We start from the raw sequence: 227,355 nt of genomic DNA, 5'->3' as shown, positions 1-227,355 counted from the left end.
ATCTGGTCCCACGCCCCCGACCCGGCCGGCCGCCCGGTGCCCCGGACCCTGGCGGACGTCCCGGCGATCACCCCCGAGTCGACCGCCCTGTCCAGGGCGCTCAAGAAGCGCGGTCTGCGCTTCGTCGGCCCGACCACGGCCTACGCCCTGATGCAGGCCTGCGGCCTGGTCGACGACCACCTCGCCGACTGCGTGGCCCGGCGGGCCTGACGCCTCACCGGCCCAGGTACACCGGCTTCCGCTTCTCCACGAAGGCCCGCACCGCGATGCCGTGGTCCTCCGAGGACCCCGCCCGCGTCTGCAGCTCCTCCTCCTTGTCCAGGGTCTCGGACAGGGAGTGCGTCAGCCCGTACGCCATCGACTCCTTCAGCGCCGCGTACGCCACCGTCGGGCCCTCGGCCAGCGCGCGGGCCGTCTTCTCGGCCTCGCCGCGCAGCTCGGCGGCGGGGACGAGCCGGTTGGCGATCCCCAGCTCGTACGCCTCCCGCGCGTCGATGCTGCGCGGGAAGAGCAGCAGGTCGGCGGCGCGCCCGGGGCCGACCACCCGCGGCAGGGTCCAGGAGACGCCGGAGTCGGCGGTGAGCGCCACGCCGGCGAACGACGTCGTGAAGGACGCCGTCTCCGCGACGATCCGGTAGTCGGCCGCCAGCGCGAAGCCGAGGCCCGCGCCCGCCGCCACGCCGTTCACCGCGGCGACCACCGGCTTCGGCGCCCCGGCCAGCGCCCGCACGATCGGGTTGTAGTGCTCGGCCACCGTGCTCATGGTCTGCCCCGAGCCGCTCTCCCGGTCGGCGGCCAGCAGCCCGATGTGCTCCTTGAGGTCCTGGCCGACGCAGAACGCCCGGTCACCGGCGGCGGTGAGCAGGACGGCCCGTACGGCGTCGTCCTGCGCCGCGGCCCGCGCCGCCTCGCGCAGGGCGACCTTCGTCTCGACGTTCAGCGCGTTCATCGCCTCGGGGCGGTTCAGCGTGATCGTCGCGAGCCCGTCGCTCACCTCGTACAGCACGGTGTCGGCCATGGTGTGTCCCCTCCGCGTCGCGGCGTGCCGGCGCACCCGTCGGCACGCCCTCGTCTGACTCGTCCGGGGACAGCATGACGGAGATCACCGGGGCCGGGGCACGCGGACCGGGTGTGAGCTGCGTCAAAGAATTCCGGTCCGTGGTCATTCGGTGGAAGTGCGTACGGGCGCGCAGTATCGCAGTCCCCTCGCCGAATTGAGTGGTTTTGCTCGCGCGCGTTGTCCAAGCGATGCCGACCGATGTTGGTCATCGGGTCCTGCGATGCGGGATAATGGCCTGGAAGCAATGTGTTCGATGCCGGTGTCGCGTGTCCCTAGTACAGGGCTGCGCGTGCCCTCGTGGGCCGTCGGCCTGGACGATGTACTGGTATCAGGAAGGGGAACGAGCATGGCGGCCATGAAGCCGCGGACGGGCGATGGCCCGCTCGAGGTGACCAAGGAGGGGCGGGGCATCGTCATGCGCGTTCCGCTCGAAGGCGGCGGTCGACTCGTCGTCGAGCTGACCCCTGACGAGGCCGACGCACTGGGCGATGCCCTCAAGAAGGTCGTCGGCTGACGCGCAAGCGACCCTACATGTCCAGTCGCCCCGGTGCCGCACGCGGTACCGGGGCGACTGTCATGACGGACCGGTCCCGCTCCCTCAGCGCTTGACCGCGCACAGCAGGCCCTCGCCCACCGGCAGCAGTGACGGCACCAGCTCCTGGCTCTCCCGCACCGCCCGCAGCAGCTCGCGCAGCCGCAGCACCTCCGTGGGCTGCGGGCCCGAGCCGACCGTCCGGCCGTTCGCGAAGACGCCCTCGAACACCACGAGACCGCCCGGCCGCAGCAGCCGCAACGATTCGGCGAGGTAGTCGAGGTACTCCAGCCGGTCGCCGTCGCAGAAGACGAGGTCGTAGCCGGCGTCCGCCAGCCGGGGCAGGACGTCCAGGGCCCGGCCCGGGATGAACCGCGCCCGGTTGCTGGCGAACCCGGAGGCGCGGAACGCCTGCCGGGCGAACTGCTGGTGCTCCGGCTCCGGGTCGACCGTGGTGAGCACCCCGTCCGGCCGCATGCCGTGCAGCAGGTGGATACCGGAGACACCGCAGCCGGTGCCGATCTCCGCGACGGCCTTGGCGTCCACGGCGGCGGCGAGCAACCGCAGCGCGGAGCCCGTGCCGGGCGTCACCGAGCGCAGGCCCGCGTCGTGCGCCCGGTCCCGGGCCCAGCGCAGCGCGTCGTCCTCGGCGACATAGGCGTCGGCGAACGCCCAGCTCGTCTGCCGGTTGCCGGTAATGACCCTCTCCTGTCCCCGTCGATGCCTCGGCGTGACTGTATCCGTTGGCGTCGGGAACCCGCAGATGGGACCGGTCGTTTACAGGGGTACGGGAGAGACGAACGGGCGAGCGGTCCGCGACGGGGGGCACGGGATGGCACAAGGCGCCGAGCAAGTGCTGACGCAGCCGTACGAGCCGGACCGGCCCGAATCAAATTCTCGTAAAACCGCTTATCCGGAGCTAACGGGCGAGGTGGCTATGGTAGGGGCTCCACTGGACACCACCAGAGCCGACAGGGGAGGTGCGGCCGCGCCCGGGGATCGCGCGGGAGTGCTGCGGCGCTTCCTCGGATCGGCGGGCAGGCCGAAATCCGTGAACGACACCGCTGCTGACCACAGCCACGCCGCCGGCCCCGCCGGCCCCGACCGGACCGCGACCTTCGCCACCGACGCGGACGCTCCGGCGTGGACTCCGCCCACCTGGGAGGAGATCGTCAGCACCCACAGCGGCCGGGTCTACCGGCTGGCCTACCGCCTCACCGGCAACCAGCACGACGCCGAGGACCTCACCCAGGAGGTCTTCGTCCGCGTCTTCCGCTCCCTGTCGACCTACACGCCGGGCACCTTCGAGGGCTGGCTGCACCGCATCACGACCAACCTCTTCCTGGACATGGTCCGCCGCAAGCAGCGCATCCGCTTCGACGCCCTCGGGGAGGACGCCGCCGAGCGGCTGCCCAGCAAGGAGCCCACCCCGCAGCAGGTCTTCAACGACGCGCACTTCGACGCCGACGTCCAGCAGGCGCTGGACACCCTCGCGCCCGAGTTCCGCGCCGCCGTCGTCCTGTGCGACATCGAGGGGCTGTCCTACGAGGAGATCGCCGCCACCCTGGGCGTGAAGCTCGGCACGGTCCGGTCCCGTATCCACCGCGGCCGTTCCCAGCTGCGCAAGGCCCTCGCGCACCGCTCTCCTCAGGCGCGCGCCGAGCGCCGCTCCTTCATGGCCCGCGTTCCCGCACTGGGAGGAGGGGGCGCGAGCGCGTGAGCGGTACACGGCCGAAACCCGAGGGACACCTCGCAGAGCAGCATCTGGGAGACCGACTCTCCGCCCTGGTGGACGGCGAGCTCGGTCATGACGCGCGCGAGCGCGTGCTGGCGCACGTGGCCACCTGCCCCAAGTGCAAGGCGGAGGTGGACGCCCAGCGCCGGTTGAAGAACGTCTTCGCCAAGGCCGCGGGACCGGCCCCGTCCGAGAGCCTGCTGGCCCGCCTCCAGGGCCTGCCCGGCGGGGACGGCCCGCCCGCCGGCGGTGATGCGCTGCCCGGCTTTCCGGACCTCGCCGGACGCTTCGGCGACGGCACCACGGCAGCCGGCGGAACCGCCGGAGTCTTCGGGGTGAGGCGAGGCGGGCGGTTCGCGTTCGACTACGTCCCGTCCCGCCCGCCCGCCTCCTCCGTGCTGACGCCCGCCACGCCGGGCCGCGGCTTCCGCGTCCATGACGTCGGACGGCCGGACTCCGACCGGTCGGCCTCCCGCGGGCTGCGGTTCGCGTTCGCCGCCGCCGGGGCGGTGTCGCTCGCCGCGGTCGCCCTCGGCGGGGTCACCGCGGGCACGCCCGACAGCACCGCGGAGGCCCGCGGCGGCGCCGGAACCGGCAGCAATGTCACCCCGGCACGCACCCAGGGCGCGGGCTCGGCCACGGCCCCCGACACCCAGCGGCGCCGCTCCCTCACGCCACTGCTCGGACAGGCCGCGGGCCAGGCGGCGCCGGGTGACAGCCCGGCGGTGTCCGCCTCGGTCTCCGCGCCGCTGCTGCCCGGCCTGCCGGCGCCCTCCGCGGGCCCCGACGACCGGGCCGTCCAGGCGCTGACCGCCCCGGTCATGGCCGGCGCCGTCGCCATGTCCCCGCTGATACGTCCCTTCGAGGCCGTTCCGCCGGTCACCCTGACCTCCTGGGCCACGGTGGCCGAGGTCACCGCGCCCGGCCTGCTCGCCGGACCCGCCCCCGACCCGGCCCCGGCCCCGTCCCCGGCCACCGCTCCCTCGGCCACCCCGGCCGCCTCCTCGTTCCCCTCCGTGCCCTGACCGGTCCGCCGGACCTGATTGAATCCAGGGGGACGCGCAGTCGACCGGCCGAGCCACGGCCAGCTGTGGGGAGAGCATGAACGAGGACGTCCGGGAGGACGGAGCCGACCGGGACGACCGCGCCGGTCAGCGCGACTGCGAGCGGTCCCGTCCCGCGCCGGCCGGCGTCGGCCACCCCCGGCCCCCGCAGGACCCGGACCTCCACGACACCCCGCCGTACGGCACACCGGGCCCCTGGGCCCCCGCCCCGCCGGTGCAGCCCCCGGCCTCCGCCGCCCCGCCGGTCCAGCTCCCGGCGCCGACGGCTCCTGCCGCCCCGCCGGCGCCCCCCGCCGCCTCGTCGGCCCCAGCCCCCGTGCCCCCCGCCGCCCCGCCGCTCCCGGCCACGGCGGAACCCGTGCCGGGGGCCGCGTCCGAGGTCCGAGACCCCTGGGCGCGTTACGACCCCTGGGCCGTCTCCCGGCCCGCCGGGCCCCTTCAGCGGCACGGCGGGCCCGGCACCCCGGCCCGGCGCCGCGGGCGGACGCGGAAGGCGCTGGCCGGCGCGGCCCTCCTGCTGGCCCTCGTCTCCGGGTTGGCCGGCGGTGTCGTCGGCGTATGGCTGGAGCGCGACGGCGGCTTCGGGACCGTGGAACTGCCCCAGGCCGCGAAGGAACCGGCCGGCCGGGACCCGGACAGCGTCGCCGGTATCGCGGCCAGGGCCCTCCCCGGCGTCGTCACGCTCCATGTGAGCGGCGCCGCCGAAGCGGGCACCGGCACCGGCTTCGTCCTCGACACCCGCGGCCACATCCTCACCAACAACCACGTCGTGGCACCCGCCGGCGCCGACGGCGTCATCACGGTGACGTTCCACAGCGGCGACACCGCCCAGGCCACCGTCGTCGGCCGGGACAGCGGCTACGACCTCGCCGTGGTCCGGGTCAAGGGCGTCCACGGACTCACCCCGGTGCCCCTCGGCAACTCCGACAACGTCCGGGTCGGCGACCCCGTCGTCGCCATCGGCGCCCCCTTCGACCTGGCGGGCACCGTCACCGCCGGCATCATCAGCGCCACCCGGCGGCCCATCACGGCGGGCGGCGAGCAGGCCGACGGCAGCGACGTCTCCTACGTCGACGCCCTCCAGACCGACGCGCCCATCAACCCCGGCAACTCCGGCGGCCCCCTCCTGGACGCCGCCGGCCGGGTCGTCGGCATCAACTCCGCCATCCGCTCCGCCGACGGCGCCACCGGCCCGGAGGGCGGCCGGGCCGGCTCGATAGGGCTCGGCTTCGCCATCCCCGTCAACCAGGGCAAGCGCGTCGCCGAGGAACTGATCGGCACCGGGCACGCCACCCACCCGGTCATCGGCGTCACCCTCGACATGGACTACGCCGGTGACGGCGCCCGGGTCGGCACCGAAGACGGTGACGGCGGCCCCGCAGTCACCGAGGGCGGCCCCGGCGACCGGGCCGGCCTCCGGGCGGGGGACGTCGTCACCGCCGTGGACGGACGCCGGGTCCACTCGGGGGAGGAACTCATCGTCCGCGTCCGCGCCCACCGCCCCGGCGACCGCCTGGACCTCACCGTGGAGCGGGCCGGCGCGGTGCGGCGGGCCTCCCTGGTGCTGGGCTCCTCGGACGGCGGCTGACGACGGCCCGCACCGCCGCGTCCGGCACAAGGCCCGCGGGCCACCGGTAAGGCAAACAATGCGGAAAGCGGCCGGACGGACGCACAAGGAGCGGACGGGACTGTACCGGTCTCACGGGGTGGGCGGGTACCGTGGAGGCGGCCCGGACATCCCAAGGAGCTTCAGGTGTTCAATGACATAGGACCGCTAGAGCTGGTGACGCTGATCGTCCTCGCCGTGCTCGTCTTCGGTCCGGACAAGCTCCCCAAGGTCATCCAGGACGTGACGCGCACGCTCCGGAAGATCCGCGAGTTCTCGGAGAGCGCCAAGCAGGACATCCGGCAGGAGCTCGGCCCCGAGTTCAAGGACTTCGAGTTCGAGGACCTCAACCCCAAGACGTTCATCCGCAAGCAGCTGGACAACGAGGACCTGGGGCTCAAGGAGATCCGCAACGGCTTCGACCTGAAGAAGGAGATGGCCGAGGTCGCCGACGCCGTCCAGGGCCGCGAGTCCGAGTCGTCGTCCGGCCGGGTCGACATGAGCAAGAAGCCCGTGGTCGACATGGTCAAGAAGCCGGAGGGCGTGGCCCGCGACGAGCGCCCGCCCTTCGACGCGGACGCCACCTGAGCCGACCCCGGCGGGCGTGACGCTTGTCATACTCCGTTGCGGTGGTGCGCGGCCGGAACCGGCCGTCCGTGGGACCCCCGCACCGGGCGCGTTCCCGGCTGTCCCCAGCGGGGTGGCTATGCTGCCGACTTGTTGCGCGGATCGTACGAGTACGCCCGAAGGGGGGCGGGCCGTGCCGGTCCGACGAGAGCGAGGAGGCGTCCGGGCACATGGAGACGACGAGTCGGGCAGTCGCGCAGGCGCCGGCCGCGGAGGGCGGAGAAGAGTCCCCTTCCGCCCGGCGCGCGGTCGACGGCTATCTGCGTGCGCCCTTTCCCTGGTACGGCCTCGACGAGGCGTTCACCGGGCCGCGCTGGCTGATGCAGGTCGGCACGGCCGCCGACGGGGCCGTGGAACACGGGTCGATCGGGCACGGTGACGAACCGTCGGTGCGCAACGAGCACGTGGCGGGCGACGACCAGGACGCCAAGGAGAAGTTCGCGGTCGTGGTGACCGTCGCGGCCAACCCGGTGCGGCGCAGCGCGGACGGCACCGGCATGCTGGAGGCCACGTCGGTCTCCTCGGCGGCCTGGCTGGCCGGGGTGGGACTGCTGTCCTTCACCTGGCCGGGGCAGATGGACCACTCCCTGCGGGACGACTGGCTGGAGCAGCAGACGGAGACGGCGTGGGTCCTCGCCGACGACCTCGACGGCCCCGACTGGTCCACGCTGTCCCTGCCGGTGGACGGGGTGCCGACACCGTTCCACTACCGGGAGTCCGAGTTCGGGTGGGTGCTGGCCGGCTCCGCCGAGCAGGGCGTCCACCTCGGGGCGTACGGGCGGGGGATGAGCGCGTACGGGCTGGCGTTCGCCGTGGTGAAGGACGTGGCGGAGTACGCGTGAGCCCGGGGCGCCGCCGGGGGGCGGCGCCCCCTGACGGGGCTCCTGGAACGCGTCCCTCGGAAGGTGTCCTCGCAGACGCGTTCTTCTAGAACTTGTTCTTCGGAGTGATCCCCAGCGACAGCCCGGACAGGCCGCGCTGCCGGCCCCCCAGCTTCCCCGCGATGGCGCGCAGGGCCGCGCCCGCCGGGGAGTCGGGGTCGGAGAGGACGACCGGCTTGCCCTCGTCGCCGCCCTCGCGGAGCCGGACGTCGATCGGGATGGAGCCGAGGACCGGGACCGAGGCGCCGGTCGTGCGGGTCAGGCCGTCGGCGACGAGCTGGCCGCCACCGGTGCCGAAGACGTCGACCATCTCGCCGCAGTGCGGGCAGGGCAGCCCGGACATGTTCTCGACCACGCCGACGATCTTCTGGTGGGTCTGCACCGCGATCGCGCCGGCCCGCTCGGCCACCTCGGCCGCCGCCTGCTGAGGCGTCGTCACCACCAGGATCTCGGCGTTCGGCACGAGCTGGGCGACGGAGATCGCGATGTCGCCGGTGCCCGGCGGCAGGTCGAGCAGCAGGACGTCCAGGTCACCCCAGTACACGTCGGCCAGGAACTGCTGGAGGGCGCGGTGCAGCATCGGGCCGCGCCACACGACGGGGGCGTTGCCTGGCGTGAACATGCCGATGGAGATGACCTTCACGCCGTGCGCCGACGGCGGCATGATCATGTTCTCGACCTGGGTGGGACGCCCGTCGGCGCCCAGCATGCGCGGCACGGAGTGGCCGTAGATGTCGGCGTCCACGACCCCGACCTTCAGACCGTCCGCCGCCATCGACGCGGCCAGGTTCACCGTCACCGACGACTTGCCGACGCCGCCCTTGCCGGAGGCGACCGCGTACACCCGGGTGAGGCTGCCGGGCTTGGCGAAGGGGACCTCGCGCTCGGTCTGGCCGCCGCGCAGCGCGCCGGCCAGCTCCTTGCGCTGCTCGTCGCTCATCACGTCCAGGGTGACGTCGACGCGGGTGACGCCCTCGACCCGCGAGACGGCGTCGGTCACCCGCTGGGTGATGGTGTCCCGCATGGGGCAGCCGGAGACCGTCAGGTACACGGTGACCGCGACCGCCCCGTCCGCACCGATCTCCACCGATTTGACCATCCCGAGTTCGGTGATGGGCCGGTTGATCTCGGGGTCGTTCACCGTCGCCAGTGCTTCGCGCACCGCGTCTTCCGTAGCCATAAGGAGATGGTACGGCGCCCGGCGGGCCCCCCGGAAAGGCCGTCAGCGGTCGTCTGCGTCACGTCCGCGCGGCCGCTTCGCCGGGACTGCCGGTATCGCGTCGGTCCCGGACCGGTGGCCGTCGCGCCGGGACTGCAGCTCCTTGAGCATCTCCTGCAACTCGTCCCGCATCCAGTCCCGGGTGGCGACCTCGCCCAGACCGATCCGGAGCGCGGCGATCTCCCGGGCCAGGTACTCGGTGTCGGCGATCGACCGCTCGTTCTGCTTGCGGTCCTGCTCCAGGTTGACCCGGTCCCGGTCGTCCTGCCGGTTCTGCGCGAGCAGGATCAGCGGGGCCGCGTAGGACGCCTGGAGGGACAGCATCAGGGTCAGGAAGATGAACGGGTACTCGTCGAACCGCAGCTGCGCCGGCGCGGCGATGTTCCACACCACCCACACGATGATGACGACCGTCATCCAGACGATGAACCGCCCGGTGCCCAGGAACCGCGCGATCCGCTCCGACAGCCGGCCGAACGCCTCCGGGTCCCACTCCGGCAGCAGCCGGCGGCGCGGTGAGCGCGGCTGGTCGAGGCGGGGCCCGCGGTGCCGCGAGGTGGCCGTCGCCCCGGCCACGGCCCGCTCCCGTACGGTCGTCTCACGCTCCGGTGCCATCGGCGCGCACCCCCTCTTCCTCCTCCAGGTGGTACTCGGTCTCCCGCCAGTCGTCGGGCAGCATGTGGTCCAGTACGTCGTCCACGGTGACCGCGCCCAGCAGCGACCCGGAGTCGTCGACCACGGGCGCCGCCACCATGTCGTACGTGGCGAAGAACCCGGCGACCACGGGCAGCGCCGCGTCCGGGTCCAGCGGTTGCAGGTCGTCGTCGATGATCGAGCCGACCAGCGTGTACGGCGGGTCCCGCAGCAGCCGCTGGAAGTGGACCGTGCCCAGGTACTTGCCGGTCGGCGTGTCGTCGGGCGGGCGGCAGACGTACACCTGGGCGGCGAGCGCGGGGGAGAGGTCGCGGTTGCGGACCCGGGCGAGGGCGTCGGCGACGGTGGCGTCGGGCCGCAGCACGATCGGCTCGGTCGTCATCAGACCGCCGGCCGTGTGCTCCTCGTACGCCATCAGCCGGCGCATGTCGGCGGCGTCGGCGGGTTTCATCAGGCTCAGCAGCCGCTCCTTGTCGGCCTCCGGCAGCTCGCCCAGCAGGTCGGCGGCGTCGTCCGGGTCCATCGCCTCCAGGACGTCGGCGGCGCGCTCCTCGGCCAGCTTGCCGAGGATCTCGATCTGGTCGTCCTCCGGCAGTTCCTCCAGGACGTCGGCGAGCCGGTCGTCGTCGAGGGCGGCGGCGACCTCGGCGCGGCGCTTGGCGGACAGGTGGTGCAGGACGTTGGCGAGGTCGGCGGGGCGGAGCTGCTCGAAGGTGGCGAGGAGGTTCTCCGCGCCCTGTCCCTGTTCCTCCGCGGAGAACCCGGTGACCGCCGTCCACTCCACGGTGAGCGCCTCGCCCCTGGTCCGGCGGAAGGCGCCGCTGCGGCCCCGGCGGACGAAGACCTGGGTGATCTCCCAGTCGCGGCGGGCGGGGAGCTGCTGCACCGACAGGTCGAGGACGGTGACCTCCTCGCCGGTCTCGGTGAGGGTGACCCGCCGGTCGAGGAGTTCGCCGAAGACGAGGCGCTCGGTGGGCCGCTGCTCGAAGCGGCGGACGTTGAGCACGCCGGTGGTGAGGACCTGGCCGGACTGGATGCCGGTGACCCGGGTCATCGGCAGGAAGATGCGGCGGCGGGTGGAGAGTTCGACGACGAGGCCGAGGAGACGCGGGGGCTTCTGTCCGACGCGGAGCATGACGACCAGATCGCGCACCCGCCCCACCTGGTCGCCGTTGGGGTCGAAGACGGCGACACCGGAGAGGTGCGAGACGAAGATCCGGGGGGCGCCCGCTGCCATGCTCGCGGCTCCTTCGTGTGAGAGGGCGGGAAGGCCGTTACCTGCTGTGTCTCTTTTCCGAATTGCCCGCTCGGACGGCCTTCAGGCTAGCCCGTCCCGAACGGGTCCGCCCTGGTGGCCGGTCCGGACGGACTGGCTCCGCCGGCCGGGTCCGGCCCCGGTACGCTGCCGTACGCCGCACCGGTTCCCCGCGAGAAAGGCGGCCCCACCTGTGACTGTGACTTCCCGGCGCAGAAGTCCCCGGGCGGCCCTCGCCGGTGCCGCGTGCGTCCTGGCCGTCGGGGCGGCGCTGACGGGCTGCGGCGGCGAGGACCCCGACGCGGGCACCAACGGGGTCGGCAGGCTGTCCGCCGCGCAGATCCAGACGAAGACCCGTACGGCGGCCGAGTCCGCGCGGACGGTACGGCTGCACGGCACCGTCGTCACCAGCGGCAGCACGTACGCGCTCGACATGCGGCTGAAGCCGGACGGCGGCACCGGGTCGGTCACCGCCAAGGGGGCGACGTTCGGGCTGCTCCGGGTCGGCGAGGAGCTGTTCCTCAAGGCCGACGCCGCGTTCTGGAGCCATGACACGGGAGAGGCGGACGCCGCCGCGGCGGAGAAGCTGGCCGGCAAGTACGTGAAGGTGCCGCAGGGCGACCCCTCGTACCAGAAGTTCAGCGGATTCACGGACAAGGACGTCCTCCTCGACGGTCTGCTGAGTCTGCACGGCACGGTGGAGGCGGACGGGCGGCACGAGCGGAACGGCGTCCGGACCGTGCGGATCAGCGGGGACGGAGGGGCCGGCGGCTCGCTGGACGTCTCCCTGGAGGGCACGCCGTACCCGCTGCGCCTGGTCCGCGCGGGCAGCGCCGGCACGCTCACCTTCTCCGACTGGAACAAGGACTTCGCGCTGGAGCAGCCGGCCAAGGACGACACCCTCGATTACGGCAGGCAGCTCCCGGCGACCTGACGGTCAGGGCCGCCGCCCGCGGCGCCCGCGCAGCAGCCGGGGCAGCGCTGCGGGGACCGGCTCGCGGGTGGTCGCCGGGGTCGGCAGCGGCGGCTCGGCCAGGGAGCCGTCCGGCAGCGGTGCCGTCGTCCCCGCCGGCTCCAGCCGCAGCACCCGGCACTCGCGCGCCCAGCGCTCCGGCATGGTCTCCGCGTCGGGGGCGTTGAGCCGCTTGCCCTTCAGCTCCGCGACCGCCGCCCGCCACGCCTTGGAGCCGGCCGGCAGCTCCACGACGCGGGCCGGGAAGGCGACCAGCCGGCCGCCCTTGTCCTTGCTGCGGACGGTCACCTCGGCGGTGCCCCCGTCGGCCAGCGACGGCAGCGGCTGCTCGCCGGGGCCGTCACCGACCACGCAGGCGGCGCCCTCGTGCCAGACGTGCCACAGCGCGCGGGCCGGACTGCCGGGCCCCCGGACCCAGATGAGGCCGGACTTCTTGACGGCCTCCTCGACGAGGGCCTGGCCGAGCAGCTCGCTAGTCATGCGCCCACCCTAGCGAGCCGGCCTCAGAGCCAGCCGTTGCGCTTCAGGGTGCGGTGGATACCGAAGCAGATGGCGACGGTGACGCCGAGGACCAGGGGATAGCCGAAGCGCCAGTGCAGTTCGGGCATGTGGTCGAAGTTCATGCCGTAGACCCCGCAGACCATCGTCGGCACGGCGACGATCGCGGCCCACGAGGTGATCTTCCGCATGTCCTCGTTCTGCGCGACGGAGGCCTGGGCGAGGTTGGCCTGGAGGATGGAGTTGAGCAGCTCGTCGAAGCCGACGACCTGCTCCTGCACGCGGGCGAGGTGGTCGGCGACGTCCCGGAAGTACTTCTGGATGTCGGGGTCGATCAGCCGCATCGGCCGCTCGCTGAGCAGCAGCATGGGGCGGAGCAGCGGCGACACGGCCCGCTTGAACTCCAGTACCTCGCGCTTGAGTTGATAGATCCGCCCGGCGTCCGTGCCGCGCGGGGCGCCCTTGCGGCCCGGCGAGAACACCTCGGTCTCGACCTCGTCGATGTCGTCCTGCACGGCGTCGGCGACCGCGATGTACCCGTCGACGACGTGGTCGGCGATGGCGTGCAGCACCGCCGAGGGGCCCTTGGCCAGCAGCTCGGGGTCGTCCTGCAGGCGGTGGCGCAGGGCGCGCAGGGAGCCCTGCCCGCCGTGCCGGACGGTGATGAAGAAGTCCCGTCCGGTGAAGCACATGACCTCGCCGGACTCCACGACCTCGCTGTTCGCGGTCAGTTCGTCATGGTCGACGTAGTGGATGGTCTTGAAGACGGTGAACAGGGAGTCGTCGTACCGCTCCAGCTTGGGCCGCTGGTGGGCGACGACGGCGTCCTCGACGGCCAGCGGGTGCAGCCCGAACTCGCGGGCGACACCGGCGAATTCGTCCTCGGTGGGCTCGTGCAGCCCCATCCAGACGAAGCCGCCGTCGCGGCGCACCTGCCGCATCGCCTCCTGCGGGCTGAGCGGACCGTCGGTCTCCACCCGGCGGCCGTCCCGGTAGACGGCGCAGTCGATCACGGCGGAGGGGCTCGCCGGGTCGCGGGTGGTGTCGTAGGGGCCGCTCTCCTTGCGCAGCGGCACACGGGAGGGGCGGACCGCGGCTCGCAGGTCACGGATCATCGACATGGGCAGGCTCCTTCGCTACGGGCAGCGAACGGCGCCGGCGACGGGTGGAACCACCCGGAATGAGGACGTCCTGTACCTGGCCGTACGTCGCTGTACCTGGCCGTATGTGCTGCGCGTGTCGGCACGTCCACAAAGCGGGGAGCACCCCACCGTCGCGATGGCGGGCTTCACTGCTGGTTCACATGAGACGAAGTGCTCTTCCGCAGGAAAGCGCGTGGCTGACGGAAGGCGGCGACCGGTGAGAGTCCGGAAGCGGCGGCGCGTCAGCGGCCGGAAGAGCGGGTGGTACTGCACGGTCGACTTCGGTCCATGCCAGCCCCACCTCCTCCGGCCGGTCCCTCGTGAGGGACGTCCATTCCCCCGTTTAGAGGGGTTCCCCGTAGGGGAGTGTTCATCGCAGCGACGGGGCTTGCGCTCCGCGCTTCAGCGGGCTGCCCGGCGACCGGCCCAGAGTACCAGCCGCCACCTGTGTCAAGGCGCCGCTTTGCCTCGTACTGACGAGTTCTATGCTCGCGGCATGGCTGATGTTCTTCCTCTGGTAGAGGCCCGGTTGCGCAGTGCGTTGGGTGAACCGGACGCCCGCGCGGCGGTCACCTTCCTCGGTACCGACCGCGTCGAGGTGCTCCGTTTCCGCGCCCCGGGCCGGTCCGCCGAGGAGGGGGACGTCGTCCGCTACGCCACCCTCGGCATGTCCGCGCAGCCCATGGCGGACCCCACGGCGGTGCTCGCCGACCCGGTCGGGGGACCCCGCGCGGAGCTGGTCCTGTCGGTGCGGGCGGGCGTCGCCGACACCGACAAGGTGCTCCGCCCGCTCGCCGTGCTCGCCGCCTCCCCGCAGGTCGAGGGCGTGGTCGTGGCCCCCGGCGCCTCGCTGGACGTCGGGGAGCCGCTGTGGCCGGGGGCGCCGTTCACCTCGGTCCTGGTCGCCGAGCCGGGCGGGCTGGTGGAGGACCTGGAACTGGACGCCCCGCTGGACCCGGTGCGCTTCCTGCCGCTGCTGCCGATGACGCCCAACGAGGCCGCCTGGAAGCGGGTGCACGGCGGGCAGGCGCTCCAGGAGCGCTGGCTGACGCACGGTACGGACCTGCGGGACCCGGCCCGCCGATCCGTACCGCTGGACTGACCGGCTCCAGCTCCGCGCGGCTCAGTCGGCGAAGGCCGACACACCGTCCTCGGCGCGGTGCCCCGGCTCCAGCTCCGCCGCCTCGCGGGTGAGCGCCCGGCGGCGTACGGCGACCACGGCGGCGCCGATCACCGCGGTGACGGCCGCCACCACGAACGGGACGTGGACATCGGTCCACTCCTCGATCTTCGGCGCGAAGTACGGCGCCGCGGCGGCGGCGAACCAGCGCACGAAGTTGTAGCCCGCGCTCGCCACCGGACGCGGGGCGTCGGAGACGCCGAGGGCCAGTTCGGTGTAGACGGTGTTGTTCACGCCGATGAAGGCGCCGGAGAGAATCGTGCAGACGATCGCCGTGGTGTGGTCGCCGTAGCCGAGCACGAGCACGTCGGCCGCGAGCAGCACCAGCGAGCCGCCGAGCACCTTCAGCGAGCCGAAGCGCCGCTGTGCGCGCGGCGCCACCAGCACCGAGAAGACGGCGAGCAGCACGCCCCACGCGAAGAACACGGCACCGGACTTGTACGGCGTCATGTCCAGCACGAACGGGGTGAAGGCCAGCACGGTGAAGAACGTGTAGTTGTAGAAGAAGGCCGAGATCGCGGCCGAGGCGAGACCACCGTGGCCCAGTGCCTTGACCGGGTCGAGCAGCGAGGTCTTGCGGGCGGGCTTCGGCTGTTCCTTCAGGAACGCCGTGATGCACAGGAAGCCGACGGCCATCAGGAACGCGGTGCCGAAGAACGGGTAGCGCCAGCTCGCGTCGCCGAGCAGCGCGCCGAGCAGCGGGCCGCAGGCCATGCCGAGGCCGAGGGCGGACTCGTAGAGCAGGATCGCCGCGGCGCTGCCGCCGGCCGCCGCGCCGACGATGACCGCGAGGGCGGTCGAGACGAAGAGCGCGTTGCCGAGCCCCCAGCCGGCCCGGTAGCCGACGAGCTGGCCGACCGTGTCCGAGGTGCCGGCGAGGCCCGCGAAGACCACCACGAAGGCGAGGCCGAGCAGCAGGGTCTTCCTGCCGCCGATCCGGCTGGAGACGAAGCCGGTGACCAGCATCGCGATCGCGGTGATGAGGAAGTACGAGGTGAACAGCAGGGAGACCTGGCTTGCGGTCGCGTGCAGTCCCGTGGCGATGGACGGCAGGATCGGGTCGACGAGTCCGATGCCCATGAAGGCGACGACGGAGGCGCCGGCGGTCGCCCAGACGGCCTTGGGCTGCTTGAGGATGCTGCCTGCCCCCGCTTCGAAGGGGTCCATGCTGGCTCCTAGATCCGCAGATGGTTGGTGTATACACATATTAAGTTAGATGAGCTAAAGGATGCAAACACCATCTAGTTCTGGCCGGTCAGGTACCGCCTCGGGGTGCCACCTCCGGATGGGTGATCGTCCTTGACGCGGCGGGACCTGGGTAGGACCGTGGGGCTCTATGAGGGGCGAACCCAGTTGCCCGAAGTGTGGTGGCCGGGTCAGGGCTCCCGGCCTCTTCGCCGATTCCTGGCAGTGCGACGCGCACGGGCCCGTCCACCCGGTCCAGCCCGTGATACCGCCGAGCGTCGAGGCCCTGGAGGCCGTCGTGCACCGCACCCAGGTGCCGGTGTGGATGCCCTGGCCGCTCCCGGTCGGCTGGCTCTTCACGGGCGTGACCTGCGCGGGCGACGACCGCACCGGCGGCCGTGCCACGGTGGTGGCCTGCTCCGGGCCGGGCCCGCTCGGCGGTGTCGGCGAGCTGATCCTCGTCGCCGAGGAACTGGGCGTCGGACTCGGCGCCTACTTCGCCGGGCTCGACGGACCCGACCCCGGACCCCACCTCGACGTCGAGAAGCCGCCGCAGGCCAAGGTGCTCGCGGCGGGCCGCCCGACCCCGCTCTGGCATGTCTCCGGCGCGCCCGTCGACCGGGCCGTCTTCGCGGGGGAGGCGCTCGGCATGTGGCTGTGGGCGGTGGTCTGGCCGGAGCGGTCGGGGCTGCTGATGTACGACGAGCTGGTGCTGACGGACCTCCGGGAGGCGGGGGCGGAGGTGGAGCTGGTGCCGTGCGGGGCGTTGTCGCCGCGCTTGCTGGAGCCGTGAGGCCCACGGGGCACCGGTGATCGAGGTGTGTGTAGGGGGCTCTCGCGCTCTGCGGGGATGACGGGGGGAGTCGGAGAGTCCGGTTATCCTTTCCTCGTCCGTTTCCGTTTCCCCGCCGTCTGGAGTACGCCGTGCGTATCGATCTGCACTGCCACTCGACGGCGTCCGACGGGACGGACACCCCGGCCGAGCTGGTGCGCAACGCCGCGGCGGCCGGACTGGACGTCGTCGCGCTGACCGACCACGACACCACCCGCGGCCACGCCGAGGCCGTCGCCGCGCTGCCCGAGGGGCTCACGCTGGTCACCGGCGCCGAGCTGTCCTGCCGCGTCGACGGCGTCAGCATGCATCTGCTGGCCTACCTCTTCGACCCCGAGGAGCCGGCCCTGCTCGCCGAGCGGGAGCTGGTCCGGGACGACCGGGTGCCGCGGGCCAAGGGCATGATCGCCAAGCTGAACGAGCTGGGGGTGCCGGTCACCTGGGAGCAGGTCGCGCGGATCGCGGGCGACGGCTCGGTGGGCCGGCCGCACATCGCCTCGGCCCTCGTCGAACTCGGCGTCGTGCCGACTGTGGGCGACGCCTTCACCGAGGAGTGGCTGGCCGACGGAGGCCGGGCCTTCGTGGAGAAGCACGAGACCGACCCCTTCGAGGCGGTCCGGCTGGTCAAGGCCGCGGGCGGGGTCACGGTGTTCGCGCACCCGGCCGCCGCCAAGCGCGGCCGTACGGTGTCCGAGGCGCGGATCGCCGAGCTGGCCGCCGCCGGGCTCGACGGCGTCGAGGTCGACCACATGGACCACGACGAGCCGGCCCGGGCACGGCTGCGCGGCCTCGCCGGTGAGCTGGGGCTGCTGGTGACCGGGTCCAGCGACTACCACGGCAGCCGCAAGACCTGTGTGCTCGGCGAGTACACCACCGACCCCGAGGTCTACGGGGAGATCACGCGGCGCGCCTTCGGGGCGTTCCCGGTGCCGGGGGCCGGCGGAGCCGGGGTCTGAGGTCCACGCCGCCCCCGCCCGTACCACCGCAAGGCCAGTAGCTCACCCATGTTCGATCTCGCCGTCTTCGGCTCCCTGTTCCTGACCCTTTTCGTCATCATGGATCCCCCTGGGATCACCCCGATCTTCCTCGCCCTGACCGCCGGACGGCCGGGCGCGGTGCAGAAGCGGATGGCCTTCCAGGCCGTCTGTGTCGCCGGCGGGGTGATCACGGTGTTCGGACTGCTCGGGCACCGGATCCTGGACTATCTGCATGTCTCGGTGCCCGCGCTGATGATCGCGGGCGGACTGCTGCTCCTGCTGATCGCGCTCGACCTGCTCACCGGCAAGACCGACGAGCCCAAGCAGACCAAGGACGTCAACGTCGCGCTCGTCCCGCTCGGCATGCCGCTGCTGGCCGGACCCGGCGCGATCGTGTCGGTGATCCTCGCCGTGCAGAAGGCGGACGGCGTCGGCGGCCAGGTGTCGGTGTGGTCGGCGATCCTCGCCATCCATGTCGTGCTGTGGCTGGTGATGCGGTACTCGCTGCTGATCATCCGGGTCATCAAGGACGGTGGCGTGGTCCTGGTGACCCGGCTGGCGGGCATGATGCTCTCCGCGATCGCCGTGCAGCAGATCATCAACGGCATCACCCAGGTGATTCAGGGGAGTTGACGCCGCTCCCGCGCCCCGGGACGCGGAACGGGCCCCCGTACGGCGTGCGTACGGGGGCCCGAAAGGCGGTGTGAACGATCCGCCGCTACGAGGCCGAGGTCTCGGCGGGGCGGATCCACAGGCGCTGCCCGATGGCGGCGGCCTGCTGGACTATCCGGTTGACGGAGGCTGCGTCCACGACTGTGGTGTCCACGGGCGTACCGTCGACGTCGTCGAGTCGCATGACTTCAAAGCGCATGGCCTCTCCCTTCGTCTGGTCATCCTCCAGAGGAGAACTACTGAGGGGAACCGCGGGTCATCGGTGCCTGGGGTTCCGTATGTGGTCAACGAGTGACCCGGTGCGAACATTCCCTACGCTAAAGAAAATTTTCGACAGGCTAATTACTGGTGGGTAAATTGTCGTTTTCGCGGCCCGGTACGGGGCTAGGTGTGCGGTGGCGGCGCGGGGAGGTCCGATGTCAGTTTGGCGTCGGCGTCTGTCCAGTACAAGACTGACCGGGACCGGTTGTGTTCGCAGCGTGACCGCCGGGACAATGGAGACGATGAACGACGACCTCGCATCCCTGCCCGCCCGCATCGACCGCACCAACGAGCTGCTCCAGCGCATGCTCGCCGAGGTGGCCAAGACACCGTCCACCCACGCGATCTTCGTCGACGCGGGATACCTGTACGCGGCGGCGGGACGGCTGGTCGCGGGGACGGAGGACCGGCGCGCCTTCGACCTGGACGCCGAGGGGCTGATCGAGGCGCTCATCGACCGGGCCCGCACCATCTTCGCGGACAGCAGGCTGCTGCGGGTCTACTGGTACGACGGCGCCCGACGCCGCATCCACACCGCCGAGCAGCAGAGCATCGCGGAGCTGCCCGACGTCAAGGTCCGCCTGGGCAACCTCAATGCCAACAACCAGCAGAAGGGTGTCGACTCCCTCATCCGGAGCGACCTGGAGTCCCTCGCCCGGCACCGCGCGATCAGCGACGCGGCGCTCCTCGGCGGTGACGAGGACCTGGTCTCGGCGGTCGAGGCCGCCCAGGGGTACGGGGCCCGCGTCCACCTCTGGGGCGTCGAGGCCCCCGAGGGGCGCAACCAGGCCGACCCGCTGCTCTGGGAGGTCGACAGCCAGCGCACCTTCGACCTGGACTTCTTCAAGCCGTACGTCTCCCGGCGCACCCTGCCCGCCTACGACGCGGCCGGCACGGGCCGCCCCACCCGGGAGAACGTGCGGTTCGCCGGGTCGCAGATCGCCGCGAAGTGGCTGGCGTCCCGGGGCCGGGAGGCGCTGGTCGAGCTGCTCGACGGCCACCCCTACCTGCCCGGCCCGGTCGACCAGGACCTGCTGGTCGAGGCCGAGGGGCTGCTCCAGTACTCCCTGCGCGGCCAGGCCGACCTGAGACGGGCGCTGCGGGACGGGTTCTGGGAGTACGTGCAGACGCAGTACTAGCTAGGGCCTGTCGTTCGGATCACGCCGCGGACGCGGGGAAGGCGCAGCCGATTCCCCGCGACCCGATCCAAACGACAGGCCCTGGGCGCCGCGCACGTCCGGGGCCGAGTTCGGGTTCGTGTCCGGGGCCGTGTTCGTGAGGTCGTCCCAGAAGTCGGCCAGTGCCGTGGCGGTCGGCAGGGGCTGATCCGCGTTGGGCGAGTGCTCGGCCCCGGCGATCACGGTCCGGCGTGCGTCCAGCCGCACCGCCATGTCGTCCAGGAGGGGCACCGGCCAGGTGTCGTCGTACTCCCCCGACAGCACATGGAACGGCAACGGAACCGCCGCCAGCTCCGCCACCCGGTCCGGTTCGGTGCACAACTGGCGCCCACCGGCCAGGAGTTGCGCGGGCCGGGTGCCCAGCCAGCGCTGCCGCAGCCGCTCCTCGTCGACCGGGCCGCGGGTGGGACCGCCGACCTCCTCCGGCGGTCCCATGGCCTGGATCGTCTCCCAGACCTCCGCCATGGTCATCACGGCGAGCGCGTCCCGCAGCAGCTCGACCCGCTGCCGCTGGTGCTCCGAGATCTCCGCCGGACCCGAGGACATCAGGGTGAGGGAACGGAAGGGGGAGGGGTCCAGCAGGACGGCCGACCGGGCGATCTGGCCGCCGAGGGAGTGGCCGACCAGATGCACCGGGGTGCCGAGGGCGGCGGTCTGGGCGAGGACGTCCCGGGCCAGTTCCGGCCGTGCGTAGGCGGACTCGTCGTGCTCGGGACCGTCGGACTCGTACTGCCCCCGGCCGTCCACGGCGACCGTACGGTAACCGCGGGCCGCGAGCGGCTCGTGCAGCAGGGTGAAGTCCTCCTTGCTGCCGGTGAAGCCGGGCAGCATCAGTGCCACGCCGCGCGGCTCGACCCCGGCGGGCACGGGCGAGTCGACGGCGGCGAACTCCCCACGCGCGGTCCGCAGCCGGTACGCGCGGGCGGCGGGGGGCGGGTCGAAGGCGGCGTTCCTGCTCACGGGCTGAGCGTATCGGGGCCGGGGGACCCGACGACGTCGGCCCGGTCCCGCACGGGGCGGGACCGGGCCGACGACGGTACGGCGGTTACGACAGGACGGGTCAGCCCTCCGTGGACGGGGCTTCGGCGCCGGTCGTGGTGGCCGCCGCAGAGGTCTTGCGGGTACGGCGGGCCTTGGGCTTGGTCTCGGCGGCCTCGGCCGCCGTTTCGGTCGGCCCGGTAGCGGTTTCGGCCGGTTCCTCGGCCGTGGTCTTGCGGGTGCGGCGGGGCTTGGTCTGGGCCGGGATGCCGGCGGTGGGCTCGGAGCCGGTGGACTCGGCGGCCGGGGCCGCGGGCGCCGTCGCCGCGGTCTTGCGCGCACGGCGGGTCCTGGGCTTGGCCGCCGCGTCGCCCGTGGCTTCGGCGGTGTCCGTGGCCGTTGCTGCCGTGGTGTCCGTGGACGTGGACGTGGACGTGGCCGGGGTCGCCGTCGCGGTCTTGCGGGTGCGGCGGGTCTTCGGCTTGGCCTCGGGTTCGGCGTCGTCGGTGGTGGGGGCCGGGATGGCCTCGGTGGTGGTGGCCGCGGTGGTCTTGCGGGTGCGGCGGGCCTTGGGCTTGGTCTCGGCGACGTCGGCGGTCTCGGCCGCCGTTTCGGCCGGTTCCTTGGCCGCGGTCTTGCGGGTGCGGCGGGGCTTGGTCTCGGCCTGGGGTTCCTGCGTGGTCTGGGCCGGGATCTCGGCGGCCGTCGCGGCCGTGGTGTCCGTGGCCGTCGCTGCCGGGGTGTCCGTGTCCGTGTCCGTGGACGTGGACGTGGTCGGGGTCGCCGTCGCGGTCTTGCGGGTGCGGCGGGTCTTCGGCTTGGCCTCGGGTTCGGCGTCGTCGGTGGTGGGGGCCGGGGTGGCCTCGGTGGTGGTGGCCGCGGTGGTCTTGCGGGTGCGGCGGGCCTTGGGCTTGGTCTCGGCGCCCTCGGCGGTCTCGGCCGCCGTTTCGGACGCCGTCTCCGCCGGTGCCTCCGCCGTGGCCTTGCGGGTGCGGCGGCGCGGCTTGGCGGGGGCCTCCTCGGCCGCCGGGGCTTCCTCGACCGGGGTGGCCTCGGTGACCGGGGTGGCCTCGGTGACCGCCGGGGCGGTCGGCTCCAGGACGGCGGCCGGCGTCTCCGCCGACTTGCGCGTCCGGCGGCGGCGCGGCTGCTCCGTCGCTTCGGGCGCGGCGGGGGTCTCAATGGCCGTCGCGGCCTCGGTGACCGCCGGTGCCGGCGCGGTCGCCTCGGCGGACTCCGCGGTGGTCTCCGTCGCCGGGGTCACCTGGCGGCGCGTCGAGGCTCCGCCACGGGTGCGGCGGCGTCGGCGCAGGACACGCGGGGCGTCACCGTCCTCCGGCGCGGTGCCGTCGGCCACGGGCGTGGCCGGCGTGGCCGGCTCGGCGGCGGGGGAGGCCGCCGCGTCCAGGGGCGTACCGCCGCGCGTACGGCGCCGGCGGCGCGGCGTGCGCGCCGGGCGCTCCGGCTCGGCGGAACGGGACTCGTCCCGCGCGCCCCGGCCGCCGCGACCGCGGTCCCGGCCGCCACGGCCACCGGGCTCGCCCAGGTCCTCCAGTTCCTCGGCCGCCAGGCCGGCCCGGGTACGGGCCGCGCGCGGCAGCACACCCTTGGTGCCCTCGGGGATGCCGAGGTCGGAGTAGAGGTGCGGGGAGGTGGAGTACGTCTCCGGCGGGTCGTTGAAGTCCAGCTGGAGCGCCTTGTTGATCAGCTGCCAGCGGGGGATGTCGTCCCAGTCGACGAGGGTGATCGCCGTACCCTTGGCGCCCGCGCGGCCGGTGCGGCCGATGCGGTGCAGATACGTCTTCTCCTCTTCCGGCGACTGGTAGTTGATGACGTGGGTCACGCCCTCGACGTCGATGCCGCGGGCGGCGACGTCGGTGCAGACGAGCACGTCCACCTTGCCGTTGCGGAAGGCGCGCAGCGCCTGCTCGCGGGCGCCCTGGCCCAGGTCGCCGTGGACCGCGCCGGAGGCGAAGCCGCGCTGCTGGAGCTGGTCGGCCAGGTCGGCCGCGGTGCGCTTGGTGCGGCAGAAGACCATGGCCAGTCCACGGCCCTCGGCCTGCAGTATGCGCGCGACCATCTCGGGCTTGTCCATGTTGTGCGCGCGGTAGATGTACTGCTTCGTGTTCGCCACCGTCTGGCCCTCGTCGTCCGGCGAGGTGGCGCTGATGTGGGTCGGCTGCGACATGTACCGGCGGGCCAGTCCGATGACCGCGCCCGGCATGGTGGCCGAGAACAGCATCGTCTGCCGCTTGGCCGGCAGCAGGTTGATGATCTTCTCGACGTCTGGCAGGAAGCCCAGGTCGAGCATCTCGTCGGCCTCGTCGAGGACCAGGCACTTGATGTGCTTCAGGCTCAGCTTCTTCTGGCCCGCGAGGTCGAGGAGCCGGCCCGGGGTGCCGACGACCACGTCGACGCCCTTCTTCAGGGCCTCGACCTGGGGCTCGTAGGCGCGGCCGCCGTAGATCGCGCTGACGCGCACATTGCGCACCTTGCCGGCGGTCAGGAGGTCGTTGGTGACCTGCTGGCACAGCTCGCGCGTCGGGACGACGACGAGGGCCTGCGGGGCGTCGGTGAGGTCCTCGGGGGCGGCGCGTCCGGCCTCGACGTCGGCGGGGACGGTGACGCGGTCGAGGATGGGCAGGCCGAAGCCCAGCGTCTTGCCGGTGCCGGTCTTGGCCTGGCCGATGACGTCCTTGCCCGTGAGGGCGACGGGGAGCGTCATCTCCTGGATGGGGAAGGCGGTGGTGATGCCGACGGCCTCAAGGGCCTCGGCGGTCTCGGGAAGGATGCCGAGGGAACGAAACGTCGTAGTCAGGGTGCTGCCTCTTCTGTGTGCGCGGTGCGAGGCGAGCGCGGGGGTCGTGTCGGACCGTGCCGGGGACGTCGGCTGCCGTACGGGCGAGCCGTAGACACGGGACCACTGCCGACGCTCTAGCGCTCGAACCGCTGAGGGTCCCCCTCCGGGCTGCCGCACACAGTGGCGTACGGCGGGGAGGGCTGTCGGGCGGAGCCGATCGGGCCACCGACCGGGCATCCTCATGCGTGCGCCCCGACGACCATGTCACGTAGCCATAGGTCACGATCACGAACTCGTACGTCACATACTCGGCAGGCGCAATACCACCATACCCCGGATTCGCGCACATGTGATGGCCGATTCGGTCACGTAGTCGTCGTCACACTGACTGACCAGGGCCTTCCCGTCGCCTACGAGCGGGCTATTGTGCGCTGCATGACGAGCTCTGACACGCCTGGCACCGCAGCGAACGCCCCCGCCGAACGTACCGCCGTCGCCGCCCGGGACTGGTCGTCGGCCGCCGCCGACCCCCAGTACCGCGCGGCGGTCGTGGACCTGCTCGGGGCGCTCGCGTACGGCGAGCTGGCGGCGTTCGAGCGGCTCGCGGAGGACGCCAAGCTGGCGCCGACCCTCGCGGACAAGGCGGAGCTGGCCAAGATGGCCTCGGCGGAGTTCCACCACTTCGAGCGGCTGAGCAACCGGCTCGCCGAGATCGGCGAGGAGCCGACGGAGGCGATGGCCCCGTTCGTCACCGCCTACGAGAGTTTCCACAAGCAGACGGCCCCCTCCGACTGGCTGGAGGGGCTCGTCAAGGCGTACGTCGGCGACTCGATCGCCAGCGACTTCTACCGTGAGGTCGCCGCCCGCCTCGACACCGACACCCGTGAGCTGGTGCTGGCCGTGCTGGACGACACGGGGCACGCCGAGTTCGCGGTGGAGAAGGTGCGCGCGGCGATCGACGCGGACCCGAGGGTGGGCGGCCGGCTGGCGCTGTGGGCGAGGCGTCTGATGGGGGAGGCGCTCTCGCAGTCCCAGCGGGTGGTCGCCGACCGGGACGCGCTGTCGACGATGCTGGTGGGCGGTGTCGCGGACGGCTTCGACCTGGCGGAGGTGGGCCGGATGTTCTCCCGGATCACCGAGGCGCACACCAAGCGGATGGCCGCACTGAAGCTGGCTGCCTGATCCGCGCCGGCCGGTCAGGCGGTCGCCGACCGGCCGCGCAGCCGGCCCGCCGGGCGCAGCAGGAGCGACAGCGAGGCGGAGCAGACGGCGGCCGAGCCCAGCAGGACGGCCAGCAGGCTCGCGGCGCCCAGCGCGCTGTGTGTGACGAACGCCCCGAACAGGGCCCCGGCGACGCCCGTCGCGAGGACGAGGGAGCGGGCCGGCAGCCGGTGCGGCAGGCGGCGGGCGGCGGCCCAGGCGAGGGCCAGCCCGAGGATCGCGGCACTGAGCGCTTCCAACAGCATTGTCGGGGTCCCTCCCACACGGCCGGCCTGCTCGAACGGTCGTAGCCGTCCTACCCCTGACCTGCGGAATGCAACCCTCCCCTGTGAGGGAGTTGTGCGCCGTTCGTGGAGGGGGGCGCGGGCGCCGGGGCGCGCGGAAGCGCGTAGGAGGACCTGCGCGGGGTGGCGTACGAGAGCCCGCGCGGGGTGGCGTGCGCTGGTCCTGCGTGGAGCCGCGTACGGCGGTCCTGCGCGTACGCCGGTCCGGTACGGAGGCGCGTACGCCGGTCCGGTACGGAGGCGCGTACGCGGAGGGGCCCGGCGGTGTCCGCCGGGCCCCTCCGTATGCCGCCTGTGGCTACAGCGCGCCGAAGCCCACCTTGCGCGGGGCCGGCTCGCCGAGCTCGACGTACGCGAGGCGGTCGGCCGGGACCAGGACCTTGCGGCCGTGCTCGTCCACGAGGCTCAGCAGCTGCGACTTGCCGGCCAGTGCCTCGGCCACCACGCGCTCGACCTCCTCGGCACTCTGACCGCTCTCCAGAACGATCTCGCGGGGCGCGTGCTGCACGCCGATCTTGACCTCCACGGCTATGTCCCTCCGACGGTCAGTGATGTGCGCGATCTTCCGCGCCGTACTCAGCACACATTAGCCCGGTGAGGGGACGTACACGCTGCGCCCGGCCACGCCAGGAGCGAACAGCCGACGGGAACAGACGGGCGGCGCCGCCCCGCTCAGTGCTGCTCGTTGCCGTGCAGCGGGAAACCGGCGATGCCGCGCCAGGCCAGCGACGCGAGCAACTGCACCGCCTGGTCGCGCGGCACGCTGCGGTCGCTGTGCAGCCAGGAACGGGCCACCACCTGGGCGAGGCCGCCCAGCCCGGAGGCGAGCAGCATCGACTCCGCGCGCGAGAGGCCGGTGTCCTCGGCGATCACGTCGCAGATCGCCTCGGCGCACTCGTTGGTGACCTTGTCCACGCGCTCGCGCACGGCCGGCTCGTTGGTCAGGTCCGATTCGAAGACCAGGCGGAAGGCGCCGCCGTCGTCCTCGACGTACGCGAAGTACGCGTCCATGGTCGCCCGTACGCGCTGCTTGTTGTCGCTCGTCGACGCCAGCGCGTTGCGGACGGACTGGATCAGGGACTCGCAGTGCTGGTCCAGCAGGGCCAGGTAGAGGTCCAGCTTGCCCGGGAAGTGCTGGTAGAGGACCGGCTTGCTGACGCCGGCGCGCTCGGCGATGTCGTCCATCGCGGCCGCGTGGTAACCCTGGGCGACGAACACCTCCTGCGCGGCGCCCAGCAGCTGGTTGCGTCGGGCGCGGCGCGGCAGGCGTGTGCCCCGCGGGCGTGCCGCCTCTGTCTGCTCGATGGCTGTCACGCCGCCTCCCAAAGTCGTCCCTGTGCGGTGTGCGCCGCGCGGCCATCGTACTTTTCGGTAACCGTGGTGCGCGCGGTGCGGACGCAGAATTTCACGGACCGGACAGCGGTGAAAGGAGTGCAAACAGTTTCAAAAATGCCCGAAACGGGCAAACGTCTGCCTCCTCCCTGTTCATTCCCCGCGCGGCGCACGCCCTCTCCGTCGGCCGTCGTCAGCGGTAGTCGTCCTCGTCGAGGGTGACCACGCGGGCCTGTTCCGCGAGGTCGGCCTCGCTGCCGCGGTCGGGGTCGACGCCGGTGAGCGGGTCGTCCCGGTCCGGGGTGATGTCCTTCTGCTGCTCGGCCGCGTCGGCGTCCGGCGCCTCGACGCCGACGTCCTGGGACTCCTCCGTCTCGTCGTGCGCGAAGGTCTCGGGATCAGTGGGATCGATGGCCATGCCGGCTCCCTTTCTGTGGACGTCCCCGCCGGGAGGCGGGGGGTGGTCAGGTGCGGGTGCCCTCGGTACGAGCCTAGGAGACACCCGAATCCCGCGCCGTGCGATCCGTGCCGGCCCGGGAGGGGGCGTGAGGGCCCGGGGCGCGTCGGGGGGTGTCTGCTCCGGTGCGTACCCCGGCGCGTTTCCCGATACCGCGCGAACGCACCCCTGTTGTGATGCCGAACACGTGAACCGTCGCGTGATCGTCTCGTAACATTGCCGCATGTCTTCGACCGAGCTGCCGTCCGTGCCGCCCGCCAATGTGCTGCCGGAGGCGACCGCGGTCCGGGTCGCGGAGGGCGAGCGGCTGCGGTCGGTGCGGCTGCCGGGGATCACGCTGACGGTGCGGTCAAGGCGCCCGGCCCGCGAGGGACTGCCGCCCGCCCTGTATGTCCACGGCCTCGGCGGTTCCTCGCAGAACTGGTCGGCGCTGATGCCGCTGCTGGACGACGTGCTCGACAACGAGGCGGTCGACCTGCCGGGCTTCGGCGACTCCCCGCCACCGGACGACGGCGACTACTCGATCACCGGGCACGCGCGCGCGGTGATCCGCCACCTCGACGCGTCGGGCCGCGGCCCCGTCCATCTGGTGGGCAACTCGCTCGGCGGCGCCGTCGCCACCCGCGTCGCCGCCGTCCGCCCCGACCTGGTGCGCACGCTGACCCTGATCTCGCCCGCGCTGCCCGAGATCCGCGTCCAGCGCAGTGCCGTGCCCACCGGACTGCTGGCCCTGCCCGGCGTAGCCGCGCTGTTCACCCGCGTGAGCCGGGACTGGACGGCGGAGCAGCGGGTCCGCGGCGTCATGGCGCTCTGTTACGGCGATCCCGCGCGGGTGTCGGAAGAGGGCCTGCGGCACGCCGTGGAGGAGATGGAGCGGCGGCAGCGGCTGCCGTACTTCTGGGACGCGATGGCGCGCTCCGCGCGGGGCATCGTCAACGCCTACACGGTGGGCGGCCAGCACGGCCTGTGGCGCCAGGCCGAGCGGGTCCTCGCGCCGACCCTGCTGGTCTACGGCGGCCGGGACAAGCTCGTCGGCTACCGCATGGCACAGCGCGCGGCCCGCGCCTTCCGCGACGCGCGGTTGCTGACCCTTCCGGACGCGGGCCACGTCGCCATGATGGAGTATCCGCAGACGGTCGCCACGGCCCTCCGCGAACTCCTCGCGGACACCGCCGGATCGACGGCCGCCGACGATCGGCACACCGACGAGAACACAGGAGGCTGAGGCGCGAGTGGGACGCCACAGCCGTCGCGGGCCGGCCCCCAAGGGCGACCCCGCGGACGCCACCGCAGCACGGGAACGCCAAAGCGCACGGCCCGAGGAGCGGGGCGGCCCGTCGACGCCGCCCGGGGAGCGGACGGGACCTCCGTACGGTGACGGGTCCCCCGCCGGCCGGGTCGGCGCGCGTCCGCCGCGCGGCACCCGGGCCTACGACACACCGGCCTTCGGCACGGGGCGGGTGGGTCCGGCCGGGCAGGTGCGAGGCGGACACCCCGAGCAGCGCGAACCGGGCGGCGGCTGGGGCGAGTTCGGGGCGGCCGGCGCGGCTCCGGGCGCGCCGCGCGGTCCCGGCCTGTCCCTGCCCCGGCAGCGGCAGGCGCCCCAGGGGGCGCGCACGCCGGGGGCACGGGGAGGCGGCGGACCCCGGCAGGAGTACCTCGACGCGTTCGAGCGCGGGTCCGACGACCCCAGTGCCTCCGCGGCCTCCGCGGCCTCCCCGTCCGCGTCCGGCTCCGCCCCGGCGGCCGGGTCCGTGTTCACGCCCGCGTCCGGGACCGCGCGAGTCCGGGCCGACGCGCCCCCGCCCGGCTCCCGCGCCACCGCCGGTGGCCGGAGCGACGGGGGCGGTCCCGTCCGCGGGGGCGGCAAGGGGCGGGCCTTCACCGGCGTCGCCGCGGCGGCCGTCACCATCGTGCTGGCCGTCGTCGTGGCCGGGCAGGTCGCCGACGGGCGTGCCGGCGAGGCCGCGGCGTCCCGGTCGGCCGCCGACCGGGCGGGCGCGGAACAGGGCTCCGTTCCGGGCGCGGCGGAGGAGATGGGCACGTCCGATGCGGGAGCGGGCTCCGGTTCCGGACCGAGCGCGGCGGCGCCGCTGACGTACGCGCAGAAGATGGGCACGGTCTATCCGCTCAGCGCCACACTCAAGGGCTCCGGCGAGTTCGACGCGATCGAGGGCGTCGACAAGGCGCCGGGGAGGGGGCAGAAGTACACCTACCGCGTGGACGTCGAGAAGGGGCTCGGCCTCGACGGCGAACTCTTCGCGCAGGCGGTGCAGAAGACCCTCAACGACGACCGCAGCTGGGCCCACAACGGCGCCCGTACGTTCGAACGCGTCCACTCCGGTCACCCCGACTTCGTGATCACTCTGGCCAGCCCGGGCACGACCGCCGACTGGTGCGCCAAGTCCGGCCTGGACACCACGATCGACAACGTCTCCTGTGACTCGGCCGCCACCGAACGCGTCATGATCAACGCCTACCGGTGGGCCAAGGGCGCGAAGACCTACGGCGACGACAAGATCTACCCCTACCGGCAGATGCTGATCAACCACGAGGTCGGTCACCGCCTCGGCCACAACCACGTGACCTGCGACAAGGACGGCGACCTCGCTCCCGTCATGCAGCAGCAGACCAAGTTCCTGGAGTACGACGGCATCCGCTGCCGCCCCAACGCCTGGCCGTACCCGTCCGCCTGAGCCGCGCCGCGTGAGAGTCGCCCGACCGGGTGCGGCCATGACGTGACGCTCGGTGTTCGTCCGCTCCCTTGACGCGACCGAACGCGCTTCGCCCGGGAAAGTTACGCCCGTTCACCCCTTTTGGTGGCGTGATGGACAACCGTCCGTCGCGCCACCGCCTTGTCCGCATACGTTCGTCCCCGCTGCGAGCCGCCGGACCAACGGCGGCTCCCCATACGGGACATCGGGGGTGCGTGTGCGCATCGGACTACTGACGGAGAACGGTTACCCGTACGTCAGCGGCGACGCCGGACTCTGGTGCGACCGGCTCGTGCGCGGGCTCGGGCAGCACGAGTTCGACGTCCACGCGCTCAGCCGGTGCGAGCGCCAGGAGGACGCGGGCTGGGTCCCGCTGCCGCCGCAGGTCCGCCGGGTGCGCACCGCCCCGCTGTGGACCGCCGAGGACGACGGGGTGGTGTACGGCCGGCGCGCCCGCCGGCGCTTCACCGAGTGCTACGGCGCCCTCGCCGCCGTCCTGTGCGCGGCGGGCCGTCCGGACCCGTCGTCCGGCACCGCGGGAGACGCCTCCGCCGCAGAGGCGGACCGTTTCGCCAACGCCTTGTACGGGCTCGCCGAACTCGCTCGCGACGAGAACGGCCTGGTGGCCGCGCTCCGCTCCGAAGCCGCCGTACGGGCTCTGGAGCACGCCTGTCGCGCGCCGGGCGCCCAGCGACCCGCGCGCGAGGCGCGCGTCCCCGATCTCCTCGCCGTCGCGGGCCATCTGGAACGCGCCCTGCGCCCCCTCTCGCTCGGCTGGTACGAGGACGCCGGTCTCGGCGCGGTCGACCTGTGCCACGCGACGTCCGGCGGTGCCGCCGCCCTGCCCGGCCTGCTGGCCCGGCACTTCTTCGGCGTACCGCTGCTGGTGACCGAGTACGGCGTGCGGCTGCGTACGCACTACCTGACCGCGCCCGACGCCTCACCGGCCGTACGCGCCCTGCTCGCCGCCTTCCACGGCCGGCTCGCCACGGAGATCTACCGCCGGGCCGCCGTCGTCACCCACGGCAACACGCACGCCCGGCGCTGGCAGGAGCGGTGCGGGGCCGACCGGCACAAGCTGCGCACGGTCCACCCCGGCATGGACGCGGCCCCGTTCGCCGCGGCCGGCGAGGCGCGCGGCGACGCCGGTCCGAACACCCTCGTGTGGGTCGGCCGGGTCGAACCGGCCAAGGACCTGGTCTCACTGCTGCACGCGTTCGCCGAGATCCGGAAGGCGGTGCCGGGGGCCCGGCTGCGGATCGTGTCCGTTCCCGGTCCAGTCCCCGGTTCCGGTCCAGGGGGAGCGTTCGGGGAGGAGGGCGGTGGTGCCGGTGGTGCCGGTGGTGTCGGTGAGGCCGGGGAGGCCGCCTATCTCGCGCACTGCCGGGGACTCGCCGCCCAGCTCTTCCCCGACGAGGCCGACGGTCCGTACGCCGTGGGCCGGAACCCGGTGTCCTTCGAGGAGGTCGGCGGGCCGGACCTGCCGACCGTCGCCGACGCCTACGCGGCCGGTTCCCTGGTCGTCCTCTCCAGCGTCGTCGAGGGCTTCCCGGTGGGGCTGGTCGAGGCCATGCTCTGCGGCCGAGCCACGGTGTCGACCGAGGTCGGCGCGGTGGTGGAGGTGATCGGCGGCACCGGATCGGTCGTACCGCCGCGCAATCCGCGGGCGCTCGCCGAGGCGTGCGTGGCGCTGCTGCGCGACCCCGCGCGCCGTGAGCGCCTGGGCGCCGCCGCGCGCGCCCGCGCACTCGAACTGTTCACCGTCGAGCAGAACACCGCCGCCTTCCACGGCATCTACCTGGAGATCCTCTCCCGTACCCCGCTGCGCCGCGGCGGCCTCGACAGCGCGGGCGCGTCCCTGCCGTTCGCGGTGCCGGCCGAGGCGTACGTCCCCGGCCGCTGGAGCGCCGGTCCCGGGAGCGGGGGCGGGGGCGCGGGCGGGGGCGGTCTCGGCACCCCCGTCGAGTCCCGGACGGTCGTCCGTGGCGGGCCGGGCTGGGCGACGGACACCCCGGTACCCGTCACCGAGGGGGCCCGATGAGCGGCTTCGACGGCCTGGACCGACCCGCGGCCCCGGGCAGCCCCGGCGCCTGGGACGAACGGTCCGGGGCGTACCTGACGGAGGCGACGGGTGCGGGGGCCTTGTCGGGCTCGGCTTCCGGTCCGGGGCCGGCGTCCGTGTGGGGGTCGGCTTCCGGTTCGGGGTCGGCGTCCGTGTGGGGGTCGGCTTCCGGTTCGGGGTCGGCGTCCGTGCCGGGCTTCGCTTCCGGTCCGGCGTCCGTGCCGGGCTTCGGTTCGGGTCCGGCGTCCGTGTCGGGCTCGGCTTCCGGTCCGGGGCCGGCGTCCGTGTGGGGGTCGGCTTCCGGTTCGGGGTCGGCGTCCGTGTGGGGGTCGGCTTCCGGTTCGGGGTCGGCGTCCGTGCCGGGCTTCGCTTCCGGTCCGGCGTCCGTGCCGGGCTTCGGTTCGGGTCCGGCGTCCGTGTCGGGCTCGGCTTCCGGTCCGGCGTCCGGTCCGGGCTCGGCATCGGTGTCCGTGTCGGCTCCGGATGCCAAGGCCGGCTCGGAGGCACGGCCGGGGATGGGGCAGGCGCCCGGGGCGCTCTCCGTCCGTCCTGCCGGGAGGACCCGACCCGCCGCCGCCCGGCGGACCGGCGCGGACCCCGTGAAGGCCCTGATCCACCGCCACCAGGAGCTGTGCCGAAGAGCCGTCGACCCCCTGGAGATCGCGGCGGGCCTGGAGGCCCACGGCATCACCGACCGGACCGCCAACCGTTTCCGTCACCGTGACGTCTTCACCCTCGCCGAGGAGATGTACGCCCGCGTCCCGCGCGACGGCACCCCCTCCGGTTCCGGACGGACCCCGGAGACCGAGAGCCCCACCACCCCCTCCGTCCGCCGGCCCGGCACCCGCTGGATCGTCCTCACCCTGCTCCCCGGTGCCCTCGGCGTCGCCACGGTGTCCGGCCTGCGGCTCACCCAAGGCCAGCCACGCCTGATCACGGCCGTCGTCGGCGTGCTCGCGGTCACCCTGGCCGTGCGCGCGCTGCTGCGCCGGGGGCGCCTCCCGGGCGCCGCGGACGACCACAGCTCCCTCTGGGTCCACTGGCTCATCGCCTACGCCCTGCTCGGCGACGGGCTCCTCGACGCGGCCCTCACCGGTGGCCCCGACGGCCCGCCCACCGGCGCCGCCGACGGTCCCTGGCCCGTCACCGTCGCTCCCGTGCTGGCCCTGACGCTGGCCTGCGCACCCGCGGCCTGGTGCGCCCGCTTCTTCACCGTACGCGCCCGCCGCAGGCTGGGGGCGAGCCGCGGACTGGAGGAGTTCGCCGCCTCCGTACGGCCGTTGCTGTGCGGCTCCTTCCTCTTGTTCCTGGCCGCGCTGGCGGCCCTCCTCGCCCTCACCGGCGCGGCCCTGGACCAATCCGCCGGTTACGCGTCGGCCCTCTCCCTCGGGGCCCTCCTGCTGCTGGCCCGCCTCCTCACCGGCCACGGCTACGCCTACGCCCCCTCCTTCGCCCTCACCACGGCGGCGACCGTCGAGGCCACCGCCCTGGCCGGCCTCTTCGCGAGCCGCCTGCCCGGCTGCGGCGTCCTGGCCACGCCCGTGGAGGCGCTCATCACCACGTGGGGCACCCAGAGCGTTCCGACCGTGGCCTGCGGCACCGGCGCCCTGGTCCTGCTGCTGCACGCGAACCGTCGCTTGACCCGAGCCTCGGCCCACGCCCACCCGGAGCCCCACCGATGAACCCCCCGCTCCCGGCCCCCACCGCCCACGGCCCGCCGCACCCACGCGCCTCCGCGCCCCTCACCGACCTTCCGGCGTGCCGCCCGTCCCGTAGCTGAGACCCGGCCACCGCCCTTCCGCCCGGCATCACCCCCTGAAGGAGAACCCGACATGACCACCTCCCGACCCGAAGCCTCGGCCCCGGGAGTCGTCCGATGAGAGTCCTGCTGATCGGAGCCAATGGCTACCTCGGCCGCTTCGTCGCCGACCGCCTGCTCGCCGACCCGGCCGTCCAGCTCACCGCGCTCGGCCGCGGCGACGACGCGGACGTCCGCTTCGACCTCGCCACCGGCAGCCCCGGCGCCCTCACCCGCTTCCTCGACGCCGTCCACCCCGGCGTCGTCATCAACTGCGCGGGCACCACCCGCGGCGGCGCCCGCGAACTCACCCGGCACAACACCGTCGCCGTCGCCACCGTCTGCGAGGCCCTGCGCCGCAGCGGCTGCGGGGCCCGCCTGGTGCAGATCGGGTGCAGCGCGGAGTACGGGCCCAGCCAGCCCGGTTCCTCCACGGCCGAGGACGCCGTCCCCCGGCCCGGCGGCCCCTACGGCGTCAGCAAACTCGCCGCCACCGAACTGGTCCTCGGCTCGGGCCTGGACGCCGTCGTGCTCCGCGTCTTCTCCCCGGCCGGCCCCGGCACCCCCGCCGGTTCCCCGCTGGGCCGCCTCGCCGAGGCCATGCGCCGCGCCATGCAGTCCGGCGACGGCGAACTGCGCCTCGGCGGCCTAGGCGCCCAACGGGACTTCGTGGACGTCCGCGACGTGGCGCGCGCCGTGCACGCCGCCTCCCTCTCCGCCGCGCAGGGCGTCATCAACATCGGCTCCGGCCGCGCCGTCCGCCTCCGGGACGCCGCCGCCACCCTCGCCCGGGTGGCCGGCTACGGCGGCGCCCTCCACGAACTCGACGGTCCGCCCGGCGCCCTGCGGCCCGTCATCGGCCATCCCCGGGCCGAGGCCATGACGCACCGGGCCGACTCGCTCGGCCACCGCGCCGAGTCCGCCGGTCACCGCGTGGACGGACTCAGCCCCCGGAGCGACACCGACCACCCGTCGCCCGCCGCCTACCCGTACCCGGACGGCTGCGGCAGCTGGCAGCAGGCCGATGTGCGCACCGCCCGCGACCGGCTCGGCTGGCGCCCGCGTATCAACCTCGAGGAGTCGCTGGCCGACATCTGGATGGAAGCCGCATGCCGCATCTGACCCGCGCCCGGAGGGGCACCGCGAGCACCGGCATCCGTACCGGCCTCGGCGTCCCCGGCCTGGCCCATCCCCTGGTCGCCTTGGCCGAGTGGGCCGAACTCACCCGGCCGGGCACCCCCCTGCACTGGGTCGTCCTGGACGTCGCCGACGGACCGGGCACCGCGCCCGACCGGCACTGCCTGGCCGCGGCCGGCCGGCTGCGCAACGCCGTGTCCGCGTCCTCGGCCGGCTCGACGCCGCGTACGGCACCCGCCTCGGGGGCGGAGGGGCCGGCGCGCTGCTCACCGAGGCCCGGCGGTATCTCGACTGGTACCGGGCCGACGGCTTCCTCCTGGACCACTGCCCCGCCGACCGGGAGGCCTTTCCCGCGGTCCGCGGCACGGTCGCCGCGCTGCGCGCGGCCGGTGACGGCGCCCACATCGTGCTGGGCCACGGCACCCACCCGTATCCCGGCTACGCCGAGAACGCCGACCGACTGGTCACCTTCCGCGGCCCCCGGAGCGACTACCGCGGGTCCCAGGTGGCGGAGTGGACCGTCGGCCACCCGCCCGAACGCTTCTGCCACCTCGTCCACGGCGTCCCCGCCCTGCACCTCGACGAGGCCCTGCGCATCGCCCGCTGGCAGGGCGCCGCGACGGTCTGGTTCACCGACCGCACGGACCACCGGGGCCGCGTCGAGCCGAGCCCCTGGGGGACGATGCCCGGCTACTGGGACACCATCGTCTCGCGCATCGGGACAGGTGTCTCGGAATGAAAAAGGCCGTGGCAGTGTTACGGGGGAACAACCCGTAATGACTGACCGACCAACGGAGTCCCCGTGTCGCTGCCACCCCTGGTAGAGCCAGCTTCTGAGCTCACCGTAGACGAGGTCCGCAGGTACTCCCGCCACCTGATCATTCCTGACGTCGGGATGGACGGGCAGAAGCGGCTGAAGAACGCCAAGGTGCTGTGTGTGGGCGCCGGCGGCCTGGGTTCGCCGGCGTTGATGTACCTCGCCGCCGCGGGTGTCGGCACCCTCGGCATCGTGGAGTTCGACGAGGTCGACGAGTCGAACCTGCAGCGCCAGATCATCCACAGCCAGTCCGACATCGGCCGCTCCAAGGCCGAGTCCGCGCGTGACACCGTCAAGGGCATCAACCCGTACACGAACGTCGTCCTTCACGAGGAGCGGCTCGAAGCCGACAACGTGATGGACATCTTCAGCCAGTACGACCTGATCGTCGACGGCACCGACAACTTCGCCACCCGCTACCTGGTCAACGACGCCTGTGTGCTGCTGAACAAGCCGTACATCTGGGGCTCGATCTACCGGTTCGACGGACAGGCCTCCGTTTTCTGGTCCGAGCACGGCCCCTGCTACCGCTGCCTCTACCCGGAGCCCCCGCCCCCCGGCATGGTCCCCTCCTGCGCCGAGGGCGGCGTCCTGGGCGTGCTGTGCGCGTCCATCGGCTCCATCCAGGTCAACGAGGCCATCAAGCTCCTCGCCGGCATCGGCGAGCCGCTGGTCGGCCGCCTGATGATCTACGACGCCCTGGAGATGCAGTACCGCCAGGTCAAGGTCCGCAAGGACCCCGACTGCGCGGTCTGCGGCGAGAACCCCACCGTCACCGAGCTGATCGACTACGAGGCCTTCTGCGGCGTCGTCTCCGAAGAGGCCCAGGCGGCGGCGGCCGACTCCACGATCACTCCCAAGCAGCTCAAGGAGTGGATCGACGAGGGCGAGAACATCGAGATCATCGACGTCCGCGAACAGAACGAGTACGAGATCGTCTCGATCCCGGGCGCGCGGCTGATCCCGAAGAACGAGTTCCTCATGGGTACGGCCCTGGAGAACCTCCCGCAGGACAAGAAGATCGTCTTGCACTGCAAGACGGGCGTCCGCAGTGCGGAAGTCCTCGCGGTCCTGAAGTCGGCCGGTTTCTCCGACGCCGTGCACGTCGGCGGCGGCGTGATCGGCTGGGTCAACCAGATCGAGCCGGAGAAGCCGGTCTACTGACGGCCGGTCCGCCGGTGGCCGGCACGCCAGGACGCGTCCGGCCAGGTCTCCCGAACGGCGGGGATCTCGCGCACCCCAGGTGCCCGGGGTCCCCGCCGTCGCGTACCGGCTCCCGGCGCCGGGCGTCAGGAGCAGACCTTGCCGTCCTCCGGCACGGTCCCCTCCAGGAGATAGGCGTCCACCGTGGAGTCGACACAGTCGCTCCCGCTCCCGTACGCGCCGTGTCCCTCGCCCTTCCAGGTGAGCATCACACCGACGTCCGGGCCCAGTTCGTCCGCCATCCTGCGGGCGCCCTCGTAGGGCGTCGCCGGGTCCCCGGTGTTGCCCACGACCAGCACCGGGGCCGCTCCGGCCGCGCTGACCTCCGGCGTCTCGTACTGCCCGGCCACCGGCCAGTCGTGACACCAGCCGGCGGTGTCCCAGCCGAGGAAGGAGCCGAACACGGGGGAGATCCGCTCGAACTCCGGGAGCAGCTCCTTCGCCTCCGCCGCCGTCGGCCGCTCCCTGTCGTCCAAGCACGATATGACCCGTTGGGAGTGGCTGCTCGTGCCGTAGCGTCCCGAGGCGTCCCGCTCGTTGTAGCCGTCGGCGAGGGCCAGCAGTTCCGAACCGTCGCCCTTCTCGGCCGCCGACAGCGCACTGGTCAGCGCCGGCCAGCTGGACTTGCCGTACAGCGGCAGCACGATCCCGGTGAGCGCCAGCGTCTGCGTCAGTTCCCTGCCTTCTGACGACGTGGGCAGCGGCTCGGTGTCGAGCCGGTCCAGCAGACCGGCGATCTCCCGAGAGCCCTGCTCGGGGTCCCGGCCGGTGGAGCGGAGGTAATCGTCCAGCGCCCGCTGGAAGCCCCTGGCCTGGTGCTCGGCGTGACCGATGGTGTCCGCGGTCGGGTCGACGACCGCGTCCAGGACCATGCGCCCCACGTTCTCCGGGAAGAGGTGGGCGTAGACGCCGCCGAGTTCGGTGCCGTAGGAGATGCCGAAGTAGTGCAGTTCGTCGTCGCCGAGGACCTGGCGCATCAGGTCCATGTCGCGGGCGGTGTCCGTGGTCGAGACATGGGTCATCAGCTTCGCGGCGGCCCGCTCGCAGCCCGCGCCGAAGTCGGCGGCGTCCTTCAGATACGCCTGCTCCTCGCCCGGGGTGTCGGGGGTGGCGTCCACCGCCGACTCGGCGGCCTGGATCTCCTCGTCGTCGCGGCAGCGGATGCCCTCGCTCGCGGCCACTCCCCGCGGGTCCCAGCTGACCAGGTCGTACCGCTCGTGCAGGGAGGACACCAGGGAGGCGTAGGAGGGCATCGTGGAGATGCCCGAGCCGCCGGGGCCGCCGAAGTTGAACAGCAGCGAGCCGGCCCGCTTCGCACCGGTGGCCTTGGCACGGATCAGGGCCAGCTCCATCCGCTCACCCTCGGGCTTCGCCCAGTCCACCGGCACTTCGAGGTCGGCGCACTGCCAGTCCCGGCCCGGCGCCGGAGCGTCGCCGGTCGCCTCGCAGCGGCCCCAGTCGAGCCGCTGGGACGTCAGCGATGCCGGCGACGCTCCGGTGGTCGCGGCACCGCCGTCCCCCGTTCCGTCCTCGCCACCGTCGGACGCACCCGTGCTGCATCCCGACAGCAGCAGTCCCGCCGCTGCCAGGGAAGCCGTCCACCCCGCGAACCTCGACCGCGCGCGCCGACCCGGGTGCGCCGTGTACCGCCCCATGTGCGTTCCCCCCTGACGGGCCGTCCGCGCCGTGCGGCGGATGGCTGTCATGCCATGGTAGGGCGAGCGCAACACACTCGTCGCGGCCTGTGGATAACCCTCTGACCTGCTGGTTTGCCCGTCTGTGGTGGTCCGTCGGGTCAGGTGCAGACCGTCCCGGCCTTCGGTGTCCGCCCGTTCAGAAGGTATCCGTCGACCGCGTTCCGCACGCAGGCGTTCTTGCTGTCGTAGGCACCATGGCCCTGCCCCTTGTAGGTCAGCTCCACACCGACGCCGGGGCCCAGGGCGTCCACCATCTTCCGCGCGCCCTCGTACGGCGTGGCCGGGTCACCGGTGTTGCCGACGACCAGGACCGGCGGGGCGCCCGGCGCGCCGACGTCGGGGTGGTCGGCGGCACCGGCCACCGCCCAGTCGGCGCAACCGACCATGGACCAGGCGAGATAGTCACCGAAGACGGGGGAGGCGGCGCGGAACTCGGGCAGCTTCTTCTGCACGTAGGCGGCGTCGTACCGGGACTTGTCGTCGGCGCAGTTGATGGAGATGTTGGCCGCGGTGATGTTGCTGTACTCGCCGTTCTCGCCGCGCCCGTTCAACGCGTCGGAGAGGGCCATGAGGATGCGGCCGTCACCCTCGTACGCCTGCGTCAACCCTTCGGTGAGGTACTCCCAGAGGTCCTGGGAGTACAGGGACTGGGCGATGCCGCTGGTCGCGGCGGTCTGGGTGAGCCGGCGCGGGGGGATGCCGGGGATCGGCTTCTCGTCGAGGTTCTTCAGCAGCCGGGCGATACGGTCCTTGACGTCCTGGGCGGTGTCGCCCACGGGGCAGTCCTCGGTCTGGGAGACGCAGTCCCGCGCGTAGTTGTCGAGGGCCCGCTGGAAACCCTTGGCCTGGCCGAGCGAGCCCTGTTCCGCGTTCTGCGTCGGGTCGACCACGGCGTCGAAGACGGCCCGGCCCACCTTCTTCGGGAAGAGGTGGGCGTAGACGCCGCCGAGTTCGGTGCCGTAGGAGATGCCGAAGTAGTGCAGCTTGTCGTCGCCGAGGACCTGGCGCATCAGGTCCATGTCGCGGGCCGCGTCCGTGGTGGCGACGTTCGGCAGCATCTTCTCGGAGTGCTGCTCGCAGGCCGCGTTGAACTTCTCGGTGTTGTCCATCAGCTCGGTGCGTTCCGACGCGTCGTCGGGAGTGGCGTCCTGCTGGAAGTAGCTGTCGAGCTGCCGGTCGTCCAGGCATTCCACGGGCGCGCTGCGGCCCACCCCGCGCGGGTCGAAACTGACCAGGTCGTAGCGGGTGCGCAGCTTCGCGTAGTCCTCCCCGAAGGCGGGCAGCGTGGTGACGCCCGAGCCGCCCGGACCGCCGAAGTTGAAGATCAGTGAGCCGATCCGTCGGTCGGCGGCGCCGCTCGCCCTGGCCCGGATCAACGCGATGCCGATCGTGGCACCGTCCGGGTCGTCCCAGTCGAGCGGGGCCTTCATCGTGGCGCACTGCCAAGTGCCGCCGTCCGGCAGCGGAGAGGGCGCGCTGCCCCCGCCCTGGGCCGGGGAGGGGGCCGGACAGTCCTGCCAGGAGAGCTTCTGCCGGGTGAGGTCACCGTCGTCCGCGGCGGTGCCGCTGTCACCGCCGCAGCCTGCCAGCAGGGAGGACAGCAGGAGGACGGAGGCGGCGGGGGCGGCGGCGCGCAGCCGGGCGGGATTCGGCATGCCCCCATCGTGCGACCCGGCCGGTCAGGGCGCTCGGGGCGCGGGCCGTACGAGGTACGGACCGATACGGACCGTACGAGGTGAGGTGCGGACCGATACGGACCGTACGAGGTTGAGGTGCGGACTGATACGGACCGTAGAGGGTTGAGGTGCGGACTGATACGGACCGTACGAGGGGCGGACCGTGTGGAAGTGCTGGCTCTATGAGGTACGGGCCGTATGAGGTGCGGGCTACGAGGCGAGGTACGGGCCGTGCGCAGTACCGGCTACGCGCGTACGAGGCGCGAGGCGGCGCGCGCACCGGGAGCAGTGCGCCTGCACCCGGCGTGCAGACCGGGAGCAGTGCGCCTCCACGCGGCGTACGGGGCGCGCTACAACGCCTGTTTCCTCGTCAGGTGGTTGAAGGCCAGCCAGCCCGGCAGGACCGGCAGCCACAGGGTCAGGAGGCGGAAGAGGAGCACCGCCGGGGCGGCGACCTCCTTGGGCAGGCCCACGGCGATCAGGCCGAGCGTCAGCGTCGCCTCCACCGCGCCCACACCGCCGGGGGTGGGCGCGGCGGACCCCAGCGCGTTGCCCGCGAGGAAGACGACGGCGACGCTGGCGATGCTGATGGACGTCGACTCGTCGCCGAACGCGCGGATCGAGGCGTCCAGACACATCACGAAGCACGCGGTGAGCAGCAGCATGCCGCCGATACCGGTGACCAGCTTCTGCGGGCGCTGGAGCACGTCCAGCATGCGCGGCACGACACCCGCGAAAAGCGAGCGTACGCGCGTGACGACGAATTTCCGCAGGAAGGGCACCGAGGTGACGACGAGCACCAGGACCGCCACCGTCAGCAGACCCGCGATGACCGTCCGGGACGGTGACAGCGACGGGGTCTTCTCGGTGCCGGTCAGATAGCCGAAGGACAGCAGCATCAGGATGTGGCAGCCGAGTCCGAACAGCTGTGACGCGCCGACGCTCGCCACCGCGAGCCCGGGGCGTACGCCGGCGCGCTGCAGGAAGCGTGTGTTCAGCGCGACACCGCCGACCGCCGCCGGCGCGATGATCTTCACGAAGGAACCGGCGACCTGCGCGGCCACGGTCCGCGGGAACGGCACCCGTTCCGGCACGAACCCCAGCAGCGCCATCGCGGCCGCCACATAGCTCACCGCCGAGAACAGCACGGCCGCGGCGACCCAGCCCCACTCCGCGTTGGCGATCAGCGGGCCGAACTCGATGTGGGTGAGCTGGGTGAGCAGGAAGTACGCGCCGATCGCACCGGCGATGAAGCTGATCAGGGTGCGCGGCCGGATGCGTTCCAGCCGGGCCGGTTCGACGGGTGCCTGCGGCCTGATCCGCAGCACCTGGTGGCGGATCTGGGTGAGCAGGTCCTCCTCGCGCGCCTCCTCCATGGCCTCGTCCAGGGCCCGTTTCTCGGCCCGCTGCTCCGCGCGCTCGGCCTTCTTGTCCGGTCTCCCGGATTTCTCGGCCGGGACGGGCAGGCCGACGGTGGCACCCGCGCCCTCGTGGTCCGCCGCGGCCTCCACGCGGGCCTGCTTGGCCTGCCGGGACGCCTCCAGGACGGCCTCGCGCTCCCGCTGGGACCGCTCCCGGGCCAGTCTGCGCAGCGTCGCGCGCGTGGAGCGGCTCAGCGCGATCGGCTGGAGCATCGGCAGACAGTCGGCCACCGCGTCCGGGCCGAGGACGCTCACCGCGGAGGACACCGACCGCTCGGCCCCGACCCGCAGCCCGAGCGTCACCAGCAACTGGGAGATGTCCATCCGCAGCAGCAGGTCGCCCGCGGCGATCTCGCCGGTGCGCAGGTCCGTGATGCTCACGGTGCCGGAACGATCCACCAGGATCGCGTCTCCGACCAGCCTGCGGTGCGCGATGCGCCGCGACTGGAGGGCCCGTACCTGCTCCCAGGTGTCGCGCAGCAGGTCGTCGGTGATCTCCTCGTCCGCCAGCGAGTCGAGGGAACGGCCACCGGTGTGCTCGTAGACGAGCATCACCGCGTCGGGGCCCAGTTCCGAGGTGGCGATCAGTTTCGGGGCGTTGGCGCCGGCCGCGATGGCCGCGTAGGCGAGCAGTGCCTCCTGCTCCAGTGCCTGGCGCAGTGACTGGAGGCTGCTGCGGGTGGCGAAGCCGCGCAGGGTGAGATTGCGCCACGCGCGGTAGAAGAAGCCCTGCGCCTGCTGCTCGCGGTCGACGACCGTGACGTCCAGCGGCGGGCCGTCCTCCAGGGTGACGAAGTAGCGCCGGCCGCGGTCGCCGGTCTCCAGGGTGTCCGCCGGCGCCTCCTCGCGGGAGGCGGTCACCGGGCGGAAGCCGACCGTCTTCAGGCCCGCCATGAGGGTGCGTCCGGTGGGCCGGACGTTGGGCGAGCCGACCGCGTACAGCGTTCCGTAGGCGACGGTCCAGCCGATCAGCACGGTCAGGATGATCGAGAACGGGGTCGTGTAGCCGGTGACGAGCATCGAGAACGCGTCGAGGAGCAGCACGATCCACAGCACCGCGCGCCACCGCGGTCTGCGGGACATGCCGACGGCCGTCATGTACGCGATGACCGGCGCCAGGTAGCCGTGCACCGGATCGGTGAGGGCGTGGATGTCGCCCGGCGAGGGCTGGGTCAGCGCCTCCTGGATCGACCCGGGCGCGGCTTTCGCGACCCACAGGTCCGTGGCGAGTGTCACTCCATGGGCGAGTACGGCGGCCAGCACGCCGTCGGCGATCCGCAGCCCGTCCCGTTTGATCAGCCGCTCGATCGCGAAGGCGACCGGGACCAGCAGGATGGCGATGCTGGAGGCCAGGCCCGCGATCTTGATCAGGAGGTCGGGTGCCTGGCCGGTGCCCTTGTTGATGTCCTGTTCGAGGCCCGAGGTGGTGCCGTGGGCGAACGCGGCGACGGCGAGCAGCACGCCGATGGCGAGCACGCCCACCAGGAGCCGCATCAGGTCGGAAGGGCGGTGCACGCGCGCGGGGAGGAGCGGTTCGTCGCCCTCCACCTCGTCGATGTGCGCGGTGTCCGCGAGGTCGGCGTCCTGCGCGGTGCTTCCGGTGCTCCCCTTGCTGCCGCCGACGGCGCCGGGGCGCGACGAAGCGTCAGAGGTGCCCTGCGTGTCGCCGGGCCGCACACCCTGCTGCTTCATCGTCTCTTCTTGCTCCCGTATCACTGGTCACCGCCCGCACGATGGTGGCATGCCGCACCGACACACGGGGGCATCAGGGTGGATCAGGGGGTGGATCAGGGCGGACCCGCGGGCCGCACAGTCTGCCCGAAGCGCATCCTCCGGGCGAGGGACGCGGACCGGTCGCGTGAGCGCGCCACGGTGTCGGTGGGGTGCGGCACTATGGGTCGGATGAGCGAGGAAAGTCTTCCGGACGGTGTCCGTTCCGGGCCCCCGGACGCGCTGCCCGAGTACGCCGAGCGGGTCCTCGAGGTCACGGAACTGATCCCGCCAGGACGCGTCATGACCTACGGGGACGTCGCCGAATGGCTGGAGGAGGGCGGCCCTCGGCAGGTCGGCCGCGTGATGTCCCTCTATGGGGTGGGCGTTCCCTGGTGGCGCGTGGTCCGTGCCGACGGCGCCTTGCTCCCTGGGCACGAACTGGAGGCGCTCGACCGGTACCGGGAGGAGGGGACGCCCCTGAAGGAGGCGGGCCGGGCCGCGGAAGGCCACCTGCCGCGCATCGACATGAGACGGGCGCGGTGGGACGGCGGCGAGCACGCGCAGGGTCACACCTGACAGCTTCCGCCATCCGGCGCCTCGATGAGTGACCGGTGATCCGTACGAGGGAATCGGGGCGGATCGGGCACGTCCGTGACATGACGTACGTTCGAGGGGCGCGTGACCCATGCGCCGCGGGCGGCGGGAGGAGAGAAGCGGAAGTTCTGCTTCCGGTCTTTCCGGCGGCGTAGCGTCGGCCGCGCGCATCCCGTTCACCCCGCGCCCACCGTTCCTCTGCCGTCCACCGTTCCCGTCCCGTCCGCTGTTCCCGCCCCGCCCACCGACCGTCCCCCGTCCCGACCCACTACGCGTCCACCGTCCGTCCCGCGCGGCGGTCGTCCCACCAGCACACCCACCAGGACCGGCGAACCACGTGAGCTCCTCTTCCTCCATCAGCCGCCCGGCGCACACCCAGGTGCGCCAGGCGGACCGTGGCGCTTACCGACTGGTTCGTACGCCGCCCTCGCGCGTGACGCCCCCTCTTCTGGACGCCGCCCAACGCACCGTGGTTGACCACGGCACCGGCCCGCTGCTCGTGCTCGCCGGTCCGGGCACCGGCAAGACGACCACGCTCGTGGAGTCCGTCGCGGCCCGGATCGCCGCCGGCACCGACCCCGAACGCATCCTCGTGCTGACCTTCAGCCGGAAGGCCGCCGTCGAACTGCGCGACCGCATGGCACGGCGCACCGGCGCGGCGCGCGCCCCGCGCGCGACCACGTTCCACTCCTTCAGCTACGCCCTCGTCCGCGCCCACCAGGACAGCGACGTGTTCGCCGAGCCGCTGCGGCTGCTCTCCGGCCCGGAGCAGGACGTGGCCGTACGCGAGCTGCTCGCCGGCCAGGCCGACCTCGAACGGCTCGGACTGGCCCACGTGCGCTGGCCCGACGAACTGCGTGCCTGCCTGACCACCCGGGGCTTCGCCGACGAGGTCCGCGCGGTGCTCGCCCGCAGCCGCGAACTGGGCCTCGGCCCGGACGCCCTGGCCGACTTCGCCCGGCGCATCGGCCGCCCCGACTGGCGGGCCGCCGCCGTCTTCCTCGCCGAGTACCTCGACGTGCTCGACCTCCAGGGCGTGCTCGACTACGCGGAACTCGTCCACCGCGCGGTGCTCCTCGCCCAGCGCCCCGAGGCCGCCGAACGCCTCGCCGGCCAGTACGACGCCGTGTACGTCGACGAGTACCAGGACACCGACCCGGCCCAGGTACGGCTGCTGCACGCCCTCGCGGGCGGTGGCCGCACCCTGGTCGCCTTCGGTGACCCCGACCAGTCGATCTACGCGTTCCGGGGCGCGGACGTCGGCGGCATCCTGGAGTTCCCGCACGCCTTCCCGCGCGTGGACGGCCGTCCGGCACCCGTACGAGTGCTGCGCGCCGCCCGCCGCTCCGGTGCGACCCTGCTGGCCGCCACCCGGCTGCTGACCCGGCGCATGCCGCTGCCCCGGCTCCCCGCCGAGCAGGTGCGCGCCCACCGGGAACCGCAGCCGGTACGGGACGGCGGGCACGTCGAGGTGTACACGTACCCGACGGCCGGCACGGAGCTGGACAACGTCGCCGACATCCTGCGCCGGGCACACCTGGAGGACGGCGTCCCCTGGAGCGAGATGGCCGTCCTGGTGCGCGCCGGCGCCCGCACCCTCCCGGCGGTGCGCCGCGCTCTCACCTCGGCCGGTGTCCCGGTCGACGTGGACGGCGACGACCTGCCCCTGCGCCACGAGCCGGCGGTCGCGCCACTGCTGACGGCCCTGCGCGCGGTGGCGACGGCGGAGGCGGCGCAACCGGTGGGCGTGGTGGAAGCGGAACCTGACGACCCGCGACCGGCCGATACGGGACCGAGCGATGAGGGACCTGACGACCCGCGACCGACCGATACGGGACCGAGCGATGAGGGACCGGCCGGCCCGCGACCGGCCGATACGGGACCGAGCGATGCGGGACCGACGGATACGGAGCCGACTACTACGGAACCGGCCGATACGCGACCGGGCGTCCCGGAGGCCGAAGGCTCGGAACCCGGGAATCCAGAACCGGCGGACCCTCCCGCCGACCCCGCCGACCCCGCCGACCCCGCCGACCCCGCCGTCTCTGCAAATTCCGCCGACATCACCCCGTGCTGGCTCGACACGGAGACCGCCCTCACCCTGCTCACCTCCCCCCTCGCCGGCATGGACGCCGCCGACCTGCGCCGGCTCGGCCGGGCCCTCCGTGAGGAGGAGCGGGCCGCGGGCAACGCGCTGCCGCCCCCCTCGGACCAGCTGCTCGCGCGGGCGCTGGCCGAGCCGGAACGGCTGGCCGTCCACGACCCGGCGTACGCGCGGGGCGCACAGCGCCTGGGCGCGCTGCTCCGTACCGCCCGGGAGCGCCTGGCGAAGGGCGGTACGGCCGAGGAAGCGCTGTGGGAGCTGTGGGCGGGCACCCCGTGGCCCGGACGCCTGGCGCGGGCCGCCTGGCGCGGCGGTGCCGCCGGCCGCAACGCCGACCGGGACCTGGACGCCGTATGCGCCCTGTTCGCGACCGCCGCGCGCGCCGAGGAGCGCACCGGTGGCCGGGGCGCCCTGAACTTCCTGGAGGAGATCGAGGCCGAGGACATCGCCGCCGACACCCTCACGCGGCGTGCCGTGCGCCCCGAGGCCGTACGCCTGATGACCGCGCACCGCGCCAAGGGCCTGGAGTGGCGGCTGGTCGTCGTGGCCGGCGTCCAGGAGGGACTCTGGCCAGACCTGCGCCGCCGCGGCTCCCTGCTGGAGGCCGACCGGATCGGCCGGGACGGACTCGCCGAGCCCCTCAGCCCCGGCGCCCTGCTCGCCGAGGAGCGCCGCCTGTTCTACGTGGCCGCCACGCGCGCGCGGGAGCGTCTCGTCGTCACGGCCGTCAGGGCACCGGCGGACGACGGCGACCAGCCCTCCCGGTTCCTGACCGAGCTGGGCGTCGAGCCCAAGGACGTCACCGGGCGCCCGCGCCGCCCCCTGTCGGTCGCCGCCCTGGTCGCCGAGCTGCGCGCCACGACCGTGGACCCGCGCGTCTCGGACGCCCTGCGCGAGGCCGCAGCCCAGCGGCTGGCCCGGCTCGCCGCCCTCAGCGACGAAGACGGCCGGCCCCTGGTGCCGGCCGCGCACCCCTACCGCTGGTGGGGCATGTTCGAACCCACCGAGTCCAAGGTGCCGCTGCGCGACCGTGATCAGCCCGTCGTGCTCTCCGGCAGCGCCCTCGACCAGCTCGCCAACACCTGCGCCCTCCAGTGGTTCCTCGGCCGCGAGGTGAAGGCCGACGCCCCCGCGACCGCCGCGCAGGGCTTCGGCAACGTGGTGCACGTCCTCGCCGACGAGGTCGCCTCCGGGCACACCCCCGCCGACCTCGACGTCCTCATGGAGCGGCTGGACTCGGTGTGGAACGCGCTCGCGTTCGACGCGCCGTGGAAGTCGGAGCAGGAGAAGGCCCACGCGCGCGTGGCGCTCGAACGCTTCCTGAAGTGGCACGTCATGGACCGCGCTGGACGGACGCCGGTGGCCAGCGAGCACGACTTCGACGTCACGCTCGCCGCGGGCGACTACGAGGTGCGCATCCGGGGCCAGATGGACCGCGTGGAGGCCGACACCGACGGCCGCGCCTACGTCGTCGACTTCAAGACCGGCAAACAGGCCCCCAGCTCCGCCGAGGTGGCCCGGCACCCGCAGCTCGCCGTCTACCAGCTCGCCGTCCGCGAGGGCGCCGTCGACGAGGCGTTCGACGGCGTACGCCCCGAGCCGGGCGGTGCCGAGCTGGTCCAGCTGCGCCAGGGCGCCGCCCAGCGGGACGGCGGCGAGACCCTGCCGAAGGTGCAGGCGCAGGAGCCGGTCGCCGGCGCCGGGGGCGAGTGGGTCGGGGAGCTGCTGGCCACGGCCGCGGGCAAGGTCCTCGACGAACGGTTCACGCCGACCGCGGGCCAGCACTGCGCGCACTGCGCCTTCCGGGCCTCGTGCAGCGCGCGGCCGGAGGGCCGCCACGTGGTCGAGTGACCCGCGTGACGCAACGCACCACCCGTGCCGACCTGCGCTTCTCCCGCCCCGGCAGATGATCCGGCCCCTGCTGTCAGTGCTCGCCGCTAGCCTTTTTCCCGTGTCCGCCCGTATCACCGATCCCGAACAGCTCAAGGAGCTCCTCGGCATCCCGTTCACCCCGGAGCAGACGGCGTGCATCATCGCGCCGCCCGCCCCGCAGGTGATCGTGGCCGGGGCCGGCTCCGGCAAGACGACGGTGATGGCGGCGCGCGTGGTCTGGCTGGTCGGCACCGGCCAGGTCGCCCCCGAGCAGGTGCTCGGCCTGACCTTCACCAACAAGGCCGCCGGTGAGCTGGCCGAACGCGTCCGCAAGGCGCTGATCAAGGCCGGCGTCACCGACCCGGACGCCATCGATCCGGACCACCCCCCGGGCGAGCCGGTGATCTCCACGTACCACGCCTTCGCCGGCCGGCTGCTCGCCGACCACGGCCTGCGCATCGGCCTGGAACCGGCCACCCGGCTGCTCGCTGATGCCACCCGCTACCAGCTCGCCGCGCGGGTGCTGCGCGAGGCCCCGGGTCTCTACCCGGCGCTGACCCGCTCCTTCCCCGACCTGGTCGGCGACCTCCTCACCCTCGACTCCGAGCTGTCCGAACACCTCGTACGCCCCGAGGACCTGCGCTCCTGGGACGCGGACCTCCTGGAGACCCTCCGGACCGTCAAGCTCAGCAACGCCGACCTGCGCAAGGTGCCGGAGGCCGCCGCCGCCCGGCGGGAGCTGGCCGAGCTGGTGATGCGCTACCGGTCCGCCAAACGCGACCGCGACCTCCTCGACTTCGGCGACCAGATCGCCCTGTCCGCGCGGCTCGCGCGGGTCCCGGAGGTGGGCCGGCTGCTGCGCGAGGAGTTCCGGGTCGTCCTGCTCGACGAGTACCAGGACACCTCGGTGGCCCAGCGCGTCCTGCTGGCCGGTCTCTTCGGCGGCGGCACCGGCCACCCCGTGACCGCCGTCGGCGATCCCTGCCAGGCGATCTACGGCTGGCGCGGCGCGTCCGTCGCCAACCTCGACGACTTCCCCGAGCACTTCGCCCGCGCCGACGGCCGCCCCGCCGTCCGCCAGGCGCTCAGCGAGAACCGCCGCAGCGGCGGCAGGCTCCTCGACCTCGCCAACGGCCTCGCCGGACCGCTGCGCGCGATGCACGCGGGCGTGGAGGCCCTCCGCCCGGCGCCCGGCGCCGAGCACGACGGCGTCGTCCGCTGCGCCCTGCTGCCGACCCACGCGGAGGAGATCGACTGGATCGCCGACTCCGTCGCCCACCTCGTACGGACCGGGACGGCGCCCGGCGAGATCGCCGTCCTGTGCCGCACGGCGACCGACTTCGCCGAGATCCAGGGCGCCCTGGTGGCCCGCGACGTCCCCGTCGAGGTCGTCGGCCTCTCCGGGCTGCTGCACCTGCCCGAGATCGCGGACCTGGTAGCCGTCTGCGAAGTGCTCCAGGATCCCGGTGCCAACGCCGCCCTGGTGCGGCTGCTCACCGGCCCGCGCTGGCGGATCGGGCCGCGCGACCTCGCCCTGCTGGGGCGCCGCGCCCGCCGGCTCGTCGCCCACGCGCGCGTGGCCGGCGACGACGACCCCGACCGGCGGCTGGCCGAGGCCGTCGAGGGCGTCGACCCCGCCGAGGTGATCTCGCTCGCGGACGCGCTGGACACGTTCCTGGAGACGCCGCTGGCGGGCGGCGGGGACGACGACGGGCTGCCGTTCTCGCCGGACGCGCGGGTGCGCTTCGCGCGCCTGGCCACCGAACTGCGCGACCTGCGCCGCTCCCTGGCCGACCCGCTGATGGACGTCCTGCACCGCGTGCTCGCCGTCACCGGTCTGGAAGTGGAGCTGTCGGCGTCCCCGCACGCGCTGGCCGCCCGCCGCCGCGAGACCCTCTCCAACTTCCTCGACGTCGCCGCCTCCTTCGCCGCCGGTGACGGCGAGGCCAACCTGCTCGCCTTCCTCGGCTTCCTGCGCACCGCCGCCCAGTACGAGAAAGGGCTCGACAACGCGCTTCCGGGCGGTGAGAACACCGTCAAGGTGCTCACCGCGCACCGGTCCAAGGGGCTGGAGTGGGACGTCGTCGCCGTCCCCGGCCTGGTCACCGGCACCTTCCCCAGCACCCAGGGCCGCGAGAAGTGGACCGCGCAGGGCAAGGTCCTCCCGCACCGGCTGCGGGGCGACGCCGCCACCCTCCCCGACGTCGGCTCCTGGGACTCCCGTGGCCTCAAGGACTTCCACGAGGCCATGAAGGAGCACCAGCACACCGAGGAGCTGCGCCTCGGCTACGTCGCCTTCACCCGCCCCCGCTCCCTCCTCCTGGGTTCGGGCCACTGGTGGGGTCCCACACAGAAGAAGCCCCGGGGGCCCTCCGACTTCCTCCAGGCCCTGTACGACCACTGCGCGGCGGGACACGGTGAGATCGAGGTCTGGGCGGACCCGCCCGCCGAGGGCGAGGAGAACCCCGCACTGCACCGGGCGGACACCGTCCAGACCTGGCCGCTGCCCCTGGACCGGGCGGCCCTGGCCCGCCGCCGGACGGCCGCCGAGACGGTCCTCGCCCACCTGGAGCACCTCGCCGCCGCCGGCGACCACGGCCGGCCCACCGCCGCCGTGCACGACCCGGACACCTATGACGACCCCGACTGGCCGCCGCCCCCGGAGGACGACGAGCCGCCCTACGAAGAGGACCCCTTCCTGGAAGGGGACGCCGCCCCGTTCCCCGACGAGCACCCCTCCGGCGCGCGGGAGCGGACGCCCCGCCGCCCCTCGGTCCCCCATCAGGCCACGCCCCCGAAGACGCGTCACGCCGGTCCGGAGGCGCGTCCCGCCGGTCCGGAGACGCCTCGCCCGCACCCCCCGAGTGCCGCAGACACCGCCGCCCCGAGCCCCGCCGACGAGACCTTTCTCACCCCGGAGGAGGCCCGCACCGTCGCCTCCTGGGACCGCGACCTCGACGCCCTCGCCGGCGAGCTGCTCCGCGCGCGCGCGAGCGTCACCGAGGTCCCGTTGCCCGTGTCACTGACCGCGACCCAGCTGCTGCGCCTGGCCGCCGACCCCGACGGCCTCGCCCAGGAGCTGGCCCGCCCCATGCCCCAGGCACCCCGGCCCGCCGCCCGCCGCGGCACCCGCTTCCACGCCTGGGTCGAGGCCCGCTTCGAGGAGCTGACCCTGCCCTTCCTGGAACCCGACGAGCTGCCCGGCGACGACGCCGAGATAGCCGGCGAGGACGACCTGGCCGCCCTGAAGGAGGCCTTCGAGCGCACCGAGTACGCCCACCGCACGCCGTACCGGGTCGAGACCCCCTTCCAGCTCTCGCTCGCCGGCCGCGTCGTACGGGGCCGGATCGACGCCGTCTACAAGGAGGGCGACGGGGAGGGCGCGACGTACGAGATCGTCGACTGGAAGACGTCCCGCACCCGTTCCGCGGACCCGCTCCAGCTCGCGGTGTACCGCCTGGCCTGGGCCGAGCGGCAGGGCGTACCGCTCACCGCGGTGACGGCGGCCTTCCTCTACGTGCGGACCGGCGAGGTGGTGCGCCCGGAGGGACTCCCGGACCGCGCCGCCCTGGAGCGGCTGCTGCTGCCCGGGGCGTACGGTGACGAACCGCACGACCAGGGTGTCGGTGCGGGCCAGTAGGCTCGGAGGCATGAGCAAGCCCGTTGACAGTGCCGTCAGCGCCGTCCGTACGCACATCGCGCGGCACCGCGCCGCCTTCCTCGACGACCTCGTCGAGTGGCTGCGCATCCCCTCGGTGTCGGCGCAGCCCGCGCACGCGTCCGACGTGCGCCGCAGCGCCGACTGGCTCGCCGCGAAGCTCAAGGAGACCGGGTTCCCGACCGCCGAGGTCTGGGAGACGCCCGGTGCGCCCGCCGTCTACGCCGAGTGGCCGGCCGGTGACCCCGGGGCCCCCACGGTCCTGGTCTACGGACACCACGACGTGCAGCCCGCCGCCCGCGAGGACGGCTGGACGAGCGACCCCTTCGAGCCCGTCGTCCGCGGCGGCCGGCTGTACGCGCGCGGCGCCGCCGACGACAAGGGCCAGGTGTTCTTCCACACCCTCGGCGTCCGCGCCCACCTCGCCGCCACCGGCCGCACCGCCCCCGCCGTCACCCTGAAGCTGCTCATCGAGGGCGAGGAGGAGTCCGGCTCCCCGCACTTCCGAGCCCTCGTCGAGGAGCGCGCCGAGCGGCTAGCCGCCGACGCCGTGATCGTCTCCGACACCGGCATGTGGGCCGAGGACACCCCCACGGTCTGCACCGGTATGCGCGGCCTCGCCGAGTGCGAGATCCGGCTCCACGGACCCGACCAGGACATCCACTCCGGCTCCTTCGGCGGCGCCGTGCCCAACCCCGCCACCGAGATGGCCCGTCTGGTCGCGGCCCTGCACGACGAGCACGCGCGCGTGGCGATCCCCGGCTTCTACGACGGTGTCGTCGAGCTGACCGACCGCGAGCGCGAACTCTTCGCCGAACTGCCCTTCGACGAGCAGCGGTGGCTGAGCACGGCCAAGTCCCGCGCCGCCCACGGCGAAGCCGGGCACACCACGCTGGAACGCGTCTGGGCCCGCCCGACCGCCGAGGTCAACGGCATCGGCGGCGGCTACCAGGGCCCCGGCAGCAAGACCGTCATCCCGTCCAGCGCGATGGTGAAGCTCTCCTTCCGCCTCGTCGCCGGCCAGGACCCCGACCATGTGGAGAAGGCCGTCCGTGCCTGGGCCGCCGGACGGGTCCCGCCGGGCATCCGCTGCGAGATCGCCTTCGCCCCGGCCACCCGGCCGTGCCTGACGCCCCTCGACCACCCGGCGCTCCAGTCCGTCGTCCGCGCCATGGAACGGGCCTTCGAGCAGCCGGTGCGCTTCACCCGTGAAGGAGGCTCCGGTCCCGCGGCCGACCTCCAGGACGTTCTCGGCGCACCGGTGCTCTTCCTGGGCATCTCCGTCCCGTCCGACGGCTGGCACGCCCCCGACGAGAAGGTCGAGCTCGACCTGCTCCTCAAGGGCGTGGAGACCTCCGCACACCTGTGGGGCGACCTCGCGACGCACTGGCGGCACGGCCCCTGACGATGCCGCCCGACCGTCCGGACCGGCTTCCGGCGCGGGGCACCCGGGGCGAGCCCGTACCGCCGGGCCCTCCGGGACCCGGTCGCCGTCCGCCGCCCCAGAACCCGCCGAACCGCCCGCCGAACCACTGACCACCGCACCGGGGGAGTTGGAAGCACCTGTGACCACCTGGACCGACCGCACCGCCGAACGTCCCATCTCGCTCACCGAACCGAGCGGTGTCGACCGCGCCGCGCACCACCGTCTCGACGAGGCGTGGCTCGCGGCCGCGTGGAGCCACCCCTCCACGCGCTGTTTCGTGGTCTCCGGCGGTCAGGTCCTCATCGACGAGACGCCGGACGGCCGTACCGAACTCGTCATGACGCCCTCCTTCGAGGCCCCGCTCACCGAGGCGCACCGCTACTTCCTCGGCATCGACGAGGACGGCGTGAGCTACTTCGCGCTCCAGAAGGACTCGCTGCCCGGCCGCATGGACCAGTCCGCGCGCCCGGCGGGCCTCCGGGAGGCCGGCCTGCTGCTCTCCCCGCGCGACGCCGGCCTCATGGTGCACGCGGTCGGCCTGGAGAACTGGCAGCGGACCCACCGGTTCTGCTCCCGCTGCGGCGAGCGCACCGTCATCGCCGCGGCCGGCCACATCCGCCGCTGCCCCGCCTGCGGCGCCGAGCACTACCCGCGCACCGACCCGGCCGTGATCATGGCCGTCATCGACGACAGCGACCGCATCCTGCTCGGCCGCCAGGTGCACTGGCCCGAGGGCCGCTTCTCGACCCTCGCGGGCTTCGTCGAGCCCGGCGAGTCCATCGAGCAGTCGGTGCGCCGTGAGGTCCAGGAGGAGGCCGGCATCACCGTCGGCCCGGTCGAGTACGTCGCCAGCCAGCCATGGCCGTTCCCGTCCAGCCTCATGCTCGGCTTCATGGCCCGTGCCGTCTCGACCGACATCACGGTCGACGGCGACGAGATCCACGAGGCCCGCTGGTTCTCCCGCGACGAACTGGGCGCCGCCTTCGAGTCGGGCGAGGTCCTCCCGCCCTACGGCATCTCGATCGCCGCCCGCCTGATCGAGCTGTGGTACGGCAAGCCGCTGCCGACTCGCAGCTTCGTCTGAGCAGCCGGGACACGACCGAGGGGGCCGTCCCGCCGGGACGGCCCCCTCGGTCACGACTGCCTGCGCTCAGGCGCCGATCTTCTGCTTCACCTGAGCCAGCGACGGGTTGGTGAGCGTCGAGCCGTCGGGGAAGAGCACGGTCGGCACCGTCTGGTTGCCACCGTTCGCCTTCTCCACGAACGCCGCCGACTCCGGGTCCTGCTCGATGTTGATCTCGGTGTACGCGATACCCTCACGGTCCATCTGGCTCTTGAGCCGACGGCAGTAGCCGCACCACGTGGTGCTGTACATCGTCACAGTGCCCGGCATGTCTCTCGTGCTCCTTCAACGGCTCGGGGAGTGTCTGTTCGCCCTGAGGCAAACGCCCGCGGAGCCGTCCCCATTCCCGGCCCTCGTCCGGGGAGGCACGCATTGGTACGACCGCGAGGTCCCGCCTGTGGACAACCGGCGCTCCCTCCTCTCGCGACCTGGCAGCATGGCTGTGTGACAGCAGCAACGCACTCCACCCTCTTCCCGCAGGTACCGGACTCGGCCGACGCGGTGCTCGACGGTCTCGACCCCGAGCAGCGCGAAGTGGCCACCGCCCTGCGCGGCCCGGTGTGCGTACTGGCGGGCGCGGGCACCGGCAAGACCCGGGCCATCACCCACCGCATCGCCTACGGGGTACGGGCCGGCATCCTCCAGCCCACCACCGTGCTCGCCGTCACCTTCACCAACCGCGCCGCGGGCGAGATGCGCGGCCGGCTGCGCCAGCTCGGCGCCGTCGGCGTCCAGGCCCGCACCTTCCACTCGGCGGCGCTGCGGCAGCTCCAGTACTTCTGGCCGAAGGCGATCGGCGGCGCCATGCCCCGGCTCGTCGACCGCAAGATCCAGCTCGTCGCCGACGCGGCCGCCGCCTGCCGCGTCCGCCTCGACCGGGGCGAGCTGCGGGACGTCACCGCCGAGATCGAATGGTCCAAGGTCACCCAGACCGTCCCCGCGGACTACGCCCTCGCGGCGGCCAAGGCGGGACGGGAGACACCCCGCGACCCCGCGGAGATCGCCCAGCTCTACTCCGCCTACGAGGAACTCAAACGCGGACGCGGGGTCATCGACTTCGAGGACGTGCTGCTGCTGACCGTGGCGGTGCTCCAGGACCGGCCGGACGTGGCCCAGCAGGTCCGCGCCCAGTACCAGCACTTCGTGGTCGACGAGTACCAGGACGTCAGCCCCCTCCAGCAGCGGCTGCTGGACCTGTGGCTCGGCGACCGCGACGACCTCTGCGTGGTCGGCGACGCCAGCCAGACCATCTACTCGTTCACAGGAGCAACCCCCGACCACCTGCTCGACTTCCGGCTCCGCCACCCCGGGGCGACCGTCGTCAAGCTGGTCCGGGACTACCGCTCCACCCCCCAGGTCGTCCACCTCGCCAACGGACTGCTGGCCCAGGCCCGGGGCCGTGCCGCCGACCACCGTCTCGAACTGGTCTCCCAGCGTCCCGCCGGACCCGAGCCCGTCTACACCGAGTACACCGACGAACCCGCCGAGGCGGAGGGCGCCGCCCGCCGCATCCGCGAACTCGTCGACTCCGGCGTGCCGCCCGCCGAGATCGCCGTGCTGTTCCGCACCAACTCCCAGTCGGAGATCTACGAGCAGGCCCTCGCCGACGCCGGGGTGCCCTACCAGCTGCGCGGCGCGGAACGGTTCTTCGACCGTCCCGAGGTGCGCAAGGCCGGCACCGCGCTGCGCGCCGCGGCCCGCTTCGGCGGCAACGACGCCCTCCTGGACGACACCGTCGACCTGCCGTCCCAGGTCCGCGCCGTGCTGTCGGGGGAGGGCTGGACGACCGAACCCCCGGCCGGTTCGGGCGCGGTCCGGGAGCGCTGGGAGTCCCTGGCCGCCCTGGTGCACCTCGCGCAGGACTTCGCCGCCGCCAAGCCCGACGCCACCCTCGGTGACCTCGTCGCCGAGCTCGACGAGCGGGCCGGCGCCCAGCACGCGCCCACCGTGCAGGGCGTCACCCTCGCCTCCCTGCACTCGGCCAAGGGCCTGGAGTGGGACGTCGTCTTCCTGGTCGGCCTCGCCGAGGGCATGATGCCGATCACCTACGCAAAGACCGACGAACAGATAGAGGAGGAGCGCCGCCTCCTCTATGTCGGTGTGACCCGCGCGCGTGAACGCCTGCACCTCTCCTGGGCACTGGCCCGCTCGCCCGGCGGCCGGGCGGGTCGCCGCCCGAGCCGTTTCCTCGACGGCCTCAGGCCCGGCTCGGCCGGAGCCGCCGGCGGACGCCTGGCCGCCGGCGGCGCCGGAGGAGTCGAGCGAGGCTCCTCGGGCCGCTCCGCGCTCGCCCCGGCCCCGCGGCGGACCCAGCGCGCCCCGGCCCGCTGCCGGGTCTGCGGGCGCTCGCTCACCGACGCCGGTGAGATGAAGCTGATGCGCTGCGAGGGCTGCCCCTCCGACATGGACGAGGGCGTGTACGAGCGGCTGCTCGCCTGGCGTGCCGTCCAGGCGGAACGCAGCGGGCAGCCCGCCTTCTGCGTCTTCACCGACAAGACGCTGATGGCGATCGCGGAGACCGTCCCGGACGACGAACGGGAGCTGTCCCGCATCCCCGGCGTCGGCGCCCGCAAGCTCACCCGCTACGGGGCCGATGTGCTGGCCATCTGCACCGGTCAGGAGGTCGACGGGGCCGACAACGGCGACTGATCCGAACTCTGCGAAAAAATAGTTTGCGCATGCCCCAGCGATCCCCATAGGTTCTTGCACACGGGAGCAGCGGCCTTCCCGAAGGCCCTGAATCCGTGTTGTACTTGCATTTCCGCGGATCGGTTCGCCCGATCCCCCAGACGCCGAGAGGAGGCGATTCCAGTGATCAGCATCAACAGCGGCTCCGCCCTGAAACTGACCGATCGCTCGTCCGTCTCCCTCTGCATGCTCGGCGTCCCCAACGCGGGCACCGGTCTGTCCGGCATTCCTGCCGTGCGTCCGGCGTCCTCCTCCGTCGCTCTCTCGGGCTTCCCTGTCCGTGAGCGCGATGAGCGACCGACCGAGGCACTGGAAGCAGCAGTAGTGGCACAGGCCCAGGCCTCTGCCTTTGCGGCGGCCGGTGCCGGATTCCGGAAGCAGACGACGCAGCACCACCTGATGTGGGCCTTCCGTGGGCCAGAACCCTGGAGTGATCCAGCCTGATCTAGATCAGGCCGGCGCCTTCAGGGCCGCGGAACCCCACCCGGGATCCGCGGCCCTTCTGTTTTCCCCGAACGGGGGCGACAGGGCGAAGGGGCCTCGGGACGACCAGAGACCCGGTACCAAGCCGCCCCGGCCGACCGGCCGGACCGACCAGACGAGGAAGACGAACCGTGCAACTCGAAGCGCACGCCCCGTCCGTACCACCTTCCGGCACCATCCCCAAGCCCGGCTCCACGGAGGACCCCGCCTTGATCCCGCTCACCGCGCTCACCGCGCTCGACGACGCCATCGAGAACCTCGGCGTACCCGTCCCGTGCCGCTCCTACGACCCGGAGGTCTTCTTCGCCGAGTCGCCCGCGGACGTCGAGTACGCCAAGTCCCTCTGCCGCACCTGCCCGCTGATCGAGGCCTGCCTCGCCGGCGCCAAGGAGCGGCGCGAGCCCTGGGGCGTCTGGGGTGGCGAGCTGTTCGTGCAGGGGGTCGTCGTCGCCCGGAAGCGGCCGCGCGGCCGTCCGCGGAAGAACCCGGTCACAGCATGAACACCGCAGGCACGATCGACCGTCCCCTCACGTACGACCCCATGAAGCAGGCCCCGATGAAGCCGTCCACCCACGAGCCCGCAGGCTCCGCACCCGAAGACCTCACCACCAATGGCGCGAACGACTCGCGACAGAACAGGACCCGAGAGATGCAACTCATCCAAGAAGCCCTGGCCCGTGCGCATATGCACGACCGGCTGCACGAGGCCGAGCGGGAACGCCGGGCCCTGCGCCTGGCGGCCGCCCGCCGGATGCAGCGCAGGGCCGAGCGCGCCTCCCTGCGTGCCCGGCGCGCGCTCGCCATGGCCCTGATGCAGTGACCGAGCACACCTGAAGCGGTGACCTCCCAGGCCGGGAGGCGAAGTCTTCCCTCGCGGGGGCCGGTCCGTCCGTACGGACCGGCCCCCGCGGCGCGTCCGGGGCCCCGGTGCGGGGCGCGGAGTGGTGGCCGGTGCTCACGCCTCCGCCGCCCGCTCCTCGTCCTCCCCTTCCGCCTTTTCTGCCGCCCCCTCTGCTTCCCCTTCTTCCTCTGCTTCTTTCTCTGCGGATTCCGCCACGGACGGCTCGGCGAGGAATCCCGGCAGCCACGCCTCCAGCTCCTCGCGCAACCGGACCGTGGCACCGAGCTGGCACAGCACACCGATCGTGCTCAGGGTCACCCGGTGGATCAGCAGATACGCCGGCGGCAGGTTGAGCTGCTTGCCCAGCTGGTACGCGGGAGAGCGGATGTCGCCTATGCGGGCGGCCTGACTGCGCATCCAGCCCCGGCTGAAGGTGAACGCGTCGACCTGGGCCGGCTCGATGATCGGCAGGAGATAGTCGAGGACCGCGTCCGGGTCCAGCTCCACCGTCTCCTTGACGAAGCCCTCTGTGCGCAGCTCCTCGTAGACGGCCTCGGCCTCGCCGTCCAGGGCCATGCGCAGACAGGCGCCGATGGTGGCCGGCAGACCCCCCGGGAGGCGGTCGACCGTGCCGAAGTCCAGGACGCCCAGCCGCCAGTCGTCCTCGCCGTCCGGGCCGCCGGGCAGCAGCCGGAAGTTACCCGGGTGGGGGTCGGCGTGCAGCAGGCCGGTACGGGCCGGCCCGGCGAACAGGAAGTGGGCGAGGAGCTGACCTGCCCGGTCCCGCTGGGCAGGCGTGCCGTCCGCGATGACCTCGGACAGCGGAACCCCGTCGATCCACTCGGTGATCAGGACCTGCTCGCACTGGCGGACCACGTCCGGCACCACGATGTCCGGGTCGTCGGCGAACTCCTCGGCGTGGGCCCGCTGGGCCTGGGCCTCCAGACCGTAGTCCAGTTCCTCCGACACCCGGTCCTTCAGCTCCGTGATCAACGGCTTGATGTCCAGGCCGGGAATCAGCGGGCCCAGCAGCCGGGCGAACCGGCCTAGCTGGTTGAGATCCGACAGGAGGGCCTCGCCGGCCCCCGGGTACTGGACCTTGACCGCGACCTCGCGGCCGTCGTGCCACACACCGCGGTGCACCTGGCCGATGGAAGCCGCCGCGGAGGGCTTGTCCTCGAACTGCTCGAACAGCTCCTCCCAGTCGGCACCGAGGCGCTCGGCGAGGACGGCGCGCACCGTGCGCGTCGGCATCGGCGGAGCGGCCTCCTGAAGCTTGGTCAGGGCCGCCCGGTAGGGTCCGGCGATCTCCTCGGGCAGGGCGGACTCGAAGACGGACAGGGCCTGGCCGAACTTCATCGCCCCGCCCTTGAGCTCGCCGAGCACCTTGAACAGCTGCTCGGCGGTGCGCTGCTGCAACTGCTGGCCGACCAGCTCGGCGGACTCGCCCACGATCCGCTTCCCGAGTCCCCAGGTGGCCCGTCCGGCGAAGCCGAGCGGGAGCGCGGCCAGTTTGGCGGTCCTGGTGACCGCCTTCCGGGGAAGATCAGACATGCGCCCTCCAAGTGCCGGCCGGCCGAGCCGCCCCTGCCTCGCGTCGTACGCCGGCTGACGGCCGTTGCCCCGCCATTGTCTCGCGCCGGTCGCCCTTCCTGACGACGTGTTCCCGCTCACCTTCCTCTTCGGTCCTGCCCGCCGCGCCGCAAGGGCACCCGGGATGGGCCGGGATCTGCCGGGCGTGCCAGTTCAGACCGGGCAGGGCGGCCTCCCAGCGGGTGCCCGCGCTGGAGGGCAGGTGGCCGTCCAGAAACGCGAGGGCGTGTGCGGCGGCGAGACCGGCGACCGTGGTGGCCAGCGCCAGATCGCAGGGCCGTACCCGGCGCTGGGAGCCGGAACGCCACTGGGTGATCAGCCGGGGCCAGGCCGGATCCCGGTCGGTGCGGTGCTCCTGGAGGCAGCCCGCGCAGCCCGTCTCGCCCGGCAGGACGAAGGGGCCGACGATGCCGGTGCCCTCCGCCACCCCGGCGTACAGATGAGGGGTGCCGGCGGCCATGAAGGGGTCGGCGGCGGACGGCGGGGGCGCGTGCACGGCGACGTCGTCGCGCGGAGCCAGGACCACCAGGGAGAATCCCGGGCCGCCGTCCTCGGGTGGTGCCGCGGGCCCGCGGCGGGCCGGGCGGCCAGGCGCCGCCCGGCGCACGGCACGGCGGGCGGAGTCGGACCGCCGGTCGCCCACCGACTCGGCGGGGAGCCCGCCCGGAGCGACGTCCCACGGCTCGACGCGACCGCCGTCGAGCACGTCGACCTCGCCGATCCCGGCGCCCGACAACAGCGACGCCAGTACGGCACCCACCCGGCCCGCACCTCTGACCTGCACGCGCTGGGCACGGCGGGCGGCGAGCCGTCCCATGGCAGCCCCCGGCTCCGAGGTGGTCAGGGAGAGCGACGCCAGGTCCGGGCGGAGCCGGTCCAGGGCCTCCTCGTCCTCGCGTAGGGCGTCGGCGGCCGGCCCGCCGCCACGGGCGTCGTCGAGGAGCCCGGCCCGTGACAGCCGTTCGACCAGCAGGTCGACATGGCCCTCGGGCAGGTCCATCTTGTGTCCCTCCTCGCGCAGCAGTGGCAGCCCGCGGGTGCCGTCGAGCAGGTCGAGGAAGCTGCCCGTCGCCAGGTCCACCGGTCCCAGCGTCAGCGCGTGCGCCGGGGCCATCCCGAACTGCACGGTGTTGAGATCCCGCCAGCCGCGCCGCAGCGCGGGTTTCACCATCGGATGCATGTCAGGCCCCCGTACGCTCTCGTGGTCCCCGTGGGCCGGCCCGGTGGTCGAGAGCGGGCCGACGCGTGCCAGCATGCCCGGTCCGGTCGGAGCGTGCCGAAAGTTATCCACAGGCGGTGGATGATTGTCGTACTGGTAGCGGGAGGTCTCCCGGCCCCGGTCGCCCCGGTCGCCCCCGGCGCACGGGTGGTGCCGGGGGCGCGATCCGGTGGGCGAGCCGCCGGGAACCGTCCGGAACCGGGACTTCCCCGGGCGCAGCGGGTAACGTCGGGGCGTGTCCGCCGACCCACTGCACCGTGCCGGAACGCCACGACGCCTGCCCGCCGGCGAGCCGCCCGGTGGCGCGGGCGCGCGCGCGATCGAGGTGCGCCGGAGCACCCGCCGCCGCAGGACGGTCTCCGCCTACCGCGAGGGCGACCGCACCATCGTGCTGATCCCCGCCCGGATGTCCGAGGCGGAGGAGAAGCGCTGGGTCGACGTCATGCTCGGCAAACTGGAGGCCCAGGAGAGCAAGCGGGTCCTCGGCGACACGGAGCTGGCCGAACGCGCGCAGCGGCTCTCCGCCCAGTACTTCGAGGGACGCGCGCGCCCCGGCTCGGTCCGCTGGGTCACCAACCAGAACACGCGCTGGGGCTCGTGCACCCCCGCGGAGGGGAGCATCCGCCTCTCCCACCGGCTCCAGGGGATGCCCGAGTACGTCGTCGACTACGTCCTCCTGCACGAACTGGCCCACCTGCTGGTTCCCGGACACGGTCCCGACTTCTGGCGCCTGCTGGAGGCGTACCCGCGGACCGAACGGGCCCGAGGCTACCTCGAAGGCGTGGTCGCCGCCGACCGCCTGCCGCACGTGCCGGGGGCTCGCGAGCGCTGACACCCGCGGGCGGTCCGTACCGGCTCCGTACCGGGTCCGTACCGGCTTCGGGCGGTGTCAGCCTTTGCGGTTAGCCTGACGCGACGCACTTGTTTTCGGGATGGGGGACGGTCGTACGCATGGCCAGGGAATTCCAACGCGGCCACAAGGCCAGGATCAGCGATCTCACCGCGGGCACGGATCTGTACGTAGGTGTGCAGATCTCCGGCCCCGGGCTGACCTTCGACATCAGTTGCTTCGGTCTGGACGCCGACGAACGGCTCTCGGACGACCGGTACTTCATCTTCTACAACCAGCCGAAGTCCCCCGAGGAGTCCATTCAGCTCCTGGGGGCGCAGGCCGGGGACACGGAGTCCTTCCGCGTCACCCTGGAGCGGATCCCGCCGCAGATCCAGAAGCTGTCCTTCACGGCGACGCTCGACGGCGCCGGGCAGATGTCGCAGATCGGCCCCGGGTACCTCCGCATCGTCGCGGGCGGCGAGGAGGTGGCCCGCTATCCGTTCGACGGCTCGGAGTTCTCCACCGAGCGGGCCGTGATGCTCGGCGACTTCTACCTGAAGGACGTCTGGCGGTTCGCGGCCGTCGGGCAGGGCTTCGACGGCGGCCTGGACGCGCTGCTGAAGAACTTCGGCGGTGAGGTGGCGGAGGAGGAGACTCCCGAGCCCGCACAGCCGGCCGCGGACCCGGGGACCGGTGCCGTCCCCGGGTTCGCCCCGCCCGCGCCGGCCCCGCAGCCCCCGGCGTTCGGCGTCCCCGCCGCCCCGCCCGCGCCCCCCGCTCCGGCGCCCCGGCCCGCCGCCCAGGGCTTCGCCCCTCCGCCGGCCCCCACGCCCCCGCCCGCCCCGGCCCCCGTGCCGCACGGCCAGCCGGTGCAGCAGCAGCCGTACCCCCAGGCGCCCGACCAGACCGCCCCGCTGCCCCCGGGCTACGGCCGGCCGCAGGTCCCGCACCCCGCCCCGGCACCCCAGAGCCCGCCCCCGGGCCACGGCGGGCAGGCCCCCTACGGCGCACCCCAGGGCGCCGTACCGCCCCAGACCGTCCCGCAGGGAGCGCCGCAGCCCGCCGGGGTCGGGGCCGCCCTCCAGAAGTTCCGGGAGACGCCCACCGGGCAGCGCTGGACGCAGCAGAACGACAAGCTGGTCCGGGTCGACCTCGGCCTCGGCGACCAGCCCGTGCTGGCCCGGCAGGGCAGCATGGTGCTCTACCAGGGCAAGGTCGACTTCAGCTACAAGGGCGCCGGATTCGCCGGCCGGATCGTCGGCAACGCCACCGGCCAGGAGATGCAGCTCATGCGCTGCACCGGCAAGGGCCAGGTGTTCTTCGCCGACAGCTCCACGATGCTCCACCCCATCGAGCTCCAGGGCGACGCCGTCTGCGTCTCCGCGGAGAACGTGCTGGCGTTCGACGAGAGCCTCCAGTACGAGGTACGCCGGATCGAGGGCCACGGCATCCCCGGCGGCGCGCTGTTCACGATGCAGTTCCAGGGCACCGGCACGCTCGTCCTCAAGACCCACGGCACGCCGGTGGTCCTGCCGGTCACCCCCACCACGTTCGCCGACTGCAACGCGGTCGTCGCCTGGTCGGCCGCCGCCCAGGTCATCGTCTCCAGCCAGGTGCGGATGCGCCGCAACTCCTACCCCGGCGACACCGGCGAGAGCGTGAACCTCCAGTTCCGGGGAGCGCCCGGCAACTTCATCGTCGTCCAGCCGTACGAGATCTGAGGGAGCGCCCGACATGAACCAGCCGCTCGCGGGCTACGCCCCCGCACCGGTCACCGCCCGCATGGAGAACCACGGCGACCACATGCTCAAGGTCGCCCTGCAGACCGGCAACGACCTCTTCGCGCGCGTGGGCTCGATGGTCGCCTACGAGGGCTTCGTGCAGTACGAGCCCAACCCGCCCGCCGTCCGGCAGATCGCCAAGGACTGGATGACCGGCGAGGGCGCGCCCCTGATGAAGTGCTCCGGCGACGGCCTGCTCTACCTCGCCGACTACGGCGCCGACGTCGTCGTGATCCAGCTCGACGGCGACGGGATCTCCGTCAACGCCACCAACCTGCTGGCCTTCGACGCGCAGCTCACCTGGGGCGTGGAGCGGGTCAAGGGCCTGGCGAAGTTCGCCGGGCAGGGGCTGTGGAACACGAAGATCTCCGGCCAGGGGTGGGTGGCGCTCACCTCGCGGGGCAAGCCGATCGTCGTCGACTGCGGCGGCGGCGAGGACGAGACGTACGTCGACCCGGACGCGCTCGTCGCCTGGTCGCCGAACCTGAAGGTCAAGGGCAAGCGCAGCTTCAAAGCCGGGTCGCTGATCGGCCGCGGCAGTGGCGAGGCCTACCAGATGGCCTTCTCCGGTCAGGGCATCGTCGTCGTCCAGCCCAGTGAGGACAGCACCGACCGTCTCCGGGTCCGGGGCTGAGGGGGAGCAGAACACCATGCAGAGCCCGCTTTTCGCCTACAACGACCAGCAGTCCCCGGAGCGCTGGAGCCTCCAGAACAAGCAGATGCTCCGCGTCGCCCTGGAGGGCCACGACGACATCCTCGCCCGCAAGGGCACGATGGTCGCCTACCAGGGGCTCGTCGAGTTCGACGCCGAGTTCCGGAGCCGCGGCCAGGCACGCGCGCGTGCCCGCACGGGCGAGGGCCTGGACCTGATGCGCTGCCACGGGCAGGGCACGGTCTACCTCGCCAACCTGGCCCAGCAGATCCACGTCCTGGACGTCGAGCAGGAGGGCCTCACCGTCGACAGCGCCTATGTGCTGGCGATGGACTCCTCCCTGCACCACGAGGTCATCGCCGTGGACAGCCTGTACGGCATCTCCGGCTCGGGGAAGTACCAGCTCAACATCACCGGCCGCGGCCGGATCGCGCTGATGACCTCGGGCGCGCCGCTGCTGATGCGGGTGACGCCGGACACGTACGTCAACTGCGACGCGGACGCGATCGTCGCCTGGTCCACCGGGCTGCGGGTGCAGATGCAGGCCCAGACCCATTCCTCGGGGGTGTTCCGGCGCCGCGGCAACACCGGCGAGGGCTGGGAGCTGAGCTTCATGGGCAGCGGCTTCGCCCTCGTGCAGCCCAGTGAGCTGCTGCCGCCGCAGAACGCGGCGATCGGCGGCGGACCGGCCGCCCAGTACGGCGTGGGCCAGCAGGGGGCACGCGGTCAGAACCAGGGCAACGTCTGGAGCTGACCCGAGGCGTACGGGTAAGGGGCGAGCACCTGGCTGCTCGCCCCTTACCCGTACGCCGTCAGAGCCTGGCGCGGGTGGCCGCGAGGAGCCGGACGACGGAGTCGTCGGCGACCTCCGCTACCTCGTCGTAGCCGAACCAGCGCAGGTCCAGCGACTCGTCGCTGATCGCCTCCACCGCGCCGGCCGGGGCCAGGGCCGCGTACTGGACGTCCAGGTGCCAGGCGCACGGCGTGTGGTGCCGGTCCAGCCGCACCGGGCCGCCGGGGAGCAGGGTGAGCCCGGCGACACCGGACTCCTCGGTGCCCTCGCGCAGCGCGGCCGCGGCGAGCGTGGCGTCCTCCGGCTCGCAGTGCCCGCCCATCTGCAGCCACATCCGCAGCTTCCTGTGCAGGGTCAGCAGGACCCGCTCGCGCGCGGGGTCGATCACCAGGGCGCTCGCCGTGACGTGCCCGTCGCCGCAGGACTTCCACAGGCCGTCCGGATGCGCCGCCAGGTGATCGAGGTACACCTGGCGCAGCTCGTCCTGGTCCTCGTACCCCTTGAGGACGAGGACCGCGTCGTCGTGAAGGCTCACTCCGTGCCGTCGCCCTCGTCCTCGGCGTCGGCCCCGTCCTTCCGCTCCCGCTGCTCCCGCTTCTTCAGGTCGGGCTTGCCGGCGGCCTCACCGAGCATCTTGTCCAGCTCGGAGAAGTCCAGCTGCTCGCGGTGGACGAAACCGTCCGGGTCGTCCAGGTCGGTGGCGGTCGGCAGCATGTCCGGGTGGGCCCACAGGCCGTCCCGGCCGTCGACGCCCCGCGCGTCCGTCAGCGACGCCCACAGCCGGGACGCGTCCCGCAGCCGGCGCGGCCGCAGCTCCAGGCCGATCAGCGTGGCGAAGGTCTGCTCCGCCGGGCCGCCCGAGGCGCGACGGCGGCGCAGCGTCTCGCGCAGCGCGTCGGCCGAGGACAGCCGCGGTTTGGCGGCGGCGTGCACCACCGCGTCCACCCAGCCCTCGACGAGCGCCAGAGCCGTCTCCAGACGGGCCAGGGCCGTCTTCTGCTCCGGCGTGTCCTCCGGCTGGAACATGCCCTGCTGGAGAGCCTCCTGCAACTGCTCGGGGTTCTGCGGATCGAACTGCCCGACCACGTCCTCCAGCTTGGCGGTGTCCACCTTGATGCCGCGGGCGTACCCGTCGACCGCGCCGAACAGGTGCGAGCGCAGCCACGGCACATGGGCGAAGAGACGCTGGTGGGCGGCCTCGCGCAGGGCGAGGTACAGCCGCACCTCCTCCTGGGGGACGCCCAGGTCCTTGCCGAACCGCTCGACGTTGGCGGGGAGCAGCGCGGCCTTGCCGGCCGGGCCGAGCGGCAGGCCGATGTCGGACGAACCGACGACCTCGCCGGCGAGCACGCCGACGGCCTGCCCGATCTGCGTGCCGAACATGGCGCCGCCCATGGAGCGCATCATGCCGATGAGCGGGCCGGCCATGGCCTGCATCTCCTCGGGCAGGACGTCACCCATGGCGTTGCCGACGCGCTCGGCGACCGGGTCGACCAGCTCCTTCCAGGCGGGCAGGGTCGCCTCGACCCACTCCGCGCGGCTCCAGGCCACCGCGGAGCCCGCGCCCGAGGGCAGGGCGGTGGCGTCGTCGAGCCACAGGTCCGCCAGCCGGACGGCCTCCTGGACGGCACTGCGCTCGGCGGGGCCGACACTGGCGTCCTTGGTGCCGTCCGGTGCGCCCTGGGCGACCGTCTGGCGGGCGATCTGCTTGGCCATGTCCCAGTTCACCGGGCCGCCCTCGTAGGAGAGCATCTGGCCCAGCTGCTGGAAGGCGGCGCCCAGGTCGGTGGGGTTCATCGAACCGAACATGGCGGCGAACGGATTGTCCGCGCCGGGGCCGCCCAGACCTCCACCGGGCTGCCCGAAACCGAACGGGTTGGCCGGTCCCCGACCACCGCCGCTCTCCTGGTCCTTCTTCTTGCCCTCGTCGCCGTCGTCCGGCTCCTCCGGCGGAAGGCCGAATCCGAATGGGGTGTCACTCACGGGGTTCCTCGGCTGGTAGGGCCGCCGGTTCTCTCCGGCGGCACGGCTGCCCGACATTCACCACCCAGCGTAGACACCCGGGGCGGATCGGGCCTCGGTGCTTCGCCGACTGACGGCCTGCGGCAGGATGGATGCCACCTGGTACGGACGCGTCACCGCGTGCGTACTGAAGACAACCGCTGGAGACGCCCGGTGAGTTCCCCAGATCCGCAGGTTCGCGCAGCGCGAAACCAGTCAACCAGCCCGTCCGCCCGCGTGGCGCGGGGACCCGTCGTCGCGGTGACCGGCGCCGCGTCCGGCACCGGCGCCCTGCTCACCGCCCGGCTCGCCGCGTCCGACGAGGTCAAGCAGGTCGTGGCGATCGACGAGCGGCGCGGCGAGTGCGCGGACGCGCGGTGGCACGTCCTGGACGTGCGGGACCCGGCCATCGCCGACAAGCTGCGCGGCGCCGACGTCGTGGTGCACCTCGCGCTCGACCTGGACCTGGAGACCGACGCCGCCGCCCGGACGGCTTACAACGTCCGGGGGACGCAGACCGTGCTGACCGCCGCCGCGGCGGCCGGCGTGCACCGCGTGGTGCTGTGCACCTCCGCGATGGTCTACGGCGCCCTGCCGGACAACGAGCTGCCCCTGTCGGAGGACGCCGAGCTGCGCGCCACCGCCGAGGCCACCGGCGTCGGCGACCTGCTGGAGATCGAGCGCCTCGCCCGCCGCGCGCCCCGCGCGCACCCCGGGCTGAATGTCACCGTCGTGCGCCCCGCCGTCCTGGTCGGCGGCACCGACACGGCGCTGACCAGGTACTTCGAGTCGCCCCGGCTGCTCGTGGTGGCCGGGTCGCGGCCCGCCTGGCAGTTCTGCCACGTCGACGACCTGTGCGGCGCGCTGGAGTACGCCGCCCTGGAGAAGGTCGACGGCGAGCTGGCCGTCGGCTGCGACGGCTGGCTGGAGCAGGAGGAGGTCGAGGAGCTGAGCGGCATCCGCCGCATGGAGCTGCCGTCCGCGGTGGCCCTGGGCGCGGCGGCCCGGCTGCACCGCATCGGGCTCACGCCCTCCCCGGCCGGGGACCTCGCCTACACCATGTACCCCTGGGTGGTCAGCGGCAGCCGGCTGCACGACGCCGGGTGGCGGCCGAAGTACACCAACGAGGAAGTCCTCGCCGAGCTGCTCGAAGAGGTGTCCGGCCGGCACACGGTCGCCGGGCGGCGCCTGGGCCGCAAGGACGCGACGGCGGCGGGCGCGGCGGGCGCGACGGTGGCCCTGCTGGGCGCGGCGGCGGTGGTCCGCCGGGCACGCAGGGCCCGACGCCGGATCTGACGACCCCGGGAACGCCCGCAGGGCTCTCGTAGGAGCCTCCGAACCGGCACGCGCGCGTACCGGCCGACAGCACGGTTCCGCCTTTCCCGGCCGTGCGGCACGATGGAGGCATGGCACCCATGAACGATCACCCCGGCGAGCAGGCCGCGCAGGACCCGGTCAAGCTGATCGCGATCCGTGACACGCCGCTCTCCGTGGACGAGGTCTTCCGGGCCGTCGGCGACTCCGCGGCCGGCGGGACCGCCCTGTTCGTGGGCACCGTGCGCGACCACGACGGGGGAGCCGACGTCGACCGGCTCGGCTACTCCTGCCACCCCAGCGCCGAGGCGGAGATGCGGCGGATCGCCGAGAAGGTCGCCGCCGACCACCCGGTGCGCGCCCTGGCGGCGGTGCACCGCGTGGGCGACCTGCGGGTCGGTGACCTGGCCGTCGTCGTCGCCGTCTCCTGCCCGCACCGGGGCGAGGCGTTCGAGGCATGCCGCAAGCTGATCGACGACCTCAAGCACGAGGTGCCCATCTGGAAGCACCAGACGTTCAGCGACGGCACGGAGGAGTGGGTGGGCGCCTGCTGAGGGCCTCCGCGCGGCCGTCCGGTTGCGTAACCGCACCCCCGGCACGACCGTTGTCACTGCGGATGGTTAATCTGCTGATCGGTCAGTCGCGCACACGGGGTCGGGAGGTCGGCATGGCGGCGCTCGCCTGGTTGCTCATTCCGCTGGTCGCTGCGATCGTCGCGGGTCTGTGGGGAAGTTGGGCCAACCGGACCCGCAAGGTACGGGGCGACGGTCCCGAACTCGACGGGTACGCCCGCTTCCGCGAAGCCATGGAGAAGCAGCACTCCCGTACCTAGGGCCACCTGCCCGGTCCGCCCTGACGGTGCGCCGACAGGACCGTCCCGTACTGTCGTTCCATGCCACGCCGCACCGCGACGATGCTCGCCTCCACCCTGATGCTGATCGCGCTCCTGTGCGCGGGAGTCTTCATCCCCGTGCCGTACGCGGAGATGTCCCCGGGGCCGACGGTGAACACGCTGGGCGATCACGACGGTGAGCCGGTGCTCCAGATCTCCGGGCACAAGACGTACGAGGCGAGCGGCCACCTCAACATGACGACGGTCCGCGTCACCAGCGCCGACTACAAGATGAACCTCGTCGAGGCCGTCTACGGCTGGCTCGCCCACGACAACAAGGTCGTGCCGCACGACACGCTCTACCCGGACGGCAAGACCGAGGAGCAGTCCACCCAGGAGAACGCCGAGGAGTTCAGCCAGTCCCAGGAGAGCGCCAAGGTCGCGGCCCTGAAGGAGCTGGACGTCCCGGTGAAGTCCTGGGTGGTGGTCTCCACCGTCGTCAAGGACTCCCCGGCCGAGGGCGAGCTGCACGCCGGTGACGTGATCAAGTCGGTCGACGGCACGGCGGTGAAGCAGCCCGCCGACGTCGCCGAACTGGTCACCCGGCACAAGCCCGGCGAGGACGTGACGTTCACGGTCGTGCCCGCCAAGGAGCAGGCCGCCGCCGAGAAGGAGAACCGGACGGCGACCACCACCGAGAAGGTCACCATCACCACGGCCGCCTCCGACGACACCGGAGAGAAGCGCGCCATCGTAGGGATCTCCGCCGGGACCGACCACACCTTCCCGTTCAGCATCGACATCAAGCTCGCCGACGTCGGCGGGCCCAGCGCCGGCCTGATGTTCGCCCTCGGCATCTACGACAAGCTGACCCCCGGAGACCTCACCGGAGGCCAGTTCGTCGCGGGCACCGGCACCATCGACGACGACGGCAAGGTCGGCCCGATCGGCGGCATCGAGATGAAGACGGTCGGCGCCCGCGACAAGGGCGCCCGGTACTTCCTGACGCCCGCCGGCAACTGCGCCGCCGCCGCGAAGGACACCCCCGACGGCCTCACCCTGGTCAAGGTGGACACCATCGGCGACGCCCTGGACGCGCTCAAGGGCATCCGGTCCGGGGACACCGGCTCGCTGCCCTCCTGCACGACGGGCTGAGACCTACTCCGCGAAGGTCGCCGCCAGCGCCTCGGCAAGGCCCGGCACCAGGTCGGACCCGGTGAGCACCTCGGTCGGCGTGTCCTTCTCGCGCAGCCGCAGCGCCGACTCGCGCGCCCCGTCGCGCAGCACGGCCACCGTCATGCGGACCTCCTGCCGGTCCGGGTGGTCCGCCACCCACTTCGCCAGCTCGGCCTCGCCCAGACCCTGCGGAACCTGCGCCTCCGCGGACGGCGGCAGCATCAGCCGCTCCACACTCAGGGCGCAGCCGGTCACCGCGTCCGGCCAGGCGATGGTCGCCAGGAACTCGTCCAGCGGCCGGTCCGCCGGCACTTCGTCCTGCTCGATCGGGGTGAGGCCGGCGGACTCGCCCTCGTTCTGGAGACCGAGCCGGTCCGCGAGCGAGGGCTGCTCGGCCTGAAGTCGTGCGGTGTCTACGAGGGCGAAGAGGCGGGCGGGCTGGTCCCAGCCGAGGCCGGACACGTACTCGTCGATCTCGAGCACGGACCGGGTCAGCGGGCTCGCCGCCATGGGGGTGTTGGACATGGTCACAATCCTGCCTCGTTCGGGGCCGGAATCGGGAACCGAGTAAACGATGAGTAAGTTGCATGAGTGTGGGCCCGCGAGTACGGGGGCGCACGGAGGGCCCACGAACCCGGGGGTCTGAGGACTTACGACAGCGAACTTCGAGGTGCGCACCTTGGCTTTCCAGATGCCGGACCGCGGCGGAGGCCCGACAGGGCCACGGATCAGAGTGGGACGACCGTCCCGGCGCGTCCGGACGCTGCTCCTGACGCTGGGCGTCCTGGCCGTGCTGGCCATGGCGTTCACCATGTTCGCGGGCTTCTGGACGGACTGGCTCTGGTACCGGTCGGTCGACTACTCGTCGGTGTTCACCACGACCCTGTGGACGAAGATCGGACTGTTCTTCGTCTTCGGCCTGCTGATGGCCCTCGCCGTGGGGTTCAACATCTGGCTGGCCCACCGCATGCGCCCGCCGCTGAGCGCCATGTCGATGGAGCAGCAGAACCTCGACCGGTACCGGATGGGCATCGCGCCCTACAAGAAGTGGCTGCTGCTCGGCATCACCGCCCTGGTCGGCCTGATCGCCGGTGCCTCGGCGGCCGGCCAGTGGCGCACGTGGCTGATGTGGGTCAACGGCGTGCCGTTCGGCCAGAAGGACCCCCAGTTCAAGCTGGACGTGGCCTTCTACGCCTTCGACCTGCCCTGGTACCGGTTCCTGCTCGGCTTCGGCTTCGCCGCCGTGATCATCTCCGTGATCGCCGCCGCGCTGACGCACTACCTGTACGGCGGGCTGCGCGTCACCAGCCCCGGCGCCCGCGCCACGGGAGCGGCCACCGGCCACCTGTCCGTGCTGATCGGCATCTTCGTCGCCCTGAAGGCGGTGGCGTACTGGCTGGACCGCTACGGACTGGCGGTGAAGTCCAGTGACTTCAAGGCCACCGACAACTGGACGGGCCTGCGGTACGTCGACGCCAACGCCTATCTGCCGGCCAAGACGATCCTGTTCTGCATCGCCGTCATCTGCGCCCTGCTGTTCTTCGCCACCATCTGGCGGCGCACCTGGCAGCTCCCGGTGATCGGCTTCGGCCTGATGGTGCTCTCCGCCATCCTGATCGGCGGCCTCTACCCGGCGATCGTGCAGAAGTTCCAGGTCCAGCCGAACGAGCAGGCCAAGGAGGCGCCGTACGTCGAGAAGAACCTGGCGGCGACCCGGGACGCGTACGGCATCGACGGCACCGAGGTCACCGAGTACGACGGCAAGAGCGACACCAAGGACCTGACGCGGCTGCGCGACGACGTCTCCGACACCGCCAGCATCCGCATCATGGACCCGAACATCGTCTCGCCGACGTTCCAGCAGCTCCAGCAGATGCGGAAGTACTACGCCTTCCCGACCAACCTGGACGTCGACCGCTACAGCAAGGACGGCTCGGACCAGGACACGGTCATCGGCCTGCGTGAGCTGAACCTGGCGGGCGTCGACAAGCAGAACTGGATCAACAACCACTTCCGCTACACCCACGGCTTCGGTGTGGTCGCCGCCAGGGGCACCGAGGTCGACCCCGAGGGCCGCCCGGTCTTCACCGAGTCCAACCTGCCCTCCAAGGGCGACCTCGGCACGTACGAGCAGCGGATCTACTACGGCGAGAAGACCAGCACGTACTCCATCGTCGGCGGTCCCCAGAAGGAGATCGACTACTCCGACGACAGCGGGGAGAAGACCACCAGCTACAAGGGTGACGGCGGGGTCGACCTCTCCAACCCGGTCAACCGGGCGGCGTACGCGGTGGCGTTGAACGAGCCGCAGATCCTCTACTCCGGGGCGATCGGCGACGGTTCGAAGATCCTCTACAACCGCACCCCGAAGGACCGCGTCGAGGCGGTCGCGCCCTGGCTGACCATCGACGGCGACGCCTACCCGGCGGTGGTGGACGGCCGCATCCAGTGGATCGTGGACGCCTACACGACCACCAACGGCTATCCGTACGCCTCGCGCACCACTCTCGGCGACACCACCGCCGACTCGCTGACCGCGACCAACGACAACCGCGCGGTGGTCGCCCAGCAGAACCAGGTCAACTACATCCGCAACTCGGTGAAGGCGACCGTCGACGCGTACACCGGCGAGGTCAAGCTCTACCAGTGGGACACCCAGGACCCGGTCCTCAAGACCTGGATGAAGGCGTTCCCCGACACGGTGCAGCCCAAGTCGGAGATCTCCGGCGCCCTGATGGCCCATCTGCGCTACCCGCAGGACCTGTTCAAGGTCCAGCGCGAGCTGCTCAGCCGCTACCACGTGGAGGACGCCGAGACGTTCCTCAGCGGCAGCGAGGTCTGGCAGGTGCCGGGGGACCCGACCAACAAGTCGGGCGACGCGGTGCCGCCGTACTACCTGAGCATGAAGATGCCCGACCAGGACCAGCAGTCGTTCTCGCTGACGACCACGTTCACGCCCAACGGGCGGGACAACCTCAGCGCGTTCATGGCGGTCGACGCCGAGGCGGGCACCAGCGGCTACGGCAAGATCAGAATCCTGAAACTGCCGACCAGCACGACCGTCGACGGCCCCAAACAGGTGCAGAGCCAGTTCAACTCCGAACAGGACATCGCCGAGTCCATCAGGCTGCTCAGAGGCGGCGACTCGGAGGTGGAGTACGGCAACCTGCTGACGGTGCCGCTCGACGGCGGACTGCTCTACGTGGAGCCGGTCTACGTCCGCGGCGGCGGCCTCAAGTACCCGCTGCTGCGCAAGGTGCTGGTGACCTACGGCGGCCAGACCGCCTTCGAGGACACCCTGGACGAGGCCCTCGACAAGGTCTTCGGCAAGGGCAGCGCGGCGGCCGAACCGCCGGACGAGGGCGACGACACCGCCGAACCGCCGCCGACGTCGAGCGACCCGACGGTCCAGCAGGCGCTCGACGACGCCCAGGCGGCCTTCGACGCCGGCCAGAAGGCCCTCCAGGAGAACGACTGGACGGCGTACGGCGAGGCCCAGAAGGACCTGGAGGAGGCACTGCGCCGGGCCGAGGACGCCCAGGCCGAGGCGGACCGGAGCGGCAGCGGCGGCAAGAACGGCGACAGCGCGTCCAGTCCGTCACCGAGCGCGAGCGACAGCGCATCCCCGGACAGCGGCTGACCGGCCCGTGGTCGGCCTCCCTCCCGCGCCGTGATAGGTTGAGAACACAACGGCGCGGGGTGGAGCAGCTCGGTAGCTCGCTGGGCTCATAACCCAGAGGTCGCAGGTTCAAATCCTGTCCCCGCTACTGAAGTCGGACACAGCACGTGGACGGCCGCGAAGGCCCGGATCTCATGAGATCCGGGCCTTTGTCGTGTGCCGGGACGCGTGTCCGGCCGGCCCGACGGCCGCGCCGCCTACGGGAGTTGGGCGATCTGTGTTTGACTTGTCTCTCTGTGGGCATGTCGACAAAACGCTGAAGTGACCTCACTGACTGCGGTATACCGGGTGTACCCAGGTTGCAGGTGGTGCGACGATGGACGTTATGGGGGACATGGCAACTCTGTTCGAGACGGGGCGATTTGTGCAGTCATCCGGCCCCGGCGGGACCGGGGACGAGACCGAGGCCGCCGACGAGGCGGCCGAGGAGGTGCGCCGGCGGCTCGCCGCCGAAGCCGGTGACGTCGAGGCGAAGAGTGTTCTCGGGTCGATGCTGCTGCGCCGCGGTGATCTCGACGGAGCCGAACCCCACCTGCGGGCCGCCACCGCGGCCGGGGACCGTGCCGCCGCCAACAACCTGGGCGTCCTGCTGCACCAGCGCGGGTACGCCGACGAGGCCGCCGGCTGGTGGCGGATCGCCGCCGTCGCCGGATCGGCCGCCGCGGCGCACGCGCTGGGCCGCCACTTCCGCGAGCGCGGTGACGAGCCCGCCGCCGAGTACTGGCTGCGCCAGTCCGCCGAGCAGGGCCATGTCCTCGGCGCCTACGCCCTCGCCGACCTGCTGGAACACCGCGGTGACACGGCGGCCGAGCGCTGGATGCGGATGGCCGCCGAGCGGGGGCACCGGGAGGCCGCGTACCGGCTGGCCCGCGCCCTGGACCGGCGGGCCGCGCGGGAGACCGGTGGCGACGGCGAGCAGCGGAGCGCGGCCGACGAGGCCGAGCAGTGGTACCGGCAGGCCGCGGCCCGCGGCCACCGGCGGGCCGCGCTGCACCTCGGCGCGATCCTGGAGCGGCGCGGCGAGCTGAAGGAGGCCGGGCGCTGGTACCTGACCTCCGCCAAGGACGGCGAGGCGCGCGCCGCCTGCGCGCTGGGCTTTCTCCTGCGCGACGCCGGGGACACCGAGAGCGCCGCCGTCTGGTGGCTGCGCGCCGCGCAGGACGGCGACGGCAACGCGGCCAACGCGCTGGGCGCGCTGCACGCCGAGCGGGGCGAGCACCAGACCGCCGAGCGCTGGTACCGGGCGGCGATGGACGCCGGCGACGACAACGGCGCGTACAACCTCGGCCTGCTCTGCGCCGCGCAGGGCCGCACCCAGCAGGCCGAGCAGTGGTACCGGCGCGCGGCCTACGCCGGGCACCGGGAGGCCGCCAACGCGCTGGCGATCCTGCTGCTCCAGAGCGGCGACCGGACCGGTGCCGAGCCCTGGTTCTCCAAGGCCGCCGAGGCGGGCAGCGTGGACGCCGCCTTCAACCTCGGCATCCTGTACGCCGGGCGCGGCGCCGACGAGGAGGCCCTGCGCTGGTACGAGCGGGCCGCCTCCGCCGGGCACGCCGAGGCCGCGCTCCAGGTCGGCATGGCCCGGCTGCGCGACGGGGACGAGCAGGAGGCCGAGCGGCACCTGCGGTGCGCGGCCGGCGCGGGCAGCGCCGAGGCGGCGTACCGGCTGGCCGCGCTGCTGGACGCCCGCCGGCCGCCGGAGCCCGCGCACGAGCTGGGCGAGCCGGCGCACGAGAAGACCGAGTGCGAGGAGTGGTACGAGCGGGCGGCCGGGCAGGGCCACCGCCGCGCCCAGGTCCGGGTCGGCATGCTGGCCGCGGCGCGCGGCGACGTGGTGGAGGCCGCCCGCTGGTACAGGGCGGCGGCCGAGGCCGGGTCCCGCAACGGCGCGTTCAACCTGGGGCTGCTGCTGGCCCGCGAGGGCAGCGAGCCGGAGGCGGCCCTGTGGTGGACCCGCGCCGCCGACGCCGGTCACGGCCGGGCGGCGCTCCGGCTCGCCCTGGTCTGCGCGCGCCGCGGGGAGCTGTCCGAGGGGCAGCGGTGGGCCGACCGCGCGGTCACACTGGGACCCACCGAGGTGGCCCGGCGGGCGGCCCGGCTGCGGGACGCGCTGCGGGAGGAACTGTCGGCGTGAGCGGGAGTGCGTCGCGCCCCACGCGGGTCCTTCGCGGGCGCGGGGGCGCCGCTCGTGCCGGGCGTGCGGCGGCGCGGGCGCCGTTCACTGCCGTCATCTGCGGGCGCGGGCGCCGTTCGTGACGCCGTCCGACAGGCCGGGTGCGGGCGCCGTTCACACCGAGGCGCGCGTCGGGCTCAGGGGCGCCGGCCGGGGCGGGCGCGCGGCGCACTCCTGTGGCGCCCGGCCGCGCGGGGGCGCATCACGTCCCCGGCGGCACCCGATTTGCTTCCGCCCGCGACCTTGACGTAATGTTGCATTCATCGCCGCGGGGTGGAGCAGCTCGGTAGCTCGCTGGGCTCATAACCCAGAGGTCGCAGGTTCAAATCCTGTCCCCGCTACTGATGGCCGAGGGCCGGAATCCGAAAGGGTTCCGGCCCTCGGTGCGTTGCCGGGGCCGGCGTGTCCCGTGGCACGAAAAACCCCGGCACCTCATCGGTACCGGGGAAGCGGCAGGTTCAGGCCGCGGCGCAGTTCGGGCAGATGCCGCGGTAGGTGACCTCGACGTCCGACACCGTGAAGCCGAAGCGCTCCGAGTCGGGGAGGTCGGCCAGCGGATTGCCGGACGGGTGGACGTCCCGGATGGCGCCGCACTGGGCGCAGACCAAGTGGTGGTGCGGCCGGTGCGCGTTCGGGTCGTAGCGCTTGGCGCGCTTGTCCGTCGCCACCTCCAGCACCTCGCCGAGCGAGACCAGCTCGCCCAGGGTGTTGTAGACGGTGGCCCGGGAGATCTCGGGCAGCTTCGTCACGGCCCGGGCGTGCACCTCGTCGGCCGTCAGATGGACGTGCTCGCCGTCCAGGACCTCGGCCACGACGCGCCGCTGGGCGGTCATGCGCCATCCACGTCCACGCAGCCGTTCCAGTAGGTCACTCATGCCAACCAGCCTAACAGCCAGGGGAGCCAGGTCCCGAACCAGTGTGACTTTGGAGCCTTACTTGACTTAGACATTGTCCATTGTAGGATCGGCTACGGCTTCGGCCAAGGGACAGGTACAGCAGAAATGGCGCAGGAGGCCCACGTGACTCAGGGACCGCTCACTACGGAGGCCGGAGCTCCGGTATCCGACAACCAGAACAGCGAGACGGCCGGTGTCGGTGGCCCCGTGCTCGTCCAGGACCAGCTCCTCCTGGAGAAGCTGGCCCACTTCAATCGCGAGCGCATCCCGGAGCGCGTCGTGCACGCCCGTGGCGCCGGCGCCTACGGCACCTTCAAGGTCACCGCGGACGTCACCCCGTACACCCGTGCCGCCTTCCTCTCCGAGGTCGGCAAGGAGACCGAGGTCTTCCTCCGCTTCTCCACCGTGGCCGGCAACCTGGGCGCGGCGGACGCGGTGCGCGACCCGCGCGGTTTCGCGGTGAAGTTCTACACCGAGGAGGGCAACTACGACCTCGTCGGCAACAACACCCCGGTGTTCTTCATCAAGGACGCCATCAAGTTCCCCGACTTCATCCACACCCAGAAGCGCGACCCGTACACGGGCTCGCAGGAGGCGGACAACGTCTGGGACTTCTGGAGCCTGTCGCCCGAGTCGACGCACCAGGTGACCTGGCTGCACGGCGACCGCGGCATCCCGGCCTCCTACCGGCACATGGACGGCTTCGGGTCGCACACCTACCAGTGGAACAACGAGGCCGGCGAGGCCTTCTGGGTGAAGTACCACTTCAAGACGGACCAGGGCATCAAGAACCTGACCGCCGAGGAGGCCGAGATCCTCGCGGGCAAGGACCCCGACTCCCACCAGCGCGACCTGCGCGAGGCCATCGAGCGCGGCGACTACCCGTCCTGGACGGTCGGCGTGCAGATCATGCCGGTGGCCGAGGCGGCGACCTACCGCTTCAACCCGTTCGACCTCACCAAGGTCTGGCCGCACGCGGACTACCCGATCCACTGGTTCGGCAAGATGGAGCTGAACCGGAACCCGGAGAACATCTTCGCCGAGGTCGAGCAGTCGATCTTCTCCCCGGCGCACTTCGTGCCCGGCATCGGCCCGTCCCCGGACAAGATGCTCCAGGGCCGCCTCTTCGCCTACGGCGACGCCCACCGCTACCGCGTCGGCATCAACGCCGACCACCTGCCGGTGAACCGCCCGCACGCCACCGAGGCGCGCACCCACTCCCGTGACGGCTACCTGTACGACGGCCGGCACAAGGGCGCGAAGAACTACGAGCCGAACAGCTTCGGCGGCCCGCACCAGACGGACCGCGCGCTGTGGCAGCCGGTCGCGGTCACCGGTGTCACCGGCGAGACCGTCGCCCCGGTGCACACCGAGGACAACGACTTCGTCCAGGCGGGCAACCTCTACCGGCTCATGACGGAGGACGAGAAGGAGCGCCTGGTCGCCAACCTGGCGGGCGGCATCTCCCAGGTCTCGCGCGAGGACATCGTCGAGCGCGCGATCAACAACTTCCGCCAGGCGGACCCCGACTTCGGCAAGCGGCTGGAGGCCGCGGTCCAGGCCCTGCGCGGCTGACAGCACTGGACCGCTTGTCGTGGCGGCGGGCCGGGCTCCCCTTCACCGGGGACCCGGCCCGTTCCGTCGTGGTCAGGCGGGTACCCGGGCCGGCACCCAGCAGCGGATGATGTCGCGGACCGAGACGATGCCCGCCGGCTCGCCGCGGTCAAGGACGATCAGGTGGCGGAAGCCGCCGCGGGTCATCGCGCCGGCCGCCTCCTCCAGTGTCCAGGACGGCGCGGCGAAGACCACGTCACCGGTGGTGTGGGCATGGGTGCGCTCGGCGTCCGGGTCCTGGCCCCGGCCGAGGGAGACGAGGATGTCGCGTTCGGTGAGGATGCCGATCTGCTCGGCGTGAGGATCGTGGACGACGGCCGCGCCCACCCGCCGGGCGGCCATCAGGGCGGCGGCCTGGCGCAGGGTGTGGTCGGGGCCGATGGTGAGGACGACCGTGCTCATGGCGTCGCGGACGAGCATGGGTGGAGCCACCTCCTGGTGAGTCCCGAAGGCCCCTCCGGGTCAATCCATGAGCTAGTTCATGGATTCACAAGTTCACAAGGAGGGGGACTCTCAGGGTGGCAGGCAAAGAGCGGGCAAACAAGAGGGCCGTCAGTGCCGTCCGCCGAGGTGGCGGAGCAGCTCGTCGTGGAGCAGTCCGTTCGACGCGGCCGCGTCGCCGCTGTGCGGGCCCGGCCGGCCGTCGAGCCCGGTGAAGGTGCCGCCGGCCTCCGTCACCACGATCGCCGGCGCGGCCATGTCCCACAGGGACAGCTCCGGCTCGGCGCAGAAGTCGACCGCCCCCTCGGCGACCATCATGTACGGCCAGAAGTCGCCGTACGCGCGCGTGCGCCACACCTTGCGGCTCAGGTCCAGGAGGCCGTCCAGCCGCCCCCGCTCCTCCCAGCCGCCGAGCGAGGAGTAGGCGAAGGACGCGTCGGAGAGCCCGGACACCCGCGAGACGCGCAGCCGGGAGGCCGAGGTCAGACTGCGTCCGGAGAAGGCGCCGTTGCCCTTCGCGGCCCACCAGCGGCGGCCCAGCGCCGGGGCGGAGACCACACCCACCACCGGCTGGTAGCCGCCCTCGCCCGCCTCCATGAGGGAGATCAGCGTGGCCCACACCGGGACGCCCCGGACGTAGTTCTTGGTGCCGTCGATCGGGTCGATCACCCAGCGGCGCGGACCGGTGCCCTCGACGCCGTACTCCTCCCCGAGGACCGCGTCGCGCGGGCGGGCGCGCTGGAGATGCCCGCGCAGCAGTTCCTCGGCCGCCTTGTCCGCCTCGCTGACCGGCGTCATGTCCGGCTTGGTCTCGACCTTGAGGTCGAGGGCCTTGAAACGGTCCATGGTCGTCGCGTCGGCGGCGTCCGCGAGGACGTGGGCGAGACGGAGGTCGTCGAGGTAGTCCGGCATGCGGCAACCGTATCCGGCACGGACCCGGCGCAGCCACCAGGGGCGGCCGGGGTGGGGGAAGTCCCGGTGGTGAGCGGCCTCTTGACAGTGTTCCCGGGCGCGTCAAACCTGTGAGCGGAGCCGCTCGCCCCTGGGGAGGCGAAGATGCCTGGAGCGCGGGAGTCCCTGCTCGACGCCGCCGGCGCGGCGCTGGCCCGCCAGCCCTGGTCCGCCGTGCGCATGGTGGACGTGGCCGCCTCCGCCGGGGTGTCCCGGCAGACGCTGTACAACGAGTTCGGCAGCAAGGAGGGGCTCGGGCGGGCGCTGGTGCGCAGGGAGGCGGACGGTTTCCTCGCCGGGGTGGAACGGGTCCTCGCCGGCGCCGGGGACCCGCGGGAGCAGCTCACCGCGACCGCCGAGTGGACCACGTCGGCGGCCCGCCGGAGCGCGCTGGTACGGGCCCTGCTCACCGGATGCTGGGAGCCGCGGCTGCCCGCGCCGGCGCTCGCGGCGGTGCCGTCCACCTCCGTGGTCCCCGCCCAGCGCCGGGCGGACGGGCCGCTGCCCTCACCCGGGGAGCTGGTGGTGCTGGTGCGCGACCGCGCCGCGGCGACCCTGTCCGGCAGCGCGCCGGCGGAGACCACCGACCTCTCCCGAGCCTGTGAACTCGTCGTCCGGCTCGCCCTGTCCTGCGTGACCGCGCCCCCGGCCGAGGGCCGTGTCGCCGACCTCGTGCGGACGGTACTGCCGGGGCGGCCGGCGCCCTGACGGCCGTACCGGATCAGTGGCCCGGCGCCTTGGCGCCTTCGCGGCTCGGTGGCTCAGTGCGAGGAGCCGGAGAGCTGGAGGCCGATGACGCCGAGGATGACCAGGCTGATCGAGACGATCTTCAGCGTCGACACCAGGTCGCCGAGGAAGATCATCCCGTAGATTGCGGTGCCGGCCGCGCCGATGCCGGTCCACACCGCGTACGCCGGACCCACGTCGAGCTTCTTCAGGGAGAGGGTCAGCAGGCCGAAGCTGCCCAGCGCGAAGGCGGCGAAGGCGATGGTGGGCCAGAGCCGGGTGAAGCCGTGCGACAGCTTGAGGCAGACGGCGAATCCGGTCTCCAGCAACCCGGCCACTATGACCAGCAGCCACGCCATGGGTGGTCCTCCCGTAGATCCAAGGTTCCGTGACCGCTTCGCCGGGCTTTTGCTCGCGCTTGGTTCCGGCTTGGTGCGATTATGCACTTACCGGCGCCGGGGGAGCGCAAACAACGCGAAGGTCAGTCGCCCTCCGTGCGCTCCCGTGTCGCGAGCAGCCGGCGCAGCGAGTACAGCCGCGCCGGGTCCGCGTGCCCCCCGGCCACCCAGTCGTCCAGCGCGCAGTCCGGCTCGTCGTGGCTGCACGCGCGGGGGCAGCCCGCCGTGCCCGGCTCCAGGTCGGGGAAGGCGTGGATCACACGCGACGGGTCGACGTGGTGCAGCCCGAACGACCGTACGCCCGGAGTGTCGACGACCCAGCTGTCGGGGGCCGCCAGCGGCAGCGCGAGCGCCGAGGTGGTGGTGTGCCGGCCGCGCCCCGTCACCGCGTTGACATGACCGGTCGAGCGGCGCCGGTCGTCCGGGACCAGCGCGTTGACCAGCGTCGTCTTGCCGACGCCGGAGTGGCCGACGAACGCCGTGATCTTGCCGGTGAGATGGTCGCGGACCCGCTCGGCGGCGTCCCCGGTCTCCAGTTCCTCGCGGCTGGTGACGACATGGGGGATGTCCAGGGCGCCGTACAGCTCCAGGAGCTTGTCCGGCGGGGCCAGGTCCGACTTGGTCATCACCAGCAGCGGGGTCAGACCGCCGTCGAACGCCGCGACCAGGCAGCGGTCGATCAGCCGGGGGCGCGGCTCGGGGTCGGCGAGGGCGGTGACGATGGCGAGCTGGTCGGCGTTGGCGACGACCACCCGCTCGAAGGGGTCGTCGTCGTCCGCGGTGCGGCGCAGCACCGAGGTGCGCTCCTCGATGCGGACGATCCGCGCCAGGGTGTCCTTCTTGCCGGACAGGTCGCCGACGAGGGCGACCCGGTCACCGACCACCGCCGCCTTGCGGCCCAGCTCCCTGGCCTTCATCGCCAGGACCGTACGGTCCCCGACCAGGCAGGTCAGCCGGCCCCGGTCGACGGTGAGGACCATGCCCTCGGCGGCGTCCTCGTGCTTGGGGCGGATGGTGGTCCGGGGCCGGGTGTTGCGGCGGCCCGGACGGGTGCGGATGTCGTCCTCGTCGGTGTGCTTGCCGTAGCGGCGCATGGCTTGTCCCGCGTCCCTAGGCCCCGAGCATCCCGGTCCACAGCTCGGGGAAGTCCGGCAGGGTCTTCGCCGTCGTCGCCACGTTCTCGATCGTCACGTCCTTCACCGCCAGGCCGAGGATCGCGCCGGCGGTGGCCATGCGGTGGTCCTCGTAGGTGTGGAAGGTGCCGCCGTGCAGCGGACGCGGGCGGATGTGCAGGCCGTCGGCGGTCTCGGTGACGTCACCGCCCAGCTCGTTGATCTCCTTGGTGAGCGCGGCCAGCCGGTCCGTCTCGTGCAGGCGCAGGTGGGCGACGCCGCGCAGGGTCGAGGGGGAGTCCGCGAGGGCGGCGACGGCCGCGATGCCCGGGGTCAGCTCGCCGACCTCGGAGAGGTCCACGTCGATGCCGTGCACGGCCCCCGAACCGGTGAACACCAGCCCGTGGTCGGTCAGTTCGCAGGAGCCGCCCATCTCGGTGAAGATCTCGCGCAGCCGGTCGCCGGGCTGGGTGGTGCGGGCCGGCCAGTCCGGGACGGTGACCCGGCCGCCGGTGACCAGCGCCGCCGCGAGGAACGGCTGGGCGTTGGAGAGGTCCGGCTCGATGGTCAGGTCGCGGCCGAGCAGGGCACCCGCGGTGACCCGCCAGACGTTGGGCTCGCCGCCCGACTCCGGGGTGTCGACCTGGGCGCCGACCGCGCGCAGCATGTCGACGGTCATCCGGATGTGCGGCATGGAGGGGAGCGCGGAGCCCGTGTGCCGGACCTCGACGCCCTGGTTGAAGCGCGGGCCGGAGAGCAGCAGGGCGCTGACGAACTGGGAGGAGGAGGAGGCGTCGATCGCCACCGGGCCGCCCTCCAGGGCGCCGCCGCCGTGCACCGTCAGCGGCAGCGCGCCCCGGCCGTCGTCGTCGATCCGGGCGCCGAGCGCGCGCAGCGCGTCGATCACACCGTGCAGCGGACGCTCATAGGAGCGCGGGTCGCCGTCGAAACGGACCGGGCCGTCGGCGAGGGTGGCGACCGGGGGCAGGAAGCGCATCACGGTGCCGGCGTTGCCGACGTCGACGGTGGCCGGGCCGCGCAGGCCGGCCGGGATGACGCGCCAGAACTCACCGGTGCCGTCCGGCCCGACGCCCTCCTCGATCCCCACGCCCAGCTCGCGCAGCGCGCCCGCCATCAGCAGGGTGTCGCGGGAGCGCAGCGGGCGGCGCAGCCAGCCGGGCTCGGAGGCGAGGGCGGCCAGCACCAGGGCCCGGTTGGTGACCGATTTGGACCCGGGCACGTGGACGGTCGCATCGACGGCTCCGCTCGCGTGCGGGGCGGACCAGAGGGCGGTGTGCGCGGGGTTCAGCGTCATGAAGGCCACTTTAGTGGCTGAGAGCGATCGGAGATCGTGATCAAAAGTGTCGAAACCTGACCGAAACACCGGCATGGTAGGTGCCGCGCATATATGCGTTCGATCTCACCGCGAAGGCGTCCCGGACGGCCCGGTTCACAGCTCCAGCAGCCAGCGTCCCCCGCCGATCAGCGAGCACAGCGACACCATGTGGAACAGGAAGAACCAGACCCCCGCCGGCGCGTGCGTCAGCCGGGCCAGTTGGTCCGCGTCGGAGTCCCCGGCGCCTCCCCGGGACCGCTTCGCCTGGAGCTCCAAGGCCGGGCGGACCCCGCCGAGCAGCAGGAACCACACCACCGCGTACGCGAACGCCGCCTGCACCTGCGGCCCGGCCAGCCAGGACACCAGGACGAAGGCGCCGCCGGCGAGCAGGACCGTCAGCGCCCCGTAGGCGTTGCGGATCATCACCAGCAGGGCGAGCAGCAGCGCGGTCGCCAGCCACAGCAGCAGCGTGATGCGGCCCGCGCCCAGCAGCGCGGCGCCGCCCAGGCCCAGCAGCGGGGGAGCGGTGTAGCCGGACGCCGCGGTGAGGATCATGCCGAGGCCGGTCGGCTTTCCCCGGCTGACGGTCAGGCCGCTGGTGTCCGAGTGCAGGCGGATGCCGGTGAGCCGCCGGCCGGTGAGCAGCGCCACCAGTCCGTGCCCGCCCTCGTGGGCGATGGTGACGGCGTTGCGGGCTATCCGCCAGGGCCGGTGGGGCACGACGACCGCCAGCGCGGCGACCAGGGTGGCGATCACCACCCACAGGCCGGGATCGGGCTGGGTGCCGGTGACCTCGTCCCAGAGCGAGGTGGCTGTGGTGCTGTCCATCTGCGGTGAGGGCCCCTCCGGTCCGGTGGAATCTGGCAGTGTTGCACGTATGTGCGGACGGTATGCGGCGAGTCGTGGACCCGAGGATCTCGCAGGAGTCTTCGAGATCGAGAAGTGGGAGCCCACGGAGACGGTTCTGGAGCCCGATTACAACGTGGCCCCCACGAAAGAGGTCTACGCCGTCCTCGACCGCCCCCTGAAGGACGCCGGCGACCCCCGGCCGGTTCGGCAGCTGCGGAAGCTGAGGTGGGGGCTGGTCCCCTCCTGGTCCAAGACGCCCGAGGGCGCCGCCCGGATGATCAACGCGCGGGCCGAGACCGTGCACGAGAAGCCCTCCTACCGCCGCGCCTTCGCCACCCGCCGCTGCATCCTGCCCGCCGACGGCTACTACGAGTGGGTCACCGGCGAACAGGAGCGCGACCTGGAGGTCGAGGGCAAGAAGAAGCGGCCGCGCAAGCAGCCGTACTTCGTGACACCGGCCGACGGATCGGTCTTCGCGATGGCCGGGCTCTACGAGTTCTGGCGGGACCGCACCCTGCCCGACGACCACCCCTCGGCCTGGTGGGTGACCTGCTCGGTGATCACCACGGAGGCCGAGACGGCCCCGCTCGCCGTCGCCCCCGCCGAGGGCCCGCGCGCCCTCGCCGACATCCACCCCCGGATGCCGCTGATGCTCACCCCGGACCGCTGGGACGCCTGGCTCGACCCGGCCCGTACCGACCCGGCGGAACTGCGCGGGCTGCTCGCGCCGCCGCCCGCGGGGCTGATGCGGGCGTACCCGGTCACCACCGCCGTCAGCAACGTCCGCAACAACGGGCCGGAGCTGCTGAAGGAGCTGGAGGGGCCCGAGGAGGGCACACTCTTCTGACGTGACCCCTGATGTGACGGTGACGGAAGAGACCACCGAGACGGAAGCGGGGACCGCCCGCGTCACCTGGCACTCCGCCCGGGACGCGCGGCTGGTCCTGGCCCTCGGCCACGGCGCCGGCGGCGGCATCGAGGCCCGCGACCTGCGGGCGCTCGCCGCCGCCCTGCCCGCGCACGGCGTGAGCGTCGCCCTCGTCGAACAGCCCTGGCGGGTGGCCGGCAAGAAGCTGGCCCCCGCGCCGAAGACCCTGGACGCCGGCTGGCGGGGCGTCTGGCCCGCGCTCGCCGCACCCGGCCCGCCGGTGATCGCCGGGGGCCGCAGCGCCGGCGCCCGCGTGGCCTGCCGTACCGCCGCCGAGCTGGGCGCGCGGGCCGTGCTCGCCCTCGCCTTCCCGCTGCACCCGCCGGGCAGGCCGGAGAAGTCCCGCGCCGACGAGATGCTCGGCGCCGGCGTGCCCACCCTCGTCGTCCAGGGCGGCAACGATCCGTTCGGCAGGCCCGCCGAGTTCCCCGAGGGACCCCACGACCTGGTCGAGGTGGCCTGCGGCGACCATGGCTTCGCCGTCCCCAAGCGGGCCCCGGCCGGCCAGGACGAGGCGCTCGCGCTGCTCACCGACGCCGTCCTGGAGTGGACCGGGTCACTGGCCTGAACGGCCGGGAATGAGCGGTGCCGCACGACTGTTGTGCCAGGCGAACGTGCTGGTGCCGCCAGCAGGGACGCCGTAGAGAGGAAGTCCGCCGCATGGGTTTCACCATCTGCCCGGCCCGTGGCAGTCGTCCTGACCTTGAGTGGTCGGTGCTGCACGCGGCGAGGACCGCCCCTGTCCGGGCGGCGGGCGGACCGGGAAGTCGTCTATCCTCCGATTCGAGCGGGGCCGGATTCGGTTCCGTGACGGCATTGGAGGAGGTGGGTCCGGTCACCGGTACCGACGCAGGGACCGACAACGGCCAGGCGGAGCAGCCCGAGGGCCGGGGCGGCGCTGGAGCGGAGACGACCGCGGAGCGCAGCGCGCGCTTCGAGCGGGACGCGCTCGAGTTCCTCGACCAGATGTACTCGGCGGCGCTGCGCATGACGCGCAACCCGGCGGACGCCGAGGACCTCGTGCAGGAGACGTACGCCAAGGCGTACGCGTCCTTCCACCAGTTCCGCGAGGGCACCAACCTCAAGGCATGGCTCTACCGGATCCTCACCAACACCTTCATCAACTCGTACCGCAAGAAGCAGCGTGAACCGCAGCGCAGCGCGGCCGAGGAGATCGAGGACTGGCAGCTCGCCCGCGCCGAGTCGCACATGTCGACCGGCCTGCGCTCCGCGGAGTCGCAGGCGCTCGACCACCTGCCCGACTCGGACGTGAAGCAGGCGCTCCAGGCGATCCCCGAGGAGTTCCGCATCGCCGTGTATCTGGCGGATGTCGAGGGCTTTGCCTACAAGGAGATCGCGGACATCATGGGGACGCCCATCGGCACCGTGATGTCACGGCTGCACCGGGGGCGCCGTCAGCTGCGCGGCATGCTGGAGGACTACGCCCGCGACCGCGGACTGGTCCCCGCCGGCGCCGGAGAGTCGAACGAAGCGAAAGGCTCGGGGTCATGAGCTGCGGAGAGCCGCACGAGACGGAGTGCAGCGAGATCCTCGATCATCTCTACGAGTTCCTCGACAAGGAGATGCCGGACACGGAGTGCACGAAGTTCGAGACGCACTTCGAGGAGTGCTCGCCGTGCCTGGAGAAGTACGGGCTCGAGCAGGCCGTGAAGAAACTGGTGAAGCGGTGCTGCGGGCAGGACGACGTGCCCGGTGACCTCCGCTCCAAGGTCATGGGCCGGCTGGAGCTGATCCGGTCCGGGGAGGCCGTCCCCGACCACGACGTCTCGGCGGCGCCCCCGGCGTCCCAGGAGACCTGAGGCGCCCCGCATCACCCGAGCGTGCCGACCGGCGGGGCACGGCGAGGTCGCTCGCCGTGCCCCGCCGCGGTCTTACCTCCCGCGCGGCTGGGTAACCCATGGGTAATGAGCGCCCCTCCAGCCGTACGTGGTTTGATGCGCAGGAGAGGGTGTCCGGGGGGCGGAAAAGGCACAGCCAGCCCACAGAACGGAACTGGCAGGCGGGAATCGTGAGGATCTTCGGCAAGGGACGGCACCGGCCCTCCGCCTCCTGGCGGCAGGCCACCGACCGTGCGTTCACCTTGATCGGCGACGGCAGGTACGAGGACGCGGGGGCGCTGCTGACGCGGGCCGCCGATCTGGAGCCCTGGCTGTCGGAGTCATGGTTCAACCTCGCCCTGCTGCACAAGTTCCGGCACGACTGGGAGCAGGCCAGGACGGCCGGCCTGCGGGCGGTCGCCCTCCTCGACCGGGACACCGGCGCCCCCGACTGGTGGAACGTCGGCATCGCCGCGACCGCCCTCCAGGACTGGCCGCTGGCCCGTCGCGCCTGGCAGGCGTACGGGCTGCGGCCCCCGGGCGCCGCGACCGACTCCGGTGAGCCGCTCGGCATGGAACTGGGCAGCGCGGCCGTACGGCTCTCCCCCGAGGGGGAGGCCGAGGTCGTGTGGGGACGGCGGCTCGACCCCGCCCGCGTCGAGGTGCTGTCGATCCCGCTGCCGTCGTCCGGGCGGCGCTGGGGCGAGGTCGTGCTGCACGACGGCGTCCCGCACGGCGAGCGGACCACCGCCGCCGGGCACGCCTACCCCGTCTTCGACGAGATCGAGCTGTGGGCGCCGTCGCCCGTGCCGACCTGGGTCGTCCTGCTGGAGGCGGCGACCGAGGCGGACCGGGACGCGCTGGAGCAACTGGCCGCCGACGCCGGGTTCGCGGCGGAGGACTGGTCGTCGTCGGTACGGCTGCTGTGCCGGATGTGCTCGGAGTCGCGGATGCCGTCCGACGAGGGCGACGGGGAGCACCTCGACCCGCACGACCACAGCGAGCCGGGGCATCCGGGGCCGCTGGGGCACCGGACGGACGGGCAGCTGTGGGTGCCGGAGCGGGAGTGCGGGGTGGCCGCGCCGGCTTCGCTGGTGCGGGGGCTCCTGGACGGGTGGGTCGCGGACAGTCCGGATTCGAGGGACTGGCGGGATCTCGAGGAAGTCTGTTAGGCGCCTGTGCGTGGGTGGCTGAGCGCGCCGTTCCCCGCGCCCCTGCCGGGGCGCGTTCCCCTTTACCCTGTATCAAGCATCAGACCCGGGTTTCACTGAGGAAGGCGTACGTCCGTCATGGCGCAGCAGGACACCGATCAGCAGCACGTGGGCGTGCTTCCCGTGGATGACGAGGGGTACGTCGTCGACACGGAGGACTGCGAGGAGCGTGAGGCCGCCTGGCGGGAGCGCGGGACCTCGCGGCCCATCACGGTGGTCGGGAACCCGGTGCTGCACAAGGAGTGCAAGGACGTCACCGACTTCGGCGAGGAGTTCCAGCAGCTCGTCGCGGACATGTTCGCCAGCCAGCGCACCGCCGAGGGCGTCGGCCTCGCCGCCAACCAGATCGGTGTCGACCTCAAGGTCTTCGTCTACGACTGCCCCGACGACGAGGGCGTCCGGCACGTCGGGGTCGTCTGCAACCCCAAGCTGGTCGAGCTGCCCGCCGAGCGGCGCCGCCTGGACGACAGCAACGAGGGCTGCCTGTCCGTGCCGACCGCGTACGCGCCGCTCGCCCGCCCCGACTACGCCGAGGTGACCGGGCAGGACGAGAAGGGCAACCCGGTCAAGGTGCGGGGCACCGGCTACTTCGCGCGCTGCCTCCAGCACGAGACCGACCACCTGTACGGGTACCTCTACATCGACCGGCTGTCGAAGCGGGAGCGCAAGGACGCGCTGCGGCAGATGGCCGAGAACGAACCCCGCTACCCCGTGGTCGCCAACGACTGACACGGACCACCTGCCCCACCCCTCTCCTTCGAACGGCGTCTGTCCTGGAACACCCCCCGGAACAGGCGCCGTTCGCGTGTCCGCCCCGGAAGCCGCCACACACCAGGAGAATTCCGGCACCGCCCGTAGCGAATGAGGCGAATCCGTTCCCATTCCAGTCAGTTGTAGGGCTGAATGGGAGGGCGTTGCTACGTAACGGCGCACACTCGGCAAGCGGGAGCAGTGCGCCACCGGCGGCTGAGAGGGGCTAGTCCATGCTTGCTTTCCCAACCGGCACCACAGCGACACCGACCGCGATCGCGGTCCCACCCGCGCTCCGGCTCCCTCTGATCGAGGCGGCATTTCCCCGGCGGCTCCATGAGTATTGGCCAAAGCTTCAGGAGAAGACCCGCGCCTGGCTGCTGGAAAAGCGGCTGATGCCCGTGGACACGGTGGAGGAGTATGCCGATGGCCTGTGCTACACGGACCTCATGGCCGGCTACTACCTGGGCGCCCCCGACGAGGTCCTCCAGGCGATAGCGGACTACAGCGCCTGGTTCTTCGTCTGGGACGACCGGCACGACCGGTACGTGGTCCACGGCCGGGCCGGCGCCTGGCGGCGGCTGCGGGACCGGCTGCACACGGCACTCGACTCCCCCCGAAGTCACCTGCACCACGAGGACGCGCTGGTCGCCGCCTTCGCGGACAGCGTGGGGCGGCTGTACGCGATCCTGCCGGGGACGTGGAACGCCCGGTTCGCCCGGCACTTCCACGCGGTGATCGACGCCTACGACCGGGAGTTCCACAACCGGACCCACGGCATCGTCCCCGGCGTCGAGGAGTACCTGGCGCTGCGCCGCCTCACCTTCGCGCACTGGATCTGGACGGACTTGCTGGAGGCCAGTGCCGGATGCGAACTCCCGCCCGCCGTACGGAAACACCCGTCCTATCGTCGTGCGGCGCTGCTGAGCCAGGAATTCGCCGCCTGGTACAACGACCTCTGCTCGCTTTCCAAGGAATTGGCGGGCGGCGAGGTCCATAATCTCGGAATCAGCCTCATCACACATGACGAAATGACCCTGGAAGAAGCGACGGCGGAACTCAGGAACCGCATACAGGAATGCGTGGTCGAATTCATGGTGGCCGAGGGGGAGGCCCTGCGGTTCGCCGACGGCCTGGCCGACGGGACCGTACGCGGAAAAGAACTCGGTATCGCCGTGCGCACCTGTGTGGGCAACATGCGGAACTGGTTCAGTTCCGTCTACTGGTTCCACCACGAGTCCGGCCGGTACGCGGTCGACAGCTGGGACGACCGATCCACGCCACCGTACGTCAGCAACGAAGCGGCAGGTGAGTAATGAGCGTCGAGTCCGTCAACTCCCGCCCCACGACGGTGGCGGGAACCCTGCGGGAACCACCCGTCGCCGGCGGTGGTCTGCCACTGCTCGGCCACGGTCCGCAACTGGTCCGCGACCCCCTGGGCTTCATGGCCCGGCTCCGCGACGACGGTGACGTGGTCCGCATCCGCCTCGGCCCCAAGACGGTGTACGCCGTCACCGCCCCGCACCTGACCGGAGCACTGGCCCTCAGTCCCGACTACATCATCGCCGGGCCGCTCTGGGAGTCCCTGGAGAGCCTGCTCGGCAAGGAGGGGGTGGCCACCGCCAACGGCCCGATGCACCGGCGGCAGCGGCGCACCATCCAGCCCGCCTTCCGGCTCGACGCGATCCCCGCCTACGGGCCGGTCATGGCCGAGGAGGCGTACGCGCTGGTGGAGCGGTGGCGTTCCGGGCAGGTCCTCGACGTCACCACCGAGTCGTTCCGGGTGGCCGTGCGGATCTCCGCGCGTTGCCTGATGCGCGGCAGCTACATGGACGACCGGGCCGACCGCATCTGCGCCGACCTCGCCACCCTCTTCAGCGGCATGTACCAGCGCATGGTCGTCCCGCTCGGACCGCTTTACCGGATCCCCGTGCCGAGCAACCGCGAATTCAACCGGGCACTGGCCGATCTGCATCTCCTGGTGGACGAGATCGTCGCCGACCGGCGGGCGAGCGGACAGAAACCGGACGATTTGCTGACGGCTCTGCTGGACGCGACGGACGAGAATGGCGAGCCCATCGGGGAACAGGAGATCCACGATCAGGTCATCGCCATCCTCACCCCCGGCAGTGAAACCGTCGGTTCCGTGCTCATGTCGCTACTCCTGGTGCTCACCGAGCATCCGGAACTGGCCGACAAGATCGGCGACGAGGTGAAAAGGGTCGTCGGTGACCGCCCGGTCGCATTCGAGGACGTCCGGGAACTGACGTACACCGCGAATGTGGTCGTCGAGACAATGCGGCTGTATCCCGCCGTCTGGATTCTGACCCGCCGTTCGGTTGCCGAGACCGACCTCGGCGGGTACCGCATCCCGGCCGGGGCGGACGTGATCTACAGCCCGTACGCGGTCCAGCGCGACCGGCGCTCGTTCGACCGGCACGAGGAGTTCGACCCCGACCGGTGGCTGCCGGGGCGCGGCGGCCAGGTACCGAAGCACGCGATGGCGCCGTTCGGCGTCGGCAACCGCAAGTGCCCCAGCGATCACTTCTCGATGGCCGAACTGACCCTGCTCACCGCCGTGATCGCCGCCGCCTACCGGTTCGAGCACGCGCCCGGCTCGGACACCCGGCCCCGGATCGGCATCACGCTCCGGCCCCGCGGGCTGAAGCTGCGGGCCCTGCCCCGCTGACCCCGGCGTGTGCGCGTTCAGGCGGCCCGCGGGCCCCTGAACGTGCGCCGGTAGGTCTGCGGAGTGGTCCCGAGCACCTGGGTGAACTGGTACCGCAGGGCCGCCGCCGTGCCGAACCCGCAGCGCCGGGCGATCGTCTCCATCGTCTCGTCCGTCTCCTCCAGCAGCCGCTGGGCCAGCAGCATCCGCTGGCGCAGCAGCCACCGGTACGGCGTGGTCCCCGTCTCCTGCTGGAAGCGGCGGGCGAAGGTGCGCGGGGACATGTGGGCGCGGGCGGCGAGCTGCTCGACGGTGACCTCCTCGTCGAGGTGCTCCTGGAGCCAGGCCAGCACCCCGCCGACGGTGTCGCAGGCGGAGCGGGGCAGCGGACGCTCGATGTACTGGGCCTGGCCGCCGTCCCGGTGCGGCGGCACCACCATCCGCCGGGCGATCTTGTTGGCGGTCTCCTGCCCCTGCTCCTTGCGGACGATGTGCAGACAGGCGTCGATCCCGGCCGCCGTGCCGGCCGAGGTGATCACCGGGTCCTCGTCGACGTAGAGCACGTCCGCCTCGACGGACGCCCGCGGGTACTGCCGGGCCAGCTCGGCGGCGTGGTGCCAGTGCGCGGCGCAGCGCCGGCCGTCCAGCAGACCGGCGGCGCCGAGCACGAACACCCCGGAGCACACGCTCAGCACCCGCGTCCCCCGCGCCACCGCCCGCCGCAGCGCCTCCAGCAGCTCCGGCGGAAAGCTCCGGCGCAGGAACTCGTTCCCCGCCGGTACGGCGATCAGGTCCGCCTCCTCCAGCCGGTCGAGCCCGTACGGCGTGGCGACGGTCAGCCCACCGACGTGGGTGGTCAGCGCCGGGCCCTCGGCGGAGACCACCGCGAAGTCGTACCCGGGCAGTCCCTCGTCGCGGCGGTCGATGCCGAACACCTCGCAGACCACGCCGAGTTCGAAGGGATGGACACCGTCGAGCAGCACCGCGGCCACGTTTCTCAGCATGCCGCCAGTGTGCCCGGTCGATGGCAGGAATTCGAGGCCCTGGGGCAGTCCTGCCACTCACGGTCGGCCGTGTCCCGGCGGGACAGTGGTGGCATGACTACGGAACAGACGGAAGCGCTGATCGGCATGGGTCTCACCTTCGCGATCCTCGTCCTCATGATCCTCCCCTCGCTGGTCGGCATCGCGCACGAGCGGCGCGTCGACCGGCAGCTCAGGGAGGCCGCGGAGGGCGGGGCTCAGAAGTCCTCGTCCAGGTCGACGGTGCCCTCCACCGCCACCTGGTACGCGGAGGGCCGCCGCTCGAAGAAGTTGGTCAGCTCCTGAACCCCTTGCAGCTCCATGAAGGAGAAGGGGTTCTCCGAGCCGTACACCGGGGCGAAGCCCAGGCGGATGAGCCGCTGGTCGGCCACGCACTGGAGGTACTGCCGCATCGACTCGGTGTTCATCCCCGGGAGGCCGTCACCGCACAGGTCGCGCGCGAACTGCAGCTCGGCCTCGACGGCCTCCCCCAGCATGTCGGTGACCTCACGGCGCAGCGCGTCGTCGAAGAGGTCCGGCTCCTCCTTGCGGACGGTGTCGACCACGTCGAACGCGAAGGACATGTGCATGGTCTCGTCGCGGAACACCCAGTTGGTGCCGGTGGCCAGGCCGTGCAGCAGGCCCCGGCCGCGGAACCAGTAGACGTACGCGAAGGCACCGTAGAAGAACAGGCCCTCGATGCACGCGGCGAAGCAGATGAGGTTGAGGAGGAAGCGGCGGCGGTCGGACCTGGTCTCCAGGCGGTCGATCTCCTCCACCGAGTCGATCCACTTGAAGCAGAACCCGGCCTTCTCCCGGATCGAGGGGATGTTCTCCACGGCCGCGAAGGCGGCGGCCCGGTCCTTTGGGTCGGGGAGGTAGGTGTCCAGGAGCGTCAGATAGAACTGGACGTGCACGGCCTCCTCGAAGAGCTGGCGGGAGAGGTAGAGCCGAGCCTCGGGGGAGTTGATGTGCTTGTAGAGGGTCAGCACCAGGTTGTTCGCCACGATCGAGTCGCCGGTGGCGAAGAAGGCCACCAGACGGCCGATGAGGTGCTGTTCGCCGGGGGTGAGCCGGGCGAGGTCGGCGACGTCGGAGTGGAGGTCGACCTCCTCCACGGTCCAGGTGTTCTTGATGGCGTCCCGGTAGCGCTCGTAGAAGTCGGGGTAGCGCATGGGGCGCAGGGTCAGCTCGAAGCCGGGGTCGAGCAGGTTCTTGGCGGTGGTCACTGGCAGGCCTCGCAGGACTCGGGGTTTTCCAGGGAGCAGGCGGCGGCGGCCTCGGGGGCCGGCTGCGCCCGGGCGGCGCGGGCGATCCGGGTCGCCGGGCGCGAACGCAGGTAGTACGTGGTCTTCAGGCCCCGTTTCCAGGCGTAGGCGTACATCGAGGAGAGCTTGCCGATGGTCGGCGTCTGGAGGAACAGGTTCAGGGACTGCCCCTGATCGAGGTAGGGGGTACGGGCGGCGGCCAGGTCGATCAGGGCGCGCTGCGGGATCTCCCACGCGGTGCGGTACAGCCGGCGGACGTCCTCGGGGAGCCAGCTCATGTCCTGGACCGAACCGCTCGCCTCGCGCAGTGCCTCCCGGGTGCGGGCGTCCCAGGTGCCGAGCCGCTTGAGGTCCGCCACCAGGTAGGGGTTGACCTGGAGGAACTCGCCCGACAGCGTCTCGCGCTTGAACAGGTTGGACACCTGCGGCTCGATGCACTCGTAGGCGCCCGCGAGGGAGGCGATGGTGGCGGTCGGGGCGACGGCGAGGAGCAGCGCGTTGCGCAGCCCGGTCCGCGCGACGCGCTCGCGCAGGGCGGTCCAGCGCTCGGGCCAGGTGGGGGAGACCCCGTAGTGGTCGGGGTGCAGGACCCCGCGGGCGGTCCGGGTCTTCTCCCAGGCGGGCAGCGGGCCGTGCCGCTCGGCGAGGCCGGCGGAGGTCTCGTACGCGGCGAGCATGATCCGCTCGGCGATCCGGGTGGAGAGGTCCAGTGCCTCGGGGGAGTCGAAGGGCAGGCGGAGCGTGAAGAAGACGTCCTGGAGGCCCATCACGCCGAGGCCGACGGGGCGCCAGCGGCCGTTGGACCGGGCCGCCTGCCCGGTCGGGTAGTAGTTGATGTCGACGACCCGGTCGAGGAAGGTGACGGCGGTGCGGACGGCCGCGTCCAGCCGCTCCCAGTCCAGGGTGCCGCCGGTGACGAAGGCGCCGAGGTTGACCGAGCCGAGGTTGCAGACCGCCGTCTCCCCGTCGTCCGTGACCTCCAGGATCTCCGTGCAGAGATTGGACGAGTGGATGACGTGTCCGGGCTCGGCGGTCTGGTTGGCGGTGCGGTTGGCGGTGTCCTTGAAGGTCATCCAGCCATTGCCGGTCTGCGCGAGGGTGCGCATCATCCGGCCGTACAGCTCGCGGGCCGGCAGGGTCCTGCGGGCCAGGCCCGCCGCCTCGGCCGCCCGGTAGGCCGCGTCGAACTCCGCGCCGTACAGGTCGGTCAGCCCGGGGACGTCGGAGGGGGAGAAGAGGGACCAGTCGGCGTCCGCGTCGACGCGGCGCATGAACTCGTCCGGGACCCAGTGGGCGAGGTTGAGGTGGTGGGTGCGGCGGGCGTCCTCACCGGTGTTGTCCCGCAGTTCGAGGAACTCCTCGATGTCCGCGTGCCAGGTCTCCAGGTAGACGGCGGCGGCCCCCTTGCGCCGGCCGCCCTGGTTGACGGCGGCCACGGAGGAGTCCAGCGTCTTCAGGAACGGGACGATGCCGCCCGACTGCCCGTTGGTGCCGCGGATCAGGGAACCCCGGGCGCGGACGCGGGAGTAGGCGATGCCGATGCCGCCGGCGTGCTTGGAGAGCCGGGCGACCTGGTGGTAGCGCTCGTAGATCGAGTCCAGGGCGTCCCCGGGGGAGTCGAGGAGGTAGCAGGACGACATCTGGGGGTGCCGGGTGCCGGAGTTGAACAGGGTGGGGGAGGACGGGAGGTAGTCGAGGCGGCTCATCAGGCCGTACAGCTCGGCGACCTCGTCGAGGGAGCGGGGGGACTCGTCGGCGGCGAGGCCGGCGGCGACGCGGAGCAGGAAGTGCTGGGGCGTCTCGATCACCTTGCGGGTGAGCGGGTGCCGCAGCAGGTAGCGGCTGTGCAGGGTGCGCAGGCCGAAGTAGCCGAAGCGGTCGTCGGCGGCCGGGTCGGCCAGCGCGTCCAGGCGGGCCGCGTGCCGGCGGACGAAGCCGGCCGTGCGGTCGGCGATCAGGCCCTCGCGGTGGCCGGTGGCGACGGACCCGGTGAAGGAGGTGACGCCCTGGGAGGCGGCCTCGGCGCGGATCGACAGGGTCAGCAGGCGGGCGGCCAGCCGCGAGTAGGCCGGGTCCTCGGAGATCAGGCCGGCCGCGGCCTCCGTGGCCAGTTCCCGCAGTTCGGCGTCCACCTCGGGGGCGGCCCCGGACGCGGACCGGCCGCGCAGCGCGGCGGCGGCGACCCGGCCGGGGTCGGTGTCGGGGAGGTCGGCGGTCAGCTCGGTCAGAGTGCGCAGCAGGGCGGCACCCGGGCCGTCCCCGTCGGTGCCGGCGGTTGTCGCCGGGGCACCGGCTGGAGCGGTGGGTGTCGCGGTGGGTGTCGCCGGGGCGTCGGCTGGCGCGATGGTCACGTGGGGCTTTTCCCTCGCTCGGCACGGGGCCTGGCGGAGGGCAGGGGCAGCTCACGAGCGCGCGGTGCGGCGTCGCGTCCACCGGCCCATTCCACGAGGCCCGGACGTCAGGCGCCCGGACCGGATGGCCGGGCGCGCCGTCGGCAGGTACTCGGACTGGACCGGCGTGCGTGCGCACGCGGTACACCGTTGCGGGACAGTTCCGGATTCGCACCGGATTCCCCTGCGGCGACAGCGAGCATGAGCATACATGTTGTGCCGTGTCGCCGGAGTGGGGCCAGATGTTGTGTCGGGGGCGGGGTGAGATGGGGCGGGGTGAGATGGGGTGGGATGTGGGTGTGGGTGGGTGCGGGCCGCCGGTGTGGGTGGGTGTGGATGTGGGTGCGGGCCGCCGGTGTGGCTCTCGCCGGCGGCCCGCTTCGGGTTCGTCCCGGTTGTCCGCGCAGTTCCCCGCGCCCCTTCGGGGCGCCTCAGTGGGAGGTGCCTGCTGTGGCCGGAGGCAGTTCGGTCCGGACGCCCGGGTCGCCCGCGTCGGCCGTGTAGTCCTCGGGGCTGGTCTCGTCGATGCCGTCGGGGGCCTTGGCCGCCCTCAGGACGACGGTGAGGACCACTGTCACCAGCACGTTCAGCACGAACGCCGTGAGGCCGATGTAGCCGATCTCGCCGATGCCCGGGATCTCCTTCGAGGAGCCGCCGAAGTGCGCCTGCGTCGGCGAGGCGACGCCGTACGCGGCGAGCGTGCCGTAGACCATGCCGACCGCCCAGCCGGCCAGCAGCGCCCAGCGGTGGAACCAGCGGGTGAACAGGCCGCCGACCAGCGCCGGGAAGGTCTGCAGGATCCAGATGCCGCCGAGCAGCTGGAAGTTGATCGCGACCGTCTTGTCCATGCCGAGGACGAAGACCAGCGCGCCGACCTTCACCAGCAGCGACACCAGCTTGGAGACCTTGGTCTCCTGCTCCGGCGTGGCGTCGGGCCTGATGAAGTCCTTGTAGATGTTGCGGGTGAACAGGTTGGCGGCGGCGATGGACATGATGGCCGCCGGGACCAGCGCGCCGATGCCGATCGCCGCGAAGGCCACGCCCGCGAACCAGTCCGGGAACATGTCCTCGAAGAGCTGCGGGATGGCGAGCTGGCCGTTGCTCACCTTGATGCCGGCCGCGATCGCCATGAAGCCCAGCAGCGCCAGCAGACCCAGCATCAGGGAGTACAGCGGCAGGATCGTGGTGTTGCGGCGGATCACCTCGCGGCTGCGCGAGGACAGCGTCGCGGTGATCGAGTGCGGGTACATGAACAGCGCCAGGGCGGAGCCGAGGGCGAGCGTGGCGTACGTCCACTGGCCGCTGTCGGGCGGGGTGACGCCGCCCGCCCCCGCCGCCTCGAACTTCTCCCCGGCCGCCGCGAAGATGTCGTCGAAGCCGCCCAGCTTGATCGGGATGTAGATGATGGCGACCGCGATCACGAGGTAGATCAGCGTGTCCTTCACGAACGCGATCAGCGCGGGCGCCCGCAGCCCCGACGAGTACGTGTACGCCGCCAGCACACCGAAGGCGATCAGCAGCGGCAGGTCCTTGATGAACCAGTTGGTGTCCTCGCCACCGCCGACGCCCATCACGTCCAGCACCGCCTGGATGCCGACGAGCTGGAGCGCGATGTACGGCATCGTGGCGAGGATGCCGGTGACGGCGACCGCCAGCGACAGGCCCTTCGAGCCGAACCGGCCGCGCACGAAGTCCGAGGTCGTCACGTACCCGTGCTTGTGCGAGACCGACCACAGGCGGGGCAGGAAGGTGAAGATCAGCGGGTAGACCAGGATCGTGTACGGCACCGCGAAGAAACCGGACGCGCCCGCCGCGTAGATCGCCGCCGGGACGGCCACGAAGGTGTACGCCGTGTAGAGGTCGCCGCCCAGCAGGAACCAGGTGATCCAGGTGCCGAACGACCGTCCGCCCAGCCCCCATTCGTCGAGGCTGGCCTCGTTCTCGGCCCGGCGCCAGCGCGCGGCGAGGAAGCCCATGGCGGTGACCAGCACGAAGAAGAAGATGAAGACGGCGAGTGCCACGCCGTTCACGCCGCCGTTCACTTGGCCGCACCCCCCTGCGGGGCACGCCGGGCGCGCTGGTCGCGCTGCCACAGCTTGTACGCGATCACCGTCAGCGCCGTCGAGACCAGCACCCACGCCATCTGGTACCAGTAGAAGAACGGGATGCCGATGAAGGCCGGGTCGGTCTTCGCGTAGGAGCCGACCCACAGCATGGCGACGAACGGTGCGACGAGGCAGATCCCGATGACCACGCGCACCGGCGTCACCACCGGCCCTCTGCTCGTTTGCGGTGCTTGCGACATGCGGCGGCTCCGTCCCCTGGGCGATCACCTCTGTAATGCGGAGGCAATCTAGGTGACGGTTACACGACAGCGGAAGCCCTTGTCCGTATATCGGTCCGTGAGATCCCGGTCCGCCCGGGGCCCCGGTGCCCGCTCAGTCCTGGGGCCGCTTCAGCCGCGCCACGAACTTGTAGCGGTCGCCCCGGTACACCGACCGCACCCACTCCACCGGCTGCCCGGTCCGGTCCAGGGAGTGCCGGGAGAGCATCAGCATCGGCAGGCCGACGTCGGTGCCGAGCAGCCCGGCCTCGCGCGGGGTGGCCAGCGAGGTCTCGATGGTCTCCTCGGCCTCGGCGAGATGGACGTCGTAGACCTCGGCGAGGGCGGTGTAGAGGGAGGTGTACTTGACCAGGGAGCGGCGCAGCGCCGGGAAGCGCTTGGCGCTGAGGTGGGTGGTCTCGATGGCCATCGGCTCCGCGTTGGCCATCCGCAGCCGCTCGATGCGCAGCACCCGGCCGCCGGCGGTGATGTCGAGGAGCGCGGCGATGCGGTCGTCGGCGGTGATGTACCCGATGTCCAGCAGCTGGGACGTCGGTTCCAGACCCTGGGCGCGCATGTCCTCGGTGTACGAGGTGAGTTGCAGCGCCTGGGAGACCTTGGGCTTGGCGACGAAGGTGCCCTTGCCCTGGATGCGCTCCAGCCGGCCCTCGACGACCAGTTCCTGGAGGGCCTGGCGGACGGTGGTGCGGGAGGTGTCGAACTCGGCGGCCAGGGTGCGCTCGGGCGGCACCGGGGTGCCGGGTGCCTGCGTGCGCACCATGTCCAGCAGGTGCTTCTTCAGGTGGTAGTACTTGGGCACGCGCGCGGTACGGACGTTCGCCCCACCCTCGTTCTCCGCACTGCTGACGTCGGTGCTCATCTCCGCCTTCCCGGCTCCGGGTGCCGTCGCGGCCGACGTTCCCCGTCGGCCACGGCTCACATCGTGGCACGGCTCGGCACCGGGTGGTCCCGCACGCTCCGTGACTCCCTCTGTATACCTCCGGGGCCCCCGTTGGTCTAGTCCACCGCGCCGTCAAGACCCGGTGGTACGCGCGTCCGGACGGCCTTCGGGCCGGAGTCGGCGGCTGTCTGGTACGGGCGTGGACGGGGCTCGATCCGCGGCCCGCGAAATGGAGGAACCCTGCATATCTCGGTCGCATCACGGAGGCCCGGCGGGTGGTGGAACACCCTTGACAGGCTTATTGGTCTGGGCCAGTCTCCCCCTACTGGTCTACACCATTGGTCCAGTCCCGGCCCCAAGGGCGGTCACGCGTCGGCGAGTTACCGCGGGGAGGCAGGGGGGTTGTGGCATCCCTGAGGAGGGTGGCGTGAAGCGCAAGCTGATATCCGCGATCGGTGTCGCGGGCATGATGGTCTCCATCGCGGCGTGCGGGGGCGACGGCGGAGACAGCGAGGCCGGGACGAAGGGCCAGACCCTCACCGTATGGGTGATGGACGGCTCCTCCCCGGACCAGTGGCAGAAGGACCTGGGCGCCGCCTTCGAGAAGCAGACCGGATCGAAGGTCAAGTTCGAGATCCAGCAGTGGAACGGCATCCAGCAGAAGCTGACCACCGCCCTCTCCGAGGAGAACCCGCCGGACGTCTTCGAGATCGGCAACACCCAGACCCCGGCCTACGCCAAGACCGGCGGCCTCGCCGACCTCGGTGACCTCAAGTCGGAGATCGGCGGCGACTGGACCGAGTCCCTCAACGCCTCCTCCATCTACGAGGGCAAGCAGTACGCGGCCCCCTGGTACTTCGCCAACCGCGTCGTCGTCTACAACAAGAAGGTCTGGGCCGAGGCGGGCATCAAGGACACCCCGAAGACCCGGGACGAGTTCTACGACGACCTGAAGACGATCGGCGACAAGACCGACGCCGAGCCGATCTACCTGCCCGGTCAGAACTGGTACCACTTCGTCGGCCTGGTGGTCGGCGAGGGCGCCGAACTGGTCAAGAAGGACGGCGACAAGTACGTCTCCAACCTGGACGACCCCAAGGTCGCCGCGGCGATGGAGACCTACAAGAAGTTCCAGGACCTCTCCGACGCCCCCAAGGACAAGGACGAGGCCACCCCGCAGCAGGGCGAGGTCTTCGCCAAGGGCAACGTCGGCGCCTTCATCGGCATGGGCTGGGAGGGCGCCACCGCCATCCAGGCCAACCCGAAGATCGAGCAGGACCTCGGCTACTTCACCATCCCGGGCGCCACGGCCGGCAAGCCCGAGGGCGTCTTCCTCGGCGGCTCCAACCTGGCCGTCGCGGCCGGCTCCGCCAAGCAGGACCTGGCCAAGGAGTTCCTGAAGCTCGCCCTGTCCGACAAGTTCGAGGGCCAGCTCGCCAAGGAGAACGGCGTCATCCCGAACAAGGAAGCGCTGCAGACCAACCTGAAGGGCAACGCCCCCGCCGAGGCCGCCGCGCCGGCCGCCGCCGTCGGCGGCACCACGCCGCTGATCCCCGAGTGGGCCGCGGTGGAGAACGCGCCGAACCCGATCAAGACGTACATGACCGCCGTACTCAACGGCAAGAGCCCGGCCGAGGCCGCCCAGCAGGTCGAGGGCGAGTTCAACAAGCGCCTGGCGCAGCAGCAGTAGGAGCGTGGGCAGGAGCGGGGGACGGCCGCCGGCCGGCCCCCGCCCCCGGCGTCGCAGAGGCCGAGTAGAGAGATCGCGAGCATGACCGTGCAGACCGAACGGCCGCCCTCCGGCCCGGCGGACGTCAGCAAGACGGCCGGCGGGGCGTCCGGCGGGCCGGCCCCGAGAGCCGCGTCGCGGGCCGGCGCGCTCGCCCCGTACCTGTTGCTGCTGCCCGCCGTCGCGGCCACCGTGCTGCTGCTCGGCTGGCCGTTGCTGAAGGACCTGCTGCTGTCGTTCCAGAACCTCAACATGGCGCAGCTGATCCAGCACGCCACCGAGTGGAACGGCATCGAGAACTACCGCCAGGTCCTCACCGGAGAGGACTTCTGGCGGGTCACCCTCCGCTCGATCCTGTTCACGGCGGTCAACGTCGCCCTGATCATGGCCGCGGGCACCCTGATCGGCCTGCTCCTCGCCCGCCTCGGCAAGCGGATGCGGGTCACCCTGCTGATCGGCCTGGTGCTGGCCTGGGCGATGCCCGTGGTCGCGGCGACCACCGTCTACAAGTGGCTGTTCGCCCAGCGCTTCGGCGTCGTCAACTGGGTCCTGGACAAGCTCGGCTGGCACTCGATGGCCGACTACAGCTGGACCAGCAGCCAGATGTCGACCTTCTTCGTCGTCACCCTGCTGATCGTCTGGATGTCCATCCCGTTCGTCGCGATCAACCTCTACGCGGCGACCACCACCATCCCCGGCGAGCTGTACGAGGCCGCGGCCCTGGACGGCGCCGGAGCCTGGCGCAGCTTCACCACCGTGACCATGCCGTTCCTGCGGCCGTTCCTGTACGCGACGACGTTCCTGGAGATCATCTGGGTCTTCAAGGCGTTCGTGCAGGTCTTCAGCTTCAACGGCGGCGGCCCGGACCGGCTCACCGAGATCCTGCCCGTCTACGCCTATGTCGAGGGCGTCGGCAACCAGCACTACGGCATGGGCGCGGCGATCGCCGTCCTGACCATCCTGATCATGCTCGGCCTGACCGCGTACTACCTCAGGATCGTGCTCAAGCAAGAGGAGGACGAGGCGTGAAGCGCTCGCTCTTCGGCCGCCTGTGGCCCAACGTCACGGCCGTCCTGTTGTTCATCGGCTTCGTCTTCCCCGTGTACTGGATGTTCGCCACGGCGTTCAAGCCGACCGGCGACATCATCTCGGAGACCCCGGTCTGGTTCCCGACCGACGTCACCTTCGACCACTTCAAGACGGCCGTCGACGCCGACCACTTCTGGACGATGGTCGCCAACTCGCTGATCGTCACCGTCCTCGCGGTCGTCTTCTCCCTGGTCGTCGCGTTGCTCGGCGCCTTCGCGCTGGCCCGGATGCGGTTCAAGGGGCGGCGCGGCTTCATCATCGGCTTCATGTGCGCCCAGATGGCGCCCTGGGAAGTCATGATCATCGCCATCTACATGATCGTCCGGGACGCCTCGATGCTGAACAGCCTCGTCCCGCTGACGCTCTTCTACACGATGATGATCCTGCCCTTCACCATCCTCACGCTGCGCGGCTTCGTCGCCGCCGTGCCGAAGGAGCTGGAGGAGTCCGCGATGGTCGACGGCTGCACCCGCCCGCAGGCCTTCCGCCTGGTCATCCTGCCGCTGCTCGCGCCGGGCCTGATGTCCACCTCGATGTTCGGCTTCATCACCGCCTGGAACGAGTTCCCGCTGGTCCTGGTGGTCAACAAGGAAGCCGGGGCGCAGACCCTGCCGCTGTGGCTGTCCAGCTTCCAGACCGTCTTCGGCGACGACTGGGGCGCCACCATGGCCGCCTCCTCGCTCTTCGCCGTCCCGATCCTGATCCTCTTCGTCTTCCTCCAGCGCAAGGCCGTCAGCGGCCTGACCGCCGGCGCCGTGAAGGGCTGACGCCACCGATGACGACACTCACCAGCGGCACCGACACCCTCACCCGCGACGCCCTCGCCGTGCTCCAGCCGGGCTTCGCCGGCACCACCGCCCCCGACTGGCTGCTGCGCCGCCTCGGCGAGGGCCTGGCCTCCGTCGCCCTGTTCGGCCGCAACATCCACACCGCCGAGCAGGTCGCCGCGCTCACCGCCCAGGTCCGCGCCGAGCGCGGCGACGTGCTGGTCGCCATCGACGAGGAGGGCGGCGACGTCACGCGCCTGGAGGTGCGCACCGGCTCCTCCTTCCCCGGCAACCACGCCCTCGGCGCCGTCGACGACACCGACCTCACCCGGGCGGTCGCCACCGAGCTGGGCCGCCGCCTCGCGGCCGCCGGCGTCGACTTCGACTGGGCCCCCTCCGCCGACGTCAACGCCGACCCCGACAACCCGGTGATCGGCGTACGGTCCTTCGGCGCCGACCCCGCCCTGGTCGCCCGGCACACCGCCGCCTACGTCACCGGCCTGCAGTCGGCCGGCGTCGCGGCCTGCACCAAGCACTTCCCCGGCCACGGCGACACCGCCGTCGACTCCCACCACGCGGTGCCCCGCATCGACGCGGACCTGCCCCTGCTCACCGAACGGGACCTGGTCCCCTTCCGCGCCGCGATCGCCGCCGGCACCCGCGCGATCATGAGCGCCCACATCCTCGCCCCGGCCCTGGACCCCGACCGCCCCGGCACCCTCTCCCCGCGGGTCCTGACCGAACTGCTCCGCGGCGAGCTGGGCTACGACGGCCTGATCGTCACCGACGGCATCGAGATGCGCGCCATCTCCGGCACCTACGGCCTCGAACACGGCACCGTCCTCGCCATCGCCGCGGGCGCCGACGCCATCTGCGTGGGCGGCGGCCTCTGCGACGAGGACACGGTGGGCCGGCTGCGCGACGCCCTGGTCACGGCCGTACGCACCGGCGAGCTGCCCGAGGAGCGGCTCGCGGACGCGGCCGAGCGGGTCCGGGCCCTCGCCCGCTGGACGACGGCCGCCCGCGCCACCGGCCCCGCCACCGCCCCCGACCCGGAGGTCGGCCTGCGCGCCGCCCGCCGCGCCCTGCGCACCACCGGCGCCCCCTTCACGCCCTTGACCGAACCGCCCTACGTCGCCCAGCTCACCCCCGCCCCGAACATCGCGGTCGGCGACGAGACCCCCTGGGGCGTCGCCGCCGAGCTGTCCGCCCTGCTCCCCGGCACCGGGACGGGCAGCTTCACCGGCCCCGGCGCCGGCGCCGAGGTGCTGCGCGCGGCCGGACCGCGCCGGGTCGTCGCCGTGGTCCGCGACGAGCACCGCCACCCCTGGATGGCGGCGGCCCTGGACACCCTGCTGGCCGCCCGCCCCGACACGGTCGTGGTCGAGATGGGCATCCCCCAGGCGCCCCCGCGCGGCGCCCTCCACCTGGCCACCCACGGCGCGGCCCGGGTCTGCGGCCGCGCGGCGGCGGAGGTCATCGCGGGCGGGTAGCACCGCGTACGCGCGGAGAAGGGCGCCGGCCCCTGGGGGACCGGCGCCCTTCTCCGTACCTCCGTGCCTCAGATGCCCTGCCACTCCGGCTTGTTCGCGTACGTCTGACGGAAGTAGTCGGCCAGCTTCAGCTCGGACGCGGCGGCCTCGTCGACGACGACGGTCGCGTGCGGATGGAGCTGGAGCGCCGAGGCCGGGCACACCGCGGCGACCGGCCCCTCCACCGTCGCGGCGACCGCGTCCGCCTTGCCCTCCCCGGTGGCCAGCAGCACCAGGTGCCGGGCCTCCAGGATGGTGCCGATGCCCTGGGTGATCACGTGGTGCGGCACCTGCGCGATGTCGCCGTCGAAGAACCGCGCGTTGTCCACCCGGGTCTGCTCGGTCAGCGTCTTGATCCGGGTCCGCGAGGCCAGCGAGGAGCACGGCTCGTTGAAGCCGATGTGCCCGTCGGTGCCGATCCCCAGCAACTGGAGGTCGACCCCGCCGGCCCCGGCCAGCGCCCGGTCGTACGCCTCGCAGGCGGCCTGGATGTCCGCCGCCGTGCCGTCCGGGCCCAGGAACGCCTCCATGCCGATCCCGAGCGGCTCCAGCACCTCCCGCCGCAGCACCGACCGGTACGACTCCGGATGGTCCGCCGGGAGCCCCACGTACTCGTCGAGCTGGGCGATCCGGGCCCGCGAGATGTCCACCGAGCCCGCGCGTACCCGTGCCGCGAGTGCCTCGTACACGGGCAGCGGCGTCGAGCCGGTGGCCACGCCGAGCAGGGCGTCGGGCTTACGCCGCAGCAGCTCCGCCATGGCCCCGGCGATCAGCTCGCCGCCCGCCCTGGCGTCCGGAACGATGACAACTTCCACGCTGGCCTGCCGTTTCGAGAAGGGGACGGGATACGCCCCGGAAGGGCTATGTGGTTTAGACCAATCTAACAGAGCGGGCCCCCTCCTCCCAGGTTTCCCGGCCCGCCGGACGCCCGCCACCCGGCTCCGCGCCGCCCGCCGAAACCGGCTCCGCGGACCGGCCCCACTCGTGCCCCGTCCGGGCTAGGCTGCTGCCGACCGCTCGGACGTCCGAGCAGTCGTGGGAAAGCGACAACACAAAGCCGTTCCCGTGCATGGACACCGATAGTGGTCTAGTCCACAATGGCGTCAAGCTTCCGCTCTCCCCGCACAGGAGGGCGGACCGAGGAACCGAGGCTCTCTGCCCTGACTGCCCCGGCTCCTCGACCTTCGGCCGACCGGGACCGCACACCCCACGGCCGTTGTTGCTCCGGGCTGCGGTGCCGGGAGGGTTGAGGGTCCCTCTCAGGCGCCGCGGCCCGCGGGTGCCCCGCGGCCCTCCGGGTACGCTCGACCCCGTGCCCTCCATGAACGAACTCGTACGCCAGCACACCGCCCTCGACAGGTCCGACCTGGAATGGCTGCACCTGCTGGTCTCGGAGTGGCAGCTCCTCTCCGACCTCTCCTTCGCCGACCTGGTCCTGTGGGTCCCCACCCGCGACGGCACCCGGTACGTCTCCGTCGCCCAGATGCGGCCCAACACCGGCCCCACCTCCTACCAGGACGACATGGTCGGCCACCTGGTCCCGCGCGGCCGGCGCCCCATGCTGGACATCGCCCTGGACGAGGGCCGGATCGTGCGCGAGGGCGACCCGGAGTGGCGCGAGGAGGTGCCGGTCCGCATCGAGTCGATCCCGGTCCGGCGCCAGGGCCGGGTCCTCGGCGTGATCGCCCGCAACACCAACCTGCTCACCGTGCGCACCCCGAGCCGCCTGGAGCTGACGTACCTCCAGAGCGCCTCCGACCTCGCCCAGATGATCGCGGCCGGGGCCTTCCCGTTCGAGAACCAGCAGGTCGACATGGACGCCTCGCCCCGCGTCGGCGACGGCCTGATCCGCGTCGACGGCGACGGCATCGTCCAGTACGCCTCGCCGAACGCCCTGTCGGCCTACCACCGCATGGGCCTCGCCGCCGACCTCGTCGGCCACCACCTGGGCCGCACCACCGCCGAACTCGCCCCGACCCACGGCCCGGTGGACGAGGCGCTCGCCAAGGTGGCCAGCGGCTGGGCGCCCCGCGAGTTCGAGATCGAGGCCGCCGACGGCGTGATCCAGTTCCGCGCCATCCCGCTCAAGCCCAAGGGCACCCGCATCGGTTCGCTGGTCCTGCTGCGGGACGTCACGGAACTGCGCCGCCGCGAACGGGAGTTGATCACCAAGGACGCCACCATCCGGGAGATCCACCACCGGGTGAAGAACAACCTCCAGACGGTCGCCGCCCTGCTCCGCCTCCAGGCCCGCCGGATCGAGTCCGAGCGGGGGCGCGAGGCGCTGGAGGAGGCGGTACGCCGGGTCGGCTCGATCGCCATCGTGCATGAGACGCTGTCCCAGAACCTGGACGAGCGGGTGGAGTTCGACGAGATCGCCGACCGGGTGCTGGCGATGGTCGCGGAGATCTCGCCGGGCAAGGTCACCGGTCGGCGCACCGGGCACTTCGGCATCCTCGACGCCGAGGTCGCCACCCCGCTCTCCATGGTGCTGACCGAGGTCCTCCAGAACGCCCTGGAGCACGGCTTCCGCGAGGGCGACACCGGCACGGTCGAGGTGTCCGCGGTCCGCGGCGGCACGTCCAAGGAGGCCCGCCTGCTGGTCACCGTCCAGGACGACGGTGTCGGCCTGCCCGAGGGCTTCGACCCGCACCGCTCGGGAAACCTCGGTCTCCAGATCGTCCGCACGCTGGTGGAGGGCGAGTTGAGCGGATCCTTCGACATGGTCCGCGCCCCGGAGGGCGGCACCCGGGTGCTCCTCGACGTCCCGGTGCGCTCACAGAAGTAGGCCGCTCGCGGAGCCGGGCGGTCAGGCGGTCGCGGGCGGCAAAAAGCCCCGGATCGACGGTGATCCGGGGCCAGTGCTCGCTGCGGGGTACTGCGCGCTGCGGCTCGGGGGCGGGGTGTGCATACTCGCTGTACGCGCCGCCACGCTGAGGCTGTCGCGGGGTGGGTGTGTCAGGCGGAGGCCTGACGGGCCCGGTTGCGGGCGGCGCGGCGCTTCATGGCACGGCGCTCGTCCTCGCTGAGACCACCCCAGACGCCGGAGTCCTGACCGGACTCGAGCGCCCACTGCAGGCACTGCTCCATAACCGGGCAGCGACGGCAGACGGCCTTGGCTTCCTCGATCTGCAGCAGCGCAGGACCGGTGTTGCCGATGGGGAAGAAGAGCTCGGGGTCTTCTTCGCGGCAAACGGCGCGGTGACGCCAGTCCATGGCTGCTACCTCTCCTTGGTATGACTGTGCAAGTGCTTGTGAATGTGAACGCTTTCACGAATCCCTCAACAAGTGAAGGGCCACCCGCCAGGTTCCCTGGCGTGGTCCTGTGTTTTGTAGAGGGGTTCTGGCGATCTGTAGAGGCCGGTTGTGCGGGCCGTCCCGATCGCCATGTAGAGACTCGCAAACCTCGGCGGCGGATACAACCCCTTCCGGAAAGTTTTTTTTGATTCTTCGGTGTCGACTAGGTCACAGCCGTACTTCCATGGGGTGGACCCTGGCCTAAACGTTCGAGTGAAAGGACTTTCGCTGGTTCTGCTCACACAATCACACGCAGTGCACGGCGTACGCCTGTGAACGTCACGCTGGTACGCAGCCCCAGGTGGTCACCGTCCATCTGGAGGGGGAGCGGCACCTTCGAATGCAAGGTGAACTCGGACATGTCGTGCAGGGAGACCGCATGTCTGCCCCGGGGTCCGCGCTCGGGGGACGAAGTGAGCAACTGGGTGCCATACCGGGCAACCGCGCCCGTCGTCATCCGGCTGAGACCGAGCACGTCGAGCCCTTTGTCGAACGAGGCCTTAGGCGACGCGTACATCGGGTGATTGCCCAGGAACGTCCACGGAGAGGTGTTCGACACTATGGACAGCACCAAACCGGTCACCGGGTCCGCGTCCGGCCGTTCCAAAGTGATCGTTCCGTTGCGGCGGTGCGCTTCTCCGAAGAACTGGCGCAATACCTGACGCACATACAGCGCGTGCGTCGACTTGCGGCCGCGCTCGCGGTGCTGTTCGACCCGCCCGACCACGCCGGCGTCGAAACCGAGCCCCGCGTTGAAGGTGAACCAGCGGGACGGCACCGCCTCGTCCTCCGTCCCCGGGGTGCCGGAGGTCAGGCCGAGCCCGACGGTCCGCTCGCTGCCCTCGCGCAGGGCGTCCAGCAGGGCGCCGGTGGCCTCCACGGCGTGGTTGGGCAGACCGAGTGCGCGGGCGAAGACGTTGGTCGAGCCGCCGGGGACCACCGCGAGGCGGGGCAGCCGGTCGGGGTCGGGTCCGGCGTGCAGCAGGCCGTTGACGACCTCGTTGACCGTGCCGTCGCCGCCGAGGGCGACCACCAGCTCGATGTCCTTGCTCTGCGCCGCCTGCCGGCCCAGGTCCCGGGCGTGGCCCCGGTACTCGGTGGTCACGGCCTCCAGCTTCATCTCGCTGGCGAGCGCGTGGATCAGTACGTCGCGTGTGCGCGCACTCGTGGTGGTTGCCGCCGGATTGACCACGAGGAGTGCACGCATGGGTCGAGCGTACCTACTGGGCGGTACCGAGCCCAGGCCGATCGGTGGATCAACGGCCGGGGGCGACGTGAACCTCGCCACGGGGCGCCGGGGCGGTGCGGGCTACCCTGCTGGGGTGAGCAGCGAGCAGACCCCCCGTACCGATGGAGCCGCCCCCGCCGAGGGGGCGGACGCCCGTCCCGCCCGGCTGACGGCCGCCGCGGCCCTCGCCGGTCTGGAGGGCCTCGCGCTCGTCGCCGGCGGGGCCTGGATGCTCGTCGGCGGCCTCACCGGGCACCCCGACGACCGCACCCAGGCCGTCACCGGAGGCGTCACCCTGATCGTCCTCGCGCTGCTGCCGCTGATCGCCGCCCGCGGGCTGCTGGCCCGGCGCGGCTGGAGCCGGGGTCCGGCCGTGATCACGCAGATCATGGCGCTGCCGGTGGCCTACAACCTGCTCCAGGCCGACAGCGTCGCCATCCCGGCCGGGATCGTGCTGGCCGTGGTGGCGGTGGCCGCGCTGGTGCTGATCGTCAATCCGGAGACCACCCGGGCCCTCGGCATCCGGGGACCCGGTCGGCCGAAGGGCTGACGGCGCCGGCCGAAGGGCCGACGCCCGGCGTGGCCCGTCCGCCGCTCACTCCTCGACGAGCAGCTTCTCCCGCAGCTGGGCCAGGGTGCGGGCGAGCAGCCGCGAGACGTGCATCTGCGAGATGCCGACCTCCTGGGCGATCTGCGACTGGGTCATGTTGCCGAAGAAGCGCAGCAGCAGGATGCGCTTCTCGCGGGGCGGCAGGTCCTCCAGGAGCGGCTTGAGCGACTCCCGGTACTCCACCCCCTCCAGCGCCTCGTCCTCGGCGCCGAGGGTGTCGGCGACCGCCGGGGACTCGTCGTCGGTGTCGGGGACGTCCAGGGAGAGCGTGGAGTACGCGTTGGCGGACTCCAGGCCCTCCAGGACCTCCTCCTCCGAGATGGCCAGCCTCTCGGCCAGCTCGTGGACGGTGGGGGAGCGGCCGTGCAGCTGGGACAGCTCCGCCGTCGCCGTGGTCAGGGAGAGCCGCAGCTCCTGGAGCCGGCGCGGCACCCGCACCGCCCAGCCCTTGTCCCGGAAGTGCCGCTTGATCTCGCCGACCACCGTCGGGGTCGCGTACGTCGAGAACTCCACGCCCCGGTCCGGGTCGAACCGGTCGACCGACTTGATCAGGCCGATGGTGGCGACCTGGGTGAGGTCGTCGCGGGGGCTCGCCCCGGTTGCGGAAGCGGCGGGCGAGGTGCTCGACCAGCGGCAGGTGCATGCGGACCAGCCGGTTGCGCAGCTCCGCGTACTCGGGGCTGCCGGCGTCCAGGCCGCGCAGCTCGGTGAACAGGGCACGGGCCCCGCTGCGGTCCTGCGGGTCGTGGTGGGAACCCGGCGCGCTGCGCGCGCCGGGCACGTCGTCCTCGGAGTGTCGCTGGTGCTCGCTCATCGTCCCGCCCGTAGCCCTTTCCGGAGCCCTCGCCTCCGATCGGCCGGGCAGTACGGGAACGCCCCCGTCCGGCCCGTCCGCAGGCATGTCCCGCACGGCACCGTCCCGGCTCCCGGCCTCCGGGCCGCCGCCCGGGGCGCCGGACCGGACACCGGCGTCGTCGGGGTGCGGCCGGGCCTGCTCGGGGATGCCGTCGATGCCCTCCGCCCGGTGCCGGGCCCCGCTCGGAGGACGGGTGTCCTCGGGCGGCAGCTCCCGCGTGCCGCGCTCTTCGTCCCGCACCGGCCCGTCCTCCCTCACGCCGGCCCGGGGCCCGCGCCGCGCTGTTTGTAGAGGCTGATCGACACGGTGTCGTCCTCGTCGACGGCGGAGGAGACCTTGCCCGCGAGCGCGGACAGCACGGTCCAGGCGAAGGTGTCCCGCGAGGGCGCGTGGCCGTCGGTGGTCGGCGCCGAGACGGTGACCTCCAGTGAGTCGTCGACGAGGCGGAAGACACAGCTGAGCACGGAGCCGGGCACGGCCTGCTGGAGCAGGATCGCGCAGGCCTCGTCCACCGCGATGCGCAAGTCCTCGATCTCGTCGAGGGTGAAGTCCAAACGGGCCGCGAGGCCGGCCGTCGCCGTACGCAGCACCGACAGGTAGGCACCCGCGGCCGGCAGCCGGACTTCCACGAAGTCCTGGGTCGCGGGCTCGCCTGCGATCTGGGACACCCTCACCTCCAAGGTGGTACAAGCGTTTCAGGGCCGAGGGTCATCCCCCGGGTAACGCGGTGACGCGATACGTGGTTCAGCGGTGACGTTATCGCGCTCCGTACTTTCCTGTCCCCGAGACCCCAGCCCCTTGCTGTCACTCATAGTAAACAGCAATCACGCACAGTGGCTAGAGGTCGGGCGGGACCAAATCGGAAGAGGACGCGCCGGGTTGACGTACCCAGGCGTCAGACGGCCGAACCGTCCCCTCCTCTTCCCTTCGCGTTCCCCCTCCGTCTCCCGCTCCCCGCGGCCGGGTCTCCCTCTTCCGCGGCTACACGAGCACGTGGTCGACGAAGCACCAGCGCCAGTCCTCGCCCGGCTCGAAGGTCCGCATCACGGGATGGCCGGTCTGCTCATGATGGCCCGTCGCGTGCCGTTTCGGGGAGGAGTCGCAGCAGCCGACATGACCACAGGTGAGGCACAGCCGCAGCTGCACCGGGTCCGTTCCCTCCGCCAGGCACTCCGGGCAGGTCGCGGTCAGCGGCTCCGGCTCCGGGTGGGGCAGCGCGTCGGCGTGCGTGCACTGTTTCATGATTGCCAGGTTACGACGGGCGTGCGGAAGACCGCGCGGAGGAAAAGGGTGGGCAGGAACCATGGACGTGATGCCGCTGCTGTTGCTGGTGGCGGGGAGCGCGGCGGTGGCCGCGGCGGGGCGGCGCACACCGGTGCCGGCGCCCCTGCTGCTGGTCGCGGCCGGGCTGGTGGTCAGCTACCTGCCCGGCGTGCCCGACTACACCCTCGACCCGCATGTCGTGCTGCCGCTGCTGCTCCCGCCGCTGCTGTACACGGCGGGCACCGACAGCTCCTACCTGGACCTGCGGGCCCAGCTGAGACCCGTGGCGCTGCTCTCCGTCGGGTACGTGCTCTTCGCCACCTTCGTGGTCGGCTGGGCCGCGTACCTGATCGTGCCGGGGCTGCCGCTGACCGCCGCCCTGGTGCTGGGCGCGGTGGTGGCGCCGCCGGACGCGGTCGCGGCGACGGCGGTCGCCCGGCGGGTCGGGCTGCCGTCCCGGATCACCACGATCCTCCAGGGCGAGTCCCTCGTGAACGACGCCACCGCCATCACCGCCTACAAGGTGGCGCTCGCCGCGGCGGTCGGCGAGGGCGCCACCTGGGCCGGCGGGATCGGCGAGTTCCTGATCGCCGCGGTCGGCGGCGTCGGCGTCGGCCTGATCCTCATGGTGCCGCTGCACTGGCTGCGCACCCGGCTGAAGGAACCCCTGCTCCAGAACACCCTCTCCCTGCTGATCCCGTTCGTCGCCTACGCGGCGGCGGAGCAGGTGCACGCCTCCGGGGTGCTCGCCGTGGTCGTCGTCGCCCTGCACCTCGGGCACCGCTCCTGGGAGGTCGGTTTCGCCACCCGCCTCCAGGAGGACGCGGTGTGGAAGATGGTCGCCTTCGTCCTGGAGTCCTCCGTGTTCGCCCTGATCGGACTCCAGCTCCCGGTGGTCCTCAAGGGCCTCGGTGCGTACGAGGGGCTCCAGGCGGCCTGGTACGCGCTCGCCCTCTTCCTGGTGGTCGTCGCGGCCCGGTTCGCGTGGTCCTACCCGGCCACCTTCCTGCCCCGTCTCTTCTCGGCACGCGTGCGCGCGCGGGAGGAGAACCCGACCTGGAAGCAGCCCTTCGTGATCGCCTGGGCCGGCATGCGGGGCGTGGTCTCACTGGCCATCGCCTTCTCCATCCCGCTCACCGTGCACGGCGGCGAGCCCTTCCCCGAGCGCAACCTCATCCTGTTCCTGACCTTCACCACGGTCATCGGCACCCTGGTCGTGCAGGGGGTGACCCTGCCGCCGCTGATCCGCCTGCTGAAGTTCCCCGGGCGCGACGTCCAGGCCGAGACGCTCGCCGAGGCCAACGCGCAGGCCCAGGCGTCCCGGGCCGCCGAGCGGCGTCTGGACGACCTCCTCACCGACCCGCGCAACGCCCTGCCGGGACCGCTCGCGGAACGCCTGCGCACCGTCCTGGAGCGCCGCCGCAACGCCGTCTGGGAGCGGCTCGGCCAGATCAACACCGTCACCGGCGAGACCGTCGACGACACCTACCGGCGGCTGTCCGGGGAGATGATCGGCGCCGAACGCGAGGTGTTCGTCAAGCTCCGCGACGGCCGGTACATCGACGACGAGATGCTCCGCACGCTGCTGCGCAGGCTCGACCTGGAGGAGGCGGCGGCGTACCGGGAGACCGCCTAGGGGAACGGCCGGCCGGTGACCACCGCGGCCAGGACCGTCCCGCGCGGGAAGGCGCCCTCCTCGGTGAGGGTCAGCAGCGCGTGGAGCATTTTGGCCACATAGAGGCGCTCCACGGGCAGGCCGTGCCGGTCCTCGAAATCGGCGGCGAAGGCGTCCAGCTCCGGGCTGACACGGGCGTAGCCGCCGCCGTGGAAGCGATCGTCGAGGCTCCAGGTGCCACGTGGCCCGCCGAACGCGCGATCCTGGAGCCGCCGTATCTCGCCGTCCAGGAAGCCGCCCTTGAGCACCGGTATGCCGAGCGCCCGCTGCTCCGGGGCCAGGCCCGCGGCCAGCCCGGCCAGGGTGCCGCCGGTGCCGCAGGCGACGGCGGCCACGTCGGCGTGCCCGGCCAGCTCCGCGCCGAGGTCCCGGCAGCCACGTACCGCCTCGGCGTTGCTGCCGCCCTCGGGCACGACGTACGCCTCCGGTGTCTCCGCCGCCCGCAGCAGGGCCGCCAGCACCTCCGGCTCGGTCTTGCGGCGGTATGTCGCCCGGTCCACGAAGCGCAGCCGCATACCGTCGGCGGCGCACCGCGCGAGGGACGGGTTGAGCGGGCGGTCCGCCAGCTCCTGGCCGCGCACCACCCCGACCGTGGGCAGGCCGAGCAGCCGGCCGGCGGCGGCCGTGGCGCGCAGGTGGTTGGAGTAGGCGCCGCCGAAGGTGAGCACGGTACGGCCGGCGGCCGCCGTGAGGTTCGGCGCGAGCTTGCGCCACTTGTTGCCGACCAGCGAGGGGTGGATCAGGTCGTCCCGCTTCAGCAGCAGCCGTACGCCCCGGCGCGCGAACCGCCCGTCGGCGGCCTCGGTGAGCGGCGAGGGCAGCCGCGGCCGGAGCGCGGTGGCGGGGCCGGGGGCGTCGGGGGAGTCGGGGCCGGTCACCCTGCCATTGTCGCCCTCGCGCCGCCCACCGGCCGATCGCCGCCCTCGCGCCGCCCACCGGCCGATCGCCGCCCTCGCGCCGCCCACCGGCCGATCGCCGCCCTCGCGCCGCCCACCGGCCGATCGCCGCCCTCGCGCCGCCCACCGGCCGATCGCCGCCCTCGCGCCGCCCACCGGCCGATCGCCGCCCTCGCGCCGCCCACCGGCCGATCGCCGCCCTCGCGCCGCCCACCGGCCGATCGCCGCCCTCGCGCCGCCCACCGGCCGATCGCCGCCCTCGCGCCGCCCACCGGCCGATCGCCGCCCTCGCGCCGCCCACCGGCCGATCGCCGCCCTCGCGCCGCCCACCGGCCGATCGCCGCCCTCGCGCCGCCCACCGGCCGATCGTCGCCCTCGCGCCGCCCGTCGGCGGGCCGTCGTCCTCGCCCGGCGCGCTACTTCAAACGGTCCCGGACGCGCTCGCGCATCGAGTTCATCGTGAACCCGCGCGGGTCCACCTTCCCCGGCTGCCACTCCAGGTGTCCGATGACCGACCGCTCGTTCCAGCCGTGGTGGCGGCAGACCGCCGCGGCGGCCTTCTCGATGGCTTCCAGCTGCTCCTCCGGCCACGGGTCCTCGCCGTCGCCCAGGTTCTCGCACTCGAAGCCGTAGAAACGGGCGTTGCCGTCGGTGTTCGCCTCGTTGTCCTTGGGCAGCGCCTTCTCCGCGATCACCGCGCGCAGCACCTCGTCGTCGCCGAGACCGGCGTGGTTGGCGCGGCCGTAGCCGACCAGGTGGACCCGGCCGTCCTTGGTGATGACGCCGTGGCACAGCGGGCCGGGCAGCCCCTCGTAGCCCTTGCGGCAGAGGTCCACGGTCCGGGCGGCGCCCTTGGTCACGGTGTGGTGGAGCATCACGCCGTGCACGGGGCCCCAGGCGCCCTTGGCGTTGCGGTTGTGGGTGCGCCAGTCGCCCACCTCCACCACCGTGAGGCCCTCCTCCTTCAGGGCCTTGAGGAAACTGCCCGCGGACATCGGTGCGGCCATCGCCGGCTCCTTCGCCTCGCGCGACCGCCGTACGCGACCGCCTCGTACGGAGGCTTGTACCAAAACGGAGCATTGCCTACTGCTTGTTCGGGTGGAACCGGTCGCTGTTCGGCCGTTGTGCGAGCCGATCCGGACAGGGGACACGCCCGGGGACCGCAGGACCGAACGCCCATCCCTGCCCCGGCCGAGGGTGATCCATTCCCGCTCTTTCGGGTAATAGCACCGGCACCCTCCGTGAGGAAGGCTGGTCCCTGCACATCGATGCCCGTGCGCTGGAACGCCGGGCATGATCCGGGAGGGCAATTCCATATGTCGGTAGGCGAAGAGGTCCGCACCGAGCAGGACAGGCCGCAGCAGAGTCTCGGCACGGCGGCCGCGCGGAACCTGGCCACCACGACCAAGTCCGTGCCTCAGATGCAGGAGATCAGCTCACGCTGGCTGCTGCGCATGCTGCCCTGGGTGGACATCCAGGGCGGTACGTACCGCGTGAACCGGCGCCTGACCTTCGCCGTGGGCGACGGCCGGGTGACGTTCGTGAAGACCGGCGACCGCGTGGAGGTCATCCCCGCGGAGCTGGGCGAGCTGCCGGCCCTGCGGTCCTACGAGGACGACGAGGTTCTCTCGGAACTGGCCCGGCACTGCGAGCAGCGGGAGTTCGGCCCGGGCGACGTGATCGCCGAGTTCGGCGGGCGCAACGAAGAGGTCTACCTGCTGGCGCACGGCAAGGTCGAGAAGGTCGGTACCGGCCCCTACGGCGACGACGCGGTCCTCGGAGTCCTCGCCGACGGCGCCTACTTCGGCGACCGGGCGCTCCTCGACGGGGACGCCATCTGGGAGTACACCGCCCGCGCGGTGACCGCATGCACCGTCCTGGTCCTGCCCCGCCAGGCGGTGGAGCAGCTCGCGGAGCGCAGCGACTCCCTGCGCGGACATCTCCAGGAGCGCCGGTCGCAGCCCCAGGAGCCCACCAACAAGCACGGCGAGAAGGCGATCGACCTCGCCGCCGGCCACCGCGGTGAGCCGGACATCCCGCACACCTTCGTCGACTACGACGCCGAGCCCCGCGAGTACGAGCTGAGCGTCGCCCAGACCGTGCTGCGCATCCACTCGCGCGTGGCCGACCTCTACAACCAGCCGATGAACCAGACCGAGCAGCAGATCCGGCTGACGGTCGAGGCGCTCAAGGAGCGCCAGGAGCACGAGCTGATCAACAACCGGGAGTTCGGCCTCCTCCACAACTGCGAGTACGACCAGCGCATCCAGCCCCACGACGGCGTCCCCGGCCCCGACGACCTGGACGAACTGCTCAGCCGCCGCCGCGGCACCAAGCTGCTCCTCGCCCACCCGCGCGCGATCTCCGCGATCGGCCGCGAGCTGAACCGGCGCGGCCTCGTCCCCGAGACGATCGACGTCGCCGGCAACCGCATCCCCACCTGGCGCGGCGTGCCGATCTACCCGTGCAACAAGATCCCGGTCACCGAGGCCCGGACGTCCTCGGTCATCGCCCTGCGTACCGGCGAGGCGGACCAGGGTGTCATCGGCCTGCGTGCCACCGGCATCCCGGACGAGATCGAGCCGAGCCTGTCGGTGCGCTTCATGGGCATCAACGAACAGGCCATCATCAAGTACCTGGTGACGGCGTACTACTCGGCGGCCGTGCTGGTGCCGGACGCGCTCGGTGTGCTGGAGAACGTCGAGATCGGCCGCTGGCGGTGACGCCTCCTTCCCGCGTGCCGGGCCCCGGGCGGGGCGGGGTGGGCGCATGACGGAGGCCCACGACCGCGCCGCCGGGGCGCGGCGGCCCGCCGTGACTCTGGAAAGGCACAGTCCGATCGGGACACAGCGGGACAACGGGCGGCCGGTGACCGAGGGGTGGGGACCGGGCGGCACGGACGGCGCCGACGGGCACGAGGCGGTGGAACTGCTGCGGCAGGCCCGGGTCGCGGTCGACCCGGAGCTGCGCTCCGCGCTCGGCACGCTGCCGGGTCCGCTGGGCCGGGTGGCGCTCTACCACTTCGGCTGGCAGCAGGCCGACGGGACACCGGCGGCGGGCAGCGCGGGCAAGGCCATCCGGCCCGCGCTGGTCCTGACCTCGGCCGCCGCGCTCGGCGGCCCCGAGGCGAGGGCGGCGGCCGTCAAGGCGGCGGCAGCGGTGGAGCTGATCCACAACTTCACGCTGCTGCACGACGACGTGATGGACCGGGACGCCACCCGCCGGCACCGGCCCACCGCCTGGACCGTCTTCGGCGACTCCGACGCGATCCTGGCGGGTGACGCCCTCCAGGCGCTGGCCCTGCGGCTGCTCGCCGAGGACCCGCACCCCGCGTCCGCGGCGGCTGTCGCCCGGCTCGCCGACTGCGTCGTGGAGCTGTGCGCGGGACAGCAGACGGACACGGCCATGGAACGGCGGGGGCCGGCCGGGATCACCCTGGACGAGACCCTCGCCATGGCCGAGGCCAAGACCGGCGCGCTGCTGGGCTGCGCCACCGCCCTGGGCGCGCTGTACGCGGGCGCGCCGGAGGAGGACGTACGGGCGCTGGACGCGTTCGGCCGCGCGGCCGGGCTCGCCTTCCAGCTCATCGACGACGTCATCGGCCTGTGGGGCGACCCGCGCCGCACCGGCAAGCCGGCCGGGGCGGACCTGGCGGTCCGCAAGAAGTCGCTGCCCGTGGTGGCGGCGCTCGCCTCGGGCACCCCGTTCGCGGCCGAGCTGGCCGCGCTCTACGCGAGGCCGTACGAGGAGGGCGTGGAGGACCTCGCCGCCACCGCGCTGCTGGTGGAGCGGGCCGGCGGCCGGGACTGGGCGCAGGCCGAGGCGGCCGACCGGATGGGCCGGGCGATGCAGGAACTGGCGCGGGCCGTCCCCGATCCGGAGGCGGCGGGCGGTCTGCTCGCGCTGGCGGAGTTCGTGACGCGACGCAGTACGTGAGACGAGTGAGACCGGCGACGCGTACCTGACGTCCGTCCCGACCCCGGAGCCCGCAGGGGCGTATGGCGCCCTGCGCCCGCACCGCCGGGATCTCCGGTCCGGCGGGCCCCGTACCGCTCTCGCGGCGTGCGGGGCCCGCCGTGGTGTCCGCCCGGATTCAGTGGTGCCCGGTGATCTTCTGCCGGTCCCGGTGCTGCTGCCGGTCCTGCCGGTTCTCCCGGTCCTGCGTGTCCCGGTCGGTTTCCCGGGGCCCCGCGGCCCTCGCCGTGCCCGGTTCCTCCGGGCCGGCCGCGCACCGCGGGTTCCGGCACGGGCCCGGCACCCACGCGGGGACCCACGCGCCGAGCGTCTTGTGACGCCGGACGACCGTGTCGACAGGCTGTCCGCAGACGGGACAGGCGTACTCGCCGCTGTCCATGTCTCCAGCGTAGCCCCGTGGCCCGGGCCCGCCAGGGGAGAGCCGCTGCCCGGGGTTCACGGACCGGCGGCGCCCGGACCGCCGTCCAGGACCCGGTCCACGAACTCGGCCAGCCGCGCCCGCAACTCCTCCCGCGGCACGCCCTCCCGCCCGGCCAGGTGCTCGACCAGATCCGCCCGTACGGCGGCCAGCAGGGCGTGGGCGGTGAAGTCGCCGTCGGTCAGGCCGGGGACCCGCTCCAGCGCCTCCCGGAGCAGGCCGTGCCACCGCGCGTAGTGCTCGGCCCGGTACGGGCTGCCCGACCCGTCCTCCTCCAGCGCCAGGGCGAGGCGGCGGTTGTCGAGCTTGAAGCACAGCACGGCGTCGAGCAGCGCCGGGACCCGTCGCCGGGGTTCCGTCCCCGGACCCAGCGGCGGCGGGCCGGACGCGACGGCCTCCCGGACCGGTTCGAGCCGCGTCTCGTACAGCGCCCGCAGCAGCCCGGTCCGGTCGCCGAACGCCCTGAACAGCGTGCCCTTGCCGACCCCGGCGGCGGCCGCCACGTCGGCCATCGTGATGTCCTCCGGGCTCTCGTGCCCGGCGAACAGGGCGTCGGCTGCCGCGAGCACCGCCATCCGGTTGCGGGCGGCGTCCTTGCGGGGCTTGCGCTCGGCCATGGCACTCCTTCGTTTGCGAAACGGACCCTCGGTCCGTATCGTATAACCGGACCTCAGGTCCGGATTCTATGAGACTCCCTGAGAAAGAGGACACCCATGTCCGCACCGACCGAGCCGGCGGACCTCTTCCGCCACGGCCTGCGCCTGCTGCTCGACAAGGACATCACCGCCTGGGTCGGCCTGTGGGCCGACGACGGGGTGATGGAGTTCCCCTTCGCCCCCGAGGGATGGCCGAAGCGGCTGGAGGGCAAGGAGGCCATAGCCGCCTACATGCGTGACTATCCCGACCACATCGACCTGCGCGACATCCCCGACCTGCGGGTCCACCGGACCACCGAGCCGGACACCGTCGTGGTCGAGATGCGCGCCACCGGCCGCCTGGTGCGCACCGGCGCCCCGTACGACATGACGTACATCGCGGTCGTCACCGCGGCGGAGGGGCGCTTCACCTCCTACCGCGATTACTGGAACCCCCTCGCCGTCCTCGAACCCGGCGTCGACTTCACGGGGAGCGGACGATGACCGGCACCGCCCTGGTGACCGGCGCCACCGGCACCACCGGCAGCCGCACGGCGGCACGGCTCGCCGGGTCCGGCCACCGCGTCCGGGCCGCGAGCCGCCGCGCCACCCCGGTGCCCGGCGCCGAGCCGGTCGTCTTCGACTGGTACGACCCCGCCACGCACCCCGCCGCCCTCGACGGAACCGACCGCGTCTACCTCGTACCGCCCGTGGGCGACCCGGACCCCGAGGCCGTCATGCTGCCCTTCCTCCGGCAGGCCCGTGCCGCGGGCGTCCGCCGCGCGGTCCTGCTCAGCTCCTCGGCCGTCCCCGAGGGCGGCCCGGCGGTGGGGCAGGTGCACGGGGCCCTGCCGGAGCTGTTCGACGAGTGGGCCGTGCTGCGTCCCTCGTGGTTCATGCAGAACTTCACCGGAGCGCACGAGCACGCCCGGAGCATCCGGGAGGAGGGCGTCATCCGGACGGCGACCGGGGCCGGACGGGTCGGCTTCGTGGACGCCGAGGACATCGCGGCCGTCGCCGCGCACGCCCTGACCGACGAGCGGGCACCCGGCACCGACCTCGTCCTGACCGGCCCCGAAGCGCTCGGATACGACGACATCGCCGCGATCCTCACCGAGGTGACGGGCCGCCCGGTCGTCCACCGCCGGCTGACCGAGGCGGAGCTGGCGGACCGTCTGGCGACGCACGTCCCGCCGGAGTTCGCCGCCCTGCTGGCCGCCCTGGACCGGTCCATAGCCGACGGCGCGGAGGACCGCGTCACCGACACCGTCCGGCACCTCACGGGCCGCCCCCCGCGCGCGTTCCGCGCCCTCGCCGAACAGGAACTGGGCCGGACGTCCCGCTGAAACACCCCGCCGAGAAGACCGCACCCGGCCCGCGACACCCCCGCGGGGGCGAGGCGTCGGCCTGTGGAGGTGATCACTGCCGGCTGCTGACCGGGTTCTCGTGAGGGGTGGCGACGGGATGCGACGGTCCTGGTCGGGTGCCGCGCGGACGGGGTGCGAACGGGAAGGGACTGATACGACATATCCCCTGCACGGTGGACGAAGCACCGCTACGGTGAGCCGTGCGGCCACCGACAGCACCACCCCACCGAGGATCACATGGACGAGTTCGTCGCCCGGCAAGCCGCTGCTCCCCGAGCTGCGGCCGCCGGAGCCACCACCGCCGCAACCGGTGGGAGCGCACGGGGATCGAGCACCTACGCGACGGGCGGCGGTGGAGTCTCGTTCGCGCATCGCGTCGCGGCCGTCTATCTCGCCGGCATGCTGACCGGTGTACGACGGACGGAGGTGTCTGAACTGCCGGTCCGGAGAGTGGCGTTCCAGACCGGTCCGGCGCATCCGGTGGACGACCTCCTCGTCGAGTGCGGCGATGAGTCGGGCGAGGTCACCCTTGCCGTGGCATGCCGCGCACAACCGGACTTCGTCCCGAGCCACGACGAGACGGTGAAGCTCGTCGGGTCGCTGCTGTCCGAAGTCGAGAGGTTCGACACGGACACTCACCGGGTCGCCGTCGCAACCGCCGGCCGGACCAACCAGTGGGACCACCTCGCCACGCTCTGCGCTGTCGCGCGCGCCCATGCCGACCCGGAGTCGTTCCAGGCGTCCATGGATGTCGACGGCCGGTGGTCGAAGGCGGTGCGTGAGCGGCAGAAGTACTTCCTGAAGGTGGTCGGGAAGGCCACCGGAGACGGCGCACTCCCGGAAGAGGTCCTGCGTCTGGCGTGGCGGCTGCTCGGTCGGCTGCACGTCCTCAGTTTCGCGGTCCAGAGTCCGGACGAAGGTGACCGCGCGGCGGTCGCGACGTCGCTGGACGGCGTGGCCTCGACCGCCACCGGCGGAGTCATGCTCCGGAACCAGCTCGAGGTCGAGGCGACCCGCTACGACGCGACGGGCGCCGTGGTGGACCTCAAGGTGCTTCGCCGCGACACTCACGTGCTCCTGGACTCGGCCGCGACGCGCAGCCGGCCGGCTTGGCCGGTGCTCGCCGATCAACGCAAGCTGGCCGTCGGACGGGTACGGACCACGATCGGTGACGGGGCATCCGGCGGGCCGGTCGAGATCCCGTTCACCGACCGTCGTGAGCACCTCGCCGGATTGCTGCGCGAGGCGGGTACTCGTGTCTCGGCTCTGCTGGTCCACGGCGAGTCGGGCATCGGCAAGAGCGCGCTGACGCTGTCGGCCGTCGAAGAGTTGACGGCCGCCGACCCCGTCGGGTTCCAGGGGGTGGTGGTGAACTTCCGCGTCCTGCCCCGGTCGAGCTGGGAACTGCGGGCTGTGCTCGGGATGTCGCTGGAGGACGTGCTCGCGGAGACATCGGCACCGTCTCGGGTCCTGGTCATCGATGCGGCCGATGCCGCTCTGGAGCGATCTGCCGGCCTGTTGAGCGACCTGGTGCTGGCAGCGGCCGCGGCGGGTGTCGGGCTCGTTGTGGTGACATCTGACGTGGCGCTGGGCTTCGTGCGGGAACAGGTGGAACTGGGGTTCGCCAACTCCATCACGTCCTTCGAGATGCGGCCGCTGGGCGATGAGGACATCTCCGTCGTCTCGGACCGTTTCCCGCTGTTGCGGACGGTCCTGCGAGACCTGCCCGCGAACTCGCTGCTGAGAAGGCCCGTCGTGCTGGACCTCCTGGCTCGGACCGGGGCCGAGCCCGACGGTGCCCTGGGTGAGTGGGAGTGCCTCGATCTGGTGTGGAGCCGGATGGTCCGGGGCGACGGAAGGCCCGGTGCCGGCTCGGCGGAGGCACGCGAACAGACGCTGCTCGCAGTGGCCGCAGAGCTGATGAAGCTGCCCGAGGGCCTTCGCCCCGTCGCAGGCGTGGACGCCGCGGCGGTCGACACGCTGCGCCGGGACCATCTGCTCGCACCACCGAACCGGTACCGCACTCAGCCGGACTTCGCACATGACGAGGTCCGGCGGTACGCGACCGCCATCCTTCTCGTCCGCGGTCCGAGCCCCACCGAGTTGCTGCGGGCAGCCGGTGCGCCCCGGTGGGCGCTGTCGGCCGCTGTTCTCGCGTGCGAGGGACTGCTGAAAGCACCGGACGGTCGGCCTGTCCGAAGGTTCACCGAACTGAGTTCACAATTCCAGGTGTTCGCGTCACTGCGCGGACCCCGGTGGGCGGACGTCCCGGTGGAGGCGGTACTGGAGACACCGTTCGGGTACAGATGCCTGAAGTCGGCGTGCGCGGACCGGTCGGTCGGCCTGGTACTCGGCGATGTGATCCGAGTCGTCCAGCAGCGGTATGAGGTCAATGGGCTGGTCGACCCCGTGGCCACGGAGCCCGTTGTGCGGCTCCTCCTTGACGAGGAAAAGCCGTGGGACGTGTCGAAGGAGTCGTTCGAACTGCTCGCGGACTGGCTGCGAGCCCTGTCCCTGGCGGACGTTCCGGTCGGCAACGAACTACGCATCAGGCTTCGGAATCGTCTCCTTGCCCACTGGAACTCGTTCCCCCTGCGCGAGGACGGCGGGGAGACACCGTCCGGGTGGACGCCGCAGCGCCGGCGACGCCGGCGCGAGCTGGATCACCACCTGACGCGGGAGACTTTCGTGGAGACGTTGGCCCTGCTCGGCCCGGACATCGATGACGCCGTCGAAGGGTGTCTTCGCGCCATCGCGGCCGACGCGCCGGCGTTCCTGGCCCCGGCGGCGGACTCACCACTGAGCGCACGGGCCTTGGCGCAGAAGAACCCGGAGCTACTGGCGACGCTGATGGCGGCCTACTACATCGACGACGAGCCGAGCTGGCACCTGGATGAGGGCGTCCGGGGCCATCAAGGCCGGTGGAAGGGTTTCGGAGCACCGTTCTCCCAGTACTACTTCGGTGGATTCTGGCAGTTGTTTCAAACAGCTCCGTTGCCGACATCGGTGCGGGTGCTGAACGGCATCCTGAACAGCGGCGCGCGGGCGCGCGTGGCGACGCTGTCACGGCTCGGTTCGCCTGACGTGTTCGCCGGGCCCGTCCACGCCCGGGACGAAAGCGTGGATGCCGATACGGAAAGCGGAGAGGGAGAGGGCCGCGGTGCGGTCCTGAACCTTGACGGCACCGCCCGCCTCTACGCCGGCGACAGTCACGTGTGGAGCTGGTACAGGGGGACGTCGGTCGGCCCCTCTTCGGCCATGAGCGCACTCCAGGCGATGGAGCGTCTTGCCGACACGTGGTTGAGTCGGGGCGCGTCGCCGGGTGCGGTCGTCGAGAAACTCATGAACGGCTGCGAGAACCTGGCTGTTCCGGGAATGCTGTTCGGTCTGCTGGTGCGTCACCTGGAGAGAGTCGGCACCGAGCTCGACCTGTTCCTCGCCGAACCCGTCGTGTGGGAGCTGGAGTTCGGCCGTAGGACGAGTGAGTACACAGGGCTGCGTGCGGCGACCGAAGGGCTCGCGCACCTTGAACGCCGCCTCTGGACACCGCGTGAGGTGGCCATGTGGCTGGTCGTCCACGGCGGACCGGAGCGTGCCCAAGCCTTGAAGAAGGTCGCCGACAAGCTCGTCGAGAACGGCGACCGGCTGAGCATCGGCCAGGAGCTCACGAGGAACTGGGCCGCAAGTCTGGACCCGGACCGATACCGGGTCGAGCGGCATGGGGACGAGGTCCACATCGACGTCGAACCACCGCCTGAGCTGCGAGCCGCGCGAGAGGCGCACGAGGCCCACCAGCAGGTCGTGCGGACCAGCCTGCGCCTGCAGAACCGGTACTGGGGCTCCGCCAGGCATGACGCGGAGTACCGTCCGCCCTCCTCGGAGGAGATCGCTGCGGACCTGGCAGCAGGACGCGCCTTGCTCGAAGCCGATGCGGACCCCGTGCCGAACCGGCCTGTGGACGCCGTCGCCCACGTCGTCAGAGCAGCGGTCGAACGCGCCGCCGCAGGCGACCTGGAGGCGCTGGGCCGCGACGCGCGGTTCGCCGCTGAGCTCGTCATCGACATCGCATCGTCGTTCCAGGACGCCGAGGACCAGAGCATCGAGGACCAGTACTCCGACCTCAGTGCCGACCGGGCTGTGGCCCAAGCCCTGCCGGCGTTCCTCACACCCGCGCTGGGCGCACCGCTGGAAGCGGCCGGTGGCTCGACCGAGGACGTCGCCCGGGCCGGGCTCGCGATGGCAGGCAAGGCGTCCTTGGAGACTCGGCTGTACCTGGCGCGTGGGTGCGACGCCGTCTGGGGGTCTCCCTGCCACTTCGACCCCTGCATCCACCGGACCGCGTTGAACTGGCTGCTCGAGAGTGCCCGCGGCGCGGAGATCGGCCCCTGGGACCAGGACGGCCGACGTCGGCCTAGGGTCCGGATCACCGGCGATGTCGTTCGGCGCCTCCAGGAACTGCCCGGCGACTCGGTGGACGTCGCGTTCCTCGACGCGGCCGTCCGCGGACTCGGCGCAGCCGCATCGGCGGAGCACTGCGGCACCGACGACGCGGTGACACTCCTCGCCGTGTTTCTCGACGCCGAGCGACGAGCCATGGTCATCCAGGAGAAACAGGGCTGGTCCGCCGACGACCGCGGGACGCACACCCTCGTCGCGGCACGGGCCCTGCTCGCGGGGTTCGCGAAGAACGGCGACGCGGGCCCGCTGCTCGAACACCTCGACGTCCTTCGCGCGGACGCACAGCTGATGTCGCATTTCCTCCACGGCCTCGCCGCGGCAGGCGCGGAGAACGCGCGCTCGGCCGAAGCCGCCCGAGGAGTCTGGCCGTCGTTGCTGCGCCGTGCCGTCGGCTACCACGGTGACGACCCGAGCCCCTACCGCGACCACCACTGGGCGGACTGGGCCGCGGCCGCTCTGCTGCCGCACCCGCTCTCGTGGGCCCGGGGCATGTACCACGAGGTCGCCGGCGAGCCCATCGACTGGGTGCACGCCGAGGACCTCGTGGAGTCGATCGACGACTGGCTGCCGGCCGCGCACGGCGAGATCATGTCCGTCGACGCGCTGATCCGCGTCCTTCGGAAGCTGCCGGAGGAAACGCAGGCGACGCGCGGTGTGCGCTGGGTGTCCGGCCTGTGCGTCCAGGAGGGGCGTGTCACGGTCAAGCAGTCCCGGCTGCTGGACCACTGGCTCAAGGAGATCCGCAAAACGGCCGAGGAACTCGGCGAGCTGGACGATTGGCAGATGCTCGTCGACTCTTTGGTGGTCGCCGGAAACAAAGGGCTGGCGCCGTACAGCAGGTGACGCGGCAGGCGCCGTGTCCGCAGCGTGCCGAACGCGCGCGCCGTCATCACGGCGCGGATCCGCGGGCACCTCTGGCCGGGCGAAGAAGACCGCACCCGGTCCGTCAGGGACGCCGTGCTCGGCGGACTGCGGACCGGGTGCGGACCGGAAGACCATGCGAACAAGGAAACCGCAGGTCAAACGGAGTGATCGAAGATCAGGCCTTCTTGGTCTCCCAGAAGATCTTGTCAATCTGCGCGATGTAGTCCAGCGCCTTCTGGCCGGTGGCCGGGTCGGTGGACGCCTTGGCGGCGGAGAGCGCCTTCAGGGTGTCGTTGACCAGCTGGTGCAGTTCGGGGTACTTCTCGAAGTGCGGCGGCTTGAAGTAGTCGCTCCACAGGACCGACACGTGGTGCTTCGCCAGCTCCGCGCGCTGCTCCTTGATGACGGTGGCGCGGGTCTGGAAGTGCGGGTCGTCGTTGCCGGCCATCTTCTCCTGGACGGCCTTGACCGACTCCGCCTCGATGCGGGCCTGGGCCGGGTCGTACACGCCGCAGGGCAGGTCGCAGTGGGCGCTGACCTTCACCTTGGGGGCAAACAGGCGGGAAAGCATGGAGCATTCCTTCCTCGTGATCGTCTTCTCAGGGGGGACATTACTCCCTGGAGAAGCCGATTTCGCGAGTGCCCCCATGGGCTTAGGACAAAAGTCCGGGGTGAGACTGAGACTGGTGGAGGAATGACCGGGGAGGAGCCGGGTGATGCCGGAGCTGTCGCAGGAGACCGAGCGCGCGGGAGGGCCGCTGCCCTTCGGGCCGGCCGAGGTGACCGGGCCGTCCATGGTGCCCACGCTGCGCCACGGGGACCTGCTCCTGGTGCACTGGGGGGCGCGGATCAGGCCCGGTGACGTGATCGTGCTGCGGCACCCGTTCCAGCAGGACCTGCTGGTCGTCAAGCGGGCCGTGGAACTGCGCGAGGGCGGCTGGTGGGTGCTCGGGGACAACCCGTACGCGGGCGGGGACAGCACCGACTACGGGGTCGTGCCCGAGGAGCTGGTGCTGGGCCGGGTCCGGTTCCGGTACCGGCCGCGGAAGGGCGGTCAGCGGTCGCCGTTCGCGCTGGCCGGCTGGGCGCTGTCGGCCGTCCGGCCGGTGCTGTCCGACCGGTCGGCCTCCAGGCGCTTGCGGGCCCGGTAGGCGGCCACGTTGGCGCGGGTGGCGCAGCGGTCGGAGCAGTAGCGGCGCGAGCGGTTGGTGGACGTGTCCAGGTAGGCGTTGCGGCAGGGGGCGGCCTCGCACAGGCCCAGGCGGTCCACGCCGTACTCGGTGAGGTGGAAGGCGAGGCCCATCGCGGCCGTGGCGGCGTAGCCGGCCGTGGCGTTGGACGGGTGGTCCGCCAGGTGCATGTGCCACAGCGGGCGGCCGTCGTCGTCGCGGTGGTCGTGGCCGGAGATCTGGGGGCTGACCGGGAACTCCAGGAGGAGGGAGTTCAGCAGGTCCACGGCGAGGGTCTCGTCGCCGTCGTCGGCCGCCTCGAAGACCGCGCGCAGCCGCGCCCGGACCGCCCGGAACCGGGTCACGTCCGCCTCCGCCGCGCGCCGGGCGGCCGACTGGTTGGCGCCGAAGAGTTCGCGGACGGCCTCGACCGAGGTCAGGGAATCCTTGCCCCGGGCCGGCTCCTCGGTGTTGACGAGGCGTACGGCGTAATCCGAGTAATAGGCCAGTTCCACTTGTAGTCCTTACGAAGGGGCTCTATGGTCGTGCCTGCGGCCAGGTAATGGCTGATCGTGCTTTCAGGGTATTACGTAACGGGACCCGGAGGGGCTCTATGGCGGACGCGGACACCACCACGACCGGTACCGACTGGGGGGCGTGGCAGCAGAGCTGGGACCGTCAGCAGGAGTGGTACATGCCCGACCGCGAGGAGCGGTTCCGGATCATGCTCGACATGGTGGAGGCCCTGGCCGGCCCGGCCCCCCGGGTCCTCGACCTCGCCTGCGGCACCGGCAGCATCACCGCGCGGCTGCTCGCCCGCCTCCCGGACGCGACCAGCACCGGCGTCGACCTCGACCCGGCCCTGCTGGCCATCGCCGAGGGCACCTTCGCGGGCGACGGACGGGTCACCCTGGTCACCGCCGACCTCAAGGACCCCGACTGGACGAGCGGGCTGCCGTACGACTCGTACGACGCCGTCCTGACCGCCACGGCCCTGCACTGGCTCCACGCCGAACCCCTCGCGGCCCTCTACGGTCAGGTCGCGGAGCTGGTCCGCGACGGCGGTGTCTTCATGAACGCGGACCACATGATCGACGACACCACGCCCCGGATCAACGCGGCCGAGCGCGCGCAGCGGCACGCCCGGATGGAACGCGCCAAGCGGGACGGCGCGCTCGACTGGTCCGAGTGGTGGCGGCTGGCCGCCGCGGACCCGGTGCTCGCGGAGCCCACGGCCCGCCGGTTCGCCCTCTACGGGGAGCACGCCGACGGGGACATGCCGCCGGTGGCGTGGCACGCGCGCGTGCTGCGGGAGAAGGGCTTCGGCGAGGTGCGGCCGGTCTGGTGCTCGCCGTCGGACACGCTGCTGCTCGCCCTGAAGTAGGCGGACGCGCCGGAGGGGGCGGTACGGGTGTGCCGTACCGCCCCCTCCGGCGGTGCTCAGAGGACCTTGGACAGGAACGCCTTGGTGCGCTCGTGCCGCGGGTCGGTCAGGACGTCGCGCGGGTTGCCCGACTCGACCACCACGCCGCCGTCCATGAAGACCAGGCTGTCGCCGACCTCGCGGGCGAAGCCCATCTCGTGGGTGACGACGACCATGGTCATGCCCGACTCGGCGAGGTCGCGCATGACGTCCAGGACGTCGCCGACCAGCTCCGGGTCGAGGGCCGAGGTCGGCTCGTCGAACAGCATCAGCTTCGGGTCCATGGCGAGGGCGCGGGCGATCGCCACGCGCTGCTGCTGGCCCCCGGAGAGCTGCGAGGGGTAGTTCCCGGCCTTGTCGGCGAGGCCGACGCGGTCCAGCAGCGCGGTGGCGCGCTCCCGGGCCTGGGCCCGGCTCACGCCCTTGACCTGGACCGGGGCCTCCATGACGTTCTCGACGGCCGTCATGTGCGGGAACAGGTTGAAGCGCTGGAAGACCATGCCGATGTCCCGGCGCTTGAGGGCGACCTCGCTGTCCTTCAGCTCGTAGAGCTTGTCGCCCTTCTGGCGGTAGCCGACCAGTTCCCCGTCGACGTACAGACGCCCGGCGTTGATCTTCTCGAGGTGGTTGATACACCTGAGGAAGGTGGACTTGCCGGAGCCGGAAGGGCCGATGAGGCAGAAGACCTCGCCGGTCCTCACCTCCAGGTCGATGCCCTTGAGGACCTCCACCGGGCCGAAGGACTTGTGCACGCCCTCGGCCTTGACCATCGCGGTACTCATGGGATCAACGCCTCCGGGTGGACAGGGAGAACACGTTCGCCTTGACCTTCTGCCACGGCGTCGGCGGGAGCTGCCGGCTGGAACCGCGGGCGTAGTAGCGCTCCAGGTAGTACTGGCCGACGCTGAAGACCGAGGTCAGCAGCAGGTACCAGGCGGCGGCCAGGAAGAGCATCTCGGCGGGGGCGCCGGAGGTCTGGCCGATGTCCTGGGCGACGCGGAACAGCTCGGAGTACTGGACGACCGAGACCAGCGAGGTCGTCTTCAGCATGTTGATGACCTCGTTGCCCGTGGGCGGCACGATCACGCGCATCGCCTGCGGGACGACGATCCGGCGCAGCGTCTTGGCGTGGCTCATGCCCAGCGCCTGCGCGGCCTCGGTCTGGCCCTCGTCGACGGCGAGCAGGCCGGCCCGGCAGATCTCCGCCATGTACGCGGCCTCGTTGAGGCCGAGGCCGAGCAGCACCGTCAGCAGCGGGGTCATGAAGTCCGACCACTCGTCGCGGTAGACCGGGCCCAGGTTGATGTACTCGAAGACCAGGCCGAGGTTGAACCAGACGACGAGCTGGACCAGGACCGGCGTGCCCCGGAAGAACCAGATGTAGAACCACGCGATCGACGAGGTCACCGGGTTCTTCGACAGGCGCATCACCGCCAGCAGGATGCCGCCGACGATGCCGATCAGCATGGCCAGGACCGTGATCAGCAGGGTCTTGCCCACGCCGGGCAGCACCCGGTCGTCGAAGAAGTAGTCGGGGATCGCACCCCAGTTGATCTTGCCCTGGGAGAACGCGTAGACGACCGCGGCCAGCAGCCCGATCGCGACCACGGCGGAGACGTACCGCCCGTAGTGCCGGACCGGGATGGCCTTGATCGCCTCGGGTCCGTCCGGCGGGGTGCCGGGCGGACCGCCCGCCGCCTTGTCGATGTCAACAGTCACCGGTATCGCCCTTCCGTGCCGACGGCGCCGTCACTTGCCGCCGTTGACGGTGACCTCGGTGACGGCGCCGTCCGCGACGCCCCACTTGTCCATGATCTTCTTGTACTCGCCGTTGGCGACGACGGCGTCGAGGGCCGCCTTCAGGGCGTCGCGGAGCTGGGTGTTCCCCTTGGCCACCGCGATGCCGTACGGGGCCGCCTCGACCTGCTCGCCGACCAGCTCGAAGTCCTTTCCGCCGCCGGAGGTCTTCACCGCGTACGCGGCGACCGGGAAGTCGGAGGAGCCGGCGTCGGCGCCGCCCGCGCGCAGCCGGGTCTGGGCCTGCTGGTCGTTGTCGAAGGACTCGAACTTGATCGGCTTGCCGGCCGGACACTTCTCGGTCTCCGCCTTGGCGAGGTCCTCGGAGACGGTGCCGCGCTGGAGGACGATCTTCTTGCCGCAGAGGTCGGACCAGGTCTTGATGCCCTGGTCGTCGCCCTTCTTGGTGTAGATCGAGACGCCCGCGGTGAAGTAGTCGACGAAGTCCACGCCCTCGCCGACCTTCTTGCCGGTGTCGGCGTCGATGCCCTCCTGGCGCTCCTTGGTGTCGGTCATCGCGGACATGGCGATGTCGTACCGCTTGGAGCGCAGGCCGGTGATCAGCGTGTCGAAGGTGCCGTTCTCGAACTCGAACGTCACGCCGAGCTGCTTGCCCATCGCCGCCGCGAGGTCCGGGTCGATACCGACCGTCTTGCCGGACTCGTCCTTGAACTCCACCGGGGCGTAGGCGATGTCGGAACCGACCTTGATGACACCCTTGTCGCGGATGGCCTGGGGAAGCTTGTCGGCCAGCGGGGCGGCGGCGGCGGACCCGCTCCCCTCGGTGCCGCCGTCGTCGGTCTGGTCGCCGCATCCGGTGAGCAGCAGTGCGCCTGCGACCGCGATCGCGCCGGCCGCGGCGATGCGGGAGGACGCGGCGGTCGGGCGACGGGTGGAGCGTGCGGTCATGTGGGTTCCTCCGGCGGATGTGTGGAGCAGCCGATGGGGCGGGGCGCTCGCCGGGGGCCGGCGGGCGCCATGGGTTCGACGGGCGCCGTGGGTCGACGGGGTGCGCGCGGCGGCCGTCGGCGGCAGCGCACGAGGTGTGGTGTCGCACACGTCTTTGAGTGTCGCCACCTCGTGCGATTACGGCATCTTGCCATTCGGACGGAGCTGTTCAGGGGACCTCCGATGTCAAAATCGGATAACGGGTGACGCCTCGAACCGGAGCAGGCCGGTACATCCCGACCAGACGTTTGCGGGAGGGACCGCTTCCGGCCGGAAGATCTGCGGCGTCCGGCGGCCGGGAGCGGCGGCCGGGCGGTGGCCGGAACCGGTGGCCCGGAGACGGGTCACCGGCATATGGGCACGGGTGTCCGCTCCGCGGGCGTACGGAGGCGGCGGGCGGGTCGTGCGGGCGTGTGCGGCGACCGCTATGTGAGCTTGCGCCTATAGGACTCGTCGCGGGCGGTGTCCGTCCGGTAAGAAGGTTCCTCACACCCCTCATCCGGGGCTCAGGGCGCGTGTGCGGCGCGCCCGTCGCGTACAGGCCCGTACGCATCGATCACCTGGGCCTTGCGCGGTCCCGCCCGCTCCTCACCCGGAGCGGACCCACCCTCACACCAGACTCTTAAGGGGTAATACGAAGTGGCAGCGGAGATCGTCAATCCTCGCAGCGACAGTGACAGCGACGACATCGGCGTCGACGGGTCTTCCCTCGATCCGCTCGACCCCGCGTTCGCTCTGCACCGCGGCGGCAAGATGGCCGTGCGGGCCACCGTGCCGGTCCGCGACAAGGACGACCTGTCCCTGGCCTACACGCCCGGCGTCGCGAAAGTGTGCAGCGCGATCGCCGAGCGGCCGGAACTGGTCGACGAGTACACCTGGAAGTCATCGGTCGTCGCGGTCGTGACGGACGGTACGGCGGTGCTGGGGCTCGGTGACATCGGGCCGCGGGCGTCCCTCCCGGTGATGGAGGGCAAGGCCATCCTGTTCAAGCAGTTCGGCGGCGTGGACGCGGTGCCGATCGCGCTGGACTGCACGGACGCCGACGAGATCGTCGAGACGGTGGTGCGGCTCGCGCCCTCGTTCGGCGGGGTCAACCTGGAGGACATCTCGGCGCCGCGGTGCTTCGAGATCGAGCGGAAGCTCCAGGAGCGGCTGGACATCCCGGTCTTCCACGACGACCAGCACGGCACGGCGGTCGTGACGCTGGCGGCGCTGCGGAACGCGGCGCGGCTGAGCAAGCGGTCGCTGGGCGAGCTGCGCGCGGTGATCTCCGGCGCCGGAGCGGCGGGTGTCGCCATCGCCAGGATGCTGGTGGAGGCCGGGATCGGGGACGTCGCCGTGGCCGACCGCAAGGGGGTCGTCTCGGCGGACCGGGACGATCTGACGCCGGTGAAGCGGGAGCTGGCCGAGTTCACCAACAAGGCCGGGCGGACCGGGTCGCTGGAGTCGGCCCTGGCCGGCGCGGACGTCTTCATCGGGGTCTCCGGCGGCACGGTGCCGGAGGCGGCCGTGGCCTCCATGGCCGAGGGGGCGTTCGTCTTCGCGATGGCCAACCCCAACCCGGAGGTGCACCCGGAGGTCGCGCACAAGCACGCGGCGGTGGTGGCCACCGGGCGGTCCGACTTCCCCAACCAGATCAACAACGTGCTGGCGTTCCCCGGGATCTTCGCGGGCGCGCTCCAGGTGCGGGCGTCGCGGATCACCGAGGGCATGAAGCTCGCGGCGGCCGAGGCGCTGGCGTCCGTGGTCGGTGACGACCTCGCGGCGGACTACGTGATCCCGTCCCCGTTCGACGAGCGGGTCGCGCCGGCCGTGACGGCGGCGGTGGCCGCGGCGGCCCGCGCGGAGGGCGTCGCGCGCCGCTGACGCGTCGACCGGGTGTGGAACGGCCTCGTCCCCGTGGGGGCGGGGCCGTTCGCCGTGCACGGCCTCCGCTCGGTCCGGGCAAGGTGTCCGCGGCCGGCGGGAGCACGGAGGTCCGGGCGGCCGGGGTTGGCAAGAGGACGCGTGTCACAGGGCCGGGCGGTTCTCGCGGGCGGGCCGGGAATCTATCGTCGGGGCCATGTTCGCCGTCTACGCCGCCCGAATCGACCGCGACCAGCCGCTCACCGGTCTCGAACTGGGAGAGCGTCCGGCTCCCGAGGCCCGTCCCGGCTGGAGCGTCGTCGAGGTCCGGGCCGCCTCCCTCAACCATCATGATCTCTGGTCCCTGCGCGGTGTCGGTCTCGCGGAGGACCGGCTGCCGATGATCCTGGGGTGCGACGCCGCCGGGATCGACGAGGACGGCAACGAGGTCGTCCTGCACTCGGTCGTCGGCCAGAGCGGGCACGGGGTCGGCCCGAAGGAACCCCGCTCCATCCTCACCGAGCGCTACCAGGGGACGTTCGCCGAGCGGGTCGCCGTCCCCACCTGGAACCTGCTGCCGAAGCCGAGGGAGCTGTCGTTCGAGGAGGCGGCCTGTCTGCCGACCGCCTGGCTGACGGCGTACCGGATGCTGTTCACCAACGCCGGGGTGCGTCCCGGTGACTCGGTGCTGGTGCAGGGGGCCGGCGGCGGCGTCGCCACGGCCGCCATCGTGCTGGGCAAGGCGGCCGGGCTGCGGGTGTTCGCCACCAGCCGGGACGAGGCCAAGCGCCGGCGCGCGGTCGAGCTGGGGGCCGTGGAGGCGGTCGAGCCGGGGGCGCGGCTGCCGCAGCGGGTCGACGCCGTGATCGAGACCGTGGGGGCCGCGACCTGGTCCCACTCGGTGAAGTCGCTGCGGCCCGGCGGGACGCTCGTCATCTCCGGCGCCACCAGCGGTGACCGGCCCCCGCACGCCGAGCTGACGCGGATCTTCTTCCTGGAGCTGAAGGTCGTCGGGTCGACGATGGGGACGAAGGACGAGCTGGAGGACCTGCTCGCGTTCTGCGCCGCCACCGGGGTACGGCCCGTGATCGACGAGGTGCTGCCGCTGGACCGGGCCCGGGAGGGCTTCGAGCGGATGGCCTCGGGGGAGCACTTCGGGAAGATCGTGCTCGGCGGGTCCTGAGGCCGGCCGGCTCGGGGAGGCAGCGGTCGGGGAGGCGCGGTCCGGGGAGATCCGGTCGGGGAGCCCCGGCCGGGGAGCCCCAACCGGGGAGGGCCGGCCGGGGAGGGCCGGTCGGGGCGAGGCGCCCGGGCGGGGCCTGGGCGGGGTCTCCCCCCCCGAAGGAGCGGGGTGCGTGCCGGGGCGTCAGGCCCGCGGTGTGCGCAGGAGCGCGCCGATGTGGGCCGCCGCCGTGGACAGATGCCGGCGGGCCTCCTTGAACTGGTCGGCCGTGACCCCGTGGTCCCGGGCCGTGTCGCGGATGTCGTCCCGGAAGCGGTCGAGGAGGCGGTCCAGGTCGCGGGCGGGGTCGCCGGTGAGGTCGCCGGACACCTCGTGCGCCCAGGACGGCTCCCGGGGCGCCGGCGCGGATGCCGGGTCGTGGGCGGGGGTGCCCTCCGGGGCCGGCGGCGACGTGCGGGTGAAGGAGAAGTCGCCCAGTTCCTTGGCCAGTTCGCGCAGCCCGGCCGGCCAGTCGCCCCGGACGAAGTGGTCCTGCACCTGCTCCTGGACGCGGCGGGCGAGGCGCTGCACCTCCTCCTGCGCCTCCCGCGCCTGGTGCCGGGCCCGCTGGGCCTCCTCACGGGCGCGGCGGCTCTCGTCCTTGGCGCGCCGGGCCTGCTCCTTCCACTCCTGCTTGACGCGGCGCAGCTCCTCCTTGGCGGTGCGCCACGCCTCCGTGCCGGCCGCGTCGGAGTCGCCGTCCCCGCCGGGCCGTTGCCGGGCCGCGGTGGCCGCCGCCCGCATCTCGCGGCGCAGGTCGCCCGCCGCGCCCCGCACGTCGGCCTGGATCTCCGCGGCGAGTTCGGCGACCGACTCCCGGATCTCCAGCTCCAGGTCGGCGAGTTCGGCGTCGCGGCCGGCCAGCTCGGCGCGGCCCGCGTCGGTGAGGGAGTACACCTTGCGACCGCCCTCGGTGGCGTGGCTGACCAGGCCCTCGGCCTCCAGCTTGGCCAGACGCGGGTAGACCGTGCCGGCCGAGGGCGCGTAGAGGCCCTGGAAGCGCTCCTCCAGGAGGCGGATCACCTCGTAGCCGTGGCGCGGGGCCTCGTCGAGCAGCTTGAGGAGGTAGAGGCGGAGGCGGCCGTGGGCGAAGACGGGGGCCATGTCAGAGCACCTTCTTGTCGGTCGGGCCGGCGGTCGGGTCCGGGGCCGGGCCGGGAGGCGGGCCGGCGGACGGTCCGTCGGCCGGGCCGGAGCCGGGGGAGTCCGCCGGTGCCGTGCCCCACGGGTGCTCCTCCGCCGGCGGGCGGCGCAGCAGGGCGATGGAACCGGAGACCGTCGTCGCCTTCAGCCGGCCGGTGCCCGCGCCGAGCCGGCCGGTGATCCGCTTGGTGCCCCACTGGCCGGTGACCCGGAGGTCCTCGAAGGCGCTGGAGACCGCGCCGCTCGCCGTGCTGGCCTCCACCTCGGCGTCGGCCGGCTGCGGCAGCCGGATGGCGATCTCACCGGAGACGCTGGTCAGGCTGATGTCGGTGGGCCGGCTCGCCGGGTCGCAGTCGACGATCATCGAGCCGTTCACCGAGTCGGCGCGGACCGAGGAACCGGCCTCCACGACCGTCAGGTCCCCGGAGACCGAGTGGAAGCGGAGGTCCCCGGTGAGGGCCTGCGCCTCCACGTTCCCGGTGACCGTGTCGGCCCGGACCGGTCCCGTGAGGCCGACCAGGGTGCTGTCGCCGGTGACGCCCTGGAGCTCGGCCCGCCCGCCGAGGCCGGAGAGCACGGCGCCGGCGCCCACCACCCCCACCTCGACCCTGGTGTCCGCCGGGACGGCCAGGGAGACCACCGCGCTGCGCCGCCGGCCCCTGGGCTCCAGCCACTTGAGGAAGCCCTTCCAGGGCAGGTCCTCGTAGGCGACCGTGAGGGTGCCGCCCCGCTGGGTCACGATCAGGGGCGGCCCCTCGATCGCGGAGACCTCCAGGCGGGCGGGGCCCTCGTCGGTGCCGACGACGTTGACCGTGCCGTCGACGACGCGTACGTGGAGCTCGCTCACCGGGGAGTCGAAGGTGAGCTTCCCCGGTTCGGTGACGGACCACTCGTGCTCGGGCATGGGTACCGGCCTCCTGCCGACATGACGCGGCATATCGCGTTCTCGATACTCACGATATATCGCGCAGGGTGGATGTCAACCGGCGCCCGCGACCCGCCCGCGGGCGCACGCTCTACTCCTCGTCCTCGTCGTCCAGCCGTGCCAGCCAGGTCGCCAGGCGTTCCACCGGCACCTCGAAGTCCGGGTTGAGGTCCACGAACGTCCGCAGCTGCTCGGCGAGCCACTCGAAGGTGACCTCCTCCTCGCCGCGCCGCTTCTCCAGTTCCTCGATGCCGCGGTCGGTGAAGTACATGGATGCTGCTCCGTCGGTCGGCGCAGGGGTAGGGAGCCTCCCGTGCGGGAAGGACCCTGTTCCTGCGGAAGTGAGGGGTGAGGTCTTTCCGTCCGGTGGGGAACGGGACGCGAAAGACCACGAAGAGGACAGAAAAAGGATAGGCGCAGGGAGGGGCGCGTCCTGAGGGGCGGTCGGAGCCCTCGCGCCGGCGGGACCCGGCGATTAGCCTCGCACCGGCGGGAAGCGGGGGCGTGCGCACCCTCGGACGCGCCGGGGGACGCGGGGAACACGAGGAACGGGCACGGAGAACGGGCACGGGGAACGGGCACGGAGAACGCGGGACACACGGGGAACGGGGGAGTTCCATGGACCAGGAAGCGACGAGGGTCGCACGGATCGCCTTGCCGGACGGGACGCCGGTCTGGGCCCGCGTCTCGGGCGCGGCGGAACTGCCCGAGCGGCCGGAGCGGCCCGGCGGGCTGTCGTACAGCGACACCGGTTTCACGGAACGGGTCGAGGCCAGTATGGAGAGTCTGCACACCCTGGTGACCGGGGTGGCGCGGTCGCTGGCGGAGCCGCTGCGCGCGGTGCGGCCCGACGAGGTCAGCGTGCAGTTCGGCATCGAGCTGACCGCCAAGGCCGGCAAGGTGGTCGGGCTGCTCGCCGACGGCGAGGCCAAGGCCGGCATCACGGTCACGCTCACCTGGAACAACGGACCGGCGGTCCCGTACGCGCCCGGGGAGGAGGACCCCGGCGACGGCACCCGGGGCGCGTCAACCGGCGCGGAGGGGTACGACGGGGCCCGCGCCCCCGGGGACGGGGGCGCGGCATGACGGGCGGGTACGCCCCCGGCGCACCGGGCGACGGGGAAGCCGCCCGGCGTGCGCTCGGTGATCTCGTCATGGCGGCCACCGTGCGCGTTCACCGGCCGGGGGCCGGGTATGCCCCGGACGAACCCGCGGGGTTTCTCGGGAGCGGCTTCTTCATCGCGCCCAACTGGGTTCTGACCTGCGCGCATGTGGCATGCGAGGGGGAGGGGGGCGAGGTCGCGGTGGTGTACGAGCCGGAGCCGGGCGGCGGCATGTCCGCGGTCACCGGCCACGTCGTGGCGACCCTGCCCGAGGGCGCCGCCCCCGCCACCGGCAACTGGCCGGCCCCCGACCTCGCGCTGATCCGGCTGAGCGCGCCGGCCGACCACGAGTGCGTGTACGTGTCCGAGCGCCCCGCCGGGTACTACGGCGACGGCAAGGTGCTCTACGCGGGCTGGACGGAGCTGGACGGCCGCCTCCAGATGCTCTACGGCACCCTCACCGTCGAGGGCACCATCGGCACCTGGTCCGCGGACCTCCAGCTCCGCCTCGGGGAGAACGACCTGCCGGACGGCGTCTCCGGGGGTCCCGTGATCGACCCGCTGCGCGGCGAGGTCATCGGCATCGTGAAGTCCCGTGCGCGGCACGCCCGCGGCGGCACCTCCATCGGGCTGGAGCAGCTGCGGACGCTGCCGGTGCCGGCCGGCCCGCTCGCGGCCGAGCACGACGACCTGTACCACTCGGTGTTCCAGGCCCACGACCGCTACCACCGGGACCGGCAGCGCCTCCCGGACGCCCGCCGCCACACCTGGGTCGACGTGCAGCGCCGGCTCGGCGCCCGGCCCGGCCGCACGCTCACCCCGGAGGAGCGCGTCCAGCTGCTCGGCCGGCTCGCCGACCTGCCGCCGCCGGCCAGCACCCACGCGCTGCTCGACATCCTCGACGCCCTGCCCGACTTCCAGGCGCCCCTGCCCCGGCCCGCGCCGCGCGGCTGGCGCGACGGACTGGGCGCCCTGTACGAGAGCGCCCGCGACGACGGCGCCCTCGACCTCGTCCTCGACTACGCGGTACGGGCCATGGTCGCCGAACGGCCGTACGTCGTGCCCAGCACCCAGGACGCCGAGGAGGCCCTGTGGGACTGGGTGTGGCAGGCCGGGCAACGGCTCGGCATCCGGCACCGCCGGGGCCTCGCCGACCAGCGGTTCCGCGGCATGACGGCCCGCCGGCCCGGCCACCGCAGGGGGGCGCCGGGCACAGGACGGCGACCGCCGCTCACCGCGCAGCCGGCCGTCCTCGTCGAACTGGAGCAGCGGCACTGGGAACCGGACCACTGCGACTGGTCGGTCTCCGTCGTCCCGCCCGGGAAGGAGGCGCGGCGCCTGGACGAGGCCGCGCAGGCCCCGCTGGCCCGGCTCGCCGAGCATCTGTCGGCCGCGCTCACCGAGGCGTTCCGGCAGTGCGACGAGCCCGGCCGGCCCGCCGTCCTCCAGGTCGCGCTGCCGTACTCCTTGCTCGGCCGGCTGTCGGCCGACGACTGGCGGCTGGGCCCGGACGCGCCGCCGGTGGGCGCGCTGCGCCCGGTGGTGCTGCGCTGCTCCGACCGCGACCGGCTCGCCGAGGACGACGCGTTCGCCGAGGACGACGGCTTCGGCGGCGAAGCGGGGTTCGCCGGCGACGGCGCGTTCGGCGGGGTGCCGGCGGCCGACCCGTTCGACCTGGAGGAGGAGCGCCGGGCGCGCTGGCGGTGGCTGCACAGCCACCGGGCCAAGGCGGAGGTCCTCGACTGCGACGAGGGGCTGCGCAAACCCGTGCCGCCGCTGGAGCAGTTGCGCGGGCTGTCGCACGGCGCGGTGCCCGTGCTCTGCCGCTACGGCGACGACCGGTACGACGACGACGCCGTGGCGCTCGCCCGGATCGTGCGCGGGGGCTTCGGCGTCGCCCTGTGGCGCCGGCGGCGCGGCCTGCCCGACACGGTCTGCGGGGAGTTCCACCGGGGCTCGTTCGACGAGATCGCCGGCCCGCCGAGCGCGCACCGGCTGCCCGAGGTCGTGCACGACCTGCGGCGCAAGCTGCGCGCGGGCCGGCCCGAGACCTTCTGGGCCGCGGGCGTGTCCCTGCTGTACGACGACCCGCACCAGCCCCTGCCGGGCGCGGGCGACCTGCTGGAGGCACCGTGAGCGCCGGGCCGGCCCGTGTGGTGTCCGGACCCGCCGGCGCCCCGGCCGCCCCCGGTCGTACCCGGTCCGGGTCCGCTGCGGCGCCGGTTGCGCGCGCCCCGGCCGTGTACGCCCGGGGCCGGGGTGTGTCCGCTGCCGCGCCGGTTGTTTTCGGTCGTGTACGGTCCGTGTCCGCTGCCGCGTTGGCCGTTTCCGGTCGGGTATGGTCCGCGCTCGCCGTCGTGTCGATCGTCTGCGGTCGCGTGCGGTCCGGCGCCCCGGCCGCCCCCGGCCGTACCCGGTCCGGGTCCGCTGCGGCGCCGGTTGCGCGCGCCCCGGCCGCGTACGCCCGGGGCCGGGGTGTGTCCGCTGCCGCGCCGGTTGTTTTCGGTCGTGTACGGTCCCTGTCCGCTGCCGCGCTGGCCGTTTCCGGTCGGGTATGGTCCGCGCTCGCCGTCGTGTCGATCGTCTCCGGTCGCGTGCGGCCCGTCGCCCCGGCCGCCCCCGGCCGTACCCGGTCCGCGTCCGCGTCCGCTCCTGCCGCTCCTGCCGGTCCCGGCCGCTTCCGGGCCGCGCCCGCCGTCGCCCCGGCCGCTTGCGGTCGCGTGCGGCCCGTACCCACCGCCGCCCCGGCCGCCTCCGGTCGTACAGGGTCTGGCCGCTGGCCCCTCCCGGCCCGGGTCCCCGTGTGTGCGCCCCGGTCCGCGCCCCCGCCCGCTTCCGTCTCCGCCCCCGACTCCACCCCCGCCCCCGTCGGCCTCCTTATCAGGCCCCTTGAGGATCGATACCGTGAAGGGCGTTCGGACGGCCGCCCCTGTGGACGAGTGACGACGAGGACCGGATCATGACCGAATCCAGTGAGTGGCTCATCTACCGAGGCGCCGGCGAACCCCACGACGGCATCGAGCGGCTCCCCGCTCCGCCGCCTTGGCGGGACTTCTCCGGCCGGGACGAGGCGGCGGGCGCGGGCGACGGGGACGAGAACCGCCGGCTCGGCGCCCACCGGCACATGGCCGAGCTGCACCGGCCGGGCGCCGAGGAGCTGGAGATGATCAACGCGGCGCTGTACCTGCGCCGCCCCCTGCTCGTCACCGGCAGTCCCGGCGCGGGCAAGAGCACGCTGGCCCACTCGGTGGCGTACGAACTAGGTCTGGGCAACGTGCTGCGCTGGTCCATCGTCAGCCGCTCGGCGCTCCAGGACGGGCTGTACCACTACGACGCCATCGCCCGCCTCCAGGACGTGCAGATCGCCGCGCAGGGCGGGTTCGGCAGCGCGGCCGGGGCGCCCGGCGCCGTCGAGGGCATCGGCAGCTACATCCGGCTCGGCCCGCTCGGCACCGCGCTGCTGCCCTCCGACACCCCGCGCGTGCTGCTCATCGACGAGCTGGACAAGAGCGACATCGACCTGCCCAACGACCTGCTGAACGTGCTGGAGGAGGGCGAGTTCGCCATCCCCGAGCTGGAGCGGATCGCCGACCGGCTCCCCGACGGCGAGGCCGAGGTGCTCACCGCGGACGGCGTGAAGGTACGGGTGCGCGACGGCCGGGTGCGCTGCCGCGCCTTCCCGTTCGTCGTCCTGACCAGCAACGGCGAACGGGACTTCCCGGCACCGCTGATGCGCCGCTGCATCCACCTGGAGCTGGGCCGCCCCGACCACAACCGGCTCGCCACCTTCGTACGGGCCCATCTCGGGGACGAGGCGGCGCGGGCCGGGGACGACCTGATCACCCGGTTCCTGGAGCGGTCGCGCAGCGAACTGCTGGCGGCGGACCAGTTGCTGAACGCCATCTACCTCACCGACGCCGCGGCCCCGCCCAGCCGCGACCGGCTCGCCGACCTGCTCATCCAGCGGCTCGACCGCCCGAGGTGACGCGCTGATGCCCGACCGAGCGGCGCGTCACGGCCCCGGTGCCGCCGGGCCCCCGGAGACCGACCCCCTCGCCGAACTCGTGCTGCGGCTGCGGGCGGTGGGCCTCGACCCGGACGCCGAGCAGCTCCGCGACGCCCTCTGGCTGGCCCGCTGGGCCCGCCCCGCCCACGACCCGGACGAGGACTCCGCGCCGGGCGGCCGTGTCGTGCCGCCGCCCGTCCCGCCCCGCCTCGCGCCCCCGCCGCCGTCCCCGGACGGCACTCCCCGCCCGCCCGGGGCACCGCCCGAGCCGTACGCCGACGAGGCCGGCCGGCGCGTGGCCCTCTACCCCGTGCCGCACACCGGGGCGTCCGGCGGCACGGGCCGGGCCCGCGCCCTCACGGTGGGCGTACCCGCCGCCCCCGTACTGCCCTCACCCCTCGAACTCCAGCGCGCCCTGCGCCCGTTGCAGGGCTACCGCAGCCCCGCCCCGCCCCGGCGCAGCGAGCTGGACGAGGTCGCGACGGTCGAGCGCAGCGCCCAGGCGGGCGGGCTGATCCTGCCCGTGCACCGGTCCGTGACCCGGCGCGACGCCCGGCTGCACCTGGTCCTGGACGCCTCCTCATCGATGCGGGTGTGGGACCGGCTGTTCGGCGAACTGGAGCAGATATTCGGCCAGTTGGGCGCCTTCTCGGACATCGAGGTCAGCCATCTCCACCAGGGCCCGGACGGCGGCGCGGCGGTCAGCCGCAGCCCGGACGCCCAGGCCGCGCCGCTGCACTCCGCGGACCGGCTCAGCGACCCGACCGGCCGCCGGATCGTCCTGGTCGTCAGCGACTGCGCGGGCCCCCTCTGGCACAGCGGCCACGCCCACCGGCTGCTCCACCAGCTCTCCCGGCAGGGTCCCGTCGCCGTCCTCCAGCCGCTGCCGCAGCGGCTGTGGAACCGCACCCGGCTGCCCGTGACCTTCGGCGAGCTGTCCCGCGGCGCCACCCTGAGCGGCGCCGCCGCCCTGCGCGTCCGGGTCCCCGGCGGCCGGCCCGCCCCGGCCCGCCGGGGTGCCCTGCCCGTCCCCGTGCTGCCGCCCGAGCCCATCGCCCTCGGCGCCTGGGCCCGGCTGCTGTCCGGGGCCGGCGCCGGTCCGGTGCCCGGCGCCGTGGGCTGGGTGCGCGCCGACCAGCCGCCCGGCCCGGCGGCCCGCGCCGGCCGGCAGCGGACCCCGTACCAGCGGGTCAGCCGGTTCAACTCCGCCGCCTCCCCGGTCGCCGGACGGCTCGCCGTCTACCTCGCGGCGGCCCCGCTCTGCCTGCCGGTGATGCAGTTGGTGCAGCGCACCATGCTCCCCGACTCCGGCCCCTCCGAACTGGCGGAGGTCCTGGTCAGCGGCCTGCTCACCCGGGCAGGCCCGGAGCACGGCACGGACGGCGCCCTCTGGTACGAGATCGAGCCCGACGTCCGCGACGCCCTGCTCTCCCGTCTCGGCCGCGACGAGGCCATGCTCGTCCTCAAGCACTGCTCGGAGTACATAGAGCAGCGCTTCGGCAAGGGCGGCCCCAACTTCCCCGCCCTCGCCCTCGCCCAGCTCGGCGACGGCGACCCCGGCGGCGCCGGCCGCTCCCACGTCACCAGCACCCGGTACGCGCCCGACACCGCGGACAACGGCGACGGCGGCGGCGGCGACCGCGGGGCCGCCCGGGTCCCGCAGCCCTTCGCCGAGATCGCGGCCCGCGTCCTGGAGCGGTTCATGCCGCTGCCCGAACAGTTCGCCCTCTACGACGGCGGCCGGACGACGTCCGCCGGAGCCGCCGCGCGGTCCGCGGGGCGGACCCCGCACCAGGCTGTCGGCCGGGCCCGCGACCTGCTCGCCCGGTTCGACGACGAGGGCATGGTGCAGGACCTCATCGACGCGGTGCAGCTGCTGCGCGGCGCCACCGGACACGAGGGCCCGGCCGACCCCGACCCCGGGCTGTGGGCGGAGTACGCGCACTGCGCGCTGCGGCTGTGGGAGGTGCAGGGCGGCGCCGCGCTGCTCGCCGAGGCCGAGGAGGCCGCCGAACGTGCCGCCGCGCACCCGCACGCGCTGCGCGAACGCGCCGTCCTCGCCCGGGTGCTGCACGCCGCCGCCACCGACGCCCGGCGGCGCGGCGACCGGCCCGGCGCCCTGGACCTGCTGCGCCGCGCCGACCGCGAGTACGCCGTCGCCTGTGCCGCCCCCGGCCTGGACGAACGGGAGGCGCTGCGGCTCACCCTGGAACGGGTCGGCGCCCTGGAGACCCAGTGGCGCCTCGGTGGCGACCGCGCCCTGCTGCAAGGCGCCGTCGGCATGCTGGAGGCGTTCGCCGACGCCTGGCCCGACCGGGGCGACCACCCGCCCGAACTGCCCCTCGCCCACGGCCGCGCCCTGCTGCGCCTGGCCGAGGTCACCACCGACCCGCCGCAGCGCCGCCTCTACGCCGAACAGGCGGCGCGTTCGCTCGGCCGGGCGCTGGAGGGCGACGCCGCCCCCGGCACCACCGAGACCGTCCGGACCCGGGCGCGGACGCTGACCGAGCGGACCCGGGCACGGACGCTGACCGAGCGGGCCCGGGTGCGGACCCTGACCGACCTGGTGGACGCGCTGCTGCTGGCCGGCGGCCCGCTGGACGAGGCCCGCTCCCGCACCGACGAGGCGCTCGGCGTCGTACGGGAGCAGGGGCAGCGGGCGGGGCTGCTGGTGCGGGCCGGGCGGATCGCCGTGGCCTGTTACGGCGAGTCCGGGGAACCGGCGGAGCTGCGCTCGGCGGCGGACTGGTTCGCGCAGGCGGCGCAGTGGATGCCCCGGGACGCGCCGGCGCACGCCGATGTGCTGGCCGAGTGGGGCGAGGTGCTGCTGCGGCTGGCCGCGCTGGAGAGCGGCGAGCGGGCCCGCGACCGGCTCTCCCGGGCCATCCGGGTGCTGCGGGACTGCCGGATGGAGACCCCGTCGGGCAGCCGGTCCGCGGCCCGCAGGCTGCTGCTTCTCGGGCGGGCGCTCATGCGCCGCTACCAGGTGCGCGGGGACCGGGTGGACCTGCGCGAGGCCGAGCACCTCCTCGGGCTCGCGGCGGCGGACGCGGACGATCCGCTGCTCGCGGCGCGCTGCCGGCTGGAGCTGGGGCAGGCCCAGTTCGAGGCGTACCAGAACCTGGGCCGGGCGACCCGGCTGGACGTGGCGGTCGACGCGTTCCGCGCCGCCGCGGAGTCCGCCGGACGCGCCGAGCAGGAGGCCGAAACGGAACGCCGCCGCCAGGAAGCCGTGGAACTGGCCGCGCAGGCGCACCACTGGCGGGGTATGTCCTTCGAGGCGGCGGCCCGCCCCCGGGCGGCCCGGGAGGCATACCGGGCCGCCCGCGCCCAGTGGGCCCGGCTGCCGCAGGACCGCCTGGGCACGGGCGAGCCGACGGCCCGGCAGACGGCACAGCGGCTGGCCGAGCTGGAGTGAGGACCGAGCGGGAGCGACCGAGCGGGACACGGACGGGTACATGGGGCCGGCCGGTGGACGGTTCACGGATCGGGCCGCCACGACGGATTCACGGAGGGGAAGGGGACGGGGCATGGGCGCGACGAGCGACACCGGCGCGACGTACGGGCCGGCGGCGGCCGAACCGCTGCCGGATCTGCTGGGGCTCGACCTGGCGGAGCTGGGCACGATCGAGCACCCGGTGCTCCGGGAGGTGCTCCAGGACCTGCGGGCCCGGGCGGCGGAGCCGAGCGACATGATGTGGGGGTTCGACAACTCGTTCTGAACCCCGTCGCCGCGCCGCACGCGTGCCTATCAGGACAACTTCGGTCGTCCGCGGACCACTTCGATCGCATCGAGTTTCGGCCGGGTGCCGCGCCGGGAATGTCGTTTCCTACGGCAAGGGCCGTGGCGCGGGGGCGAACGGCATCGTGGGGGTGGGTGCGGCAGTGTCGAGAGAAGCCGACCCCACCCGCCGGATCGCGGCCGACCCCTCCCACCGGCCCACGACCGTCCCCTCCCACCGGCCCACGGCCGTCCCCTTCCGTCAGTTCATCGTCAAGACGCACGGCCGCTGCAACCTCGCCTGCACCTACTGCTACCTGTACGAGGGCCCCGACAGCGGCTGGCGCACCCGTCCCGCCGGCGCCTCCGCCGACGTCCTGGACCGCACCGCCGCCCGGATCGCCGAGCACGCCCGCGCGCACGCCCTCGGCGCCCTCGCCCTGGTGCTGCACGGCGGCGAACCCCTGCTGGCGGGCGCCGGCACCCTCGCCCGTTTCACCGCCCGGGTGCGCGAGCGCGTCCCCGCCGGCTGCGCCGTGCACGCCGTCGTGCAGACCAACGGCACGCTGCTCACCGAGGACCGCCTGCGCGTCCTCGCCGACGCCGGCGTCCGCGTCGGCGTCAGCCTCGACGGGGGCACGGCCGCGCACAACCGGCGGCGCGTGGACCACGCGGGCCGCCCGTCCTGGCCCGCGGCGTCCCGGGGCGCCCTGCTGGCCGCCGAACGCTTCCCGGACGCGTACGCGGGTGTCCTGACCGTCGTCGACCCCGCGCTCGACCCGGTCGAGACGTACGAGTCCCTGCTGGCCCTGCGCCCGCCCGCGCTCGACCTGCTCCTGCCGCACGGCAACTGGACCGCGCCGCCGCCGGGGCTGACCGGCGGGACCGGGGCCCGCTACGGCGACTGGCTCTGCGCCGTCTTCGACCGGTGGTGGGCGGCCGGCCGCCGGGAGACCCGGGTGCGCCTCTTCGAGAGCGCGGTGGCGCTGCTGCTGGGCCGGCCGGCCGCCGGTGAGGCGCTGGGTCTCGCGCCGTTCGACGCGGTCGTGGTGGAGACCGACGGGTCGATCGAGCAGGTCGACTCCCTCAAGTCGGCCTACCCGGGCGCCGCGGCCACCGGCCTCGACGTCTTCCGCCACTCCTTCGACGAGGCGCTGCGCCACCCCGGCGTGGCGGCCCGGCAGTCCGGCGCGGACGCCCTCGCCGCGCAGTGCCGGGCCTGCCCGCTGCTGCGGGTCTGCGGCGGCGGGCACTACGCCCACCGCTACCGCGCCGGCCACGGCTTCCGGAACCCGTCCGTGTACTGCGCGGACCTCCAGCGGTTCATCCGGCATGCGGCGGGGCGCCTGGCCGGCCACCTGCCGGGCACCGGCGCACCACCGGCGGCTCTCCCGCCGGTCTCGCCGCTCCCGCCGGTCTCGCCGGTTCCGTCAGGCCCCTCCGGGCCGCCTGTCCCGCCTGTCCCGCCCATCCAGCGGGTTCCGTCCGCCCCCTCGGTACCGCCGCTGTCATCCGTACCGCCCCTCTCGCCCCTCCCGTCCCCGCGCGAAGGGAGCGCTCCGTGATGTTCCCGACGGTTCCGGACCGGGTCCTGACCGGCCTCGCCCGTACCGAGGGCGGCCCGGACGCCCTGGACCTCCTCGTCCGCGACCAGGACACCCGGCGGCTGCTGGTGCTGCGCGCCGTGCTGGACGCGGCCGAGGCCGCCGGCCCGGCGGTGTGCGACGCGGGCCGCAAGGCGCGGCTGCGGGACGACTGGGCGCTGCTGGCGGAGGCGGACCGGGCGGCGTCCCCGGGGGCGGGGGAGGCCGGCCCGGCGGGATCACCCGCCCGCGCCCGCCTCTTCCACCCCCTCACCGGCCCCTGGGCCCGCTCCTGCCTGCGCGGCCTGGACGGCGGCCCCGGCGCCGAGGCCGACGACCCCGCCCGGACCCGGACCCTGCACCGCGACCTCGCCCACTTCAGCGCCGTGGCCGCCGTCGCCGCCGCCGTGGCCGGCCTGCCCTTCGCCACCCGGCTGACCGCCCGCGCCGGCGTCCTCACCCTCCCGTCCCTCGGCGCCCTGCACACCGCGGACCCCGGCGACGTACCGGTCGACGTGTCCCACCGGGACGGTGTCCTGACGATCCGTCAGCATGACGCGCCCGATGTCCGCGTCCACCTGGCGAACGGCACCGGCGCCTGGTCGGGCGCCCCCGCGTGGACGCCGGCGCACACCCTCCCCGCGCTGCTCCCCGCCGCGGCGCCCGTGCCCCTGGACGACCTCGACCCCTACCGCGAGCCTCCCTACAGCAGCCACCGGGGCAGCCTCAGCGGCGTGGCCACCCTGGACGACGCGGAGCGCAAACGCTGGCTCCAGGGCTGGCACGGCACGGCCGTAGCCCTGCGCTCCGGCGGCGCGCACCGCCTCACCGAGGCCGCCGCCCTGCTGCGCTGCCTGGTCCCCCTGAAGATGCCACCCGAGGCCGGCACCGGCCGGGGCAGTTGCAGCGCCACCCGCCGCGAGGCGTTCGGCGCGCTGCTCAGCAGTACGCCCCCCGACCCCGTGACCTTCGCCGCGACCCTCGTCCACGAACTCCAGCACGCCAAACTCGCCGCCCTCGGCGACCTGGTGACCCTGCACCGGGCCGGCCCCGAGCCCCGCTACTTCGCCCCCTGGCGCCCCGACCCCCGCCCCTACGACGGCCTGCTCCAGGGCACCTACTCCCACCTCGCGCTGGCCGCCTTCCACCAGCGCCGCGCCCTGCTCGGCCGGCCGCCGGAACGCGCCTGGGCCTGGTCACAGCACGCCCGCTACCACGCCCAGGTCGGCGCCGCCCTGCCCGCCCTCGTCGGCTCGCCCGACCTCACGCCGCCCGGCCGCCTCTTCGTCGACGAGATGGCCGCCACCTACCAGCGCATGGCCGATCATCCCGCGCCCCGGGACCACACGGCCCGTGCGCAGGCGTACGTGGCATCGGCGCGCGCCCTGTGGACCCGGCGGCACGCTCCCGCACTCCCGCTGCCGAATGAGTGAGGACGCCTGCGCGCGCCACCCGGTTACGGGAAGATCGTCCGGCCGAGGTGTGTCCTTCGCGTGGCCCGACGGGCTTACGCACGAGGCACCCAGGTCCTAGGATTTCGTGGTACTACGCGCGCTGGAGGCCGTTGCATGTCTGGAGCTCGTAAGCCGGTCGAGCCGACCGGGAAGGGGGCCGCGAAGCAGACCGTGACGATCCACTTCGCCGGCTTCAACCGGGCATGGGCTGCCTGGATCGGGGACCGGCTGGAGCGGCGCGGGCTGCGCGTGGTCCACCTGCGGTGGGAGTCGCCGGCCGACGTCCCCCTGGTGGACCTGCTCAACGACCTCAAGCTCGCCGAGGGCCGCATCCTCATCGTCGTCAGCGACTGGTACTTCCAGCTCGGCCCGCGCACCCACGAGGAGTGGAACGAGGCCCTGCGCGAGGTCGTCGGCCCCGACCCGGCCCGGTTCGCGGCCGTCTCGGTGACGACGGCCGCGGTCCCGGCGGCAGCGGCGGTGCTCGCGCCGGTCGGACTGACCAACATGGGCGCGGAGGAGGCCGAGCGCCGGCTCCTGGACCGGCTCGACCTGCCGTACGAGCCGCTGGCCGAGCCCGCGGCGGGCGGCCGGCGCGGGCCGCGCTTCCCGGCGTCCATGCCCGACGTGTGGGGTGCCGTACCGCGCCGCAACACCCGTTTCACCGGCCGCGAGCCGCTGTTCAACGACGCGTACAACCTGCTGCTGAACTCCGAGCCGGGCACCGGCGTCCTGACCCTGCACGGCATGTCCGGCGTCGGCAAGACCCAGTTCGCCGCCGAGTACGCGCACCGGTTCGGCTCCGAGTACGACGTCGTCTGGTGGGTCAACGCCGAGAGCCGCGTCACCTACCGCCGCCAACTGGCGGAACTGGCCCCGAAACTGGGCCTCCAGACGGGCCAGGAGTACGGCGAACGGCTGCGCGCCGTCCGCGACTCCCTGCGCCGCGGCGAGCCGTACTCGCGATGGCTGCTGATTCTGGACGGCGCGGACGAACCGGACCAGATCTGGGACATGGTCCCCAGCGGCCCCGGCCACGTGATCATCACCTCCCGCAACCCCGAGTGGAGCGAGCACAACAGCCGGCTCCTGGAGGTCCCCGTCTACGCCCGCGACGAGTCGGTCGCCTTCATCCGCCGCCGGGCACCGCGGCTGACCGAACCCGAGGCGGAGCAGCTCGCGGAGGCCCTGGAACACCTCCCGCTGCTGCTGGACCAGACGGCCGGGTGGCTCAACGACTCGGACATGTCGGTGGCGGAATACATCGACCTGCTGGACGAGGGCGTCGACAGCCATGTGGTCAAGGTCTCGGCGGACTTCCCCCTCGCCTTCCAGACCGCCTGGTCGATACTGCTGAACAAGCTCCGCGACACCGTCCCGGAATCGGTCGACCTGCTGCGGCTGTGCACCTTCTTCGCCCCCGGCTTCATTCCCGTGCGGCTGCTGCGGGACGTGCCCAGCGACGAGCTGCCGGAACAGCTCGTACGGCTGTTCAACGACCCGCTGCTGTGGAACAGGGCGATCAACCAGCTGCGTACCTACTCCGTCGTACGGCTGGAGTCCCACGAGATCGCGGGCGACGAGCCGGCGTCCTCGGGCGAGTCCCTCTACCTGCACCGCATGGTGCACCAGATCGTCCACAAGGACATGCCGGACGCCGACCGGCAGGAGTTCGTCGACGTCGTCCGCCGCGCCCTCGCCGCCGCCGACCCGCGCCGCCCCACCGAGCCCGACCTGTGGCCCGGCTACGCGGAGATCGCCCCGCACCTGAAACACGCCGACGTGCTGGGGAGCCGGGACCCGCAGGTGCAGCGGCTGGTCTTCAACTGCCTGCGCTACATGTACGTCTCGGGCGAGTACCGCTCCGGCATCAAGCTGGCCGAGCGGGCCCTGAAGGCGTGGCGCGAGCTGCTCGGCGCGAGCCACCCCCGGATCTGGGAACTGACCTACCACTACACCAACCTGCTGCGCGGCGGCGGCGACTACGTCCGCAGCGAGGCGCTCAGCCGGGCGGCCGTCGACCACCTGCGCGAGGAACGCGGCCACCAGGACCTCGAACACCTCCGGGCGGCCGCCGGACTCGCCGGCGACCTGCGGGGCCTCGGCCGGTACGACGAGGCGCAGCACATCTCGCAGTGGGTCCTGGGCTCCTACCGCGAACTCCTCGGCGAGCAGGACTCCCGCACGCTCAGCGCGCTGAACAACGTCGCCGTCTCGCTGCGCCTGCTCGGCTGGTACCGGGAGGCCCTGGACGTCGACAAGCAGGCCATGGAGGCACGCCGCCAGTTCCTGCGCGCCCGGCACCCGTACACGATCCACTCCGAGATCTCGTACGCCATCGACCTGCGCCTGCTCGGCCGGTACGCGGAGGCCGAGTCCATCCAGAGCAAGAACGTCCACGAGTCCCGTCTCGCCCTGGGGCGTGACCACCCCCGCACCCTCAAGGGCGAGTACAACCTCGCCCTGTGCCGGTACCGCATGGGCGAGCGCGACCGCGGGCGGGACCGCGGTGACGGCCCCCAGGAACCCGCCGCCCTGTTCGCGAGCGTCCTGGAGCGGGGCGAGCGCGTGCTCGGCGAGACCCACCCGGACACCCTGGTCTTCGCCACCGCCCAGAGCTGCTACGCGCGGGAGCACGGCGACATCGACCTGGCCCGCGAGCTGAGCGAGGCGATCGTCGCCCGCTACGAGGTGCTGCACGCGGACGGCCACCCGTTCCTCGCGGGCGCCCGCGCCAACCACGCCCTCATCCTGCGCAACGTCGGTGAGCGCGAGCACAGCCACGCCCTCGTCGAGCAGGCGCTGGCCGAGATGGCCGAGGCGGTGGGCGAGAGCCACCCCTGGACCCTCGGGGTCGCGCTGAACGCCTCGGCGCTGCGCAACCTCATGGGCGATGTCGAGGGCGCGGCCGAACTGAGCGGGCAGACGGTGACGCGGGCCATCGACTGGCTCGGACGCACCCACCCGCTCACCCTCTCCACCCGGGTCGCCCACGCGGCGGACCTGCGGGGACTGCGCGACCGCCGGCAGGCCGAGAAGGTCGAGCAGGAGGCGCTGTCGGACCTCGACGCCACCCTGGGCAGCAAGCACTCCCACACGGTCTCGGCCCGGGCCCGCAACCGGCCGTACTGGGACTTCGAACCCCAGTCGACCTGACCGCCCCCCACCGGCGACGAAAGGGCCCGGCGTCCGGATCTCTCCGGACGCCGGGCCCTCGGCACGCGCGCCCCCGGCGTTCAGCCGGGGTCAGGGACGGTCAGCGGCTCACGCCTCGAACACCTCGCGCACCAGCTGCTCCTGCTCCGCCTGGTGCCGCTTCGCGGAACCGACCGCCGGGGAGGAGCTGTGCGGACGCGAGATGCGGCGCAGGCGCTCGCCCGCCGGGATGTCCGCGCCGACCGCCAGGTCCAGGTGGTCGATCAGGTTGAGCGCGATGAACGGCCACGCACCCTGGTTCGCCGGCTCCTCCTGGGCCCACAGGTACTTCTCGGCGTTCGGGTACTTGGCGATCTCCGCCTGGAGCTCCGCGCCCGGCAGCGGGTACAGGCGCTCCAGCCGGATGATGGCCGTGTCCGTCACCCCGCGCTTGGTGCGCTCGGCGGCCAGGTCGTAGTAGACCTTGCCGGTGCAGAAGACGACCTTCTTCACCGCGGCGGCCTCGACCGTCGCGTCGCCGATGACCGGGCGGAACTGGCCGGTGGTGAACTCCTCCGCCTTCGACGCCGCCGCCTTCAGGCGCAGCATCGACTTCGGGGTGAAGACGACCAGCGGCTTGTGGTGCGGGTTGTGCACCTGCCACCGCAGGAGGTGGAAGTAGTTCGCCGGGGAGGTCGGCATGGCGACCGTCATGTTGTTCTGCGCGCACAGCTGGAGGAAGCGCTCGACGCGGGCCGAGGAGTGGTCCGGGCCCTGGCCCTCGTAGCCGTGCGGGAGGAGCAGGACCACACCGGAGGTCTGGTTCCACTTCTGCTCGGCCGCCGAGATGTACTCGTCCACGATCGTCTGCGCGCCGTTGACGAAGTCGCCGAACTGCGCCTCCCACATCACCAGCGCGTCGGGGCGGGCCAGCGAGTAGCCGTACTCGAAGCCCATCGCCGCGTACTCGGAGAGCAGGGAGTTGTAGACGTTCAGCCGCGCCTGGTCCTCGGAGAGGTACTGCAGCGGGGTGTACTCGTCGCCCTTGGCGCGGTCGATGATGACCGCGTGCCGCTGGCCGAAGGTGCCGCGCTGCGAGTCCTGGCCGGCCAGGCGGACCGGGACGCCCTCCAGGAGGAGGGAGCCGATGGCGAGGGTCTCGCCCATGCCCCAGTCGATGGTGCCGTCCTCGACCATGGCCGCCCGGCGCTGGAGCTGCGGGAGCAGCCGCGGGTGGACGGTGACGTGGTCGGGGATGTTGACCTGGGACTCGGCGATCCGCTTGACGACCTCGCCGGTGACCGCCGTGTTCACGGCGACCGGGAACTCGGCCTGCGGGTCGGTGGGGGGCACGGCGGCGGGCTGCGAGGTGGCCTCGCGGACCTCGGTGAAGACCTTCTCCAGCTGGCCCTGGTAGTCCTGGAGCGCCTGCTCGGCCTCCTCCAGGGTGATGTCGCCCCGGCCGATCAGGGACTCGGTGTACAGCTTGCGCACCGAGCGCTTCTTGTCGATCAGGTCGTACATCAGCGGCTGGGTGAAGGCCGGGTTGTCCGACTCGTTGTGCCCGCGGCGGCGGTAGCAGATGAGGTCGATCACCACGTCCTTGTTGAACGCCTGGCGGAACTCGAAGGCGAGCCGGGCGACGCGGACCACGGCCTCCGGGTCGTCGCCGTTCACGTGGAAGATCGGGGCCTCGATCATGCGGGCCACGTCGGTGGCGTACATCGAGGAGCGCGAGGACTCGGGGGCCGCGGTGAAGCCGACCTGGTTGTTGATGACGATGTGGACCGTGCCGCCGGTGCGGTAGCCGCGCAGCTGCGACATGTTCAGGGTCTCGGCCACCACGCCCTGGCCCGCGAAGGCCGCGTCGCCGTGGATCGCCACCGGCAGCACCGTGAAGTCCGTGCCGCCCTTGTTGATGATGTCCTGCTTGGCGCGGGCGACGCCCTCCAGGACCGGGTCGACGGTCTCCAGGTGGGAGGGGTTGGCGCAGAGGCTGACCTTGATCTGCTCCCCGTCGAGGCCGGTGAAGGTGCCCTCGGCGCCCAGGTGGTACTTCACGTCACCGGAGCCGTGCATCGACTTCGGGTCGAGGTTGCCCTCGAACTCGCGGAAGATTTGCGCGTACGACTTGCCGACGATGTTGGCGAGCACGTTGAGCCGGCCGCGGTGGGCCATGCCGACGACGACCTCGTCCAGGCGGGACTCCGCCGCCGAGTCCAGGACCGCGTCGAGCAGCGGGATGACGGACTCGCCGCCCTCCAGGCTGAAGCGCTTCTGGCCGACGTACTTGGTCTGGAGGAAGGTCTCGAAGGCCTCCGCCGCGTTCAGACGGCGCAGGATGCGGAGCTGCTCCTCGCGCTCGGGCTTGGCGTGGCCGCGCTCCACCCGGTCCTGGATCCACTTGCGCTGCTTGGGGTCCTGGATGTGCATGAACTCGATGCCGGTGGTGCGGCAGTACGAGTCGCGGAGCACGCCGAGGATGTCGCGCAGCTTCATCATGGACTTGCCGGCGAAACCGCCGACGGCGAACTCGCGCTCCAGGTCCCAGAGCGTGAGGCCGTGCTCGGTGATGTCCAGGTCGGGGTGCTTGCGCTGCTGGTACTCCAGCGGGTCGGTGTCGGCCATGACGTGGCCGCGGACCCGGTAGGAGTGGATCAGCTCGAAGACCCGGGCGGCCTTGGTGACGTCGTCGTCGTGGGACGCGTCGATGTCCTTGAGCCAGCGGACCGGCTCGTAGGGGATGCGCAGCGCCTCGAAGATCTCGTCGTAGAAGTCGTTCTCGCCGAGGAGGAGGTTGGCGACCTGGCGGAGGAACTCGCCGGACGCGGCGCCCTGGATGACCCGGTGGTCGTAGGTCGACGTGAGCGTCATGACCTTGGAGATGCCGAGCTTGTTCAGGGTGTCCTGGCTGGTGCCCTGGAACTCCGCCGGGTAGTCCATCGCGCCGACGCCCATGATGACCGACTGGCCGGGCATCAGGCGCGGGACCGAGTGGACGGTGCCGAGGCCGCCGGGGTTGGTCAGGGAGACCGTGACGCCGGTGAAGTCGGCCATCGTCAGCTTGTTCTCGCGGGCGCGGCGGACGATGTCCTCGTAGGCCTGCCAGAACTCGAAGAAGTTCAGCGTCTCGGCCTTCTTGATCGCCGCGACGACGAGCTGGCGGTCGCCGTTGGGCTTGACCAGGTCGATGGCGAGACCGAGGTTGACGTGCTCCGGCTTGGCCAGGGTGGGCTTGCCGTCCTTGACCTGGAAGGACCAGTTCATCGACGGCATGGCCTTGATGGCCTGCACCATCGCGTACCCGATGAGGTGCGTGAAGGAGATCTTCCCGCCGCGGGCGCGCTTGAGGTGGTTGTTGATGACGATGCGGTTGTCGAACAGCAGCTTCACCGGGACGGCGCGCACGGACGTGGCCGTGGGCATCTCCAGCGAGGCGTCCATGTTCTTCGCCACCGCGGCGGCCGGACCGCGCAGGGTGACCAGCTCGGGACCCTCGGCGGCCTCCGTGGCGGGCTGTGCCTTGGCGGGGGCGGCCTTGGCCGGGGCCGGCTTCGCCTGCGGCGGGGCGGCGGGAGCGGCCTGGGCGGCGGGCCGCGCGGCGGCCGGCTGAGCGGCGGGCGCCGGGGCCTGGGCGGGCTGTGCCGGGGCGGCCGGAGCCGGGGCCTGGGCGGGTGCCTGGGCGGCCTGGGGAGCCGGTGCGGCGGTCTCCGCGGCCCCCGCGGCCGTGGTGCCCGACGCGGCCTGGGCGGCGGCCCCCGGCTTGTAGTCGGCGAAGAAGTCCCACCAGGCGCGGTCGACCGAATTCGGGTCCTGGAGGTACTGCTGATAGATCTCGTCTACGAGCCACTCATTGGCACCGAAGGCCGCTGCGGGGTTCTTCCCCGCTTGGTCGGTGTCGGTCGAGATGCTCGAGTTACTGGGGGACTGTGGCGACACGGCGGCAACCGCCCTCTTCCGCTTCACAAGGTGATGGACAGCGGGAATAAAGGCTACGCCTCCCCGGGCGAGAAGGTCAGGCCGGGCCGGGCCATCGTCGCGTAAGTCACATCGCGGCGGGTGTTTCGGCGCTGGAAATGGCGGGAAACAAGCGTGGTTCCGCGTCGAACGGGAACAGGAAAACAGGCCCGGGTGCCCCAGCGGGCCGGGCCTCTGCGTGCTCACACGTGTCCGTCAGCGCGAACGTCTGTGGATCATGCGGCTCCGATGAGCACCCTACGTCAACTCGTCGTCGTCGGCAGGCCCGGAAGGGTGACGAGGATGCGGCAGCCGCGCTCGGATTCGGCCACTCCGATCCGGCCGCCGTGCAGGTCCACCGCCCAGCGGGCGATCGCCAGGCCCAGGCCGGTGCCCCCGTCGCTGCCCGGCCCGTGCGGCCGGGTCACCGCACCCCGGTTGAACCGCTCGAAGACCCGGTGCCACTCCGACCGGGGGATGCCGGGGCCCTCGTCGATGACCTCCAGCTCCAGCGAGTCCGGCAGCGCGCCCGGGCGCGCCCGGACCGTCACCCGGCCGTGCGGCGGGCTGTGCTTGACCGCGTTGTCGATCAGGTTGGCGACCACCTGGTGGATGCGCTCGGGGTCGGCGAGGGCGGTCAGGTCCAGCGGGTCGACGTCGAGGTGCAGGTGGACGTCGGTACGGGTGTGGCTGCCGGAGCCGGTGGCCATGCCCGCGCGGGCGGAGGCGACCATGTTGGCCTCCTTCAGCACGCCCGACAGGTACGGCCACACCTCGAAGCGGCGGGTGCGCAGCGGTACGACGCCGTTGTCCAGGCGGGAGAGGTCCAGCAGGGTCTCCACCAGCCGGCCGAGCCGCTCGGTCTGCCGCAGGGCCGTGCGCATGGTCTCCGGGTCGGCCTCGGTGACCCCGTCGACGATGTTCTCCAGCACGGCGCGCAGACCCGCGATGGGGGTGCGCAGCTCGTGCGAGACGTTCGCCACGAGTTCCTTGCGCTGGCGGTCCTGGGCCTCCAGGTCGTCGGCCATGTGGTTGATGGTCCCGGCCAGGTCCCCCAGCTCGTCCCGGCGGTTCTCGCGCACCCGGCGGGTGTAGTCGCCGTGCGAGATGGACCGGGCGACCGCGTTCATCTCGTCCAGCGGCGCGGTCAGCGAGTGCGCCACGAACTGCGTGATCAGCAGCGTGGCGATCATCGAGAAGACCGTGATGAAGCGCAGCTCGGTCTTGGTGTGCACGGCTATCACCGACAGGCCGGTGGTGATCAGCACCGAGGTGACGACCAGCGCGCCGAGCTTGGTCTTGATCGAGAACGGGCGTACGCCGCCCCAGGGTTCCCCGGTGTCCCGGGGGCCGGGGCTCCTCCGTGCGGCCTGCCGCCCCGCGCTCATGGCGTCGGTGTCTCCAGCGCGTAGCCCACACCGTGCACGGTGCGGATGCGCTCGGCGCCGATCTTCCGGCGCAGCGCCTTGATGTGGCTGTCGACGGTCCGGGTGCCGGAGGCGTCGGCCCAGTCCCACACCTCGGCCAGCAACTGCTCGCGGGAGAGCACCGCGCGGGGCGTGTTCGCCAGGCAGACCAGCAGGTCGAACTCGGTCGGGGTGAGGTGGACGTCCTCGCTGCGCACCCGCACCCGGCGCTGCGCGTGGTCGATCTCCAGTTCGCCCAGGCGGAGGATGCCGCTGCGCGGCGTCGAGGCGGCGACCACCGCCCGCTCCACGCGCCGCAGCAGCACGTGGACCCGGGCGGCCAGCTCGCGCATCGAGAACGGCTTGGTCATGTAGTCGTCGGCGCCGACGCCGAGCCCGACCAGCATGTCCGTCTCGTCGTCGCGGGCGGTGAGCATGAGCACCGGCACCGGGCGCTGCGCCTGGACCCGGCGGCAGACCTCCAGGCCGTCGAAGCCGGGCAGCATGATGTCGAGGATCAGCAGGTCGGGCTGCCAGGCCTCGGCGGTGTCGACGGCGGCCGGGCCGTCGCCGGCCGTCTGCACCAGGAAGCCCTCGGCGCGCAGGCGGGTCGCGATGGCGTCCACGATCGTCTGATCGTCCTCGACCACCAGCACCCGGCGCTGCGCGCCCTGCGTAGCCGTCGCCGTGCCGTTGTGGGAGGTGTGTGTCTGCTCCATCGCCCGCCCCTGAGGTGTGCTTTACGGAATCCGTGGGGTGATCCCATGGCTGCGGTCGACGCTTGAATGATCCGCGTCAGAGCAGCAGCGTACGGGGAGTCACCACGGCTTTGCTATCCAGCCCTGACGCCGAGATGCACGACGTCCGGAACGCCCCGGGCAACGGGGATCTCTTCGGTACGCACCTGCTGGAAACCGGCATTACGCAAGGTTTCTTCGAAAACCGGGGAGGGCTGCGCGGACCACACGGCGAGCACCCCGCCGGGCCTCAACAGCCGTGCGCAGCCCGCGAGTCCGGACGGTCCGTAGAGCCCTTCGTTGCCCTCGGTGACGGTCCAGTCGGGGCCGTTGTCGATGTCGAGGCAGAGCGCGTCGTATGTGTCGGACGTCTCATTGACGTAGGCCACCAGGTCCGCCTCGACGATCTCGGTGCGGGGGTCGGCCAGCGCCTCGCGGGTCAGCCCGGCCAGCGGGCCGTCGCGGTGCCAGTCGATGACGGCCGGCTCGCGCTCGACCACCGTGATCCGGCCCCAGCGGGGGCCGGCCGCCGCGTGCGCCAGCGAGAAGCCGACGCCGAGGCCGCCGATCAGCACATGGGGCGCGGGGCGGCCGGCGGGCAGCGCGGCCAGCGCCGCGTCGACCAGCAGCCGTTCCGAGCGGCCGTCGGAGGTGTCCATCAGGAAGCAGCCGTTGGCGATGATCTGCAGCAGCTCTCCGTGCCGGCGCAGCACGACCTCGCCGTAGGGGCCCTCGCGGCGGTCCAGGACTTCGGGAATTTCGTGGACGGGCATTCCGTCATCCTGGCACCCCCTTCGCGGGGCCCCCGGCACGGTGATCGCCGAGAGCGAACACGGGACCGGGAACAACGGCTGGCCCCCGGGCATTGAGTCGATGTACTTGAGTGCATACAGCTCAACTTGACTGCCGAAGGGGAGATCATGGCTGCTGAGTCCACGCCGTTCACGTCGCTCGCCCTGCCCGTGCTGCCGCTCGACGACGAGGTCGTGCTGCCGGGGATGGTGGTCCCGCTCGATCTGAACGACTCCGAGGTCCGGGCCGCGGTGGAGGCCGCCCAGGCCGCCGCCCGCTCCGAGCCCGGCAAGCCGCGGGTGCTGCTGGTGCCCCGGATCGACGGGACGTACGCGGGTACCGGCGTGCTCGGCACCGTCGAGCAGGTCGGCCGGCTGGCCGACGGCGACCCGGGCGCGCTGATCCGCGGCCGGAACCGGGTGAAGATCGGCGCCGGCACCACCGGTCCCGGCGCCGCGCTGTGGGTCGAGGGGACCCGGATCGACGAGACCGTGCCCGACCCGCTGCCGGGCCAGGTCGCCGAACTCGTCAAGGAGTACAAGGCCCTCGCCACCGCCTGGCTGCGCAAGCGCGGCGCCTGGCAGGTCGTGGACCGCGTCCAGGCCATCGAGGACGTCTCCGCGCTCGCCGACAACTCCGGCTACTCGCCGTTCCTGACCACCGCCCAGAAGGTCGAGCTGCTGGAGACCTCCGACCCGGTGGCCCGGCTGCGGCTCGCCACCGCGCAGTTGCGCGAGCACCTCGCCGAGCAGGACGTCGCAGAGACCATCGCCAAGGACGTCCAGGAGGGCGTCGACAAGCAGCAGCGCGAGTTCCTGCTCCGCCGCCAGCTCGAAGCGGTCCGCAAGGAGCTGCGCGAGCTGAACGGCGACGGCAAGGACCCCGCCGAGGAGTCCGACGACTACCGCGCCCGGGTGGAGGCCGCCGACCTGCCCGAGAAGGTCCGCGAGGCCGCCCTCAAGGAGGTCGACAAGCTGGAGCGCTCCTCCGACCAGTCGCCCGAGGGCTCCTGGATCCGCACCTGGCTCGACACGGTCCTGGAGATGCCGTGGAACGAGCGCACCGAGGACGCCTACGACATCCAGGGCGCCCAGCGGGTCCTGGACGCCGAGCACGCGGGCCTTCAGGACGTGAAGGAGCGCATCACCGAGTACCTGGCGGTCCGCAAGCGCCGCGCCGACCGGGGCCTCGGCGTCGTCGGCGGCCGGCGCGGCGGCGCGGTCCTCGCCCTGGTCGGCCCGCCCGGCGTCGGCAAGACCTCGCTCGGCGAGTCCGTCGCCCACGCGATGGGCCGCAAGTTCGTCCGGGTCGCCCTCGGCGGCGTCCGCGACGAGGCGGAGATCCGCGGTCACCGCCGTACGTACGTCGGCGCGCTGCCCGGCCGGATCGTACGGGCGATCAAGGAGGCCGGGTCGATGAACCCGGTGGTCCTCCTCGACGAGATCGACAAGGTCGGCTCCGACTTCCGGGGCGACCCGGCGGCGGCGCTGCTGGAGGTCCTGGACCCGGCCCAGAACCACACCTTCCGCGACCACTACCTGGAGGTCGAACTCGACCTCTCCGACGTGGTGTTCCTGGCCACCGCCAACGTGCTCGAAGCCATCCCGGAGGCCCTGCTCGACCGCATGGAGCTGGTCCGCCTCGACGGCTACACCGAGGACGAGAAGGTCGTCATCGCCCGCGACCACCTGCTCCCGCGCCAGCTGGAGCGGGCCGGTCTGGACGCCGAGGAGGTGGGCATCGACGAGGGCGCGCTGCGCAAGCTGGCCGGGGAGTACACCCGGGAGGCGGGCGTGCGCACCCTGGAGCGGTCCATCGCGCGGCTGCTGCGCAAGGTGGCGGCCCAGCACGAACTGGGCTCGCGGAAGCTGCCGTTCACCGTCGGCGCGGACGACCTGCGCGACCTGATCGGCCGGCCGCACCACGTGCCCGAGTCCGCCCAGGACCCGGCCGAGCGCCGCACCGCGGTGCCGGGCGTGGCCACCGGCCTGGCGGTCACCGGGGCAGGCGGTGACGTCCTCTACGTGGAGGCGTCGCTGGCCGACCCGGAGACGGGCGCGGCGGGGCTGACCCTGACCGGGCAGCTCGGTGACGTGATGAAGGAGTCGGCGCAGATCGCCCTGAGCTTCCTGCGCTCGCACGGCGCCGAGCTGGAACTGCCGGTCGGTGACCTGAAGGACCGGGGCGTGCACATCCACTTCCCGGCGGGCGCGGTGCCCAAGGACGGCCCGAGCGCGGGCGTCACGATGACGACGGCGCTGGCGTCCCTGCTGTCCGGCCGGCTGGTCCGCACGGACGTGGCGATGACCGGCGAGGTCTCGCTGACCGGGCGGGTGCTGCCGATCGGCGGGGTGAAGCAGAAGCTGCTCGCCGCCCACCGCGCCGGGGTCACCACGGTGATCATCCCCAAGCGGAACGAGCCCGACCTGGACGACGTCCCCCAGGAGGTGCTGGACACGCTCGACGTCCACGCCGTCACCGACGTCCGCCAGGTGCTGGAGCTGGCGCTGGCGCCCGCGACCAGCGAGGTGCCGGTCGCGGCGTGACGCGGGGCGCGGGGCCCCCGGCGGAGACCGCCGGGGGCCCCGCGCCGCGTTCAGCCGTTGGCGAGCGCGACCACGCGGTCCAGCGCGCCGTTGAACCGGTTGTGGTCGCCGACGGTCGGCCCGGAGGAGGTGTACTGCCACATCGTGTAGTACGCCCAGCCGGCCGGCAGCGTCCCCACCGCGGTGGCGTACCGGGCGATCCAGAGCGGGTTGGCGGTGGCGAAGCCGCCGTAGTTCCCGGTGCACTCGGTCCACCAGCTCGTCGCCGTGTAGATGACGGCGTCCCGGCCGGTGCGGGCCTTGTAGGTGGCCAGGAAGTCACCGATCCAGGCGACCATCTGGCCCTGTGTCTTGCCGTAGCAGGAGGCCCCGTACGGGTTCCACTCGATGTCCAGGGCGCCGGGCAGCGTCCTCCCGTCCCGGGACCAGCCGCCGCCGTGGTCGACGAAGTAGTTGGCCTGGGCGGCGCCGCTGGTGGTGTCCGGGGTGGCGAAGTGGTACGCGCCGCGCACCATGCCGACGTTGTACGAGCCGTTGTACTGCTGGGCGAAGTACGGGTTGGTGTAGTACGTGCCTTCCGTGGCCTTGGCGTAGGCCCACTTGACCCCGCTGCTCCACAGGGTCGACCAGGCGACGTTGCCCTGGTGGCTGGAGACGTCGACGCCCTCGGTCTGGGTGGCGTCGCCGGGGACGGGGCTGCCGTGCTCCCCGTCGTGGGCCGGGACGCCCATGCCCAGGTACGCCGAGCCGCGGGGCGGCACGTCGGCGGCGGCCGAGGGCAGGGCGAGCAGGAGGGAGAGCGCCGAGACCGCGGCGGTCAGGCCGCCGAGGACGGCGGAGCGCCGGCGGCGGGCCGGTCCGGGTCTGTGCACGGGCAGGACGGGCATGACGGGCCTTTCGTGGGCTCGTGGTGCTCGGAAAGTGGCGTGAACATGCCATTGCGAGTGCGGGGCCCGACGCTACGCACGTAGACCCGCCGGGGGAAGGGGTGCCGGGAGCCGCCGTTGGTCTAAGCCTGCGAAATACTGGCCGAACTGCGGCGATGACGGCGCGCGGCGGAAACTTTCAGGAACGGTTTCAGGACCGGAGAACCGAGGCGGGAACTGACGTGCACGACAGCGGGAACGGCGGCGGACGCGAAGGCGGCACCGAGCGGACCGGAGGGGACACGCGGCAGCCGGAATTCCTCGCACTCGAACGCGAGCTGACGGTGCTGCTGCGCCGCGCCCGGGGCAATCAGGCCGAGATGGCCCGCGAGGTCCACCCCGACCTGGAGTCCTCGGCGTACGGGCTCCTGGTCCGGCTGGGGGAGTGCGGCGGGCAGCGCGCCACGGAACTCGCCGCCTTCATCGGCGTCGGCAAGGCGACGATGTCCCGCCAGTTGCGCGCCCTGGAGGACCTCGGTCTGATCGCCCGCGAACCCGACCCCGCCGACGGCCGGGCCTGGCTGGTCGACCTCACCCCGGAGGGACGCGAGCGGGTCCGCCGGGTCCGCGAGGCCCGCCGCGCCCGCTACGCCGGCCGCCTCGCCGACTGGGACCCCCGGGAGGTCGCGGAACTCGCCCGGCTGCTGCACGAACTCAACCGGGGCATGGAGAAGTGACCCGCCGCGGGGGCCGCCCCGCTCACAGCTCGACGTAGACCACGGTCGCGTCGTCGTGCGTCTTGCTCCGCCCCAGGTACGCCCGTTCCGTGTCGTCCCGCTCCAGCCGGCGCACCCGGTCCACCAGGTTCTGGGCGCCCTCCTTGCGGAGGACGCCCAGCAGGTCCGTCCAGTCGCCCTCGCCGAACTTCTCCACCCAGCGGGCCGCCCCGTCCGTCAGCGCCGCGAGCGCCCGCACCGCGCCGCGCGGCAGTGTCCCCGTCACCGCGCGCGCCGCCACCGCCGGATCGGCCGCCGCCGTGAAGAAGCCGCCCTCCTTGTTGCGCAGGGTCGCGTCCACCAGGGCTTCGGTGGCGAGCGCCGACCGGGGCAGCCGGGCCAGCCGGTCGTCCAGGAGGGCGGTGACCGCGCCGTCGGGCGCCTCGACCAGCAAGGCCGAGTCGGACAGGACCAGGTACTCGACGGACTCCGGTGACCAGCGGGCCAGAACCACCGTCGCCTGCGGTGTCCTGGGGTGAGAAAGGTCACAAGTTTCCGCGTGTGCCTCGGCGGTATCCGCGATGGCGCGGGACAGCGCGTCGGCGAGAGGAACATCCGGGAGTGAAACGGTCAGCCGGGTCAGCGCCCCACCGAGGCGCGCCGTGAACCAGGGCACCGGGTGCGTACACCCCGGCGCCTCGCGCGGCGGGGTGACGCCGTCCAGGAGGACCACCGTGCCGCCCCGTCCGGACGCCGGAAGCGCGACGCTCGCGAAGTCCTCGTTGGGCAGGCCGGACATGCCGGGTTCCGAGACCAGATCCGTACGCATCGGACCAGTCTGCCCGAGCGCCGCGCGGCCTCCGCGACGTACCGGCGGACGGACCGGAGGCGCCGCGCCGGTGCAGGTCAACCGCCGGATTTCTGACGGAATACCGTACTCCGGGAAGGCGCGGCGGCACATCCTGCCACCGCCCCGCCGCCGGAGTCCAACCGGCGTGCGGCGCGGGCCCGTCGGCCGCCGGCCGGCGACTTGCTCCCCAACTCACCTCCGGGGTTCACTCCTTCGGGTGGCGGGCCAGGTGTTGCACACCCGTTGCCCACAGGCACTGGGAGGGTCGGGAGCCGGTGGCGGTCCCGCCCCGTCCGAGCACGGACGACGGCTCGGCGACGGACGACGCACGGGCCGGCCGGCCAGTTGACGGAGCGCCACCCGGCCCCACGGGTACACGAGTCAGGAATGCGAGCACCGGTGCAGAAGACGCGGCCTCGTCGCAAAGGCAAGCAGACGGCCCCCGCCGGGGGTCCGGAGCGAACCCCCGTCACCCCCGCCCCGGGAGCCCCCGCCGGAACCGGAACCTCCGCTCCGGGCGGCCCGGCCGGCACCGCGGTCCCCGCCCAGCCACCCGCCCCGGGGCCCGTCGTGGGCAAGGGCCGCCCCACCCACGTACGGAACCGGCTGATCATCGCCGTCCTCGTGGTGGCCGCCGCCATCGCCGGCGCCGGAGCGCCCTCGGTCGTCGCCGCCTCCGGGCAGCTGCACGACTCCCAGGACCTGGTCACGCTCGCCGAGCGGACCCAGGACGCGCTCACCCTCGCCCACTCGCTGGCCGACGAACGCGACGAGGTCACCCCCTACATCGCCGCCGGCCGCCCCGAGTCCAGGGCGCCCTCCGAGCAGCGCGGCTCCCGCGTCGACCGGCAGGTCGAGGAGCTGCGCGCCGACCCCGACACGCCCGCCGCCCTGCGCGAGGACCTCGACGCCGTCGCCGCGCTGCGCCGGGCCGCGCTCAGCGGCAAGAGCAGCGCCCTCGAAGCGCACGACGCCTACTCGGCCGCCGTCACCGAACTCCACGGCCTCGCCGAGGAGCTGGCCGAGAAGATGCCGCCCCGCGCGGGCGCCGGGGCGTACGCGCTGGCCGAGCTGGACTCCGCCGTCCAGCAGGCCGCCGCCGCCCGGGGACTGCTGCTGGCCGCCCTCAGCGTGCCGAGCAGCACCCGGACCACGTACGACCCGGTCACCGGCCTGCCCACCGAGACCAGCACCACCTCCGGCGCCGACGGCAAGACCCGCGACGCCCTGGCCGCCGCCGCGCAGGAGGCCCGGGTGCGCTCCGACGCCGCCCTCGCCGCCTTCCGCGAGGGCGCCCCGGAGGCGACCGAGGAGCGCTACGACGCCACGGTCACCGGACCCGAGGCCGACGCCGCCGAGAAGTACCTGGCCGAGCTGACCGACCAGCCGTCCCTCTCCGACGACGACCTCACGACCGACGTCACCAAGCTGTCCGCCGCCCTCTCCGCCCGCGTCGACGCCATGCGCGGCGCCGAGTCCGCCCTCTACGAGCGGCGCGCCGACGACCTCGCGCGGCTCCGCGACGACGACGTCACCGCGCTGGAGATCCGCGTCGCCGTGCTCGGCGCGCTGATGCTGCTGGCCGTGGGCGTCGCCACCGCGCTGGCCCGCAGCCTCACCCGGCCGCTGTCGGTGCTGCGCCGCGGCACCGCCCGCCTCGCCGAGGCCGAGAACCCGGCCGCCGAGGAACCCCTCACCTTCACCGGCCGCAACGACGAGTTCGCCAAGGCCGTCCGCTCCGTCAACGCCCTGCACGCGCACGCCGCAGCCCTCGCCGAGCGCGTCACCACCCTGGAGTCCGACCGCAAGCACCTGGTCGGCCAGCGGCAGAAGATGGCCGACGCCCGTGAGGAGCTGCGCGCGGAACTCGCCGAGTCCGCCACCAAGCTGGCGCAGGTCCGCCAGAGCGTCGGCGCCACCTACGTCAACCTCGCGCTGCGCACCCTCGCCCTGGTGGAGCGGCAGCTCGGCGTCATCGAGTCGCTGGAGGAGCGGGAGCAGGACCCGGACCGGCTGGCCACCCTCTTCAAGCTCGACCACTTCGCCACCGTGATGCGCCGGCACAGCGAGAACCTCCTCGTCCTCGCCGGCACCGAGCACGGCCGGCACAGCGCCGGCCCGGTGCCGCTGGTCGACGTGGTCCGCGCCGCCGTCAGCGAGATCGAGCGCTACGAGCGGGTCCGCATCGCCGCGCTGCCGCCGCACGCCCACGTGGTCGGCTTCGCCGCCGACGACCTCTCCCACCTGCTGGCCGAACTCCTGGAGAACGCCACCTCGTTCTCGCCGCCGGAGCTGCCCGTGGAGATCTCCGGCTGGCTGCTGGAGACCGGCGAGGTCATGCTCTCCGTCCAGGACGAGGGCATCGGCATGGAGGAGGAGCGACTGCGGCGGCTCAACGCCCGCCTCACCGACTTCGACCCGGACGCCCCCTACGAGCAGGAGGAGGGCGAGGACGGCCTCGGGCTCGGCCTGTACGTCGTCGCCCGGCTCGCCCACCGGCACGGCGTCCGGGTGCGGCTGCGCGAGCAGAAGCAGGGCGGTGTCGCCGCCGTCGTGGTGCTGCCCGAGACGGTGCTGGCCCCGGCCACGCCGGCCGCCGTCGCCCCGTCCGCCCCCGCCGCCGGCACCCCGTCCGGCGTCTCCCTGCCGGGCGCCGACGCCGAGGTCAACTCCAACGTCCTGCCGGGCCGTTCGGAGACCGGCGCAGAGGGCGCCGACCCGCTGGTGTCGGCGGCGGAGGAAGCGGTACGGAAGGCGGACGCGTCGCCCGCGGCGGCCACCGAGGCCGAGCCGGACGCGTCGCCCGCGTCGCCGGAGCCGGAACCCGACGTGACGCCGGACGCGTCGCCCGCGTCGCCGGAGCCGGAGCCGGAGCCGGAGCCGGAGCCGGAGCCGGAGCCGGACGTGACGCCGGGCGCGGCGACCGAGCCCGAGCCGGAAGCGGGGGCCCGGCCGGGTGTGACGCCCCGGCCGGAAGCGGACCTCCCCGCCGACGCGGCCCCCGCGCCCGAGACCACCCCCGCGCCCGAGACCACCCCCGCGCCCGAGACCACCCCCGCGCCCGAGACCACCCCTGCGCCGGCGGTCCCCACCGCCACCGGCGCGCCCACGGAAACCGCCGTTTCCACGGGAACCACCGGCCCCGCGGAGGCCCTCGCCCCCGCGGCGGTCCCCGAGGAAACCCCCGGCACCCCGGCGGGAGCCACCCCGCCCCCCACCGAGAACTCCCCGGAGTCCGTCTCCGAGGTCACGATGGAACTGCTCGTCCCGGCGCAGACACCCCCCACCGCCGAGACCGAGCCCCCCGCCACCGCCCCCGCGCCCGAGGCCGAACCCGCCCACGACCGCGTCCCCGACCAGCCGGCCGCCCGGCCGCAGCGGCGGGACGAGCGGGACGAGCGGGACGCCCGCGGCGAGCCGGACGAGCCGCTCACCGACAAGGGCCTGCCCAAGCGGACCCCCCGGATCAGCGCGCCCGCCGCGGCCCCCCGCCCGCGCACCGGCTCCGTGGACGCCGACGCGCTCCGCCGCCGCCTGGGCGGCTTCCGCAAGGGCGCGGAGGCCGGCCGGCGCGACGTGGAGGCGGAGATCGCCGAAGGAACCACCCGGCCCCGGACGCCGGACGCCACACCGGACCGCACCGAAGAATCCACGGGGGGCACCGTCGAGGAGGCAAGCAGTTGACCGCTCCCAGTACCGTCGGGCTGAGCCATGAGGCCCGCAACCTGCACTGGTTGCTCACCAACCTCGTGGAGGAGGTGCCCGGCATCCTCTCCGTCGCGGTGGTCTCCTCCGACGGCCTGCTGCTGCTCTCCTCCGACCCGGAGAGCCGGGACGCGGCCCGCCGCGCCGAGGGCCGCCCCGCCGCGGGGCCGCGCGGCTCCGCCGCCGACCTCGCCACCGTCGTCTCCGGCATCGGCAGCCTGACCGCGGGCGCCGCCAAGCTGGGGGACCTCGGCGAGGTGAAGCACACCATGGTCGCCATGGAGGAGGGCAGCCTCTTCGTGATGTCGATCAGCGACGGCTCGCTGCTCGGCGTGCACGGCTCCGCCGACTGCGACATGAGCGTGGTGGCGTACCACATGGCCCTCTTCGTGGGCCGGGCCGGCCATGTGCTCACCCCGGAACTCCGCAGCGAGCTGCGGAAATCCCTGGAGACCGAGTCGGCCGGGAGCGCCCGATGACCCGAGCCGCGAAGGGCACCCTCCCGGTACGCGGCGGCGACCGCAGGCCCGCCAGGGTCCGCCCGTACTCGCTCACCGGCGGCCGGACCCGTTTCGGTCACGTCCTGCTCGTGGAGACCTTCGTGGGCGCCACCGAGCTGGAGGCCGCCGAGGCCCGCAAGGAGCTGACGAACTCCCCGCCGGCCCGGGTCATGCCGGAGATGCTGGCCATCGTCGCGCTGTGCCGCCGGATGCGTACGGTGGCGGAGATCGCCGCGCTGCTGAAGATGCCGCTCGGCGTGGTCCGGGTGCTTCTCAGCGACCTCGCGGACCAGGGAAAGATTCGTGTGTACGGCACCGGAACCGGCCATGGCACGGGCCGTCCGGACCGCGCTCTGCTGGAAAGGGTGCTGAGTGGACTCCGCCGTCTCTGATACCGCCACCGCCGGCGGTTCCCCGCTCGTGGACGTCGCTGCCCTCGCCGACGACGAGCCCACGCGGCCCTGGCAGACCGACACCGACCGCGCTCCCGTCGCGACGAAGATCGTGATCGCGGGCGGCTTCGGCGTCGGCAAGACCACCCTGGTCGGCTCGGTCTCGGAGATCCCGCCGCTGATGACCGAGGCGCTGATGACCCGGGCGAGCGAGGACGTCGACGACGTCTCCGCCACGCCGGACAAGCTGACCACCACCGTGGCCATGGACTTCGGCCGCCTCACGCTCGACGACGACCTCGTGCTCTACCTGTTCGGCACGCCGGGCCAGCAGCGGTTCTGGTTCATGTGGGACGACCTGGTGCGCGGCGCGATCGGCGCCGTCGTGCTGGCCGACACCCGCCGGCTCAAGGACTGCTGGCCGGCGCTGGACTACTTCGAGAGCTGCGGACTGCCGTACGTCGTGGCGGTGAACCACTTCGACGGCAGCGAGCGCTTCGACGCCGAGGACGTACGGGAGGCGCTGACCGTCCCGCGTCACATACCTGTCATGATCATGGACGCGCGGCGCCGCATCTCGGTCGTGGAGACGCTGCTCTCCCTGGTGGCCCACGCGCTCGACGAAACACCCGAGTAGACCGAGTAGGAGTCAAGGACCGCATGCGGAAGATACTCGTCGTCGGAGCCGGCCAGTCCGGCCTCCAGCTCGCCCTCGGCCTTCAGTCGCACGGCTACGAGGTCACCCTGATGTCCAACCGGACCGCCGACGAGATCCGCGCCGGCCGGGTCATGTCGACGCAAGTCATGTTCCACACCGCGCTGCAGCACGAGCGCGACCTGGGCCTGAACTTCTGGGAGTCGCAGGCGCCGAGGATCGAGGGCCTGGGCGTCTCGGTCGCCGCCCCCGGCTCGCACGACCCGGGCCCCGCCCAGCGCGCGATCGACTGGGTGGGCAAGCTCGACGGCTACGCCCAGTCGGTCGACCAGCGGGTGAAGATGGCCGGCTGGATGGAGACCTTCGCCCAGCGCGGCGGCCAGCTCGTCATCCACGGCGCGGCCGTCGGCGACCTGGACTACTTCTCCCGTACGTACGACCTGGTGCTGGTCTCGGCCGGCAAGGGCGAACTGGTGCAGATGTTTGGCCGGGACGCCGAGCGCTCCCCGTACAGCACCCCGCAGCGCGCCCTCGCCGTCGCCTATGTGCACGGTCTCGGCCCGCGCCCGGAGCACCCCGAGTTCGACGCGGTCCGCTGCAACCTGGTACCGGGCGTCGGCGAGCTGTTCGTGATGCCGACCTTCACCACCTCCGGCCGCGCCGACATCCTCTTCTGGGAGGGCATACCCGGCGGCCCGCTGGACGTCTTCAAGGACGTCCGCGACCCGGCGGAGCACCTCTCCCTGACGCTGGAGCTGATGGAGAGGTTCGTCCCCTGGGAGTACGCGCGGGCCACCCGGGTCGAACTGACCGACGCCGGCGGCACCCTCGCCGGCCGCTACGCCCCCACCGTCCGCAACCCCGTCGGCCGGCTGCCCTCCGGCGGCCTGGTGCTCGGCGTCGCCGACGTGGTCGTCGCCAACGACCCGATCACCGGCCAGGGCTCCAACTCGGCGTCCAAGTGCGCCGCCTCCTACCTCGCCTCGATCCTGGAGCAGGGCGAGAAGGAGTTCGACGAGGCATGGATGCGGCAGACCTTCGACCGCTACTGGCAGACCGCCCGGCACGTCACCAAGTGGACCAACGCCATGCTGGCCCCGCCCCCGGAGCACGTCCTGAACCTCATCGGCGCCGCCGGTGAACTCCGGCCCGTCGCCGACCGCTTCGCCAACGGCTTCGACGACCCCGCCGACTTCGAGCACTTCTTCTACGACCCGAAGAAGGCCGAGGGCTACCTGATGGAGGTCTCGGGCGCGGCCGGCGCGTAGGGCCTGTCTGCCCCTTCCCGTCGTCGCCCGGAGGGCGGCTCCGTGGCAGACAGGCCCTGGGCCGCCCCGTACCCCTCGTCGGACCCGTCCGCCGCCCCCTCGGGCAGCCTCGGCGGCGCGTAATGGGCGACGGGCTCCGCGTCCGGATCGGGGCGTACGGCGCCGAGGACCGGGTTGGCGGCGATCGGGGAGACCTTGACCGCGGCGCCGGGGCGCGGTGCCTGGATTACCTTGCCGTCCCCCAGGTACATCGCCACATGGGTGGCCTCGGGGAAGTAGACGACCAGGTCACCGGGGCGCAGCGCGTCCAGCGGCACCCGCTCCAGGCGGGCCCACTGCTCCTGGCTGGTGCGGGGGATCGGGGTACCGGCGCGTTCCCAGGCCACCGAGGTCAGGCCCGAGCAGTCGTACGACCCGGGGCCCTCCGCGCCCCACTCGTACGGCTTGCCGAGCTGCTCGACGGCGAACCGCAGCGCCCGGTCGCCCGCGTCGGAGGGCCTGCCGTCGTCGTCGCCCATCGCGCCGGACGCCAGGAACCGGTCCTGCGCCTTCGCGGTGCCGTCCTTCTCGGCGGCGGCCAGCGCGGCGAGCTGCCCGGGGCTGAGGGAGGCGAGCATCTCCTCGACAGCCCGGAGCCGTTCGCGGACCGTGTCCCGCTGCTCCTTCTGCCGGGCGGCGAGCGCGCGGCGGGCGTCCAGCGCCGCACGGGCGCGGCGGGCCAGCGCGTCGGCCTTCTGCGCGCTGCCGGTCAGCCGGCCGACGGCGCGCGCCCGGTCGCGTGCCATCCGGCCGATGACGTGCCCCTGGTCGAGGGCGCGCTGCGGATCACGGGCGAGCAGCAGCCGGAGATAGGGGGAGAGGCCGGTGCCGCTGTTCTGGTACTGCTGCCGGGCCAGCCGGGCCGCCGCGCCCCGGCTGTCGCGCAGCGTCGACCGGGCGCGGGCCAGTCCGGCGTCGAGCCGCTCGGCCTCGGCGGCCTGCCGCTTCAGCTTCTCCTCGGTGGCGTTGTAGGTCTCGGTGGCCTTCTCGGCCTCCCGGTACAGCCGCTGAAGGTCCGTCAGCAACTCGGCGACGGGACGCTCACCGGCCTCCGGCCCGGCCGTGGCGGGCAGGGGGACGAGGGCGAGCCCGGCCGCCACCGCCGTCACGCCCACCCGTCGCAGCAGCCTTCCTGACATGCCATCACCTCCGCTGCGGAACGGCCCGTCCGCTCCGCACGGTGAGCATCAGGGGCCCGTCGCGGACGCGCGCGCCGAGTGTGCGCCGCCCGGCGCAACCCGGTCACCCGTGGGCGTCGTCCGGCTTGCCGCCCGGCGTGGCGCCCGGCGCGGAACCCGGCCTGGACCAGGGCCAGCGGCGGCCGGTGCGGCGGGCGGCGCCTCCGGGCTCGTACACGTACTTCCAGCGGGCGAAGCCGAGGCCGCCGGACGGGGTCCGGGGGGCCCGCCGGTAGACCAGCACGGCCGGCGGGCGGCCCGCCGCGGCGGGGACGGGGATGCGGTACGTCTTCGGCGGGTGGCCGGTCATCCCCACCAGTACCGGCAGCACCCGGCCGTCCATGGGGCCGCCCTCGAAGGGGATGTCTTCGCTCTTCACGGCACCAGTGTCAGACATCCCCGACGAGGGCCCCGACCAGCTCCGCGGTCTGCGCGTCGCGCCGGGCGGTGACCGACAGCACGGCCACGAACTGCTCCACCAGCCAGTCGCGCAGCTCCTCGACGGGCGGCTGCTTCTCCTCGTCCAGCCAGATCAGCGAGGCCGCCTCCACCGCCGTGATCCACATCCGCACGGTCATCCCCAGCCGGGGGCCGGGCTCCGTGACGCCGAGGTGGCTCATGATGTGCTCGGCGGCGGCCCGGCGCACGCCGTCCACTATGGCCGAGGTCCGCGAGGTCTCGACCACGCTGCCGCCCCGCAGCAGGGCGCTGAAGCCGGTGTCGTGCCCGTCCACGAAGGCGAGGTAGCGGTCCAGCGCCCGGGTCAGCCGGGTGAGCAGCGGGCCCTCGCGGGGTTCGTCGAAGCAGAGCCGCAGCTCGTCGGCGGCGGAGCGCAGGGCGGCCTCGTAGAGCTGCTGCTTGCCGCCGGGGAAGTACCGGTACACCAGCGGGCGGGAGACCCCGGCCTGCTCCGCCACGTCGTCCAGCGACACCTCGTCCGGCGGCCGGTGCGCGAAGAGGGCGAGCGCGGCGTCCAGCAACTGCACGCGCCGCTCCTCGACACTGAGCCGGCGGTAGGCGGGGGTGGGAGCGGCCTGCGGGGTCATGCTCCGCAGCGTAACCGGTGCGCGTCCCCCGCCTCCGGCCTTCCGGGTCAGGCCAGCAGACCGGAGGACTTCCACAGCCGCCGTCCCGGGCCGCGCAGCACGCCGATGTCGTCCAGGAAGTCGGTCAGCCGCTTGGAGCCGGTCTGCATGATCTCCCGGCGGTGGCCGCTCGCCTTGACCTGGGCCAGCGCCTGGCGCTTGTCCAGTCCCACGTTGGTGTAGACCTCGGGGTTGATGAAGGCGATCGAGAAGACCCGGGCGAACTCCCCGGAGGTGATCCGGGTGAACTCCTTGGACCACTTCGGGGCGGTCACCATCTGGCGGCGCAGCTCCTCACGGGCGTACCGGACGTGCCGGGCCTCCTCCACCACGTGGATGCGGGTGACGCCCCGGACCAGCGGCTGGACGCGCTCGTCGGGGAAGGTCAGCCGCTGCATCCAGTCCAGCACCTCCTCGCCGAGCAGGGTGGCGGTGAAGGAGCCGGGGGTGGTGGAGATGGTCTTGAAGAGGCGGCCCAGGTGCTGGTGGACCGGGCTGACCGGGTACCAGGGGGTGCCGCCGCGGGTTATCAGCCGGGCGAACATCTTCGAGTGCCGGCACTCGTCCTCGATCTCGGTGAGCGCGTAGCGCACGTGCGCGCTGGTCGCGGACTTGTCGTAGACGTGCCGGACCAGCAGCTGCATGAGGATCAGCTCGAACCAGATGCCGAGCGAGGCGAGGGCCGCGGCCTCGTGCCGGGAGAGCAGGATGCGCTGCTCCTCGCTCATCCGCTTCCACAGCGGGGTGTCGTACAGCGACACCAGCTCCGGCGGCCAGAACCACTTGCCGTCCTCGAACGGCGCGTCCCAGTCCAGCTCCTTGTCCGGGTCGAACGAGTGCTTGGCGGAAGAGTCGAGCAGCCGTTCGGCCACCTGCTCCCGGTCCTTGAGCAGGCCGAGCGCGTCGCGCATGCCGTGGAGCGCGTCGGCTTCCGTCAGGGTCGTCATGGCTGTCCCACCTCGTTCGTACTTCGTCGTACCCGGTCATACGGGTTACCCGCAGTTACTTCTCCTTATGAGACTGCTCGTCAGCAAGCGCGTCAATCCCCTGGGCGGAACTTGTTGACCGCGAGTAAAGAAGCGCGACGTCAAGGGCGCGGGTGGAGTCCGCCCGAAGGAGGGCAGTGCGGGAGATATGCCCTGGGTACGCTGACCGCGTCAGCCAGACTCCGGCACATGGGAGCGATCATGGACGCCGCACGCGACTACGGCCTGGACGGCGACTACCGGTGGCCCCGCCCCCCCGAGGGCGGCTGGCTGGCGGACGACCTGGACGAGCTTCCCAACCTGCCTCCGCACACGGAGCTGATCGACGGGAGCCTCGTCTTCGTGAGTCCGCAGACCCGATTCCATTCGCGCGCCCTGTACCTGTTCGAGCACGCCCTGCTCGGCCAGGTACCGGACGAGTGGGAGGTGAACCGTGAGATGACGGTCAGACTGGACCGGCAGAACCGGCCGGAACCCGACGTCCTGGTCAGCCGGGCCGACGCGGACACGGGCCACCGGCAGACCTGGTTCGGCCCGGAGGACGTACTGATCGTCGTCGAGGTCGTCTCCGACGACTCGCGGGAACGCGACCGCGACGTCAAACCCCGCAAATACGCCGGCGCCGGCATCCCCCACTACTGGCGCGTCGAGGACAGCGAGGGCCTCCCCGTCGTCTACGTCTACGAACTCGACCCCGCCACCCGCTCCTACGTGCCGACCGGCATCTTCCACCACCGCCTGAAGCTCACCGTCCCCTTCCCGGTCGACATCGACCTCACGGCGATCGACCGCCGCCGCTAGCCGGGCCGGAGCGCTGGTGCAGGGAGCCTCATCCCCTGAGCACCGCCTCCATCACCGCCCGCGCGACCGGCGCCGCAAGCCCGCCCCCGGTCACCTCACCGTGGTCCGCCGCCGTGCCCTCCACCACCGCCGCGACCGCCACCTTCGGCTCCAGGTCCCGCTCCCCCCGCGCCCAGGAGACGAACCACGCGTACGGCGTCCCCGAGTTGCCCACCCCGTGCTGGGCGGTGCCGGTCTTGCCGCCGACGGTCGCGCCCCGGATCGCGGCGTTCGCCCCCGTGCCGCTCTCCACCACGCCGGTCATCAGTTCCTTCAGCCGCAGCGCCGTAGACGGCCGCATCACCTGCCGGGCCGGCCGGGACCCTGCCGTCGCCACGACGGAGCCGCTCGCCCGGGTCGTCCGCTCCACCAGGTACGGCGTCCGCAACTGCCCGCCGCCCGCCACCGCCGCCGCCACCATCGCCATCTGCAGCGGCGTGGCCCGCGTGTTGTACTGCCCGATCGCCGACAGCCCGAGCTGGGCCCGGTCCACCGAGGTGTCGAAGGTGGAGCGCGCCACCGGGAACGGGATGCGCAGCCCGTCGGCGTTGAAGCCGAGGCGCTCCGCCGTCGCCGCCAGGGCCGGTACGCCCACCTCCGTGCCGAGCTTGGCGAAGACCGTGTTGCAGGACCGTTCGAACGCCTCCCGCAGCGAGGCGTCCGCGCACCCCGGCACCTCGTTGGTCAGCCGGGTCCGGGTGCCGGGCAGGGGGTACGGGTCGGGGGAGCGGGTCGGCGCGTCCAGGTCCGTGACCACCCCGCTGTCCAGCGCCGCCGCCGCGGTGACCACCTTGAACGTCGACCCCGGCGGATAGGTCCGCCGCACCGCCCGGTTGAGCATCGGCCGGGCCGGGTCGTCGTTCAGCCGCCGCCACGCGCGCAGCGCCGCCGCCCCGTTCCCGGACAGCTCCCCGGGGTCGTAGGACGGCGTGGACACCAGCGCCAGGACCCGCCCGGTGGCCGGCTCGATCGCCGCCACCGCCCCCGTGCGCCGCCCCAGCCCCTCGTACGCCGCCCGCTGCGCGCCCGCGTGCAGGGTCGTCACCACGTCACCCCCCGGGCTGCGGGCGCCGGTGACGTCGTTCCACAGTGGCAGCGGCGCCAGCACCGGGTCGGCGCCGGAGAGCAGCTCGTCCTCGGCGTGCTCCAGCAGGGTCGTCCCGTACTCCTGCGAGGCGAAGCCGGTGACCGGCGCCCACATCGGCCCGTCCCGGTAGGTCCGTTCGAACCGCAGGTGCTCGCCGGTGTCGCGGGAGCCGGTGACCGGCCGGCCGCCGACCAGGATGTCACCGCGCGGCTGCTGGTAACGGGCGATGTCCGGGCGGCGGTTGGCCGGGTTGGCGTCGTACTCCGGGGCGCGCACCACCTGCACCCGGGCCGCGTTCACCAGCAGCGCGGCCAGCAGCAGCAGGCAGAAGAGGGCGGCGTGCCGGATGTGCCGGGTCATGCGCCGGCCGCCGGTGCGGTCGTCTGCCTGCGGGCCGAGTCGCCGAGCCGGATCAGCAGGGCCACGATCGCCCAGTTGGTGACCACCGAGGAGCCGCCCTGCGCCAGGAACGGCATCGCCATCCCGGTCAGCGGGATCAGCCCGGTCACCCCGCCCGCGATCACGAACACCTGGAGCGCCACCAGCGAGGCCAGCCCGACCGCGAGCAGCCGCCCGAAGGGGTCGCGCAGGGCCAGGCCCGCCCGGAAGCCCCGCTCCACCAGCAGCGCGTACAGCAGGAAGATCGCGGTCAGCCCGAGGAAGCCCAGCTCCTCACCGGCGGTGGCCAGGATGAAGTCCGACTTCGCGGCGAAACCGATGAGGACGGAATGGCCGAGCCCGAGCCCGCTGCCGGTCACCCCGCCCGCGCCGAACGCGAACAGCGACTGGGCGAGCTGGTTCGCGCCGAGCCCCGCCTCGATGGAGGCGAACGGGTGCAGCCAGTCCTCCACCCGGCCGTGCACATGCGGTTCGAGACGGGCCACCGCCACCGCGCCGAACGCCGCGAGCAGCAGCCCCAGCGCGATCCAGCCGGTGCGGCCGGTGGCGACGTAGAGCATCACCACGAACAGACCGAAGAACAGCAGCGAGGTGCCGAGGTCGCGCTCCAGGACCAGGACGCCGACGCTCACCAGCCACACCGCGACGATCGGGCCGAGGACCCGGCCGGTGGGCAGTTGCATCCCCCACACCCGGCGCCCCGCGTACGTCAGCGCGCCGCGGTTCGCCGCCAGGTACGCCGCGAAGAACACCGCGAGCAGCACCTTCGCGAACTCGCCCGGCTGGATGGAGAACCCGGCGACCCTGATCCAGATCCGGGCGCCGTTCACCGCCGGGAACAGGATCGGCAGGGTCAGCAGGACGAGGGCGGCGGCCACGCAGACGTAGGTGTAGCGCTGGAGAAGGCGGTGATCGCGCAGGAGCAGCACGATGCCGGTGAACAGCGCCATGCCGAGGGCGGACCACACCAGCTGGGCGGGGGCCGCCCGGTCGCCCGGCGTCTCCAGGTCGAGGCGGTAGATCAGCACCAGGCCGAGACCATTGAGCAGCACGCCGATCGGCAGCGGCAGCGGGTCGGCGTACGGCGCGCGCAGCCGTACCGCCAGATGCGCCAGCAGCGCGAGCACGCCGAGCCCGGCGCCGTAACCGGCGGCGCCGGGCGGGAGGGCGCCGTGCCGTGCGATGCCGACGGCGCAGTAACCGCACACCGACAGCAGCACGGCCAGCACGATGAGGGCGAGTTCGATGCCCCGGCGCCGGGGGAGGCGGGCGACGGGAGCCGGCGCGTCCGCCGCCGCCACGGTGATTCCGGGTCCGGTTCCGGCCTGCGTCATGTCCGGAACTTAACCGATGCCGGGATGTGCGGTGCTTTGTACGTGCATCAGCACCAGCGCGGCGCGGGGCCGACGTTGTCGATGTACCGGGCCGCGCCCCACGCCCAGGTGCCGTCCGTCAGCAGGTACCAGATCGGGTTGCGCTGCACGCGCTCGCCGCCGGTCTTGCAGTGGATGCGGACGGTCTCGCCCCGGTGGGCGTAGCGGATGATCTCGGAGCCCCGGTCGGGCGCGGTGCGCAGCGCGAGCCGGTCGGCCGTGACGATCCCGCGGTAGCGGCCCTGCTCGTGCCCGCCGTGCCCACTTCCGCCGGAGTGGCTGGTCAAGGCCGGGTCGTCGCCCCACCCGTCGCCCGCGGTGACCCCGGTGCCGGCGGCGGGGCCGGCCGGGGCGGCGGCGGAGGCGGGGACCACCGCGGCGGCGGTGGCGAGCGCGCCGGCGGCGGCCGTTATGGCGAGACGGCGCAGGGGGCGGGCGGAGGAACGCGGGAAGCGGGACATGTGACGACCTCCATGAGGGACGTGGGACGAACATGGCCAATCGCCACATTAGGAGCGCCGCTGAGGGGTCGCCCGTCACGCTGCGCCATCGGGGAGCGGCGCCGGCTTCTTGCCCGCGGCGCGTCCCGCCTGTTCCATGGTCGAGGGGGGCGGGAACGCACCGGGGCGGGGACGGGTGACCGTGCGGGAGCCGGCGCGGGCCGTGCGCGCCGGCCGCCGGGAAGGGATGACGGCAGATGGACCGACCACGCGTGGTACCGGCCTGGCGGCACGGCCGGGAACGCCTCTACGTCTGCCTCCCGGACGGCCGCGCCCTCGCCTGGTACGACCGTGACGCCGCCCGGGTCCACCTGATCGCCGACGACAGCCGCACGGCCGTCCTCGACGCCCTGCGCCCCTTCCTCACCGGCCCGGTGACGGTCGGCCCGCCCCCGGTCCCCACCCCCGCCGAGCTGGCCCGCCTCGCCCTCCACCCCGACGACGACCTCGCTCCCAACCGCCCCGGCGAGGCCCTCCTCGTCGCCCTCGACCGCGACCCCGGCCCCGCGCACCGCCTCCGCCCCGACCCGCGCCGCCGGGCCCTCGCCGCCGAGCAGACGGTCGGCCGGGCCCTCGACGGGCTCGACGGCGCGGGCTGGCGCACCCTGCACTCCGTCCCGCTGCCCGGTGGCGACCGCGTCCACCACCTGCTGATCGGCCCCGGCGGCCTCTACGCCGTCCACACCCTGGACGCCCGCAAGGCGCGGGTGCGCATCGCCGATCCCCTGGTCACGCTCGGCCGCCAGGCGCCCCGCCCGCTGCTGCGCCGGGTCCGCGCCGACGCCGACCGCGCCTCCTACGCGCTGACCGCCGAGGTCCGTCCCCTCCTCGCCCTGGTCGGCCCGGCCGGCGTCACGGTCCCCGCCCCGCCCCGCGACCTGCGCGTGCTGACCGACGCGGAACTGCCGGACCTGGGGCGGCTCGGGGGAGTGCTGAAGCCGGGGGACGTCGAGGCGCTGCACGCCATGGCCCGGGACCGGAGGACGTGGGCGGTGCTGTGAGGGGCGGGCGGCGGTCCGTCAGGCCGACGGCGGAAGGGTGCCCGCCGCCTCCCGGTCGAACAGCGGGGCCAGCAGATCACCGAGGCCGGCCAGCCGCGGCGGCAGGTCTGCGGGAACGAACGCCATCTCCCGTGCCGTCCGGCACTCCGCCACCTCCTCCCACGTCACCGGCGCCGACACCCCCGGTTCCGTGCGCGCCCGCACGGTGTAGGGCGCCGCCGTCGTCTTCCGGGCGGCGTTCTGGCTCCAGTCCACGAAAACCTTCCCCGGCCGCAGGCTCCGCGTCATCCGGTGCACCACCAGCTCCGGCAGCGCCCGCTCCGCCTCGACCGCCAGCGCCTTCGCGTACTCCGACACCCGCTCCGACGACGCCCCGCGCACCCCGGCCAGCAGATGCAGCCCCTTCGCCCCGGAGGTCTTCGCGTACGCCGCGATCCCGTCCCCGGCCAGCCGCTCCCGCAGCCACAGGGCGACCTCGCAGCAGTCCACGACGGTCGCGGGCGGCCCCGGGTCCAGGTCGAACACCAGCCGGTCGGCCTCGCCGGGCTCGGCCGCGACCCACTGGTGCGTGTGGAACTCGGCCACCTGGTTCGCCGCCCACATCAGGCTCGGCAGGTCCTGCACCAGCACCATCCGGGCCGGGCCCTCCGACCTCGGCACCTCGGCCGTGGTGACCCAGTCGGGCGTACCCGGCGGCACGTTCTTGGTGAAGAAGAGCTGCCCGTCCGGCCCGTCCGGATACCGCAGGAAGGACACCGGCCGATCCCGCAGATGGGGCAGCAGCACGTCGGCGACGGTCGCGTAGTAGTGCAGCAGCTCGGCCTTGGTGAAGCCGGACGCGGGGTACAGCACCTTGTCCAGGTTGCTGAGGGCCACCCGCCGCCCCTCCACCTCCGTGATGGGCGCCATACGATGAGAATCTCACGAAAACGGTACGAACCGCCCGGCGTGGTCCTCGCCCGAAAGGTGCTGCACGTGCGATCCATCTGGAATGGCGCCATCTCGTTCGGCCTGGTCAGCATCCCGATCAAGCTGGTGAACGCGACCGAGAACCACGCGGTCTCCTTCCGCCAGATCCACACGGAGGACGGCGGCCGCATCCGCTACCGCAAGGTCTGCGAGCTGGAGGACCGCGAGGTCTCCCAGGCGGAGATCGGCAAGGGCTACGAGGACGCGGACGGCTCGATCGTCCCGATCACCGACGAGGACCTGTCCGCCCTGCCGATCCCGACCGCGCGGACCATCGAGATCGTGGCCTTCGTGCCGGAGGACCGGATCGACCCGCTCCAGATGAGTTCCGCGTACTACCTCGCCGCGAGCGGCGCCCCGGCCGCGAAGCCGTACACGCTGCTGCGCGAGGCACTCAAGCGCAGCAACCGGGTCGCCATCGCCAAGTACGCGCTGCGGGGCCGCGAGCGGCTCGGCATGCTGCGCGTGGTGGACGACGCGATCGCCATGCACGGCCTGCTCTGGCCGGACGAGGTCCGCGCCCCCGAGGGCGTCGCCCCGGACACCGACGTCACCGTGCGCGACCAGGAGCTGGACCTCGCGGACGCCCTGATGGACACGCTCGGCGAGATCGACCTCAGCGAGCTGCACGACGAGTACCGGGAGGCGGTGGAGGAGGTCATCGCCGCCAAGTCGGCGGGCGAGGCCCCGCCGGAGACGCCTCGCCCGGCCACGTCCGGGAAGGTGCTGGACCTGATGGCGGCCCTGGAGAACAGCGTCCGGGCGGCCCGGGAGTCTCGCGGGGAGGGGGAGGGGGAGGGCGAGGGCGGTTCGGCCGAGGTGACCCGGCTCCCGCGGCGCGAGCCGGCCGCGTCAGGGGGCAGGAAGACGGCGCCGGGCGGCGGGGGAGGAAAGAAGACGCAGGCCGAGCCGGCCACGAGAAGCGCTACGGCCGAGGGAACGGCGGACGAGACCGGCAAGAAGAGCACGGCACGCAAGAGCACGGCGAAGAGCGCTACGGCGAAGAGTGCCACGCCGAAGAGTGCCGCGAAGGGCGCCACGGCGAAGAAGGCGTCGACCGGAAAGGCCACGGCCGGGAAGGGCACGGCCGGAAAGAGCACGGCCGGGAAGGCCACGTCCGGGAAGGCCGCGTCCGGGAAGGCCACCGGGCAAGCCGCGTCCGGAAAGGCCACCGGCGAGAAGGCTTCCGCCAGGAAGACCCCGGCGAAGAAGACGACGTCGGGCCGCCGCAGCGCCTGACCCCCCCCACGGGGTGCTGGGCCGTGCCGCGGAGCCCCTCCTCCCCGGGCGGGCCCGCTCGCCCCGCCGCGCGCAGCCCGGAGCGGGTCCGGCCCTGCCTCGCCCTGCGCCGGGAAGAGGGACCGGACACGACCTACTAGGACGTGGCCGACGCGGACGCCGAGGCGCTCGCGGCCCCGGAGGGCACCGCCCCGGACGGGCCGGCCGTGGGCAGTTCCGCCGGCGCGTCCTCCACCCGTTCCACCACGGTGTCGCCCGGCCCGCCGGAGGGGGTGCCAGGACCGGCGGTGAGCTGGGACCAGCCGGTCAGCGCGAGGACGACCGCCGCCGCGGCGCCGAGCCCCCGGGCGACCCGCCGCAACCGTGCGGGCCCGTCCAGGTCACGCCAGGCCGGCCACGGTAAGGGCTCGTCCGGCTGCCACGGTTCACCGACGCCGCCCGCCACCGCGCCCGGCCCGGCGGGGCCGTCCGGCCGCGCCACGGCCGACGCGGTCCTCCCCGGTTCCCGCTCCCGCGCGGAGGGTTCCCGGGGCGCGGAGACCCGTATGGCCTCCTCGCTGTCCATGAGGAACTTCCGCCACACGTCGTCCTCGTCCGGTGTCCCGCCCGTGCCCGCCCCGGTGCCGCTCACGTCCGCCCCTCCCGCTCACCCGGCCTGGATCATCCCACGCGGGGGACGCCCCAGGGCGGCGAAGCCGGTCCCCGCTCAGTCCGCGTCCAGCCGTACGAAGGCGATGGCGCGGCCCGCCGCGCGGTACGCCCCCTCGCTGCCGTCCACCCGCAGCCCCAGGCGGTCGCAGAGCCGGCGGGCGGTCGCGGGCCGGCGGCGGGCGTACTCCACCATCATCCGCGCCCCCGCCTCGGCGGTCAGGAAGCGGGCGGTGACCGCGTGGTGGCGGTTGCCGGACTGGACGACGGTCTTGGGCCGGCGGCGCAGGTTCCGGTACCAGTCCGCGCGCGTGCCCCGGCCGGCGGCGACCGTCCAGCTCGGTCCGGTCGGGTCGCACGCCACCACGTCCAGCACCGCCTGCCGGTGACGCCCGCTGACCCGCCCGGTGTGGTGCAGCAACAGCCGCCGCCGGCCCAGGAGGTGACCGAGCCCCGCCCGGAAGAGGAGCACGGACAGCCGGCCGCCGAGCCGCCACCGGCCGCGGCTGCCGGTCCGGGCGCGGCGGGATGCGGTGCCGGTACGCGCCATGGTCGCCTCCCAGGGCCGGGGTGCCGTCCGCCGCCCACCCTCGCACGCGACCCGCCCGCCGGGGGAGGGCCACTGGTCCCTCCCCGCGGCCCCGGAGCCCCCGTCAGCCCCCGCTCGTCGGCGTGGCCGCCGGAACCAGCGACGGCGTCGGTCCCCCGGTCCGTACGTCCAGGTCCGGCCGCGGGATGAGCACGGCGGTCGGCTCGCCCGGCCGCGGCGGAGGCGGGGTGACCCGGTCCTCGGGCAGCTTCACGGGGGCGGTCTGTCGGAAGCTGACGTCGCCGTACCGGACCAGGCCGGTCCTCTCCAGGACCGTCAGGTGGTCGAGGACGGTGTCGTTGGCCAGGTCGGCCAGCTCGCGCACCTCGGTGTTCCGGGTGGTGGCGCGGATGTCGGCGATGACCGGGAAGATCTGCCCGTGCGTCACCCCGCATGACGGCGACGGCGGTGGCGTCGAACTCCTGCCCCCGCCTGCCCGCCGCGGTCCGCACGGACCCCCGCTGCTGCGGACTCGCCTCGTCGGGCGGGATGATGCCCAGCTCGGCCGCGACCCGCCGGCACGCGGCGTCGAGCCCGGCGTGCCCGACGACGAGGTGCTCCCCGGCCGCCTGCATCGCCTTCGACGTGCCGCGTTCCATGGCCAGTTCGCCCAACGGGTACTCCCACAGCCCGGCGGCCCGCACCTTGACCACGAAGTCCCGGTCGGCCTCGGTGACCGGCCCGTACCGCGTACTGGCCACCAGCCGGTCCTGCCCGCCGTCCTTCCCCTTCCCCTCCAGACCGACCACGCCGGGAAAGGCCAGGGCGGTCAGGGCCAGCCTCAGCACACCGAACAGGACGACGGCCCCGATCCCGCTGCGGGACATGCGCACGGCGCCTCCAGGACGACGGCACGGACCGACGACTCGTACGCCAGGAGGTACGGACGCGGGCCCCCGGTCGATCAGTCCGACGCTCGCCGATCGAGCCGTCCCGACATCGATACGGTCGCCCGCCCGGCCCTCCTGCCCTCCCTGGCCTTCCGCGCCTGCCGGAAGTCGAGACAGGCCAGCGCCGCGACGGGCACGGGCACGAGCGTCGACAACAGCACCACGCGCGCCGTCCCCTCCGTGGTGACGGCGACCACCCCGACCACCAGCGCACTCCCGAGGAACCCGAGGAACTGTCGGTAGGAGGCGAAGCCGCCCGTCATCGTGGCCCGCACGGCGACGGGATCGTCCTCCTCGGCGAACGCGGCCCGCACGGCATGCGGGTCCCCGTTCCGCCGCACCTCCCGCCAGGCGAGGAACCAGCGGCACAGCGCGTAGAAGGCGACGACGCCGGTGACGATCCACCACTCGGCGGCACTGTCCGGAAGAGAGCGAGCGAGCGTCATGCGCACCACGTGCCCACGCCCGGCCGGAGCAGCCCCTTCCGCATACGACGCCCACCGGGGCCGGCGTGACCGGGCGGCACCCACCGAGACCGGTGTGACCGGGCGGCGCCTGCCGGGGCCGTGCGGCGTGGGGCGGCACCCACCGGGACCGGATCGGACCGGGTGGCCCTCCTGGGGCCGGGCGGCGGCACCCGCCGGGGCCGGCGTGACCGGGCGGCGCCTGCCGGGGCCGGACGGCGCCTGCCGAGGCCGGACGGCGCCCGCCGAGGCCGGGCAGCGTGGGGCGGTACCCGCCGGGGCGGCGTGACCGGGCGGCGCCTGCCGAGGCTGGGCGGCGTGGGGCGGCACCCACCGGGACCGGACGAGACCGGGTGGCCCTCCCGTGGCCGGGATCAGGAACCCAGCCGCTCCCGCAACGTACCGGCGAACTCCTCCGCCATCCCCAGCCGCACCCGCAACGCCTCGACCCGAGCGTCGGCCTTCTCCCGGTACGCGTCCAGCCGCTCCCGCAGGCGCTCCTGTTCCTCCCCCTCCGCCGGACGTTCACCGTCCGCCAGCCGGTCGACGATCTCCAGCAGGTCCCGCATCTCGTCCAGCGAGAAGTCCAGCGGCTTCATCCGCCGGATCACCATCAGCCGCTCGACGTCCCGCTCGGTGTACAGCCGGAAGCCCCCCTTGCTGCGCGCCGAGGGAATGACCAGGCCGACCTCCTCGTAATGACGCATGGTGCGCAGCGACAGCCCGGTCCGCTCGGCCACCTCGCCGATCCGCATGTGCCGCTCGCCGCTCATTGCCGCGCCCACTCCTCGTACACTCTCCCCTCACGTAAGGGTAGAGTTGAAGTCCCGCACCGGTCCTCGCACCGGTCTTCCCTGTCGGCAATGATGCCCGACCGGCGCCGGCACACCGGACGTCCCCTCTCCAGAAAAGACGGCATGCGCACCTCCCTGTCCAAGCCCGACTGGCTCGCCTCGCCCAAGGTGCTGCGCACCGAGGTCCTGGCGGGCCTGGTCGTGGCCCTGGCCCTGATTCCCGAGGCCATCTCCTTCTCGATCATCGCGGGCGTGGACCCGAGCATCGGCCTCTTCGCGTCCTTCACGATGGCGGTCGTCGTCTCGGTCGTCGGCGGCCGCAAGGCGATGATCTCCGCGGCCACCGGTGCGGTCGCCCTGGTCATCGCGCCCGTCAACCGCGAACACGGCTTCGGCTACCTGATCGCCACCGTCGTCCTGGCCGGTGTCTTCCAGGTGATCCTGGGCTCCCTCGGCGTGGCGAAGCTGATGCGCTTCGTCCCGCGCTCGGTGATGACGGGGTTCGTCAACGCCCTGGCCATCATGATCTTCATGGCCCAGGTGCCGAACATGCGGGACGTGCCCTGGCCGGTCTACCCGCTGATCGCCGCCGGCCTGGCCCTGCTGGTCCTCTCCCCGAGGCTCACCCGGGTGATCCCGGCCCCCCTGGTCTCCATCGTCGTCCTCACCGTCATCACGGTCGCTGCAGGCATCGCGGTCCCCACGGTCGGCGACAAGGGCGCGCTCCCCTCGTCCCTCCCCGTTCCCGGCCTCCCGGACGTCCCGTTCACCCTGGACACCCTCACCACCGTCGCCCCCTACGCCCTGGCGATGGCCCTGGTCGGCCTGATGGAATCCCTGATGACGGCCAAGCTGGTCGACGACATCACCGACACCCCGTCCTCCGAGACCCGCGAGTCCATCGGCCAGGGCATCGCCAACATCGTCACCGGCTTCTTCGGCGGCATGGGCGGCTGCGCGATGATCGGCCAGACGATGATCAACGTGAAGGTCTCGGGCGCCCGCACCCGCCTCTCCACGTTCCTGGCCGGCGCGTTCCTGATGGTCCTGTGCTTCGTCTTCGGCCCGATCGTCTCGGACATCCCCATGGCCGCCCTGGTCGCCGTCATGATCATGGTCTCGGTCGGCACGTTCGACTGGCACTCGGTCCGCCCCCGCACCCTGAAGCGCATGCCGCCGGGCGAGACGACGGTGATGGTCCTGACGGTCGTCGTCGTGGTGGCCACGGACAACCTGGCCATCGGCGTGGTGGTCGGCAGCATCACCGCGATGACCGTCTTCGCCCGCAGGGTCGCCCGCCTGGCGGCCGTCACCAGCGTCCTCGACCCCGACGGCACCCAGGTCGTCTACTCCGTCACCGGCGAACTCTTCTTCGCCTCCGCCAACGACCTGGTGACCCGGTTCGACTACAGGAACGACCCGCCGAACGTCACCATCGACCTCTCCGCCACCCACATCTGGGACGCCTCCTCGGTGGCCGCCCTGGACGCCATCGAGCGCAAGTACGCCGAACGCGGCAAGAAGGTCACGGTGACCGGCCTGAACGAACCGAGCGCGGCGATGCACAGCCGCCTGACCGGCCAACTCACAGCCAGCGATTAGGACTTACGACTGCGAGGGCGGCGGATTTCAATCCTTGACCCTTCAACATCCGCGCCCTAGCGTGAGGCGACCCCCGACGAAACGGAACCCCCTCATGCGCTTGAAGGCCCTCGCCCTCGCAGCCGTACCCGCGGCTTTCCTCGGCGTCATGGCGTCCGCCCCCTCCGCCTCGGCGTGGAGCCCCGGCAACTGCCCGGTCGGCAGCTTCTGCGTGTGGCCGGAATGGTGGTACGGCGACACGGACATCACCCCGTCCCTGGCCACCGAGACCGAGTGGACGGGCAGCGCCCCCGGCAACATCTTCTACAACAACACCTCCCACGACGTCACGATGACGTACGCCGTCGTCCAGGAGGACGGCCAGGGCCCCACCCACACGGGCTGCGTCAGCAGCATCTCGGGCAGCTACTTCACCATGCCCATGAACGTCACCGAGGTGAAGTGGCGCGAGGACGACGGCACCCCCTGCTACTGACGAACACCCCCCGCGCCCCCCGGCGAGAACGTGACCACGGGCCCGTCGGCCCACTTGCTGTCCCGCACGAGCACGAGGCCAGGGAGACCGTCACCGACCCCGACACAGTCTCCCTGGCCACCGCTGTGCCCACTGGCACGCCACACGACCGCTGGCCGTACGTGGTGGTCCGAACTCATGCTTGATACTCCTTGATGAGGCGGCGTCACTCCCACGAGCGAGCTTCTCCGCCTTAGGTGAGTGACGCACGCCATAGGCGGGTGGGCCGATGGCACGGAGGCGGGCGACCGGGCTCCGACGGACGTGTTGCCCGGCACGAAGAGAAGACGCTGCTCCGCGTCTCAGCTCGTCGGATAGCCGATCTCCGCGATGTCCTTCAGGAGGTCCGCCAGGGCGACTTCCGAGTTCAACGCGCGGACCACTTCTTCGGTCAGCGGCTGGGAAGAGAAGACGTGACGAACACCTGCCAAGTCGACCGGAACCTCGTAGTAGTCCTCAGCCCATCGCTGAAAAGCTTCCGAGCTGCGATCCACCAACAGCTGGAAGAGATATCCGGCACCGTCCGGATCCCCTGTTGCCGCATCGGGGAAGTCGATCATTCCTGCCTTCCAGTGGTCGTCGGTCGCCTCCCGCCACGTACAGGCCGTGACGAGAGGCATGCCGTCCTCATCGGAGAACGCCGGCTCCTCCGCATACGGCCGGAAGACCTCGGGAACCTCGTCGAGCACTCCGGGCCATGGCCCGTCCTCCGCATAGGGACTCATCGGCGACTCATGATCGAAACCCCGCACGTAGGCGCCCGCGGCCGAGAAGACGATCGAGTACTCGTCGCCCGCCCCGTTCCGCATCGAAGCCAACGACGCCGTCCCGGACCAGTGTTCGTCGAAGGAGTGGCGGCGGCTCCCCCACCCAGGACTCAGGACTGCCTCCAGGACGGCCAGGGAGCGGCAGTGCTCACGTAGGACCGCAATCTCGGGCAGGTGTCGAGCAACGTCATGAATGGGCACCCACCCATCCAAGCGCAGGTATCCGTTCCTGCCCGGCGGACACCGCCACAGCGGACTGCAAGTCACCGTCCACGCCCAGTCCCCAGCCCCCGGCATACCGCCGCTCCGGGCGACACCCGCCGGTGCATCTACGAAGACCCCATCCTCAGCGTCTCCGCCAAGCCGCAGGACTTTCAGGTACCTGACGAAAGGCGCCCCGGCAGGCCACGAACCTGCGCACACGGCTCCGGAGGCCGGGTGGACTGACGGCGCCCTGGGCCTCTGACCTGCGCCGGAGCCTCCTAGCCAGCCACCCGCAGCAAGATCATTACGTCCCTATTACGCAGGTGGCCTGTCAGCCCTGGGACGCGCCCCGTAAGGTCGGACGCATGATCTCGGGCAGCGACGGCGTACCGGAAAACGGCGACGAGACGGCTTTCACGGCGGAGGCTACGGCCTACGTCCTCCGGGACGCCTGCCGCGCCGCCGGCCTCGACCCGACGGGCGCCGAACTCCTCCGCCTCGGCTCGAACGCTGTGTACCGGCTGTCCTCGGCCCCGATCATCGTCCGCATCGCTCAGGACCGTACCGCCCTCCCCGAGATGGAACGCGCGGTCGGCGTCGCCCGCTGGCTGGAGGCGTCGGACTTTCCGGCCAACCGAGTGCCGCAGAACGTCCCCCAACCCACCGTCGTCGGTGGCCGCGTCGTCACCTTCTGGGAGAGCGTTCAGGACCGGGAGGAGTACGCCACGTTGGGCGAACTCGCCGACCTCCTGAAACGCCTTCACTGGCTGGAGGAGCCCGAACACCTCGGCCTGCCGTACTTCGACCCCCACGCCAAGCTGGCAGCGTCCCTGACGACCCTGGACGGCATCGCTGACCGAGACAGGGAGTTCCTGGAGGAGCGTGCGACCGAGGTGGGCAAGGTGTACGACCGCTTGGACTTCGTCCTCCCCTTCGGCCTGATCCACGGTGACGCGAACATCGGGAACGTCCTCCGCCACCGTGACGGACACGCCGTACTGATCGACCTCGACGGCTTCGCCCTGGCCCCGCGAGAGTGGGACCTCATCCTCACCGCGATGTACTACGACCGCTACGGCTGGCACTCGCAGGAGGAATACCGAACCTTCGTCCACCACTACGGCTTCGACCTCATGAACTGGCCCGGCTACGAAACCCTCGCCGACTTCCGGGAACTCATGATGGTGGCCTGGGTCGGCCACCAGGCCGCGACGAGCGAGCGCTTCGCCGCCGAGTTCGAGAAGCGCATGCGGTCCCTCAGAACGGGCGAAGGACGCGACACATGGGGCGCCTTCTGAGCGCGCGGGCTGCGCGCCCGATGAACGACTCAGCGAGCGGCCGACCGACCGGCCTCCGTAGCCACCCATAGCCGATGCTCGCGAGCCTGCTCCGCGAAGACCCGAGAGGCCGCGTTGTCCCCGGCAGCGAAGAGGTTCGAGCGGAACTCAGCCAGGTAGCTCACGCACCGCGCGGATTTCAGGTGCTCGCCGAGATCCAACGCGTCAAGGGCAACCCTGCACGCCTCCTCGACGTCGCCGGCACGAAGATGAGCGTCGGCCAGCACCATCGTGGCGAAGAAGTCACTCCGTACGTTGCCCGCGCTTCGTCGCTGCTCGACGTAGCTCACGCACCAGACGCGGCTGACTCCAGCCGCGTTCCGCTCGGAACTGTCGTAACCGCTCATGGACGGGCTCAATGGGAGACGTGGCCCTTCCCTCCTCGTACCGTGCAAGGGGAGTGGTGTGAAGTTCTGTCTCATCCGAACTTACGCGTTTTGCTGCTCCCGTTGGCAGTGGTGAACACAAATCGCCATCGCCATCGGAGCTGACAGGGGATGACGCGACACGCGAATGACCGTCATCCCCCGTCACCTCTCGTCATCTGCCCAGGTGAGCGCCGTGCCCGGAAGTCTGTTGGCACTGCGGCAGAAGGGCCGTGGGCTAGCTGACCCGAGGTGAGATGACGTGCAGACGATGACCAGGAGAGGCATCGAATGGCTGTCGGCAGCAGCCAGTGACCCGGTGATGTGCCGAGCGCGGTGGGCGGATGACCCGCGCCTCCCGCTCATGCTTCCCACGGGCCGACTCTTCGACGTGGTGTCGGTCGAACAACGCCTCGGGATGGAGACCTTCGACCAACTCACCCGCCACGACCTGCCCCACGGACCGATCATGATCGACCACAAGGCACGGAGGGTGGGTTTCTTCCTGACCTCCAACAGTTGGTACTGGTTCGCGTACTTCATCAGGCGCGAAGCCAAGAGGCCGGTCGACTACAGGTACCTGAGCAGTGACTCGGTGGTCGTGGTGCCTGGCCCGATGCCCCTCAACGGCGACCGGTACGAGTGGCTCCGTGCCCCGATCCGACGCCCGGAAGCGAACCCATGCCGCCCGATCGCCTTCGCGACCGTACTGGGGGCCTCGGCAGAACTGCTGGCCCGCGTCGACCGCTACGGAGAGAAGTTCAGTTCCCCCGCCGACGCGGTGGCCGCCTACCCGGAGGAGCCGGTCCCCGGTGCCTGACCCTTCTCACCACCTCGATGCAGCGCACTGGTCACCGCTGGACACGGACGACTGGTACGCGGCACGAAACGCGACCACAGCCCTCCGAGACGCTCTCGTACGGGCAGGCATGGACCGCGACTTCCCTTACCTGCGCGCCGACCTGAACGCCTTCGGCCACGGCCTGGTCGAGCTGGGCCGCATCTCGCCGGCCACGGCGGAGCACCTGGCCGAGTTGCTGAGACTGGCCCTGGCAAGCGCGGCCGTGCCGCACCCGTCCACTGAAGCCGACCACGAACCGGGGGAGTGACCTGATGACGGACCGGCATGGAGTCATCGCCCCTCGCGCCGAGAACCTGACAGTCGGCGTGAACTACGTCCGGGGCTGGGCAGAGGCCCGACACGGCGCCGAAAGCTTGGCCGAGCAGCTGACGGTGCTCGGGCTGGATACCGACTTTCCGGGCCTCGCAGCTGACGTGAACGTGTGGGGTGACGGCCTGGTCCGACTCGGTGCGGTACGCCCTGACGCCGCGCTACTGCTGGCACAGCTTATTGAAGCCGGCACTGCGGCACAGGAGCGCGAGGCACGCCCTCACCTCAGTGCCCGGAACTGAACGATTCGGAGCCTTCTCCTCTGTGGCTGAGCGGCCAGTGGTCTGCTGCCCGGCCGGGACCGGCGCCCCAGCGCCGCAGTCCGGACGCGCAGCAGACCACAGCGCCGTTTGGGCCATCAGCTTGGGAAGCTGCGATCATTTGCGGTTGCTTCGGGCGCTGAACTGGGCGAATGGTCGGGGCGCGGCCCCGTCGGGCTCGGCTGCATTCCCCATGATTTCCCGCTGTTCCCCGCCCATTCTGGTGCGGTTGTGGTGCGTGCGCTCGTCATCCATGCTCCGGAGCCACCTACCGCTTCTGCGCCCGATAGCGCTTCATCAGCGCAGTGATCCGTGCGTGGTCCGCATGGCCGTTGAGCTCGGCCACGAGATCGTCAGGGCACAACTCGTAGAGATCGCCCCACCATCAATGTCCTCGGTTGTCCCAGATCCGGTATCCACCCGGCACGCCCCGGGCGACGTAGCGCCTCCTGCTCACGGTCCCCGTTTCCGGCACACCCTCGTGCCGTCCCTCAGCGAGTTATCCCCGGCGCGCGACCATACGCGGGCTGTGACCAACCGGCGAGCGAGTATGCAGCTGCCGCCCCACACGCTTTCCAACTGCGGTGGTGCCTCGCAGTGCCGCGTACAGGGCCGTTCACCTGCGTTCATGAACGGCCGGTAGCTGGAGCGGCTACGGGCTTCGGTCTCCTCTGAACGGCCGTGAACGGCGCTGAACGAGACGGAAACTGAGACGGAGGGCGGGGCCGGGCTCGCTAGCATCGTTGCTGTTGAAGGGGGAGTTATGGCACTGGTCCGCAAGGGTTCACGACGAATCGTTGTCGACGGTACGGCCTACCGCTGGCGCCTGCGAGGCCGACCAACGTACTCCCAGGGGCTGGCCTGGTCGCCGTGCACGTACGCGGTCGAGCATGCGGACACCCCGGGCATGACGCTCGTGGTCACCACCGACCAGCCGCATCCGAGCAACTGGATCGGTCGCGAGGTCGAGCCTGTACTGCCATCCAGTGTTGCCGCGGCCGTTCAGCTTGCCCTGCACAGGGGGTGGACTCCGGCGGCTTCGGGCTCCGCGTTCCACCTCGACCAGTCCGCCGGCTTCACGTCCTCCTCCTGAGCGGTGTAGAGGGTGAGCACCGCTTTAGGAGTTTGATCCGGGCCCGCTCTGGCCGCGGTCGGCGACTGGAGCGACAGCCGGACAGAGGCGCTGGTGTACGCCCCCGTCCGGCTTCGTTGATGTCAGCCATGGATGTCACAGGCCTACTGATCCGTAGCTCGATAGAGAATGGTCGGTCACGGTCATACCGGCCGAAGTTGAGCCCGTAGCGACCATTGCTGAACGGTGCGTTTGCTGTGGTTGCTGTACTTCGCCGCTGTATGCAGAAGCACCCGCATGGGATCTATGCAGCCTGAGCTGAGCCGGCCGTTTGAAGTGAGGTCTTCTCCCAAGGCCTGCTCGCGATCATCCAAAGGACCGTCTCGGCAGGGGACTCCCCGGCCCTGACCGTGGTCCACGATGACGAGGATGCCCGGCTCGTGAGCGACGGCGTACACGATCCCAGCGGTGGACTCATCGGTCCTCCACCTCCAGCACGTCGTGGACTCGGACCCGTCGCTTGCCCAGCTGGCCACCATGCCACCTGGGTACGCCGCCTGGCGCTCAACTGCGGCCGATGCCTGGGTCATTGAGGAATGGACCTACTCCTCTGGCCGGTCGACCATTTCCACAGACGCCGCTGCGAGTGGGTCTCCGTCGATGAAAAGCCACTTTAACTCCGTGCTCGATTACGGCAACGCAATCGAACTCAAATTGACAGGCTCGCGTTCCTGGGCCCTCTGGAGAATCACCCGGATCTGATGTTTTAGTTGCCACATTTCGACTGGAAGGGCCTCCGCCGCAAGAACCAATTCTTCAGCTGCTTGAGGCGCAGACAAGATTGACACAGCGTTTTTGGTCACCACGGTGTGCTGATACTGGAGGGCGACATAGTGTCCGGTGGACACCCTCATAAACCCTAGGAAATCCCCATCGAACATTCCCTCATAAACTCTGTTGAATCGCTCCCATGCGGAGGGTCGCAGGTAGGGTTTTAACACCTCAAGGAGGGGGCGTTGCTCGAAATCGATCGACCCGCTGTTAATCGCGTCCACTAGATAGCGCGGCCACATGACTTTACTGCCGAGAAGATACGCCAATTCGTTCTGATTTCCGCTAGCTCGCTCCACTATCTTGCGTACTTGGTAGGCAAGGGGGCCAGATTTGTGCTCCCAATTAGCCCCCAGCGTAGCCAGCGTATTGGCTGCCCTGTAGCCGCCTGCTTCTACGTTCCTATCCACTACCCGCTCGATGAGTCTCTGGGATGCAATATCGGAACCAGCAACATTCCAGAGGGCTTCGCAAAGATCGATGCTTTCGATTTCGTCTAGTGGCTCTTCCAGTAGCTCTAGGGCTATTTTTGTCAGAGCGCGAAGAAAACGCGGAGCTTGCGCTGCTACGTCATCTGAAAGTAGACCGACTGCTAGAGATGAGCCAGGTTTGGTGAAGAGGCTGATTTCGCTTTTCGCCTGAATCTCGTCAAGCAGAACGATCAGCCTGTCTCTGAGACTCGGCCGTTCATGGAAAACCTGTCCCGCTGCTAGAAGCCATGTATTTCTCCAGTGTGCGGAATCCGCAGTTGCAGTCAATACGACACTGAGTTCCTCCGAGTCTTCCGAAACCATAGCGCGCGCCGCCATGAATTCTTGCAAGCTTCGCACATCGAATCCAACGCTATCCTGCTTGCGAGGAACCAATAGAATTAGGCGACGCATGGCTGCGTCGACCATGCGAGTCGCCAGTGCACTGCTGGCTGCGTCATCGAAGCCTTCACTTCTTAGGTGGGTTTCAATGATATTGAATAGCTCGGCACGCGACAGAGAGGCATCAGATTCTCCATCTCTCTCAGACTTCACCTGAAGGAGTAATCCGGCTCGCTCATGGAGGTAGTTAATAGCGTTTCGGTGATCATCAATTAGCCTGGCGGTTGGTCCGCTTTTACCGGCTTCACGGTTATAGATTGCCTGATAATAGTCGTAGAAAAGGCGATATCGTTGCTGGGGTACGCGTTCACGCCGCTCAAGGAGAATAGCCATGATTGTGACTTGAAGCGGAGTCGTCATCAGGCGCGCCGTCAAGTCTTCCTCTGCAGCCTCTTCCAGTCTCCGCAGTACACGTTCGGCCGTCTCTGGATCTCCTCGATGGCGTAGCTGCGCGAGTTGCGCCGCGTATGAGACGGCGTCTTCTGCTGCCATGGGTTCCAGCCGCATATGAACGTACCGCTGTGGAGAGAATTCTTCCCTGTACCCTTGTGGGCGCGACGTCGCGATAACCAAAAGGTCTGCATCTACTGACGCGGCCTCCAATAGGAAGTCGTTTACTCGCTCCATAACGGTGCCACGGGCTTGCGTAGATGCCACCTCGTCCAAACCGTCAAGAACCAAGAGCCATGGCCATGCCCGCAACCAGGAGCGCAGTTGGCCGGCGGTGATATCGGGTGTTCTCCGGCTAATCACCTCCGACAAATATCGAAGAATGCTGACAATCTCACCGCCTGCTACAGCATCAGCATATTCGCTGAGATTGATACGGATCGGCCATCTACGTGCGGCAGGAGCACTCAGACCTATCCTCTGCATCTCGTCAGTGAAGGTAGTTAAAATTTCCTTCGTCTCGTCATCTAGTCGGTCCATCGCGTCCCCAAGTAGGGTCGCTCGATAGGCTTGACATAGGATTTGCCCGACGGTTGATTTTCCTTGCCCTGGGCCGCCAATTAGTGCGATATGTCGAGGTCCATCGTAAGTCCCTCTTGAGCTCAACACTGTGTCGCCGTGGGAAATTATGTGCTTCACTACGGCGACAAATTCGTGTGTCCCGTCGGAGGTCGTGTAGGAGGCAGTAGGGTCTACCGCGAGCTCAGCCAGTGGAAGCCGCTGGTTGTCTGCTTCCCCGGCCTGCCCTAGCCTCACCCATTGATCGGTAGCCAACTCCTTACTACTGTGATTGGCGAGCAGTTCACCGAGATCTCCTACCGTTCCTTCAAAAATCTCGCGCAAGCGAAAAAGCACATCACCGGCGGTAATGAGGCCGCTATATGTTTGACGAATGGCGGGATAGATATCTAGATACCGGCAAATCTGATCGAAATGCCAAACTCGAACGTCATGGATCGGCAATTGCAACTCTTTGATCAATTCGTCTGCAATGCGCTTGAATGCGTCGATTCCTCCACTTTCGGGATCTGGCGATAGAACAACGTTCGTACAAAAGAGAAGATATTCGGGTAGGGCGCCTTTGCGGGCTCTCTTCGACTGGGGGTTTGCCCACTGCCGTAGTTCGGCGCGAACCAAGTTCAGGAACCAAGTTGTGTCATGTGTCGTACCGCGCGGCCGCTGCAAGAACTTCGCCTGCAAGACGCCGTGGCCGTTCCATGGACCCTCGGGGTCCGGAAGTGGGTACTGTAGCTCGCCGTGGAACTCTGCCTCACGCCCACCGTCCGGGCCGTCACCGAAAGCCTGAACGGCCGGACCCAAGATCCGTATCGCAAGGGCCTGCGCCAGGTGTTCGAACTCGCGGCTGCCGAGGCGCGTCAGGTCATAGTCCACAGTGGCATCATGCCGTTAGTGGCGGGTCTGCGGGGCGTGTTCACCTCATCCTCGAGGCGTTGGAGGACGATGGCGTCGGGCAGCCTGTGTCGGGTCAGCAACACACGTGGGCGGTGGAGCGGCTTTGGGCTGGAGCTGCTTTGGGGCGAGTGATCATGGCCTCGTAAGCTTCCGGCGCGTCGGGCAGTCTGTGGACCTGCCCGTTAAAGCACGACGGTGGGGCCATGATCTTACTGGCTGTTCTCTATCCGCTCGGGTGGCCGGGTGGGGTTCGAACAGGGGCCTGGTTCGGGTGAGTCGGCCGGTGCCGATGCATGGAAGAAGGGCCTCTTGGTAGCTCGCGGATGTCGAGTCCAGCGAGGAGCAAGAGGCCCTGTTGTCGAAGTGTCGCGTGGTCACGGTTGCCGGGTCCAGTCCGTCCACTCCTGGGTGTGACTGTCTCGCCCACAGGTTCGGAAACGCGGCCGACCGGCCGGGGCGCCGGCCCCGGTACGGCTCGGACATGAGCGATGCCGAGTGGATCCTGGTGCGGGACCTGCTGCCGGTGCCGGGATGGCTGGCCGGCCGGGGCGGGCGGCCGGAGGGCTACTGCCACCGGCAGATGATCGACGCGATCCGCTACCTCGTCGACAACGGCATCAAGTGGCGGGCGATGCCGTCGGACTTTCCGCCCTGGCCACGGGTATACGCCGTTTTCGTCCGCTGGCGGGATGCGGGATGCGGGATGCGGGATGCCGGATGCGGGATGCGGGATGCGGGATTCGTGGCCGAGCTGCACGACCGGCTGCGCGAGGCCGTCCGCGTTTTCGAGGGCCGTGATCAGGAGCCGAGTGCGGCGGTCATCGACTCGCAGTCGGTGAAGGCGGACGCCACCGTCGCCCTGGCCGCGCGGGGCTTCGACGCCGGCAAGAAGATCAACGGACGCAAACGTCACCTGCTCACCGACACGCTCGGTCGTCGGCCAGTGGCGGTATGCCGGACGCGGCTACTCCCCGGAAGCCGCCCTCCTCGCGGCCTCGGTACGGGAGGGCGGTGTTCCCCCTGGCGCGTGACCGGACCGGTATCGAGCTGCTCACCGTGCGCCAAGTGCTGGAGGAACTGGGCGGCGTCTCCCGCCGCACCTTCTACCGCTGGCGTGAACTCCACCTCGCCCCCGCCTGCATCCGGTTACCGAACGGTGAACTCCGCGTCCGGCGTGACGCGCTCGATGCCTGGGTGGAGGAGCGAGCGGAGGACACGGATGGTGGTGTCCGGTGAAGTCGTACAAGGTCGTCATCTGGAAGCTGAGCGTCAACCGGTCCGCCAAGAAGCCGACCCACCTCGTGCGCTGGTCGGTCGACGGTGAGCCCTTCCACGAGTCGCACAGGACCAAGGCTCTCGCCGACCGCTTCCGCGCCAAGCTCCTGCGTGCCGCGGACAAGGGCGAAGCCTTCGACACCGTGACCGGACTGCCCGACTCCCTTCGGGGCGGCAAGGTCGCGCTCAGCTTCGTAGAGCTGGCGGTGAAGTACGTGGATGCCCGGTGGGCGGAGGCGTCGGCGAAGCAGCGCGACAGCATGACCGATGCGCTCTCCACCGTCCTGGCGGTTCCCGTCAAGGCTGTGCGCGGGCGGCCGGCGCCCGCAGTTCTGCGCCGCGCGGCACGGTCGTACCTGTTGCCTCCTCCTCGTCGGGAGAGGGAGCGCCCCAAGGAGATCGCCGCCGCACTGACGTGGCTGTCCAAGGCGTCCCTCCCGGTGGCGGAACTGTCGGAAGGGAGCCGCGCACAGGACTTGGTGGACGCCCTGGCCCGTCGCCTCGACGGCAAGCCGGCCGCGACACAGACCTACCAGCGTCGCCGGGCGGTGGTCTTCAACGTGTTGCAGTACGCGGTCGAACTGGGCGTCCTGAACGTCAGCCCGCTCTCTCAGGTGCGTAAAAAGCGGGGCAAACGTGCCGTGCAGGAAGTCGACCGGCGGGTGGTGGTCAACCCCCGGCAGGCACGGGCGCTGCTGACCGCGCTCACCTACGTCGGCGGCTACGACCGGGCGAGCGGTCGACGACTGCGGGCGTTCTTCGGATGCCTGTACTACGCGGCCATGCGGCCCGGTGAAGCACTCGGCCTGCGCCGGTCGGACTGCACGCTTCCAGAGAAGGGATGGGGCCGTATCGAACTGGCGGAGACACGGCCCACAGCCGGTAAGGCGTGGACGGATTCCGGGGAGGCGCCTGACCGCCGGGGCCTCAAGCAACGGGAAGCGGGCGAAGTGCGGACGGTCCCCATCCCGCCCCCACTCGTCCGCCTGCTCCTCGACCACGTCAAGGAGTTCGGCACGGCGGAAGACGGTCGGCAGTTCTCCAGCGAGCGGGGCAACGTCATCGCCGCGTCCTCGTACTCCCGCGTGTGGAAGCAAGCGCGGGAACTGGCTCTCCTGCCGCATCAGGCCGACTCCGTGATGGCGGCCCGCCCCTACGACCTCCGGCACGCCGGCGTCTCCCAGTGGCTCAACTCCGGCGTCCTCGCACCGGAGGTGGCAGCGCGGGCCGGGCACTCGGTGGACGTGCTCCTCAAGATCTACGCCAAGTGCATCGACGGCCAGGAGGCGGAGATGAACGACCGGATCATGCAAGGTCTGGGGGAGGACGACGGCACGCCCTGAGAGGCGTACACGCCTCGCTCGGAGGCCCTGGGGCGGACGCGCTCCGGGGCCTTCTTCGCGTCCGCGTGAGCAGTCCGAAAGGGCGCCTCACCTGCGCGAACGACGCCCAAGATCATTACGTCGTCATTACGTGATCACTGGCAAACGCCCGCTTCCGGCGGCACCCGCCTGCACATACGCGAAGACCCCGACCTCAGCGAACTCGCTGATGGCGGGGTCTTCAGACACCCAATACAAGGTGCCCCCGGCAGGATTCGAACCTGCGCACACGGCTCCGGAGGCCGTTGCTCTATCCCCTGAGCTACGGGGGCGTGTCGCTCGCGGCGACGGGTAGAACACTACCAGCTCCGCGGGGGTGGTCATGAACGGGTTTCCGGGGGCCGGCGGGGCAGGGGAGCGGGGTCAGGCTCCCCGCACGGGGTGGAAGTGGGGAAAACCCGGACGCGATGGCCGGTCCCGACCTACTCTCAAGGGGTGCCAGGCGCGTCGGGCCGGGTCCTTGTCGTGGACGACAACAAGGTGATCCGGCAGTTGATCAGGGTCAACCTCGAGCTGGAGGGCTTCGAGGTCGTGACCGCGGCCGATGGTGCCGAGTGTCTGGAAGTCGTCCATCAGGTGCGGCCCGACGTCGTGACGCTGGACGTCGTCATGCCGCGGCTCGACGGGATCAGGACCGCGGCCCGGCTGCGCGCGGACGCCCGGACCCGGGATCTTCCCCTCGCGATCATCAGCGCCTGCACGCAGTACGAGGTCGACTCCGGTGTCGATGCCGGGGTCGACGCCTTCCTCTCCAAGCCCTTCGAGCCGGCCGAGCTGGTCAGCGTCGTGCGCAGGCTCGCGGCGAAGGGTGAGCAGCAGGGCAGTGGGTCCGCGCCGCGGGCCGAGCGGGCCGGATAGCGGATAGCGGCCCCTGGGAGACGACCGCCCCGTCCACATCCCGGACCATCCCGAAACCGGTTCGCCTACCCGCCCCCCTCCTCCCCTACGCTGGTCCCGTGACCCCCGTCGAGCTCTCCCGCACCCTGCTGCACGCGGTGCGCCGTGCCGTCGATGACGGGGAACTCGCCGTGGCCGTCCCTGAGCGGGTGGTGGTCGGGCCTCCGGGGCCCGGCGGGTGCGGGGACTACGCCAGCAACCTCGCCCTCCAGCTCGCCCGGCCGGCCGGACGGACGCCCCGGGACGTCGCCGACGTACTGCGGCCGTACCTCCTGCGCACCGCCGGCATCACCGACGTCGTCGTCACCGGGCCCGGGTTCCTCAACTTCTCCCTCGACGCCGCCGCGCCCGGCGCCCTCGTCGACGAGGTGCTGCGCCGCGGACCCCGGTACGGACACGCCGGGGGCGAGGGCGGGCCCGTCGTGCGGCTCTCCTGCCCGCGCGAGATCCGCGCTCTCGTCGTCATGGACAGTGTCGCCCGGTTGCTGCGGGCACAGGGGGCACGCGTGCGCGTCGGCTGCGAGGACGCTCCCCCGAAGGAGTGGATCGACGTACTCGGTATCGATGCCGACACCGCTCCGCGGACCGCCGAGGACCCCGCCGTGCCGGTCGCCAGGAACCCCGTCCCCGCCCCCTCCCCCCAGGCCGTCCTCGCGCTGGGCCGGGACGCCGGGCGGTGGGCCATGCTCCACCCCGCCCCCCATGACCGGCCCCGGCTCACCGGCGGTGAGCACCTGGTCCAGCGGGAGAGCAACCCCCTCTTCCGCGTCCGGTACGCCCACGCCCGTACCCGCGCCCTCCTGCGCAACGCAGCCGACCTCGGCTTCGGCCCCGAGGCCGATCGAGACGCCACCCCCACCGCCACCCCCGCCGCCACCCCCCTCCTCACCACCCTCGCCGACCACCCCCGCGTCCTCGCCGCCGCCGCCCGCGACCACGCTCCCGACCGGCTCGCCCGGCATCTCGTCGGGGTGGCCGATGGCGTGCTGCCGCTGCTGCCCGGGGTGCTGCCGCTGGGGGAGGAGAAACCCTCGGCCGCCCACCGTGCCCGGCTCGCTGTCGCCGCAGCCGCCGGAGCGGTGCTGGCCGGCGGCCTGTCCCTGCTCGGCATCGACGCACCCGATCACCTCTGAGCCCGACCGGTCACAGACCGCCAGCCAGACCGCCAGCAGACCGCGAGCAGACCGCGAGCAGACCGCTGGCACAGCGACGCAGACCGATCGAAGACCGACCTCAGACTGACCCCGAGAGAGCCACCCAGAGCCATGAGCCGATCCGCACACCCCGCCGGACCCCGTCACGCGGACGTCCTCCCCGAGGGCCACTACTCCGCGCCGCCCGCCGACCTCAACGACCTCGACCCCAAGGTCTGGGCGCGGACCGTCGGCCGGGACGCGGACGGTGTCGTCACCGTCGGCGGCGTCGACGTCAAGACGCTCGCCGAGGAGTACGGCACCCCCGCCTACGTCCTCGACGAGGCCGACTTCCGCTCCCGTGCCCGCGCCTGGCGGACCGCCTTCGGGCCGGACGCCGACGTGTTCTACGCGGGCAAGGCGTTCCTCTCCCGCGCCGTCGTGCGCTGGCTGCACGAGGAGGGGCTGAACCTCGACGTGTGCAGCGGCGGGGAACTCGCCACCGCGCTCTCCGCCGGGATGCCCGCTGAGCGCATCGCCTTCCACGGCAACAACAAGTCCACGCAGGAGATCCGCCGGGCCGTCGACGCCGGCGTCGGGCGGATCGTGCTCGACTCCTTCCAGGAGATCGTCCGCGTCGCCCACATCGCGCAGGAACTCGGCCGGCGCCAGCGGGTGCAGATCCGCGTCACCGTCGGCGTCGAGGCGCACACCCACGAGTTCATCGCCACCGCCCACGAGGACCAGAAGTTCGGCATCCCGCTGGCCGGCGGGCAGGCCGCCGAGGCCGTGCGGCGGGCCCTCCGGCTCGACGGGCTGGAACTCATCGGCATCCACTCGCACATCGGGTCGCAGATCTTCGACATGTCGGGGTTCGAGGTCGCCGCCCACCGCGTGGTCGGGCTCCTCAAGGACATCCGCGACGAGCACGGGGTGGAACTCCCCGAGATCGACCTCGGCGGCGGACTCGGGATCGCGTACACCCGGGACGACGACCCGCGCGAGCCGCACGAGATCGCCAAGGCGCTGACCGAGATCGTCGGCCGGGAGTGCGAGGCCGCGAAGCTGCGCGTCCCCCGGATCTCCGTCGAGCCGGGCCGCGCCATCGTCGGGCCCACCGCCTTCACGCTCTACGAGGTCGGCACCGTCAAGCCCCTGGAGAACCTCCGCACCTACGTCTCCGTCGACGGCGGCATGTCGGACAACATTCGCACCGCGCTCTACGACGCCGAGTACAGCGTCGCCCTGGTCTCCCGCGCCTCCGACGCCGAGCCGATGCTCTCCCGCGTCGTCGGCAAGCACTGCGAGAGCGGGGACATCGTGGTCAAGGACGCCTTCCTGCCGGGCGACCTGGCACCCGGTGACCTGATCGCCGTACCCGCCACCGGCGCGTACTGCCGATCGATGGCCAGCAACTACAACCACGTGCTCCGCCCGCCCGTCGTCGCCGTCAGGGACGGCGCGGCGCGGGTCATCGTCCGGCGCGAGACCGAGGAGGACCTGCTCCGTCTCGACGTCGGGTGAGCCGGACCGCGCAAGGGGAGAGGGCCGGAGATCTTGTGCTCTCCGGCCCCCGCAAATGAAATAAATGTCTCACGATCCGGACGAAGGGCAGAAACGTCCGTCCGGTGAGTGAGACTGGTTCCACCGCACACGGTGAGAGGAAACGAGGTCGGATGATGCGTACGCGTCCGCTGAAGGTGGCGCTGCTGGGCTGCGGAGTGGTCGGCTCAGAGGTGGCGCGCATCATGACGACGCACAGCGCCGACCTCGCCGCCCGGATCGGGGCACCGGTGGAGCTGGCGGGCGTGGCCGTACGGCGGCCGGACCGGGTGCGCGCGGGCATCGACCCCGCGCTCGTGACCACCGACGCCACCGCCCTCGTCAAGCGCGGCGACATCGACGTCGTGGTGGAGGTCATCGGCGGGATCGAGCCCGCCCGCACCCTCATCACCACCGCCTTCGAGCACGGCGCGTCCGTGGTCTCCGCGAACAAGGCCCTCATCGCCCAGGACGGTGCCGCGCTGCACGCCGCCGCGGACGCGAACGAGAAGGACCTGTACTACGAGGCCGCCGTCGCCGGCGCCATCCCGCTGATCCGCCCGCTGCGCGAGTCCCTCGCCGGGGACAAGGTCAACCGGGTGCTCGGGATCGTGAACGGGACGACCAACTTCATCCTCGACGCCATGGACACCACCGGCGCCGGATACCAGGAGGCGCTGGACGAGGCGACCGCGCTCGGGTACGCGGAGGCCGACCCGACCGCCGACGTCGAGGGCTTCGACGCCGCCGCCAAGGCCGCCATCCTCGCCGGGATCGCCTTCCACACGCGGGTACGCCTGGACGACGTGCACCGCGAGGGCATGACCGAGGTCACCGCCGCCGACTTCGCCTCCGCCAAGGAGATGGGGTGCACCATCAAGCTGCTCGCCATCTGCGAGCGGGCGGCGGACGGGGGGTCGGTCACGGCCCGCGTGCACCCCGCCATGATCCCGCTCAGCCATCCGCTGGCCGGCGTGCGGGGCGCGTACAACGCCGTGTTCGTCGAGTCCGACGCCGCCGGACAGCTCATGTTCTACGGCCCCGGCGCCGGCGGCGCGCCGACCGCCTCTGCCGTCCTCGGGGACCTCGTCGCCGTCTGCCGCAACCGGCTCGGCGGCGGACGCGGGCCCGGTGAGTCCGCGTACGCCGCGCTGCCCGTGTCGCCCATGGGCGATGTCGTGACGCGGTACCACATCAGTCTCGACGTCGCCGACAAACCGGGCGTCCTCGCCCAGGTGGCCACGGTGTTCGCCGAGCACGGGGTGTCGATCGACACCGTCCGGCAGTCCGGGAAGGACGGCGAGGCCTCTCTCGTCGTCGTCACCCACCGCGCGTCCGACGCCGCCCTCGGCGGCACCGTCGAGGCGCTGCGCAAGCTCGACACCGTGCGGGGTGTCGCCAGCATCATGCGGGTTGAAGGAGAGTAACCAGCAATGACCCACCAGTGGCGCGGAATCATCGAGGAGTACCGGGACCGGCTGCCCGTCTCCGACAGCACGCCCGTCGTGACGCTCCGCGAGGGCGGCACGCCGCTCGTGCCCGCGCAGGTGCTCTCCGAGCGCACGGGCTGCGAGGTCCACCTCAAGGTGGAGGGCGCGAACCCCACCGGGTCCTTCAAGGACCGCGGCATGACCATGGCCATCAGCAAGGCGAAGGAGGAGGGCGCGCAGGCCGTCATCTGCGCGTCCACCGGCAACACGTCGGCCTCCGCCGCCGCGTACGGGGTGCGGGCCGGCATGGTCTCCGCCGTCCTGGTGCCGCAGGGCAAGATCGCGCTCGGCAAGATGGGCCAGGCCCTCGTGCACGGTGCGAAGATCCTCCAGGTCGACGGCAACTTCGACGACTGCCTCACCCTCGCCCGCGCGCTCAGCGACAACTACCCCGTCGCGCTGGTCAATTCGGTCAACCCGGTCCGTATCGAGGGCCAGAAGACGGCCGCCTTCGAGATCGTGGACATGCTCGGCGACGCGCCCGACATCCACGTCCTGCCGGTCGGCAACGCGGGCAACATCACCGCGTACTGGAAGGGGTACAAGGAGTACGCCGCCGACGGGATCAGCACCCGGACCCCGCGCATGTGGGGCTTCCAGGCGTCCGGCTCCGCGCCCATCGTGCGCGGTGAGGTCGTCAAGGACCCGTCGACCATCGCCACCGCCATCCGGATCGGCAACCCGGCCTCCTGGGACTTCGCGCTCGCCGCGCGGGACGAGTCCGGCGGCGCCATCGACGAGGTGACGGACCGTGAGATCCTGCGTGCCTACCGGCTGTTGGCCTCCCAGGAGGGCGTCTTCGTCGAGCCCGCCTCGGCCGCGTCGGTGGCCGGCCTGCTGAAGGCCGCCGAGCAGGGCAAGGTCGACCCGGGGCAGACGATCGTGTGCACCGTCACCGGCAACGGGCTCAAGGACCCCGACTGGGCCGTCGCCGGCGCCCCGCAGCCGGTCACCGTCCCGGTCGACGCCGCGACGGCCGCCGAGCGCCTCGGCCTGGTCTGAGCGGGCCGGACACCGGTTCCCCGGATCGGCAGGCGTAAGCGCCGCCGACCGGGGGAAGTCCCCTGACGGGGCCCGCGGGGGCCCCGGTGACGGACGCCGGGCAAGGCTTCATGGCAGGGGGTGCACGGGGGGCTTACGACACGCATCGTGCGCCTCCTGTGCGCCCTATGTCGCCACAGAACCTTCCTTCGATAGGCTGTACCGAACCCGCCCGCCGCATATGCCGCGGTGCCGCGCCGTCTCCGCGGTCGGGAAGCGGCCGGGGTCGTGGTCGGTCACCCGTTCGGCAGGCAGCGGCGGCCCCCGGGTTCTCGTACGTCATCGAATGTTCGTCGGTTCATCGAAGTCATTCGACCATCACGCAGCTCAAGGAGAGTCAACGAGCGATGGCCGGTCCCGCCTTCCGCGCCGCCGCCGTCCGGGTGCGCGTCCCCGCCACCAGCGCCAACCTCGGTCCGGGCTTCGACGCCCTCGGGCTCGCGCTGGGGCTCTACGACGACGTCGTCGTCCGGGTGGCCGACTCCGGGCTGCACATCGACATCGCGGGCGAGGGCAGCGAAACGCTGCCGCGCGACGAGAAACACCTGCTCGTACGCTCCCTGCGCACCGCGTTCGACCTGCTGGGCGGGCAGCCGCGCGGGCTGGAGATCGTCTGTGCCAACCGCATCCCGCACGGCCGCGGCCTCGGCTCCTCGTCCGCCGCGATCTGCGCCGGCATCGTCGCCGCCCGCGCGGTGACCATAGGCGGCGAGGCCCGTCTCGACGACGCCGCGCTGCTCGACCTCGCCACCGAGATCGAGGGCCACCCCGACAACGTAGCGGCCTGTCTGCTCGGCGGTTTCACCCTGTCCTGGCTGGAGCGCGGCGCCGCCCGCGCGATCAGGATGGAGCCCGCCGACTCCGTCGTCCCGGTGGTCTTCGTACCGGGCAAGCCGGTCCTGACGGAGACGGCGCGCGGACTGCTCCCGCGCTCCGTCCCGCACGTCGACGCCGCCGCCAACGCCGGCCGGGCCGCGCTGCTCGTCGAGGCCCTGACCAGGCGCCCCGAGCTCCTGCTCCCGGCCACCGAGGACCGCCTCCACCAGGAGTACCGCGCACCGGCGATGCCCGAGAGCGCGGCCCTGGTCGAGCGGCTGCGGGGCGACGGCGTCCCCGCGGTGATCTCCGGCGCCGGGCCCACGGTCATGGCGCTGGCCGACGCCGGCACCGCCGACAAGGTCGAGGCGCTGGCGGGCGAGGACTGGGCGGCGAACCGGCTCGACCTGGATCTCCAGGGGGCCTGCGTGCTCCCGCTCGCGCCCTGACGTACACGGTTGCCGGATTTCGAGAGGGGGAATATTTGTTGGATCCGGTAGTGTTAATCTCAAGTCTGCACCCGACCCCACCATGGCGAGGTGCCTCGTGTCCCCGTCCGGGACAGACATTCTTCCGGGAGCCCCCCACACCGCCTTGTGCGGTGAACGCCGTACGCGGGCAGTACGGCGTCCACCGACACTGAGCGGGCCGGAAACGCTCCGGAACCGGCGCGACCAGGCCGCCTGACACAGATACCGCGTGTTACGGCCAGGGGAAGCGCCATCACCAGATATCTCTTCCGCCGATTGGGCGGACCACCGCCCCGGCACGGTTCGCACAGCAAGGACCGAAGCCGGACAGCACAACCGGTCGCCGAGCCAGACAGGCCGACGTCCGCTCCAGGGAAGGACCCTTCGTGAGCGACACCACCGATCTGATGGGCGCACGTGTCGAGGAGACCGCTGCCGCGCCCGCCACGGACGCCTCCGCGCCTGCCACCGGTGCCGGCTCCCGGCGGCGCCGCGGTACCGGCCTCGACGGCATGGTGCTGGCCGAGTTGCAGCAGGTCGCCTCCGGCCTCGGCATCAGGGGCACCGCGCGGATGCGCAAGAGCCAGCTGATCGAGGTCATCAAGGAGGCGCAGGCCGGTGGGGGAGCCCCCGCCCAGGCCGCGGACGCCGCCGAGACCAAGCCCAAGCGCCGCGCCACCTCCCGGACCCGTACGGGCGACGAGGCCGCCGCGGAGAAGGCCCAGAAGGCCGGGAAGAAGGCGGCCAAGGCCACCGACTCCGCCGAGAAGGCCGCGTCCCAGCAGCAGATCGAGATCCCGGGCCAGCCCGCCCCCAAGCTCTCGGCCCCGCTCGACCAGGGCGGTGCCCCGGCCGACGAGGCCCCCGCCGAGCGCCGCCGGCGCCGCGCCACCGCCGAGGCCGGCAGCCCGGCCGGGCAGGCCGAGCCGGCCGCCGCCGAGACGAAGGGCGAGCCGCGGGCCGAGACGCCCGACCGGCAGCAGCAGAACCAGAACCAGCAGGGTCAGCACCAGGGCGGCGACGGCCGGTCCGACGCCGACGGCGGCGAGGGCCGCCGCCGCGACCGCCGGGAACGCGGCCGGGACCGCGATCGGGACCGCGACCGGGACCGCCGTAACAAGGGCGACGACCAGCAGCAGAACCAGGGCGGCGGCCAGCAGCGCCAGCAGCAGGGCGGCGGCCGTCAGGACCGGAACAACGGTCCCCAGGACGACGACGACTTCGAGGGCGGCCGGCGCGGCCGGCGCGGGCGCTACCGCGACCGCCGGGGCCGGCGCGGGCGCGACGACATCGCCGCCGAGCCGCAGATCACCGACGACGACGTCCTGATCCCGGTCGCGGGCATCCTGGACATCCTCGACAACTACGCGTTCATCCGCACCTCCGGCTACCTGCCCGGCCCGAACGACGTGTACGTCTCCCTCGCCCAGGTCCGCAAGAACGGCCTGCGCAAGGGCGACCACATCACCGGCGCGGTCCGCCAGCCCAAGGAGGGCGAGCGGCGCGAGAAGTTCAACGCGCTGGTCCGGCTCGACTCCGTCAACGGCATGGCACCCGAACACGGCCGCGGCCGCCCGGAGTTCAACAAGCTGACGCCGCTGTACCCGCAGGACCGCCTCCGGCTGGAGACGGACCCGGGCGTGCTGACCACCCGGATCATCGACCTCGTCTCGCCCATCGGCAAGGGCCAGCGCGGTCTGATCGTGGCCCCGCCGAAGACCGGCAAGACCATGATCATGCAGGCGGTCGCCAACGCGATCACGCACAACAACCCCGAGTGCCACCTGATGGTCGTCCTCGTCGACGAGCGTCCGGAAGAGGTCACCGACATGCAGCGGTCGGTGAAGGGCGAGGTCATCTCCTCGACCTTCGACCGCCCGGCCGAGGACCACACCACCGTCGCCGAGCTGGCCATCGAGCGAGCCAAGCGCCTCGTGGAGCTGGGTCACGACGTGGTCGTGCTGCTGGACTCCATCACGCGTCTGGGCCGTGCGTACAACCTCGCCGCCCCGGCGTCGGGCCGCATCCTCTCCGGTGGTGTCGACTCGACCGCGCTGTACCCGCCCAAGCGCTTCTTCGGCGCCGCGCGCAACATCGAGGACGGCGGTTCGCTGACCATCCTCGCCACCGCGCTGGTCGACACCGGGTCCCGCATGGACGAGGTGATCTTCGAGGAGTTCAAGGGCACCGGCAACATGGAGCTCAAGCTCGACCGGAAGCTCGCCGACAAGCGCATCTTCCCCGCGGTGGACGTCGACGCGTCCGGCACCCGCAAGGAGGAGATCCTGCTCGGCAGCGACGAGCTGGCCATCGTCTGGAAGCTGCGCCGGGTGCTGCACGCGCTCGACTCGCAGCAGGCCATCGAACTGCTCCTGGACAAGATGAAGCAGACGAAGTCGAACGCCGAGTTCCTGCTCCAGATCCAGAAGACGACCCCGACGCCCGGCAACGGCGACTGACGTCGTCCGACGGTCCAGCCGAGAAGGCCGCTCCCCGCGCCGCGGGGAGCGGCCTTCCGCGTGCGGGAGACCTTCCCCACACACAAGGGCGTGCGCCAGTAGGCCAGGACCCCTCCGCCTGACGGACGAAACCCCAGGTGAGCGGCGGGTGTCCGGACAAATCCGCACACGGACGGTCACCGGAACGGCACCAGTCGTGCACATCGCCCCGTGCAACCCTGTCCCCGGTTTCTCCGTCGGACCGATCGGAGCGACGATGGTGCCGTGAGGACATCCCGGTACCGACAGCAGGGGGTAGAGCCGCCGTACGAGAGCTGAGGAGCACATGTCCGCCGAGCAGATACCGCAACCGCGCCACCGGGGCAAGGGCCGCCGCCGCAGGCCCCGCAGCGGACGCCGCAAGGGCCTGCTGGTCGCGGCCTGGACCACCGCGGGCATCGTGGTGCTGGGCGGCACCGGCGTCGGCTACCTGTACTTCAAGCTGAACGGCAACCTGCACAGCGTCGACATCGAGCGGGCCCTCGGCACCGACCGGCCGGCCAAGGCCGACAACGGCTCCGAGAACATCCTCGTCCTCGGCTCCGACACCCGGGCCGGCGGCAACGGCAAGCTCGGCGGCGGCACCGACGACGGCACCGCCCGCTCCGACACCGCGATGGTCGTGCACGTCCACCAGGGCCACAGGAAGGCCAGCGTGGTCTCCGTCCCGCGCGACACCCTCATCGACCGCCCCGAGTGCACCGACACCGACGGGCGGACGCACGACGCGGCGAGCGGCGTGATGTTCAACAGCGCCTACGCGACCGGCGGCGCCGCCTGCGCGGTGAAGACCGTCGAGTCGATGAGCGGCCTGCGCATGGACCACTACCTGGAGGTCGACTTCAGCGGCTTCCAGAAGCTCGTCGACGAACTCGGCGGCGTCGAGATCACCACCACGCGGGACATCTCCGACCCCGACAGCCACCTCGACCTCAAAGCCGGCACCCACCGGCTCGACGGCGAGCAGGCGCTCGGCCTGGTCCGCACCCGGCACGGCGTCGGCGACGGCTCCGACCTCGGCCGCATCCAGCTCCAGCAGGCGTTCGTCAAGGCCCTGGTCGACCAGGTCAAGGACATCGGGGTGCTCAGCAGCCCGAAGAAGCTCGTCGACCTCGCCGACACCGCCACGAAGACCGTGACGACCGACTCCGACCTCGGCTCGGTGAACAAGCTGATGTCCTTCGCGAGCGGCCTCAAGGGCATCACCCCGGCCCACCTGAACATGGTCACGATGCCGGTCCAGTACGACCCGGCCGACGCCAACCGCGTCCTGGTGGACGAGCCCAAGGCCCAGCAGGTCTGGACGGCGCTGAAGGCCGACCGGCAGATCCCGAGGACGGCGACCGAGGGCACGGCCGCCGGTGGAGCCAAGGGCGTGGTGGGCGCCCCCTGAGGGACGCGGGGAGCCGCGCGCCCAGTCCCGCCGGGCCGCGGGGAATAAGAGACGGCAACCCCCCGTTTTGGGGGATGGCGCCAGTCCTGGCAGACTGGACCGTCGGCCCCGGTTCACGCCCCGCACCCCGCGGAGCGACCCGGCGCCCTCCCGAACCTAGGAGACACCTTGAAGCGCGACATCCACCCCGAGTACGTCGAGACGCAGGTCAGCTGCACCTGTGGCGCGTCGTTCACCACCCGCAGCACCATCGAGTCCGGCACCATCCGGGCCGAGGTCTGCTCCGAGTGCCACCCGTTCTACACGGGCAAGCAGAAGATCCTCGACACCGGTGGCCGCGTGGCCCGCTTCGAGGCCCGCTTCGGCAAGGCTGCCGCCGGCTCCAAGAAGTAGCGAGCCGCCGATCGCCGGTCCACGGCCGCGCCCCCTCCCGGGGCGCGCCGGGACCGGCGTTTTTGGTCGCCCGCCTTCGCCCCTTTCCGCAAGCGCCGTCGCAGTAGCAGGAGCCCAAGATGTTCGAGGCCGTCGAGGAACTCGTCGCCGAGCACGCCGACCTGGAGAAGAAGCTCGCCGACCCGTCGGTCCACTCCGACCAGGCCAACGCCCGCAAGCTGAACAAGCGGTACGCCGAGCTGACCCCGATCGTCGCCACGTACCGCTCCTGGAAGCAGACCGGCGACGACATCGGGACCGCGCGCGAGTTCGCCGCCGACGACCCCGACTTCATCGCCGAGGTCAAGGAGCTGGAGAAGAGCCGCGAGGAGCTGACCGAGAAGCTGCGGCTGCTGCTCGTCCCGCGCGACCCCAGCGACGACAAGGACGTGATCCTGGAGATCAAGGCGGGCGCGGGCGGCGACGAGTCGGCCCTGTTCGCCGGCGACCTGCTGCGCATGTACCTGCGGTACGCCGAGCGGGTCGGCTGGAAGACCGAGATCATCGACTCCACCGAGTCCGAGCTGGGCGGCTACAAGGACGTCCAGGTCGCCGTGAAGACCAAGGGCGGCCAGGGCGCCACCGAGCCCGGCCAGGGCGTCTGGGCGCGGCTGAAGTACGAGGGCGGCGTGCACCGCGTGCAGCGTGTGCCGGCCACCGAGTCCCAGGGGCGCATCCACACCTCCGCGGCCGGTGTCCTCGTGACGCCCGAGGCCGAGGAGATCGACGTCGAGATCAACCCCAACGACCTGCGCATCGACGTCTACCGGTCCTCCGGCCCCGGCGGCCAGTCCGTCAACACCACCGACTCCGCGGTGCGCATCACGCACCTGCCCACCGGAGTCGTCGCCTCCTGCCAGAACGAGAAGAGCCAGCTCCAGAACAAGGAGCAGGCGATGCGTATCCTGCGTTCCAGGCTGCTCGCCGCGGCCCAGGAGGAGGCGGAGAAGGAAGCCGCCGACGCCCGCCGCAGCCAGGTCCGCACCGTCGACCGCTCCGAGAAGATCCGCACGTACAACTACCCGGAGAACCGCATCTCGGACCACCGCGTCGGCTTCAAGGCCTACAACCTGGACCAGGTCCTGGACGGCGACCTCGACGCGGTCATCCAGGCCTGCGTCGACGCGGACTCGGCCGCCAAGCTCGCGGCGGCCTGACCCGCGCACCCGCGCACCCCTCGTACACAGCCCGGAGGACCAGCGTGAACCTGCTGCTCGCGGAGGTGGCCCAGGCCACCCAGCGGCTGGCCGACGCCGGCGTGCCCTCGCCGCGCACCGACGCGGAGGAGCTCGCCGCGTATCTGCACGGCGTCAAGCGGAGCGAGCTGCACACCGTGAAGGACGCGGACTTCGACGCCCGGTACTGGGAGGTCATCGCCCGGCGCGAGGCCCGCGAGCCGCTCCAGCACATCACCGGCCGCGCCTACTTCCGCTACCTGGAGCTCCAGGTCGGCCCCGGGGTGTTCGTACCGCGTCCGGAGACCGAGTCCGTCGTCGGCTGGGCCATAGACGCCGTCCGCGCCATGGACGTCGTCGAGCCCTGCATCGTCGACCTGTGCACCGGCTCCGGCGCCATCGCGCTCGCCCTCGCCCAGGAGGTGCCGCGCTCGCGCGTGCACGCCGTGGAGCTGAGCGAGGAGGCCCTGGTGTGGACCCGCAGGAACATGGAGGGATCCCGGGTCGACCTGCGCCAGGGCGACGCCCTGACCGCCTTCCCGGACCTCGACGGCCAGGTCGACCTGGTCGTCTCCAACCCGCCGTACATCCCGCTCACCGAGTGGGAGTACGTCGCGCCCGAGGCCCGCGACCACGACCCGCAGATGGCGCTGTTCTCCGGCGAGGACGGCCTCGACCTGATCCGCGGCCTGGAGCGCACCGCGCACCGGCTGCTGCGCCCCGGCGGCGTGGTCGTCGTGGAGCACGCCGACACCCAGGGCGGCCAGGTGCCCTGGATCTTCACCGAGGAGCGGGGCTGGGCCGACGCGGCCGACCACCCCGACCTCAACAACCGCCCCCGGTTCGCGACCGCCCGCAAGGCGCTGCCGTGACCCCCTTCGAGATCTCGACCCCGCAGTACGTGTACGAGGAGGCCCGCTAGACATGGCACGGCGATACGACACCAACGACGCGACCGACCGCGTGACGGGTCTGCGTGAGGCCGCTTCCGCGGTCCGCCGTGGCGAGCTGGTGGTGCTGCCGACGGACACGGTGTACGGCATCGGCGCCGACGCCTTCTCCGCGGAGGCCGTCGGCGACCTGCTGGAGGCCAAGGGCCGCGGCCGCAACATGCCGAGCCCCGTCCTGATCGGCTCCCCGAACACCCTGCACGGCCTGGTCACCGACTTCTCCGAGCTGGCCTGGGAGCTGGTCGACGCCTTCTGGCCGGGCGCCCTCACCCTCGTCGCCAAGCACCAGCCGTCCCTCCAGTGGGACCTCGGCGAGACCCGGGGCACCGTCGCCGTGCGCATGCCGCTGCACCCGGTCGCCATCGAGCTGCTCACCGAGTTCGGCCCGATGGCCGTCTCCTCCGCCAACCTCACCGGGCACCCCGCGCCGGAGGACTGCGACGCCGCCCAGGCGATGCTCGGCGACTCCGTCTCCGTCTACCTCGACGGCGGGCCCACCCCCGGCAACGTCCCGTCGTCCATCGTCGACGTCACGCGCGAGGTCCCGGTGCTGCTGCGCGCGGGCGCGCTGTCGGCGGAGGAACTGAGGAAGGTCGTACCCGACCTCGAGGTGGCGAATTGACGGCCCCTGAGGCGGGGCGTGGCATAGGCGGTCTCGGGGAGGTGACGACCACGTTCGTCGGCCTTCCCCGCGACAGCTTCCGCATCCTCCACGTCAGCACCGGAAACGTGTGCCGCTCGCCCATCACCGAGCGGCTGACCCGGCACTTCGTGACGGAACGGCTGGGCATCCTGGGCGGCGGGCTCATCGTGGAGAGCGCCGGCACCTGGGGCCACGAGGGCGCCCCCATGGAGGCCAACGCGGAGACCGTGCTCGCCGAGTTCGGCGCGGACGCCTCCGGCTTCACCGGGCGGGAGCTGCTCGACGAGCACGTCATCCGCGCCGACCTGGTGCTCACCGCCACCCGCGACCACCGCGCCCAGGTCATCTCCATGGGCCACTCCGCGGGCCTGCGCACCTTCACGCTGAAGGAGTTCACCCGCCTGGTGAACGCCATCGACCCGGCCACCCTGCCCTCCCTGGAGGAGGGCCTCGTCACCCGCGCCCGCGCCCTGGTGCGCGCCGCGGCGGCGCTGCGCGGCTGGCTGCTGGCCCCGACCGCCGAGGCGGACGAGGTGTACGACCCGTACGGGGCGCCCCTGCCGTTCTTCCGGTCCATCGGGGACGAGATACACCAGGCGCTGGACCCGGTGGTCACCGCCCTCACCGGCGTGCCCGCCCGGACCTGAGCGCGGGGACCCACCGGGCGCGCCGGACCCGCCGGGCCTACATTGGACTGAGCCAGACACTTCGCCGCGAGCGACGCCCGGAGCACGCCATGTCGGTCACCCACCCCCTCGGCAGCGATGTGCGCGAGCGTGCCGACGCCCTCGGCCGGCAGGACCCCGAGCTGGCCGAGATCCTGCTCGCCGAGCGGCACCGGCAGGCCACCACGCTCCAGCTCTGCGCCGCCGAGAACTTCGCCTCCCCGGCCGTGCTGGCCGCCCTCGCCTCCCCGCTCGCCAACAAGTACGCCGAGGGCTACCCGGGCGCCCGCCACCACGGCGGCTGCGCCTACGCCGACGCCGCCGAGCGGCTCGCCGTGGACCGGGCGAAGGCCCTGTTCGGCGCCGAGCACGCCAATGTGCAGCCGCACTCCGGCTCCTCGGCGGTGCTGGCCGCCTACGCGGCGCTGCTGCGCCCCGGCGACACCGTCCTCGCCCTCGGCCTGCCGCACGGCGGCCACCTCACCCACGGTTCGCCCGCCAACTTCTCCGGCCGCTGGTTCGACTTCGTCGGTTACGGCGTCGACGCGGAGACCGGGCTCGTCGACCACGACCAGGTGCGCGCCCTGGCCCGCTCGCACCGGCCCAAGGCCATCGTGTGCGGCTCGATCGCCTACCCCCGCCACCTCGACCACGCCTTCTTCCGCGAGGTCGCCGACGAGGTGGGCGCCTACCTCATCGCGGACGCCGCGCACACCGTCGGACTGGTCGCCGGGGGAGCGGCGCCCAGCCCCGTGCCGTACGCCGACATCGTCTGTGCCACCACCCACAAGGTGCTGCGCGGGCCGCGCGGCGGCATGATCCTGTGCGGCGCCGGTCTGGCCGAGCGGGTGGACCGGGCCGTCTTCCCGTTCAGCCAGGCCGGCGCCCAGATGAACGCCGTCGCCGCCAAGGCGGTCGCCTTCCACGAGGCGGCGGCCCCCGCCTTCGCCGCGTACGCCCGTCAGGTCGTCGCCAACGCCCGGGTGCTGGCCGGCGCGCTGGCCGCCGAGGGCCTCGCCGTCACCACGGGCGGTACGGACACCCACCTGATCACCGCGGACCCCGCGCCGCTCGGCGTCGACGGGCGCGAGGCCCGGGGCCGGCTCGCGGCGGCCGGGACGGTCCTGGACTGCTGCGCCCTCCCGCACGGCGGCGCCCGGGGCCTGCGCCTGGGCACGGCCGCGCTCACCACCCAGGGGATGGGCGAGGCGGAGATGCGGACGGTCGCGGAGCTGCTGGGCCGGGTGCTCAGGGGGGAGACGCCGGTGGCACGGGCGCGTGCCGAGGCGGAGGAACTGGCCCGCGCGTTTGCGCCGTATCCGTAACAAAGCGGAGGAGGCGCTCCCAGGTGCGCGGCGGCACGTGCAACCATCGTCGCTACCCGGAAGTCCTCACCCGTATGCGCGTCTCGCTAGGGTGTGGGCCTGGAATGGCCAGCGAGACCTGTGGGGAAGCCCGTGCGTGAATACCTGCTGACGCTCTGCGTCACGGCCGCGGTGACGTATCTGCTGACCGGGCCGGTGCGGAAGTTCGCGATCGTGGCGGGGGCGATGCCGGAGATCCGGGCCCGGGACGTGCACCGGGAACCCACTCCGCGGCTCGGCGGTATCGCCATGTTCTTCGGGCTGTGCGCGGGCATGCTGGTCGCCGACCACCTGACCAACCTCAACGAGGTCTTCGAGACCTCCAACGAGCCCCGTGCGCTGCTCTCCGGCGCGGCCCTGATCTGGCTGATCGGTGTCCTGGACGACAAGTTCGAGATCGACGCCCTGATCAAGCTGGGCGCCCAGATGATCGCGGCCGGTGTGATGGTGGTGCAGGGTCTGACGATCCTGTGGCTGCCCATCCCGGGCGTCGGCAACGTGGCGCTGACCCAGTGGCAGGGCACCCTGCTGACCGTGGCCCTGGTGGTCATCACCATCAACGCGGTCAACTTCGTGGACGGCCTCGACGGGCTCGCGGCCGGCATGGTGTGCATCGCCTCGGCGGCGTTCTTCATGTACGCCTACCGGATCTGGTACTCGTACGGCATCGAGGCCGCCGCCCCCGCCTCGCTGTTCGCGGCGATCCTGATGGGCATGTGCGTGGGCTTCCTGCCGCACAACATGCACCCGGCGCGGATCTTCATGGGCGACTCCGGGTCGATGCTGATCGGCCTGGTGCTGGCGGCCGGCGCGATCTCGGTGACCGGGCAGGTCGACCCCGACGCGATGCAGCTCTTCTCCGGGTCCGAGCGCAACGCGGTGCACCAGATGGTGCCGGTGTACATCCCGCTGCTGATGCCGCTGACCATCATCGCCATCCCGGCCGCCGACCTGATCCTCGCGATCGTGCGGCGCACCTGGCGGGGCCAGTCGCCGTTCGCCGCGGACCGGGGGCACCTGCACCACCGGCTCCTGGAGGTCGGGCACAGCCACAGCCGGGCCGTCCTCATCATGTACTTCTGGTCCGCGCTGATCGCCTTCGGCGCCCTCGCCTACTCGGTCAACTCCGCGTCGATGTGGATCGTGCTGGGCGTGGTCGCCCTCAGCGCGATCGGCCTGGGGCTGCTCCTGCTGCCGCGGTTCACGCCGCGGGCCCCGATGTGGGCGCAGCGGATCGTGCCGCCGCGCTACCGGCGTCGCGCGGTGGGCGCCCCGGCCGAGCCCGAGCAGGAGGCGCCGGCCGCGGCGGAAGAACACGACGACCGGGTGCCGGCGGGTGTCTCGGGAGTCTCCGGTGTCAATGGCGCAACAGCGGTCGGGCCCCGTTCGCGGCTGCCAAGGTAAGAATCTGACTAGAGCATTGCCAAACCGTGGGAGAGTAAAGCGCCGCATTACCAGACAAAAGGGCGCTGTATTTACTCAAACGCGCACTGTCACTCTCATGTGTGACGGCAAGCACACGCTCAGGTAAAGACCTCATCAAATAGTTTGTGATACGGTTCACGAGAACCCCCCGGATAGAGCCGAAGGGCCGCACAGCGCCGCTTCGTTGGCGTGAGGAGCCCACTCGGCCCGGGGCTACGCTCGTCCATGACGACACCCTGCCCCCCTGTGAAAAGCGGAGTTGCCGCCATGCCGTCCAATGACGCCCGGATCCTCCTTCAAGCCGCCGTGCCCACGGCTGCCGTCGGTGCTGTAGCCACCGTCGTCAGCGCCGTGGTGGCCGGCGGCAAGGGGGCGATCGGCGCCGTCGTCGCGACCGTGCTGGTGATGCTCTTCATGGGGCTCGGGCTGTTCGTCCTGCAACGCACTGCGAAATCACTTCCGCACCTGTTCCAGGCGATGGGTCTGATGCTCTACGGGGCCCAGATCCTGCTGCTGTTCATCTTCCTCGCCGCGTTCAAGAACACCACCCTGTTCAACGCGCGGGCGTTCGCGGTCACCCTGCTCGTCGCCACCCTCGTGTGGATCGCGGCCCAGACCCGCGCCCACATGAAGGCCAAAATCCTCTACGTCGAGCCCGACTCGACGGCCGGGAAGCCCGAGAAGACGGGCCGCCCGTCGTGAGGGGTAGGGCCGGGATAAAGAGGCATGTGAACTCCTGCTATCGTCCGGTGCCAACTGCGGCATCGCGGGCGCGGGCATCCCAGCTGACGCCTGCTCATTCGCGAGGCGAGATGCCCCACAGCCGCCCCCACATCCGTAACACCAGTCCCGTGCCGAACCGCGGCTCCGCGCCGCGCCGACACAACGAGGTTGCCGTACCTATGCGCCACGCTGAAGGAGCCCGCGGTGAGTGCTGACCCGACGCAGGTGCTCGCCTTCGAGACCGACTGCCACATCTTCGACGGCTGTGGCTTCCCGGCTCCCGGCCTGCACTCGTTCCTGTTCGAGCCCCTGTGGGGCGACCACGACAGCAACTTGTACTTCAACAAGCCGATGCTGCTGGCGCTGCTCGGCTCGGTCATCATCGTCGGGTTCTTCTGGGCCGCCTTCCGCAAGCCGAAGGTCGTCCCCGGCAAGCTCCAGATGGTCGCCGAGACCGGCTACGACTTCATCCGGCGCGGTGTCGTCTACGAGACCATCGGCAAGAAGGAAGGAGAGAAGTACGTCCCGCTGGTCGTCTCCCTCTTCTTCTTCATCTGGATGATGAACCTCTGGTCGATCGTCCCGATCGCGCAGTTCCCGGTGACCTCGATCATCGCCTACCCGGCGGTCCTCGCACTCATCGTGTACGTCCTCTGGGTCTCGCTGACCTTCAAGCGGCACGGCTTCGTCGGCTTCTTCAAGAACGTGACGGGCTACGACAAGTCGCTGGGCCCGGTGCTGCCGCTGGCCATGCTGATCGAGTTCTTCTCGAACCTGCTGGTGCGGCCCTTCACGCACGCCGTGCGTCTCTTCGCGAACATGTTCGCGGGCCACACCCTGCTGCTGCTCTTCACGATCGCCAGCTGGTACCTGCTGAACGGCGTCGGCATCGCCTACGCGGGCGTCAGCTTCATCATGACGCTCGTCATGACGGCCTTCGAACTTTTCATCCAGGCACTTCAGGCGTACGTCTTCGTGCTCCTCACGTGCACGTACATCCAGGGCGCGCTCGCCGAGCACCACTGAGCACCCCGTACCCTCACCCCCTGATCGTCCGGTGGCCAACCCCCACCGGTCCGTAAAGAAAAGGAAGAACTGGCATGTCCCAGACCCTTGCCGCTGTTTCCGGCTCGCTCGGCTCCATCGGTTACGGCCTCGCTGCCATCGGCCCCGGCGTCGGCGTCGGCATCATCTTCGGTAACGGCACCCAGGCCCTGGCCCGTCAGCCCGAGGCGGCCGGCCTGATCCGCGCCAACCAGATCCTGGGCTTCGCCTTCTGTGAGGCGCTCGCCCTGATCGGTCTGGTCATGCCGTTCGTCTACGGCAAGTGATTCCGGAACCACTTCCAGCCGACTAGACGAAAGGCATCCACATGAGCCAGCTGCTCACGGTAGCGGCCGAGGAGATGGAGAATCCCCTCGTCCCGCCGATCCCCGAGCTCGTCATCGGCCTCATCGCCTTCGTCATCGTCTTCGGCTTCCTCGCCTGGAAGCTCCTCCCGAACATCAACAAGGTTCTGGACGAGCGCCGCGAGGCCATCGAGGGCGGTATCGAGAAGGCCGAGGCCGCGCAGACCGAGGCCCAGAGCGTCCTTGAGCAGTACAAGGCCCAGCTCGCCGAGGCCCGGCACGAGGCCGCGCGCCTGCGCCAGGAGGCGCAGGAGCAGGGCGCCACGCTCATCGCCGAGATGCGCGCGGAAGGCCAGCGGCAGCGCGAGGAGATCATCGCCGCCGGTCACGCGCAGATCGAGGCCGACCGCAAGGCCGCCGCGTCCTCGCTGCGGCAGGACGTCGGCAAGCTCGCCACCGAGCTGGCCGGCAAGCTGGTCGGCGAGTCCCTGGAGGACCACGCCCGCCAGAGCCGCGTCATCGACCGGTTCCTCGATGACCTCGAGGAGAAGGCCGAGGCGTCGCGATGAACGGAGCGAGCCGCGAGGCCCTGGCCGCCGCACGCGAGCGTCTCGACGCGCTGACGGACTCCACGTCCGTGGACGCCGGCTCGCTCGCCGACGAGCTGGCCTCCGTCACCGCGCTGCTCCACCGCGAGGTGGGCCTGCGCCGGGTCCTCACCGACCCGGCGCAGAGCGGCGAGGCCAAGGCCCAGCTGGTCCAGCGCCTCCTCGGCACCCAGGTCAGCGGTACCACCGCCGACCTGGTGTCCGGCCTGGTGCGCTCCCGCTGGTCGCAGTCGCGCGACCTGGTGGACGCCCTGGAGGAACTGGCCGACACGGCCGACCTCACCGCCGCGGAGAAGAACGGCACGCTGGACGACGTGGAGGACGAGCTGTTCCGGTTCGGCCGGATCGTCTCCTCCAGCACGGAGCTGCGCGCCGCGCTCACCGACCGCAAGGCCACCGTCGCCGCCAAGGGCGCGCTGCTGCGCAGCCTGCTCGGCGGCCGGGCCCAGCCGGTCACCGAGCGGCTGGTGACGCGCCTGGTGACCGCCGCCCGAGGACGTAGCCTGGAGACGGGACTGGAGTCCCTGTCCAAGCTGGCGGCCGAGCGGCGCAACCGGATGGTCGCCGTCGTCACCTCGGCGGTCCCGCTGAGCGACCCGCAGAAGCAGCGCCTCGGCGCCGCCCTCGCGAAGCTCTACGGCCGCCCGATGCACCTCAACCTCGACGTGGACCCCGCGGTCCTCGGCGGAATCCAGGTGCGGGTCGGTGACGAGGTCATCAACGGCTCCATCGCCGACCGCCTCGAGAACGCCGGCCGCCGCCTGGCGGGCTGACGACACCTTCATAGCAGTACGTACGTGTACCTACGGCCCGGTTGGGCCGTGCAGAGGATTCACCTCGTTCAGGGGGGAGTCCGGGATTTTTCAGGCATCCCCCCAAAGTGAAACTTCGGGCCCAACAAGGAGAGCAGGGAACCCAGATGGCGGAGCTCACGATCCGGCCGGAGGAGATCCGGGACGCACTGGAGACCTTCGTCCAGTCGTACAAGCCGGACGCGGCCTCGCGCGAGGAGGTCGGTACGGTCACCCTTGCCGGCGACGGCATCGCGAGGGTCGAGGGTCTTCCCTCGGCCATGGCCAACGAACTGCTGAAGTTCGAGGACGGCACCCTCGGCCTCGCGCTCAACCTCGAAGAGCGCGAGATCGGTGCCATCGTCCTCGGTGAGTTCAGCGGCATCGAGGAGGGCCAGCCGGTCACCCGCACCGGTGAGGTCCTCTCCGTCGCGGTCGGCGAGGGCTACCTCGGCCGCGTCGTCGACCCCCTCGGCAACCCGATCGACGGCCTCGGCGAGATCGAGACCTCCGGTCGCCGCGCCCTCGAACTGCAGGCCCCCACGGTCATGCAGCGCAAGTCGGTGCACGAGCCGATGGAGACCGGCTACAAGGCCGTCGACGCCATGACCCCGGTCGGCCGCGGCCAGCGCCAGCTGATCATCGGCGACCGCCAGACCGGCAAGACCGCCCTGGCCGTCGACACGATCATCAACCAGCGCGACAACTGGCGCACGGGCGACCCGAAGAAGCAGGTCCGCTGCATCTACGTCGCCATCGGCCAGAAGGGCTCCACCATCGCGTCGGTCCGCCGCGCGCTGGAGGAGAACGGCGCGCTGGAGTACACGACCATCGTCGCCGCCCCGGCCTCCGACCCGGCCGGCTTCAAGTACCTCGCGCCGTACACCGGCTCGGCCATCGGCCAGCAGTGGATGTACGAGGGCAAGCACGTCCTGATCATCTTCGACGACCTGTCGAAGCAGGCCGACGCCTACCGCGCCGTGTCGCTGCTGCTGCGCCGCCCGCCGGGCCGCGAGGCCTACCCGGGTGACGTCTTCTACCTGCACTCCCGCCTGCTGGAGCGCTGCGCCAAGCTCTCCGACGACCTGGGAGCCGGCTCGATGACCGGTCTGCCGATCGTCGAGACCAAGGCCAACGACGTCTCGGCGTTCATCCCGACCAACGTCATCTCCATCACCGACGGCCAGTGCTTCCTGGAGTCGGACCTCTTCAACGCCGGTCAGCGCCCCGCGCTGAACGTCGGTATCTCCGTCTCCCGAGTCGGTGGTTCCGCGCAGCACAAGGCGATGAAGCAGGTCTCCGGCCGACTGCGCGTGGACCTCGCCCAGTTCCGTGAGCTGGAGGCGTTCGCCGCCTTCGGTTCCGACCTGGACGCCGCGTCCAAGGCGCAGCTGGAGCGCGGCCAGCGCATGGTCGAGCTGCTGAAGCAGAACCAGTACGAGCCGATGTCCACCGAGGACCAGGTCGTCTCCGTCTGGGCCGGCACCACCGGCCGCATGGACGACGTCCCCGTCGCCGACATCCGCCGCTTCGAGAAGGAGCTCCTGGAGTACCTGCACCGCAAGGAGCAGGGCCTCATGACCTCCATCCGGGAGGGCGGCAAGATGTCGGACGACACCCTCCAGGCCGTCGGCGACGCCGTCGCGGCGTTCAAGAAGCAGTTCGAGACCTCGGACGGGAAGCTGCTCGGCGAGGACGCTCCGGCCGCCGCCGCCAAGTGACGTAAGGAAGGACCTGACTCATGGGAGCCCAGCTCCGGGTCTACAAGCGTCGCATCCGATCCGTCACCGCGACCAAGAAGATCACGAAGGCGATGGAGATGATCGCCGCCTCGCGCGTCGTCAAGGCGCAGCGCAAGGTGGCGGCCTCCACGCCGTACGCGACCGAGCTCACCCGGGCGGTCACGGCGGTCGGTACGGGTTCGAACACCAAGCACCCGCTGACCACCCAGGCCGACACGGTCACCCGCTCAGCGGTACTGCTGCTGACGAGCGACCGCGGGCTGGCCGGTGCCTTCAACTCCAACGCCATCAAGCAGGCGGAGCAGCTCACCGAGCGGCTGGAGCGCGAGGGCAAGGAGGTCGTCGTCTACATCGTCGGCCGTCGCGGTGTCGCCCACTACAACTTCCGTGAGCGCACGATCGCGGAGTCGTGGAGCGGCTTCACCGACGAGCCGTCGTACGCGGACGCCAAGAAGGTCGCGGCGCCGCTGATCGAGGCCATCGAGACGGAGACGGCGGACGGCGGCGTGGACGAACTCCACATCGTCTACACCGAGTTCGTCTCGATGATGACGCAGACGGCGGTCGGCGCCCAGCTGCTGCCGCTGCGCCTCGACGAGGTGGCCGACAAGACGACGGCGAAGGACGAGATCCTTCCGCTGTACGACTTCGAGCCGTCCGCCGAGGACGTCCTCGACGCGCTGCTGCCGCGGTACGTCGAGAGCCGGATCTACAACGCGCTGCTCCAGTCGGCCGCCTCCAAGCACGCCGCCACGCGGCGTGCGATGAAGTCGGCCACCGACAACGCGGGCGAGCTGATCAACACGCTCTCCCGTCTTGCCAACGCGGCCCGCCAGGCCGAAATCACCCAGGAAATCAGCGAGATCGTCGGTGGCGCCAGCGCCCTGGCCGACGCGACCGCGGGGAGTGACAAGTAATGACCACCACTGTTGAGCCGACCGCTGCGGCGGGCGTGGCCACGGGCCGCGTCGCGCGGGTCATCGGCCCGGTCGTCGACGTGGAGTTCCCCGTCGACGCGATGCCGGAGATCTACAACGCCCTCCACGTCGAGATCGCCGACCCGGCGAACGCCGGCGAGAAGAAGACGCTGACCCTGGAGGTCGCCCAGCACCTGGGTGACGGCCTGGTCCGCACCATCTCCATGCAGCCCACCGACGGCCTGGTCCGCCAGGCCCCGGTCACCGACACGGGCACGGGCATCAGCGTCCCGGTCGGCGACTTCACCAAGGGCAAGGTGTTCAACACCCTCGGTGAGGTGCTGAACAGCGACGAGCAGTACACGGGTGAGCGCTGGTCCATCCACCGCAAGGCCCCCAACTTCGACGAGCTCGAGTCGAAGACCGAGATGTTCGAGACCGGCGTCAAGGTCATCGACCTGCTGACCCCGTACGTCAAGGGCGGCAAGATCGGTCTGTTCGGCGGCGCCGGCGTCGGCAAGACGGTGCTCATCCAGGAGATGATCTACCGCGTCGCCAACAACCACGACGGTGTGTCGGTGTTCGCCGGTGTCGGCGAGCGCACCCGTGAGGGCAACGACCTCATCGACGAGATGAGCGAGTCCGGCGTCATCGACAAGACCGCGCTGGTCTTCGGTCAGATGGACGAGCCGCCGGGCACCCGTCTGCGCGTCGCGCTGGCCGGCCTGACCATGGCCGAGTACTTCCGTGACGTCCAGAAGCAGGACGTGCTGTTCTTCATCGACAACATCTTCCGCTTCACGCAGGCCGGTTCCGAGGTCTCGACCCTGCTCGGCCGCATGCCCTCCGCGGTGGGCTACCAGCCGAACCTGGCCGACGAGATGGGTCTCCTCCAGGAGCGCATCACCTCGACCCGCGGTCACTCGATCACCTCGATGCAGGCGATCTACGTCCCCGCGGACGACCTGACCGACCCGGCCCCGGCCACCACCTTCGCCCACCTCGACGCGACGACGGTGCTCTCCCGTCCGATCTCGGAGAAGGGCATCTACCCCGCGGTGGACCCGCTGGACTCCACGTCCCGCATCCTGGACCCGCGCTACATCGCGCAGGACCACTACCAGTGCGCCATGCGCGTCAAGGGGATCCTGCAGAAGTACAAGGACCTCCAGGACATCATCGCGATCCTCGGTATCGACGAGCTCGGCGAGGAGGACAAGCTGGTCGTCCAGCGTGCCCGCCGCGTGGAGCGCTTCCTGTCCCAGAACACCCACGTCGCCAAGCAGTTCACCGGCGTGGACGGCTCGGACGTGCCGCTGGACGAGTCGATCGCCGCGTTCAACGCGATCTGTGACGGTGAGTACGACCACTTCCCCGAGCAGGCGTTCTTCATGTGCGGTGGCATCGAGGACCTGAAGAAGAACGCGAAGGAGCTGGGCGTCTCCTGACCCCGGTCCTTCCGTGAGTGACTGAGTGAGGGGGCGGGCGCGTCCCGCCCCCTCACGCACGCCCCTTAGACTTGTAACCAACACCCGGCAGACCCGCCGGGTGGTGACCCGAGGAGCCACCTTGGCTGCTGAGCTGCACGTCGCGCTGGTCGCGGCCGACCGAGAGGTCTGGTCCGGCGAGGCCACCCTGGTCGTCGCGCGCACCACGTCCGGCGACATCGGCGTCATGCCCGGTCACCAGCCGCTGCTCGGTGTGCTGGAGTCGGGCCCGGTGACCATCCGTACGAGTGACGGCGGGACGGTCGTCGCCGCGGTGCACGGCGGTTTCATCTCGTTCGCGGACGACAAGCTGTCGCTGCTGGCCGAGATCGCCGAGCTGTCGGACGAGATCGACGTCCAGCGCGCGGAGCGGGAGCTGGAGCGGGCCAAGGCGGAGGGCGACGCCTCCGCCGAGCGCCGCGCGGACGTCCGACTGCGGGCGGCGTCGGCGCGCTGACCCCGGCGCCCGTGCTATGACGTGACTCAGCCGCGGCTGGGACCGGAGCGATCCGGACCCGGCCGCGGCTGAGGCAGATGTGGATGTTTTTTACGTTCCGTTACCTAGGAGACGAGGAGGTCGGTGCCGGTGGTCCTCGCTCTGACTGTGTGCGGAATCGTCATCGCCGTCCTGGTGGTGGGACTCTTCGTCTTCGGCCTGCGCCGCCGGCTGATCCAGCGCTCGGGCGGCACCTTCGACTGCTCGCTGCGCTGGGACGCCCCCGAAGAGGGGGACGGCGACGGCAAGGGGTGGGCGTACGGAGTGGCCCGGTACAACGGCGATCGCGTCGAGTGGTACCGGGTCTTCTCGTACTCGCCCCGGCCGCGCCGGGTGCTGGAGCGCGGCTCGATCGAGGTGGCCGGCCGCCGGCTCCCGGACGGCGAGGAGGAGCTGGCGCTGCTCTCCGACGCGGTGGTCCTCGCGTGTCTGCACCGCGGGACCCGGCTCGAACTGGCGATGAGCGAAGACGCGCTGACCGGATTCCTCGCGTGGCTCGAGGCGGCCCCGCCCGGTCAGCGAGTGAATGTGGCGTAGCCACATTCACTCGCTGCATGGGCTCCCCCCGGACGAAATCCGGGGGGAGCGTCGACGTCGCCTGGCCGGTTCCTTCAGCAGCCCTACTGCAGCCCGCTGCTGATCGCGCTCACCAGCTCGCCGTTGCTGGTGTCGCCGCTGAACTCCCAGAAGAACGCGCCGCCCAGGCCCTGGTTCTTGGCCCAGGTCATCTTGCCGGCGATGGTCGACGGGGTGTCGTAGGACCACCACTGGGTGCCGCAGTGGGCGTAGGCCGTGCCGGCGACGGTGCCGGTGACCGGACAGCTGTTCTTGAGGACCTTGTAGTCCTCGATGCCGGCCTCGTAGGTGCCGGGGGCCGCGCCGGTCGCGGTGCCGCCGGGCGCGGACTGGGTGACGCCGGTCCAGCCGCGGCCGTAGAAGCCGATGCCGAGCAGGAGCTTCGCGGACGGGACGCCCTTGGCCTTGAGCTTGGCGATCGCGTCCGCGCTGGTGAAGCCGGCGGTCGGGATGCCCGAGTACGAGGTCAGCGGGGAGTGCGGGGCGGTCGGCCCGGTGGTCGCCCAGGCGCCGAAGTAGTCGTACGTCATCACGTTGTACCAGTCGAGGTACTGCGCGGCGCCGCCGTAGTCGGCCGCGTCGATCTTGCCGCCGGAGGAGCCGTCACCGGTGATGGCGGCGGTGATGAGGTAGTCCGGGCCGAACTCGGCGCGCAGTGCCTGGCTGAGGTTCTTGAAGGCCGCGGCGCCGGAGGTGTCGCAGGTCAGGCCGCAGGCGTTCGGGTACTCCCAGTCGATGTCGATGCCGTCGAAGACGTCGGCCCAGCGGGGGTCCTCCACGACGGCCTTGCAGGACTTGGCGAACGCGGCGGCGTTCTGCGCGGCCTGCCCGAAGCCGCCGGAATAGGTCCAGCCGCCGAAGGAGTACAGGATCTTGATGTTCGGGTACTTCGCCTTGAGCTGGCGGAGCTGGTTGAAGTTGCCGCGCAGCGGCTGGTCCCAGGTGTCGGCGGTGCCGCTGACGGACTGGTCGGCGGTGTACGCCTTCTCGTACGCGGCGAAGGTGTCGTCGACCGTGCACTGGCCGTTCTTGACGTTGCCGAAGGCGTAGTTGATGTGGGTGATCTTCGAGGCGGAGCCCGAGGTCACCAGGTTCTTGACGTGGTAATTGCGGCCGTAGACGCCCCACTCGGTGAAGTAGCCGAGGTTGACCTTGCCGGCCGGGGTGCCCGGGTCGGTGGAGCCGCCGCCGGTGGTGGTGACCTTGACCGAGCCGCTGGCCGGGCCGGTCTGGTCGGCGGTGTCGCGGGCCTGGACGGCGTAGGAGTAGGCGGTGCCCTTGGTGAGGCCGGTGTCGGTGTACGTGGTGCCGGTCACCGTGGCGATCTTGCTGCCGTCCCGCAGGACGTCGTAGTTCTTGACGCCCTTGTCGTCGGTCGCCGCCGACCAGCTCAGCTTCACCGAGGTGTCGGTGACGCCCGAGGCGGTGGGGGTGCCGGGGGCGGAGGGGGCCGCGTCGCCGGGGACGGCAGTGCCGTCGCAGGAGCCGCCGTTGAGCTTGCAGCCGGCGGGGGAGCCGGTGCCGGAGCCGTTGAAACCGAAGGAGACGGAGGCGCCGGGGGCGAGCGTTCCGTTCCAGCCGAGGTTCTTGGCGGTCCAGTGGTTGCCGGAGTTGGTGACGGTGGCGTCCCAGGCGGAGGTGACCTTGGTGCCGGAGGGGAAGTCCCACTCGACGGTCCAGGAGCTGAGGGACGTGGTGCCGGTGTTCTTCACCGTCCACTTGCCCTCGAAGCCGCTGCCCCAGTCCTGGGTCTTGCTGTAGGTGGCGGTCGCCGCGGTCGCCGCCTGGGCGGGGGAGGCGAGGGCGACGAGTCCGGTGAGGGGGAGTGCGAGGGTCGCGAGCAGTGCCGCGGCTCTGTGTCTGAAGCGCACGGTGCGCCTCCTCAAGGTGATCGCGCCGCGAGGGCGCAACGGGGGATGGTCGCGTGAGCGTGACTGAGCCCACACGCTCACGGTGCCGCGAGAATAGAAAGGTCTGGACCATAGGTCAATAGGTCTGGACCACTCCTCGGGGTCTGTGATACCCCGTCCTTCACACTCCCAACTCCTGCGCCAGCACGGCCGCTTGCACCCGGCTGCGCAGGCCCAGCTTCCCCAGCAACCGGCTGACGTGCGTCTTCACCGTCGCCTCGGCCATGTCCAGGCGCTCCGCGATCGCCGCGTTGGACAGCCCCGCGCCGAGGCAGGACAGCACCTCGCGCTCCCGCCGGGTCAGGGCGTCCAGCACCGCCGGGTCGGTGCCCGGCTCGCGGACGGGGCGGGCGGCGAACTCCGCGATCAGCCGCCGGGTGACGGCCGGCGCGACGATGCCCTCGCCGCGGGCGACCGTGCGCACGGCGTCGAGCAGGTCCCGCGCCTCGGTGTTCTTCAGCAGGAACCCGGCGGCCCCGGCGCGCAGCGCCCCGAAGACGTACTCGTCGAGGTCGAAGGTGGTCAGCACCAGGACGTCCGCCAGCCCCTCCGCCACCACCTGCCGGGTCGCCGCCACCCCGTCCAGGCGCGGCATCTGTACGTCCATCAGCACCAGGTCGGGGCGGAGTTCGCGGGCGAGGGCCACCGCCCGCTCACCGTCCGCCGCCTCGCCCACCACCTCGATGTCGGGGGCGCTGCCCAGGATGAGCACCAGCCCGGCGCGGACGGCGGACTGGTCCTCGGCGACCAGCACCCGGACGGGACGGATCACGCGCGGTCTCCTTCGGTCAGGGGGAGGACGGCGCGTACGGTCCACAGCGCGCCGTCGGGGCCGGCGTCGAATGTGCCGCCGAGCAGCGCCGCCCGCTCCCGCATGCCGACCAGGCCGGCGCCGGAGCCGGGGACACGGGGGGTGCCGGAGCCGGCGTAGGGGCTGGTCACCCTGACCCGCAGGAGGCCGTCGCCCCGGGCGAGCGTCACCCGGACCGGGCCGGGGGCCGCGTGCTTCAGCGCGTTGGTGAGCGACTCCTGCACGATCCGGTACGCGGCCAGCTCGACCGGCGTGGGCAGGCCGGTGCCGTGCGCCGCGTCCAGGCTGACGTCGAGACCGCCCGCGCGGGCGGTGTCCACCAGGGCGCCGAGACCGTCCAGGGTGGGGGCTGCGGACGGTTCGGCACCGGCGCCGGTGTCCCGCAGGATGCCGATCAGCCGGCGCATCTCCGCGAGCCCCTCGACGCTGTTCTCCCGGATCACGCCGAGCGCCTGCCGGGTGGTGGCCGGGTCGTCGAGGGAGAGCGCGGCGGTGGAGTGGATGGCGATGGCGGAGAGGTGGTTGGCGACCAGGTCGTGCAACTCGCGGGCCATCCGCGCCCGTTCCGCCATGACCGCCTGGACGCGGTCCTGCT

General features: G+C 72.2%; 198 protein-coding genes, 3 tRNA genes, 6 pseudogenes and 1 riboswitch (2 of these 208 only partly in view). Of the genes and pseudogenes, 123 read left to right on the top strand and 84 right to left on the bottom strand.

From position 1 onward, the window contains the following. Positions 1-210, top strand: the 3' end of a protein-coding gene (locus Sdagh_RS14230) for a DNA-3-methyladenine glycosylase I (RefSeq protein ID WP_190008656.1). Its footprint begins 375 nt before the window's first position; only the last 210 of its 585 coding nucleotides appear in the window; its start codon lies off the left edge, out of view; it ends in the stop codon at positions 208-210. 4 nt (positions 211-214) lie between these two features. Here Sdagh_RS14230 and chcB read toward each other — a convergent pair whose 3' ends face one another. Next, a complete protein-coding gene (chcB, locus tag Sdagh_RS14225) occupies positions 215-1,018 on the bottom strand; it encodes a 2-cyclohexenylcarbonyl CoA isomerase (RefSeq protein WP_189415285.1) in 804 nt (267 codons plus the stop codon). Between the two features lie 388 nt (positions 1,019-1,406). On the opposite strand from chcB, the gene Sdagh_RS14220 reads away from it, so the two are divergent. Continuing rightward, complete coding sequence (locus Sdagh_RS14220) at positions 1,407-1,574, top strand: DUF3117 domain-containing protein (protein ID WP_003966491.1); 168 nt, start codon at positions 1,407-1,409, stop codon at positions 1,572-1,574. Between the two features lie 84 nt (positions 1,575-1,658). Here the strand turns inward: Sdagh_RS14220 and Sdagh_RS14215 are convergent, their stop codons facing one another. Then, a complete protein-coding gene (locus Sdagh_RS14215) occupies positions 1,659-2,357 on the bottom strand; it encodes an O-methyltransferase (RefSeq protein WP_306888858.1) in 699 nt (232 codons plus the stop codon). A gap of 172 nt (positions 2,358-2,529) precedes the next feature. On the opposite strand from Sdagh_RS14215, the gene sigE reads away from it, so the two are divergent. From sigE to Sdagh_RS14190, 5 genes are all read left to right on the top strand, one after another. Next, positions 2,530-3,312, top strand: a complete 783-nt coding sequence (gene sigE / locus Sdagh_RS14210; protein WP_189415283.1) for an RNA polymerase sigma factor SigE — start codon at positions 2,530-2,532, stop codon at positions 3,310-3,312. Then, positions 3,309-4,352: an anti-sigma factor family protein gene (locus Sdagh_RS14205; RefSeq protein ID WP_190077495.1), complete on the top strand. Its 1,044-nt coding sequence runs from the start codon at positions 3,309-3,311 to the stop codon at positions 4,350-4,352. Before sigE ends, Sdagh_RS14205 begins: the two co-directional genes overlap by 4 nt. A gap of 76 nt (positions 4,353-4,428) precedes the next feature. After that, positions 4,429-5,979, top strand: a complete 1,551-nt coding sequence (locus Sdagh_RS14200; RefSeq protein ID WP_190077494.1) for a S1C family serine protease — start codon at positions 4,429-4,431, stop codon at positions 5,977-5,979. 165 nt (positions 5,980-6,144) lie between these two features. Further along, positions 6,145-6,585 (top strand): sec-independent translocase, encoded by a 441-nt coding sequence (locus Sdagh_RS14195; protein WP_190077493.1) that lies wholly within the window; start codon positions 6,145-6,147, stop codon positions 6,583-6,585. A 209-nt stretch (positions 6,586-6,794) separates the two neighbouring features. After that, complete coding sequence (locus Sdagh_RS14190; protein WP_189415276.1) at positions 6,795-7,466, top strand: hypothetical protein; 672 nt, start codon at positions 6,795-6,797, stop codon at positions 7,464-7,466. A gap of 85 nt (positions 7,467-7,551) precedes the next feature. Here the strand turns inward: Sdagh_RS14190 and Sdagh_RS14185 are convergent, their stop codons facing one another. Genes Sdagh_RS14185 through Sdagh_RS14175 form a run of 3 tightly spaced genes read right to left on the bottom strand, consistent with a single transcriptional unit; the run spans position 7,552 to position 10,615 of the window. Then, positions 7,552-8,685, bottom strand: coding sequence for an Mrp/NBP35 family ATP-binding protein (locus tag Sdagh_RS14185; protein WP_189415274.1), 1,134 nt, complete (start codon positions 8,683-8,685; stop codon positions 7,552-7,554). Between the two features lie 42 nt (positions 8,686-8,727). After that, the gene (locus Sdagh_RS14180; protein WP_189415272.1) at positions 8,728-9,339 is read right to left on the bottom strand and encodes a DUF1003 domain-containing protein; all 612 of its coding nucleotides are present in this window, start codon (positions 9,337-9,339) and stop codon (positions 8,728-8,730) included. Then, positions 9,323-10,615, bottom strand: coding sequence for a magnesium transporter MgtE N-terminal domain-containing protein (locus Sdagh_RS14175; protein WP_189415270.1), 1,293 nt, complete (start codon positions 10,613-10,615; stop codon positions 9,323-9,325). Before Sdagh_RS14175 ends, Sdagh_RS14180 begins: the two co-directional genes overlap by 17 nt. A 211-nt stretch (positions 10,616-10,826) precedes the next feature. Between Sdagh_RS14175 and Sdagh_RS14170 the strand changes: the two genes are divergently transcribed. After that, a complete protein-coding gene (locus Sdagh_RS14170; RefSeq protein WP_189415268.1) occupies positions 10,827-11,567 on the top strand; it encodes a LolA-like protein in 741 nt (246 codons plus the stop codon). Between the two features lie 3 nt (positions 11,568-11,570). Here Sdagh_RS14170 and Sdagh_RS14165 read toward each other — a convergent pair whose 3' ends face one another. After that, positions 11,571-12,086, bottom strand: a complete 516-nt coding sequence (locus tag Sdagh_RS14165) for a hypothetical protein (RefSeq protein WP_190077492.1) — start codon at positions 12,084-12,086, stop codon at positions 11,571-11,573. Positions 12,087-12,109: 23 nt separating this feature from the next. Beyond that, the gene (locus Sdagh_RS14160; protein ID WP_189415263.1) at positions 12,110-13,225 is read right to left on the bottom strand and encodes a magnesium and cobalt transport protein CorA; all 1,116 of its coding nucleotides are present in this window, start codon (positions 13,223-13,225) and stop codon (positions 12,110-12,112) included. Between the two features lie 517 nt (positions 13,226-13,742). Between Sdagh_RS14160 and Sdagh_RS14155 the strand changes: the two genes are divergently transcribed. Further along, positions 13,743-14,348, top strand: coding sequence for a suppressor of fused domain protein (locus Sdagh_RS14155; RefSeq protein WP_189415261.1), 606 nt, complete (start codon positions 13,743-13,745; stop codon positions 14,346-14,348). 21 nt (positions 14,349-14,369) lie between these two features. Here the strand turns inward: Sdagh_RS14155 and Sdagh_RS14150 are convergent, their stop codons facing one another. Then, a complete protein-coding gene (locus Sdagh_RS14150; RefSeq protein WP_190008664.1) occupies positions 14,370-15,593 on the bottom strand; it encodes an MFS transporter in 1,224 nt (407 codons plus the stop codon). A gap of 169 nt (positions 15,594-15,762) precedes the next feature. Between Sdagh_RS14150 and Sdagh_RS14145 the strand changes: the two genes are divergently transcribed. The 3 genes from Sdagh_RS14145 (at position 15,763) to Sdagh_RS14135 (ending at position 18,053) form a co-directional block, all read left to right on the top strand. Next, a complete protein-coding gene (locus Sdagh_RS14145; protein WP_189415257.1) occupies positions 15,763-16,404 on the top strand; it encodes a DUF6758 family protein in 642 nt (213 codons plus the stop codon). A gap of 131 nt (positions 16,405-16,535) precedes the next feature. Then, the gene (locus Sdagh_RS14140; RefSeq protein ID WP_189415255.1) at positions 16,536-17,399 is read left to right on the top strand and encodes a PHP domain-containing protein; all 864 of its coding nucleotides are present in this window, start codon (positions 16,536-16,538) and stop codon (positions 17,397-17,399) included. A 48-nt stretch (positions 17,400-17,447) separates the two neighbouring features. Next, positions 17,448-18,053 carry a MarC family protein gene (locus tag Sdagh_RS14135; protein ID WP_189415253.1) on the top strand — a complete coding sequence of 202 codons (606 nt, stop codon included), beginning with the start codon at positions 17,448-17,450 and terminating at the stop codon, positions 18,051-18,053. Between the two features lie 85 nt (positions 18,054-18,138). Here the strand turns inward: Sdagh_RS14135 and Sdagh_RS14130 are convergent, their stop codons facing one another. Beyond that, positions 18,139-18,291, bottom strand: a complete 153-nt coding sequence (locus tag Sdagh_RS14130; RefSeq protein WP_107060478.1) for a DUF8834 family protein — start codon at positions 18,289-18,291, stop codon at positions 18,139-18,141. A 304-nt stretch (positions 18,292-18,595) separates the two neighbouring features. On the opposite strand from Sdagh_RS14130, the gene Sdagh_RS14125 reads away from it, so the two are divergent. Further along, positions 18,596-19,492 carry an NYN domain-containing protein gene (locus Sdagh_RS14125; RefSeq protein WP_189415251.1) on the top strand — a complete coding sequence of 299 codons (897 nt, stop codon included), beginning with the start codon at positions 18,596-18,598 and terminating at the stop codon, positions 19,490-19,492. Here Sdagh_RS14125 and Sdagh_RS14120 read toward each other — a convergent pair whose 3' ends face one another. Beyond that, entirely contained in the window at positions 19,493-20,491 is a 999-nt protein-coding gene (locus Sdagh_RS14120) for an alpha/beta fold hydrolase (RefSeq protein ID WP_190077491.1), read from the bottom strand. 100 nt (positions 20,492-20,591) lie between these two features. Next, on the bottom strand, positions 20,592-23,234 hold the full coding sequence (locus Sdagh_RS14115) for a DEAD/DEAH box helicase (RefSeq protein WP_226535113.1): 2,643 nt from the start codon (positions 23,232-23,234) through the stop codon (positions 20,592-20,594). A gap of 510 nt (positions 23,235-23,744) precedes the next feature. Here Sdagh_RS14115 and Sdagh_RS14110 point away from each other — a divergent pair. Further along, entirely contained in the window at positions 23,745-24,491 is a 747-nt protein-coding gene (locus tag Sdagh_RS14110) for a ferritin-like fold-containing protein (protein WP_189415247.1), read from the top strand. Positions 24,492-24,505: 14 nt separating this feature from the next. Here the strand turns inward: Sdagh_RS14110 and Sdagh_RS14105 are convergent, their stop codons facing one another. The 4 genes from Sdagh_RS14105 to Sdagh_RS14090 all read right to left on the bottom strand — a co-directional run bounded on the left by Sdagh_RS14105 (position 24,506) and on the right by Sdagh_RS14090 (position 26,564). After that, complete coding sequence (locus tag Sdagh_RS14105) at positions 24,506-24,775, bottom strand: hypothetical protein (RefSeq protein ID WP_189415245.1); 270 nt, start codon at positions 24,773-24,775, stop codon at positions 24,506-24,508. 337 nt (positions 24,776-25,112) lie between these two features. Beyond that, a complete protein-coding gene (locus Sdagh_RS14100; RefSeq protein ID WP_073940165.1) occupies positions 25,113-25,340 on the bottom strand; it encodes a DUF3107 domain-containing protein in 228 nt (75 codons plus the stop codon). Between the two features lie 146 nt (positions 25,341-25,486). Next, positions 25,487-26,128: a TetR/AcrR family transcriptional regulator gene (locus Sdagh_RS14095; protein WP_189415243.1), complete on the bottom strand. Its 642-nt coding sequence runs from the start codon at positions 26,126-26,128 to the stop codon at positions 25,487-25,489. 211 nt (positions 26,129-26,339) lie between these two features. Further along, positions 26,340-26,564: an Rv3202a family protein gene (locus Sdagh_RS14090; RefSeq protein WP_189415241.1), complete on the bottom strand. Its 225-nt coding sequence runs from the start codon at positions 26,562-26,564 to the stop codon at positions 26,340-26,342. A 262-nt stretch (positions 26,565-26,826) separates the two neighbouring features. Between Sdagh_RS14090 and Sdagh_RS14085 the strand changes: the two genes are divergently transcribed. From Sdagh_RS14085 to Sdagh_RS14075, 3 genes are all read left to right on the top strand, one after another. Further along, positions 26,827-27,828, top strand: coding sequence for an alpha/beta fold hydrolase (locus Sdagh_RS14085; protein WP_189415239.1), 1,002 nt, complete (start codon positions 26,827-26,829; stop codon positions 27,826-27,828). A 7-nt stretch (positions 27,829-27,835) separates the two neighbouring features. Then, positions 27,836-29,299 carry a DUF3152 domain-containing protein gene (locus tag Sdagh_RS14080; protein ID WP_190077490.1) on the top strand — a complete coding sequence of 488 codons (1,464 nt, stop codon included), beginning with the start codon at positions 27,836-27,838 and terminating at the stop codon, positions 29,297-29,299. A 235-nt stretch (positions 29,300-29,534) separates the two neighbouring features. Then, the gene (locus tag Sdagh_RS14075) at positions 29,535-31,358 is read left to right on the top strand and encodes a DUF3492 domain-containing protein (RefSeq protein WP_189415235.1); all 1,824 of its coding nucleotides are present in this window, start codon (positions 29,535-29,537) and stop codon (positions 31,356-31,358) included. Here Sdagh_RS14075 and Sdagh_RS14070 read toward each other — a convergent pair. Then, positions 31,339-31,869: a hypothetical protein gene (locus Sdagh_RS14070; RefSeq protein WP_226535112.1), complete on the bottom strand. Its 531-nt coding sequence runs from the start codon at positions 31,867-31,869 to the stop codon at positions 31,339-31,341. The genes Sdagh_RS14075 and Sdagh_RS14070 overlap by 20 nt on opposite strands. Positions 31,870-31,894: 25 nt before the next feature. Between Sdagh_RS14070 and Sdagh_RS14065 the strand changes: the two genes are divergently transcribed. The 4 genes and pseudogenes from Sdagh_RS14065 (at position 31,895) to moeZ (ending at position 36,295) form a co-directional block, all read left to right on the top strand. Beyond that, the gene (locus tag Sdagh_RS14065; RefSeq protein ID WP_226535111.1) at positions 31,895-33,061 is read left to right on the top strand and encodes a hypothetical protein; all 1,167 of its coding nucleotides are present in this window, start codon (positions 31,895-31,897) and stop codon (positions 33,059-33,061) included. 194 nt (positions 33,062-33,255) lie between these two features. Continuing rightward, positions 33,256-34,299, top strand: coding sequence for an SDR family oxidoreductase (locus tag Sdagh_RS14060; RefSeq protein ID WP_190077488.1), 1,044 nt, complete (start codon positions 33,256-33,258; stop codon positions 34,297-34,299). Further along, positions 34,287-35,053 (top strand): annotated as a pseudogene (locus Sdagh_RS14055) (spherulation-specific family 4 protein). The gene Sdagh_RS14060 and the pseudogene Sdagh_RS14055 overlap by 13 nt, the downstream one beginning before the upstream one ends. Positions 35,054-35,116: 63 nt before the next feature. Then, positions 35,117-36,295, top strand: a complete 1,179-nt coding sequence (gene moeZ, locus Sdagh_RS14050; RefSeq protein ID WP_189415228.1) for an adenylyltransferase/sulfurtransferase MoeZ — start codon at positions 35,117-35,119, stop codon at positions 36,293-36,295. 125 nt (positions 36,296-36,420) lie between these two features. Here the strand turns inward: moeZ and Sdagh_RS14045 are convergent, their stop codons facing one another. The 3 genes from Sdagh_RS14045 to Sdagh_RS14035 all read right to left on the bottom strand — a co-directional run bounded on the left by Sdagh_RS14045 (position 36,421) and on the right by Sdagh_RS14035 (position 42,820). Next, entirely contained in the window at positions 36,421-37,989 is a 1,569-nt protein-coding gene (locus Sdagh_RS14045; RefSeq protein ID WP_190077487.1) for an alpha/beta hydrolase, read from the bottom strand. 140 nt (positions 37,990-38,129) lie between these two features. Then, positions 38,130-39,686: an alpha/beta hydrolase gene (locus Sdagh_RS14040; RefSeq protein ID WP_190077486.1), complete on the bottom strand. Its 1,557-nt coding sequence runs from the start codon at positions 39,684-39,686 to the stop codon at positions 38,130-38,132. A 371-nt stretch (positions 39,687-40,057) separates the two neighbouring features. Beyond that, on the bottom strand, positions 40,058-42,820 hold the full coding sequence (locus tag Sdagh_RS14035; RefSeq protein WP_189415222.1) for a lysylphosphatidylglycerol synthase domain-containing protein: 2,763 nt from the start codon (positions 42,818-42,820) through the stop codon (positions 40,058-40,060). 210 nt (positions 42,821-43,030) lie between these two features. Between Sdagh_RS14035 and Sdagh_RS14030 the strand changes: the two genes are divergently transcribed. From Sdagh_RS14030 to nudC, 5 genes are all read left to right on the top strand, one after another. Further along, a complete protein-coding gene (locus Sdagh_RS14030) occupies positions 43,031-43,417 on the top strand; it encodes an MGMT family protein (RefSeq protein ID WP_306887430.1) in 387 nt (128 codons plus the stop codon). A 355-nt stretch (positions 43,418-43,772) separates the two neighbouring features. Continuing rightward, positions 43,773-47,390, top strand: a complete 3,618-nt coding sequence (locus Sdagh_RS14025; RefSeq protein ID WP_190077485.1) for an ATP-dependent helicase — start codon at positions 43,773-43,775, stop codon at positions 47,388-47,390. Positions 47,391-47,490: 100 nt separating this feature from the next. Continuing rightward, entirely contained in the window at positions 47,491-51,051 is a 3,561-nt protein-coding gene (locus tag Sdagh_RS14020) for an ATP-dependent helicase (protein WP_190077484.1), read from the top strand. 10 nt (positions 51,052-51,061) lie between these two features. Beyond that, positions 51,062-52,474, top strand: coding sequence for a dipeptidase (locus Sdagh_RS14015; protein WP_190008677.1), 1,413 nt, complete (start codon positions 51,062-51,064; stop codon positions 52,472-52,474). Positions 52,475-52,634: 160 nt separating this feature from the next. Beyond that, complete coding sequence (gene nudC / locus Sdagh_RS14010; protein ID WP_190008679.1) at positions 52,635-53,579, top strand: NAD(+) diphosphatase; 945 nt, start codon at positions 52,635-52,637, stop codon at positions 53,577-53,579. Positions 53,580-53,645: 66 nt separating this feature from the next. Here nudC and Sdagh_RS14005 read toward each other — a convergent pair whose 3' ends face one another. Beyond that, complete coding sequence (locus Sdagh_RS14005; protein WP_004983675.1) at positions 53,646-53,888, bottom strand: mycoredoxin; 243 nt, start codon at positions 53,886-53,888, stop codon at positions 53,646-53,648. 174 nt (positions 53,889-54,062) lie between these two features. Between Sdagh_RS14005 and Sdagh_RS14000 the strand changes: the two genes are divergently transcribed. The 4 genes from Sdagh_RS14000 to Sdagh_RS13985 all read left to right on the top strand — a co-directional run bounded on the left by Sdagh_RS14000 (position 54,063) and on the right by Sdagh_RS13985 (position 57,609). Beyond that, positions 54,063-56,267: an ATP-dependent DNA helicase UvrD2 gene (locus Sdagh_RS14000; protein WP_189415212.1), complete on the top strand. Its 2,205-nt coding sequence runs from the start codon at positions 54,063-54,065 to the stop codon at positions 56,265-56,267. A 162-nt stretch (positions 56,268-56,429) separates the two neighbouring features. Continuing rightward, positions 56,430-56,750, top strand: a complete 321-nt coding sequence (locus Sdagh_RS13995) for a hypothetical protein (protein ID WP_190077483.1) — start codon at positions 56,430-56,432, stop codon at positions 56,748-56,750. A 170-nt stretch (positions 56,751-56,920) separates the two neighbouring features. After that, the gene (locus Sdagh_RS13990; protein WP_189415208.1) at positions 56,921-57,289 is read left to right on the top strand and encodes a WhiB family transcriptional regulator; all 369 of its coding nucleotides are present in this window, start codon (positions 56,921-56,923) and stop codon (positions 57,287-57,289) included. Beyond that, positions 57,286-57,609: a putative WhiB-interacting protein gene (locus Sdagh_RS13985; protein ID WP_190077482.1), complete on the top strand. Its 324-nt coding sequence runs from the start codon at positions 57,286-57,288 to the stop codon at positions 57,607-57,609. The genes Sdagh_RS13990 and Sdagh_RS13985 overlap by 4 nt, the downstream gene beginning before the upstream one ends. A 135-nt stretch (positions 57,610-57,744) precedes the next feature. Here Sdagh_RS13985 and Sdagh_RS13980 read toward each other — a convergent pair whose 3' ends face one another. After that, positions 57,745-59,184 carry an ABC1 kinase family protein gene (locus Sdagh_RS13980; protein ID WP_190077481.1) on the bottom strand — a complete coding sequence of 480 codons (1,440 nt, stop codon included), beginning with the start codon at positions 59,182-59,184 and terminating at the stop codon, positions 57,745-57,747. Continuing rightward, entirely contained in the window at positions 59,177-60,403 is a 1,227-nt protein-coding gene (locus Sdagh_RS13975) for a TOMM precursor leader peptide-binding protein (RefSeq protein ID WP_190077480.1), read from the bottom strand. Before Sdagh_RS13975 ends, Sdagh_RS13980 begins: the two co-directional genes overlap by 8 nt. A gap of 274 nt (positions 60,404-60,677) precedes the next feature. On the opposite strand from Sdagh_RS13975, the gene Sdagh_RS13970 reads away from it, so the two are divergent. From Sdagh_RS13970 to Sdagh_RS13955, 4 genes are all read left to right on the top strand, one after another. After that, positions 60,678-61,274, top strand: a complete 597-nt coding sequence (locus tag Sdagh_RS13970) for a M48 metallopeptidase family protein (RefSeq protein WP_189415200.1) — start codon at positions 60,678-60,680, stop codon at positions 61,272-61,274. A gap of 119 nt (positions 61,275-61,393) precedes the next feature. After that, on the top strand, positions 61,394-62,995 hold the full coding sequence (locus Sdagh_RS13965) for a TerD family protein (protein ID WP_190077479.1): 1,602 nt from the start codon (positions 61,394-61,396) through the stop codon (positions 62,993-62,995). 13 nt (positions 62,996-63,008) lie between these two features. Next, positions 63,009-63,689, top strand: coding sequence for an AIM24 family protein (locus Sdagh_RS13960; RefSeq protein WP_189415195.1), 681 nt, complete (start codon positions 63,009-63,011; stop codon positions 63,687-63,689). Between the two features lie 16 nt (positions 63,690-63,705). Further along, positions 63,706-64,461, top strand: coding sequence for an AIM24 family protein (locus tag Sdagh_RS13955; protein ID WP_189415193.1), 756 nt, complete (start codon positions 63,706-63,708; stop codon positions 64,459-64,461). Between the two features lie 58 nt (positions 64,462-64,519). Here Sdagh_RS13955 and Sdagh_RS13950 read toward each other — a convergent pair whose 3' ends face one another. After that, a complete protein-coding gene (locus Sdagh_RS13950) occupies positions 64,520-65,035 on the bottom strand; it encodes an NUDIX hydrolase (RefSeq protein WP_189415191.1) in 516 nt (171 codons plus the stop codon). Further along, the gene (locus Sdagh_RS13945; RefSeq protein WP_189415189.1) at positions 65,032-66,483 is read right to left on the bottom strand and encodes a zinc-dependent metalloprotease; all 1,452 of its coding nucleotides are present in this window, start codon (positions 66,481-66,483) and stop codon (positions 65,032-65,034) included. Before Sdagh_RS13945 ends, Sdagh_RS13950 begins: the two co-directional genes overlap by 4 nt. A gap of 192 nt (positions 66,484-66,675) precedes the next feature. Between Sdagh_RS13945 and Sdagh_RS13940 the strand changes: the two genes are divergently transcribed. The 4 genes from Sdagh_RS13940 (at position 66,676) to Sdagh_RS13925 (ending at position 69,802) form a co-directional block, all read left to right on the top strand. Continuing rightward, a complete protein-coding gene (locus tag Sdagh_RS13940) occupies positions 66,676-67,797 on the top strand; it encodes an SDR family oxidoreductase (RefSeq protein WP_189415188.1) in 1,122 nt (373 codons plus the stop codon). Positions 67,798-67,907: 110 nt separating this feature from the next. Next, the gene (locus tag Sdagh_RS13935) at positions 67,908-68,369 is read left to right on the top strand and encodes a molybdenum cofactor biosynthesis protein MoaE (protein ID WP_190008703.1); all 462 of its coding nucleotides are present in this window, start codon (positions 67,908-67,910) and stop codon (positions 68,367-68,369) included. A 113-nt stretch (positions 68,370-68,482) separates the two neighbouring features. Continuing rightward, positions 68,483-68,647, top strand: coding sequence for a hypothetical protein (locus Sdagh_RS13930; RefSeq protein WP_189415184.1), 165 nt, complete (start codon positions 68,483-68,485; stop codon positions 68,645-68,647). Positions 68,648-68,707: 60 nt separating this feature from the next. Beyond that, a complete protein-coding gene (locus Sdagh_RS13925) occupies positions 68,708-69,802 on the top strand; it encodes a YlbL family protein (RefSeq protein ID WP_189415182.1) in 1,095 nt (364 codons plus the stop codon). Positions 69,803-69,805: 3 nt separating this feature from the next. On the opposite strand, the gene Sdagh_RS13920 is transcribed toward Sdagh_RS13925, so the two are convergent. Beyond that, positions 69,806-70,348 (bottom strand): PPA1309 family protein, encoded by a 543-nt coding sequence (locus Sdagh_RS13920; RefSeq protein WP_189415180.1) that lies wholly within the window; start codon positions 70,346-70,348, stop codon positions 69,806-69,808. A gap of 166 nt (positions 70,349-70,514) precedes the next feature. Here Sdagh_RS13920 and Sdagh_RS13915 point away from each other — a divergent pair, with 166 nt between their 5' ends. The 4 genes from Sdagh_RS13915 to Sdagh_RS13900 all read left to right on the top strand — a co-directional run bounded on the left by Sdagh_RS13915 (position 70,515) and on the right by Sdagh_RS13900 (position 76,016). Then, positions 70,515-73,463 (top strand): UPF0182 family membrane protein, encoded by a 2,949-nt coding sequence (locus tag Sdagh_RS13915; RefSeq protein ID WP_189415537.1) that lies wholly within the window; start codon positions 70,515-70,517, stop codon positions 73,461-73,463. A gap of 53 nt (positions 73,464-73,516) precedes the next feature. Further along, positions 73,517-73,590 (top strand) — tRNA-Met (locus Sdagh_RS13910). A 228-nt stretch (positions 73,591-73,818) separates the two neighbouring features. Further along, the gene (locus Sdagh_RS13905) at positions 73,819-75,636 is read left to right on the top strand and encodes a tetratricopeptide repeat protein (protein WP_189415178.1); all 1,818 of its coding nucleotides are present in this window, start codon (positions 73,819-73,821) and stop codon (positions 75,634-75,636) included. A 306-nt stretch (positions 75,637-75,942) separates the two neighbouring features. Further along, positions 75,943-76,016 (top strand) — tRNA-Met (locus Sdagh_RS13900). A 117-nt stretch (positions 76,017-76,133) separates the two neighbouring features. On the opposite strand, the gene Sdagh_RS13895 is transcribed toward Sdagh_RS13900, so the two are convergent. Then, positions 76,134-76,550: a Fur family transcriptional regulator gene (locus Sdagh_RS13895; protein WP_189415176.1), complete on the bottom strand. Its 417-nt coding sequence runs from the start codon at positions 76,548-76,550 to the stop codon at positions 76,134-76,136. Positions 76,551-76,694: 144 nt separating this feature from the next. Between Sdagh_RS13895 and Sdagh_RS13890 the strand changes: the two genes are divergently transcribed. Then, on the top strand, positions 76,695-78,146 hold the full coding sequence (locus tag Sdagh_RS13890; RefSeq protein WP_226535107.1) for a catalase: 1,452 nt from the start codon (positions 76,695-76,697) through the stop codon (positions 78,144-78,146). A 72-nt stretch (positions 78,147-78,218) separates the two neighbouring features. Here Sdagh_RS13890 and Sdagh_RS13885 read toward each other — a convergent pair whose 3' ends face one another. After that, complete coding sequence (locus Sdagh_RS13885; protein WP_189415172.1) at positions 78,219-78,605, bottom strand: CBS domain-containing protein; 387 nt, start codon at positions 78,603-78,605, stop codon at positions 78,219-78,221. Between the two features lie 132 nt (positions 78,606-78,737). Further along, entirely contained in the window at positions 78,738-79,538 is an 801-nt protein-coding gene (gene hisN, locus Sdagh_RS13880) for a histidinol-phosphatase (RefSeq protein ID WP_189415170.1), read from the bottom strand. Positions 79,539-79,682: 144 nt separating this feature from the next. Here hisN and Sdagh_RS13875 point away from each other — a divergent pair, with 144 nt between their 5' ends. Further along, positions 79,683-80,285, top strand: coding sequence for a TetR/AcrR family transcriptional regulator (locus tag Sdagh_RS13875; protein WP_190077478.1), 603 nt, complete (start codon positions 79,683-79,685; stop codon positions 80,283-80,285). Positions 80,286-80,338: 53 nt separating this feature from the next. On the opposite strand, the gene Sdagh_RS13870 is transcribed toward Sdagh_RS13875, so the two are convergent. The 4 genes from Sdagh_RS13870 to Sdagh_RS13855 form a co-directional block, all read right to left on the bottom strand. Further along, entirely contained in the window at positions 80,339-80,662 is a 324-nt protein-coding gene (locus Sdagh_RS13870; RefSeq protein WP_189415166.1) for a DMT family transporter, read from the bottom strand. A 122-nt stretch (positions 80,663-80,784) separates the two neighbouring features. After that, on the bottom strand, positions 80,785-81,795 hold the full coding sequence (gene rsgA, locus Sdagh_RS13865) for a ribosome small subunit-dependent GTPase A (RefSeq protein ID WP_189415163.1): 1,011 nt from the start codon (positions 81,793-81,795) through the stop codon (positions 80,785-80,787). A gap of 16 nt (positions 81,796-81,811) precedes the next feature. Beyond that, positions 81,812-83,128 (bottom strand): 3-phosphoshikimate 1-carboxyvinyltransferase, encoded by a 1,317-nt coding sequence (gene aroA, locus Sdagh_RS13860; protein ID WP_190077477.1) that lies wholly within the window; start codon positions 83,126-83,128, stop codon positions 81,812-81,814. A gap of 135 nt (positions 83,129-83,263) precedes the next feature. Next, the gene (locus Sdagh_RS13855; protein ID WP_190077476.1) at positions 83,264-83,977 is read right to left on the bottom strand and encodes a M50 family metallopeptidase; all 714 of its coding nucleotides are present in this window, start codon (positions 83,975-83,977) and stop codon (positions 83,264-83,266) included. A gap of 49 nt (positions 83,978-84,026) precedes the next feature. On the opposite strand from Sdagh_RS13855, the gene Sdagh_RS13850 reads away from it, so the two are divergent. From Sdagh_RS13850 to Sdagh_RS13815, 8 genes are all read left to right on the top strand, one after another. Next, entirely contained in the window at positions 84,027-84,845 is an 819-nt protein-coding gene (locus Sdagh_RS13850; protein ID WP_189415157.1) for an SOS response-associated peptidase, read from the top strand. Position 84,846: 1 nt separating this feature from the next. Then, positions 84,847-85,494, top strand: coding sequence for an alpha/beta hydrolase family protein (locus Sdagh_RS13845; protein ID WP_190077475.1), 648 nt, complete (start codon positions 84,847-84,849; stop codon positions 85,492-85,494). A 257-nt stretch (positions 85,495-85,751) separates the two neighbouring features. Beyond that, the gene (gene sigR, locus Sdagh_RS13840) at positions 85,752-86,438 is read left to right on the top strand and encodes an RNA polymerase sigma factor SigR (protein ID WP_189415536.1); all 687 of its coding nucleotides are present in this window, start codon (positions 85,752-85,754) and stop codon (positions 86,436-86,438) included. Further along, complete coding sequence (gene rsrA / locus Sdagh_RS13835; protein ID WP_189415154.1) at positions 86,435-86,746, top strand: mycothiol system anti-sigma-R factor; 312 nt, start codon at positions 86,435-86,437, stop codon at positions 86,744-86,746. Before sigR ends, rsrA begins: the two co-directional genes overlap by 4 nt. Before the next feature lie 209 nt (positions 86,747-86,955). Then, positions 86,956-87,936 carry a tetratricopeptide repeat protein gene (locus Sdagh_RS13830; RefSeq protein ID WP_189415152.1) on the top strand — a complete coding sequence of 327 codons (981 nt, stop codon included), beginning with the start codon at positions 86,956-86,958 and terminating at the stop codon, positions 87,934-87,936. 117 nt (positions 87,937-88,053) lie between these two features. Further along, positions 88,054-88,704 carry a peptide deformylase gene (gene def / locus Sdagh_RS13825; RefSeq protein ID WP_189415150.1) on the top strand — a complete coding sequence of 217 codons (651 nt, stop codon included), beginning with the start codon at positions 88,054-88,056 and terminating at the stop codon, positions 88,702-88,704. A gap of 254 nt (positions 88,705-88,958) precedes the next feature. Further along, positions 88,959-90,041, top strand: a complete 1,083-nt coding sequence (cyc1, locus tag Sdagh_RS13820) for an epi-isozizaene synthase (RefSeq protein ID WP_189415148.1) — start codon at positions 88,959-88,961, stop codon at positions 90,039-90,041. Then, on the top strand, positions 90,041-91,414 hold the full coding sequence (locus Sdagh_RS13815; RefSeq protein WP_190077474.1) for a bifunctional albaflavenone monooxygenase/terpene synthase: 1,374 nt from the start codon (positions 90,041-90,043) through the stop codon (positions 91,412-91,414). The genes cyc1 and Sdagh_RS13815 overlap by 1 nt, the downstream gene beginning before the upstream one ends. Before the next feature lie 17 nt (positions 91,415-91,431). Here Sdagh_RS13815 and Sdagh_RS13810 read toward each other — a convergent pair whose 3' ends face one another. Continuing rightward, positions 91,432-92,397, bottom strand: a complete 966-nt coding sequence (locus Sdagh_RS13810) for a GlxA family transcriptional regulator (RefSeq protein WP_189415143.1) — start codon at positions 92,395-92,397, stop codon at positions 91,432-91,434. Positions 92,398-92,490: 93 nt separating this feature from the next. On the opposite strand from Sdagh_RS13810, the gene Sdagh_RS13805 reads away from it, so the two are divergent. After that, positions 92,491-92,721, top strand: a complete 231-nt coding sequence (locus tag Sdagh_RS13805; RefSeq protein ID WP_189415141.1) for a hypothetical protein — start codon at positions 92,491-92,493, stop codon at positions 92,719-92,721. On the opposite strand, the gene Sdagh_RS13800 is transcribed toward Sdagh_RS13805, so the two are convergent. The 5 genes from Sdagh_RS13800 to Sdagh_RS13780 form a co-directional block, all read right to left on the bottom strand. Next, positions 92,634-93,590: a ribonucleotide-diphosphate reductase subunit beta gene (locus Sdagh_RS13800; RefSeq protein WP_226535348.1), complete on the bottom strand. Its 957-nt coding sequence runs from the start codon at positions 93,588-93,590 to the stop codon at positions 92,634-92,636. The two genes, Sdagh_RS13805 and Sdagh_RS13800, sit on opposite strands and share 88 nt — an antisense overlap. 50 nt (positions 93,591-93,640) lie before the next feature. Continuing rightward, a complete protein-coding gene (locus Sdagh_RS13795; RefSeq protein ID WP_190077473.1) occupies positions 93,641-96,034 on the bottom strand; it encodes a ribonucleoside-diphosphate reductase subunit alpha in 2,394 nt (797 codons plus the stop codon). Positions 96,035-96,159: 125 nt separating this feature from the next. Next, a riboswitch (cobalamin riboswitch) is annotated at positions 96,160-96,282 on the bottom strand. Between the two features lie 222 nt (positions 96,283-96,504). Next, on the bottom strand, positions 96,505-98,115 hold the full coding sequence (mctP, locus tag Sdagh_RS13790; RefSeq protein WP_189415137.1) for a monocarboxylate uptake permease MctP: 1,611 nt from the start codon (positions 98,113-98,115) through the stop codon (positions 96,505-96,507). Further along, positions 98,112-98,378, bottom strand: coding sequence for a DUF3311 domain-containing protein (locus Sdagh_RS13785; protein ID WP_190077472.1), 267 nt, complete (start codon positions 98,376-98,378; stop codon positions 98,112-98,114). Before Sdagh_RS13785 ends, mctP begins: the two co-directional genes overlap by 4 nt. A 133-nt stretch (positions 98,379-98,511) precedes the next feature. Beyond that, a complete protein-coding gene (locus tag Sdagh_RS13780; protein ID WP_189415133.1) occupies positions 98,512-99,276 on the bottom strand; it encodes a GntR family transcriptional regulator in 765 nt (254 codons plus the stop codon). Positions 99,277-99,724: 448 nt separating this feature from the next. Between Sdagh_RS13780 and Sdagh_RS13775 the strand changes: the two genes are divergently transcribed. The 4 genes from Sdagh_RS13775 to Sdagh_RS13760 all read left to right on the top strand — a co-directional run bounded on the left by Sdagh_RS13775 (position 99,725) and on the right by Sdagh_RS13760 (position 104,375). Beyond that, positions 99,725-100,987 carry an extracellular solute-binding protein gene (locus Sdagh_RS13775; RefSeq protein ID WP_189415131.1) on the top strand — a complete coding sequence of 421 codons (1,263 nt, stop codon included), beginning with the start codon at positions 99,725-99,727 and terminating at the stop codon, positions 100,985-100,987. A gap of 81 nt (positions 100,988-101,068) precedes the next feature. Then, positions 101,069-102,055, top strand: coding sequence for a carbohydrate ABC transporter permease (locus tag Sdagh_RS13770; RefSeq protein ID WP_189415129.1), 987 nt, complete (start codon positions 101,069-101,071; stop codon positions 102,053-102,055). Next, positions 102,052-102,882: a carbohydrate ABC transporter permease gene (locus Sdagh_RS13765; protein WP_189415127.1), complete on the top strand. Its 831-nt coding sequence runs from the start codon at positions 102,052-102,054 to the stop codon at positions 102,880-102,882. The genes Sdagh_RS13770 and Sdagh_RS13765 overlap by 4 nt, the downstream gene beginning before the upstream one ends. An 8-nt stretch (positions 102,883-102,890) precedes the next feature. Continuing rightward, positions 102,891-104,375: a glycoside hydrolase family 3 protein gene (locus Sdagh_RS13760; protein WP_189415125.1), complete on the top strand. Its 1,485-nt coding sequence runs from the start codon at positions 102,891-102,893 to the stop codon at positions 104,373-104,375. A 68-nt stretch (positions 104,376-104,443) separates the two neighbouring features. Here the strand turns inward: Sdagh_RS13760 and nagB are convergent, their stop codons facing one another. Beyond that, positions 104,444-105,229, bottom strand: a complete 786-nt coding sequence (gene nagB / locus Sdagh_RS13755) for a glucosamine-6-phosphate deaminase (RefSeq protein ID WP_189415123.1) — start codon at positions 105,227-105,229, stop codon at positions 104,444-104,446. Between the two features lie 497 nt (positions 105,230-105,726). Between nagB and Sdagh_RS13750 the strand changes: the two genes are divergently transcribed. Then, positions 105,727-107,202, top strand: coding sequence for a sensor histidine kinase (locus Sdagh_RS13750; RefSeq protein WP_189415121.1), 1,476 nt, complete (start codon positions 105,727-105,729; stop codon positions 107,200-107,202). Positions 107,203-107,372: 170 nt separating this feature from the next. Here the strand turns inward: Sdagh_RS13750 and Sdagh_RS13745 are convergent, their stop codons facing one another. Together Sdagh_RS13745 and Sdagh_RS13740 are read right to left on the bottom strand one after the other, a co-directional pair. Continuing rightward, positions 107,373-107,630, bottom strand: coding sequence for a WhiB family transcriptional regulator (locus tag Sdagh_RS13745; RefSeq protein WP_003973730.1), 258 nt, complete (start codon positions 107,628-107,630; stop codon positions 107,373-107,375). A gap of 319 nt (positions 107,631-107,949) precedes the next feature. Further along, positions 107,950-108,918 carry a diacylglycerol/lipid kinase family protein gene (locus tag Sdagh_RS13740; RefSeq protein WP_190008720.1) on the bottom strand — a complete coding sequence of 323 codons (969 nt, stop codon included), beginning with the start codon at positions 108,916-108,918 and terminating at the stop codon, positions 107,950-107,952. 115 nt (positions 108,919-109,033) lie between these two features. On the opposite strand from Sdagh_RS13740, the gene Sdagh_RS13735 reads away from it, so the two are divergent. After that, positions 109,034-109,489: a hypothetical protein gene (locus Sdagh_RS13735; protein WP_189415117.1), complete on the top strand. Its 456-nt coding sequence runs from the start codon at positions 109,034-109,036 to the stop codon at positions 109,487-109,489. Positions 109,490-109,534: 45 nt separating this feature from the next. On the opposite strand, the pseudogene Sdagh_RS13730 reads toward Sdagh_RS13735, so the two are convergent. The 3 genes and pseudogenes from Sdagh_RS13730 to Sdagh_RS13720 form a co-directional block, all read right to left on the bottom strand. Continuing rightward, positions 109,535-110,645: pseudogene (locus Sdagh_RS13730) on the bottom strand (RNA polymerase sigma factor SigF). A gap of 14 nt (positions 110,646-110,659) precedes the next feature. Further along, positions 110,660-111,073, bottom strand: a complete 414-nt coding sequence (locus tag Sdagh_RS13725; protein ID WP_189415113.1) for an ATP-binding protein — start codon at positions 111,071-111,073, stop codon at positions 110,660-110,662. A gap of 313 nt (positions 111,074-111,386) precedes the next feature. Further along, the gene (locus tag Sdagh_RS13720) at positions 111,387-111,647 is read right to left on the bottom strand and encodes a UBP-type zinc finger domain-containing protein (protein WP_189415111.1); all 261 of its coding nucleotides are present in this window, start codon (positions 111,645-111,647) and stop codon (positions 111,387-111,389) included. 61 nt (positions 111,648-111,708) lie between these two features. Between Sdagh_RS13720 and Sdagh_RS13715 the strand changes: the two genes are divergently transcribed. Then, the gene (locus tag Sdagh_RS13715; RefSeq protein WP_189415109.1) at positions 111,709-113,304 is read left to right on the top strand and encodes a Na+/H+ antiporter; all 1,596 of its coding nucleotides are present in this window, start codon (positions 111,709-111,711) and stop codon (positions 113,302-113,304) included. Here Sdagh_RS13715 and Sdagh_RS13710 read toward each other — a convergent pair. Then, on the bottom strand, positions 113,301-114,221 hold the full coding sequence (locus tag Sdagh_RS13710) for a 1-aminocyclopropane-1-carboxylate deaminase/D-cysteine desulfhydrase (RefSeq protein WP_190077471.1): 921 nt from the start codon (positions 114,219-114,221) through the stop codon (positions 113,301-113,303). The two genes, Sdagh_RS13715 and Sdagh_RS13710, sit on opposite strands and share 4 nt — an antisense overlap. Before the next feature lie 434 nt (positions 114,222-114,655). Further along, entirely contained in the window at positions 114,656-115,234 is a 579-nt protein-coding gene (locus Sdagh_RS13705; RefSeq protein ID WP_189415533.1) for an N-acetylmuramoyl-L-alanine amidase, read from the bottom strand. Positions 115,235-115,555: 321 nt separating this feature from the next. Here Sdagh_RS13705 and Sdagh_RS13700 point away from each other — a divergent pair, with 321 nt between their 5' ends. Together Sdagh_RS13700 and Sdagh_RS13695 are read left to right on the top strand one after the other, a co-directional pair. Continuing rightward, positions 115,556-116,962, top strand: a complete 1,407-nt coding sequence (locus Sdagh_RS13700) for a family 2B encapsulin nanocompartment shell protein (RefSeq protein WP_189415105.1) — start codon at positions 115,556-115,558, stop codon at positions 116,960-116,962. A 46-nt stretch (positions 116,963-117,008) separates the two neighbouring features. Then, complete coding sequence (locus tag Sdagh_RS13695; protein WP_190077702.1) at positions 117,009-118,175, top strand: family 2 encapsulin nanocompartment cargo protein polyprenyl transferase; 1,167 nt, start codon at positions 117,009-117,011, stop codon at positions 118,173-118,175. 157 nt (positions 118,176-118,332) lie between these two features. On the opposite strand, the gene Sdagh_RS13690 is transcribed toward Sdagh_RS13695, so the two are convergent. Together Sdagh_RS13690 and Sdagh_RS13685 are read right to left on the bottom strand one after the other, a co-directional pair. Then, positions 118,333-118,593 (bottom strand): hypothetical protein, encoded by a 261-nt coding sequence (locus tag Sdagh_RS13690; RefSeq protein ID WP_190077709.1) that lies wholly within the window; start codon positions 118,591-118,593, stop codon positions 118,333-118,335. Between the two features lie 56 nt (positions 118,594-118,649). Continuing rightward, a complete protein-coding gene (locus Sdagh_RS13685; RefSeq protein WP_190008726.1) occupies positions 118,650-119,249 on the bottom strand; it encodes a TetR/AcrR family transcriptional regulator in 600 nt (199 codons plus the stop codon). Between the two features lie 96 nt (positions 119,250-119,345). Between Sdagh_RS13685 and Sdagh_RS13680 the strand changes: the two genes are divergently transcribed. From Sdagh_RS13680 to Sdagh_RS36980, 4 genes and pseudogenes are all read left to right on the top strand, one after another. After that, positions 119,346-119,771: a nuclear transport factor 2 family protein gene (locus tag Sdagh_RS13680; RefSeq protein ID WP_189415099.1), complete on the top strand. Its 426-nt coding sequence runs from the start codon at positions 119,346-119,348 to the stop codon at positions 119,769-119,771. Further along, positions 119,768-120,613: an NAD(P)H-binding protein gene (locus tag Sdagh_RS13675; RefSeq protein ID WP_190077701.1), complete on the top strand. Its 846-nt coding sequence runs from the start codon at positions 119,768-119,770 to the stop codon at positions 120,611-120,613. Before Sdagh_RS13680 ends, Sdagh_RS13675 begins: the two co-directional genes overlap by 4 nt. 258 nt (positions 120,614-120,871) lie before the next feature. Next, entirely contained in the window at positions 120,872-125,935 is a 5,064-nt protein-coding gene (locus tag Sdagh_RS13670; RefSeq protein ID WP_190077700.1) for an ATP-binding protein, read from the top strand. A gap of 30 nt (positions 125,936-125,965) precedes the next feature. Then, positions 125,966-126,124: pseudogene (locus tag Sdagh_RS36980) on the top strand (tyrosine-type recombinase/integrase); the annotation flags it as partial. A 7-nt stretch (positions 126,125-126,131) separates the two neighbouring features. Here Sdagh_RS36980 and sodN read toward each other — a convergent pair. Then, positions 126,132-126,527, bottom strand: a complete 396-nt coding sequence (gene sodN, locus Sdagh_RS13665; protein ID WP_143627044.1) for a superoxide dismutase, Ni — start codon at positions 126,525-126,527, stop codon at positions 126,132-126,134. Positions 126,528-126,672: 145 nt separating this feature from the next. Here sodN and sodX point away from each other — a divergent pair, with 145 nt between their 5' ends. After that, positions 126,673-127,107 (top strand): nickel-type superoxide dismutase maturation protease, encoded by a 435-nt coding sequence (gene sodX, locus Sdagh_RS13660; RefSeq protein ID WP_189415093.1) that lies wholly within the window; start codon positions 126,673-126,675, stop codon positions 127,105-127,107. Here sodX and Sdagh_RS13655 read toward each other — a convergent pair. After that, positions 127,011-127,640: a CGNR zinc finger domain-containing protein gene (locus Sdagh_RS13655; protein ID WP_190077699.1), complete on the bottom strand. Its 630-nt coding sequence runs from the start codon at positions 127,638-127,640 to the stop codon at positions 127,011-127,013. The genes sodX and Sdagh_RS13655 overlap by 97 nt on opposite strands. 98 nt (positions 127,641-127,738) lie before the next feature. Between Sdagh_RS13655 and Sdagh_RS13650 the strand changes: the two genes are divergently transcribed. Beyond that, on the top strand, positions 127,739-128,509 hold the full coding sequence (locus Sdagh_RS13650) for a class I SAM-dependent methyltransferase (protein ID WP_190077698.1): 771 nt from the start codon (positions 127,739-127,741) through the stop codon (positions 128,507-128,509). 56 nt (positions 128,510-128,565) lie between these two features. Here the strand turns inward: Sdagh_RS13650 and Sdagh_RS13645 are convergent, their stop codons facing one another. The 3 genes from Sdagh_RS13645 to Sdagh_RS13635 are packed head-to-tail and all read right to left on the bottom strand — an operon-like array spanning position 128,566 to position 131,254. Further along, complete coding sequence (locus Sdagh_RS13645; RefSeq protein ID WP_306887485.1) at positions 128,566-129,330, bottom strand: amino acid ABC transporter ATP-binding protein; 765 nt, start codon at positions 129,328-129,330, stop codon at positions 128,566-128,568. A gap of 4 nt (positions 129,331-129,334) precedes the next feature. Beyond that, positions 129,335-130,267, bottom strand: a complete 933-nt coding sequence (locus Sdagh_RS13640) for an amino acid ABC transporter permease (RefSeq protein ID WP_190008732.1) — start codon at positions 130,265-130,267, stop codon at positions 129,335-129,337. Positions 130,268-130,297: 30 nt separating this feature from the next. Next, positions 130,298-131,254, bottom strand: a complete 957-nt coding sequence (locus Sdagh_RS13635) for an ABC transporter substrate-binding protein (RefSeq protein ID WP_189415086.1) — start codon at positions 131,252-131,254, stop codon at positions 130,298-130,300. Positions 131,255-131,932: 678 nt separating this feature from the next. On the opposite strand from Sdagh_RS13635, the gene Sdagh_RS13630 reads away from it, so the two are divergent. Together Sdagh_RS13630 and Sdagh_RS13625 are read left to right on the top strand one after the other, a co-directional pair. Then, entirely contained in the window at positions 131,933-133,159 is a 1,227-nt protein-coding gene (locus tag Sdagh_RS13630) for an NAD(P)-dependent malic enzyme (protein ID WP_189415084.1), read from the top strand. A 196-nt stretch (positions 133,160-133,355) separates the two neighbouring features. Continuing rightward, positions 133,356-134,321, top strand: coding sequence for a zinc-binding dehydrogenase (locus tag Sdagh_RS13625; RefSeq protein ID WP_189415082.1), 966 nt, complete (start codon positions 133,356-133,358; stop codon positions 134,319-134,321). 183 nt (positions 134,322-134,504) lie between these two features. On the opposite strand, the gene Sdagh_RS13620 is transcribed toward Sdagh_RS13625, so the two are convergent. The 3 genes from Sdagh_RS13620 to Sdagh_RS13610 all read right to left on the bottom strand — a co-directional run bounded on the left by Sdagh_RS13620 (position 134,505) and on the right by Sdagh_RS13610 (position 136,699). After that, positions 134,505-135,464 carry a PadR family transcriptional regulator gene (locus Sdagh_RS13620; RefSeq protein WP_189415080.1) on the bottom strand — a complete coding sequence of 320 codons (960 nt, stop codon included), beginning with the start codon at positions 135,462-135,464 and terminating at the stop codon, positions 134,505-134,507. A 1-nt stretch (position 135,465) separates the two neighbouring features. Continuing rightward, entirely contained in the window at positions 135,466-136,407 is a 942-nt protein-coding gene (locus tag Sdagh_RS13615; protein ID WP_189415078.1) for a DUF4097 family beta strand repeat-containing protein, read from the bottom strand. Between the two features lie 112 nt (positions 136,408-136,519). After that, entirely contained in the window at positions 136,520-136,699 is a 180-nt protein-coding gene (locus Sdagh_RS13610; RefSeq protein WP_023586593.1) for a DUF6104 family protein, read from the bottom strand. Between the two features lie 347 nt (positions 136,700-137,046). Between Sdagh_RS13610 and Sdagh_RS13605 the strand changes: the two genes are divergently transcribed. From Sdagh_RS13605 to fxsT, 8 genes are all read left to right on the top strand, one after another. After that, positions 137,047-137,514 (top strand): CU044_2847 family protein, encoded by a 468-nt coding sequence (locus tag Sdagh_RS13605; RefSeq protein WP_226535104.1) that lies wholly within the window; start codon positions 137,047-137,049, stop codon positions 137,512-137,514. After that, on the top strand, positions 137,511-139,667 hold the full coding sequence (locus tag Sdagh_RS13600) for a VMAP-C domain-containing protein (protein WP_190077697.1): 2,157 nt from the start codon (positions 137,511-137,513) through the stop codon (positions 139,665-139,667). The genes Sdagh_RS13605 and Sdagh_RS13600 overlap by 4 nt, the downstream gene beginning before the upstream one ends. 823 nt (positions 139,668-140,490) lie before the next feature. Beyond that, positions 140,491-141,516 (top strand): AAA family ATPase, encoded by a 1,026-nt coding sequence (locus Sdagh_RS13595; RefSeq protein WP_189415075.1) that lies wholly within the window; start codon positions 140,491-140,493, stop codon positions 141,514-141,516. 7 nt (positions 141,517-141,523) lie between these two features. After that, positions 141,524-144,955 (top strand): SAV_2336 N-terminal domain-related protein, encoded by a 3,432-nt coding sequence (locus Sdagh_RS13590; protein WP_190077696.1) that lies wholly within the window; start codon positions 141,524-141,526, stop codon positions 144,953-144,955. Positions 144,956-145,067: 112 nt separating this feature from the next. Beyond that, complete coding sequence (gene fxsA / locus Sdagh_RS13585; RefSeq protein WP_190077695.1) at positions 145,068-145,259, top strand: FxSxx-COOH cyclophane-containing RiPP peptide; 192 nt, start codon at positions 145,068-145,070, stop codon at positions 145,257-145,259. 193 nt (positions 145,260-145,452) lie between these two features. Beyond that, the gene (locus Sdagh_RS13580) at positions 145,453-146,823 is read left to right on the top strand and encodes an FxsB family cyclophane-forming radical SAM/SPASM peptide maturase (protein ID WP_229879852.1); all 1,371 of its coding nucleotides are present in this window, start codon (positions 145,453-145,455) and stop codon (positions 146,821-146,823) included. Beyond that, positions 146,823-148,274, top strand: a complete 1,452-nt coding sequence (locus Sdagh_RS13575; protein WP_226535101.1) for an aKG-HExxH-type peptide beta-hydroxylase — start codon at positions 146,823-146,825, stop codon at positions 148,272-148,274. The genes Sdagh_RS13580 and Sdagh_RS13575 overlap by 1 nt, the downstream gene beginning before the upstream one ends. Before the next feature lie 135 nt (positions 148,275-148,409). After that, positions 148,410-151,451: an FxSxx-COOH system tetratricopeptide repeat protein gene (gene fxsT, locus Sdagh_RS13570; protein WP_189415066.1), complete on the top strand. Its 3,042-nt coding sequence runs from the start codon at positions 148,410-148,412 to the stop codon at positions 151,449-151,451. Positions 151,452-151,559: 108 nt separating this feature from the next. Here the strand turns inward: fxsT and Sdagh_RS13565 are convergent, their stop codons facing one another. From Sdagh_RS13565 to Sdagh_RS13550, 4 genes are all read right to left on the bottom strand, one after another. Continuing rightward, positions 151,560-155,369 (bottom strand): multifunctional oxoglutarate decarboxylase/oxoglutarate dehydrogenase thiamine pyrophosphate-binding subunit/dihydrolipoyllysine-residue succinyltransferase subunit, encoded by a 3,810-nt coding sequence (locus tag Sdagh_RS13565; protein ID WP_190077694.1) that lies wholly within the window; start codon positions 155,367-155,369, stop codon positions 151,560-151,562. A 281-nt stretch (positions 155,370-155,650) separates the two neighbouring features. Continuing rightward, on the bottom strand, positions 155,651-156,775 hold the full coding sequence (locus tag Sdagh_RS13560) for a HAMP domain-containing sensor histidine kinase (RefSeq protein WP_189415062.1): 1,125 nt from the start codon (positions 156,773-156,775) through the stop codon (positions 155,651-155,653). Continuing rightward, a complete protein-coding gene (locus Sdagh_RS13555) occupies positions 156,772-157,512 on the bottom strand; it encodes a response regulator transcription factor (RefSeq protein ID WP_189415060.1) in 741 nt (246 codons plus the stop codon). Before Sdagh_RS13555 ends, Sdagh_RS13560 begins: the two co-directional genes overlap by 4 nt. 113 nt (positions 157,513-157,625) lie before the next feature. Beyond that, entirely contained in the window at positions 157,626-158,303 is a 678-nt protein-coding gene (locus Sdagh_RS13550) for a spermidine synthase family protein (protein ID WP_189415058.1), read from the bottom strand. 147 nt (positions 158,304-158,450) lie between these two features. On the opposite strand from Sdagh_RS13550, the gene lon reads away from it, so the two are divergent. Beyond that, the gene (gene lon / locus Sdagh_RS13545) at positions 158,451-160,868 is read left to right on the top strand and encodes an endopeptidase La (RefSeq protein WP_190008746.1); all 2,418 of its coding nucleotides are present in this window, start codon (positions 158,451-158,453) and stop codon (positions 160,866-160,868) included. 50 nt (positions 160,869-160,918) lie between these two features. Here lon and Sdagh_RS13540 read toward each other — a convergent pair whose 3' ends face one another. Next, positions 160,919-161,746 (bottom strand): lysozyme, encoded by an 828-nt coding sequence (locus Sdagh_RS13540; RefSeq protein ID WP_189415529.1) that lies wholly within the window; start codon positions 161,744-161,746, stop codon positions 160,919-160,921. 230 nt (positions 161,747-161,976) lie between these two features. On the opposite strand from Sdagh_RS13540, the gene Sdagh_RS13535 reads away from it, so the two are divergent. Next, positions 161,977-162,471, top strand: coding sequence for a MarR family winged helix-turn-helix transcriptional regulator (locus Sdagh_RS13535; protein ID WP_189415054.1), 495 nt, complete (start codon positions 161,977-161,979; stop codon positions 162,469-162,471). 22 nt (positions 162,472-162,493) lie between these two features. Here Sdagh_RS13535 and Sdagh_RS13530 read toward each other — a convergent pair whose 3' ends face one another. Continuing rightward, on the bottom strand, positions 162,494-163,279 hold the full coding sequence (locus Sdagh_RS13530; RefSeq protein ID WP_189415052.1) for a protein phosphatase 2C domain-containing protein: 786 nt from the start codon (positions 163,277-163,279) through the stop codon (positions 162,494-162,496). A gap of 420 nt (positions 163,280-163,699) precedes the next feature. Here Sdagh_RS13530 and Sdagh_RS13525 point away from each other — a divergent pair, with 420 nt between their 5' ends. From Sdagh_RS13525 to Sdagh_RS13505, 5 genes are read left to right on the top strand one after another with little or no spacing between them, the layout of a single operon-like run. Beyond that, positions 163,700-166,984, top strand: a complete 3,285-nt coding sequence (locus tag Sdagh_RS13525; RefSeq protein WP_372478445.1) for a sensor histidine kinase — start codon at positions 163,700-163,702, stop codon at positions 166,982-166,984. Next, positions 166,981-167,484: a roadblock/LC7 domain-containing protein gene (locus Sdagh_RS13520; RefSeq protein ID WP_189415048.1), complete on the top strand. Its 504-nt coding sequence runs from the start codon at positions 166,981-166,983 to the stop codon at positions 167,482-167,484. Before Sdagh_RS13525 ends, Sdagh_RS13520 begins: the two co-directional genes overlap by 4 nt. Then, positions 167,481-167,897 (top strand): DUF742 domain-containing protein, encoded by a 417-nt coding sequence (locus Sdagh_RS13515; RefSeq protein WP_189415046.1) that lies wholly within the window; start codon positions 167,481-167,483, stop codon positions 167,895-167,897. Before Sdagh_RS13520 ends, Sdagh_RS13515 begins: the two co-directional genes overlap by 4 nt. Next, a complete protein-coding gene (locus Sdagh_RS13510) occupies positions 167,878-168,534 on the top strand; it encodes a GTP-binding protein (RefSeq protein WP_189415044.1) in 657 nt (218 codons plus the stop codon). Before Sdagh_RS13515 ends, Sdagh_RS13510 begins: the two co-directional genes overlap by 20 nt. 23 nt (positions 168,535-168,557) lie before the next feature. Beyond that, on the top strand, positions 168,558-169,820 hold the full coding sequence (locus Sdagh_RS13505; protein WP_189415042.1) for a styrene monooxygenase/indole monooxygenase family protein: 1,263 nt from the start codon (positions 168,558-168,560) through the stop codon (positions 169,818-169,820). On the opposite strand, the gene Sdagh_RS13500 is transcribed toward Sdagh_RS13505, so the two are convergent. The 4 genes from Sdagh_RS13500 to Sdagh_RS13485 form a co-directional block, all read right to left on the bottom strand. After that, positions 169,784-170,998, bottom strand: a complete 1,215-nt coding sequence (locus tag Sdagh_RS13500; RefSeq protein ID WP_190077692.1) for a C40 family peptidase — start codon at positions 170,996-170,998, stop codon at positions 169,784-169,786. The two genes, Sdagh_RS13505 and Sdagh_RS13500, sit on opposite strands and share 37 nt — an antisense overlap. A gap of 103 nt (positions 170,999-171,101) precedes the next feature. After that, positions 171,102-171,416: a DUF8847 domain-containing protein gene (locus Sdagh_RS13495; protein ID WP_190077691.1), complete on the bottom strand. Its 315-nt coding sequence runs from the start codon at positions 171,414-171,416 to the stop codon at positions 171,102-171,104. 10 nt (positions 171,417-171,426) lie between these two features. Further along, positions 171,427-172,083 (bottom strand): TetR/AcrR family transcriptional regulator, encoded by a 657-nt coding sequence (locus tag Sdagh_RS13490; protein WP_190008753.1) that lies wholly within the window; start codon positions 172,081-172,083, stop codon positions 171,427-171,429. A gap of 47 nt (positions 172,084-172,130) precedes the next feature. Further along, positions 172,131-173,069, bottom strand: coding sequence for an AurF N-oxygenase family protein (locus Sdagh_RS13485; RefSeq protein ID WP_189415034.1), 939 nt, complete (start codon positions 173,067-173,069; stop codon positions 172,131-172,133). Between the two features lie 240 nt (positions 173,070-173,309). Between Sdagh_RS13485 and Sdagh_RS13480 the strand changes: the two genes are divergently transcribed. Continuing rightward, positions 173,310-173,909 carry a Uma2 family endonuclease gene (locus Sdagh_RS13480; RefSeq protein WP_190077708.1) on the top strand — a complete coding sequence of 200 codons (600 nt, stop codon included), beginning with the start codon at positions 173,310-173,312 and terminating at the stop codon, positions 173,907-173,909. 28 nt (positions 173,910-173,937) lie between these two features. Here Sdagh_RS13480 and Sdagh_RS13475 read toward each other — a convergent pair whose 3' ends face one another. From Sdagh_RS13475 to Sdagh_RS13465, 3 genes are read right to left on the bottom strand one after another with little or no spacing between them, the layout of a single operon-like run. Next, complete coding sequence (locus Sdagh_RS13475; protein WP_190077690.1) at positions 173,938-175,395, bottom strand: penicillin-binding transpeptidase domain-containing protein; 1,458 nt, start codon at positions 175,393-175,395, stop codon at positions 173,938-173,940. After that, the gene (locus Sdagh_RS13470; RefSeq protein ID WP_189415028.1) at positions 175,392-176,768 is read right to left on the bottom strand and encodes an FtsW/RodA/SpoVE family cell cycle protein; all 1,377 of its coding nucleotides are present in this window, start codon (positions 176,766-176,768) and stop codon (positions 175,392-175,394) included. Before Sdagh_RS13470 ends, Sdagh_RS13475 begins: the two co-directional genes overlap by 4 nt. Before the next feature lie 47 nt (positions 176,769-176,815). Beyond that, entirely contained in the window at positions 176,816-177,268 is a 453-nt protein-coding gene (locus tag Sdagh_RS13465; protein WP_190077689.1) for an SH3 domain-containing protein, read from the bottom strand. 236 nt (positions 177,269-177,504) lie between these two features. Between Sdagh_RS13465 and Sdagh_RS13460 the strand changes: the two genes are divergently transcribed. Continuing rightward, complete coding sequence (locus Sdagh_RS13460) at positions 177,505-178,308, top strand: nuclease-related domain-containing protein (protein WP_190077688.1); 804 nt, start codon at positions 177,505-177,507, stop codon at positions 178,306-178,308. 18 nt (positions 178,309-178,326) lie between these two features. On the opposite strand, the gene ligD is transcribed toward Sdagh_RS13460, so the two are convergent. Continuing rightward, a complete protein-coding gene (ligD, locus tag Sdagh_RS13455) occupies positions 178,327-179,217 on the bottom strand; it encodes a non-homologous end-joining DNA ligase (RefSeq protein WP_189415022.1) in 891 nt (296 codons plus the stop codon). 66 nt (positions 179,218-179,283) lie between these two features. On the opposite strand from ligD, the gene ku reads away from it, so the two are divergent. Beyond that, positions 179,284-180,516, top strand: coding sequence for a non-homologous end joining protein Ku (ku, locus tag Sdagh_RS13450; RefSeq protein WP_190077687.1), 1,233 nt, complete (start codon positions 179,284-179,286; stop codon positions 180,514-180,516). A 136-nt stretch (positions 180,517-180,652) separates the two neighbouring features. Here the strand turns inward: ku and Sdagh_RS13445 are convergent, their stop codons facing one another. The 5 genes and pseudogenes from Sdagh_RS13445 to Sdagh_RS13425 form a co-directional block, all read right to left on the bottom strand. Next, on the bottom strand, positions 180,653-181,147 hold the full coding sequence (locus Sdagh_RS13445; protein WP_189415018.1) for a hypothetical protein: 495 nt from the start codon (positions 181,145-181,147) through the stop codon (positions 180,653-180,655). A gap of 75 nt (positions 181,148-181,222) precedes the next feature. Further along, positions 181,223-181,714 (bottom strand): nitroreductase family deazaflavin-dependent oxidoreductase, encoded by a 492-nt coding sequence (locus tag Sdagh_RS13440; RefSeq protein ID WP_189415016.1) that lies wholly within the window; start codon positions 181,712-181,714, stop codon positions 181,223-181,225. A 103-nt stretch (positions 181,715-181,817) separates the two neighbouring features. Then, a pseudogene (locus Sdagh_RS13435) lies at positions 181,818-182,586 on the bottom strand (DUF4142 domain-containing protein). Positions 182,587-182,657: 71 nt separating this feature from the next. Further along, complete coding sequence (locus tag Sdagh_RS13430) at positions 182,658-183,089, bottom strand: hypothetical protein (protein WP_190077686.1); 432 nt, start codon at positions 183,087-183,089, stop codon at positions 182,658-182,660. Positions 183,090-183,481: 392 nt separating this feature from the next. Further along, positions 183,482-183,880: a MerR family transcriptional regulator gene (locus tag Sdagh_RS13425; protein ID WP_190077685.1), complete on the bottom strand. Its 399-nt coding sequence runs from the start codon at positions 183,878-183,880 to the stop codon at positions 183,482-183,484. Between the two features lie 144 nt (positions 183,881-184,024). Here Sdagh_RS13425 and Sdagh_RS13420 point away from each other — a divergent pair, with 144 nt between their 5' ends. Both Sdagh_RS13420 and Sdagh_RS13415 read left to right on the top strand, forming a co-directional pair. Further along, complete coding sequence (locus Sdagh_RS13420) at positions 184,025-185,503, top strand: SulP family inorganic anion transporter (RefSeq protein ID WP_190077684.1); 1,479 nt, start codon at positions 184,025-184,027, stop codon at positions 185,501-185,503. A 94-nt stretch (positions 185,504-185,597) separates the two neighbouring features. Next, entirely contained in the window at positions 185,598-185,978 is a 381-nt protein-coding gene (locus tag Sdagh_RS13415) for a hypothetical protein (RefSeq protein WP_189415006.1), read from the top strand. Here Sdagh_RS13415 and Sdagh_RS13410 read toward each other — a convergent pair. Both Sdagh_RS13410 and Sdagh_RS13405 read right to left on the bottom strand, forming a co-directional pair. Continuing rightward, positions 185,972-186,157 carry a DUF397 domain-containing protein gene (locus Sdagh_RS13410; protein WP_190077683.1) on the bottom strand — a complete coding sequence of 62 codons (186 nt, stop codon included), beginning with the start codon at positions 186,155-186,157 and terminating at the stop codon, positions 185,972-185,974. The genes Sdagh_RS13415 and Sdagh_RS13410 overlap by 7 nt on opposite strands. 162 nt (positions 186,158-186,319) lie before the next feature. Then, entirely contained in the window at positions 186,320-186,985 is a 666-nt protein-coding gene (locus Sdagh_RS13405) for a hypothetical protein (protein WP_190077682.1), read from the bottom strand. Between the two features lie 368 nt (positions 186,986-187,353). Between Sdagh_RS13405 and Sdagh_RS13400 the strand changes: the two genes are divergently transcribed. Continuing rightward, positions 187,354-188,286, top strand: a complete 933-nt coding sequence (locus Sdagh_RS13400; RefSeq protein WP_190077681.1) for an aminoglycoside phosphotransferase family protein — start codon at positions 187,354-187,356, stop codon at positions 188,284-188,286. A gap of 29 nt (positions 188,287-188,315) precedes the next feature. Here the strand turns inward: Sdagh_RS13400 and Sdagh_RS13395 are convergent, their stop codons facing one another. Further along, the gene (locus Sdagh_RS13395; protein WP_504967629.1) at positions 188,316-188,672 is read right to left on the bottom strand and encodes a hypothetical protein; all 357 of its coding nucleotides are present in this window, start codon (positions 188,670-188,672) and stop codon (positions 188,316-188,318) included. Between the two features lie 289 nt (positions 188,673-188,961). Here Sdagh_RS13395 and Sdagh_RS13390 point away from each other — a divergent pair, with 289 nt between their 5' ends. From Sdagh_RS13390 to Sdagh_RS13380, 3 genes are read left to right on the top strand one after another with little or no spacing between them, the layout of a single operon-like run. Then, the gene (locus Sdagh_RS13390) at positions 188,962-189,510 is read left to right on the top strand and encodes a bifunctional DNA primase/polymerase (protein WP_190077707.1); all 549 of its coding nucleotides are present in this window, start codon (positions 188,962-188,964) and stop codon (positions 189,508-189,510) included. Continuing rightward, positions 189,503-189,799: a hypothetical protein gene (locus Sdagh_RS13385; protein WP_190077680.1), complete on the top strand. Its 297-nt coding sequence runs from the start codon at positions 189,503-189,505 to the stop codon at positions 189,797-189,799. Before Sdagh_RS13390 ends, Sdagh_RS13385 begins: the two co-directional genes overlap by 8 nt. A gap of 4 nt (positions 189,800-189,803) precedes the next feature. Beyond that, the gene (locus Sdagh_RS13380; protein WP_226535097.1) at positions 189,804-190,103 is read left to right on the top strand and encodes a hypothetical protein; all 300 of its coding nucleotides are present in this window, start codon (positions 189,804-189,806) and stop codon (positions 190,101-190,103) included. A gap of 286 nt (positions 190,104-190,389) precedes the next feature. On the opposite strand, the pseudogene Sdagh_RS13375 reads toward Sdagh_RS13380, so the two are convergent. Beyond that, positions 190,390-190,578 (bottom strand): annotated as a pseudogene (locus tag Sdagh_RS13375) (hypothetical protein). A 306-nt stretch (positions 190,579-190,884) separates the two neighbouring features. On the opposite strand from Sdagh_RS13375, the gene Sdagh_RS13370 reads away from it, so the two are divergent. Further along, positions 190,885-191,214 carry a hypothetical protein gene (locus tag Sdagh_RS13370; RefSeq protein ID WP_190077679.1) on the top strand — a complete coding sequence of 110 codons (330 nt, stop codon included), beginning with the start codon at positions 190,885-190,887 and terminating at the stop codon, positions 191,212-191,214. Between the two features lie 668 nt (positions 191,215-191,882). Here Sdagh_RS13370 and Sdagh_RS13365 read toward each other — a convergent pair. Further along, entirely contained in the window at positions 191,883-194,738 is a 2,856-nt protein-coding gene (locus Sdagh_RS13365; protein WP_190077678.1) for an NACHT domain-containing protein, read from the bottom strand. Between the two features lie 502 nt (positions 194,739-195,240). Here Sdagh_RS13365 and Sdagh_RS36975 point away from each other — a divergent pair. The 3 genes and pseudogenes from Sdagh_RS36975 to Sdagh_RS13350 form a co-directional block, all read left to right on the top strand. Further along, a pseudogene (locus tag Sdagh_RS36975) lies at positions 195,241-195,651 on the top strand (transposase); the annotation flags it as partial. Between the two features lie 128 nt (positions 195,652-195,779). Next, positions 195,780-195,995: a helix-turn-helix transcriptional regulator gene (locus Sdagh_RS13355; RefSeq protein ID WP_226535346.1), complete on the top strand. Its 216-nt coding sequence runs from the start codon at positions 195,780-195,782 to the stop codon at positions 195,993-195,995. Beyond that, on the top strand, positions 195,992-197,377 hold the full coding sequence (locus tag Sdagh_RS13350; protein WP_190077677.1) for a tyrosine-type recombinase/integrase: 1,386 nt from the start codon (positions 195,992-195,994) through the stop codon (positions 197,375-197,377). Before Sdagh_RS13355 ends, Sdagh_RS13350 begins: the two co-directional genes overlap by 4 nt. Before the next feature lie 239 nt (positions 197,378-197,616). Here the strand turns inward: Sdagh_RS13350 and Sdagh_RS13345 are convergent. Further along, positions 197,617-197,688, bottom strand: a tRNA-Arg gene (locus Sdagh_RS13345). A gap of 115 nt (positions 197,689-197,803) precedes the next feature. Here Sdagh_RS13345 and Sdagh_RS13340 point away from each other — a divergent pair. From Sdagh_RS13340 to Sdagh_RS13220, 25 genes are all read left to right on the top strand, one after another. Further along, a complete protein-coding gene (locus Sdagh_RS13340; RefSeq protein ID WP_190077676.1) occupies positions 197,804-198,274 on the top strand; it encodes a response regulator in 471 nt (156 codons plus the stop codon). 98 nt (positions 198,275-198,372) lie between these two features. Then, positions 198,373-199,446, top strand: coding sequence for an ArgS-related anticodon-binding protein NrtL (nrtL, locus tag Sdagh_RS13335; RefSeq protein WP_190077675.1), 1,074 nt, complete (start codon positions 198,373-198,375; stop codon positions 199,444-199,446). 132 nt (positions 199,447-199,578) lie between these two features. Beyond that, positions 199,579-200,970 carry a diaminopimelate decarboxylase gene (gene lysA, locus Sdagh_RS13330; protein ID WP_189414968.1) on the top strand — a complete coding sequence of 464 codons (1,392 nt, stop codon included), beginning with the start codon at positions 199,579-199,581 and terminating at the stop codon, positions 200,968-200,970. A 152-nt stretch (positions 200,971-201,122) separates the two neighbouring features. Further along, positions 201,123-202,415 (top strand): homoserine dehydrogenase, encoded by a 1,293-nt coding sequence (locus Sdagh_RS13325; protein ID WP_189414966.1) that lies wholly within the window; start codon positions 201,123-201,125, stop codon positions 202,413-202,415. Between the two features lie 6 nt (positions 202,416-202,421). Next, entirely contained in the window at positions 202,422-203,480 is a 1,059-nt protein-coding gene (gene thrC / locus Sdagh_RS13320) for a threonine synthase (protein ID WP_189414964.1), read from the top strand. Positions 203,481-203,866: 386 nt separating this feature from the next. Next, the gene (thrB, locus tag Sdagh_RS13315) at positions 203,867-204,784 is read left to right on the top strand and encodes a homoserine kinase (RefSeq protein WP_189414962.1); all 918 of its coding nucleotides are present in this window, start codon (positions 203,867-203,869) and stop codon (positions 204,782-204,784) included. A gap of 407 nt (positions 204,785-205,191) precedes the next feature. Continuing rightward, the gene (rho, locus tag Sdagh_RS13310; protein ID WP_189414960.1) at positions 205,192-207,264 is read left to right on the top strand and encodes a transcription termination factor Rho; all 2,073 of its coding nucleotides are present in this window, start codon (positions 205,192-205,194) and stop codon (positions 207,262-207,264) included. Between the two features lie 325 nt (positions 207,265-207,589). Further along, entirely contained in the window at positions 207,590-208,696 is a 1,107-nt protein-coding gene (locus Sdagh_RS13305) for an LCP family protein (RefSeq protein ID WP_190077674.1), read from the top strand. Between the two features lie 168 nt (positions 208,697-208,864). Next, positions 208,865-209,089, top strand: a complete 225-nt coding sequence (rpmE, locus tag Sdagh_RS13300; RefSeq protein WP_019326867.1) for a 50S ribosomal protein L31 — start codon at positions 208,865-208,867, stop codon at positions 209,087-209,089. Between the two features lie 119 nt (positions 209,090-209,208). Next, entirely contained in the window at positions 209,209-210,285 is a 1,077-nt protein-coding gene (gene prfA / locus Sdagh_RS13295; RefSeq protein ID WP_189414956.1) for a peptide chain release factor 1, read from the top strand. Positions 210,286-210,329: 44 nt separating this feature from the next. After that, on the top strand, positions 210,330-211,175 hold the full coding sequence (gene prmC / locus Sdagh_RS13290; protein ID WP_189414954.1) for a peptide chain release factor N(5)-glutamine methyltransferase: 846 nt from the start codon (positions 210,330-210,332) through the stop codon (positions 211,173-211,175). Between the two features lie 52 nt (positions 211,176-211,227). Beyond that, complete coding sequence (locus Sdagh_RS13285) at positions 211,228-211,875, top strand: L-threonylcarbamoyladenylate synthase (protein ID WP_189414952.1); 648 nt, start codon at positions 211,228-211,230, stop codon at positions 211,873-211,875. After that, complete coding sequence (locus Sdagh_RS13280) at positions 211,872-212,543, top strand: arsenate reductase/protein-tyrosine-phosphatase family protein (protein WP_189414950.1); 672 nt, start codon at positions 211,872-211,874, stop codon at positions 212,541-212,543. The genes Sdagh_RS13285 and Sdagh_RS13280 overlap by 4 nt, the downstream gene beginning before the upstream one ends. An 89-nt stretch (positions 212,544-212,632) precedes the next feature. Next, a complete protein-coding gene (glyA, locus tag Sdagh_RS13275; protein WP_190008782.1) occupies positions 212,633-213,886 on the top strand; it encodes a serine hydroxymethyltransferase in 1,254 nt (417 codons plus the stop codon). A gap of 132 nt (positions 213,887-214,018) precedes the next feature. Further along, positions 214,019-215,329, top strand: a complete 1,311-nt coding sequence (locus tag Sdagh_RS13270) for an MraY family glycosyltransferase (protein ID WP_189414946.1) — start codon at positions 214,019-214,021, stop codon at positions 215,327-215,329. A gap of 288 nt (positions 215,330-215,617) precedes the next feature. After that, complete coding sequence (locus Sdagh_RS13265; RefSeq protein ID WP_189414944.1) at positions 215,618-216,052, top strand: Cg1360 family ATP-synthase-associated protein; 435 nt, start codon at positions 215,618-215,620, stop codon at positions 216,050-216,052. Positions 216,053-216,277: 225 nt separating this feature from the next. Then, on the top strand, positions 216,278-217,099 hold the full coding sequence (gene atpB / locus Sdagh_RS13260) for a F0F1 ATP synthase subunit A (RefSeq protein WP_189414942.1): 822 nt from the start codon (positions 216,278-216,280) through the stop codon (positions 217,097-217,099). 74 nt (positions 217,100-217,173) lie between these two features. Next, the gene (gene atpE / locus Sdagh_RS13255) at positions 217,174-217,404 is read left to right on the top strand and encodes an ATP synthase F0 subunit C (protein WP_024884520.1); all 231 of its coding nucleotides are present in this window, start codon (positions 217,174-217,176) and stop codon (positions 217,402-217,404) included. Positions 217,405-217,445: 41 nt separating this feature from the next. Beyond that, entirely contained in the window at positions 217,446-217,991 is a 546-nt protein-coding gene (locus tag Sdagh_RS13250; RefSeq protein WP_189414940.1) for a F0F1 ATP synthase subunit B, read from the top strand. Further along, positions 217,988-218,803 carry a F0F1 ATP synthase subunit delta gene (locus Sdagh_RS13245; RefSeq protein WP_189414938.1) on the top strand — a complete coding sequence of 272 codons (816 nt, stop codon included), beginning with the start codon at positions 217,988-217,990 and terminating at the stop codon, positions 218,801-218,803. The genes Sdagh_RS13250 and Sdagh_RS13245 overlap by 4 nt, the downstream gene beginning before the upstream one ends. A 146-nt stretch (positions 218,804-218,949) precedes the next feature. Next, on the top strand, positions 218,950-220,542 hold the full coding sequence (atpA, locus tag Sdagh_RS13240; protein WP_189414936.1) for a F0F1 ATP synthase subunit alpha: 1,593 nt from the start codon (positions 218,950-218,952) through the stop codon (positions 220,540-220,542). Positions 220,543-220,562: 20 nt separating this feature from the next. Further along, the gene (locus tag Sdagh_RS13235; protein WP_189414934.1) at positions 220,563-221,480 is read left to right on the top strand and encodes a F0F1 ATP synthase subunit gamma; all 918 of its coding nucleotides are present in this window, start codon (positions 220,563-220,565) and stop codon (positions 221,478-221,480) included. Beyond that, a complete protein-coding gene (atpD, locus tag Sdagh_RS13230) occupies positions 221,480-222,928 on the top strand; it encodes a F0F1 ATP synthase subunit beta (protein WP_190077673.1) in 1,449 nt (482 codons plus the stop codon). The genes Sdagh_RS13235 and atpD overlap by 1 nt, the downstream gene beginning before the upstream one ends. A 121-nt stretch (positions 222,929-223,049) precedes the next feature. Beyond that, positions 223,050-223,424, top strand: coding sequence for a F0F1 ATP synthase subunit epsilon (locus Sdagh_RS13225; protein WP_189414930.1), 375 nt, complete (start codon positions 223,050-223,052; stop codon positions 223,422-223,424). A 129-nt stretch (positions 223,425-223,553) separates the two neighbouring features. Then, positions 223,554-224,000 carry a DUF2550 domain-containing protein gene (locus Sdagh_RS13220; protein WP_189414928.1) on the top strand — a complete coding sequence of 149 codons (447 nt, stop codon included), beginning with the start codon at positions 223,554-223,556 and terminating at the stop codon, positions 223,998-224,000. An 83-nt stretch (positions 224,001-224,083) separates the two neighbouring features. Here the strand turns inward: Sdagh_RS13220 and Sdagh_RS13215 are convergent, their stop codons facing one another. The 3 genes from Sdagh_RS13215 to Sdagh_RS13205 form a co-directional block, all read right to left on the bottom strand. Continuing rightward, positions 224,084-225,910: a glycoside hydrolase family 18 chitinase gene (locus Sdagh_RS13215; RefSeq protein WP_189414926.1), complete on the bottom strand. Its 1,827-nt coding sequence runs from the start codon at positions 225,908-225,910 to the stop codon at positions 224,084-224,086. Between the two features lie 160 nt (positions 225,911-226,070). Beyond that, positions 226,071-226,721 carry a response regulator gene (locus tag Sdagh_RS13210; RefSeq protein WP_189414924.1) on the bottom strand — a complete coding sequence of 217 codons (651 nt, stop codon included), beginning with the start codon at positions 226,719-226,721 and terminating at the stop codon, positions 226,071-226,073. Continuing rightward, positions 226,718-227,355 carry the 3' portion of a sensor histidine kinase gene (locus Sdagh_RS13205; protein ID WP_190077672.1) on the bottom strand. 538 nt of this gene lie beyond the right edge of the window, so 638 of the gene's 1,176 nt are visible here — the last part of the coding sequence; the start codon falls outside the window, past its right edge; its stop codon occupies positions 226,718-226,720. The genes Sdagh_RS13210 and Sdagh_RS13205 overlap by 4 nt, the downstream gene beginning before the upstream one ends.

The organism is Streptomyces daghestanicus (assembly GCF_020521275.1).
In the GTDB taxonomy this organism is placed as follows: Bacteria; Actinomycetota; Actinomycetes; order Streptomycetales; family Streptomycetaceae; genus Streptomyces; species Streptomyces griseoviridis.
Note: the sequence above shows the minus strand (reverse complement) of the source record. Positions and strands in the feature narration are given on the sequence as shown.

What these genes read in the sequence shown, in the direction of transcription:
- thrB (WP_189414962.1), top strand. Translation starts at nt 203,867, where the DNA reads ATGGCCGGTCCCGCCTTCCGCGCCGCCGCCGTCCGGGTGCGCGTCCCC.
- Sdagh_RS13410 (WP_190077683.1), bottom strand. Translation starts at nt 186,157, where the DNA reads ATGAGTTCGGACCACCACGTACGGCCAGCGGTCGTGTGGCGTGCCAGT.
- Sdagh_RS13915 (WP_189415537.1), top strand. Translation starts at nt 70,515, where the DNA reads ATGCCGGACCGCGGCGGAGGCCCGACAGGGCCACGGATCAGAGTGGGA.
- chcB (WP_189415285.1), bottom strand. Translation starts at nt 1,018, where the DNA reads ATGGCCGACACCGTGCTGTACGAGGTGAGCGACGGGCTCGCGACGATC.
- Sdagh_RS14115 (WP_226535113.1), bottom strand. Translation starts at nt 23,234, where the DNA reads ATGACGCTCCCCGTCGCCCTCACGGGCAAGGACGTCATCGGCCAGGCC.
- rsrA (WP_189415154.1), top strand. Translation starts at nt 86,435, where the DNA reads ATGAGCTGCGGAGAGCCGCACGAGACGGAGTGCAGCGAGATCCTCGAT.
- Sdagh_RS13935 (WP_190008703.1), top strand. Translation starts at nt 67,908, where the DNA reads ATGGCACCCATGAACGATCACCCCGGCGAGCAGGCCGCGCAGGACCCG.
- Sdagh_RS14135 (WP_189415253.1), top strand. Translation starts at nt 17,448, where the DNA reads ATGTTCGATCTCGCCGTCTTCGGCTCCCTGTTCCTGACCCTTTTCGTC.
- Sdagh_RS14155 (WP_189415261.1), top strand. Translation starts at nt 13,743, where the DNA reads ATGGCTGATGTTCTTCCTCTGGTAGAGGCCCGGTTGCGCAGTGCGTTG.
- Sdagh_RS13390 (WP_190077707.1), top strand. Translation starts at nt 188,962, where the DNA reads ATGACCAGGAGAGGCATCGAATGGCTGTCGGCAGCAGCCAGTGACCCG.
- Sdagh_RS14090 (WP_189415241.1), bottom strand. Translation starts at nt 26,564, where the DNA reads ATGGCCATCGATCCCACTGATCCCGAGACCTTCGCGCACGACGAGACG.
- Sdagh_RS13875 (WP_190077478.1), top strand. Translation starts at nt 79,683, where the DNA reads ATGCCTGGAGCGCGGGAGTCCCTGCTCGACGCCGCCGGCGCGGCGCTG.
- Sdagh_RS13235 (WP_189414934.1), top strand. Translation starts at nt 220,563, where the DNA reads ATGGGAGCCCAGCTCCGGGTCTACAAGCGTCGCATCCGATCCGTCACC.
- Sdagh_RS13650 (WP_190077698.1), top strand. Translation starts at nt 127,739, where the DNA reads ATGGCGGACGCGGACACCACCACGACCGGTACCGACTGGGGGGCGTGG.
- sodN (WP_143627044.1), bottom strand. Translation starts at nt 126,527, where the DNA reads ATGCTTTCCCGCCTGTTTGCCCCCAAGGTGAAGGTCAGCGCCCACTGC.
- Sdagh_RS13370 (WP_190077679.1), top strand. Translation starts at nt 190,885, where the DNA reads ATGGCACTGGTCCGCAAGGGTTCACGACGAATCGTTGTCGACGGTACG.
- Sdagh_RS14160 (WP_189415263.1), bottom strand. Translation starts at nt 13,225, where the DNA reads ATGTCGATGATCCGTGACCTGCGAGCCGCGGTCCGCCCCTCCCGTGTG.
- Sdagh_RS13705 (WP_189415533.1), bottom strand. Translation starts at nt 115,234, where the DNA reads ATGTCCGCGGGCAGTTTCCTCAAGGCCCTGAAGGAGGAGGGCCTCACG.
- Sdagh_RS13610 (WP_023586593.1), bottom strand. Translation starts at nt 136,699, where the DNA reads ATGTACTTCACCGACCGCGGCATCGAGGAACTGGAGAAGCGGCGCGGC.
- Sdagh_RS14035 (WP_189415222.1), bottom strand. Translation starts at nt 42,820, where the DNA reads ATGAAGCAGCAGGGTGTGCGGCCCGGCGACACGCAGGGCACCTCTGAC.
- Sdagh_RS13760 (WP_189415125.1), top strand. Translation starts at nt 102,891, where the DNA reads ATGACGACACTCACCAGCGGCACCGACACCCTCACCCGCGACGCCCTC.
- Sdagh_RS13720 (WP_189415111.1), bottom strand. Translation starts at nt 111,647, where the DNA reads ATGAAACAGTGCACGCACGCCGACGCGCTGCCCCACCCGGAGCCGGAG.
- Sdagh_RS13595 (WP_189415075.1), top strand. Translation starts at nt 140,491, where the DNA reads ATGACCGAATCCAGTGAGTGGCTCATCTACCGAGGCGCCGGCGAACCC.
- Sdagh_RS13620 (WP_189415080.1), bottom strand. Translation starts at nt 135,464, where the DNA reads ATGGCCCCCGTCTTCGCCCACGGCCGCCTCCGCCTCTACCTCCTCAAG.
- Sdagh_RS13555 (WP_189415060.1), bottom strand. Translation starts at nt 157,512, where the DNA reads ATGGAGCAGACACACACCTCCCACAACGGCACGGCGACGGCTACGCAG.
- Sdagh_RS14065 (WP_226535111.1), top strand. Translation starts at nt 31,895, where the DNA reads ATGGGGCAGGCGCCCGGGGCGCTCTCCGTCCGTCCTGCCGGGAGGACC.
- aroA (WP_190077477.1), bottom strand. Translation starts at nt 83,128, where the DNA reads ATGACGCTGAACCCCGCGCACACCGCCCTCTGGTCCGCCCCGCACGCG.
- Sdagh_RS14105 (WP_189415245.1), bottom strand. Translation starts at nt 24,775, where the DNA reads ATGCTGTTGGAAGCGCTCAGTGCCGCGATCCTCGGGCTGGCCCTCGCC.
- Sdagh_RS13265 (WP_189414944.1), top strand. Translation starts at nt 215,618, where the DNA reads ATGCCGTCCAATGACGCCCGGATCCTCCTTCAAGCCGCCGTGCCCACG.
- Sdagh_RS13905 (WP_189415178.1), top strand. Translation starts at nt 73,819, where the DNA reads ATGGACGTTATGGGGGACATGGCAACTCTGTTCGAGACGGGGCGATTT.
- Sdagh_RS14175 (WP_189415270.1), bottom strand. Translation starts at nt 10,615, where the DNA reads ATGGCAGCGGGCGCCCCCCGGATCTTCGTCTCGCACCTCTCCGGTGTC.
- Sdagh_RS13920 (WP_189415180.1), bottom strand. Translation starts at nt 70,348, where the DNA reads ATGTCCAACACCCCCATGGCGGCGAGCCCGCTGACCCGGTCCGTGCTC.
- Sdagh_RS13470 (WP_189415028.1), bottom strand. Translation starts at nt 176,768, where the DNA reads ATGACGCAGGCCGGAACCGGACCCGGAATCACCGTGGCGGCGGCGGAC.
- Sdagh_RS13400 (WP_190077681.1), top strand. Translation starts at nt 187,354, where the DNA reads ATGATCTCGGGCAGCGACGGCGTACCGGAAAACGGCGACGAGACGGCT.
- cyc1 (WP_189415148.1), top strand. Translation starts at nt 88,959, where the DNA reads ATGCTTGCTTTCCCAACCGGCACCACAGCGACACCGACCGCGATCGCG.
- atpD (WP_190077673.1), top strand. Translation starts at nt 221,480, where the DNA reads ATGACCACCACTGTTGAGCCGACCGCTGCGGCGGGCGTGGCCACGGGC.
- Sdagh_RS13745 (WP_003973730.1), bottom strand. Translation starts at nt 107,630, where the DNA reads ATGGACTGGCGTCACCGCGCCGTTTGCCGCGAAGAAGACCCCGAGCTC.
- Sdagh_RS13485 (WP_189415034.1), bottom strand. Translation starts at nt 173,069, where the DNA reads ATGACGACCCTGACGGAAGCCGACGCGCTCCACGGCATGCGCGACGCG.
- Sdagh_RS13515 (WP_189415046.1), top strand. Translation starts at nt 167,481, where the DNA reads ATGACCCGAGCCGCGAAGGGCACCCTCCCGGTACGCGGCGGCGACCGC.
- Sdagh_RS14110 (WP_189415247.1), top strand. Translation starts at nt 23,745, where the DNA reads ATGACGAGCTCTGACACGCCTGGCACCGCAGCGAACGCCCCCGCCGAA.
- Sdagh_RS13380 (WP_226535097.1), top strand. Translation starts at nt 189,804, where the DNA reads ATGACGGACCGGCATGGAGTCATCGCCCCTCGCGCCGAGAACCTGACA.
- Sdagh_RS13985 (WP_190077482.1), top strand. Translation starts at nt 57,286, where the DNA reads ATGAACACCGCAGGCACGATCGACCGTCCCCTCACGTACGACCCCATG.
- Sdagh_RS13465 (WP_190077689.1), bottom strand. Translation starts at nt 177,268, where the DNA reads ATGTCCCGCTTCCCGCGTTCCTCCGCCCGCCCCCTGCGCCGTCTCGCC.
- Sdagh_RS13700 (WP_189415105.1), top strand. Translation starts at nt 115,556, where the DNA reads ATGTCGGTAGGCGAAGAGGTCCGCACCGAGCAGGACAGGCCGCAGCAG.
- Sdagh_RS13635 (WP_189415086.1), bottom strand. Translation starts at nt 131,254, where the DNA reads ATGACCGCACGCTCCACCCGTCGCCCGACCGCCGCGTCCTCCCGCATC.
- Sdagh_RS13805 (WP_189415141.1), top strand. Translation starts at nt 92,491, where the DNA reads ATGACTACGGAACAGACGGAAGCGCTGATCGGCATGGGTCTCACCTTC.
- Sdagh_RS13625 (WP_189415082.1), top strand. Translation starts at nt 133,356, where the DNA reads ATGTTCGCCGTCTACGCCGCCCGAATCGACCGCGACCAGCCGCTCACC.
- Sdagh_RS13850 (WP_189415157.1), top strand. Translation starts at nt 84,027, where the DNA reads ATGTGCGGACGGTATGCGGCGAGTCGTGGACCCGAGGATCTCGCAGGA.
- Sdagh_RS14220 (WP_003966491.1), top strand. Translation starts at nt 1,407, where the DNA reads ATGGCGGCCATGAAGCCGCGGACGGGCGATGGCCCGCTCGAGGTGACC.
- Sdagh_RS13600 (WP_190077697.1), top strand. Translation starts at nt 137,511, where the DNA reads ATGACGGGCGGGTACGCCCCCGGCGCACCGGGCGACGGGGAAGCCGCC.
- Sdagh_RS13815 (WP_190077474.1), top strand. Translation starts at nt 90,041, where the DNA reads ATGAGCGTCGAGTCCGTCAACTCCCGCCCCACGACGGTGGCGGGAACC.
- Sdagh_RS13955 (WP_189415193.1), top strand. Translation starts at nt 63,706, where the DNA reads ATGCAGAGCCCGCTTTTCGCCTACAACGACCAGCAGTCCCCGGAGCGC.
- def (WP_189415150.1), top strand. Translation starts at nt 88,054, where the DNA reads ATGGCGCAGCAGGACACCGATCAGCAGCACGTGGGCGTGCTTCCCGTG.
- Sdagh_RS13505 (WP_189415042.1), top strand. Translation starts at nt 168,558, where the DNA reads ATGCGGAAGATACTCGTCGTCGGAGCCGGCCAGTCCGGCCTCCAGCTC.
- Sdagh_RS13250 (WP_189414940.1), top strand. Translation starts at nt 217,446, where the DNA reads ATGAGCCAGCTGCTCACGGTAGCGGCCGAGGAGATGGAGAATCCCCTC.
- atpA (WP_189414936.1), top strand. Translation starts at nt 218,950, where the DNA reads ATGGCGGAGCTCACGATCCGGCCGGAGGAGATCCGGGACGCACTGGAG.
- Sdagh_RS13770 (WP_189415129.1), top strand. Translation starts at nt 101,069, where the DNA reads ATGACCGTGCAGACCGAACGGCCGCCCTCCGGCCCGGCGGACGTCAGC.
- fxsA (WP_190077695.1), top strand. Translation starts at nt 145,068, where the DNA reads ATGGGCGCGACGAGCGACACCGGCGCGACGTACGGGCCGGCGGCGGCC.
- sigE (WP_189415283.1), top strand. Translation starts at nt 2,530, where the DNA reads ATGGTAGGGGCTCCACTGGACACCACCAGAGCCGACAGGGGAGGTGCG.
- Sdagh_RS13680 (WP_189415099.1), top strand. Translation starts at nt 119,346, where the DNA reads ATGTCCGCACCGACCGAGCCGGCGGACCTCTTCCGCCACGGCCTGCGC.
- Sdagh_RS13675 (WP_190077701.1), top strand. Translation starts at nt 119,768, where the DNA reads ATGACCGGCACCGCCCTGGTGACCGGCGCCACCGGCACCACCGGCAGC.
- Sdagh_RS13605 (WP_226535104.1), top strand. Translation starts at nt 137,047, where the DNA reads ATGGACCAGGAAGCGACGAGGGTCGCACGGATCGCCTTGCCGGACGGG.
- Sdagh_RS13575 (WP_226535101.1), top strand. Translation starts at nt 146,823, where the DNA reads ATGTTCCCGACGGTTCCGGACCGGGTCCTGACCGGCCTCGCCCGTACC.
- Sdagh_RS13395 (WP_504967629.1), bottom strand. Translation starts at nt 188,672, where the DNA reads ATGAGCGGTTACGACAGTTCCGAGCGGAACGCGGCTGGAGTCAGCCGC.
- Sdagh_RS13615 (WP_189415078.1), bottom strand. Translation starts at nt 136,407, where the DNA reads ATGCCCGAGCACGAGTGGTCCGTCACCGAACCGGGGAAGCTCACCTTC.
- Sdagh_RS13965 (WP_190077479.1), top strand. Translation starts at nt 61,394, where the DNA reads ATGGCCAGGGAATTCCAACGCGGCCACAAGGCCAGGATCAGCGATCTC.
- Sdagh_RS13800 (WP_226535348.1), bottom strand. Translation starts at nt 93,590, where the DNA reads ATGCGCTACCCCGACTTCTACGAGCGCTACCGGGACGCCATCAAGAAC.
- Sdagh_RS13500 (WP_190077692.1), bottom strand. Translation starts at nt 170,998, where the DNA reads ATGTCAGGAAGGCTGCTGCGACGGGTGGGCGTGACGGCGGTGGCGGCC.
- Sdagh_RS13855 (WP_190077476.1), bottom strand. Translation starts at nt 83,977, where the DNA reads ATGGACAGCACCACAGCCACCTCGCTCTGGGACGAGGTCACCGGCACC.
- Sdagh_RS13785 (WP_190077472.1), bottom strand. Translation starts at nt 98,378, where the DNA reads ATGTCGCAAGCACCGCAAACGAGCAGAGGGCCGGTGGTGACGCCGGTG.
- Sdagh_RS13420 (WP_190077684.1), top strand. Translation starts at nt 184,025, where the DNA reads ATGCGCACCTCCCTGTCCAAGCCCGACTGGCTCGCCTCGCCCAAGGTG.
- Sdagh_RS13305 (WP_190077674.1), top strand. Translation starts at nt 207,590, where the DNA reads ATGTCCGCCGAGCAGATACCGCAACCGCGCCACCGGGGCAAGGGCCGC.
- Sdagh_RS13475 (WP_190077690.1), bottom strand. Translation starts at nt 175,395, where the DNA reads ATGACCCGGCACATCCGGCACGCCGCCCTCTTCTGCCTGCTGCTGCTG.
- Sdagh_RS13740 (WP_190008720.1), bottom strand. Translation starts at nt 108,918, where the DNA reads ATGCGTGCACTCCTCGTGGTCAATCCGGCGGCAACCACCACGAGTGCG.
- Sdagh_RS13690 (WP_190077709.1), bottom strand. Translation starts at nt 118,593, where the DNA reads ATGGACAGCGGCGAGTACGCCTGTCCCGTCTGCGGACAGCCTGTCGAC.
- Sdagh_RS13685 (WP_190008726.1), bottom strand. Translation starts at nt 119,249, where the DNA reads ATGGCCGAGCGCAAGCCCCGCAAGGACGCCGCCCGCAACCGGATGGCG.
- Sdagh_RS14165 (WP_190077492.1), bottom strand. Translation starts at nt 12,086, where the DNA reads ATGACTAGCGAGCTGCTCGGCCAGGCCCTCGTCGAGGAGGCCGTCAAG.
- Sdagh_RS13810 (WP_189415143.1), bottom strand. Translation starts at nt 92,397, where the DNA reads ATGCTGAGAAACGTGGCCGCGGTGCTGCTCGACGGTGTCCATCCCTTC.
- lysA (WP_189414968.1), top strand. Translation starts at nt 199,579, where the DNA reads ATGAGCCGATCCGCACACCCCGCCGGACCCCGTCACGCGGACGTCCTC.
- Sdagh_RS14145 (WP_189415257.1), top strand. Translation starts at nt 15,763, where the DNA reads ATGAGGGGCGAACCCAGTTGCCCGAAGTGTGGTGGCCGGGTCAGGGCT.
- Sdagh_RS13550 (WP_189415058.1), bottom strand. Translation starts at nt 158,303, where the DNA reads ATGCCCGTCCACGAAATTCCCGAAGTCCTGGACCGCCGCGAGGGCCCC.
- Sdagh_RS13885 (WP_189415172.1), bottom strand. Translation starts at nt 78,605, where the DNA reads ATGCTCGTCCGCGACGCCATGAGCACGGTCGTCCTCACCATCGGCCCC.
- Sdagh_RS13980 (WP_190077481.1), bottom strand. Translation starts at nt 59,184, where the DNA reads ATGTCTGATCTTCCCCGGAAGGCGGTCACCAGGACCGCCAAACTGGCC.
- Sdagh_RS14125 (WP_189415251.1), top strand. Translation starts at nt 18,596, where the DNA reads ATGAACGACGACCTCGCATCCCTGCCCGCCCGCATCGACCGCACCAAC.
- Sdagh_RS13670 (WP_190077700.1), top strand. Translation starts at nt 120,872, where the DNA reads ATGGACGAGTTCGTCGCCCGGCAAGCCGCTGCTCCCCGAGCTGCGGCC.
- Sdagh_RS14060 (WP_190077488.1), top strand. Translation starts at nt 33,256, where the DNA reads ATGAGAGTCCTGCTGATCGGAGCCAATGGCTACCTCGGCCGCTTCGTC.
- Sdagh_RS13325 (WP_189414966.1), top strand. Translation starts at nt 201,123, where the DNA reads ATGATGCGTACGCGTCCGCTGAAGGTGGCGCTGCTGGGCTGCGGAGTG.
- Sdagh_RS13480 (WP_190077708.1), top strand. Translation starts at nt 173,310, where the DNA reads ATGGACGCCGCACGCGACTACGGCCTGGACGGCGACTACCGGTGGCCC.
- Sdagh_RS14040 (WP_190077486.1), bottom strand. Translation starts at nt 39,686, where the DNA reads ATGCCGAATCCCGCCCGGCTGCGCGCCGCCGCCCCCGCCGCCTCCGTC.
- Sdagh_RS14180 (WP_189415272.1), bottom strand. Translation starts at nt 9,339, where the DNA reads ATGGCACCGGAGCGTGAGACGACCGTACGGGAGCGGGCCGTGGCCGGG.
- Sdagh_RS14005 (WP_004983675.1), bottom strand. Translation starts at nt 53,888, where the DNA reads ATGCCGGGCACTGTGACGATGTACAGCACCACGTGGTGCGGCTACTGC.
- Sdagh_RS13590 (WP_190077696.1), top strand. Translation starts at nt 141,524, where the DNA reads ATGCCCGACCGAGCGGCGCGTCACGGCCCCGGTGCCGCCGGGCCCCCG.
- sodX (WP_189415093.1), top strand. Translation starts at nt 126,673, where the DNA reads ATGCCGGAGCTGTCGCAGGAGACCGAGCGCGCGGGAGGGCCGCTGCCC.
- Sdagh_RS14185 (WP_189415274.1), bottom strand. Translation starts at nt 8,685, where the DNA reads ATGGCTACGGAAGACGCGGTGCGCGAAGCACTGGCGACGGTGAACGAC.
- Sdagh_RS13245 (WP_189414938.1), top strand. Translation starts at nt 217,988, where the DNA reads ATGAACGGAGCGAGCCGCGAGGCCCTGGCCGCCGCACGCGAGCGTCTC.
- thrC (WP_189414964.1), top strand. Translation starts at nt 202,422, where the DNA reads ATGACCCACCAGTGGCGCGGAATCATCGAGGAGTACCGGGACCGGCTG.
- glyA (WP_190008782.1), top strand. Translation starts at nt 212,633, where the DNA reads ATGTCGGTCACCCACCCCCTCGGCAGCGATGTGCGCGAGCGTGCCGAC.
- prfA (WP_189414956.1), top strand. Translation starts at nt 209,209, where the DNA reads ATGTTCGAGGCCGTCGAGGAACTCGTCGCCGAGCACGCCGACCTGGAG.
- Sdagh_RS13930 (WP_189415184.1), top strand. Translation starts at nt 68,483, where the DNA reads ATGGCGGCGCTCGCCTGGTTGCTCATTCCGCTGGTCGCTGCGATCGTC.
- Sdagh_RS13925 (WP_189415182.1), top strand. Translation starts at nt 68,708, where the DNA reads ATGCCACGCCGCACCGCGACGATGCTCGCCTCCACCCTGATGCTGATC.
- hisN (WP_189415170.1), bottom strand. Translation starts at nt 79,538, where the DNA reads ATGCCGGACTACCTCGACGACCTCCGTCTCGCCCACGTCCTCGCGGAC.
- Sdagh_RS13960 (WP_189415195.1), top strand. Translation starts at nt 63,009, where the DNA reads ATGAACCAGCCGCTCGCGGGCTACGCCCCCGCACCGGTCACCGCCCGC.
- Sdagh_RS13430 (WP_190077686.1), bottom strand. Translation starts at nt 183,089, where the DNA reads ATGACGCTCGCTCGCTCTCTTCCGGACAGTGCCGCCGAGTGGTGGATC.
- Sdagh_RS14045 (WP_190077487.1), bottom strand. Translation starts at nt 37,989, where the DNA reads ATGGGGCGGTACACGGCGCACCCGGGTCGGCGCGCGCGGTCGAGGTTC.
- atpE (WP_024884520.1), top strand. Translation starts at nt 217,174, where the DNA reads ATGTCCCAGACCCTTGCCGCTGTTTCCGGCTCGCTCGGCTCCATCGGT.
- Sdagh_RS14190 (WP_189415276.1), top strand. Translation starts at nt 6,795, where the DNA reads ATGGAGACGACGAGTCGGGCAGTCGCGCAGGCGCCGGCCGCGGAGGGC.
- Sdagh_RS14015 (WP_190008677.1), top strand. Translation starts at nt 51,062, where the DNA reads ATGAGCAAGCCCGTTGACAGTGCCGTCAGCGCCGTCCGTACGCACATC.
- Sdagh_RS14085 (WP_189415239.1), top strand. Translation starts at nt 26,827, where the DNA reads ATGTCTTCGACCGAGCTGCCGTCCGTGCCGCCCGCCAATGTGCTGCCG.
- lon (WP_190008746.1), top strand. Translation starts at nt 158,451, where the DNA reads ATGGCTGCTGAGTCCACGCCGTTCACGTCGCTCGCCCTGCCCGTGCTG.
- Sdagh_RS13895 (WP_189415176.1), bottom strand. Translation starts at nt 76,550, where the DNA reads ATGAGTGACCTACTGGAACGGCTGCGTGGACGTGGATGGCGCATGACC.
- fxsT (WP_189415066.1), top strand. Translation starts at nt 148,410, where the DNA reads ATGTCTGGAGCTCGTAAGCCGGTCGAGCCGACCGGGAAGGGGGCCGCG.
- Sdagh_RS14030 (WP_306887430.1), top strand. Translation starts at nt 43,031, where the DNA reads ATGAGCGAGGAAAGTCTTCCGGACGGTGTCCGTTCCGGGCCCCCGGAC.
- ligD (WP_189415022.1), bottom strand. Translation starts at nt 179,217, where the DNA reads ATGGCGCCCATCACGGAGGTGGAGGGGCGGCGGGTGGCCCTCAGCAAC.
- Sdagh_RS13440 (WP_189415016.1), bottom strand. Translation starts at nt 181,714, where the DNA reads ATGGCGCGTACCGGCACCGCATCCCGCCGCGCCCGGACCGGCAGCCGC.
- Sdagh_RS13285 (WP_189414952.1), top strand. Translation starts at nt 211,228, where the DNA reads ATGGCACGGCGATACGACACCAACGACGCGACCGACCGCGTGACGGGT.
- Sdagh_RS13490 (WP_190008753.1), bottom strand. Translation starts at nt 172,083, where the DNA reads ATGACCCCGCAGGCCGCTCCCACCCCCGCCTACCGCCGGCTCAGTGTC.
- rsgA (WP_189415163.1), bottom strand. Translation starts at nt 81,795, where the DNA reads ATGCGCCGCTACGGCAAGCACACCGACGAGGACGACATCCGCACCCGT.
- Sdagh_RS13645 (WP_306887485.1), bottom strand. Translation starts at nt 129,330, where the DNA reads ATGAGTACCGCGATGGTCAAGGCCGAGGGCGTGCACAAGTCCTTCGGC.
- Sdagh_RS14200 (WP_190077494.1), top strand. Translation starts at nt 4,429, where the DNA reads ATGAACGAGGACGTCCGGGAGGACGGAGCCGACCGGGACGACCGCGCC.
- Sdagh_RS13560 (WP_189415062.1), bottom strand. Translation starts at nt 156,775, where the DNA reads ATGAGCGCGGGGCGGCAGGCCGCACGGAGGAGCCCCGGCCCCCGGGAC.
- Sdagh_RS13870 (WP_189415166.1), bottom strand. Translation starts at nt 80,662, where the DNA reads ATGGCGTGGCTGCTGGTCATAGTGGCCGGGTTGCTGGAGACCGGATTC.
- Sdagh_RS13695 (WP_190077702.1), top strand. Translation starts at nt 117,009, where the DNA reads ATGACGGAGGCCCACGACCGCGCCGCCGGGGCGCGGCGGCCCGCCGTG.
- Sdagh_RS13460 (WP_190077688.1), top strand. Translation starts at nt 177,505, where the DNA reads ATGGACCGACCACGCGTGGTACCGGCCTGGCGGCACGGCCGGGAACGC.
- Sdagh_RS13975 (WP_190077480.1), bottom strand. Translation starts at nt 60,403, where the DNA reads ATGCATCCGATGGTGAAACCCGCGCTGCGGCGCGGCTGGCGGGATCTC.
- Sdagh_RS13715 (WP_189415109.1), top strand. Translation starts at nt 111,709, where the DNA reads ATGGACGTGATGCCGCTGCTGTTGCTGGTGGCGGGGAGCGCGGCGGTG.
- Sdagh_RS14130 (WP_107060478.1), bottom strand. Translation starts at nt 18,291, where the DNA reads ATGCGCTTTGAAGTCATGCGACTCGACGACGTCGACGGTACGCCCGTG.
- Sdagh_RS13780 (WP_189415133.1), bottom strand. Translation starts at nt 99,276, where the DNA reads ATGAGCACCGACGTCAGCAGTGCGGAGAACGAGGGTGGGGCGAACGTC.
- Sdagh_RS13530 (WP_189415052.1), bottom strand. Translation starts at nt 163,279, where the DNA reads ATGCGTACGGATCTGGTCTCGGAACCCGGCATGTCCGGCCTGCCCAAC.
- Sdagh_RS14150 (WP_190008664.1), bottom strand. Translation starts at nt 15,593, where the DNA reads ATGGACCCCTTCGAAGCGGGGGCAGGCAGCATCCTCAAGCAGCCCAAG.
- Sdagh_RS13415 (WP_189415006.1), top strand. Translation starts at nt 185,598, where the DNA reads ATGCGCTTGAAGGCCCTCGCCCTCGCAGCCGTACCCGCGGCTTTCCTC.
- Sdagh_RS13425 (WP_190077685.1), bottom strand. Translation starts at nt 183,880, where the DNA reads ATGAGCGGCGAGCGGCACATGCGGATCGGCGAGGTGGCCGAGCGGACC.